Annotated in this window: 197 protein-coding genes, 5 pseudogenes and 2 CRISPR repeat arrays (1 of these 204 only partly in view); of the genes and pseudogenes, 119 read left to right on the top strand and 83 right to left on the bottom strand. The window is 41.3% G+C overall.

The annotated features are described in order from the left end of the window. Positions 1–13 precede the first annotated feature (13 nt). From LRQ06_RS19045 to LRQ06_RS19030, 4 genes are all read left to right on the top strand, one after another. Positions 14–2,095 (top strand): alpha-amylase, encoded by a 2,082-nt coding sequence (locus tag LRQ06_RS19045; RefSeq protein ID WP_232768625.1) that lies wholly within the window; start codon positions 14–16, stop codon positions 2,093–2,095. Between the two features lie 94 nt (positions 2,096–2,189). Continuing rightward, positions 2,190–4,346: a methyl-accepting chemotaxis protein gene (locus LRQ06_RS19040; protein ID WP_232768624.1), complete on the top strand. Its 2,157-nt coding sequence runs from the start codon at positions 2,190–2,192 to the stop codon at positions 4,344–4,346. Between the two features lie 588 nt (positions 4,347–4,934). Continuing rightward, positions 4,935–6,233, top strand: coding sequence for a maltoporin (locus tag LRQ06_RS19035; RefSeq protein ID WP_124935814.1), 1,299 nt, complete (start codon positions 4,935–4,937; stop codon positions 6,231–6,233). Between the two features lie 126 nt (positions 6,234–6,359). Next, positions 6,360–7,172: a MalM family protein gene (locus tag LRQ06_RS19030; RefSeq protein ID WP_232768623.1), complete on the top strand. Its 813-nt coding sequence runs from the start codon at positions 6,360–6,362 to the stop codon at positions 7,170–7,172. Positions 7,173–7,255: 83 nt separating this feature from the next. On the opposite strand, the gene ylqF is transcribed toward LRQ06_RS19030, so the two are convergent. The 6 genes from ylqF to LRQ06_RS19000 all read right to left on the bottom strand — a co-directional run bounded on the left by ylqF (position 7,256) and on the right by LRQ06_RS19000 (position 12,922). Next, the gene (gene ylqF / locus LRQ06_RS19025) at positions 7,256–8,200 is read right to left on the bottom strand and encodes a ribosome biogenesis GTPase YlqF (RefSeq protein WP_232768622.1); all 945 of its coding nucleotides are present in this window, start codon (positions 8,198–8,200) and stop codon (positions 7,256–7,258) included. 204 nt (positions 8,201–8,404) lie between these two features. Next, positions 8,405–9,538, bottom strand: a complete 1,134-nt coding sequence (locus LRQ06_RS19020) for a hypothetical protein (RefSeq protein WP_232768621.1) — start codon at positions 9,536–9,538, stop codon at positions 8,405–8,407. A 33-nt stretch (positions 9,539–9,571) separates the two neighbouring features. Further along, the gene (locus LRQ06_RS19015; RefSeq protein ID WP_232768620.1) at positions 9,572–10,597 is read right to left on the bottom strand and encodes a DUF1176 domain-containing protein; all 1,026 of its coding nucleotides are present in this window, start codon (positions 10,595–10,597) and stop codon (positions 9,572–9,574) included. Positions 10,598–10,747: 150 nt separating this feature from the next. Beyond that, on the bottom strand, positions 10,748–12,076 hold the full coding sequence (locus LRQ06_RS19010; RefSeq protein ID WP_232768619.1) for a type II toxin-antitoxin system HipA family toxin: 1,329 nt from the start codon (positions 12,074–12,076) through the stop codon (positions 10,748–10,750). Further along, the gene (locus LRQ06_RS19005) at positions 12,070–12,309 is read right to left on the bottom strand and encodes a helix-turn-helix domain-containing protein (protein ID WP_232768618.1); all 240 of its coding nucleotides are present in this window, start codon (positions 12,307–12,309) and stop codon (positions 12,070–12,072) included. The genes LRQ06_RS19010 and LRQ06_RS19005 overlap by 7 nt, the downstream gene beginning before the upstream one ends. Before the next feature lie 400 nt (positions 12,310–12,709). Continuing rightward, positions 12,710–12,922 carry a nucleotidyltransferase domain-containing protein gene (locus LRQ06_RS19000; protein ID WP_232768617.1) on the bottom strand — a complete coding sequence of 71 codons (213 nt, stop codon included), beginning with the start codon at positions 12,920–12,922 and terminating at the stop codon, positions 12,710–12,712. Positions 12,923–13,163: 241 nt separating this feature from the next. Between LRQ06_RS19000 and LRQ06_RS18995 the strand changes: the two genes are divergently transcribed. The 9 genes from LRQ06_RS18995 (at position 13,164) to LRQ06_RS18955 (ending at position 28,346) form a co-directional block, all read left to right on the top strand. Continuing rightward, positions 13,164–16,223 carry an AAA domain-containing protein gene (locus tag LRQ06_RS18995; protein WP_232768616.1) on the top strand — a complete coding sequence of 1,020 codons (3,060 nt, stop codon included), beginning with the start codon at positions 13,164–13,166 and terminating at the stop codon, positions 16,221–16,223. A gap of 109 nt (positions 16,224–16,332) precedes the next feature. Then, the gene (locus tag LRQ06_RS18990; RefSeq protein WP_232768615.1) at positions 16,333–18,618 is read left to right on the top strand and encodes a type I restriction-modification system subunit M; all 2,286 of its coding nucleotides are present in this window, start codon (positions 16,333–16,335) and stop codon (positions 18,616–18,618) included. Continuing rightward, complete coding sequence (locus tag LRQ06_RS18985; RefSeq protein ID WP_232768614.1) at positions 18,618–20,006, top strand: restriction endonuclease subunit S; 1,389 nt, start codon at positions 18,618–18,620, stop codon at positions 20,004–20,006. The genes LRQ06_RS18990 and LRQ06_RS18985 overlap by 1 nt, the downstream gene beginning before the upstream one ends. Further along, a complete protein-coding gene (locus LRQ06_RS18980; RefSeq protein ID WP_232768613.1) occupies positions 20,006–20,176 on the top strand; it encodes a hypothetical protein in 171 nt (56 codons plus the stop codon). The genes LRQ06_RS18985 and LRQ06_RS18980 overlap by 1 nt, the downstream gene beginning before the upstream one ends. Positions 20,177–20,215: 39 nt before the next feature. Continuing rightward, positions 20,216–21,106: a DUF4145 domain-containing protein gene (locus LRQ06_RS18975; RefSeq protein WP_232768612.1), complete on the top strand. Its 891-nt coding sequence runs from the start codon at positions 20,216–20,218 to the stop codon at positions 21,104–21,106. Positions 21,107–21,125: 19 nt separating this feature from the next. Continuing rightward, positions 21,126–24,380, top strand: a complete 3,255-nt coding sequence (locus tag LRQ06_RS18970) for a type I restriction endonuclease subunit R (protein ID WP_232768611.1) — start codon at positions 21,126–21,128, stop codon at positions 24,378–24,380. Positions 24,381–24,420: 40 nt separating this feature from the next. Beyond that, positions 24,421–25,305 carry a GIY-YIG nuclease family protein gene (locus tag LRQ06_RS18965; RefSeq protein ID WP_232768610.1) on the top strand — a complete coding sequence of 295 codons (885 nt, stop codon included), beginning with the start codon at positions 24,421–24,423 and terminating at the stop codon, positions 25,303–25,305. A gap of 64 nt (positions 25,306–25,369) precedes the next feature. Continuing rightward, positions 25,370–26,497: an HNH endonuclease gene (locus LRQ06_RS18960; RefSeq protein WP_232768609.1), complete on the top strand. Its 1,128-nt coding sequence runs from the start codon at positions 25,370–25,372 to the stop codon at positions 26,495–26,497. 118 nt (positions 26,498–26,615) lie between these two features. Further along, positions 26,616–28,346, top strand: coding sequence for an SWIM zinc finger family protein (locus LRQ06_RS18955; protein ID WP_232768608.1), 1,731 nt, complete (start codon positions 26,616–26,618; stop codon positions 28,344–28,346). 190 nt (positions 28,347–28,536) lie between these two features. Here LRQ06_RS18955 and LRQ06_RS18950 read toward each other — a convergent pair whose 3' ends face one another. Further along, entirely contained in the window at positions 28,537–29,415 is an 879-nt protein-coding gene (locus LRQ06_RS18950; RefSeq protein WP_232768607.1) for a LysR family transcriptional regulator, read from the bottom strand. Between the two features lie 247 nt (positions 29,416–29,662). On the opposite strand from LRQ06_RS18950, the gene LRQ06_RS18945 reads away from it, so the two are divergent. Continuing rightward, a complete protein-coding gene (locus LRQ06_RS18945) occupies positions 29,663–30,400 on the top strand; it encodes an SDR family oxidoreductase (RefSeq protein ID WP_232768606.1) in 738 nt (245 codons plus the stop codon). Positions 30,401–30,605: 205 nt separating this feature from the next. Here the strand turns inward: LRQ06_RS18945 and LRQ06_RS18940 are convergent, their stop codons facing one another. Continuing rightward, positions 30,606–32,639 carry a methyl-accepting chemotaxis protein gene (locus LRQ06_RS18940; protein WP_232768605.1) on the bottom strand — a complete coding sequence of 678 codons (2,034 nt, stop codon included), beginning with the start codon at positions 32,637–32,639 and terminating at the stop codon, positions 30,606–30,608. A 526-nt stretch (positions 32,640–33,165) separates the two neighbouring features. Here LRQ06_RS18940 and hutW point away from each other — a divergent pair. The 9 genes from hutW (at position 33,166) to LRQ06_RS18895 (ending at position 49,056) form a co-directional block, all read left to right on the top strand. Next, complete coding sequence (gene hutW / locus LRQ06_RS18935) at positions 33,166–34,539, top strand: heme anaerobic degradation radical SAM methyltransferase ChuW/HutW (RefSeq protein ID WP_232768604.1); 1,374 nt, start codon at positions 33,166–33,168, stop codon at positions 34,537–34,539. A gap of 276 nt (positions 34,540–34,815) precedes the next feature. Continuing rightward, positions 34,816–35,322, top strand: coding sequence for a heme utilization cystosolic carrier protein HutX (gene hutX, locus LRQ06_RS18930; RefSeq protein ID WP_232768603.1), 507 nt, complete (start codon positions 34,816–34,818; stop codon positions 35,320–35,322). Between the two features lie 24 nt (positions 35,323–35,346). Next, positions 35,347–35,904 carry a heme utilization protein HutZ gene (gene hutZ, locus LRQ06_RS18925; protein WP_232768602.1) on the top strand — a complete coding sequence of 186 codons (558 nt, stop codon included), beginning with the start codon at positions 35,347–35,349 and terminating at the stop codon, positions 35,902–35,904. A 178-nt stretch (positions 35,905–36,082) separates the two neighbouring features. After that, positions 36,083–37,690 carry a hypothetical protein gene (locus tag LRQ06_RS18920; RefSeq protein ID WP_232768601.1) on the top strand — a complete coding sequence of 536 codons (1,608 nt, stop codon included), beginning with the start codon at positions 36,083–36,085 and terminating at the stop codon, positions 37,688–37,690. 34 nt (positions 37,691–37,724) lie between these two features. Then, entirely contained in the window at positions 37,725–43,028 is a 5,304-nt protein-coding gene (locus LRQ06_RS18915) for a putative Ig domain-containing protein (protein ID WP_232768600.1), read from the top strand. A 75-nt stretch (positions 43,029–43,103) separates the two neighbouring features. Continuing rightward, positions 43,104–44,816, top strand: coding sequence for a TolC family protein (locus tag LRQ06_RS18910; RefSeq protein WP_232768599.1), 1,713 nt, complete (start codon positions 43,104–43,106; stop codon positions 44,814–44,816). Positions 44,817–44,826: 10 nt separating this feature from the next. After that, positions 44,827–45,600 carry an efflux RND transporter periplasmic adaptor subunit gene (locus LRQ06_RS18905; protein WP_232768598.1) on the top strand — a complete coding sequence of 258 codons (774 nt, stop codon included), beginning with the start codon at positions 44,827–44,829 and terminating at the stop codon, positions 45,598–45,600. Then, positions 45,590–46,945: an efflux RND transporter periplasmic adaptor subunit gene (locus tag LRQ06_RS18900; RefSeq protein ID WP_232768597.1), complete on the top strand. Its 1,356-nt coding sequence runs from the start codon at positions 45,590–45,592 to the stop codon at positions 46,943–46,945. The genes LRQ06_RS18905 and LRQ06_RS18900 overlap by 11 nt, the downstream gene beginning before the upstream one ends. After that, positions 46,942–49,056 carry a site-2 protease family protein gene (locus LRQ06_RS18895; RefSeq protein WP_232768596.1) on the top strand — a complete coding sequence of 705 codons (2,115 nt, stop codon included), beginning with the start codon at positions 46,942–46,944 and terminating at the stop codon, positions 49,054–49,056. Before LRQ06_RS18900 ends, LRQ06_RS18895 begins: the two co-directional genes overlap by 4 nt. Here LRQ06_RS18895 and LRQ06_RS18890 read toward each other — a convergent pair. Together LRQ06_RS18890 and LRQ06_RS21150 are read right to left on the bottom strand one after the other, a co-directional pair. Next, a complete protein-coding gene (locus LRQ06_RS18890; protein ID WP_232768595.1) occupies positions 49,049–50,302 on the bottom strand; it encodes a HAMP domain-containing sensor histidine kinase in 1,254 nt (417 codons plus the stop codon). The genes LRQ06_RS18895 and LRQ06_RS18890 overlap by 8 nt on opposite strands. A 119-nt stretch (positions 50,303–50,421) precedes the next feature. Then, positions 50,422–51,096: a response regulator transcription factor gene (locus LRQ06_RS21150; protein WP_232768594.1), complete on the bottom strand. Its 675-nt coding sequence runs from the start codon at positions 51,094–51,096 to the stop codon at positions 50,422–50,424. 374 nt (positions 51,097–51,470) lie between these two features. Between LRQ06_RS21150 and LRQ06_RS18880 the strand changes: the two genes are divergently transcribed. The 16 genes and pseudogenes from LRQ06_RS18880 (at position 51,471) to LRQ06_RS18805 (ending at position 64,201) form a co-directional block, all read left to right on the top strand. Continuing rightward, a complete protein-coding gene (locus LRQ06_RS18880) occupies positions 51,471–51,668 on the top strand; it encodes a Flp family type IVb pilin (RefSeq protein WP_232768593.1) in 198 nt (65 codons plus the stop codon). Positions 51,669–51,688: 20 nt separating this feature from the next. Then, entirely contained in the window at positions 51,689–52,255 is a 567-nt protein-coding gene (locus LRQ06_RS18875; protein ID WP_232768592.1) for an A24 family peptidase, read from the top strand. A 13-nt stretch (positions 52,256–52,268) separates the two neighbouring features. After that, the gene (cpaB, locus tag LRQ06_RS18870; RefSeq protein WP_232768591.1) at positions 52,269–53,183 is read left to right on the top strand and encodes a Flp pilus assembly protein CpaB; all 915 of its coding nucleotides are present in this window, start codon (positions 52,269–52,271) and stop codon (positions 53,181–53,183) included. A gap of 49 nt (positions 53,184–53,232) precedes the next feature. Then, positions 53,233–54,657, top strand: coding sequence for a type II and III secretion system protein family protein (locus LRQ06_RS18865; protein WP_232768590.1), 1,425 nt, complete (start codon positions 53,233–53,235; stop codon positions 54,655–54,657). Between the two features lie 18 nt (positions 54,658–54,675). Continuing rightward, positions 54,676–55,320 (top strand): CpaD family pilus assembly lipoprotein, encoded by a 645-nt coding sequence (locus tag LRQ06_RS18860; RefSeq protein WP_232768589.1) that lies wholly within the window; start codon positions 54,676–54,678, stop codon positions 55,318–55,320. Positions 55,321–55,336: 16 nt separating this feature from the next. After that, on the top strand, positions 55,337–56,554 hold the full coding sequence (locus tag LRQ06_RS18855; RefSeq protein ID WP_232768588.1) for a CpaE/TadZ family protein: 1,218 nt from the start codon (positions 55,337–55,339) through the stop codon (positions 56,552–56,554). Beyond that, entirely contained in the window at positions 56,551–57,912 is a 1,362-nt protein-coding gene (locus tag LRQ06_RS18850; RefSeq protein WP_232768587.1) for a TadA family conjugal transfer-associated ATPase, read from the top strand. The genes LRQ06_RS18855 and LRQ06_RS18850 overlap by 4 nt, the downstream gene beginning before the upstream one ends. Beyond that, the gene (locus LRQ06_RS18845; protein ID WP_232769015.1) at positions 57,912–58,895 is read left to right on the top strand and encodes a type II secretion system F family protein; all 984 of its coding nucleotides are present in this window, start codon (positions 57,912–57,914) and stop codon (positions 58,893–58,895) included. Before LRQ06_RS18850 ends, LRQ06_RS18845 begins: the two co-directional genes overlap by 1 nt. After that, the gene (locus LRQ06_RS18840; RefSeq protein WP_232768586.1) at positions 58,892–59,836 is read left to right on the top strand and encodes a type II secretion system F family protein; all 945 of its coding nucleotides are present in this window, start codon (positions 58,892–58,894) and stop codon (positions 59,834–59,836) included. The genes LRQ06_RS18845 and LRQ06_RS18840 overlap by 4 nt, the downstream gene beginning before the upstream one ends. Before the next feature lie 17 nt (positions 59,837–59,853). Continuing rightward, the gene (locus LRQ06_RS18835; RefSeq protein ID WP_232768585.1) at positions 59,854–60,711 is read left to right on the top strand and encodes a tetratricopeptide repeat protein; all 858 of its coding nucleotides are present in this window, start codon (positions 59,854–59,856) and stop codon (positions 60,709–60,711) included. Beyond that, positions 60,708–61,229, top strand: a complete 522-nt coding sequence (locus LRQ06_RS18830; RefSeq protein ID WP_232768584.1) for a TadE/TadG family type IV pilus assembly protein — start codon at positions 60,708–60,710, stop codon at positions 61,227–61,229. The genes LRQ06_RS18835 and LRQ06_RS18830 overlap by 4 nt, the downstream gene beginning before the upstream one ends. Positions 61,230–61,232: 3 nt before the next feature. Next, positions 61,233–61,799 carry a hypothetical protein gene (locus tag LRQ06_RS18825; RefSeq protein WP_232768583.1) on the top strand — a complete coding sequence of 189 codons (567 nt, stop codon included), beginning with the start codon at positions 61,233–61,235 and terminating at the stop codon, positions 61,797–61,799. Positions 61,800–61,818: 19 nt separating this feature from the next. After that, a complete protein-coding gene (locus LRQ06_RS18820) occupies positions 61,819–62,187 on the top strand; it encodes a YbaN family protein (protein WP_232768582.1) in 369 nt (122 codons plus the stop codon). A gap of 160 nt (positions 62,188–62,347) precedes the next feature. Continuing rightward, positions 62,348–62,926: a PDC sensor domain-containing protein gene (locus LRQ06_RS18815; protein WP_232768581.1), complete on the top strand. Its 579-nt coding sequence runs from the start codon at positions 62,348–62,350 to the stop codon at positions 62,924–62,926. Between the two features lie 343 nt (positions 62,927–63,269). Next, positions 63,270–63,740: pseudogene (locus LRQ06_RS18810) on the top strand (methyl-accepting chemotaxis protein); the annotation flags it as partial. A 224-nt stretch (positions 63,741–63,964) separates the two neighbouring features. After that, positions 63,965–64,201: a hypothetical protein gene (locus tag LRQ06_RS18805; RefSeq protein WP_232768579.1), complete on the top strand. Its 237-nt coding sequence runs from the start codon at positions 63,965–63,967 to the stop codon at positions 64,199–64,201. A gap of 17 nt (positions 64,202–64,218) precedes the next feature. Here the strand turns inward: LRQ06_RS18805 and LRQ06_RS18800 are convergent, their stop codons facing one another. The 5 genes from LRQ06_RS18800 to LRQ06_RS18780 form a co-directional block, all read right to left on the bottom strand. Next, on the bottom strand, positions 64,219–65,979 hold the full coding sequence (locus LRQ06_RS18800; RefSeq protein ID WP_232768578.1) for an ABC transporter substrate binding protein: 1,761 nt from the start codon (positions 65,977–65,979) through the stop codon (positions 64,219–64,221). A 229-nt stretch (positions 65,980–66,208) separates the two neighbouring features. Next, positions 66,209–67,681, bottom strand: a complete 1,473-nt coding sequence (locus LRQ06_RS18795; protein WP_257794131.1) for a DHA2 family efflux MFS transporter permease subunit — start codon at positions 67,679–67,681, stop codon at positions 66,209–66,211. Between the two features lie 45 nt (positions 67,682–67,726). After that, positions 67,727–68,917, bottom strand: a complete 1,191-nt coding sequence (locus LRQ06_RS18790) for an HlyD family secretion protein (RefSeq protein WP_232768576.1) — start codon at positions 68,915–68,917, stop codon at positions 67,727–67,729. A 14-nt stretch (positions 68,918–68,931) separates the two neighbouring features. Then, positions 68,932–70,380, bottom strand: coding sequence for an efflux transporter outer membrane subunit (locus LRQ06_RS18785; protein WP_232768575.1), 1,449 nt, complete (start codon positions 70,378–70,380; stop codon positions 68,932–68,934). Beyond that, entirely contained in the window at positions 70,377–70,859 is a 483-nt protein-coding gene (locus LRQ06_RS18780) for a MarR family winged helix-turn-helix transcriptional regulator (RefSeq protein WP_232768574.1), read from the bottom strand. Before LRQ06_RS18780 ends, LRQ06_RS18785 begins: the two co-directional genes overlap by 4 nt. Before the next feature lie 414 nt (positions 70,860–71,273). Here LRQ06_RS18780 and LRQ06_RS18775 point away from each other — a divergent pair, with 414 nt between their 5' ends. From LRQ06_RS18775 to LRQ06_RS18765, 3 genes are all read left to right on the top strand, one after another. Continuing rightward, entirely contained in the window at positions 71,274–72,863 is a 1,590-nt protein-coding gene (locus LRQ06_RS18775; protein ID WP_232768573.1) for a bacteriohemerythrin, read from the top strand. A gap of 136 nt (positions 72,864–72,999) precedes the next feature. Continuing rightward, a complete protein-coding gene (locus LRQ06_RS18770) occupies positions 73,000–74,595 on the top strand; it encodes an ABC-F family ATPase (protein WP_232768572.1) in 1,596 nt (531 codons plus the stop codon). Between the two features lie 143 nt (positions 74,596–74,738). After that, positions 74,739–75,233, top strand: a complete 495-nt coding sequence (locus tag LRQ06_RS18765; RefSeq protein WP_232768571.1) for an NlpC/P60 family protein — start codon at positions 74,739–74,741, stop codon at positions 75,231–75,233. Between the two features lie 11 nt (positions 75,234–75,244). On the opposite strand, the gene LRQ06_RS18760 is transcribed toward LRQ06_RS18765, so the two are convergent. Next, entirely contained in the window at positions 75,245–76,171 is a 927-nt protein-coding gene (locus tag LRQ06_RS18760; RefSeq protein WP_232768570.1) for a ketopantoate reductase family protein, read from the bottom strand. Between the two features lie 294 nt (positions 76,172–76,465). Here LRQ06_RS18760 and LRQ06_RS18755 point away from each other — a divergent pair, with 294 nt between their 5' ends. From LRQ06_RS18755 to LRQ06_RS18710, 10 genes are all read left to right on the top strand, one after another. Continuing rightward, on the top strand, positions 76,466–77,206 hold the full coding sequence (locus LRQ06_RS18755) for a helix-turn-helix domain-containing protein (RefSeq protein WP_232768569.1): 741 nt from the start codon (positions 76,466–76,468) through the stop codon (positions 77,204–77,206). A 500-nt stretch (positions 77,207–77,706) separates the two neighbouring features. Continuing rightward, the gene (locus LRQ06_RS18750; protein WP_232768568.1) at positions 77,707–79,293 is read left to right on the top strand and encodes a BCCT family transporter; all 1,587 of its coding nucleotides are present in this window, start codon (positions 77,707–77,709) and stop codon (positions 79,291–79,293) included. A 209-nt stretch (positions 79,294–79,502) separates the two neighbouring features. Further along, complete coding sequence (locus LRQ06_RS18745; protein ID WP_232768567.1) at positions 79,503–81,416, top strand: putative bifunctional diguanylate cyclase/phosphodiesterase; 1,914 nt, start codon at positions 79,503–79,505, stop codon at positions 81,414–81,416. Positions 81,417–81,640: 224 nt separating this feature from the next. After that, complete coding sequence (gene rhaB, locus LRQ06_RS18740; RefSeq protein WP_232768566.1) at positions 81,641–83,080, top strand: rhamnulokinase; 1,440 nt, start codon at positions 81,641–81,643, stop codon at positions 83,078–83,080. A 13-nt stretch (positions 83,081–83,093) separates the two neighbouring features. Further along, entirely contained in the window at positions 83,094–84,353 is a 1,260-nt protein-coding gene (locus LRQ06_RS18735) for an L-rhamnose isomerase (protein WP_232768565.1), read from the top strand. Between the two features lie 65 nt (positions 84,354–84,418). Next, positions 84,419–85,447 (top strand): L-rhamnose/proton symporter RhaT, encoded by a 1,029-nt coding sequence (locus LRQ06_RS18730; protein WP_232768564.1) that lies wholly within the window; start codon positions 84,419–84,421, stop codon positions 85,445–85,447. A gap of 14 nt (positions 85,448–85,461) precedes the next feature. Beyond that, complete coding sequence (gene rhaM, locus LRQ06_RS18725; protein WP_232768563.1) at positions 85,462–85,776, top strand: L-rhamnose mutarotase; 315 nt, start codon at positions 85,462–85,464, stop codon at positions 85,774–85,776. Then, a complete protein-coding gene (rhaD, locus tag LRQ06_RS18720) occupies positions 85,773–86,570 on the top strand; it encodes a rhamnulose-1-phosphate aldolase (protein WP_232768562.1) in 798 nt (265 codons plus the stop codon). The genes rhaM and rhaD overlap by 4 nt, the downstream gene beginning before the upstream one ends. Positions 86,571–86,584: 14 nt before the next feature. Continuing rightward, positions 86,585–87,727, top strand: coding sequence for an iron-containing alcohol dehydrogenase (locus tag LRQ06_RS18715; protein WP_232768561.1), 1,143 nt, complete (start codon positions 86,585–86,587; stop codon positions 87,725–87,727). A gap of 86 nt (positions 87,728–87,813) precedes the next feature. Further along, entirely contained in the window at positions 87,814–88,626 is an 813-nt protein-coding gene (locus LRQ06_RS18710) for a helix-turn-helix domain-containing protein (protein WP_232768560.1), read from the top strand. Between the two features lie 76 nt (positions 88,627–88,702). Here the strand turns inward: LRQ06_RS18710 and LRQ06_RS18705 are convergent, their stop codons facing one another. After that, entirely contained in the window at positions 88,703–91,882 is a 3,180-nt protein-coding gene (locus tag LRQ06_RS18705; RefSeq protein ID WP_232768559.1) for an HD domain-containing phosphohydrolase, read from the bottom strand. Between the two features lie 400 nt (positions 91,883–92,282). Here LRQ06_RS18705 and LRQ06_RS18700 point away from each other — a divergent pair, with 400 nt between their 5' ends. Beyond that, positions 92,283–93,203: an EamA family transporter gene (locus LRQ06_RS18700; RefSeq protein ID WP_232768558.1), complete on the top strand. Its 921-nt coding sequence runs from the start codon at positions 92,283–92,285 to the stop codon at positions 93,201–93,203. A gap of 77 nt (positions 93,204–93,280) precedes the next feature. Here LRQ06_RS18700 and LRQ06_RS18695 read toward each other — a convergent pair whose 3' ends face one another. Continuing rightward, a complete protein-coding gene (locus tag LRQ06_RS18695; RefSeq protein WP_232768557.1) occupies positions 93,281–94,261 on the bottom strand; it encodes a LysR substrate-binding domain-containing protein in 981 nt (326 codons plus the stop codon). 202 nt (positions 94,262–94,463) lie between these two features. Between LRQ06_RS18695 and LRQ06_RS18690 the strand changes: the two genes are divergently transcribed. Then, complete coding sequence (locus LRQ06_RS18690; protein WP_232768556.1) at positions 94,464–95,477, top strand: ABC transporter substrate-binding protein; 1,014 nt, start codon at positions 94,464–94,466, stop codon at positions 95,475–95,477. Positions 95,478–95,481: 4 nt separating this feature from the next. Beyond that, on the top strand, positions 95,482–96,792 hold the full coding sequence (locus LRQ06_RS18685; RefSeq protein WP_232768555.1) for a GGDEF domain-containing protein: 1,311 nt from the start codon (positions 95,482–95,484) through the stop codon (positions 96,790–96,792). 8 nt (positions 96,793–96,800) lie between these two features. On the opposite strand, the gene LRQ06_RS18680 is transcribed toward LRQ06_RS18685, so the two are convergent. The 3 genes and pseudogenes from LRQ06_RS18680 to focA form a co-directional block, all read right to left on the bottom strand. Continuing rightward, positions 96,801–97,598 carry an EAL domain-containing protein gene (locus tag LRQ06_RS18680; RefSeq protein WP_232768554.1) on the bottom strand — a complete coding sequence of 266 codons (798 nt, stop codon included), beginning with the start codon at positions 97,596–97,598 and terminating at the stop codon, positions 96,801–96,803. A gap of 310 nt (positions 97,599–97,908) precedes the next feature. Continuing rightward, on the bottom strand, positions 97,909–98,544 hold the full coding sequence (locus LRQ06_RS18675; RefSeq protein WP_232768553.1) for a hypothetical protein: 636 nt from the start codon (positions 98,542–98,544) through the stop codon (positions 97,909–97,911). Positions 98,545–98,776: 232 nt separating this feature from the next. Next, positions 98,777–99,619 (bottom strand): annotated as a pseudogene (focA, locus tag LRQ06_RS18670) (formate transporter FocA); the annotation flags it as partial. A 198-nt stretch (positions 99,620–99,817) separates the two neighbouring features. Here focA and LRQ06_RS18665 point away from each other — a divergent pair. After that, positions 99,818–100,723, top strand: coding sequence for a LysR substrate-binding domain-containing protein (locus LRQ06_RS18665; RefSeq protein ID WP_232768552.1), 906 nt, complete (start codon positions 99,818–99,820; stop codon positions 100,721–100,723). A gap of 7 nt (positions 100,724–100,730) precedes the next feature. Here LRQ06_RS18665 and LRQ06_RS18660 read toward each other — a convergent pair whose 3' ends face one another. Continuing rightward, the gene (locus LRQ06_RS18660; protein ID WP_232768551.1) at positions 100,731–102,368 is read right to left on the bottom strand and encodes an ATP-dependent endonuclease; all 1,638 of its coding nucleotides are present in this window, start codon (positions 102,366–102,368) and stop codon (positions 100,731–100,733) included. A 301-nt stretch (positions 102,369–102,669) separates the two neighbouring features. On the opposite strand from LRQ06_RS18660, the gene LRQ06_RS18655 reads away from it, so the two are divergent. The 3 genes from LRQ06_RS18655 (at position 102,670) to LRQ06_RS18645 (ending at position 107,032) form a co-directional block, all read left to right on the top strand. Continuing rightward, positions 102,670–104,400: a bifunctional metallophosphatase/5'-nucleotidase gene (locus LRQ06_RS18655; protein WP_232768550.1), complete on the top strand. Its 1,731-nt coding sequence runs from the start codon at positions 102,670–102,672 to the stop codon at positions 104,398–104,400. A 308-nt stretch (positions 104,401–104,708) separates the two neighbouring features. Beyond that, positions 104,709–106,355: a SulP family inorganic anion transporter gene (locus LRQ06_RS18650; RefSeq protein WP_232768549.1), complete on the top strand. Its 1,647-nt coding sequence runs from the start codon at positions 104,709–104,711 to the stop codon at positions 106,353–106,355. A 188-nt stretch (positions 106,356–106,543) separates the two neighbouring features. After that, positions 106,544–107,032, top strand: coding sequence for an Lrp/AsnC family transcriptional regulator (locus LRQ06_RS18645; protein WP_232768548.1), 489 nt, complete (start codon positions 106,544–106,546; stop codon positions 107,030–107,032). A gap of 62 nt (positions 107,033–107,094) precedes the next feature. On the opposite strand, the gene LRQ06_RS18640 is transcribed toward LRQ06_RS18645, so the two are convergent. Beyond that, entirely contained in the window at positions 107,095–107,916 is an 822-nt protein-coding gene (locus LRQ06_RS18640; protein ID WP_232768547.1) for a shikimate 5-dehydrogenase, read from the bottom strand. A 287-nt stretch (positions 107,917–108,203) separates the two neighbouring features. On the opposite strand from LRQ06_RS18640, the gene LRQ06_RS18635 reads away from it, so the two are divergent. The 4 genes from LRQ06_RS18635 (at position 108,204) to LRQ06_RS18620 (ending at position 109,907) form a co-directional block, all read left to right on the top strand. Then, positions 108,204–109,007 (top strand): DUF5718 family protein, encoded by an 804-nt coding sequence (locus LRQ06_RS18635; protein WP_232768546.1) that lies wholly within the window; start codon positions 108,204–108,206, stop codon positions 109,005–109,007. A 65-nt stretch (positions 109,008–109,072) separates the two neighbouring features. Beyond that, entirely contained in the window at positions 109,073–109,288 is a 216-nt protein-coding gene (locus tag LRQ06_RS18630; RefSeq protein ID WP_232768545.1) for a DUF4177 domain-containing protein, read from the top strand. Continuing rightward, complete coding sequence (gene yidD / locus LRQ06_RS18625) at positions 109,288–109,512, top strand: membrane protein insertion efficiency factor YidD (RefSeq protein ID WP_232768544.1); 225 nt, start codon at positions 109,288–109,290, stop codon at positions 109,510–109,512. The genes LRQ06_RS18630 and yidD overlap by 1 nt, the downstream gene beginning before the upstream one ends. Then, complete coding sequence (locus tag LRQ06_RS18620; RefSeq protein WP_232768543.1) at positions 109,509–109,907, top strand: hypothetical protein; 399 nt, start codon at positions 109,509–109,511, stop codon at positions 109,905–109,907. The genes yidD and LRQ06_RS18620 overlap by 4 nt, the downstream gene beginning before the upstream one ends. Here the strand turns inward: LRQ06_RS18620 and LRQ06_RS18615 are convergent. After that, positions 109,898–111,064 (bottom strand): MFS transporter, encoded by a 1,167-nt coding sequence (locus LRQ06_RS18615; RefSeq protein ID WP_232768542.1) that lies wholly within the window; start codon positions 111,062–111,064, stop codon positions 109,898–109,900. The two genes, LRQ06_RS18620 and LRQ06_RS18615, sit on opposite strands and share 10 nt — an antisense overlap. A gap of 861 nt (positions 111,065–111,925) precedes the next feature. Here LRQ06_RS18615 and LRQ06_RS18610 point away from each other — a divergent pair. The 15 genes from LRQ06_RS18610 to LRQ06_RS18540 all read left to right on the top strand — a co-directional run bounded on the left by LRQ06_RS18610 (position 111,926) and on the right by LRQ06_RS18540 (position 127,876). Then, positions 111,926–112,699 (top strand): ABC transporter substrate-binding protein, encoded by a 774-nt coding sequence (locus LRQ06_RS18610; protein ID WP_232768541.1) that lies wholly within the window; start codon positions 111,926–111,928, stop codon positions 112,697–112,699. 60 nt (positions 112,700–112,759) lie between these two features. Continuing rightward, a complete protein-coding gene (locus tag LRQ06_RS18605; RefSeq protein WP_232768540.1) occupies positions 112,760–113,440 on the top strand; it encodes an ABC transporter permease in 681 nt (226 codons plus the stop codon). Positions 113,441–113,442: 2 nt separating this feature from the next. Then, positions 113,443–114,171, top strand: a complete 729-nt coding sequence (locus LRQ06_RS18600; RefSeq protein ID WP_232768539.1) for an ABC transporter permease — start codon at positions 113,443–113,445, stop codon at positions 114,169–114,171. Positions 114,172–114,184: 13 nt separating this feature from the next. After that, positions 114,185–114,958 (top strand): histidine ABC transporter ATP-binding protein HisP, encoded by a 774-nt coding sequence (gene hisP / locus LRQ06_RS18595; RefSeq protein ID WP_232768538.1) that lies wholly within the window; start codon positions 114,185–114,187, stop codon positions 114,956–114,958. Between the two features lies 1 nt (position 114,959). Continuing rightward, positions 114,960–115,961: a GlxA family transcriptional regulator gene (locus tag LRQ06_RS18590; protein WP_232768537.1), complete on the top strand. Its 1,002-nt coding sequence runs from the start codon at positions 114,960–114,962 to the stop codon at positions 115,959–115,961. A gap of 80 nt (positions 115,962–116,041) precedes the next feature. Then, positions 116,042–117,259 (top strand): bifunctional succinylornithine transaminase/acetylornithine transaminase, encoded by a 1,218-nt coding sequence (locus LRQ06_RS18585; RefSeq protein ID WP_232768536.1) that lies wholly within the window; start codon positions 116,042–116,044, stop codon positions 117,257–117,259. Next, on the top strand, positions 117,256–118,278 hold the full coding sequence (gene astA / locus LRQ06_RS18580; RefSeq protein WP_232768535.1) for an arginine N-succinyltransferase: 1,023 nt from the start codon (positions 117,256–117,258) through the stop codon (positions 118,276–118,278). The genes LRQ06_RS18585 and astA (LRQ06_RS18580) overlap by 4 nt, the downstream gene beginning before the upstream one ends. A 33-nt stretch (positions 118,279–118,311) precedes the next feature. Further along, positions 118,312–119,349 carry an arginine N-succinyltransferase gene (gene astA / locus LRQ06_RS18575; RefSeq protein ID WP_232768534.1) on the top strand — a complete coding sequence of 346 codons (1,038 nt, stop codon included), beginning with the start codon at positions 118,312–118,314 and terminating at the stop codon, positions 119,347–119,349. Continuing rightward, positions 119,303–120,811 (top strand): succinylglutamate-semialdehyde dehydrogenase, encoded by a 1,509-nt coding sequence (gene astD / locus LRQ06_RS18570; RefSeq protein ID WP_238484081.1) that lies wholly within the window; start codon positions 119,303–119,305, stop codon positions 120,809–120,811. The genes astA (LRQ06_RS18575) and astD overlap by 47 nt, the downstream gene beginning before the upstream one ends. Before the next feature lie 19 nt (positions 120,812–120,830). After that, complete coding sequence (astB, locus tag LRQ06_RS18565; protein WP_232768533.1) at positions 120,831–122,171, top strand: N-succinylarginine dihydrolase; 1,341 nt, start codon at positions 120,831–120,833, stop codon at positions 122,169–122,171. 11 nt (positions 122,172–122,182) lie between these two features. Then, on the top strand, positions 122,183–123,181 hold the full coding sequence (gene astE, locus LRQ06_RS18560; protein ID WP_232768532.1) for a succinylglutamate desuccinylase: 999 nt from the start codon (positions 122,183–122,185) through the stop codon (positions 123,179–123,181). A 73-nt stretch (positions 123,182–123,254) separates the two neighbouring features. After that, a complete protein-coding gene (locus LRQ06_RS18555; protein WP_232768531.1) occupies positions 123,255–123,794 on the top strand; it encodes an NUDIX hydrolase in 540 nt (179 codons plus the stop codon). A 360-nt stretch (positions 123,795–124,154) separates the two neighbouring features. Continuing rightward, positions 124,155–125,345 (top strand): class I SAM-dependent methyltransferase, encoded by a 1,191-nt coding sequence (locus LRQ06_RS18550; protein WP_232768530.1) that lies wholly within the window; start codon positions 124,155–124,157, stop codon positions 125,343–125,345. Positions 125,346–125,921: 576 nt separating this feature from the next. Beyond that, entirely contained in the window at positions 125,922–126,878 is a 957-nt protein-coding gene (gene corA, locus LRQ06_RS18545; RefSeq protein ID WP_232768529.1) for a magnesium/cobalt transporter CorA, read from the top strand. A 260-nt stretch (positions 126,879–127,138) separates the two neighbouring features. Beyond that, on the top strand, positions 127,139–127,876 hold the full coding sequence (locus LRQ06_RS18540; protein ID WP_232768528.1) for a sulfite exporter TauE/SafE family protein: 738 nt from the start codon (positions 127,139–127,141) through the stop codon (positions 127,874–127,876). A gap of 246 nt (positions 127,877–128,122) precedes the next feature. On the opposite strand, the gene LRQ06_RS18535 is transcribed toward LRQ06_RS18540, so the two are convergent. Both LRQ06_RS18535 and LRQ06_RS18530 read right to left on the bottom strand, forming a co-directional pair. After that, positions 128,123–128,305: a hypothetical protein gene (locus LRQ06_RS18535; protein WP_232768527.1), complete on the bottom strand. Its 183-nt coding sequence runs from the start codon at positions 128,303–128,305 to the stop codon at positions 128,123–128,125. 229 nt (positions 128,306–128,534) lie between these two features. Further along, a pseudogene (locus tag LRQ06_RS18530) lies at positions 128,535–130,381 on the bottom strand (M3 family metallopeptidase). 468 nt (positions 130,382–130,849) lie between these two features. Here LRQ06_RS18530 and LRQ06_RS18525 point away from each other — a divergent pair. Then, positions 130,850–132,448 (top strand): methyl-accepting chemotaxis protein, encoded by a 1,599-nt coding sequence (locus LRQ06_RS18525; protein ID WP_232768526.1) that lies wholly within the window; start codon positions 130,850–130,852, stop codon positions 132,446–132,448. Between the two features lie 107 nt (positions 132,449–132,555). Next, the gene (locus LRQ06_RS18520) at positions 132,556–133,230 is read left to right on the top strand and encodes a metallophosphoesterase family protein (protein WP_232768525.1); all 675 of its coding nucleotides are present in this window, start codon (positions 132,556–132,558) and stop codon (positions 133,228–133,230) included. A gap of 10 nt (positions 133,231–133,240) precedes the next feature. Here LRQ06_RS18520 and LRQ06_RS18515 read toward each other — a convergent pair whose 3' ends face one another. After that, positions 133,241–133,558, bottom strand: coding sequence for an AzlD domain-containing protein (locus LRQ06_RS18515; protein ID WP_232768524.1), 318 nt, complete (start codon positions 133,556–133,558; stop codon positions 133,241–133,243). Beyond that, a complete protein-coding gene (locus LRQ06_RS18510) occupies positions 133,555–134,223 on the bottom strand; it encodes an AzlC family ABC transporter permease (RefSeq protein WP_232768523.1) in 669 nt (222 codons plus the stop codon). The genes LRQ06_RS18515 and LRQ06_RS18510 overlap by 4 nt, the downstream gene beginning before the upstream one ends. 81 nt (positions 134,224–134,304) lie before the next feature. Between LRQ06_RS18510 and LRQ06_RS18505 the strand changes: the two genes are divergently transcribed. Beyond that, positions 134,305–134,880, top strand: coding sequence for a helix-turn-helix domain-containing protein (locus tag LRQ06_RS18505; RefSeq protein ID WP_232768522.1), 576 nt, complete (start codon positions 134,305–134,307; stop codon positions 134,878–134,880). Between the two features lie 58 nt (positions 134,881–134,938). Here LRQ06_RS18505 and LRQ06_RS18500 read toward each other — a convergent pair whose 3' ends face one another. Next, on the bottom strand, positions 134,939–135,379 hold the full coding sequence (locus tag LRQ06_RS18500; protein ID WP_232768521.1) for a cupin domain-containing protein: 441 nt from the start codon (positions 135,377–135,379) through the stop codon (positions 134,939–134,941). 88 nt (positions 135,380–135,467) lie between these two features. On the opposite strand from LRQ06_RS18500, the gene LRQ06_RS18495 reads away from it, so the two are divergent. Further along, positions 135,468–136,019, top strand: a complete 552-nt coding sequence (locus LRQ06_RS18495) for a TetR family transcriptional regulator (RefSeq protein WP_232768520.1) — start codon at positions 135,468–135,470, stop codon at positions 136,017–136,019. A gap of 13 nt (positions 136,020–136,032) precedes the next feature. Here LRQ06_RS18495 and LRQ06_RS18490 read toward each other — a convergent pair whose 3' ends face one another. Continuing rightward, a complete protein-coding gene (locus LRQ06_RS18490) occupies positions 136,033–136,641 on the bottom strand; it encodes a TetR/AcrR family transcriptional regulator (protein WP_232768519.1) in 609 nt (202 codons plus the stop codon). A gap of 106 nt (positions 136,642–136,747) precedes the next feature. On the opposite strand from LRQ06_RS18490, the gene LRQ06_RS18485 reads away from it, so the two are divergent. The 14 genes from LRQ06_RS18485 (at position 136,748) to LRQ06_RS18420 (ending at position 149,227) form a co-directional block, all read left to right on the top strand. Next, positions 136,748–137,290, top strand: coding sequence for a hypothetical protein (locus LRQ06_RS18485; protein WP_232768518.1), 543 nt, complete (start codon positions 136,748–136,750; stop codon positions 137,288–137,290). A 328-nt stretch (positions 137,291–137,618) separates the two neighbouring features. Beyond that, on the top strand, positions 137,619–138,314 hold the full coding sequence (locus LRQ06_RS18480; RefSeq protein ID WP_232768517.1) for a metal ABC transporter ATP-binding protein: 696 nt from the start codon (positions 137,619–137,621) through the stop codon (positions 138,312–138,314). Between the two features lie 14 nt (positions 138,315–138,328). Further along, positions 138,329–139,201, top strand: coding sequence for a metal ABC transporter permease (locus LRQ06_RS18475; protein ID WP_232768516.1), 873 nt, complete (start codon positions 138,329–138,331; stop codon positions 139,199–139,201). 11 nt (positions 139,202–139,212) lie between these two features. Next, positions 139,213–140,091, top strand: a complete 879-nt coding sequence (locus tag LRQ06_RS18470; protein WP_232768515.1) for a metal ABC transporter substrate-binding protein — start codon at positions 139,213–139,215, stop codon at positions 140,089–140,091. Between the two features lie 146 nt (positions 140,092–140,237). Beyond that, positions 140,238–140,882 (top strand): tetratricopeptide repeat protein, encoded by a 645-nt coding sequence (locus tag LRQ06_RS18465; protein WP_232768514.1) that lies wholly within the window; start codon positions 140,238–140,240, stop codon positions 140,880–140,882. Between the two features lie 168 nt (positions 140,883–141,050). Further along, positions 141,051–141,860: a polyphosphate kinase 2 gene (gene ppk2, locus LRQ06_RS18460; RefSeq protein ID WP_232768513.1), complete on the top strand. Its 810-nt coding sequence runs from the start codon at positions 141,051–141,053 to the stop codon at positions 141,858–141,860. 93 nt (positions 141,861–141,953) lie between these two features. Beyond that, positions 141,954–142,148 (top strand): alternative ribosome-rescue factor A, encoded by a 195-nt coding sequence (locus tag LRQ06_RS18455; protein WP_232768512.1) that lies wholly within the window; start codon positions 141,954–141,956, stop codon positions 142,146–142,148. Between the two features lie 193 nt (positions 142,149–142,341). Then, positions 142,342–142,569, top strand: coding sequence for a hypothetical protein (locus LRQ06_RS18450; protein WP_232768511.1), 228 nt, complete (start codon positions 142,342–142,344; stop codon positions 142,567–142,569). Positions 142,570–142,685: 116 nt separating this feature from the next. Beyond that, the gene (locus LRQ06_RS18445) at positions 142,686–143,909 is read left to right on the top strand and encodes an esterase-like activity of phytase family protein (protein ID WP_232768510.1); all 1,224 of its coding nucleotides are present in this window, start codon (positions 142,686–142,688) and stop codon (positions 143,907–143,909) included. Positions 143,910–144,128: 219 nt separating this feature from the next. Continuing rightward, positions 144,129–144,875, top strand: coding sequence for an outer membrane lipoprotein-sorting protein (locus tag LRQ06_RS18440; protein WP_232768509.1), 747 nt, complete (start codon positions 144,129–144,131; stop codon positions 144,873–144,875). Between the two features lie 4 nt (positions 144,876–144,879). Further along, positions 144,880–146,109, top strand: a complete 1,230-nt coding sequence (locus tag LRQ06_RS18435) for an ABC transporter permease (protein ID WP_232768508.1) — start codon at positions 144,880–144,882, stop codon at positions 146,107–146,109. Beyond that, complete coding sequence (locus LRQ06_RS18430; RefSeq protein ID WP_232768507.1) at positions 146,099–147,334, top strand: ABC transporter permease; 1,236 nt, start codon at positions 146,099–146,101, stop codon at positions 147,332–147,334. The genes LRQ06_RS18435 and LRQ06_RS18430 overlap by 11 nt, the downstream gene beginning before the upstream one ends. Then, positions 147,334–148,023, top strand: a complete 690-nt coding sequence (locus tag LRQ06_RS18425) for an ABC transporter ATP-binding protein (protein ID WP_232768506.1) — start codon at positions 147,334–147,336, stop codon at positions 148,021–148,023. Before LRQ06_RS18430 ends, LRQ06_RS18425 begins: the two co-directional genes overlap by 1 nt. After that, on the top strand, positions 148,013–149,227 hold the full coding sequence (locus LRQ06_RS18420; protein WP_232768505.1) for a hypothetical protein: 1,215 nt from the start codon (positions 148,013–148,015) through the stop codon (positions 149,225–149,227). Before LRQ06_RS18425 ends, LRQ06_RS18420 begins: the two co-directional genes overlap by 11 nt. 27 nt (positions 149,228–149,254) lie before the next feature. Here LRQ06_RS18420 and LRQ06_RS18415 read toward each other — a convergent pair whose 3' ends face one another. Together LRQ06_RS18415 and LRQ06_RS18410 are read right to left on the bottom strand one after the other, a co-directional pair. Continuing rightward, complete coding sequence (locus LRQ06_RS18415; protein WP_232768504.1) at positions 149,255–150,817, bottom strand: tetratricopeptide repeat protein; 1,563 nt, start codon at positions 150,815–150,817, stop codon at positions 149,255–149,257. A gap of 371 nt (positions 150,818–151,188) precedes the next feature. Then, on the bottom strand, positions 151,189–152,739 hold the full coding sequence (locus LRQ06_RS18410) for a tetratricopeptide repeat protein (protein ID WP_232768503.1): 1,551 nt from the start codon (positions 152,737–152,739) through the stop codon (positions 151,189–151,191). Between the two features lie 400 nt (positions 152,740–153,139). Here LRQ06_RS18410 and LRQ06_RS18405 point away from each other — a divergent pair, with 400 nt between their 5' ends. Continuing rightward, positions 153,140–153,706, top strand: a complete 567-nt coding sequence (locus LRQ06_RS18405; RefSeq protein ID WP_232768502.1) for a histidine phosphatase family protein — start codon at positions 153,140–153,142, stop codon at positions 153,704–153,706. Positions 153,707–153,807: 101 nt separating this feature from the next. Here LRQ06_RS18405 and cspE read toward each other — a convergent pair whose 3' ends face one another. Both cspE and LRQ06_RS18395 read right to left on the bottom strand, forming a co-directional pair. Next, entirely contained in the window at positions 153,808–154,020 is a 213-nt protein-coding gene (gene cspE / locus LRQ06_RS18400) for a transcription antiterminator/RNA stability regulator CspE (protein ID WP_232768501.1), read from the bottom strand. A gap of 331 nt (positions 154,021–154,351) precedes the next feature. Further along, positions 154,352–155,521 (bottom strand): aminotransferase-like domain-containing protein, encoded by a 1,170-nt coding sequence (locus LRQ06_RS18395; protein WP_232768500.1) that lies wholly within the window; start codon positions 155,519–155,521, stop codon positions 154,352–154,354. A 129-nt stretch (positions 155,522–155,650) separates the two neighbouring features. Between LRQ06_RS18395 and LRQ06_RS18390 the strand changes: the two genes are divergently transcribed. Together LRQ06_RS18390 and LRQ06_RS18385 are read left to right on the top strand one after the other, a co-directional pair. Then, positions 155,651–156,529, top strand: coding sequence for an AraC family transcriptional regulator (locus tag LRQ06_RS18390; RefSeq protein ID WP_232768499.1), 879 nt, complete (start codon positions 155,651–155,653; stop codon positions 156,527–156,529). Positions 156,530–156,604: 75 nt separating this feature from the next. After that, positions 156,605–156,763 carry a hypothetical protein gene (locus LRQ06_RS18385; protein WP_232768498.1) on the top strand — a complete coding sequence of 53 codons (159 nt, stop codon included), beginning with the start codon at positions 156,605–156,607 and terminating at the stop codon, positions 156,761–156,763. 32 nt (positions 156,764–156,795) lie between these two features. Here the strand turns inward: LRQ06_RS18385 and LRQ06_RS18380 are convergent, their stop codons facing one another. Beyond that, the gene (locus tag LRQ06_RS18380; protein WP_232768497.1) at positions 156,796–158,028 is read right to left on the bottom strand and encodes a GGDEF domain-containing protein; all 1,233 of its coding nucleotides are present in this window, start codon (positions 158,026–158,028) and stop codon (positions 156,796–156,798) included. A gap of 104 nt (positions 158,029–158,132) precedes the next feature. Between LRQ06_RS18380 and LRQ06_RS18375 the strand changes: the two genes are divergently transcribed. The 11 genes from LRQ06_RS18375 to LRQ06_RS18325 all read left to right on the top strand — a co-directional run bounded on the left by LRQ06_RS18375 (position 158,133) and on the right by LRQ06_RS18325 (position 168,430). Continuing rightward, a complete protein-coding gene (locus LRQ06_RS18375) occupies positions 158,133–158,507 on the top strand; it encodes a late competence development ComFB family protein (RefSeq protein ID WP_232768496.1) in 375 nt (124 codons plus the stop codon). Between the two features lie 14 nt (positions 158,508–158,521). Next, positions 158,522–158,809 carry an HlyU family transcriptional regulator gene (locus LRQ06_RS18370; RefSeq protein ID WP_232768495.1) on the top strand — a complete coding sequence of 96 codons (288 nt, stop codon included), beginning with the start codon at positions 158,522–158,524 and terminating at the stop codon, positions 158,807–158,809. A gap of 294 nt (positions 158,810–159,103) precedes the next feature. Then, positions 159,104–160,642, top strand: coding sequence for a Re/Si-specific NAD(P)(+) transhydrogenase subunit alpha (locus tag LRQ06_RS18365; RefSeq protein WP_232768494.1), 1,539 nt, complete (start codon positions 159,104–159,106; stop codon positions 160,640–160,642). An 11-nt stretch (positions 160,643–160,653) separates the two neighbouring features. After that, positions 160,654–162,030, top strand: a complete 1,377-nt coding sequence (gene pntB / locus LRQ06_RS18360; RefSeq protein WP_232768493.1) for a Re/Si-specific NAD(P)(+) transhydrogenase subunit beta — start codon at positions 160,654–160,656, stop codon at positions 162,028–162,030. 159 nt (positions 162,031–162,189) lie between these two features. Then, positions 162,190–163,641, top strand: coding sequence for a sensor histidine kinase VxrA (vxrA, locus tag LRQ06_RS18355; RefSeq protein WP_232768492.1), 1,452 nt, complete (start codon positions 162,190–162,192; stop codon positions 163,639–163,641). Beyond that, positions 163,616–164,275 (top strand): response regulator transcription factor VxrB, encoded by a 660-nt coding sequence (gene vxrB / locus LRQ06_RS18350; RefSeq protein WP_232768491.1) that lies wholly within the window; start codon positions 163,616–163,618, stop codon positions 164,273–164,275. Before vxrA ends, vxrB begins: the two co-directional genes overlap by 26 nt. 3 nt (positions 164,276–164,278) lie before the next feature. Next, positions 164,279–165,157, top strand: a complete 879-nt coding sequence (locus LRQ06_RS18345; protein ID WP_232768490.1) for a DUF2861 family protein — start codon at positions 164,279–164,281, stop codon at positions 165,155–165,157. Positions 165,158–165,217: 60 nt separating this feature from the next. Then, positions 165,218–166,363 (top strand): conjugal transfer protein TraF, encoded by a 1,146-nt coding sequence (locus tag LRQ06_RS18340; RefSeq protein ID WP_232768489.1) that lies wholly within the window; start codon positions 165,218–165,220, stop codon positions 166,361–166,363. Between the two features lie 44 nt (positions 166,364–166,407). Continuing rightward, positions 166,408–166,551: a YoaH family protein gene (locus tag LRQ06_RS18335; protein WP_232768488.1), complete on the top strand. Its 144-nt coding sequence runs from the start codon at positions 166,408–166,410 to the stop codon at positions 166,549–166,551. A gap of 1,356 nt (positions 166,552–167,907) precedes the next feature. After that, positions 167,908–168,192 (top strand): hypothetical protein, encoded by a 285-nt coding sequence (locus LRQ06_RS18330; protein WP_232768487.1) that lies wholly within the window; start codon positions 167,908–167,910, stop codon positions 168,190–168,192. Positions 168,193–168,202: 10 nt separating this feature from the next. Next, positions 168,203–168,430, top strand: a complete 228-nt coding sequence (locus tag LRQ06_RS18325) for a hypothetical protein (RefSeq protein WP_232768486.1) — start codon at positions 168,203–168,205, stop codon at positions 168,428–168,430. 460 nt (positions 168,431–168,890) lie between these two features. Here LRQ06_RS18325 and LRQ06_RS18320 read toward each other — a convergent pair whose 3' ends face one another. Both LRQ06_RS18320 and LRQ06_RS18315 read right to left on the bottom strand, forming a co-directional pair. Continuing rightward, positions 168,891–171,110: a family 78 glycoside hydrolase catalytic domain gene (locus tag LRQ06_RS18320; RefSeq protein WP_232768485.1), complete on the bottom strand. Its 2,220-nt coding sequence runs from the start codon at positions 171,108–171,110 to the stop codon at positions 168,891–168,893. A gap of 39 nt (positions 171,111–171,149) precedes the next feature. After that, a complete protein-coding gene (locus LRQ06_RS18315; RefSeq protein ID WP_232768484.1) occupies positions 171,150–172,619 on the bottom strand; it encodes an MFS transporter in 1,470 nt (489 codons plus the stop codon). 882 nt (positions 172,620–173,501) lie between these two features. On the opposite strand from LRQ06_RS18315, the gene LRQ06_RS18310 reads away from it, so the two are divergent. From LRQ06_RS18310 to LRQ06_RS18290, 5 genes are all read left to right on the top strand, one after another. Continuing rightward, positions 173,502–174,671, top strand: coding sequence for a porin (locus tag LRQ06_RS18310; RefSeq protein WP_232768483.1), 1,170 nt, complete (start codon positions 173,502–173,504; stop codon positions 174,669–174,671). Positions 174,672–174,788: 117 nt separating this feature from the next. Next, positions 174,789–175,709, top strand: a complete 921-nt coding sequence (locus LRQ06_RS18305) for an alpha/beta hydrolase (protein ID WP_232768482.1) — start codon at positions 174,789–174,791, stop codon at positions 175,707–175,709. Positions 175,710–176,031: 322 nt separating this feature from the next. Beyond that, entirely contained in the window at positions 176,032–177,303 is a 1,272-nt protein-coding gene (locus tag LRQ06_RS18300; protein ID WP_232768481.1) for an SLC13 family permease, read from the top strand. A 34-nt stretch (positions 177,304–177,337) separates the two neighbouring features. After that, entirely contained in the window at positions 177,338–178,480 is a 1,143-nt protein-coding gene (gene dgoD / locus LRQ06_RS18295) for a galactonate dehydratase (RefSeq protein WP_232768480.1), read from the top strand. 133 nt (positions 178,481–178,613) lie between these two features. Continuing rightward, entirely contained in the window at positions 178,614–179,543 is a 930-nt protein-coding gene (locus LRQ06_RS18290) for a LysR family transcriptional regulator (RefSeq protein WP_232768479.1), read from the top strand. Between the two features lie 45 nt (positions 179,544–179,588). On the opposite strand, the gene yciH is transcribed toward LRQ06_RS18290, so the two are convergent. Together yciH and LRQ06_RS18280 are read right to left on the bottom strand one after the other, a co-directional pair. Further along, complete coding sequence (yciH, locus tag LRQ06_RS18285; RefSeq protein ID WP_232768478.1) at positions 179,589–179,903, bottom strand: stress response translation initiation inhibitor YciH; 315 nt, start codon at positions 179,901–179,903, stop codon at positions 179,589–179,591. A 4-nt stretch (positions 179,904–179,907) separates the two neighbouring features. Beyond that, on the bottom strand, positions 179,908–180,288 hold the full coding sequence (locus LRQ06_RS18280; RefSeq protein WP_232768477.1) for a DUF3319 domain-containing protein: 381 nt from the start codon (positions 180,286–180,288) through the stop codon (positions 179,908–179,910). A 449-nt stretch (positions 180,289–180,737) separates the two neighbouring features. Here LRQ06_RS18280 and LRQ06_RS18275 point away from each other — a divergent pair, with 449 nt between their 5' ends. Further along, a complete protein-coding gene (locus tag LRQ06_RS18275; protein WP_232768476.1) occupies positions 180,738–181,346 on the top strand; it encodes a tyrosine-type recombinase/integrase in 609 nt (202 codons plus the stop codon). Here LRQ06_RS18275 and LRQ06_RS18270 read toward each other — a convergent pair. Then, positions 181,330–182,334, bottom strand: a complete 1,005-nt coding sequence (locus LRQ06_RS18270) for a D-alanine--D-alanine ligase (protein ID WP_232768475.1) — start codon at positions 182,332–182,334, stop codon at positions 181,330–181,332. The genes LRQ06_RS18275 and LRQ06_RS18270 overlap by 17 nt on opposite strands. A gap of 123 nt (positions 182,335–182,457) precedes the next feature. Then, on the bottom strand, positions 182,458–183,000 hold the full coding sequence (locus LRQ06_RS18265) for an SPOR domain-containing protein (RefSeq protein WP_232768474.1): 543 nt from the start codon (positions 182,998–183,000) through the stop codon (positions 182,458–182,460). 251 nt (positions 183,001–183,251) lie between these two features. Continuing rightward, a CRISPR array of direct repeats spans positions 183,252–184,358; the repeat unit is 28 nt; unit sequence TTTCTAAGCTGCCTGTGCGGCAGTGAAC. 545 nt (positions 184,359–184,903) lie between these two features. Between LRQ06_RS18265 and LRQ06_RS18260 the strand changes: the two genes are divergently transcribed. Further along, on the top strand, positions 184,904–185,500 hold the full coding sequence (locus LRQ06_RS18260) for a Rha family transcriptional regulator (RefSeq protein ID WP_232768473.1): 597 nt from the start codon (positions 184,904–184,906) through the stop codon (positions 185,498–185,500). A gap of 80 nt (positions 185,501–185,580) precedes the next feature. Next, positions 185,581–187,473: a CRISPR direct-repeat array (repeat unit 28 nt; unit sequence TTTCTAAGCTGCCTGTGCGGCAGTGAAC). Positions 187,474–187,624: 151 nt separating this feature from the next. Here LRQ06_RS18260 and cas6f read toward each other — a convergent pair. The 36 genes and pseudogenes from cas6f to LRQ06_RS18080 form a co-directional block, all read right to left on the bottom strand. Next, positions 187,625–188,269: a type I-F CRISPR-associated endoribonuclease Cas6/Csy4 gene (gene cas6f / locus LRQ06_RS18255; RefSeq protein WP_232768472.1), complete on the bottom strand. Its 645-nt coding sequence runs from the start codon at positions 188,267–188,269 to the stop codon at positions 187,625–187,627. Between the two features lie 9 nt (positions 188,270–188,278). After that, positions 188,279–189,262 (bottom strand): type I-F CRISPR-associated protein Csy3, encoded by a 984-nt coding sequence (csy3, locus tag LRQ06_RS18250; RefSeq protein ID WP_232768471.1) that lies wholly within the window; start codon positions 189,260–189,262, stop codon positions 188,279–188,281. A 17-nt stretch (positions 189,263–189,279) separates the two neighbouring features. After that, positions 189,280–190,284, bottom strand: coding sequence for a type I-F CRISPR-associated protein Csy2 (gene csy2 / locus LRQ06_RS18245; RefSeq protein ID WP_232768470.1), 1,005 nt, complete (start codon positions 190,282–190,284; stop codon positions 189,280–189,282). Next, the gene (csy1, locus tag LRQ06_RS18240) at positions 190,281–191,630 is read right to left on the bottom strand and encodes a type I-F CRISPR-associated protein Csy1 (protein ID WP_232768469.1); all 1,350 of its coding nucleotides are present in this window, start codon (positions 191,628–191,630) and stop codon (positions 190,281–190,283) included. The genes csy2 and csy1 overlap by 4 nt, the downstream gene beginning before the upstream one ends. A 12-nt stretch (positions 191,631–191,642) precedes the next feature. Beyond that, positions 191,643–195,047 carry a type I-F CRISPR-associated helicase Cas3f gene (cas3f, locus tag LRQ06_RS18235; protein ID WP_232768468.1) on the bottom strand — a complete coding sequence of 1,135 codons (3,405 nt, stop codon included), beginning with the start codon at positions 195,045–195,047 and terminating at the stop codon, positions 191,643–191,645. Further along, complete coding sequence (gene cas1f, locus LRQ06_RS18230; protein ID WP_232768467.1) at positions 195,044–196,015, bottom strand: type I-F CRISPR-associated endonuclease Cas1f; 972 nt, start codon at positions 196,013–196,015, stop codon at positions 195,044–195,046. Before cas1f ends, cas3f begins: the two co-directional genes overlap by 4 nt. A 240-nt stretch (positions 196,016–196,255) precedes the next feature. Further along, the gene (locus LRQ06_RS18225) at positions 196,256–197,008 is read right to left on the bottom strand and encodes an endonuclease (RefSeq protein ID WP_232768466.1); all 753 of its coding nucleotides are present in this window, start codon (positions 197,006–197,008) and stop codon (positions 196,256–196,258) included. A 37-nt stretch (positions 197,009–197,045) separates the two neighbouring features. Next, positions 197,046–197,312 carry a hypothetical protein gene (locus LRQ06_RS18220; protein WP_232768465.1) on the bottom strand — a complete coding sequence of 89 codons (267 nt, stop codon included), beginning with the start codon at positions 197,310–197,312 and terminating at the stop codon, positions 197,046–197,048. A 334-nt stretch (positions 197,313–197,646) separates the two neighbouring features. Then, positions 197,647–197,802, bottom strand: coding sequence for a hypothetical protein (locus LRQ06_RS18215; RefSeq protein ID WP_232768464.1), 156 nt, complete (start codon positions 197,800–197,802; stop codon positions 197,647–197,649). A gap of 196 nt (positions 197,803–197,998) precedes the next feature. Beyond that, positions 197,999–198,207 (bottom strand): annotated as a pseudogene (locus LRQ06_RS18210) (cold-shock protein). Between the two features lie 325 nt (positions 198,208–198,532). Next, entirely contained in the window at positions 198,533–205,897 is a 7,365-nt protein-coding gene (locus LRQ06_RS18205) for a PLxRFG domain-containing protein (protein ID WP_232768463.1), read from the bottom strand. A 537-nt stretch (positions 205,898–206,434) separates the two neighbouring features. Next, positions 206,435–207,859 (bottom strand): hypothetical protein, encoded by a 1,425-nt coding sequence (locus tag LRQ06_RS18200; protein ID WP_232768462.1) that lies wholly within the window; start codon positions 207,857–207,859, stop codon positions 206,435–206,437. An 11-nt stretch (positions 207,860–207,870) separates the two neighbouring features. After that, positions 207,871–208,107 (bottom strand): bacteriocin, encoded by a 237-nt coding sequence (locus tag LRQ06_RS18195; RefSeq protein ID WP_232768461.1) that lies wholly within the window; start codon positions 208,105–208,107, stop codon positions 207,871–207,873. 9 nt (positions 208,108–208,116) lie between these two features. Continuing rightward, positions 208,117–208,485: a hypothetical protein gene (locus LRQ06_RS18190; protein WP_232768460.1), complete on the bottom strand. Its 369-nt coding sequence runs from the start codon at positions 208,483–208,485 to the stop codon at positions 208,117–208,119. Further along, the gene (locus LRQ06_RS18185) at positions 208,485–209,159 is read right to left on the bottom strand and encodes a hypothetical protein (protein ID WP_232768459.1); all 675 of its coding nucleotides are present in this window, start codon (positions 209,157–209,159) and stop codon (positions 208,485–208,487) included. The genes LRQ06_RS18190 and LRQ06_RS18185 overlap by 1 nt, the downstream gene beginning before the upstream one ends. 8 nt (positions 209,160–209,167) lie before the next feature. Further along, a complete protein-coding gene (locus tag LRQ06_RS18180) occupies positions 209,168–209,566 on the bottom strand; it encodes a hypothetical protein (protein ID WP_232768458.1) in 399 nt (132 codons plus the stop codon). Next, complete coding sequence (locus tag LRQ06_RS18175) at positions 209,566–211,122, bottom strand: phage tail tip fiber protein (RefSeq protein WP_232768457.1); 1,557 nt, start codon at positions 211,120–211,122, stop codon at positions 209,566–209,568. Before LRQ06_RS18175 ends, LRQ06_RS18180 begins: the two co-directional genes overlap by 1 nt. Beyond that, positions 211,123–212,727 carry a hypothetical protein gene (locus tag LRQ06_RS18170; RefSeq protein ID WP_232768456.1) on the bottom strand — a complete coding sequence of 535 codons (1,605 nt, stop codon included), beginning with the start codon at positions 212,725–212,727 and terminating at the stop codon, positions 211,123–211,125. A 9-nt stretch (positions 212,728–212,736) separates the two neighbouring features. Further along, the gene (locus LRQ06_RS18165; protein WP_232768455.1) at positions 212,737–212,988 is read right to left on the bottom strand and encodes a hypothetical protein; all 252 of its coding nucleotides are present in this window, start codon (positions 212,986–212,988) and stop codon (positions 212,737–212,739) included. Positions 212,989–212,992: 4 nt separating this feature from the next. Continuing rightward, positions 212,993–213,667, bottom strand: coding sequence for a hypothetical protein (locus tag LRQ06_RS18160; protein WP_232768454.1), 675 nt, complete (start codon positions 213,665–213,667; stop codon positions 212,993–212,995). Between the two features lie 2 nt (positions 213,668–213,669). Then, positions 213,670–213,999, bottom strand: a complete 330-nt coding sequence (locus LRQ06_RS18155; RefSeq protein ID WP_232768453.1) for a hypothetical protein — start codon at positions 213,997–213,999, stop codon at positions 213,670–213,672. Between the two features lie 12 nt (positions 214,000–214,011). Further along, a complete protein-coding gene (locus tag LRQ06_RS18150) occupies positions 214,012–214,644 on the bottom strand; it encodes a phage adaptor protein (RefSeq protein WP_232768452.1) in 633 nt (210 codons plus the stop codon). Then, the gene (locus tag LRQ06_RS18145; RefSeq protein ID WP_232768451.1) at positions 214,645–215,235 is read right to left on the bottom strand and encodes a hypothetical protein; all 591 of its coding nucleotides are present in this window, start codon (positions 215,233–215,235) and stop codon (positions 214,645–214,647) included. 3 nt (positions 215,236–215,238) lie between these two features. Then, the gene (locus LRQ06_RS18140; RefSeq protein ID WP_232768450.1) at positions 215,239–215,709 is read right to left on the bottom strand and encodes a hypothetical protein; all 471 of its coding nucleotides are present in this window, start codon (positions 215,707–215,709) and stop codon (positions 215,239–215,241) included. A 66-nt stretch (positions 215,710–215,775) separates the two neighbouring features. After that, entirely contained in the window at positions 215,776–216,153 is a 378-nt protein-coding gene (locus LRQ06_RS18135; RefSeq protein ID WP_232768449.1) for a hypothetical protein, read from the bottom strand. Between the two features lie 46 nt (positions 216,154–216,199). Further along, positions 216,200–217,417 (bottom strand): N4-gp56 family major capsid protein, encoded by a 1,218-nt coding sequence (locus LRQ06_RS18130; RefSeq protein ID WP_232768448.1) that lies wholly within the window; start codon positions 217,415–217,417, stop codon positions 216,200–216,202. Between the two features lie 69 nt (positions 217,418–217,486). Further along, positions 217,487–218,491: a hypothetical protein gene (locus LRQ06_RS18125; RefSeq protein WP_232768447.1), complete on the bottom strand. Its 1,005-nt coding sequence runs from the start codon at positions 218,489–218,491 to the stop codon at positions 217,487–217,489. 111 nt (positions 218,492–218,602) lie between these two features. Further along, complete coding sequence (locus LRQ06_RS18120) at positions 218,603–220,672, bottom strand: portal protein (RefSeq protein ID WP_232768446.1); 2,070 nt, start codon at positions 220,670–220,672, stop codon at positions 218,603–218,605. After that, positions 220,672–222,336 carry a terminase large subunit gene (locus tag LRQ06_RS18115; RefSeq protein ID WP_232768445.1) on the bottom strand — a complete coding sequence of 555 codons (1,665 nt, stop codon included), beginning with the start codon at positions 222,334–222,336 and terminating at the stop codon, positions 220,672–220,674. Before LRQ06_RS18115 ends, LRQ06_RS18120 begins: the two co-directional genes overlap by 1 nt. 34 nt (positions 222,337–222,370) lie before the next feature. Next, positions 222,371–223,972 carry a hypothetical protein gene (locus LRQ06_RS18110; protein WP_232768444.1) on the bottom strand — a complete coding sequence of 534 codons (1,602 nt, stop codon included), beginning with the start codon at positions 223,970–223,972 and terminating at the stop codon, positions 222,371–222,373. Positions 223,973–223,974: 2 nt separating this feature from the next. Then, on the bottom strand, positions 223,975–224,265 hold the full coding sequence (locus LRQ06_RS18105) for a hypothetical protein (RefSeq protein ID WP_232768443.1): 291 nt from the start codon (positions 224,263–224,265) through the stop codon (positions 223,975–223,977). 224 nt (positions 224,266–224,489) lie between these two features. Continuing rightward, positions 224,490–224,729 carry a hypothetical protein gene (locus tag LRQ06_RS18100; RefSeq protein ID WP_232768442.1) on the bottom strand — a complete coding sequence of 80 codons (240 nt, stop codon included), beginning with the start codon at positions 224,727–224,729 and terminating at the stop codon, positions 224,490–224,492. Between the two features lie 78 nt (positions 224,730–224,807). Next, on the bottom strand, positions 224,808–225,023 hold the full coding sequence (locus LRQ06_RS18095; RefSeq protein ID WP_232768441.1) for a hypothetical protein: 216 nt from the start codon (positions 225,021–225,023) through the stop codon (positions 224,808–224,810). Positions 225,024–225,035: 12 nt separating this feature from the next. Beyond that, positions 225,036–225,509, bottom strand: coding sequence for a lysis protein (locus LRQ06_RS18090; protein WP_232768440.1), 474 nt, complete (start codon positions 225,507–225,509; stop codon positions 225,036–225,038). Then, complete coding sequence (locus tag LRQ06_RS18085) at positions 225,497–226,069, bottom strand: lysozyme (RefSeq protein WP_232768439.1); 573 nt, start codon at positions 226,067–226,069, stop codon at positions 225,497–225,499. Before LRQ06_RS18085 ends, LRQ06_RS18090 begins: the two co-directional genes overlap by 13 nt. Then, entirely contained in the window at positions 226,066–226,266 is a 201-nt protein-coding gene (locus tag LRQ06_RS18080) for a phage holin family protein (protein WP_232768438.1), read from the bottom strand. The genes LRQ06_RS18085 and LRQ06_RS18080 overlap by 4 nt, the downstream gene beginning before the upstream one ends. A 356-nt stretch (positions 226,267–226,622) precedes the next feature. Here LRQ06_RS18080 and LRQ06_RS18075 point away from each other — a divergent pair, with 356 nt between their 5' ends. Beyond that, the gene (locus LRQ06_RS18075) at positions 226,623–226,865 is read left to right on the top strand and encodes a type II toxin-antitoxin system Phd/YefM family antitoxin (RefSeq protein WP_232768437.1); all 243 of its coding nucleotides are present in this window, start codon (positions 226,623–226,625) and stop codon (positions 226,863–226,865) included. 218 nt (positions 226,866–227,083) lie between these two features. Here the strand turns inward: LRQ06_RS18075 and LRQ06_RS18065 are convergent, their stop codons facing one another. Next, positions 227,084–227,668: a hypothetical protein gene (locus tag LRQ06_RS18065; RefSeq protein WP_232768436.1), complete on the bottom strand. Its 585-nt coding sequence runs from the start codon at positions 227,666–227,668 to the stop codon at positions 227,084–227,086. Positions 227,669–228,086: 418 nt separating this feature from the next. Here LRQ06_RS18065 and LRQ06_RS18060 point away from each other — a divergent pair. Further along, a pseudogene (locus LRQ06_RS18060) lies at positions 228,087–228,269 on the top strand (type II toxin-antitoxin system RelE/ParE family toxin); the annotation flags it as partial. 81 nt (positions 228,270–228,350) lie between these two features. Here LRQ06_RS18060 and LRQ06_RS18055 read toward each other — a convergent pair. The 5 genes from LRQ06_RS18055 to LRQ06_RS18035 all read right to left on the bottom strand — a co-directional run. After that, entirely contained in the window at positions 228,351–228,638 is a 288-nt protein-coding gene (locus LRQ06_RS18055) for a hypothetical protein (RefSeq protein ID WP_232768435.1), read from the bottom strand. A gap of 54 nt (positions 228,639–228,692) precedes the next feature. Further along, positions 228,693–229,178: a hypothetical protein gene (locus LRQ06_RS18050; RefSeq protein ID WP_232768434.1), complete on the bottom strand. Its 486-nt coding sequence runs from the start codon at positions 229,176–229,178 to the stop codon at positions 228,693–228,695. 182 nt (positions 229,179–229,360) lie between these two features. Next, the gene (locus LRQ06_RS18045; RefSeq protein WP_232768433.1) at positions 229,361–229,768 is read right to left on the bottom strand and encodes a GNAT family N-acetyltransferase; all 408 of its coding nucleotides are present in this window, start codon (positions 229,766–229,768) and stop codon (positions 229,361–229,363) included. Positions 229,769–229,890: 122 nt separating this feature from the next. Further along, positions 229,891–230,292, bottom strand: coding sequence for a hypothetical protein (locus LRQ06_RS18040; protein WP_232768432.1), 402 nt, complete (start codon positions 230,290–230,292; stop codon positions 229,891–229,893). A 292-nt stretch (positions 230,293–230,584) separates the two neighbouring features. Then, on the bottom strand, positions 230,585–230,686 hold the 3' end of the coding sequence (locus LRQ06_RS18035) for an antiterminator Q family protein (protein ID WP_232768431.1). The gene runs 300 nt beyond the window's last position; 102 of the gene's 402 nt are visible here — the last part of the coding sequence; its start codon lies beyond the right edge, outside the window; its stop codon occupies positions 230,585–230,587.

The raw sequence follows: 230,686 nt of genomic DNA, 5'->3' as shown, positions 1-230,686 counted from the left end.
ACGTGATTTGCTTATGAAAAAGATACCTTCTTACCTATGGCTTGCATGCTTAGCAACTCAGGTACAGGCAGCAACACTGACGGTGTCTGCCGGTGATACACATCAGATGCGAGAGCTGCAAAACCGTGAACCCTTAATGATTCATCTGAAAAAACAAAACTACCAAATTCAAGTTCTTGAGCAGGATGGACAATGCCCTCCACCAGCCAGACAGAAATTCAAATTTAACACGCCATTATATGTTGGATGCAATACCCCTGGGTTGTTTCACGCTAAGATCCGTTTTCCCGGGGAGTACGCATTCATCTACGATGAACACAACCACACAATTAAAGTAAAAAGGCAACCTGCCACAACGGATAAAGCCCGTTTTACCCGTCCTTTGCCTGATGTGCAATGCCCGGTATATACCAACAAACCGGTCCGTATTGATTTGGGTAATACGTTTGCCGATGGAACGGTGCTACGCGATGCGTTTAGTCATCAGGTTGTGACAGTTAAAGACAGACATGTTTTGGTTACGCCTTCCCCTGAGAGCCATGGTTTGGTTCTTCTCGAACCTGTCGATCGTGCTGTCGATGAATTTCGAGAGGAGCATCATTCATTGGTTTGGCGAAATGCGAACATTTATTTTGTCTTGATAGACCGGTTCGCTAACGGTGATAAGAGCAACGACCATGCTTATGGACGACATTCTGATGGGAAAGACGAAATAGGAACATTTCATGGCGGAGATCTTCAGGGCGTCATTAACCACCTTGATTATATTAAAAGTCTGGGGACGGATGCGATATGGTTATCATCCATCGTTGAACAAATCCACGGCTTTGTCGGAGGAGGGAAACGAGGTTCATTTCCGTTTTATGGCTACCACGGTTACTGGGCCAGAGACTTTACTAAAATTGATGCGAATTTAGGAACGGAAACAACATTAAAAACATTGGTTGATGAAGCCCATAAACGGGGAATAAAAGTGTTGTTGGATGTCGTTCTGAACCACGCGGGCTATGCCACATTATCGGATTTACAGGAAGACAAAGTCAGAGTCGTTCCGGATACCTCCCTGTTACCTGAGCGGTGGGGAGACTGGCAACCAAAAACCGGAGAAAATTGGCACACTTTCAATCAACTGATTGATTATAAAAGTAAGAACTGGTCACAGTGGTGGGGTGGAGACTGGGTCAGAGCTGGTTTGCCAGGCTATCCTCAGCCGGGGTCAACGGATCAAACTCTTTCTTTATCCGGCCTACCGGATTTTCTCACCGAATCGGAAAAACACGTCACGCCACCTGAGTGGCTTTTACATAATCCCGGAACCAGGGTTGTGACTAAAAAAGGGTATACCGTGTCCGATTATTTAATTGAGTGGCAGAGTGACTGGGTTAAGAGGTTTGGTATAGATGGGTTTCGGGTCGATACGGTTAAACATGTCAATGGCGATGTCTGGAAACGGCTGAAATCCGCAGCAACCGCTAAGTTACGGCAATTTCATCAGGCCCGTCATGATAACGTAACACGTCCTTTTTGGATGATGGGCGAAGTCTGGGGGATGGGACCGTCAAAAAGTCCGGATTATAACAATGGCTTCGATGCGTTGCTTAATTTTGATTTTCAGCACAGTGTTGCGAAAGGTGCGGCTTGTCTGAGTTATATGGACGATATTTATCGGTTTTATTCAGATTCGCTTCATGAGAAAAACAAGCTGAATCCGGTGAGTTACATTTCTTCTCATGACACTGAGTTGTTCTTCAGCCGGTATCTGAATTTTGATATGCAGAAAGGAGTAGCAGCAGCGCTTCTGCTGAGTCCGGGCGCCGTTCAGGTGTTTTATGGTGATGAAGTGGCACGAGATATCGGACCTTATCCTAAAGATGATTTCCAACAGGGAACCCGGTCAGATATGGTTTGGAATCTGGATGAAAAAAGACAGTCTCTTTTACACTTTTGGCGCACATTAGGCCAGTTCAGACATCGCCACCCTTCCGTTGGGAGCGGTATTCATCTGGATTTACCCAACAAAAGCGCTTATGTGTTTTCAAGAACATCAGGAAAAGACAAAGTCGTTGTGGCTTACTTTGGCCATTATCAGAAATAATCCATTTTACATTTTATTTTCATTAATTCTCTGAGTTGTTGACAGACGACTCGGAAATTAATGTCAGGTCTGGTTTAAAAAGAGTAATCTTGCCATGAAAATAAAATCAATAAGAACTAAAATAGCACTTGCCGCAGGTTTTTGTTTAATTATTACTTCAATCATTTTGGTTGGATATAATGTATATTCATCCCACATTTCTCAGAAAACAGTGTCAAAGCGTTCGTCTGAAATAATTAAGCGAGAAGTCCTGGAAAAATTACAATATAAAGCAATCGAGTCAGCAAAGTCGATTAACCTCCAGATTGAAAAAGGGTTAGAATCGGCGAAATCGGTCTCAACGTCTATTTCAGCGATAAAATCATATTATGCTAATGACTTTTTTCATGTTTTAAACCGGAAGGTAATTAATAATCTCCTGGAAGCAGTACTAAATAATAACTCACACCTTCATGGTACTTATAGTGGTTGGGAGCCCAATGCATTTGACGGTAATGATGCGGATATCGAATCTGGTCGGAACGATAGCGATAAAAGTGGTCGTTATGTTCCATATATAACCAGAAACCAGAAGGGACACCCTGTTATACATCCACTGAACGGATATGACTCTTCTGGAAAATATGTCAATGGGCTGATGAAAAATGCCTGGTATCAGATTCCTCAAAAAACCGGTAAAGAAGTGGTTACTGCCCCGATACCTTATCAGTTTCAGGGGAAACGGTTATGGCTTGCCAGTATGTCTGTGCCTATTTTGGTAAAAGGGAAATTCGTTGGTGTTGCCGGTACGGATTTTAACTTAGATTACGTTCAGAATCTGGCAGTAAAAGCTTCTCAGGGTATTTATAACGGGAAAAGTCATGTGGTTATCTCGACCGATAAAGGTTTGGTGGTTGCTGATAGCCAAAATGCGAAAAATATCGGGCAATCAGTCAGACAGATATACAATGACAAATCGTTTCAAAGCCTTTACTCATCGCTGAGTAATGACGCACGTATAGATGATGAAAATTCTCATTTTTACCGGGTATTAGTGCCTATTTCATTTGGTGATTCCGGCGTTCGCTGGTTCATTACGCTGGAAGTCAGTAAAGCGTTGGTTCTGAATAACTTATACCAGTTAAATGAAGAATTGGCCGGGCAGGCTGTTAAAAATATTCTGAATCAGATAGCGATTGGTGTATCGATGACCATCGTTGCCTTACTGGGTATCCTCTATTTTTCGGATAAATTGTCCCGGCCGATATTGTCTTCTGTCAAAATGGCGCAAATGGTTTCCAAAGGCCGGTTTGACTCAAGGTTGGGCCACGTGTCATCGGACGAAATAGGGCAACTATCTGAAGCGTTAGATGAGATGGCTATTTCACTTCAGAAACAGGCTAAAGCAGCCGAAACGGTAGCTCAGGGTGATTTGACGATTGATATCGAGCTGGCATCCGAACAAGATCAACTGGGACTTGCACTGAAGAAAATGGTAGAGGATCTCAGTGAATTGATACAGCATATTTCAACCCGGTCAGGAGTGATTGCAGAAAATGCTGCCCAAATATCAGGTTTAAGCCATACTCTGGCCAGTGGCGCGACGACATCGGCTTCGTCTGTAACTGAAATAAATTCAACGATCAGTCATATTGCTCAACAAATCCGAAGCAGTTCTGAAGATGCCCGTCATGTCAGTCATCTTTCTGGCGTCAGTAATACTTATGCTGTTACCGCAAGCGAGATTATGAATGAACTAAGCGGTGCTATGGTGGAAATTGAGTCTTCAGGTAATGATATTAATGCGATTATTAGTTCAATCGAAGGTATTGCTGAGCAGACGAATTTGCTGGCATTGAACGCTGCTATAGAAGCCGCCCGGGCCGGTGAAGCAGGCCGGGGATTTGCCGTTGTCGCTGAAGAAGTACGAAACCTTGCGGTACGATGTGCTAATGCTGTTCAGGAAACATCGGCACTAATTAAAAACTCTGCCACAAGAACAAAACGAGGCATTGAGCTGACAGACAAAGCAACACAATCACTACAAGATATCGTGAATAACGTTAGTTCAGTTTCGACATTGATGGAAAAAATTGCACAGGCGTCAACGGAGCAGTCGGTTGGTGCGGAGCAGGTGTCCGAAGGTATTAATCAGATTGACAGTGTGACTCATGGTAACCGGAGTAATTCGGAGTTATGTGCCAGTGCCGCAGAATTATTGACGAAGGAATCTTCTGAACTGGCCGGTTTAGTGAAAAAATTCCGGTTATAATACCTTTGCTTTCAAATTAGAGCCTTGTTTCAAGCGCAGACAAATCTCACTGAATATCGCATCTTCAGGTCGCTTGAGTATGAATGTTTAGTTAGCTAAAAATTCATTAATTTCAGTACAGTACAATTAAATATTATACCCAGATTTCGTAAAGTAATTTGGGTATTATCCTTATTGTGTGGAAAAGTTTTTGGTTATATTTAAATAGTTCAATGCATTATTAAAAATAACCTCTCTGAAACTGTATTTAAAATTTGTTATTGGGAACAAAATTAATTTATTAAAATATGAGATGAATAACAGTTTTTATTTTTAGTTTGTCCGGATATCTTATTCTCATCCTTAATTTAGTGACAAAGATAACAAAATTATTTTTAGTTCGATTATCTCCTCCTTATCTCTCACCCCTTAATTAATCTTCTGTGGATGAAGTCATTATTAATCATTTTTCTTAAGCTATTTATCGGTGAAACAAAATAAAACAGGGTTTATTCCCTGGCTTACCTCACTCGGCTTATTGTTACTTTTTTTCGGTAATTTTAAAGCTAAGAAGTGAAAAATAATAATGAATCGTTTAGGAGTAACGATATGAATAAACTAAGCGTAATTGCTGTGGCAGTTTCTTCTGCTTTGATTTCTGCATCTGCTTTTGCTGATGTCGATTTTCATGGATACATGCGTGCAGGTGTTGGTATGAGTCCTGATGGCGGGGGTCAGATTACTTATAACAAAAACAAAATCGGTCGTCTGGGCAACGAAGGTGATGCTTATGGTGAAGTGGAACTCGGCAAGGAAGTTTACAATGAAAGCGGGAAAACGTTTTATGTCGATACTATGTTTGCAATGAGCTCAAATGGATCTAATGACTGGGAAGGAACCGGCACGAATTGTGGTGTTGCTGCCGGTAACGAGTGTGTTTCGGATGCGGAATTTGCCTTCCGTCAATACAATGTGAAAGCGAAAGGTTTGCTGAATTTTGCACCGGAAGCGACGTTGTGGGCCGGTAAACGTTATTATCAACGTCATGATATACATATTAGTGATATGTATTACTGGAATATTTCAGGTGCCGGAGCCGGTATTGAGGGTATCGAAACCGGTCCTGGTAAATTATCACTGGCCTGGGTACGAAACGACCGTAATGACAATTTCAATAATGGTTCCGGCTCCGGTGATACGCCAGATACCGGTAATGATGGAATGCTGAATGTTAATACTTTTGATGCACGCTATGCTGGCATTCCTCTTTGGTCAAAAGCGAACCTGGAAGTTGGTATTGATTATGCCTATGTGAATCCGACTGATTCTGCGTCTGATGCAGCAAAAGATGCCGAAAATGGGGTGATGTTCACCGCAGAGCTGACTCAGGGTTTGGATAATGGGTTTAACAAAACAGTTCTTCAGTATGGTACTGAAGGGTATTCAAAGAACTTTGCGTTTTATGGTGATGGAAGCTGGTATGGGGCAGAGGCGAAAGACGATGCTTACGGTTACCGTTTAATTAACTGGGGTGTTGCCGGTTTCAGTGACAGTGTTGAAGTCGGTCACCAGCTTGTTTATGGTGTTGGTAAAGAAATGTGGGGCACCATGGATCGTTGGAAAACCATGTCTGCTGTTATCAGACCGGTATATAAATGGGATGAAAACCACAAAAGTATCCTGGAGTTAGGTTACTCTGTGGATGACAACGATGGCGCGAAAACAAAACTGGGTAAGGTAACGGTTGCTCAGGCATGGTGTGCAGGATCCAGTTTCTGGGCCCGTCCTGAGATTCGTTTGTATGCGACATACTTTAAATATGATGATGACAGTAACAGTACGCCTTTTGACAGTGGAAAAGACGACGATACCATGCAATTTGGGGTTCAGGTGGAAGCCTGGTTCTAAGTATTTTCATCGTATCAGCATAGCCAGCATGTCTGGCTATGTGACACCCGGTTAGCCTGTGAATAACCCCCTTCATGTTATCTGGGTGTCATTGTTTAATGTAATACCACCATAGGAATAATGACAATGAATAAGTGGATTACCGCGGTATTGATTCCCTTGCTGATAGCCGGATGTACCGAAACGAAAACTTTATCGCTAGCTTCAGAACAAAGTGACCAGGCGACAGCGAATGTTGCCGACCTGTCTTGGACGAAACTTGATATCCCCGGACAGGTGCAGTTTAATATTGATCAATCCAGTCAGTTACTTTTAAATGACAAAAGTTCGGGGCCCGTCGCCGGTTTTGTTCTTCCCGGAGATAAAGGGAGTCTTGATGTTCGTTTAGAAACATTTGTCAGTAAAGAAATGACGTTCTATGCCCCTGAGGTTTTTGTGCTGAATGCACAAAATCAAATTGTTATCAGTAAATCTTTTAAGGATTTTAAATATGTTCCGGCGAAATTTTTTGATGACGATAAATTTGTCCTGACATTCACTGTTATACCTGATAGTAACAGACAAAAGCTCAGGTTATTAATTTTTACATCTTCCGAAGATCTGAAAGGGCAGACGCCTATCCTCCATCCGGCGAAAGCTTTTGCCAGAGCAAGGCATACGGTTGAACCGGATATTGATGACCCCTTAGCAAAACATGTCCCTTACGGGCATTTCCGGTTGGCGGTGAATACCAACAAAGTAGCAACTGACCGTGTGATGCAGAGTACCGATAACGTGCCGTCCGGTGCGAATCTTGGTAGTTTCTATAAAAAAGAAATTCGCAAAGCCGTTGAAGCGGGTAATATTTCTAAAGCACTTTCATTGTTAGAGGAAGCCAAAAAATTCAATGTGGAAGGGGCTAAGGAAACCTTTATTGAATCGGTAAACAACAGTCGGTGAGCTGTTGGTGATGATGGTGTTTTGTTATTTGAACAGCAACAAAAGAGGGAAATTTTTTCCCTCTTTCCGGTGATTTTGCTCGTTTAGCGCTTATTTTTCAGATAGCGTTTGCGGCGTTCTTCTTTTCGTTTGGCTTTTTCTTCCGCTTTGCGGGCTTCTTCCTTTTCTACGTCAATGAGTTCCTGCGTGATCATCTCCGGTTTTTCCAGAGTGATTGCACCAATGGTGCCGGAACGCAGTTCATGCAGCAAAATTTCAGAGGCTTTATGCAAGTCGATACGGCCACCGGAGCGGAGCGCGCCGCGCTTACGGCCGATTTCTTCCATCCATTCGATATCCGACTGGGGATCCTCTTCGATTTGGTAACGGGCTTTCAGTAAGTCAGCATACTCCGCAGCGAGATACTCCACAGTATAAAAGGCGACTTCATCGTATTCCATAGCCGTGTCTTTGACGGCGCCGGTGGCCGCCAGACGAAAACCTGAGTGCGGGTTTGCCACTTTCGGCCATAAGATTCCAGGAGTATCCGACAATACAATACCGTTTTGTAGATTGATCCGCTGCTGGCGTCGGGTAACGGCCGGCTGGTTACCGGTTTGTGCAATCATTCTGCCTGCCAGACCATTGATAATGGTTGATTTCCCGACATTGGGGATGCCCATGATCATGGTGCGAATATTTTTACCAATTTCTTCGCGGTGCGGTGCCAGTTTTCGGCATAACTCCAGAATTTGCTGTACTTCGGAATTGTTTTGAGTGGTGATGGCAATGGCTTTTACCCCTTGCTCTTTTTCCAGATGTTCAATCCAGAGCTGAGTCATTTCGGGATCCGCCAGATCGCGTTTGTTTAACACCTTTACGACAGGCTTTTCACCACGTAACTCGGCGATCATTGGGTTCTCACTGCTGAAAGGAATACGCGCATCAAGGACTTCGATAATCACATCCACCTGAGGAATTGCATCTTCAATTTCCTTCCTTGCTTTGTGCATGTGACCGGGAAACCATTGAATTGTGTTGTTAACCATATTGAATCATATACCTTAATGATAATCTGAGTTTTTACGTACTACATAAAAACTCAGAGACCTTTATGAATTTGAATTGTGGTAATTGTACGGTAGATTGAGGATTGTATCCAACTAACCTCGGCATTGTATTCGGGAAATGACAAGTCGAAAGGTTCGAATTCCTTATATCCTCACCGGAACTATTACGCATGAGCTTAGGGCTTATTCATGCAGAATAATAGGCAGGGTTTTCTTATCGGACAGTCTCAGATAAGTTCCGGTTGCCGTTTTATCTTTAAAGCGAAGCTGAATTAACGCCGTGGTTATCCAATTCCGTTTCTGATTATCATATTTTCTTTCAACCCATTTCAGAATCTGAGGATGGGATGGGTCACGGCCGTTTTCTACCAATTCAATCGGCGTTTGGTATTTATCGTACCAGTAATGCCATCTGGTGTATCTCGCCTTAATAAAAGTGACAGGATAACGGTTTGCGATTTTGCCTGACCAAACCGGGAAAGCGCTGTGGAAAGCGGGCATTTGATATGGGGTTGTGGACAAATACTGTTTTCCGGCATCACTTAAATAGGGTGAAAATTCTTTCAACGTTAATGTGTTGGTGAAAGAACCAATTTCATCCAGTGCTCGCATGGCGTGGTTCGAGCATCGTCCGTGAGTGATTTCAAGACTCTGTTGAGATAGTGAGAAATTGGTTTCCGAATCCAATGTAAGATAAGGGGGCTTTTTCAAATCATCATAACAAGACTGATACATCTGATAAACGTCGTAATCGGTGAAATCGCCATTGATTTCTTCCTTGTCATTTCTGACCGGCGGATCTTGCAGATAAGGTTCGATTTTTTTCAGGTTAACTGCGCGTAACTTATCTTCCAGTTGCTTGAGCTTATCCGGAGTAAAAAAGTCCGGTAATGTCAGCATTTGCCCCGAATATTTATCAAAATGCAAGGTGTAAGAAAAACCTTCACAGTATGCCCCACAGCCTTCACCATCGATGGTAATAGATAGAAAATTCGTAAATTCTTTGGAACCGACGCTGTAGATAGACGTCCAGGGTGATTCATTTCTGTTGAATGGCGAGGTGGAGGGCTTTAAAAAATCGCGCCGTTTCACAGGTTTTTCGAAGATCATGAATTGTAACATCGTGTTTATTTTCGCTGCACTTCGCGGGTATTTTTTTGAAGAAACAAAAGGGAAAAAGGCATCTGACCTTTTAGGCAGTTGCAGGATCTCAACATGAAAATCGTGCGTGATTTCTTGTTTTGGTTGTTGGGCTGACGTGGGCAAAGAGCATGCCCACAGGCTTAAAAAGAGTATGAAAATACGAAATATCGACATCAAAACATTATCCTTATTATCTTATCCGCTTGATTACCGTTTCGGGGGGATGACTTCGGTGGTATACGTTGGCATTGGGGCGATGCCGCCCGGCATGCCACGGCATAATCCGGTATCTGAGATATTCGCCAGCAAGAATTTTTCACCATTATAAACCCAGCTTTTGAAGCTCCAACAATCTCCGACACCACGGCCTTTCATTTGCATATAAAGACTGCCATTGTCATAGACGTTCACATCTCCGATAACCTGATGCACGGTATAGGGCGGGGTCGGGCTCAGCACAAAGGCAACGCTGGCGGCATTGTAGGCCGCCATCCAGCACATACGAACTGCCAGTGCATGAGTATCATCCAACCGGGCGTATTCAATCGGTTCTCCATTATTCGGGAAATCACAATATTCATCAAACATCGGCTGTGTTGCCTTGAGTAATGTTTTATAGAGTGGATTTTGAGTATCGATCAACTGCGTTTCCTTATCTTGTACCGGGGATTGGTGAATCACAGGTTTTGATTTTTCGGGAAACACTTTTTCCAGGGAACGATTTCCTTTGGAAACCATTGCAGATGATGTTTTGACCCGCCCCTGCATTTCATCCATTTTCAGGAAAACTGCGGTCATACCGCGATCTGAGATCCGCCATAAAGACTGATTGAGAGTGATCACTATGTTGGCGTTGGACTTTGCGACTTTCAGCAATCCGTTGATCTGTGTTTTTGTCAGTGTGCCTTTTGGGCCCAATTTACCGAAGGAGTGCCCGTTGATGCTGAGCTGAGCTTGTTTAACGGCTTCTTCACTGTATTCAGAAATAAATCGCCCTGTAACCTGTGCCGCTGCGCCCGCGTTTCGGACCAGAAAAATGGCGCCGGGTTCAAAGTTTTCCTGTGACCCTTCTTTAGCATAGCCCGCCGCCCGGCATGTCCCGGTGTTATCACAGGCCAGATACCAGTCTTTATGTTGAAAAGTTTGCTTTTGCGTATTTGGTTCGCCTGCATAAACCGTAAAAGCTGGGAACAGGTTCAGAGAAAGCATGAAAAGCGTAGCGAATCGTTTCATAAGTCACTCATATCATTGTTAATGAGAAGCATAGTAATCAGGATGAGTGACAGATTCAAATGCGAAATGTTTTACTGTGTTTGTTTTGATTGGACCTGCGTGGTTGTGTGATAACTTGCGCTACTGCGAGGCTTTTATTTAAATTCTGAGCTATTTTTCTGTCAATTGAATCTTCTTAACGGTCTTTAAGATGCCGTTAAATATCTTATCTCTTACGCTCTCGTTGATATCAGCTGGTAGCGAGTTTCCAACAGAATCAATCACAGCCGTTGTCGTTGATTCAAACTCATCAAGCAATACGCGAACCTTTTCTCGCCTTATGTTCGGGACGTTCATAGTGTGAAAGGTATCTTCGAAATGGCGCGGTTGAAGTTGGTGCCACTTCCATTTTCGCCCACTAGTGCCACGTAAGCTCATTGCCATCTTGATCTTACGCTCACTTAAACCACGACCACCTGTTAGCGGATGTGCCGAGATAATGTCATACAATGGTGCAAGCTGATAGCGACCAGATGCGGCTATACTTACTGAGAAATTCTTTCCATGTCCGTCAATGGCTGCCAGTAGCCAAAACAATATCTGAGAACGTGCAAAAGTAACGGTATCGTTGGTTTCGTATGAGTATCGCAAAATATCAACCGCATCTTTTATACCGATACCACCGTCGCTTTCATATTTTCTAGCCGATGGAATCCCTTTTGCTTGGCAAAAATCCTCATGAGGCAAGCGCAAGTAGTAGCCATTTTCAACAGACAATTTTCTATCAAATCGCTCAACAGACAAGGCACGAACATCACCAGCCCGAATAATGCCACAGTTTGCCGTCTTAATACCGAACGCCTCTGCTAGTCTCATACAAATCAACTCATTATCGACACTAGCAGACAAATCAATAACATTGCTCTGAGAAACAATTTCACCGATCGGCAGCTTGATAATATGTGTAGTTGGGGTCATTCTCTGTGGCAGCATCCATCTTCCATCGTGGTATAGTAGGGCTGTCTTTTCCTGCGCACCCGCTATCGAGATCCTAAAGTCATCTTCCTCTTTCAGCATCCCCAGAGGGGCGTCTTCCATGTACCCCTTTAGGATTCGAACTAATTGTTCTTCGGATAACGCTTTAGCGGTGATAGAGCGATGATCGTCTACATCAAATCCTTCTGGAACTAGCGTGATGGCACCTACAGCATCTCGACCCACCTTAGCTAGTAGGTCGAATGGCTGTTTAGTCTCTGCTTTATAGCGAGCCGCTATTCTATCTCGTATCTGCTGATTATCTGGCAGCAAGTTATCAAAGAAGTTAATAACCTCACTGCCAGTATATGCATTTTTCCTGAGAGGCATAGAAAGCGAGATAGGGCGACCATTTGGTGCTGAAATCCAGTCTGAATCGTAAGTGAAAACATGTGCGCCGTTTGTGCGCTTTTCAAGTACTCCAACTTTTACGCCATTCATGTAAGCGTGAAGTCGATTCACCATTCGTCAACAACCCCTTTCGTTTCCGTAATGTTCGTGCCTTTTGGCACAATATGCATTTCTAGCCCATTGATAGATAGGAGCTTGAATAGGGTCTCTATTGTGGATTTTTCAGGGTTGTTTTCAAAACTAGATACCGTTGCTTGTCGCAGACCAAGATCTGTTTGCTTTAACCCGTTTCCCTTTCGGGCTTCGCGTAGCGCATTGCCAATGGCTGTCGGAGTGTTAACTAGCATTATGATACTCTTAGTTTTAGATGGAGATAGTAGGTATTATATACGCCAAACAGTATATAATGCAAATATACTCTATGGGGTATATTGAGTGTATATACTGTTTGGCGTATATAAACAAAAGAGAGGCAAAAATAGGTCCAGACAAATCTCATCCAAGAGTTTCTGGCTAGAGCCTCTACTGGTGATAAAAGAAATGCCTCCAGTTTGGACGCATTTCTTACCGTGTAATCGCGGTTAATTTCCTTTGTTCCTCGATTGTTCGTACCTGTTCCAGGTTCGTACAGCGATGTGCCCGCTAAATTGGGTAGAACCTGCCAACAAATAGTCCTTTTCTTCAAACATGGGTTTGAAAGCGAGCCTTAACGTTTTCTCAGCCGCAGGAAAATAGTAATCGCTGATGTTAGCCATTCTCCGGTTCATACACCCAGGGCGTGCGCCCCTGCGCATCCGGCAGGCGGGCATAGCTGCCAAACAGAATGATTTTGTAAATCTTAAACCCTTGCTTGCCTTTAGATGCAGCAGCGGCCTCATCCACGGCATCGCGGATCAGCGACGCGACCGAGTGAATTTGCTGTTGGTTGGATTCAGGAAGATGGCCAAGGCTTTGATTCATAAGTTCGGGTTTTCAGTCTGTATGAGCAAGGAGTTGAAAAGGATACCGTAGATGTGGGTAAAAGGGGAAGGTGAATGCACACCGATGAAATGCAACAAAAATTTCTCCTGAGTATTAGTGAAAGTGATACAGATTGGGTATGATGGTTAAGTCATATTGAACTAAGCTCACAAAAGTGGCCGTTTAGGGCTTTTGATCGCTGAACAACTAAAAAATAAAACTGACAACGTAAGGATCAGGGATGAGGCAGTATCAGACCCAAATTACACAATATTTTCGTCAATCGTTGATTGACGCTGATCGGTTATGTCCGGATGATAAAGACATTTTGCCGGTGCTGGGGCCGGATAAACAACAAGATCCCAAAGCAACTTATCTTGCTTTACATGATTCAGTCTGGCAACAGGGAGCAATTGATCCAAATCTGGCAGTTCAAATCATTAATGCCCGGCAAAAAAAGGGCAAGAAACCGATTCAGCAATTGGAAATTGTTATTTTCCCCCGGGTGGACCATTTAAGGTTTCAGGGTGGTTCTCAAGATAAACGCAAGCGAACGGTTCTAATGCCATTGGTAGTTTTTGCCAACTTAGATCGAAATGGCGTATTACGACCGACCAATAAAGCACCGTGGATTCCCCGGGTATGGATTGGCCCGACTCAGAGTGCGACCCAGCCATTCACGGAAATGCCATTACTCGATGAGTTTTTCACGCAGCACCCATTTGAAGGGATTGAAAACTGGTCTCAACTGACATCTTATTGTTCAAGATTATTATGTCATGCCACAGGTACATCATACCGCGAAGCCGATCAAGCGATGCCGGGAACTTGGCTTGACGAAATCGCCATAGATGAAGCGTATGAGATGAGCAATCAATGTCTCTTGCAGCTGGATACACCAGTGGTTGGAGCCAGTTTCAATTTACTCAAAGTCTTAAATTTCATTTTAGATAATAAAACCTTCCCGAATTTGTATCGTGCTTATAATCAACGAAAAAATGCCAGGTTGACGCCGTTTTCAGACCAGCAATATGCACCAAAATTGGCAAAACGTCATGTGGGGCAGATGTCTGGCGAATTCCCGCTCTCTGCCAAACAGCGAAATGCACTGCACTATTTTATTGAACAAAAAGAGGGAGAGATTCTGGCAGTGAATGGGCCGCCGGGAACAGGAAAAACGACGTTAATCCGATCTGTAGTGGCAAATCTATGGACACAAGCCGCGCTGGATGAAAAAGAACCGCCATTCATTGTTGCAACCTCGAATAACAATCAGGCGGTGACTAATATACTTGAAAGCTTTGGCCGAATTGATGAGACCGGATTAGAGGAATCCCTGAAAGGTCGATGGCTCCCTGAGCTGGACAGTTATGGTTTGTATTTTTGTGCTTCCGGTAAAGCAAATCATAGTAATCCATATCGTTATTCAGGGCCAAAGGGTGAGGGATGTATGCAGGTATGGCAGACGCAGGAGTTTGTCACGCAGGCAAGTGAATACTTCTTGAGTCAATGTTCCCGCTGGTATGGCAAACCATGTACCGATATTGATCAAGCACTGCAATGTCTCCATCGTGAGATGAAAGCGATTGAACATAAAATGAAGCAAGGCTTTGAGTTGTTAGCTCAATGGCAGCAGGCTCTGGGTGTGATCAAGCAGATGTATGGGTCTGAAAGCGATTTAACTGAGCAGCTCAATGTGCTTGCAGAGCAGATTAGAGAGAAGACGCAGCAGTATAACAAAGAACAATCCCTTTTGGATGCGGTTTACGCGCTTTGGGAGTCTCGACCCTGGTGGATGAATTTATTGATGTGGTTTCCTCCGGTACGAGACAAGGCCTGGCGGAAAACGCGCCGCTTATTAAATCAGTCGGGAAGACGGCTAAAGGATAAATCCGATCAAGCGGTTGAAGCCTCAATTCAAGGCAATCTGGATGACATTGATAAAAAAATTAAGTATCTGAAGAAGACGCATTTGAGCGCAGAACAATGCCTGCAAGAATTCAGGCAATATCAGGAAAAGCTGACCCAATGGCTACAGCCTATTGAATCACTCAAACTGAGTAGCCAATCATTTTCTGATCAAGTGGCAGAAGTCAATGACCGTTATTTCCGTTTTCACCTTTTCAAACTGGCAACACACTATTTTGAAGCACGCTGGCTGAAAGAAACCAAGTTGTTTGTCGAATCCCATGATGAAGATAAGAAGTCGCCGGTGAAGATGAGGCGCAAACTTCATCGTTATGCCAAATTAACGCCTTGTTTTGTCTCTACGTTTTACATGGTGCCGGGGACTTTTATGGCAGGTGAGTTCAAAGACAATGTGTGGATGGATTTACCATTACTGGAAGAAATTGATTTATTGATTGTTGATGAAGCCGGACAGGCATTACCCGATGTTTCCGCAACTGCTTTTGCGCTGGCGAAAAAAGCGTTGATTGTCGGGGATACGGATCAGATTCAACCTGTATGGAGCATTCCAGCCAGTGTTGACCGGTCTAATCTGGCTTTGTTTGATTTACTGGGTGATGAACAAGATTATGAATCATGGTTAGACAGTGGTTTGCTCGCCAGTAGTGGCAATGTGATGCGTCTGTCACAGCGTCAGTGTCGTTTTCATCAGTTTGAACAGCTGCCACGGGGGCTTTACCTGACCGAACATCGCCGGTGTTTAAATTCCATTATTGATTACTGCAACGATTTGATTTATCAGGGTGTCCTTGAACCGTTAAGAGGTAAAGCATCCCATGTCGTGCCTTGGGGAACCATGGCATTTCAGCCCGTTCGTTCAGCATCTCGTTCCTATGGTTGCAGCCGGGGAAACCCGGGGGAAGCGACCGCGATTGCTCAATGGTTGCTGTCTCAGTATTCGGTGATCCTGAATTATGCCCGGGAGCACAATGAAAAATACCGGCAGTTGAGTGATGCTGAAGTCCTCTCCAAAACGGTTGGAATTGTGACGCCGTTCAGTCAGCAGGCGAAGTTAATCCGGGCTGAATTAGGGAAAGCTGGTATCAAAGGACTGACAGTAGGAACGGTGCATAGCCTACAGGGAGACGAACGGCTGATCGTTCTGTTCTCCAGCGTTTATGGAGAGAACGATAAAGACAGCGGTAAATTTTACGATATGGGGCCCAATATGCTCAATGTGGCTGTCTCGCGCGCCAAAGATGCATTCATTGTGTTTGGTGATCCTGATGTATTTGGGGTTACCGTCCCGGGTTCTCCGTCAGGAATACTCAGGCAGCGTCTTGAGCTATTGAAAACCGGGCAACCGGAAGTGACGCCAGAACCAGCATTTTAGCATCGCTTACAAACCGGGACAGGTTTATGACCTGTTCCGGCAGTTTTTCTGCTGAATTTACGCTAGAATCCCTTTCCAATATACGACTGAACGAACTCAGAGACTTTTCATGACGCACAACTTTTCCCAAACAGCGGCCTTTATCTGGTCGGTGGCTGACCTGCTTCGCGGTGATTTCAAACAATCTCAGTACGGGCGGATTATCCTGCCTTTTACGCTGTTACGGCGGTTGGAGTGTGTACTGGAATCGACCAAAGACGCGGTGGTGGCAGAATTTCAGCGAATTCAGCCGATGGCACTGCCGGAAGAAGCGCAGGAAAAATTTCTGCTGCGTGCGACTCAAAGCATAGATAATGACAAAGGGCTGGCATTTTTTAATACCTCGGCCATGAACCTCAGCACGATGGGGCTGAGTGGCATCAAAGCCAACCTGGAAAATTACGTGCAAAGTTTTTCAAAAGATGCGCGGGAAATTTTTGAGCATTTTAAGTTTGATGAATTTGTCGGCCAGCTGGAAGATGCCAACCTGCTGTATAAAGTGGTGCAACGCTTTGCCACCACTGACCTCAGCCCGCAAGTGATTTCCAACCATGAAATGGGGCTGATTTTTGAAGAGTTAATCCGCCGCTTTGCGGAAAGCTCCAATGAAACCGCCGGGGAACACTTTACCCCGCGTGATATCGTTCGTCTCACCACGTCACTGGTGTTTATGGAAGACGATCAGGCGCTGAGTCAGGACGGCATTATCCGTACCATTTATGACCCGACGGCGGGCACTGGCGGTTTTCTCTCCTCCGGGATGGAATATGTGCTGGAGCTGAACCCACAGGCGGTGATGCGGGCGTTCGGGCAGGAACTCAATCCGGAATCTTACGCCATCTGTAAAGCGGATATGCTGATTAAAGGGCAGGATGTCAGCCGGATTAAACTGGGCAACACACTGTCAAATGACCAGCTGATGACGGATCGTTTCGACTATATGCTGTCCAATCCCCCGTTTGGCGTCGACTGGAAAAAGATCGAAAAAGAAGTCAAAGACGAACATAAGGACAAAGGGTTTGATGGCCGTTTCGGGCCGGGATTGCCGCGGGTGTCGGATGGTTCACTGCTGTTTCTGCTGCATCTGATCAGCAAAATGCGCGACACCAACATCGGGAACGGTCAAGTGAAAGATGGCGGGCGGATTGGCATTATCCTCAATGGTTCACCGCTGTTTACCGGTGGGGCTGGCAGCGGTGAAAGTGAAATCCGCCGCTACATTTTGGAATCCGACCTGCTTGAAGCCATTGTCGCCCTGCCGACCGATATGTTTTACAACACCGGCATTGCCACCTATGTGTGGATTCTGAGCAATAAAAAAGCCCCGGCGCGGAAAGGCAAAGTGCAGTTAATCAATGCAGCCGATCTCGGCAGCAAAATGCGTAAATCCCTCGGTTCGAAACGCAATTACCTTACCGATGAAGATATTCAAACCATCACCCGCAATTACGGGGCTTTTGAAGCCACAGAACGGCAGACGGAAGGTGGCAAACGCTTTGCGGCGAAACTGTTTGACAGCCACGCTTTCGGTTATCGCCGGTTAACCATTGAGCGCCCGCTGCGCCTGTCCGCACAGTTGAGTGATGATGCCGTCGCCTCACTACGGTTTGCGCCCAAGCCTTATCACGCTGTCATGGCGGCGGTGTATCAGCAGTTTGGCAGCAGTTGGACGGCAGACACTTACGGCCAGCTTGCCGCTGTGGAAGCCGACGTCCGTGCGTTGATCAAAGCAGAGTTTCCGGAGCTGAAAGAAAAGCAAATCAAAGAGGTGCTCAGCCCGACACTCTGGCTCAGCCAGCAAACCCTGCTGGCTCATGCCAAAGCCTTGCAGGCAGAGATTGGCACCGCGCAGCACGATGACTTTAACCAGTTTGACGCCATCCTGAAAGCTGCACTGAAAACAACCGGCATCAAGCTGGATGCCAAGCAGAAGAAACAACTGCTGGAGGCGATCACCTGGAAAAATCCACACGCCGAACCGGTGGTGAAAAAAGCACTCAAAGAAACCGCCCAGCCGCTGTATGGCGCATTTGACTATCAGGGTAAGGTGGTGGAGTTCCTGACCGATGGCGACCTGCGGGATAATGAAAATGTGCCGCTCAATCCGGCGGTTCCCACCAGCCAGCTGATTGAAGGTTACTTCCGGCGCGAAGTACAGCCACATGTGCCTGATGCATGGATCAATGCCGATAAACGCGATGACAAAGACGGCGAAATCGGCCTGATTGGTTACGAAATTCCATTCAACCGCCATTTTTATATTTACCAGCCGCCGCGGGATCTGGCGGAGATTGATGCCGATTTAGCGCAGGTGAGTGCGGAGATTATGCAGCTTCTGAGTGAGGTGCATTCGTGATGGCGGAAAGTTATGTGAAAGGATATCAGGAGTATCCGGAATATAAGGACTCTGGGGTTGAGTGGGTAGGGAAAATTCCGGTGATGTGGGAGGTTAAGCCTACATTTGCCATATTTGATCCTTTTTCTAAAAAGAATACTGATGGGCAAGAAACGCACGTTTTATCACTTAGCTATGGAAATATTATTGAGCGGGATGTTGAGACAAATTTTGGGTTATTGCCAGAATCATTTAATACATATCAAATTGTTAAGGCAGGAGACATTATTCTTCGATTAACCGATCTGCAAAATGATAAAAGAAGTCTTCGGGTTGGTTTGGCTAAGCAGAAAGGAATAATTACTTCTGCGTATTTAAAACTTGCTACAAAGTCAGAGATTGAGCCCCGTTTTGCCTATCGCTTACTACATTCTTATGATACGACAAAAGTATTTTATGGGATGGGTGGTGGATTACGTCAGTCGATGAAGTTTGAAGATTTTAGGAGGTTACCTATTTTGTTACCCCCTAAAGTAGAACAAACCCAAATCGCCAATTTCCTCGATCACGAAACTGCCCGAATCGACACCCTGATTGAAAAACAGCAGCAACTGATCCGGCTGCTGAAAGAAAAACGTCAGGCGGTGATCAGCCATGCCGTCACCAAAGGGCTGAACCCGGATGCGCCGATGAAAGATTCTGGAGTGGCATGGTTGGGGGATGTGCCGGCGCATTGGGAGGTTAGTCGATTGAAGCACGTAGCCAATCTTCAGTCTGGTATAGCAAAAGGTGGAAAAGACCTTACCGGGAAGAAATTAATCTCTGTCCCAATGCTGCGAGTTGCGAATGTACAGGATGGTTATTTAAATTTAGACGACGTTCATACGATTCAAATAGAACCTGAGCAGTTAACCCGCTACTCATTAAAAAATGGCGATGTATTAATGAATGAAGGTGGCGATAACGACAAGTTAGGAAGAGGTGCTATTTGGCGGGGGCAGGTGGATTCCTGTATACATCAAAATCATGTATTTGCTATTCGACCATTTAGAATTGAGCCTGAATGGTTGGATATGTTGACGAGAGCAAGTTATGCGAAGTTTTATTTTTTCAGAGTAGCGAAACAGAGTACTAATTTAGCTTCAATTTCAGCTACTAACATAAACGAAACACCAATTCTTATTCCTTCATCTCAGGAACGAAGTGATATTCTTGACTTTCTAGAGAAGAAAATAACTCATTTTGAGTGTTTAGAGCGGAAATGTTTAAAGCAGATAAATTTACTCCAAGAACGCCGCACCGCCCTCATCTCCGCAGCCGTCACCGGCAAAATTGACGTCCGCGGCTGGCGGGCACCGGAGGCGGCGCCCGCTGAAACGATGGCGCAAGCGGCAGAGGAGCAGGCGTGATGACAGGCACCGCACCGCAGGGGCAACTGATTCTGTTTCAGACCGAAGATGGCCGGGTGGCGGTGGCATGCCGGTTTGAAGGGGGTATCATGAGCAAAACGCAACTATCCGGAAATTCCGGAGGGTTCGTCTGGAAGGCAAATGTGTCAATAATCGTATTTAATCAATAAATAAAGAAGAATAAAAAATAATTACAATGAGGTTGGCGAATGGATATCGAATTATGGCGTCGTATTACCGACTATACAGAAGTAAATAAATACCCGGTTTTACCTTGTCCTTTTTGTCACAAGGTTGCATTAAAGCTCGAGGAATCCAGTCTTCAGAACCGGGAGATATCTCAAGAGTCCTTGTTAAGGCTGAATAAAAAATATAAAAATGTGAAGTTGGCGCGGGAAAAACAGGATAACGCAGGGCAGTTGCTCAAAAAAGAGGATATATCCTGGTTGGATCTGATCGTTGCTGCTGGTTTGTTCTATAGCGATTACGTATCTCCGGTGAATGGACAACCTTATTTATTGAATAGCTACTTTCTCTGTTCTGAATGTCACCAACATACCAGCGCAACAGGCGTTTTGATCAGAGCCAAACAAGGGTTTCAGAAGGATCATAAACCTACCGAAGTGATGAAGATTGAACACTTTTCACCGTCTATTCCGATGTTTCCTGTCTCAAAAAATGTACCATCAACGATACGGGATGAGTTGTTCGATGCTTTTAAGCATTTCCATTTTGATCCCCCGTCATCGGCTTCCAAATTACGCCGGGCGATTGAAAAATTTTGTTCAGATATGGGTATGGAAGGAAGCAATTTAAATCGAATGATTCAAAACCTTGCCAAAGTATATCCGGAAGAAGCATCTTATCTGGAACCCCTGAAAATTATTGGCAATGAAGGGACACACGGAAATCAGGTGAGCGAGTTGGATCTGTTATATGCCTTTCAGATGTTTGAATTTGTGCTGGAATTATATGACCGAAAAGCGCGTTTTAACGATCTTCAGCAAGTCTATGACAAATTGGCAGAAAAGTTTGGAGAAAATAAGTTACAGCTTGGATATAAACCTGACGTGAAGCAGGTCGCTGAAGGTAATCGCTAAGAAGTCAAGGGATGGATAGATGAAAGACGCAACCCAAGAGAAACATTTTCAAGACGATATCATCCGCCAGATGCAGGCAGGCGGCTGGGTCGTGGGCACTGGTGAAGGGTGGTATGACCGCGAACGGGCGCTTTATGTGCAGGATGTGCTGGATTTTGTGCAGCAAACACAACCCAAAGAATGGGAGAAGTTCTGCAAAGTTTTCCCCGCCGACTCTGAACGCCATTTCCTTGATGCGCTGGTGGCGCAACTGAAAAAAGCCGATATCAATGCCACAGACCGGGCTTCCCGCACTTACGGTACGCTGGGTGTGTTACGTCACGGGTTAAAAATCCGCAATGCCCGCTTTTCTCTCTGTCAGTTTAAACCCGATCATGATCTCAACCCGGAAACACTCGCCCGCTATCAACAGAATCGTTGCCGCATTGTACCGGAACTGGTTTACAGCCCGTATGCGACCCAGGCGTATTTTGAGATGACCGGCCAGAAAGCCAAAGCGTGGCGGATCGATCTGGTGCTGTTCGTCAATGGCTTACCGGTGGCGACGCTGGAGCTGAAATCAGAATTTAAGCAGGACGTGGAACGGGCGATGGCGCAATATCGCCGTACCCGACTGCCGAAAGATCCGGCCACCAAAAAGCCGGAACCCTTGCTGACCTTTAAACGTGGTGCGCTGGTGCATTTTGCGGTCAGCCAGTTTGACGTCTACATGACGACCCGGCTGGCCGGAGACGAAACCTTCTTCCTGCCATTTAACCGGGGCACTCAGGAAGGCGGTGCGGGTAACGATGTTCCGGAAGATAAAAACCGCTATGCCACCGATTATCTGTGGAATGAAGTGCTGACGCCTGAAAACCTGCTACATATTATTGGCCGGTTTATGCATCTCGAAATCAAGCTGACCGAAGACTGGGAAGGTCGTCAGAGTAAGAAAGAAACGTTGATTTTCCCCCGTTATCATCAATGGGATGTGGTGAACAGGCTGATCAAAGATGCTGTGACAGAAGGATGTGGCAATAAATACCTCATCCAGCACAGCGCCGGGTCGGGGAAATCGAACTCCATCGCCTGGACGGCGCATCAGCTTTCTACCCTGCATGATGCCAGCGGAGAAAAACAGTTCCATTCCGTGATTGTCGTGACCGATCGCACCGTCCTTGATGACCAGTTGCAGGATACGATTTACCAGTTTGAACATGCCGATGGTGTAGTCGGTCGGATTAACCGTGAGGAAGGGCAGGGTTCCAAATCAGAGAAACTGGCACATGCACTGGAGGTGGCGCAGCCGATTATTATTGTCACCATTCAGACCTTTCCGCATGTGCTCAAAGCGATCGAAAACAGCGCCAGCCTGAAAGAACGCCGTTATGCTGTGATTGCTGATGAAGCCCACTCCTCACAAAGCGGCTCAACCGCCCGCCAGCTCAAAGAAGTGCTGATGATCGATGGTGAAGATGACGAACAGGAACTGTCCGCGGAAGATATTCTCGATGCCACCATCGCCGCACGCCGGGGCAGCAGCAATCTCAATGTCTATGCTTTTACCGCCACACCGAAAGCGAAAACGCTGGAGCTGTTTGGCCGTTGCCCGGACCCGACACAACCCGCTTCGAAACAGAACAGGCCGGAAGCCTATCATGTGTATTCCATGCGGCAGGCGATTGAAGAGGGATTTATTCTCGATGTGCTGAAGAATTACACCAACTATAAAGTCATTTATCAACTCAAACAGCAGCTTGAAGCCAGCGATCAGGAAGTCGATGCCGGGAAAGCCAAAGCCCGGCTCAATCAGTGGGTGCGGCTGCATGATTACAATATTGCCCAGAAGGTCAAAGTGATCGTCGAGCATTTTAAGCAAAACGTGATGGGCTTGCTGGGCGGACAGGCCAAAGCCATGGTTGTGACCAGCTCACGCAAAGAAGCCGTGCGTTATAAACTGGCGTTTGACCGCTATGTGGCGCAGCAAGGCTATCAGGGAATTCAGGCGATGGTCGCATTTTCCGGCGAAGTGACGTTTACACCGGATGACCCGGACAGTGTTGCTTTGCTTGATCAATCCTTTACGGAAGTGAACATGAACCCCGGTCTGCGTCAGCGGGAGATGCGTAAAGCATTTGATAGTGACGATTATCAGGTGATGTTGGTGGCGAATAAGTTCCAGACCGGATTTGATCAGCCCAAACTGTGTGCCATGTATGTGGATAAACCCCTGGCAGGCGTGGAGTGTGTGCAAACCCTGTCACGCCTGAACCGGACCTATCCCGGCAAGGCCGAGAGTGGCACCTTTGTGCTCGACTTCTTCAATGAGCCGCAGGAAATTCTCGATGCCTTTCAGCCTTATTATGAAACCGCAGAGCTGGCCGATGTATCCAATCCGGATAAGATTTTTGATCTGTTTGAAAAATTGCGCAGCAGCGGAATTTTCCTCTGGTCAGAAGTGGAACAGTTTGTGACGGCATTTTTCAGCAAAAACAAATCCAATGCGGTGCTGAGTAATCTTTGTAAACCGGCCGTAGAGCGCTGGCGACATCGTTACAGTTCGGCAGTGGAAGCGTATGTTCAGGCAAAAGACATGTTTGAACGGACGAAAAAAACCGCCGACCCGGTGCTGATGGCGAATGCAGAAAACAGCTTCAAAGAATGTAAGCGGGAAAAAGATCGGCTGGAGATCTTCAAAAAAGACCTTGGCAGTTTTACCCGCTTTTATGAGTTTATGTCACAGGTCGTGGTTTACGATGATAAAGCTCTGGAAAAACTCAGCCTGTATGCGCGCCATCTCCGGCCACAGTTGCGGGAACAAATGATTGAGGAAGATGAAATCGACCTCAGTCAGGTGGTGATGAGTCATTATCGTTTATCCAAAATCCGACAGCAGGATTTAAAGCTACGTGAGAATGACGCGGAATACCAGATTGAACCGGGCAATGATATCGGGACCGCCAAGCCAAAGGATAAAAAAGAGGAATGGCTTTCTACGATTCTGGATCGACTCAATGAAGCGTTTGCGGATGAAAACCTGACCGATGGCGATATGCTCAATGCGGTTCGGAAATGGAGTGAAAAGGTCAAAGAGAATGAGACTGTGATGGCGCAAATCCGCAGTAATACTAAAGCTCAGGCGATGCTGGGTGACTTTCCGGTTGCCGGAGATAATGCGGTGATGGCCAGTTCTGGCGCGGAACAGGAAATGATGCTGAAGTATTTAAGCGATCCGGCGACAAGGCAAACGGTGCTGGATGTGATGTTTGATATGCTGGCCGGAAGTCAAGGGTAAGCATCAATTGGGCGAAGAGATAAAAAAACAACGAGGCAGTATGGCAAATTTTGGCAAAAGTATGCGTATTTTTTTCGCAGATGGTAGTCCCACAGGATTGCGACAGGTAGAGGTTGGTAATTGGTCGGGACTGGCGCTGGCTTGTCCTCGGGTGCGTTTCTCTGAAATAAGTGACTGGCCGGAATCCCAACGGCCCGGAGTATACTTTTTGCTGGAGAAACCTTCCGGTGAAGAAGGAAATCAGGTCTATATCGGTGAGTCTGAAAATGTCCTCAAACGTCTGGCAAGTCATGATCGTGACCGGGATTTCTGGAATGAAGTCATTATCTTCACCAGCAAGGATGAAAATCTGACTAAAGCACATATCAAGTACCTTGAAGCAAGGTTGATAGAACTGACTCAATCTGCCGATCGCTATACACTGGAGAATGGCAATAATGCGACGAAATCGAGTCTGCCACGTGCGGATATGTCAGACATGGAAGGGTATATTGATTTCATCAAACTGGTGCTTGGCAGTTTGGGACACAAGTTATTGGAACCTGTAGCAAAAGCAGTAGTTGATACACATACTGAGGCCGAATCTGTTGCGCAATATGAGCTGTCTTTTGAAGTCAGTAAAATGATGGCAAAAGGCAGGATGGTCGATGAAGGTTTTCTTTTGCTTAAAGGATCGCAAGTTGTAGCGAAATCTTCTCAGAGTATGCCCGGCAAAGTACAGCACTTCAAAGAAGCATGGATCGAGAACGGCACGCTTAAAAGTAATGGTAACGGATATGTGCTGGCACAGGACAAACTCCTGAGTTCCTCTTCCTATGCTGCTTCATTTGTGGCTGGCAGTAGTCGGAGCGGACCACAAAGCTGGAAAACGTCAGCAGGCGAAAGCCTCAAAGAGCTGGAATCCAGGCTACTGGGACAAGTTTGAAAAATAGCAGGATGCTGGCACGAAAGTCGCCGGTCATCCTGAGAAAGTAATCACAGGAAAAACCATGCCCTTCACCTTCTACACCGACAAATTCAGCAATCTGAATATGGATATTAAAGGCGGCCATAAGCGCCCGCATAAAGTGTGTATGCTGCTGGCGGTGATGGAGCTGATCGAGTTTGGGGTGATTACGAGCAACCGGATTGAGTTTGATTCACAGCTCAAAGCCACGTTCACGTCTTATTTCAACCAGCGCCGGCGTGACAACGACAGAGACACCCCAGAGAATCCGTTTTATCACCTGAAAAGTGAGAGTTTCTGGCATCTGGCTTACCAACCCGGAGTGGACCCGGCGATGGTCTCGGGCTATTCCAAAAAGAATGTCTCGCACGCCTTTCTTGATGAAGCGCTGTTTACTTTTATGAAAAGCCCGATTACCCGCAATGATTTAAAAGATGCACTCAATCAGAATTTGTCCGATTTGGCGTTTTTATACCGTCAGTGGCTGGGGGATACCGGTCACCTTCCTGAAACGATAGAGCATTATTGCAGGGTGATTGAACACGATTTGCCCGTGTGGCTACAGCAGCAGGAATTGACGGATGTGCCGGTGCTGGAAATCAAGTCTTTCCGGGCTTTTCATGAGCTGGTGGTGAAAATCAATCAAAACCGGAAATTACAGGTTCAGGATTCCCGAACGCATGGTGTGTTTTCTCAGGTCATTGAGTCTTACCTTGCCTTTTTAAAAGATTTTACGCAGGTCGACCTACAGAAGGACGTCAGTGATATCATCGATAACCAAAGTCTGACCGAGACGGAAAAGCAAATTCTGGTCAATACCCGCATGGGACAGGGGACTTACCGCAGGCAATTGATCGACCTGTGGCAGGGGTGTGCTGTTACCGGCTATCGTAATACACAAATGCTGGTGGCTTCCCACATCAAACCCTGGCGGAAATCCACGCCGGACGAAAAACTGGATAAATTCAACGGCCTGTTACTGGTCGCCAATCTGGACAAAGCGTTTGACCGCGGTTTTATCTCTTTCGATTCTCACGGCAAAATTCTGATAGCCCGTTGTCTGGAATCGCCGGAAGTGTTAGGCATTCGCGAAGAAATGTCGGTGGCGCTGCTGCCGGAACACCAAACGTATCTTGGTTACCACCGGGGGGAATTATTTAAAGGACGTTAAAGCGCCGGTTGTCCCTGCTGCTGAATGTTATCACGTAAGCACATTTTTCCCCTTCCCAATTGGGAAACCCAAACAAATTCGTTATGATGGGGGCTAACCCAAACTCTGAAGAGTCACCATGATGGCAAAGAAAGGAATGGCTAAAAATCCCCTTGAGATCGATGTTGCGGCGCTGCAGGCGATGAGTGATCCGAAAGTGTACGACAAAGGGGTCGCTCTTGCGAAACGGGGCGCGGTGCGCAATATGAAAATCAGCGGGGATACGGTGACGGCGGTCGTGGATGGCTCCGGTTCTAACGCCTATCCGGTACAGCTTAATGTCGGGCAACATTTCTCGGCCTTCTGCGCTTGTCCGGCGGCGGGGTTTCAGACCATTTGTAAACATGCCATTGCGCTGACACTGACGGCCTGCGGAACCATCACGCCCGAAAAACCGACGGCAGAAGAAAGCGCCGAAACCGGTGATCCGGAGCGTGAAATGATCAAGGCGTATTTGTCCGGACTGGCTCCGCAAGCCCGGATGGAGATGCTGCTGGATTATCTCTATATGGATGAGGTTCAATGGAAAACGCTGCTGACCAAAATTCGTTTGTCGGAACGCCATCTCTCACTACGTGAAATGAAAAGTCTGATCACTCAGGCTCTGCCGCGAAAAAGTCTCTGGAACTGGCGGCAGGTCAGGGATTACTTTATTAAGGCGGAAGAGCAGCTAACCGCTGTGTTTGAGTCACTGGAAGTGATGACGCCGGATCAGCAATGGAAGCTGGTCTGCTACGCGGTCGAGCGGCTGAATAAGGTGCTGGAGCAGATTGACGATTCCAACGGAGAACGGTTTGGTATCGAAGCGTTGATTAACCGGAAGATGCCGGTCATTTTCGGGCAACTTGACTGGAGTGACAGCAAGAAAGCGCAGTGGATGTTTGAGCGGATGTCTTCGTTTGAGTTTGATGTTTTTCCTTCCATTAAAGACGATTTTGCCGACGTCTGGCGCAGTAATTCCCATTTTCTTCAGTTATGCCGCGAAGCGATTGCCCTGCCATCATCTCAAAGGGACTGGTGGGTAACGAATCAGTATGCCAAGCCGTTGATTGAGGTCGCCACCGACTGGCAGGAAGTCATGGCGATTAAAGAGAAAATTGCCCATCGCTGTCGAGATTATCTGGATTTGTGCCGTGAGTATATTGACCACCAACAGCCTCTTAAGGTTGAGTTTTGGCTGGCAAAAGCGCGCAAGGAAGGCGGAGAAAAAGAGAAAACCCGCTGCGATAAAATACAGGTGGATTTATTGTTGTTGCAGGGCGACAAGGACAGAGCGTGGCAACTGGCGAATTGGATGTTTCAACAACGGCCAAATTTTGAAGGGTACCTTGAGCTGGCAGAGTTAAAAGCGATTCATCAGATTGAGGACGATGACTTCTGGGAGCGGGTGGAGCAGCAGTTGATTGGCTGTTATCAGCCACCGCAAAACGGCAGGGTCCGGCACGGCAGCGATGCCATTGTGCAGTTCTATCTGGCCCGAAATGAGCTGGAAAAACTGTGCCACTGGGCGGACAGCCATCAAATTAGCTATGACATGTTGTCGGAAGTGGCGGATCGGGTGCTTGAAAGCCAGCCGGAGAAGGCGCTGAACTACACCATGCGTACGGCTTCTGTGATCATTGGTCAGGGAAAGAAACCAGCTTATCAGCAAGCCCTTCAGGTGCTGCGGAAATTTGAGGCAAAACTGCAACAACAGGCGCCACAAACGTTGGCGGGTTTTTATCAGCAGGTCAACACACTGGCAAAGGAAAACCAGCGTAAGCGCACGATGTACCAGTTATTGAAAACCTGCTATGCCGACCACCTTTAATGTCCGTTTCTGGTTGAAAGCGATGATTACTTGTCAGCTTGTCGCTCCACCAGGGAAATCCTAAACATTCATCCATAAATGTTTCTCTTGAAAGAGCAAACTATCAGGACGATGGCTTGAAGCGTTTCAGAAAAAGATATGTTGAACGAAACCTGTTCCGATTTTTTTATCCGCCGGTTAACCGGTGCAGCTAAAAAATATCTTCCAGCCAATCGACAAAAACTTTCACACGGGAGGCATATTTCCGATTGCGCGGATAAAGTACCGAAACCGGTGAGGGCGCTGGCGGGCAACCTTCCAGCACTGGCACTAAGCGTCCTTCGCTGATATCTTGCGCGACATGGTAGCGGGGCACCTGAATAATGCCTAATCCGCTGCGTGCTGCAATCACCAGTGTCTCTGCTGAATTGACCGTCAGTGACGTGTTGATTGACAGCGTATGCGTTTTGCCGTCGGTACAAAACTCTAACGGCATTGGTGAGCTGCTGCCGGTGGCACGAAAGCCGACCATTTGGTGCTCATCCAGCGCCTGATAATCTGAAGGCAAACCGAATTGTTGAATATACTGCGGAGAAGCGACGGTTACTTCTTCGAGTGTGGCAATCTGTTTGGCGACCAGTTCCTCTGACTGAATATTTCCTACCCGTAACACACAGTCAATCCCTTCCCGGATCACATCGGCAATGCGGTCGCCTTCACTGAGAAATAAATTAATCTCCGGGTATGTTGCCAGAAACTCCGGCAGCTTAGGCATCAGAAAGTGCCGGGCCAGTGTGCCGTGCACGTCGACCCGTAAAGCTCCTTTGGGTTTCTCACCGGATAAAAAGGTTTCTGCATCTTCAACCTCCTGAATGATCGACAGGCAGCGGTGATAAAACGATTCACCATCAATCGTGGGAGAGACCTGACGGGTCGTCCGCTCCAGTAATACCACGCCGATTTTTGCTTCCAGCTTTTTGATGATGTCGGAAACGGTCGAAGCGGGGAGGTTGAGATCTTCTGCCGCAGCGCTGAAGCTTTTTCGCTCAAAGACGCGGGTAAAGACTTTCATTGTGTCGACTCTGTCCATGATGATTCTCTGCGTCTTATTATTCGTTTTTTCCGGATACTGTTACCAAATTTTAGCTGATTATCCGTTTTTTAAGAAGTGATAAATTTGTTTGCGGTCAGTACTTTTAAACAGGATATATCTGGTTCAGTAAGCCGCTCAAGCCATCGGTGGGCGCTTAAAAAAGGACATCGATGCCCTTGTATGTTTGCTCCACTAGATACATCCAGATGATTAATTTATTCTCATTCAATTAAAGGAGAACAACATGTCAGAGTTAACCAAAATCGCTTTAGTTACCGGTGCTTCAAGAGGCATTGGTGCAGAAATCGCAAAACGCCTTGCCAGCGATGGATTCCGGGTTGTTGTTAATTATGCGGGTAATGTGCAGGCGGCAGACAATGTCGTGCAGGAAATCCAATCATCCGGTGGTCAGGCGGTGGCTTTTCAGGCGGATGTGTCTGATGCTGCTGCGGTATCGAAATTATTTGAATTTGTGGAATTCACCTGGGGGCAGGTTAGTGTGTTGGTGAACAATGCCGGGGTGATGGAACTGAAACCGTTAGCTGACGTCAGTGAAGCACATGTTAACAAGATGGTGGATATTAACCTCAAAGGCACGATTCATACGCTAAGAGAAGCGGCTACACGCCTTGCACATGGTGGCTGTGTGGTGAATTTCTCTACTTCAGTGGTTGGGCTAAAGCTGGAAAGTTACGGTGTATATGCAGCAACCAAAGCCGCCGTCGAGACATTGAGCGCCATTATGGCTAAAGAAATGCGGGGAAAAAATATCACAGTAAATGCCATCGCACCGGGTCCGACAGCAACGGATCTGTTCCTGAAAGGCAAATCGGATGAACTGGTTGATCGCCTGGCTAAGATGAACCCGATGGAAAGATTAGGTACACCAGAAGATATTGCTGCCGTGGTGTCTTTTTTAACCGGCCCGGATGGTCGCTGGATCAATGGTCAGGTTTTGCGTGCCAATGGTGGCATGATTTAGTGGAGGCGAACAATGTCACAAAAGTCATGATAGTGAAAGGGTGATTTATATTCATAGCAGTTCAAATGCTTACTCCCATACACCGGAATGGGAGTAAGAGAAAGCTATCTTAAATCAGGTAATCACTCAGTTTTATATCCTAAGTTGATATTAGAGTCTGATGCGCTTATCTGAGATTCATTTCTGACCCTGTTGCTTATTTTTACTAAACCCGGAATTTAGACACCTGACCATCCAATTCCAGATATAGGGCGCTCAGTGTCGAAAATTGGCGACGAATTTCTTGGGATGCTTTGTCAACACCGTCGGTTTGATCTTTCATAGAGATCAGGTTTTCATTAATTTCAGAAGAAACCCCGGATTGTTCCTGAGTTGCAAGAGCTGTTTGTTCGGATAGCTCCTGTACCGTTGTGAAAGCGTTGTTTAATGCATCAAAAACCTCAATGACACTGTCAAAGTTTTCAACAGCACTATTTGCGTTATCTTTGCTGACTTTAATGGTATCAAATGCATCGGAGACACTCTGTGTTAACTGAGTAATCATCTGCTCAATCTTATTAGTACTTTCACTGGTCTGAGTCGCCAGGGTCCGTACTTCGTCAGCAACAACTGCAAATCCTCGTCCGTATTCTCCGGCACGAGCGGCTTCTATGGCCGCGTTTAAAGCCAGTAGGTTAATTTGATCGGCAATGCCCCGTATGACTTCAAGCACGGTAGAAATGTCGATGGAATTTTTTTCCAGTTCTGCTGCTTTAGTCATTGTTGTATCGATATTTCTGACCAGAGAGTCAATACTGTCATGCGAAGAATTAACGACATCTTTTCCTTTATCAATATGGTCAGCAGCTTTTGTCGATGCATCCGATGTGTTAGAAGCCACATCCGCCATTTGTTCATTGGACATGGACATCTCACTTGCGGCACTTACAATGGAGTCACTAGAATCAACCAGTTTCTGAGTGATTTGACTGACCGTGTTGGCAACTTCTTCTAACTGATGGGTGGAATCACCAAGGGCTGAGCTTTTTGTCTGGATAATTTTCATGATAGATTGCAGGTTATCAAGAAAACCATCAAACTCTCTGGCCAGATCACCCAGTTCATCTTTTGATGTTGATTTTATTCTCGCTGTGAGGTCGCCATCTCCTTCTGAGATTTCTTTAATTCGAGAAGAAAGACTATTGACACTTTGAGTGATTTTCATTGGAATGTAATAGCCGATAATGAATGCGATGATAAAACCAAGAATGATGATCGTTATGGCTATATTTTCATAAGTATTAATCTGTTTAGCGACCTTTTCTTCCATACGTTCGCCATGTTTTTTTAATCTTTCTCCGGCTTTATCTAAGATATCCCGTATTTTGTGAAATTTCTGATCCGTAGCGGATAGAATATTTTGTTGATTTGTGGAAGTTTTAAATTCATGGGAATCAATCAATAACGTACTTCGCTTAAACCATTCAGCAAAGAGATGATCAAATGTCTCATATGGAGTTACATACTCAGGTTCTGATGCCATTAAGGTTCGGTACGCCTGAAAGCGGTTGATCGCCTGAAGAGAATTAGCTTCAAAGTCCGCTTTATTTTTATCCAGATCACCTACGCCGGTGATAATCTTTTGTTGAGCTAACCGTGCCTGATAGATGTCTCTGTCTGCATTCAGAATTTCTGACAATGCATTGAGATAGACTTTGAGCCTATCGCGGTCAATACCCTGTTCTCCCCATTCGGATGCGTGTTGTCTGAGTTTAGCTTCGGCAGTATCAACCAGATTACGCAGGGTGTAGAAATCTTTATCAATAGAGGCGAGCTGTTCATTAATCTGTTGGTTGGCTTTATAAATTGTAGGTATATGACGGCTGCTTTTAAACCAGTCTTCATAAAGTTTGTCGAAGTCTTCATATGGTGTGATCAGTTCCGGTTCTTCGGCCAGAAATTCACGGTAACGTTGAAAGCGGTCGTAAACCTGTTGTGCATTTTCTTCAAAGTCTTTTTGTTGTTGAGCTTTGTCTCCGTAGTTAGACAACATTTCAGCTTGCGCTAACCGGGCCTGATAGATGTCCCTGTCTGCATTTAATACAACGGCTATTGCTTCAAAATAAGATTTGGTTTGTTTCTCCATGGCTTTGGCTTCAATTTTTAAAATGACCTGCATGAAGATAAAGATCGTGAGTATCAGTGTTGCCAGTAAAATGATAGGGAGCATCATTTTTAGTCTAATTGATTGAATTCTCATGCCAACCTCTTGAACGAATGATTATTTAGCAATCCAGTGCTTATTATTTATTCGATTTTAGTGTAGTTGTGGATATGAGACTTATCAAATATCAACGTGTTTCATTTTGTGTGTGTCAGAAAAGGAGCAGATGTTATGAGATCAGCACACTGGCAGATAAATGATGAAACTGTGTATATTCATATATCTATAGAAAGAGGCATTATAGGCATTATTAACAGGCAGGCTATCGAATAGAATATTTTGGTCTTTCTCCATTTTTATCTTTGTTTCAGGCCTGGGTAAATATCACTGAATACGACATCTTCAGGTTACTTGGTTATATATCTGCTTAAAATTGTAATCTTTATAATAATAGTACTTATAGATACTAACTATCCTCTATTAATGCATTCTAAAATGTTAACAATTATTAATGTTTCCCATATTTACAGCGGAAAAAGTTACAAATACTATCATCAGAAACAAAAGATTAATAACACCGCGAAGCAATGTAAAATTATTTAAATAAAATGGTGTAACTAGAATGATTAAATTTGATCTGAGTGATGAGACAATTACAGGAATATATACGTCTGATCCGCTAAGATATGCGTTTTCACAAAAAACAAGTGCTCATGCACAGGCAGCAGTACACCCTGTTCCTTTTAAGGACGTGCAAAGTTCCGTTTTGAGTGCATTTTCAACGACAACAACTTGCCACTCTAACCGATGTCTTTATATCCATATTCCTTTCTGTAGGGTGAGATGTACGTATTGTAATTTTTTTCAGAATGCTTCAAGCCGGGGTTTAGTTGATGATTATTTTTCTGCACTTATACAAGAACTTGAGTGGAAATCCTCGTTAACCTGGTCTCAGGCAGCGCCATTTCAAGCCGTTTACGTGGGGGGCGGAACGCCAACGGATCTATCTTCTGAACAACTTCAGTTACTTGCATCTAAAGTTAAAGCTTTATTTCCTTTGACTCCCGATTGTGAAATTACTTTGGAAGGACGCTTAAACAAATTTGATAATGAAAAATTTGAACGTGCACTGGAAGGTGGATTCAATCGTTTTTCATTTGGTGTACAGAGTTTTGATACTAAAGTCAGAAAAGCGGCCAGAAGGCTGGATGATCGCGAGTATCTACTGCAAAAAATTTCAGATCTAAAAAGTTATAATTCGGCACCCATTGTTTTGGATCTGCTATATGGTTTGCCAATGCAGGATCTGGATATCTGGCAGCGTGATCTTGAGGGATATCTGGAATCAGGCGCTGATGGGGTCGATCTTTACCAGCTAATTGAAATGCCAGGGATGCCAATGGAAGATAAAGTTGCTCAGGGGAAATTACCACCACCGGCATCGACAGAAATGAAGGCGACAATGTTTGAAATGGGCGTAAATTTCATGGAGAAACATTATCAGAAAAGACTCAGCGTGAATCACTGGACTTCAGACAATCGTGAGAGAAGTATCTACAATTCACTGGCAAAGACGAACGCAGAGGTATTGCCCGTTGGAGCCGGAGCCGGAGGAAACATTGCTGATATTCAACTAATGCAATACCGTAAACTGGATGATTATCTGAAAGCGATAAAAAGCCAAAATATGCCGGTAGGGATGGTATTTCGTCAAACAGTTGACTTTGATTTGTACGCTGAAATAAAGTCGGGTTTGGATAAAGGGGTTTTATCTAAGAATAAACTGAATTCTGTTGCGAAAATGGATTTGTTCAGTCAGTTACGAACATTATTTGAAATTTGGCAGAAAAATGGCTTAATTGAGTTAAATAATTATTATGTTGTATTAACAACCGCAGGACAATTCTGGTCCGTAAATTTGGCACAAAATTTAATTAAAGTAATTGAAAAGGGACACCAGCCAATGTGTCAAGAAATGATGAGAACGGGTTCTTAAAATAGTGTTTTTCAATCATTATGAATGAACTTTAGATAAAATGAAGAAATTGGCTGCCAAATAATGTATTTAAGAAAATAATGTATGAGACCATATTGTTTAATAAAGCGTAAAAATATTAACAAATATTAATAAATCCTATGCTGGATTCCATTGCGAATTATTCTCATCTTAATTATTCTCATCTTAATTATTCTCACCAATTTAGCCCTCTATTCTGTCTGGCAGACAAAACGAAATCAGTCAAAACTGAAAATGATTATTTAAGGATATGACATGGAATCATTGCGCTCTAAAATTTCACTGAGTCTGAAACAAGAACCACAGCTGTTGCCCTCCGAGATGGCCGAGAAATTTGGTATTAGTGAACTGGAAATATTACAGGAATTCCCAAAGGATACTGTGACCATCGTTGATGGAAGCCATGCTGAAATGTTGCTGACAGAAATAGCCGGTTGGAAGACAAATGTTACTTCTATCATGCAGTTAGGTGGCTCTATTTTTGAGGTTAAAGCGATTTTACCAGTAGGAAAAAAAAGCATGGGCTATTTTAATCTCATGGGGCAACCCGGACAGCTTCAGGGACATTTAAAACTGGAAAATATATCTAAGGTTTGCTTTGTCAGTAAGCCTTTTATGGGAAAAGAAAGTCATTACTTTGGTTTTATAGATAATAACGGAAATACAATTTTTAAGATTTACCTGGGAAGAGATGAGCAACGTAGATTGTTATTGCCCCAAATAAAAGCCTTTAAGGAATTAAAAGAAAAGTTAGCAAACTAGAGAAAAGATTAGGAGAAAAATAGTATGGATTCAATGGTACAAAAGGAGAGATTACAACATCGTCTGGAGCCTGAAATTCATGATTTCCGCGAACAGTGTCAGACTCTGCAACTGGCGACTGTCGATTCACAAGGGAATCCAAACGTTAGCTATGCGCCATTCGTTTATAACGAAGAGGGATATTTTGTTCTTATTTCAGAGATTGCACGCCATGCAAGAAATTTGCATGAAAATAGAAGTCTTTCAATGATGATGATTGAGGATGAAGGGAGTTCAAAACAGTTGTATGCACGTAAACGGCTGACTTTTGACGCTAGAGCAAATTTTATAGAACGGGAAAGCGATAAGTGGCATCAGATAATAAGGCAGCTACAGGAGCGCTTTGGTCCGATTATCAATAATCTGAGTCAGATGAAAGATTTTAAATTGTACCACCTGACAACGGAAAAAGGATTGTATGTCAAAGGGTTTGGTAAGGCCTACCATGTATCGAGTGAGGATTTAATTGACTTTGTTCATTTGGATAAAGGTCACGAGCCTGTATCAAAAATGCATGTGTTTCCCGAGTTGCAAAAAGTCTGATTAGTTCTGAGAGACGTTTTCTTCGATATCTGAAAGAGCCGTCAGGCTCTTTTATTTTGAGCAGTAATATTAACGAATATTAATATTTTTCTACTACCTTTCTTTTTGAGAATGGTTATCATCATCATTATTGTTAGTGAATGGGAAGTTCCCCGATAACCGATGTATTTTCGTACTAATGACTTTATTAGATGCAATTAACCGTTCCGGAAAAAATATCCAGGCAATGTCCGAATGTTTGTGGCGACGCTTTTGTAATGAGCAGTCGGGTTCGGTTCTGCCGCTTACCGTTCTTGTATTTGCCGGTGCTTTAACTGCCGTTGCTTATTCTTTGGATACAACACGAACTGTGGACAGTATTTCACAGGTAAAACGAGCAACCGACACGGCTGCACTGGCCATCGGGTACAAAGAAATGGCAAACACAAATGGTGATGATAACGAAGCTCTGAGAGCACTGGCGAGCGGTTATATTTTGTCAAATCTTGGCTTAGATAGCGAATTGGCAGATCAGGTTGATACATCTTCTGTTCAGGTTGTTAAATCAGAAGCAGATTCCGGGTCGGTGACTTACAAAGTATCGGTTCGTGTTACTGCGGAATCTTCCGTTCTGGGGGCTGAGTCAAAAGAGGAAGTGATTTCGTCTACAGTGGAGGTCATGAGTCGTCCTACCGAAGTCGCCCTGATGTTGCCGAATTCTTATTATGAAAGTAATAGTGATATTTCTGCTCTAAAACGGTTGGCGAATGAGTTCGCGCAAGATTTTATTAGTGATGATAGTCAATCTGACAGCAACGGATATCGATGGCTTTCATTGGTTCCATACAGTTCGGCAGTGAATGTTTATGATAATGATCATCCTGCACGCATTCAGCAGTGGTCAGGAACTAATTTGAAACCACCTGAATTAAGATCATTGTTTAATTCTGGCAAGGCAAGCCACCTGAATGATACCCGGATTCCGGACAGAGTCGCACATCTGTTATGTTTATACCGAGGATTGGATAAAGATGAAAATTATTACTGGGATCGTTCGGTAAATGAGCAGTTCAGTCTTTTTTATCGAGTTGCCGATCCCTCATTTGGTTCTCCCGGAGCAACACCAATATCATGGGTGGGACCGAATCCATATTTATGGCCTGAGTTCTCCGGAGCAATAGGAACCCGCTGGATGCTTGCGGATAAAGGATGTCCTAATACACCTGTTTTACCTTTAACGAACAATCTGAACAAAATTAGTGAGCGTTTGAATATGATGACGCCCAGAAATAATGTGAATTACGCCATTGCGATGGGATGGGCGGCAGTAACACTATCACCCCGAATGCGTGGTAACTCTGGCTGGGGTGATCTTGAATTACCTTTAGACTTTAGTTCAGATGACCAGAATTATAAGGCGATTGTGATGCTGGCTCATATTAAAGGAAGCCAGTTAGACACAGACCGTTATAATTTTCGGCAGCAGGCCTATGAGAGTGAATTAGCAAGCGGAGCAAACAGGAAGTCTATCGCCAAACAGCGGTTTATTAGCTTGTGCAAAAGCTTTCGCCGTCGGAATCTGCACGTGTATTTTGTTGGTGTCAGATCTGGAAATACCGCAGACACAGGAAGAAAAACTTATGAACAATATATGGCTCCGGGAATGAAGATATGTACTGAGGGTGAAGATAACATACATTTTGTCAGTGCAAGTGGTTTTTCTGATGGTGAAACGCAGTTAGAGGACGTATTAGAGAACATTGCAAAAGATGTTCAGAAGAATTACTACGTACGTCTAATAGAGTGACTGACACAATATGATTGGATGACTGGGAAAAAAGATGAAAGGGTTTACTTCGGACTTATTGCTCCATGCATTTGCGCTTGAGCCACGGATTGTATTTGATGCTGCAGTTACTTCAACGGTAGATTCTGTTAGTGGCAATAGCAGTGATGCCAGCAACTCTGGTAATGAGACAAGTACAATTGAGACGACAACATCAGATGTGGCGGCCGACAGTAGCGTATCAGGAGAGGCTACTACGATAACGGTCACTACCGAACAAAATACGATTGAAGGCGATAGTTATACGAATTATTTAGCCGATAGTAATTGGTCGAATACAGCAAAGAATATTGATGATTTGGTCCTGTCATCTGATGGTAAATATGCCTATTCAGTGACTTTTACCTCTGGTTCTTATCATAATGCTTATTCATCTGTTGTATGTGTTTTTTCTGTGAGTGATGATGGCAGCTTATCATTGGTAGAAACCGTATATAACGCTGATCGTAATGGTGTCATCAATGATGGACTGAGTGGTGCCAGTTTGATTACGCTTTCATCGGATGAGTCTGTTATCTATGTTTATAGTGAAACAGATAGTAGCATTGTTACATTTACCAGGGATGGTGATACAGGAAAAATCATTTATCAACAATCACAGGATGTTTCAACATTAATCGGTTCCGATTCTGCTTCTGATCTAAAGGCTAACAATGGTTATTTGTATTTAACAGAAGGGGATAGTGTTTATGTTCTTCAGTCAGGAAATGACAGTTATTTAAGCGTACTGGCAACGTATACTGGCAGTGAGAACACTGATGTCAGTAATAATGGCCAGATGTCATTTTCTGAAGATGGCAGAATGTTATTTGTCGGTAGTACCGGTGATAGTTCTGTCATGAGTGTCTTCGCTGTAAGCTCTGAAGGAACACTGTCTTTTTCAGGAACGGTTGAAGGTACGGACACTTATTTTATTAGTTCGATTGTGAGTACATCCGATGGCAGTGAGGTTTTTGCCTTTCAAAACGGTACTGATGGTACGACTAGAGTGTTGGCGATGTATCGTGATTCCGCTGGGAGTTATCAGATAGCCGGAACTTATGATGTTAGTGACGATGTCACGTCATTGATGGTCAGTTCAGACGATAGCACATTGTTTACCTTCGGGACATCTGTCAATGCTTATTCTATTGAAACTGACCATAGGCTCGGTGATTCGGTTACGATGAATAGTGAGTCTGCGCAAACCAGTAGTCATGGGGTAGTGAGTGTCGCTTATTCTTCAGGTAGCGAGCACATCATTGCCGTTTCAACAAGTGGTCTGAGCGTTTTTAGTTATGAAATTCCGGATGTTAATTATACTGAAGGTAATGATGCCGTAGTGGTTCTTCCTGATGGCGTTATCGGTGATTCAGTATTGGATGCTTTGGATAACTATTATGGGGCAAGTATTACCATCGCCCGAACAGAAAGTGACTCTTCAGACCTATATATTTTTATTGATGGCAATAGTCTGACCCTGAATATTGACGGAAATATTGAATTAAACGAAAGCGTCATTGCAACCTGGAGTTCATCATCCGATGGTGTGACAGTGAGCTTTACGGATACTGTCTCTCAGTCAACGGCACAACAGGTGCTACGCCAGATTGCTTATAAAAATACCAGTGATGACCCTGATGCAAATGGTTCTCCGGTTACTCTGAACATTACGCTCAAAGATGGTAGCGGAAGTCAGGATACTCTCGATGTAACACTAAATCTGACTGATGTTAATGACGCACCAACGATGACGTATAAAGCGGTTATTGATGATTACACATCCGGCGGTGATTATATATCGCTGTTTTCAGAGACCAGCATTGATACGGTAGAAGCGGATCAGACCATCTGGAAGGTCATGGTTACAGTCTCCGGAAGCTCCGATGATGATGTGTTGAATGTGGATGGCAATATTATCAGTCTTACAACGACGTCCGGTACGAAAAAAACAGTTAATGGTTTTGATTATCAAATAACTGAAACGGATGATGGAGTAAAGACGGTGATTTTATACGTTAATAGCTCTGTTGAGGATACAGTACAGCTTATTGATTCAATTCAGTACCGTAATACATCTCTTGATGAATCTGGGGACCGAATATTCAATCTCTCTGTTCAGGAACTGGGTGTCAGTGAGAATGAGACAAGCAGTCTGGGAAGTGGTAGTACAATACATGTTGTTGCTGATTCCGGAGAAAATGCGCTGAGTATGATTTCTGGTGAGAGTACTTCTGCTGTTACGTATACAGAAAATAGTGGAGAACAGGCATTTTTAACAGGTATTACGATTAGTGACTCAGAAATGGACTCAAGAAATGGAGGCGCGGGTAACTATGATGGTGCAACACTGACGGTTAGCATTGATACCAGTGATTCGGGGGGAGAGCTTATTTTTGCCGATAGTGATGAATATACCTATTCTAATGGGCAGATTTCAAAAGATGGTGTGGTTATTGCCTTAGTAGACGTTACAAATTCTGAAATGAAAATTACATTTACTGAGGTCTATAAACAGATACCAACCACAGAAGATGTGAATGCGGTTGCTGCGCTCGTCCATTACACAAATCATTCTGATGCTTTACCCGCTAGTAGTAGTCTGATAGTCACTCTTACCGATAGTTACGAACAAAGCTCTAATTCTTATGTTGTTACAATTAATAATATTAATGTAAATGATACCCCAGAGATGTCATTGGGTGACCTGTACGAATTGGGCGTGTTGAGTAGAGTAACATCTACCGATGATCTAACGGAGATTGAAAATGTTTCCAGTGCCACGCTCAGTGATTCCGGTGAACGATTATTCATTATTGGAGATGATGGAAAGATTGCCGTTTATGATGTGAATTCAGAGTCCGGCGAATTGACTTTTTTATCGCTTAATGCAATAAGCGTTGAAGCGTCATCAGCTACCACTATCCTCTCTGACAGCGATGGTAGTCATTTATATATCATGGCAAATAACAGTAGCAGTGAAATTACGGTTTATTCAGTCGATGAGCAAGGTCTAATAGTCCAGGAGCAGGTTGTTACTCTCGATTATAAATTAACCTCCAACTTCGGTGCCATGTCAAATATGACGTTATCAGATGATGGTAGTTACATTTTTTTTACATCTTCCCGCAGCCTTTTTGCAGTATCAATTGATAGTTCTACCGGAGAACTGAATGAAGAGGGATTATTAAAGTTTAGTTCTGCCTGGTCAGAACCTTATATATATAGTCCTACTGCAGTGACTACATCTGGTAATTATGTATTTGTGACAACAAATTTTGTCTCACCAACATTAATTGCTTATAAAATTACTGATTCTGGTATTGACTGGGTTGGCTACATTCGCGATGGAGATTCAGATTCTGATGGGAATAGCGTGTCTGTCAGCAGTAGTATCATTGATTTGGAAGTAAGTGATGATGAGCAATATGTATATGCTGCCACTGATAGCAGCGTTACTGTTTATCATTTTGATTTAGATTCATTCACTCAAATATCATCTTTAAATATCGATAATATCAATGATATTGCTGTATCAAATGATGGGACAACGATATATGTCACAACAGGCTCAAAAGAATTACTTCGTTATACACTGACCGATGGGACAACACTTACACGTCTTGATAGTACTCAACTGGATTCTGCCGATGCCACAATTAGTGTGACGGGCCAGGGTGAGTTTTTTGTCGGAGATCATAATTATACCTTATACCAGACGAATCAGCCGGTACTGAGTGTGGCGTTTGGTGAGTCAACATTAATTGCTACCGATATGTCACTTTTTGATCCCGATTCTGATAGTTATAGCGGTTTTACGGTGACGGTTGAAAGGGCAGGTAATACAAATACTAATGACATTTTTACGATCGATTCGGATTCTGATTATACTGTTAACGATAATGGTAATGTCATATTGAACGAAGAAGTTATTGCATCCATTTCTTCAGAAAACGGTATTTTGAAACTTTCAGTTACAGGTAATCTGACAGAGATTCAATTGGAGCAATTGTTACAGAACATTCGTTATGACAGTAGTTCATTAGCGGAAGGTGGGGAAATTTCCTTTACGCTAACAGTTTACGATCCCAGTGGCGAAAAAGTATCTCAGGCATTGACTCTTGATGTAGTTGAGGCTCCGGTTGTTAATCTTGACAATGTGACACTTGTCGATGGAAAAGCCGATACATTATACCGTCAGAGTTTACCGGATACGATTGTAAGTGATCCCGCGGAGCGCGCTTTGAGCTGGGAAGTCAGTGGACTACCTCAAGGACTGAATTTTGATTCCGAAAATTTGTCAATATCCGGAATACCAACTGAGTCTGCTGAATATACTATTAACTTTGTTGTGACAAACAGCGGCGGGGAAAAGATTTCATTTGATCTAACACTAAATATTGCTCTGTCTGATGCTGATGCCACTCCTGTCAATCATATAACGGACTCATATATTTCGTTTTATGAAAATCAAGCCATCAATTATGTATTTTCAACGGATGGTGTCACGGATCCTCAGAAGCTGGATTTAGCCTGGCTGGTAAAAGGCTTGCCTGATGGCCTTAATTTTAATACAGATACCTTAACATTATCAGGGATTGTGAGCGAGAGTGGAAGCTATGAGCTTACTTTTACCGTGACAAACTCTTTGGGGCTTGCTACGACGTTTCGTTTTAGCTTATCAGTAAATGAATTACCGGTAGAACCGAATATTTTGCAACAGCGTCTTAACGATACAACAGATATTATTGATTTAAGTACACCCAAGCTGGCATCACTGTCAAATAATGATTTTTCTTCCTCCAATTTAGATGTCTCATACAGTACTACTTATGTTTCAGGTTATCTCTCTGGAAAAACGTCGGATAATGCGTATACGTCATTCTATCAGTTAAATGACTGGCTGAGCGATTTGCGTCAACCCGATACAGTCACGACAATTCAGGGTCAGGAGATGACGGATAATTCAGTTTCGTTCGATTTGTTCAATGCGCTCCATGGACAGGATAGACAAATCCTTCAGGTTTCTTTGACCAATGGGTTGTCCCTCCCTGAAGGTGTTCAGTTTAATCTGGAACGTGGGAATGTCACCATAGACACTGGTTTGTTACATCGGCTGGGGCACATTTCTATTTCTGTGACTGTCATGGATGCCTCCGGAGAAACGAAGATAATCAATGTCGATCTGAAAGATCAGATTCATGGAAGTACAACTGAGGCAACTGATACGACTAATCTTGAACATCAGGTTAGAGAAGCGAGTTCTCGGGCCTTGAAAGCAGAAGCCCAAATGTTGTTAGCCGAATTGAGGGCAAACTGATGATCTACTCTTCATTAAATATATCGGGTCGTATACCGACTCTGTTCAATAAGTAACTTACAGTGGTAATCCGTAGTGAAAAACACAACGTGTAGCTCAAAAAATATGTCCGCGAAACTTTCCGTTACAGGTGTCGTCGCATTATTTATTGCTGGTTGTACTATTCATCCACATAACATCAGTGATGAAGAGAAATCCGCTATATTTCTTAAAGATCAGACTGAAATGTTTAGTCAGCAAGAAACAATTTCTCACCCTTTGACGCTTGAAGAAGCCATGGCCCGTGCTGTGAAATATAACCTTAGTGGACGTCTTGCCGTGATGAGAAAAGCACTTGAAAAGCGCTTGCTTGATAGTAAAAGTTACGAATTACTTCCCTCGGTTGCTTCGAGTGCTGGCTGGCGGACCCGAGACAAGCTTGCTGCGTCATCAAGTGAATCGCTTGAGACCGGGACACAATCTCTGGAACCATCAACCAGTCAGGATAAAAAATTAAGAAATGCCGATCTATCACTATCATGGAATATCCTAGATTTTGGTATTGGTTATTTCGGTGCCAGAATACAGGCTAATAATGTGTTGGCGGCTAACGAGCAACGTCGGGCTGTTATTGCGGATATTATTCAACAGGTACGTAGTGCATATTGGGCTGCTGCGACAGCACAAGATCTGGAACCAGGAGTTAAGGCAATATTGGCTGAGGCGAAAGAAGCATTGAAAAAAGCACGTCAGACTGAAATAGAGAGGCTTATCGCACCGGTTGATGCAATGAGATATCAGAAAAGTCTGCTAAAAATGATTAGTCAGCTTGAGAATTTGTCCGCTGAATTAATCAATGCTAAAACGCAGTTGGCAACACTTATGAACATAGCACCTACAACGCCTTATACATTGGCATCTATTGGAGAGAGTGGCACTAAGTTACCGAAAGTTAATTATAGTCTGGAGAATCTTGAGTCTTTAGCAATGATTAACCGTCCTGAAATAAATGAAGAGGTTTATAAAGCGCGTAATGCTGTATTAGAAACCCGGTCACAATTGACCCATCTTTTACCCGGAGCATCACTGTTTGTTGGCACTCATTATGATAGTAACAGTTACCTGGTCAATCAGAACTGGGCCGATGCTGGTGTGCAGGTAAGCTGGAATTTGATGAATGTGTTTTCTTACAGTTCTGTAAAGAATGCAGGAGAAGCAAAAGAAAAAGTAGCAGAAATACGCCGGCAGGCACTTCGTATGGCTGTTTTGACTCAAGTTAATGTTGCATGGCACCAATATCATCAGTCGCAGAATCAGTATAAAAATGCGACCGAGTTATTGAGGTTACAAAATGGTATTGAAGCTCAGACTCGGCATGCTTATCAAAGTAGTATGAAATCCAGGTTGGAGCAGATCCGAATGAAAACAGAAACGGTTTTGATAACTCGCCACCGGGATCAACAGTTAGCGAAAGCACAATCTTCATTAGGTGCAATCTATCAGGCTGCTGGTTTAGATCCGCTTCCTGAACAAATACAGAATCAGAGTATTAAAGCCTTGACCCTGGCTATAGCACAAAAGCGCGTAAGGTTACTCAATGGAGAACTTAGCCAACAACAACCGCCATTGCTGACAAAAATTCCGCCATTTGTCACAGAAACCTTCTTACCTTCTGTATCAGAGAAAACAATACCGGAGAGTCGAACTGTTATCAGCGAATCACCAGATTATGTCTCTACATTTGAGAATCTTGGCTCACTGAAAGCAACCATTATTCGTGATTACACAACTTCTGCTAAATATGAGTAATCGGTTCTGTATGTTAAAAATCATTGTGTATATGTTAGGGATGACACTTGCTATTGGTGTGACTGCTCAGGAACAGGATATAGACTCATCACCTCCAATCCGGGTTCAGTTAAAGCCGAAGGTGGAGCTTATTGTGTCCAGTGAAATCGCTGGCAGACTCAGTATATATCCTTTGAAAGAAGGTGAGCGGTTTAATAAGGGTGTTGTTCTTGCCGGTGTTAACTGTGATGTTTACCGCGCGAGATTAGATCACGCCAAAGCGAAAGAGAAAGCAGCTAGTCAAAAATACAAGATAGCCAAGCGATTGAATAAACTGGAGTCAATTAGTGTGATGGAAGTAGGTCAATCGGAAGCGGATCTTGAAATGGCGACATCTGAACGTCAAGTCGCTCAGTTGATGGTGAAGCGATGCATTATTAGAGCACCTTTCTCCGGAAGGGTTTCTCAGCGTTTTGTCGAGTCTGGTGAATATGTAACGGAAGGAAAAAAATTGTTGGAGATATACAGTACTCGGTCGTATGAGGTAGAACTGATTATTCCTTCCCGTTGGGTTAATTTTGTTAATGTCGGAGACACTTTTCAGGTTACGCTGGATGAAACTGGTAATACCTACCAAGCCAAAATCATTCGTCTTGGTAGTGTGATTGATGCACTGAGTCAATCTTATAAAGTTTTTGGCGAAATTCAGGCCCATCAGAATTTAGTGTTAATGCCCGGAATGAGTGGTAGCGCTGTATTCAATGTTTCTGACAAAGAGCGTAACGAGCATGAACATGGACTCTGAGCGGGCGATTTCCAGAGGGAATCCTGTTGAATCGGCATTAATGTCTTTGCTGTTGCTGGAGAAGAAGGCCAGAAATGCTTCAAACCTGCCCCAATTGCAGTTCATAATGCTTAATCAGACCCGAACATTAGTTGATTATGATCACCTGATTTTATGGGATCCGCTGCAGAATCGGATTACGGGTGCTTCTGGTGTACCCGAGGTGGATGTCCATGCCCCATTGATTCAGTGGTTAAATAAGCACTGTTCTACTATCGCGAAAACAACCCGGAAGAATGATATTCATCGCCTTGCTACTCATGAGTGGTTACCGTTTGACCGTTCTATGTTTGCAGAGCATTTGTCTGAGGTACTTATCTGGTTTCCGGTAAAAGGTACCGATGGTGAGTTGGTATGTGTGTTACTTTTATCCAGATCTGAGCCTCTTTCTATTCGAGAAGAGAGGTTACTGGATCTTCTGGGTGATTCTTATGGTCATACCTGGATAGCTTTGCGTAACAGTCAAAAGCCAAAACGTTTAAGTCTGCCCGGAAGAAAAAAGTTTTGGGTATCTGCTGTTGTTCTGTGTATCGCTCTGATGTTTGTGCCTGTTCGTCAGTCAGTGCTTGCTCCTTCAGAAATTATATCTTCATCATCAGTTGTTGTACGAATGCCTATCAATGGAGTGGTGCAGCGTCTTAATGTCAGGCCTAATCATTTTGTAAAAAAAGGGCAGTTGTTGATGACACTTGATGCCCGTCAGTTGAATGATCAATTGGCTCAGGCAAGACAACGATTAGCTATATCCAGTGCTGAACTTAGGTTGGCCAGACAACAATCGTTCTATGATGGAAGCCGGAAAGCAAGTATTAGTATTTTAGAGGGACGTGAAAAACTGGCGAAAAGCCAGGTCAGTTATTTGCAGAAAAAGCTTAAACGTACAAGTATATACTCACCTCAGGATGGGATTTCATTATTTGATGATCAAGGAGATTGGATTGGTCGGCCTCTTAATTTCGGGGAGCCGATTATGTTTGTTGCTGATCCCAAGAAAACGCAACTCGAGATTCAATTAGCTGTTGAAAATATGATGGAGCTAAAGCCTGGCGATGAAATTCGTTTTTTCCCCAACAGTAATCCAACGGAGGCTATTTTAGCAGAAGTTAAAACTATTGCTTATCACTCGACTCTACAAAATGATGGACAATATGCATATGTTTTAAAAGGAATGTTCGTCGAAAATAACCATATTCACCAGATGGGTTTGAAAGGAACTGCAAAGCTTTATGGGAAGAAAACCACGTTATTTTATTATCTTTTCCGCAGACCAATTTCTCACCTGCGGTTATGGTGGGGAGCGTTATGATTAGCCCTCCTAATGACGAATTACCATTGCTAAGACAAGAATTACGATTATACCCTGCACCGGAAAGCGAACATGGGTCTTCCCGATGGACTTTGGAAGACCCAATCAGGGGGCGTTTTTATCAGTTGGGATGGCTTGAAACGGAATTTCTTGCCAATTGGTCAATCTCTCCACAAAAAACCCTTAGCCGTATATATGAAACGACAACGTTACGCCCTAATCCGGAGACACTTAATTCTTTTTTACTTTTTTTACGAAATAATCATTTAGTCCAAACTAGTGCTGACACATTAATAAGACAGAAAGAGCAGCAAAGAGAAAGTGAGAGTTGGCTAAAGTGGCTGTTTCGGTATCATCTGGCATTCAGAGTTCCTCTTTGTGAACCCGATGTATGGCTTGGTAAAACATTACCGGTTGCCTTACCTTTTATGTCCAGGTTTTTTTTTCAAATTAGTGTGTTGGCGGCCATCGCCGGGTTCTGGCTGGCATCGAGACAATGGGAGTCATTTATACATGGTTTCTCTTATTTGTATTCTGCTGAGGGAGCTGTCATATCGGTAATAACCATCATCTTAGTAAAAGTGCTGCATGAACTAGGACATGCATTTACTTGTAAGAGATATGGAGCCCGTGTTTCAACAATTGGAATCATGTTTATCCTTTTTTGGCCAGTACTTTATACTGATGTGTCAGGGGCTTGGCGGCTGAAGAGCAGACAACATCGAATTATGATTGGAGCCGCGGGTATTTTTACTGAAATGGTTATTGCTGCCTGGGCCTTACTTATATGGAATTTTACAGATGAAGGAATAGTTAAAAGTGTGCTATTCACATTATCAACGACATCTCTGTTTCTTTCACTATCAATTAATCTGAGTCCACTGATGCGTTTTGATGGTTATTTTATTCTTTCTGACTGGTGCAATATGCCAAATATGCAGCCCAGAGCATTCGCTATGGCCCGTTGGGCAATCAGAAAGTGGATGTTTGGCTGGAAGACAAAACCTCCTGAACGTTTTTCAGCGATGAGGACCAGGGGGGTTGTAATTTATGCACTTTCGACATGGATTTATCGTTGCACTTTATATTTCAGCATTGCATTAGCGGTTTATCATTTGGTTTTTAAAACGCTTGGAATACTGTTATTTTCAGTAGAAATTGCTTATTTTCTGATATTCCCTTTAGTTCGGGAAGTTCGTATATGGTTAAAAAATTATCAGGAATTTCATATGAATGTAAAAATACTGAGGTTGTTTCTTTTTGTATTTTTCATCTTTTTATTCTTGTTTGTACCGTGGCACCATACCGTTTATGCTCCAGCGGTGTTGATGGCAAAGCAACAACAACAATTGTTTGTTGCCGAAGATGCCATGTTGACAGGGCAGTATGTAAATGCCGGAGATAAGGTAGTTAAGGGACAATTAATGTTTATTCTGATATCTCCTAAATTAGATCAGGCGATAGAGGAACTTAAAATACAGAGCCGTATGCTGGAGAAACAAATCCTTTTTTATCCTTTTGACAAAAAAGCAGCTGCCGATTTACAAATTGTCAGAGATGAATTTTCAATTATAAAATACCGACTGAATGAGCAGAAAAGTCTCAAGGAAAAACTGACAATCCGTGCACCGTATTCAGGTGTTGTCGTTGATTTACAAGAACATATTGCAGGAAGCTGGATGGCAGCAGGCACCGTTTTGGGCAGAGTTGTCGGTGAAGAAGGAACTATTGCGGAAGCTTATATAAATGAAAGGGATATTGCCCGTATTGGTGGCCAAAATAAGGCAACGTTTATTCCTGATGATATTCATCTCAGCCGTTTTTCTTTATCAATTGACCGTTTGGCTCGAGGTGTTTCTACCGACCTTAGTGCTCATCCGGAGCTAAGTTCTTCATATGGAGGACCCGTTGCTACTAAATTGGGTAGGCATAAGCGTATTCCGGTTCCGCAGCAGGCAATTTATCAGGTTTATTTATCGGATGATAGTTCGTTATCTGCTCCCCTTAGCCAGAAAAAGGGAGCAATTGTTATAAAAGGTAAATCTCAAAGTATTATTCATCGCATGTGGAATGGTGTCCTAAAAGTCGCAATTCGTGAATCAGTTATGTGACAGATTCATTTCTACAAGTAATGGTAGCCATCAGACCAGGAGTGCAGTTAGCAAGAGATAGTGTTCCATGATGTCGTTCTGCGACAGCCTGTACAAAGGGCAGTCCAAGACCGAATCCCTTGGTTCCTGATCTTTTGATTCGTTGAAAACGTTCTTTAACTTGTGACAACATATTTTCCGGGATACCTGGTCCTTCATCAATAATCTGAATGTAAGTGGTATCAAGTTGCTGGTTTATGCGTAAGATTATTTTGGAGCTGTCCGGTGCATATTTTATTGCATTATCAAGTAAATTTGCGACAGCCTGAAGAATTAGAGCATAGTCAGCATAAAAAGAATGGTTTTTATTGACAGAGATTTTCAAACTTATGTTGTGTTGTTCAATTAAAGGATCGTAATATTCGGTAACATCTTGCAGTAATTTGACTGAATGTATCGGTTCTCTTTTAAGGGATAATAAGCCATTCTCTACTTCCGTCAATTTCATTATCGCCCGGAATAGATATAAAACCCGATCAATTTCTTTTGCTGCTTCTTCCAGTTCATCCAATGCTTGTCCTTCCACTATTGCCGAAGTATTAATTAAACGATTTTTTACTCTTGTCAGGGGAGTTTTGAGTTCATGAGCAATATGACTATTTGCTGTACGAACCTGTTCCATTAGCTTTTCTGTACGGCTTAATAATAAGTCTGTTTCATCACTCAATCGGCCAAATTCATCATTATAGCCATTGTTCATGACACGAACCTGATGTTTTCCATTGGCATATTCATGCATTACATCCAGGATCTTATTTACTCTTAGCATGTTTCTAATGCTGAATGGTAGACTTATAATTAGTATTGATAGTAATACTGTAAATAATACAGCACCTGTCATAAGGGGTATGATCCGGGTATTATTGAGCATTGGTAAAATGTTATAGGAAGCATAATAATAACCTCCATCACTAAGAGGAACTACAATCCCAAAAAGAACGTGTTTTTTCTTATGAAAAGTAAATTCAGCCATATGTCTGCGTGGCAGCTGGAAAATTGATTTAAGTTCATCAAGGTTTAAGACACTTGTATCTCCATGAAGTAATGCCTTATTTTTATCAAAGGTATAGGAGATCAATTCATCATATTTTTGAGTCTGTTCGTGATTGGTGAGATAGTTGGTAAGTTTGTGGCTATCTTCAAATAGTTTTAGTGAGCTTTTAGCCTTGATATCATCCAGGATCATATTCTTGAGGTGAGTGTGCATAACTTCTTTCAGAAAGTGATCGCTGATAAAAATTGAAGCCGAAGAAATAATCAGACAAAAAAAAGCGACATAAGCGGCCTGACGAAAACTGCTACTGGTAATAATTAACCTGACTGGCATTACTCTGAACCTAAAGCGTAGCCGACAGAACGAATTGTCCGTATAATTGGTGTTTCTTCTTTGTTGATGTTGAGCTTGTTTCTTAGCTTTGACATATGAACATCAAGGATGTTTGTCTGAGGGTCAAACTGGTAGCCCCAGACTCGTTCTAAAAGCATATTCCGAGTTACAGCTTTACCTTTGTGCTCTGCTAACACTTGCAAAAGTTCAAATTCCTTTCCTGTAAGAAGAACTTTTTTTCCCCCTAGTGTTACGTTTCTTTTCTCTAAATTAATAACAACATTACTAACATGTATGTCATGAGTATTTTGTATTTTCGTTGTCCGGTCATGGAGACGTTCAAGGCGGAGTAACAGTTCAATAAAGTCAAAGGGCTTACCCATGTAATCATCTGCGCCGGCCTTTAGCCCATGAATACGGTCTGATATTTGATCGTTTGCTGATAGAATTAGAATAGGAGGGTGTGGTGTATCAACGAGCTGATTCAGAACATCAATTCCATTCATTTCAGGAAGCATATTGTCCAGTAAAACAACATCAAAAACTTCATTTTTAATGAGATTAAGAGCTTGTTTCCCATTATCTGAGAGTTTGCAATTATGACCATATGAATGCAATTTACTGCTTATCCAATGACTTACAGGAAGTTCATCTTCCACAACAAGAACACGCACAGTTAATTCCTTATTTAGACAAGAAATTGATAATGTTAATCTAAATTGTAATGATAATTATTATCAATAGTAATATTGTATCAATAGTAACACTTATGTCAACAAGGTTTATGAATAAAACATTATATTCAAATGGCAAGAATTTCTTCTTTAATAACTTTATCTGACTACCTTTCGACATGTAATTGGTCATCATATCTATCAGGCGCAGCCTATTAGATTCTACTAACCAAAAATATCAAATTTATGATGTTGAGAAATGTTTTATTAAGCATTCTTAATAATTGACCTATTGATATGTAAATGAGAATAACTCTTAATACGGGGTGAGGATTGAGCTTATTTATCATTTTTTATACATAAGGGAATTGATTATGAAATCTAAAATTAAGCAGTTTATCTCTGATGAAAGCGGAGTAACGGCGATTGAGTACGGAATTCTGGCAGCAGCCATGGCCGCTGCTATTGGTGTGATTTTTGGAGCGGATGGTGTCTTTGTGACCGCATTGAAGGAGCGTTTTGCTGCGATTGCGGATCAAATTACTAATACGGCAACGCCATCCGGTGACTAGGTTTGTAAGGAAAGGTGGTTATGCACGATCAGTGGATTCTTTATATGTTGGTGCTTCCTCTTTTGTATGTGAGTATCAGTGATCTGTTTTATCGCAAGATCTATAACCATCTTATTTATCTTCTTCTTGTGATGGTGTTGGTCAATGTTTTTTTGTTTTATCTGGATATGGGTAGTTATGCAGGATTAACAGTCAGACAGATTCAAAGTCAGTTTGAGCTTTCTGTATTAGGTGCTGTGGCTGTTTTGATTATTGGTTTTGCTTTATTTGCTATTGGTCAGATGGGAGCCGGAGATGTAAAGCTGATGGCAGTTTTGTGTTTACTGCTTGGTGGTGAAAATTTGGTAACCTTTTTACTGCTTACGGCATTAGCCGGGGGAGTCTTAGTCTTTTTTATGCCATTTGTCAGAGTTATCGAATTCAGGGGGGCAAAGTGGATATTGAATATTTCAGCATGGTTCCCATTTCTGAAAATCCCGGTACCAGATGCTGCTTATACCAACTCACCGACAACAACTGGTCTTCCGTATGGTATTGCTATTAGCATTGGGGCGGTATTGTCCCTTCTTACTCCATTAACTCATTAGTATTGGTTTTTCTATGAAAGTTTCATCCGTCTTATTTATATCCGGAGCTTTTGTGATAGCTCTTGGTGGAACGTTTGTTATGCGTGGTCTGGCTGAGCCAGCACCAAAAGCCGAGGTGTCTTTACAGCCTGTTGCTGTAACAAGGCCTGCCCATGTCTATACTCCTGTTTTGGTTGCCAGCCGCGACATTCATCCCGGAGAATTTATCGATGGCGGAGCAATTCATTGGCAAGCTGTTAAAAAAGACTATCCCAAAGCTTTGTATTTAAAAAAGGACTCTATAGATTTGGCATCTAACTTTGGTGCAACAGTCCGTAAACTGGTTAAAAAAGGTGATTTATTAACGTATTCATTGGTTGTGAAACCGGGAGAACCAGGATTTTTGGCTTCGGTTTTACATAAAGGAATGCGCGCAGTTGCTATCCCAACTAATGCGGTTGCCAGTAATGCTGGATTAGTGTCTGCTGGCGATCATGTTGATGTTATTCTTGGCTTGAAAAAGGAAAATAATGTCAATGTTTCTGGCGATGATACCTCGTCTGTACAACCTCCAATGCTGGCATCCCAGACATTGGTTACTAATGTAAGAGTTTTGGCTTTGAACAACGTTGTTCGCAGTGGTGTGCAAGTTCGCTCGCAGGATAATAAGAAACGCAAGGATGATAATCAGTATTTTGAAACTGTCACTTTGGAAGTGACGCCTAAACAGTCTGAACGTTTAGCTGTCGCCAGAGAAATCGGTACGCTACAACTTGCTTTGCGGGCTGTCGGAGATAATAACGATATTGTGTCTCTCGCTGACAACAAAACTGGTGTAACCACTTTGAACCAAGTTACTGATATTTATCGTAAATTGAGCTCACCTTCGACTCCGAAAATAGTTCTTTATATGGGAAATAAAGTTCAGGTCGAAGATGTGGCAAATTAATTGATGCCTTCATGAATCGAGAATTTATGATTATTAGGAAATAATTTCGATGAAGACTTTTCATAAAGAAATAAAAAATGCAGCATATTTTATTATTGTCTGCATGATCGGTATGCCTTTGGCATTCGCAGGTCAAAATATAATTCCCAAAATAAAAACTGTGAAAACAACCAATTTTTCCCAGATTGAAGTACACGATACAATACATCTAACGGTTAGCAAAGGACGATTGCTATCGTTGCCTGCCAGAGCGTCAAAAGTATTGGTTGCCAATCCTGATATTGCCAGTTTTCAGATGCCATCATCTACCAATATTTTTGTGTTTGCCAATGAACCGGGAACCACAACACTTTATGCTCTGGATAATCAGGATCGTGTGATTTTGGCAACGCATATTATCGCTGGTTTTGATCTGGAAAGTTTAACAGAGCAAATTAACACTGAAATTGTCGGAGCCGATGTAAAACTTCTTAGTTCAACTGAAAACGGAATCTTGGTTCGTGGTTCTGTTCAGACACCTCAACAGGCTAAACAAGTGATCGATGCTATCACTGCTTATACAGGAGGCGATTCAGATGTAAGTAGTAGTGGGGGCGGTAACGCTAATAGAGGAGGTAACAATGGCGGTGGAAGTAATTCGTCGGTAAGAATTGTTAATCAATTGCATGTTAAGTTATCCGCACAAATTAATATTAGTGTTCGAATTGTGGAAGTGTCTAGAAGTCTGGATACTGAACTCGGTTTTAGTTGGGAATCTTTGCTTGATAACGGCAAATATTTTATACGCAATACCAGCTCTGCTTTGTTCGATGCTTCTACTGGTATCTTTTCCAGCGATTCAGTCTCAAATGCCCTTGCTGGTGGCGCATCCGGTAACCTGGGAGGAGTGTTATCCGCTTTATCGACAAATGGTTTAGCCAGTATTCTTGCAGAACCAAACTTAACGGCAATGTCAGGAGAAACCGCCGGTTTTGCGGCTGGTGGTGAAGTTCCAATTGTTATGATAACCAACAATACAACTTCTATTGATTTTAAGCAGTATGGTGTGATTATGAGAATGACACCGACGTTGTTATCCCCGAACCGTATTAGCCTTCATATTGCTCCGGAAGTCAGCGACTTATCAGATGATGGTGCTATAGAACTGGAGGGTACAAAAATACCAGCTTTTAAAGTTCGTCGAGCAGATACCACCGTTGAACTTGCCAGCGGACAAAGCTTTGCTCTTGCTGGGATGCTTCGGTCGGGTCAGAACCTGACGGTCAACGGTGTTCCCGGATTAAGAAATATACCGATACTTGGCCATCTTTTTGAATCCTCCAGCAATGAGAAGGAGGAAACAGAACTGGTGATTATTGCGACAGCTTATGTTGTAACGCCAACCAATGCTGGTGATCTGCAGGTTCCCGGCAAAGGGATCAAGACATTGGATAATGCTATGCCGAAAAAAGCATCAGCAGGTTATCTTTTCTAAGTATCAGGGAATGTCATTATGTATTTAAGACTTATTTTTATTTTTCTGTGTATATTCCTTACCGGATGTGAACATACGGTAAATCAATTACGTGCCGGAGATGAAGAAGTTCTGACCGGAGAACGTTACCCTATCAACGTTTCTCCTTCAGTTTCTGCCGTTTCTTTGAAATTGACAAATCAAGAGGGTTTAGATGAAGCATCATTTGCAAGCCTTAACACTTTATTGATGAATCAGGGAAGGCTTATAGACCAGGTGATTTTGATTCAACCCTTTTCAAGCGATGGTGAACAATTTGCGTTCAGGTTGAAATCGACCCTATTAAAGGCTGGGGCAAAGCAAGTAAAAGTTCAGCCCAAAATTTATGATTCAGGTAAATCTCAATGGGATCTACGTGTCCAGTCACAGGCTATGGTCGTTAGTATTCCAGATTGCCAGATTCATGATGCGGGACAGTGGGCTATTTCTCCATATGAAGCGATTGGTCCATTAGGATGTGCAACAAGGTCTAATTTAGCCCGTATGGTTGCTGATCCGAGAGATTTGATCCGTTCAAAACCTCTGGATAGCGCGGATGCAGTAACTTCAGTCGGTGCAGTAGAACGTTATTACGAAGATGATTTAAAAGAACTTCTGGACATCGACTTCAATGAAGACAATTAACCGTTGAGATTAGACCATGAGCGAAGACAATTACAAATACAATACAGAAGAACTTGAATCTGTCATGTTATTTACCCCGGATAAGGATGATGCTGCTATTTATGTAGATGATTTCAGCCGCCTGAGTCTGGACTGTGAAGGTGTTGTGCAAGGGGGCGTGGATGATGCTATAAAATGGGTAAAATCCCATGCTGTTCCTTCTGCTATTCTTGTGGATATTGATGGTGCCGAATGTTTGTCCGAATCAATTTACGAATTATGTTCTGTCTGTGGGCCAACATGTAAGGTGGTTGCTATTGGCACCGATACCACTGCTAGTCTGGATCTTTATCGAAATTTATTGGCTCAGGGTGTTTTTGATTATTTGGTTAAACCTGTAACGCTTGATAGGTTTGCAAATCTTTTCAATTGTGTGAAAACAGGGAGAATTGGAGAAATATCGTCCGGTCGAACTATAGCCGTTACCGGTGTAAAAGGTGGTATTGGGACATCTTTAATTGTTCTGGGTATAGCGCAAATATTGTCTAATGAACGTCGTATTACGACAGGGTTGGTTGATTTTGATCGTACGAATGGATGTCTGGGATTGTTATGTGGCTTGCAAGACGAAGACGGACTGAGTGGTGTGCTCAGGTCGGATAGTATCGATACACGGTTCCTATACCGTTCAATGAATACCATTTCCGATAAGTTATCGATTTTGAGTCAGGCTCCTGATTATTTTTCGGTACAGGAAGCTATCGATCAAGAGCATATTTTGACTTTGGGTTCAACGCTTTGTCAGATGTTTAAGCAGGTGGTATGGGATTTACCCTCCAGTCAGCCTGATGGTTCATTAGATGTTCTTGCTTGCGCTCATACAAGGATTATTGTTGCAGATTATACGGTGATATCAGCACGTAATACGCTGCGTTTGTTAAAAGAAATCGGTGATGAAACGGATGGACAGCGCATTGTTATTGTATGCAATGAACATCGTCAAAATAGCCGACTCATAAGCCGCCTTGAATTCGAGCAATTTATTAACAGAAAAGTTGACATTGAATTGCCATTTGCCGGTAAATCGATTGAGCAAATGTTGCTGAAGGGAGCACTAAATCTTCAGAAAGTTCCTTTATTTAATGAATCCATCTCTTCTCTTGTTGATCTGATCTGTGGTTATCGTTCTGCTTCTAAAGGACGACGACGGCTTTTCCAGCGATTTATATTGCCGTTTGAGAGGAAAGCATCATGATCATCAAGCATTCACGTCGGAAAATTCATGAATTAGTTAAAGAGCCTGTGATCAATAGTCAACAGGATGACATTGTTGCAAAAAATAATTGGGAGACTCAATCCACGACATCGGATAAAAGTCAGGCAAGCAATAATATGCGATTGATTCGGGATCATTTATATGAACAAATTGATCCGTTAAAAGTGGCATCTATGGCTCCTGAGAAATTGCATCAGCGGATTAACGATATGATTCGCGAAATTTGCGATGTTCATCGTTTACAGTTTTCTGCTGATGAAGAGCATCACGTTGGTGAGGTGATGTTCAATGAGATGATCGGTATTGGCCCAATTCAACCATTGTTAGCGGATGACTCGATAAACGATATTTTAGTGAATGGCGCCGGTCAGGTCTTTGTTGAGAGATTTGGCAGATTAGAATTGACACCAATTCATTTTATTGATGAAGAACATGTATTTAACATTGCTCAACGTATAGCAGCCAGAGTAGGCCGGCGGATCGATGAAACTCACCCCATGGTCGATGCAAGACTGGAAGATGGAAGCAGGGTTAATATCATTACTCATCCTCTTGCTCTTGATGGGACGACAATTTCTATTCGTAAATTCATGCGTCGGAATATGTCGCTTGAAATTCTGGCAGAACGTGGCGCTATGTCTTCAGATATGGTTGAAGTTCTTCGACGAGCGATGAGTGCCCGCCTGAATGTAATCATTTCAGGGGGAACAGGTGCTGGTAAAACTACACTACTTAATGCGTTGTCGCAGGGTATCAGTAATGATGACCGGATTATCACGATTGAAGATGCTGCGGAACTCCAGTTACAACAAATTCACGTAGTTCGACTTGAAACTCGTCCGGTAAGTGCAGAAGGTTCCGGTAAAGTTGATCAAAGAGATTTAGTGAGAAATGCTCTGCGTATGAGGCCTGACCGTATTATTTTGGGAGAAGTCAGAGGTGCCGAAAGTTTTGATATGCTGCAGGCTATGAATACTGGTCATGATGGATCTCTGTGTACGGTTCATGCTAATACGCCTCGTGATGCCATTATGCGTCTTGAAAACATGGTCATGATGGCCAATATGCAGCTCCCTCTGGAGGCGATTCGCAGGCAGATCGCCAGTGCTATCGATATCATTGTTCAGGTAGAGCGTATGTGTGATGGAGGACGACGAGTAGTTTCTGTTACGGAAGTTTGCGGTATGGAAGACGATATTATTCAGACTCAGGAACTATATGCTTATACCATTCATGAAATTGATCATAAGGGGAAAGTCCATGGTGAATATATTTCCAGTGGAGAGCGTCCCGGGTTTTACAGCACTCATAGTCATTTTTTCAGGGAGAATGCGTGATGAAATTAGATGGACTAACACTGATCATATTTGCTGGTTTATTTGGCATTCTTGTCGGTGTCCGTTATCTGATAGCTGTGTATTCTGAGCGTAAAGAAAGGGCCCGGTATTTATCACAGTTGAAGCAGTTATCACTTGGAATGGTCAGTAATCCAGACCAGCCAGTTGATGACGGCCTGATGAAAATAATGAATGTAACAAGGTTTCACTCGTTACCTCTTGTCGGTTCTCTTATTAAACGGTTGTGGACAGATTTAGAGATATTAGGTTGGCAGGAACATATATGGAAAAGAAGTCTATTTTTGTTTATTCCTTCGTTTCTTATTTCTCTGGCGATAAGTAAAAGTTCAAAATCCCCATTTGCTATGTCTTTGGTATTAACTCTGACTTTCTTCTTTGTTTCTGTGGGGCTGATTTATTTTCGGGCAATGGGTAGGCATTTAGAAGAGTTTAAACAGAATTTGCCTCAGGCAATTGATGCCATTGTCAGAGCTGCCAGAGCGGGAGTCCCCGTGACTAACACATTTTCAATGGTTGCAGATAATCTGCCCGGGCCTTTAGCTTCTGAATTTTTGTTAATCGATAACTGGCTGAAGGTGGGTGTTCCTTTGAAAGATGCGATGAGAGATTCTTCTGTACGGGTGCCGCTAAATGAGTATCGTTTTTTTGTTGTAATTCTAATCATTAATCAGGAAACAGGCGGAAGGCTGAGTGAAACACTGGCTCGCTTAAGTGATACATTGCGGGCACGTCAGGAACTGGCTTTAAAAATAAAAGCAAAAACATCAGAAGTGCGTGCATCGGCTTCCATTGTTGCACTACTTGCCCCTTTGTCACTGGCGTACATGTATTTTAATTCTCCGAAAGATTTCCTGTTTCTGCTAAATGATGAAACAGGAAATAGTGTTCTTATTTATGCAGCCTGTAGTGTGGGCCTGGGTCTGTTTATAACTCATTACATGATTAAGAGGGTCATCCGATGAATGGAATAGTGCTGATAAATGTTGGATTAGGCTGTTTTCTTATGGCATTGGGGATGATTTTTATTGGTTTATATTTCCATATAAAAGCTCCCAAGCTCTCGGATAGGTTGGGTAATTCTCAGGAAGTGAACGATTCTGTTAATGATGAAATCTCTCTTGTTAACGGACCGTCTTTATTTCAACATTTTGTTTTTTTATCCCGCCTATCTGAGATCGGTGAGGCAATGGCAGGAACACAAACAGATCGAATGAAAGTTTACCGTTTGCTTGCAATGGCTGGTTTTCATGATCGTCGTTATATTGGTCTGTACACTATCGGGAAATATTTCTTAGGCATTGGTTGTATTGCGTTATTTTTGTTGTTCGGCCTGGATGCAGGACATCGTTTAAGTATGATGGGGCTTGCCGGAAGTTTGATGTTACTGTTTCTGAGTTCCTTTTTGATTGAAATGTGGATGAAAATCCGGGCATCGAAAAGAGGAAAACTATTGTCTGACAACCTGCCAGATGCGTTGGATCTCATGGTTATTTGTGCGGAAGCTGGTTTGCCATTGGCGAGGATACTGAATGTTGTGTCTAAAGAGCTTTCTTTTTCCGCACCGGAGGTAGCAGAAGAATTGGGGTATACGCATACTGAGATGCAAATTTTAAACGACAGAAAACGGGCTCTGGTGAATTTAGCAGATCGTTGTGGTGTCGAAAATGTAACGGCAATGGTATCCACATTAGTACAGGCGGAGCGTTATGGTACACCGTTGTCCCAAGCTTTGAAAACGATATCTGAGGAAAGCCGTAAGGCTCTGGTTTTAAATCTTGAAGAAAAAACAGGTAAGTTACCCGCGCAGCTCAGTGTTCCGTTAATGACTCTAATTTTACCTCCTGTTATAGCTATGATGGGAGCACCAGCGATGGTTAGGATTGTTCGCTTGTTAGCCAGTTAATATTTCAGAGAAACAAAATGCAAAAAATAATTTTATTAATTGTCTGTGTTATGGTGCTGCTTTCCGGATGTAGTCAGAAATCGGTTAAGCCTGTGCATACAATTGAAAATACAAATATACAATTACCGGAAATGGCAACAGAAGCACTGAAACTAGCCCATCTATTGAGAGATAACGGTCGTTATAAAGCAGCATTTGATGTTTATAAGAACATGGATGAAAAAAAAGAGTTAAATAGAGCATATTTACTGGAATATGCAACGGTAGGCTCTCTGGTTATTCAGCCTTCTCAGGTTATTACTTTGTATAAAAGAGCGGAAAAAGAGTTCGCCGGTCACGAGACTAATGAGGAGCGGGAAGCTCTTTGTGTAGGTTTGGGTCGGGCTTATTTAAAGGTGGCTCAGAGAGATAAAGCTGAGTATTACCTTGATTGTGCTCTGCAAGTTAATCCTAATAATGTTACTGCTTTGAACGGGGCCGGTGTCATCAGAAGTTATCGCGGTGAAGTTGATAAAGCTAAAACAATGTTAACAAAGGCATTAGAAATACAACCTGACAATATGATGGTATTAAATAATCTGGCGATGACTTATTTGTCATCCGGCAATTATTCTAAAGCAATAGATTTACTTATCACTCAGGAGAATATTTTGCCCATGTCCGGGCGTTTGAATCTTGCACTTGCGTATATATTGAATGAAAGAACGGACATGGCTCGTGAATTGCTCAATAGGTATACCGATAGCAATCGGACGGAAGATATTATTAACCGATTTGAGCTTATTTGTCAGCGTATAAAGAATGGTAGCTCAGTGAACTCAGAACTGACTGTATTGACTCATAATCCACTGACGTTAGTCGGAGATAAATCGTGAGGTCAATACTTAAAAAGTTTCGTCAATATCAGCAAGGAATTGTATCTGTAGAAACTGCGCTTATTTTTCCTGTTTTGCTGTTTATTTTGGTCATGTTTTTTGAGTTGGCCAGAATTGCGCTGATTATTGGTGTGGTTAATTTATCATTAGAGAGGGCTGTACAAAATTTTCGGCAGGATGATCACTTTTATTCTTTGGGTGAATCTGAATTATCTAATATTGTAAAAGAAAGGATAATTCGGTATTCATTTGATTTAGTTTCAAAAGATAATCTGGATTTAAAATTAAACGCCTTTTCTGATTTGGGGGATTTCTCCGGTAATCAATCGTCTGAATCAGACTCTGACAGTGGAAATGATGAGGAAACCAGTTACGCATATGCTCCGATATTGAGTCTTAATTTAACCTTACGTCAGGATTTTATTACGCCATTACCTGAGTTATTTGATTTGGGAGCTTCTTATCAGCATGAGTTCCAGCAAATACTTGGAGATATTGTCATTAACGGAGATGACTAGTTGATGGGAAATAGAGTAAAAAACTGTCGGGGACTGGCAATGATTGAATTTACTCTGTCGCTCGGAATGCTGTTAGTAGCTATTTCAGTTGTGGCTGACTTATATTCAATTAACCGATTGCGAGGGGACTATGACAGAATTTCACATACCTTGTCATCCGTTCTTTCTGTTCAAAGTTATATAGCAGCAACGGATTTGGATTATCTGCTTGATAAGATGCTGCCCGAATCTGAAATAGGGTCCTATGAATTAAATATATATAAAGTCAATCTTGACCGTAGCTTGGCTTGGAAGCCCTTTCGCCGTGGAGATTTGACAAATATCTGCCCATCATTGGTTTCGGAGGGGTATTTTATCGGCGAGATGCCAGAAGAAGATAGTGAAGAAGATTCAGTTTCTTTAATCGTTGTTCAGCTTTGTCGTGAATCTGATGGTTTAACTCCGATGTCATTACTTATTGAAAATAAGGTGATAGATGTAGTGGCACATAACCGTATGCAATACCGAACTATTGAACTGGATGATAAATTATCGGAAGAGTTATCTATAGAAGATGGCGATGATGAATAACTTACACTGAGAGGGAACTATGAAACGTTGGATTTATAAACTGATTGCGGTAATTAGTTTGGGAATGGCTGTATTAGGTATTATTTTACCCGGACTACCTGCAACAGAATTTATTCTTTTAGCTGCCTGGGCTGCGGCCAAAGGTTCTCCGAGAATTCACTCATGGATTATGTCATGGTCTTATTGTCGGGAGATTGTTGAAAACTGGCAAAACGGTAAGGTTGTTTCCCGGAAAAACAAAATACATTCTGCGCTATCAATGACCGCATGTTTTGTTATTTTGCTGATAGCAGGAGTACCACAGACATTTGTCATTATAGCTTTGTTGGGAATGTTAGTTGGAAGCTATTTTATATGGATACGACCTGAGTTGCCTTCGCACCAGTAATGCACTGTTATAAATGTCCGTGAATTATAAAGATAGTTTATCGTGTCGTAAGTGAAATTAAATTCAAATTATTTACATTACCACCAAAAATGAAAATCTTATATGTTATTCATATAATTTATATGTATGAGAGGTAAAGACAGCTTGTTGAGGTGGTTATATGAATAGATTGGGGTTTAAAACAACTCTTGTTGTGACAATGGCTTTAATAACAGCACTTGCGGTGGGAGTGTCTAATTTTATTAACTATCAAAGTATCAGTTCGGAATTTAAGCGACTTGTTTACAGTGATACCCAACAAAGAATTCATGTAGAACGTAATCTTCTCTCTGAATTTGTAAAAGCCAGAGCAAATAGTGTTAGTAATCTTGCTGACGATTATCGAAAATATAATTATACGGCGAATCATGCAGAGCGGATGCGCGTTGCCGCTATCTCAGGCCATATTCCTAATTTGACCATTGGATTTTCTAATGGTGATGCATATTGTGCGGCTGAGGTTCCTGGGTGGGATAATTTTAAAAACCCGCCGACTTATGATCCAACTAAGAGACCATGGTTTATTGATGGTATGTCTGCGACAGGATTAATTTATACTGAGCCCTACGAGGATGCAACAACAAAAGAACTGATGGTTAGCATTGGGAAAAAAGCAGGAGATAATGCTGTTATCCTGGCCGACATTCCATTAGCAATTCTAACTGAAGCTGTTGAGTCCTTTGATATGAAGGGGCTGTAGCCTTAATTATCGATGATAATTCAACCGTTCTGGCCAGTACATCTCCTGTGGTTAAGATGGGTCAAAAAATGGATTCATTTTCATCATTAGTTAATGTTACCAATGAAGTTAAACGTCACGACGTAGCTATTACGGATTATCATCTGAATGGAGTTGATAAAGTGATGTTTTCGGAAGGTTAAAATATGGTGACAAAAACTGGTATCTGATGGTTGGTTTGGATAAGAGTGTTGTATTTGAAAGTCTTAATACCATAAAAAAACAAACGTTATTATTAACGATTTCTAGTGTCTTGCTGAGTGTTGTTTTCACTATATTAGTACTCAATACTTTGTATCGTCCTATTCTGGCACTGAATGCCGCCATTGAAGCGGCCCGGGCCGGAGAGCAGGGACGAGGCTTTGCTGTTGTTGCAGATGAGGTCAGAGCATTGGCAAGCCGGACTCAATCCAGTACTGAAGAAATTGAGAAGGCTCTCGAAAGATTACTGGCGGGTAACAGCAATGTGGTTAAATTGATGGAAAGTACTCAAACAGCCAGCCAGGAAACGTTTGAGAGTACTGAAGAGGTCAGTTCAACGCTGGAACAGCTGAATCATCAGGTTAATAGCATTAAGGATCTGAGTATTCAAATTGCGACCGCAGCAGAAGAACAAAGCAGTGTTACGGAGGAAGTAAACCAAAATATGTCGGCGTTGAATGATATCGTTTCGAAGCTGAATGATAATGGTCGTCAGGTATCCGAACAGACCAATGATATTGATTCAATGAATCACCGGCTGGTTTCCATTGTCAGTCAGTTCAAATTAAGGTAAACCCCTGTCCATCAGCTCTTTATTTGCATGATAGTAATAAAGAGCTGATTAACCATTTGATTCCAGATTCCAGATTCCAGATTCCAGATTCCAGATTCCAGATTCCAGATTCCATTTTTACTGTATTTAAATTTCTGGATACTGTTTTTCTATACAGTAAAATTTGATAAATCAAAGAGTGATGCTATACTGTACATATGTACAGAAAGTGGGTGAGGTAGCTTATGTTATGGGAAACCATTGAACGTGTTAACCGCATGCGTCAGAAGGCGATGTCCGATCCTGAATTTCATAAAACGGCTCAGGAGCATGCTAAAACGCTGGAATTTGTCGAACAGGAGTTTGAATACCGCCGGATTCGCAGAAAAAAAACTAAGCTGAAAAAACCGAAATCTCTGGCCGATATTTATCAAAAAACGTCCGCAACAGATGATGAAAATCCGTCTGGGATTGAACACTAATCTGTAAATCTCAAATATCAGTCGGGATATTGAGAGCGAATATCGATAAACTGACTGAAATTATTCAATAAAAGGTCTGTCAGGTCTGGATCAAACTGACGACCTTTTTTTTGTTCGAAAAACGTTCTTACTTCTTCCGTTGACCAGGCTTTTTTATAACAACGATTACTTAGTAAGGCATCAAAGACATCTGAGATTGCTGTTATTCTCGCAAACAGATGAATATCCTTGCCGGATTTTCCATCAGGGTAGCCATTCCCATCCCAATGCTCGTGGTGTTCTAAAGCGATGATGGAGGCATGTTGAAGAATGTTGCCATCACCGCTATTCAGCAGTTTATATCCGTAATTTGTGTGTTTTTTCATTATCTGCCATTCATCGTCTGTCAGCTTTCCGGGTTTATCTAAAATGGCTTCGGGAATAGCTATTTTACCGACATCATGCATCGGACTAATAATTTCAAGAATGTCACATTGCTCTTGTGGTAAGCCATTTAATTGTGCCAGTGTTGATGACACTTTTGCGACTCTTCTTACGTGATTGCTTGTTTCTCCGGAGCGGCTTTCGATGGCTTCCCCCAGTACATTAAGCAGGTTTTTCTGTATTAGCAGTTCTTTATTTTGAAGCGCTACAATTTCCTGATTTTTTTCATGGAGCAACTTTTTTCTTCTTAAGGATACTACCAGGAGACTGATAATGAACAGAAGAAGAACACAAACAGTGGCACTACTATATAGAATTTTCTTCTGATGTCGTTCAAAAATATTGGTTGGCTTATTGATAATTAATGAGTGCGCCGGCAGTGAATTAATATCGATGTCGTGTCTTTTTAACGCCTGATAATCAAATATGGGACGAAATGTTTGAATTTTGGTGGGAGCAGGTATTGTTAAAGAGGAAAGTTGATTAGTAATAATATTTACCGCAGTAGTACCTAATTGATAAGAACGTGTTGCATATCCACCTACAATCCCATGTTGTACATAGAACTCCCATAAAACAAAGACCGGCGCTTTGCTATATTCACCAATGGCATGAGCAATGTTTTCATACTCATAGTAAACGTCGTTTTTTATTTCTGTATTATAATGACCAAGTAAAACCGCGTCCTTAGACGAGATTTGTTTTAGCTCGGATATTGTGTCACTTAATGTATGGTTATGAAATTCAATCAGTTTAATTTTTGGGTATTGGTTTAGTAAATTGTTTAGCTTGTTTTTTATATATATTGATGAAGCCGAATCGTCAGACAGCAGATAAAGTTTACGAATATTTGGTCTAATCTTTTGGATTAATTTGATATTTTCTTTTAGGTGAATTTCTGTATTAAGTATAATTCCTTTGTTTGTGATCGATGTCAGTTTAGCGGTGGGATTGCCTATTCCCACAGCAACAGTCGGCAGATTTTTTAAGTTGGTTAAGTCAAGTGAATTCAGAAGGTTCAACGCGGTATCATCTGTGACAATAATGGCATCAAACCGATAGTTTAAGTATTTTTCTTTGATGTACTGACGTACGGATGACAGATAGGCCGGGTTATTAATTCGTTTTGCATCCAGGTATTCAAGAGACAATCTGAATTTGAATTCACTTTGGCTGATCGCTTCTTGTATTCCTTGTTGAGCATCACTTGTCCAGGGATAAGAAGGGTCATAAGAGTGCAGAACAAGAAGGTGTTTATACTGAAGATCATTGAGGTTATGAGCTTGCACAGAAAAGGCAATTGATGCATATATGAAAATCAGGGTGAAAAATAAACGGCAAATTACCCTGAACATTATTGATTCATTAAAAAGATAACTATGAACAAAGTTGAATTTTATTTTTGGGCGGTAACATACCACTATAAAAGACCCCGACTCAATATTGATGTTTAGAAACTGATTAAATTATAGATAAATTTAATGGTTTACCACAAAACATACTATCTGGTTACTTAAATAAACATGCCTGATGTGAGCATCAGGCATAGAGGGCTATTGAATGGGGAGACCTAAGGTATTTTAATTACGCATGTGCTTTAGGTCTTTGTGTCAGGAAAATAAACGGAGTTAACACAAAGAAAATGCCCATCAACGTTGTGAATAGATCGATGGTTGACATCATATACCCCTGACCTGTGATAATCCCATTGAGTGTCATTAATGTACTGTGGGCATTATTATGTTGTAACTCCGGAGCGACTAATGGATTGTAGGGAGTAATTTGCTCTGCCAGAATGGCATGGTGCACGCTTGCATTACGCGTCCATATCCATGTAGTTAATGATGAAGCAAAACTGGCTCCGATAGTCCTTATAAATGTGGATAAAGACGCAGCATCAGAAACATCTGAACCATGCAAATCGGATAACAGAATAGTCGTCATAGGCATAAAGAATAACGAAATACCGATACCCATAAACAGCTGAATTATGGCAATCGTAAAGTAATCGACATCACTGTTGAACTGAGCCCGCATATAACAGCTGGATCCGATAACGATGAATGACCATGCTGCGAGTTTTCGCATATCGAACTGGGTTCCTAATTTTCCTAATATGGGGGTCAGAAATAGAGGGAGTACCCCCATAGGGGCTGCCGCAAACCCTGCCCATAAAGCAGTATAATTCATCTGACTCTGAAGCCATTGAGGTAATATAAGGTTAATACTGAAAAAACCAGCGTATCCAAAAGTTAAAATAATGGTTCCGATGCAGAAGTTACGATTGGCAAATAAACGTAAATTAATAATGGGGTCATCATCGGTTAGTTCCCAAATAACCATGAAGACAAGCATAATAACAGCAAAAACCGATCCTGCGATGATCCATACGTTATTAAACCAATCCAGTTCATTTCCTTTATCTAATACGATTTGAAGTATTCCGACACCTAACGCCATGGTTGAAAGGCCAACAATATCGAATTTTGAATTCCGCATGTTTTCCTGAGCAGGACGGTCTTTTAACTGACGTAGTACGACGATGACAGTAAAAATACCAATAGGGATATTAATAAAAAATATCCAGGGCCAACTATAGTCATAGGTTAACCATCCCCCCAGAATTGGACCGACTATAGGGCCGACTACGGCAACCATCCCAAGTAAAGCAAGAGCCATGCTGCGTTTTTCTTTGGGAAAAATGGACATCAGTAACACCTGACTCATAGGAAATAATGGTGCTGCTGCCAGACCCTGTAACGTTCTGAATATCACCAATTCCCCCATCGACTGGGAGACACCGCACAGAAAGGAAAACAGACTAAACGCAATAAGTGCACCGACATAAAGTCTCACTTCTCCTATTCGACGACTTAGCCAGGACGTAATTGGAAGACCTATGGCGTTACTGACAGTAAATGACGTAATTACCCAGGTCCCCTGATTCAGGCTGACACCCATGTTTCCGGCAATGGTAGGTAGTGATACGTTTGCAATCGTCGAGTCTAATACTTGCATAAATACTCCCAACGATATGGCAAAAACGCATAGAGCCATATTAGATGGTTGGTAGCTTTGAGGTTGACTCATAGTTAGACCTTTCTATTTTTTTGCAATAAAATCTTTTAGTTGGGCATCGTTTTCAGCAATAATGCGGGCAACCAGTTTATTTAAATTATCATTACTTCTACTGTAAACGTCCGTTTTATACCGTGCTGATTTCGGCGATGATACTGATAATAAAGGACCATTGGTATTTTCAGTTTCCACATCAGCTGTCATAGATAATCCAATTCTTAGCGGATGATTTTTAAGCTCTTTTTTATCAAGCTCAATGCGCACAGGTAATCGTTGTACTACTTTAATCCAGTTTCCTGTAGCATTCTGAGCAGGTAGTAAGGAAAACGCGCTGCCGGTACCAATGCCCAAACTTTCTACTTTTCCGTGAAAGACAACGTCGTCACCGTATAAGTCAGAAATTAGCGATACAGGTTGCCCGATGCGCATTTCTCTTAGCTGAGTTTCTTTAAAGTTTGCGTCAACCCATACATCGTCAAGTGGAACAACGGCCATCAGAACAGAATTCTGAGAGACACGTTGTCCTAGCTGTACATTCCGGCGTGCAACATATCCGGACACTGGTGCAACAACACTGGTACGGATTTTTGCCAGATACGCTTTTTTCAGATTTGCGACCGAAGCCCTTACTAATGGATGAGTTTCAACGGTTGTACCATGAATGATGGACTGTTTGGCTTTTAACTGTTCAATGGCTACCGCCAATTCTTTTTGAGCCGAATCAACCAAATCTTTAGCGTGGCTTAATTCTTCCTGAGATAACCCACCTACTTTCACCATATCTTTACGTCGTGAATAGTCTGTTTTGGCTTTATTAAGGGCTATTCTTCTGGTTTCAACTACTGCTTTTGCCTGTGTTACACTGTTAAACATGGTGCGGACCTGACGAACTGTCTGGCCAAGGTCAGCAACGGCACTTTCGTAAGCTATCTGTGCGTCATCTTTGTCAAAGCGGACTAAAACCTGACCTTTTTTGACATAGTCACCATCATCGACTGCAATACTGGTGACGGTACCGGTAATTTCCGGTGTGATTTGAACGAGGTTCCCGTTTACGTAGGCATCTTCTGTCGTTTCATTTCCCCTGACGTAATTGAAATAGTAATAACCAGAGCCCAGCGCCGCTATCGCAATGATTAAAGCAAACGTTGTTAATCCTTTTTTACGTTTTGATTTATTAGGAGAGACAGTTTGTTCAGTTTCTTTTTCTTGCATTGTAAAAACCTATATTAATCTTTGTCAGTAACAGTTTTAGCTGGTGCTTGAACATTGCTAAAACCACCGCCCAGAGCCTGAATTAACAATACCTGCTCTTCTTGCTGCTGATTTTTTAAAGTTGTGTAGGCTGACTCAGCCTGAATGAGTTGGTCTTCAGCAATTAATACTTCCAGCTGACTTCCCATTCCAGACTGATAACGTTTTTCAGTAATCCGGTAACTTTTATCTGCCAGATGCATACTTTGTTCTGCATCTTTTAACTGATTTCCCAGAGATTTAATCGCCAGGATAGAATCTGTTACCTGTCCCAGTGCGTTTGTCAGTGACTTGTTGTATTGAGCGACAGCAGTATCATAGTCCGCTGTTTTTTCTATCAGATCAGCGGTCAATCCTTTAGTGAAAATAGGGAGAGAGATCGCTGGCGTGACATTCCACGAGCGGCTTACGTCTTCAAAAACGGCATCACCCAGCATGGCTTTAAATCCAGCCATTGCACTCAGATTGACGTTTGGATAAAAACGGGTTTTGGCCGCGTCTATATTTTTGCTGGCTGCTTCTACCCGCCATTTAGCAGCTACAATGTCGGGCCTGTGTGACAATAAGTTTGCCGGTAAATCCTCTGGTAATTTCAGAACCGTACTTATTTGACTTGTTGGACGTTGGATACCCCATGCTGTGTCTGGTCCTTCACCAACTAATGTTGCAATAGCATTTTTGAGTTGCCTGATTGCCAGCGTCCGTTTTTTCAGAACCTGTTGGGCTCCGGCTGCATTACTTTGTGCCGTATAGAGTCGATCATCAGAGGTTAATCCGTGATTTAACAGATTTTGAGTAATTCTGACTATCCGCTGTGTTCTTTCTAGATCTTTGTGAGCCAGATCGAGCAGAGAATAGGAGTTTTCCAATTCGACATAAGAGCGGATAATGGCGTTAGACAACGTAATTTTTGCCGCCTGATGATCCACTTCTGCGGCTTGTTGGTTATTGACACTCGCTTCCCAGGCTGAACGTTCTCCTCCCCATAGGTCAAAGGTATAGCTGCCGTTTAATCCCAGATCATAAACAGTACCATAGCGATTACCCTGCATTGAATAGTCTTCAGAACGAGACAAGCGGGCACGGCGAGCAGCAGCATCTGCGGTAAGTGTCGGGTCAAACTGACTGTCGGCCGCCATCACATAAGACGATGCTTTAGTTAACATGGCGTTAGCTAACTGAATGTCAGGGCTGTTCTTTAGTGCGCGCTCAATAAGTTGGTTTAACTGAGGATCTCCAAATGATTTCCACCAGTCCTGTTTTGGCCAGTCTGCGACAGAAAATTGTTGTGATTTAAGATTGGAACTATGGCTTAAAACGGCCTGATCATTGAGTTTATTCTGAGGCTTAATTTGATCAGGAGCTGAACAACCATAAAGCAGAGATAACGATACAAATATCGAAATTTTAGTCAGTTTTATCATTCGGATTCCTTGGTATAACGGAGTCTAAACTCTTCAGGCATTAAGTGTTCGACGATTTTTTTTAAACAGGACTGAAGTTGTTGAGTTTCATCAGAAGTCAGGCATTGCGTCAAATCATCAATGGCATGAATAGCGAAAGGAATAGTCCGTTTTGTAACATCTTTACCTTTTTGCGTCAGTTCAACCAGGATTGAACGGCGATCATTGGGATCTGGGATTCGCTTTATAAGCTCTTTTTTTTCCAGACGATCCAGCATTCTCGTAATGGCACTGTTGTCTATATATAAATAAGTGCCGATTTCAGAAGGTCGGTTTGTATTAACAAAATACAAATGATAGAGCATTTTCATCTGAGTTGCGGTGATGTCTTCATTTGCAATGTATTGATCTAGAAGCCGATCTTTAATTTGCGAAACTTTACCAAGTAAAAAGCCGAGGTTGTCGTATAGAGATAAATCATGGTTATCTGATTCGGACATTAACAGCCTCCATTACGTTGCCTATACATTATTAGCCTGTGCATTAATTGCCTGTGCAAGTAATTATTGTGATATTGATCTTCTTTGTCAATCGAAATTAAGTAAAATGTAATTATAAAATGAAGTTTATATGCTTTAACTCTCCAGGTAATGTCACAATGCTCTGTGTTAAGAGGGTTTGGTTATATTAAATGTGTCTTTGATAACGTTTGTATGATGAACTTTTTTGGTAAAGCAGTTGAAAAACACGTCTATTCTTCGTCAGGTAATATCGATTAACAGCAAGGTTTAAGATGAATGTAATGTAATGTGAAACAGGTACGTTCCGTTAGGCGCCATTCCGGATTTTTTTGACTATAGTTTCAGTAATAGTCTGATTTCCTGCGAATTAACACAGGCTACCGGAGGTAGGTTATGTTCGTGAAGCTGGCTCTGAAATCAATCAGAGTGTCTCCTTTACTATGGGGTGTCATTTTATCCATTCCAGTTATTCCTTTGATTTATATTTTAGGAGTGTCGGTTCACTGGGCTTTTGTGGCTATTTTAATTGTTTATCATATAACGATGTTATGCATCCTTATGTCTGTCGGACCAATGTTGTCCGAAATTACCTCTTCGGCACATCAATTATCACAGGGAGATTTAACGTCACGAATTAACAAATCTCAGGATAGTGATAATCTTATTTATCAATCTTTCAACCGGGTTGGGGAAGACATTTCACGGACAACATTTTTTCTGGGGAAAACGACCCGCTACCTTATTCAGGTTGCTAATTCATTACAAAGCCAGTCTGAAGCGTCAAAAAGCGGTGCGGTTGCTCAACAGCATAATATTAATAGTGCCAAAGAACGTGTTGAACAATTATCAACAATATCGTCTCAGGTTGATTCGTACTGTAATGATTCTTATAAACTGGCAACTGATGCGAGTGATATGGCAGAAAAAGGTATAACCGGAATGAAACGATTGGAGGACTCTTTAGAAGCGACGACGAAACAGTATGTTCGTTCGGCTGAACATTTTGAGCAGCTCAATCAGGAAAGTGTCAGTATAGGGCAGGTCATCGACACCATCGGAAATATTGCAGAACAGACGAATTTACTGGCGCTGAACGCAGCGATTGAAAGTGCCCGGGCCGGTGAACACGGTAGAGGATTTGCTGTTGTTGCGGATGAAGTTCGCGCCTTAGCCACCCAGACTCAGGATGCAACGAAGCAAATCAGTGAGAAGATACTGAATCTGCAGGAACTGATTACGAAAGTGAATTCTTCAATGGAATCAAACAAGGCCAGAATATTGGCATCTCAGGAAGCAGCAGGTGAAGCGGAATGCAATTTTAATTCTCTGAACGAACAAATCCTCAATATCGATACTCTGGGTAAAAATATTGCCGATCTGGCCTCTGAACAGTTGTCTGAAACTAAGGCGCTTGATAATTATCTGAAACAGATAGAACAGGAGTCGAATAATAACGTTGGTGTTGCTCAAAAAACAGTTCTTGCCAGCATCACTGTCAGAAATCTGGCCGGAGAAGTGGAATCTTTGCTTAAACGATTTGTAATCGACGATAAACAGGTGGAACAAGAAGACAAAAATCGAGATAAATTGATTGAGTGGGGACCTGATTTGGATCTTGGCCTGACAGAAATTAATCGTCAGCATGAAACCTTAGTGAATCTGATTAACGAATTGTATTATCTTCTTAATAATAATTACGATTTGGCTTCTGTTAAACGGGTTGTTCAGGGATTGATAGATTACACCGGAAATCATTTTAAGTATGAAGAAACGTTATTTGATATGTTTGAATATAAAGATCGCCATCAGCATGAAAGAATTCACTCCACTCTGGTGAGTCAGGTTCTGGATTTTCAGCGTCGGGTTGAATCCGGTGAAGATATCAGTGATGAATTGATGTCGTTTCTGAAAGCATGGCTGACTCAGCATATTCAAAAAGAAGACAGAGCTTATAGCAGGTTATTTAAAGAAATGGGAATGTAAATTCATGAGAGTTAAATGACTTTGGATAAATAGCGGAAGGTGATGTTTATCACGAAAACTGTTACTATAGCGGAAATCTGAAAAGTTGGTTTATGACCAACTTTTTTTGTCTTCATTATTTGATTTGGAATTATCTGTGTTAACGACTGCAAACATCACCATGCAATTTGGCGACAAGCCTCTGTTTGAAAATATCTCGATTAAATTTGGTAATGGCAACCGTTATGGTCTGATTGGGGCAAATGGTTGTGGTAAATCGACATTTATGAAAATTTTGGGTGGTGAGCTGGAGCCTTCTTCGGGTTCGGTGTCTTATGATCCTAACGAACGAATTGCAAAACTGGGTCAGGATCAGTTTGCCTTTGAGGAATATACCGTTATTGATACCGTCATTATGGGCCATAAAGAGTTGTGGTCAGTCAAAGAAGAACGGGACAGAATTTATGCTTTGCCTGAAATGTCCGATGAAGATGGTATGCGTGTCGGAGATTTAGAAACAGAATTTGCTGAAATGGATGGTTATTCCGCAGAAGCCCGGGCCGGTGAATTACTCTTAGGGTTAGGCATTTCGGAAGACCAGCATTTCGGATTGATGAGTGAAATTGCACCGGGTCTGAAATTGAGGGTTCTTTTAGCTCAGGTTCTGTTTGCGGAACCGGACATCATGTTCCTTGATGAACCGACCAATAACCTGGACATGCATACCATTGCCTGGTTGGAGCAAACGCTGTTGGCACGTAATTGTACGATGGTTATCATTTCGCATGACCGTCATTTTCTTAATACAGTATGTACGCACATGGCGGATCTGGATTACGGTGAATTACGTTTGTTTACCGGGAATTACGACGAGTACATGTTTGCTGCCGAGCAGGCCCGCGAGCGCTTACTGGCGGATAATGCGAAGAAAAAAGCCCAAATGGCTGAGCTGCAAACTTTCGTTAGCCGTTTCTCGGCTAACGCATCCAAAGCCAAGCAGGCAACATCACGTCAGAAACAACTGGAAAAAATTCAGCTTGAAGAAGTCAAACCTTCCAGCCGTCAGTCTCCTTTCATTCGTTTTGATCAAGAGAAAGAGCTGTTCCGTAATGCACTTGAAGTGACAGACCTGAAGCAGGGTTATGGAGATAACGTCCTTTTCAATGGCGTGAAGTTACTGGTTGAAGTCGGAGAACGCATTGCCATTATCGGTGAAAATGGTATTGGTAAATCGACCATGCTGAATACACTAGCCGGTGTAATGACGCCGATGCAAGGTGAGGTGAAGTGGTCGGAAAACAATAATATTGGCTATTATGCTCAGGATCACGCTCATGAGTTCAGTGAAGAAATGAATCTGATGGACTGGATGGGGCAGTGGAAGAAAGAAGGCGATGACGAGCAGGTTGTACGCGGTATTCTCGGACGTATGCTGTTTTCACAAAATGACATTAAGAAATCGGTGAAAGTCATTTCCGGTGGTGAACAGGGACGTATGCTTTTTGGTAAGCTTATCATGCAAAGACCGAATATTTTGCTGATGGATGAGCCGACAAACCACATGGATATGGAATCCATTGAAGCGCTTAACCTTGCGCTTGAAAACTATAAAGGCACTTTGCTGTTTGTTTCTCATGATAGGCAGTTTGTCTCTTCTATTGCTACCCGAATCATTGAAATAACGAAAGATGGTGTGAATGATTTCCATGGGACTTATGATGAATATCTGGCTAAGCAGGGCTTAGCCGGTTAACCGGGCTGCTTGCAGATAAGATTGTAAAATTGGGCGCACAATTCAAAATAAGAATTGTGCGTTTTCTTTTTTATGGACATTTTATGTACGATTTGATTATATGCACTCAGTCTTTTCGGTACTGGCATGAGCGTATAAGCTAAATGATGAAAAAAGAAGTATCTTGTATTCTTATCTGGTTAATTATCATCTTTTGCGCCGGTTGCAGTACAACACCTTCGGAAGAATCTGTCTTTGTTAATCCTCATAAAACCGATTTATCCAATAGTGGGCTGGTGAGAAATGGTCTTATTACTCAATATGAGGAATGGAAAGGAACACCCTATTCTTATGGAGGATTAAGTAAAAGAGGAGTGGATTGCTCCGGTTTTGTCTATGCGGTTTTTTTAGAGCAATTTGGTGCCGTTATTCCCCGGACAACAAAGGGACAATCAGGCATCGGTAAAAAGATTGCAAGGTCTCAACTTCGCTCAGGTGATCTCGTCTTTTTTAAAACCGGTCATAAAGCCCGCCACGTTGGTATTTATTACGGGCAAAATCAGTTTATTCATGCATCCGAATCCCGGGGAGTCATTATTTCAAGCCTGAATAATGTTTACTGGAAATCGAAGTATTGGCAGGCTAAACGGGTTCAGTAGTGTGTTGCTTGTTAACCGTATAAATCGTAAGCGCCTTCAATGGCATGAATAAGGTCAACAATCAGCGTGTTATAAGGCGTTGGAACGCCATACAATTTAGCTTGTTCGACAATGGCTCCGTTAATGGCATCAATTTCCATTTTTACGTGGTTCTTTCTGTCCTGGTACATCGATGAATATCCGTCACCAGCTGTTTCGCAGACTTTTTTGACCATTGAGAGTGCTTCCCGACGGTCGAAGTAAGTACCATCCGCTTCAGCGACTTCAATTGCTTCATAAACCAAGCGTTTTGCAAAGTCCCATGCATGTTGGTTTTTGATCATATAACCAATGGGTGTTTGGGTAATGGCCGTAAATGTGTTGACAGACAGATTTACCAGTAGTTTACTCCAGATGATACGCTGAATATCGCCAGCGATATCAACGTCAAAACTTGATTCTTCAAGCGACTTCGCCGCAATCTGTACAACATTGGATGCATTGTGATTGCTACCAATTGTCGTAATTCCTTTCGCGGGATGTTTAATTTTGCCTTCACCAAGATTCACGGCATTATGTTTGCTGGTTCCAATGATGATATTTTCCTGATCAACGTATTCTTCAATTTTCCGGTCATTCCCGGCACCGTTCTGTAAAGTCATTACCAGAGTGGAAGGTTTAAAAAGTGCTTTATTTTGTTCCAGTGCCTGCACAGTATAGGTTGATTTAACAAAGACAATAACCATATCAACCTTGACGTTGCAATGCCCTGAAAGGAACGCACTGACTTTCGGGTAATTTACAACACGACCATCCATTTCTTCTACGGTAATTCCGGATTCCTGTATTGACCAAACCTGAGATTCCAGAGTATCTATCATATAGACGTCATGTTGTTCACTCAGATAAGCGCCGTATAAACAACCCATAGCTCCTGCGCCGATGACCGCAATTTTCATATAATTCTCCAGTGAATGTCAGGCTAGCACCAGAACAGAAGGAAAGAAAACTCTGGTTTAGTCAAAGATATAGGGTCTGAGTATACAGAGAGGTTAAATTGTTCATCAACTAAGAGAAGTTTCTTTTAAAGAAACAAAGTTTTCAAAAATTCTCGTATAAATAGAATTTTTGGCCTATATATGCTAATTTTAATTAGAAAAGAATTCTGAAGTTTATAAAATCATAAAAGTGCACCGTAATACGAGCATTTCGCCATTAAATCCCTTTCTTTAACCTGTTTAAGGCATAAACATATGAGTCACGGACAGCAGTATGATCATGAAACATTGAATAAACATATCGGTAACCGGATAAGAAGTCGTCGTAAAGCTCAGGGGATGACGATTCAGCAATTAGCCGAACGAATACACAAAAGCCGGGCAACTGTTTCCAAATATGAAACGGGTGAAATCTCGCTTGATATGGTGACGTTATTTAATCTTGCATCAGCTCTGGAAGTCACGCCGAATCAATTGATCGATTATCATCTTTCGCCACCGGAAGAGAAGATTCAGAATATGTCTGCTTTAAGAACATTTCACAATGCTCCCCGGTTATTTTTCTATTTTTACGACGGGCGGTACAATCGCTTAAAAGATGGTGTGATTGATATTTTGCCTGATAAAGAAGGTAATCAGCAAACGGCAACTCTGACCATTAGTGTTGTTACACCAAACGGCAGAAACAGTGAAATTTATTATCTCGGAACTGTCACATATAGTGATAGATTAATTCGTTTTTCCTTTATTAATCAATATAATGCGCTTGAGGAATGTTTACTGTATATTTTTAATCCTCTGGAGTTAAGAAATAGCACCTATGGATTATTATGTGGAATATCTTCTTCTGATATGCGTCCATGTGCTTTTAAATGCCTGGTTACGCTAACGTCACAGGCGTATTCAGATGATTTAAAACAGCAATTGCTTTTGACGAAACAGGAATTAAAAACGTCAACGAAACTGAATATGTTGGTTGTAGACAATGTACTATAGATATTTTGTGACGTTGTCATTGATGGTCGATGAGGTATCTGCTTTTGTACAAAGAGTTAAAATATTTATATTTATTGAACGTTATGAAAGATTCAAATAAGATTTTTAGTTGTGAGACATTCGGCATTATTAAATTAGCAGCGCGACTAATGTTTTTGGCAAGTAGCCTCTAGAAAGTTGTGTCAACTTTGTAACGTTAAATGATAAAAAATGAAAATGGACTGATTGAAAATATCAAAATTTTATCTGGATACAGCCTAACGTCTTCAATAATTAATTTAATTATAAATATTTTGTTATCTAAATAAATGTATTGGTTGCAAAATTAATTTTCGTTAAAAAATCTTTTTAATTGAATGAAATTTGCCTTTCTAGTATTTTTTTTGTTAACATCACGCCCATAAAACACTTTGTGCTCTAATTATATTTCTGCCAAAAAGCTCTTTTTTATCAGAATTATTGGCAGAAAGTATAGATGGCAAAATATTTAAGTGATTAATATGGATAATGTATTTAGAAAATACAGTATTGAAACTACCGATTATCAGGTTGGTCAGGATAATGTTCAGAAATGGGGTTTTGATATTCATAATCCTGTCTTTGGAATTAGCGCCGGTTTGATTCTGATTTTTTTAGCTACTGTCTTGGTTGCGGACCCACAAATAGCAAAGATGACACTCGATAGTATAAGAAATTCAATCATTGAGCAGTTTGACAGCGTATTTATGTGGTCAGCTAACTTTTTTCTTATGTTTACTCTTGCTTTAAGTATTTCGCCATATGGAAAAATCCGAATTGGTGGTCGAGATGCAACGGCTGATTATTCAACGGTATCCTGGTTAGCCATGTTGTTTGCTGCCGGTATGGGGATTGGTTTGCTTTTTTGGGGAGTTGCGGAGCCAACTGCGTATTTTACCAATTGGTACTATGCACCGTTAAATGTAGAACCTTATTCACCAGAAGCGAAACAGTTGGCCTTAGGAGCAACGATTTTCCATTGGGGAATTCATGGCTGGGCCATTTTTGCTATTGTTGCTCTGAGTCTGGCATTTTTTACTTATAACAAAGGCTTGCCTTTGTCTATGCGTTCCATGTTTTATCCTATTTTAGGCGATCACTCCTGGGGATGGCTGGGACACGTGATTGATATTCTGTCTGTTTTGGCAACATTGTTTGGTTTAGCGACCTCATTGGGGTTGGGAGCCCAGCAAGCGACAAGTGGAATTAATTATGTGTTCGGTACCGATGGTGGTATTGGCATGCAGCTAGGCGTCATTGTATTTGTTACAATGATAGCGATTGGTTCTGTGGTTCGCGGTATTGATGGCGGAGTTAAGGTCCTCAGTAACATTAATATGATTTTTGCGTTTATCCTGTTTGTGTTTATTGTCTCCGTTACATACAACCTGGCATGGGATTCCATCTGGAGCATGTTTATGGGGTATGTTGAGAACATTATTCAGTTAAGCAACCCTATCGGACGGGAAGATAAAGACTGGATGCATGCATGGACAGTATTTTATTGGGCATGGTGGATATCCTGGTCACCATTTGTTGGTATGTTTATCGCCCGAATTTCTCGTGGGCGTACTATTCGTGAGTTTGTGTTGGCTGTTGTCTTTATTCCAACACTGGTCACCATGATATGGATGGGTGTTTTTGGTGGTATTGCGCTTGATCAGGTGATTCATAAAGCCGGAGAACTTGGTACTAAAGGATTGACTGATATATCGTTAACACTTTTTTACGTTTACGATCAATTACCGTTTGGCAGTACTATCTCAGTTGTTTCAATCTTGTTGATTCTTGTATTTTTTATTACATCATCAGATTCAGGCTCTCTAGTGGTTGATACGATTACTGCTGGAGGGAAGCTGGATGCTCCAATTCCACAGAGAATTTTTTGGGCCACTCTTGAGGGAGCCATTGCGGCAACGATGCTATGGATAGGCGGAAGTCAGGCATTGCAGGCTCTCCAATCCGGTGTGGTTGCCACAGGGTTACCTTTTAATTTCATATTAATAATAATGTGCTTTAGCTTATTACTGGGACTCCGTTCTGAATATGGTGCTTATAAGTTAAGTTAAGTTAAGTTAATTAAGACGCTATTTTTGTTTAAAAGAGCTATATAACAACCCGTAATAAGGTCTGTCGTATAGCTCTTTTTTATTGCATTGTTGTTTGTTTATAACCTTTGTTTTTAAGAATTGATAATTTCCCAAATGTCAATATAATGAACATTCTTTTGTAAGTCATTCTCATATATGAGATTATTATAATAATGAAAGTGAATTACGTGATAAGAAATGCAGATAAGGACCCATTTTCTATGTATGCACAGGAACGTTTAAAGGTTTTCTCTTTTAATATGATCACATCCGTGATTGTGAACCTTTTTGTTGCGACTGTGCTCGTGGTAAGTCCTCTATACGCAGATATTGGTAATAATAAATATTTGTGGTTAGGGATATTATTTGTGATCTGCATAATCAGGTTATTTGTTGCTATCTTTGCCAGAAATGATCCCCGCTATAAAATGAACCTTCATTTCTGGGGGGTTGTGTCTGCAGGGGTTATATGGGCACTTTTCCCCTACATATTTAATGGGGTTTTCGACTTTAAAGAAGAAATGATTACGATTGTGGTATTTTGTGGAATGGCGGGAGGAGGGGCTACGCTTCTTAACGCTGATCTTCGTTCTTCTATTGTATTTACGACTATTATTGTCCTGCCGTACAGTGTACTTCTTCTTTTATCAAGTGAGCCGAATAAGTTTGCTCTGGGTATTTTGGGTATTGGATTTTGGGTGGCGTTGACAATCAGCTCTTATCAGTGTGCAAAATTCATTAGTAGCGGTATCCGTAATAAAGCTAAGTTAGATGATATGGTTGATAATTTAGAGCTGAAAGTAAAAGAAAGAACTGCTCAGATCATTCGGCTTGAAGAAAGGGACATGCTGACAGAGCTGAATAACCGTAATAGTTTTCTTTCAAAAGTTGAGTTGAATTTAAATAAAACACATATCGAGCACCATGATATTCATGCGGTACTGTATATCGATATGAGGGGCTTTAAAATATTGAACAATACTTATGGGCATCTCTTTGGTGATCATGTTTTGTCGACATTAGGTACCCGGTTCCGAAGCGTTGATAAATTTTATGATTCGATATCTGGTCGTTGGGGCAGCGATGAATTTGTCTTGTATGTGGAGTCGTTATCTCGTATTGCCATTAAGCAATTCTTAAAGTACTTGCAGGAAACGTTGACAAAAGAAATCAGGCAACACAATATCAAAATTGTTCCTTCTTATCATATTGGTATCCGGATTTATAAGGAACATGAAGATATCGTGACGTCTGTACGTAAAGCTTATCATGCTGTTCAGGAAGGTAAGCAGAAAAACTTACGGATTTGTCACTTCAGTGATGAAATTCAGCGTCAAACGGAACGTAAGGAATTTTTGCGTCGCTCGATGGAAGAGTCATTAAAACAAGAAGCATTTTATCTGCACTATCAACCTATCGTGAATGTGACAACAAATGAGATAGACGGTTATGAAGCATTGGTTCGTTGGACGTTGAATGGAGAAATTATTTCGCCGGCAGAATTTGTCTCCGTTGCGGAAGAACATGGATTGATCATTAATCTTGGAAAATTAGTGCTTAAGAAATCGCTTATGACGTTGCATGAAATAAATAAAATCAATAGTAATGTTTCGATGTCAATCAATGTCTCCGTTATTCAGTTTCAGGATGATGAATTTCCAGCTTTTTTGGACTTTTATGTTAAAAAGTACCAGATAAATCCTGCAAACGTTCATCTTGAAATTACTGAAACAGTATTAATTGAAAATCTCGAAAAGCTATCTAATGCTATTTCCGAGATTAAAAAACGTGGCATTCTAATTTCTATTGATGATTTTGGGACCGGTTTCTCCTCAATATCAGTTTTGAAAAGCCTGGCAATTGATTTCATTAAAATTGATAAAATATATATTGATAATATATGTAATGAGGGGAAAGACAAAAGTATTGTTGAAGCAGTAACCAAAATGTCTCACCTAATTGGTTGTCAGGTCATTGCTGAAGGGATTGAAGAGCAATCTCAGTTAGAAAAGCTTATTGATATAGAGGCTGACTTTTATCAGGGGTTCTATTTTAGTCGTCCGGTCGATATTGATAAAGCATTAGCATTTCTCAATAAGTAGAGTTTTTATTAACTTAATAAAATGGTTAAAAATTTTAATCATTTCATCTCATTTGTATTGTTCAAATCCTCTTTCTGTCCAGTGAGTGTTCATTATCAGAACTGTGATAATGAGCATTTTAATCTTGGGAAAAAAGCCCTTATAGATTATATCCGTCAGTTTTTTGAAGTTATATCATCCTGAAATTAGGTTTAATTCCCTTGTAAACTGTGAGGGAATAAAGAATGAAAGGTGTGATTTCAATTGATCTTGGTGCATCAAGTGGCCGGGTGATGGTGGGATATTTCGATAAGGGAAAGATTCAATTAGAGGAATTTCACCGGTTTGATAACCGTCAGGTAATGCGGGGCAGAGAATCCTGTTGGGATTTATATTCTGTGCTTGATGAAATTAAGGTTGGTATTGCAAAAGTTTTAGCGAGTGATTTTGAAATTCATTCATTAGGAATCGATTCATGGGGAGTGGATTTTGTTTTACTGGATAAATCAGGTCAGCCTCTTGGTGAATTTGTTAGTTACAGGGATAAAAGAACCCAGGGGACCCAACAAAAAATTGAACAGGATAATGCGCTAAGTAAGCAAGATATCTACAAGATGTCAGGAATACAGTTTTTGACATTTAATACTATCAATCAGCTTAAAGCGATCACCGATATGCACTCTGACTGGCTTGACAGAGTCGATAAGCTACTATTCATTCCAGATTTTCTTAACTATAAGTTGTGTGGTGTTAAACATTGTGAATATACGAATGCTTCAACCAGTCAACTGTTGGATTGCAAAGGTAAAGAATGGAGCAAAATACTGATAAATGCTTGTGGAGCGAAATTTAGCTGGTTTATTCCTCCTGCAATGCCGAATCAAATCATTGGGCAGTATTCATTAAACGGAGTTGATATACCGGTATGTTCTGTTGCCAGTCATGATACGGCTTCTGCCGTTGCGGCAACGCCTATTTTTGATTCTGAAACTGCTTTTCTCTGCTCGGGTACCTGGTCTTTGATCGGTATTGAAAGTGAGCAACCCATAACGAATCAACTTGCTTTTGATGCCAATTTAACGAATGAAGGTGGAGTTGATGGGCGGTATCGTTTACTGAAAAATATAATGGGTCTCTGGTTAATTCAAAGAGTCAAAGCAGAGCATCCTTCTCTTACCTTCTCTGATATCAGCTCGCTGGCTAGCCAGGAATTACCATTCCGGTTTCTTATTAACCCCAATGATGATCATTTTTTAAACCCCGAATCCATGACCAAAGCGATAAAACAGTGGTTTTTGAGGCGGGATCTACCAGCTCCGGAAACATTTTCTCAGGTTATCCGGTGTATTTATGACAGTCTGGCACTTGCGTATGACGATGCATTAACTCAGATAGCCAATGTGACAAGTCGGGATATTAATGCATTGAGAATTGTTGGTGGAGGAACACAGGACCATTTCCTAAATCAGTTATGTGCAGATGTATGTCAGATATCTGTTTTTACTGAACCGACAGAAGCCTCTGCACTGGGTAATGTAATTAATCAATTCATTGCCCTTGACATGATTTCGTGTCTCGAAGAAGGACGGCGAATCATTGAGTCATCTTCAGAAATAAGACTTTTTAAACCACAGAAAATCGAGGGGCTGGAAGCTATAAAGTCCAGATATCTCTCACTCAAATAAGCAGGATATACTAATGAAAGAAGCACAAATCAAATCTGCCTATGAATATGCTAAAGACGTTTTTTCTCAATACGGTGTGAATACCGATGAAGCGATAAAACATCTTGGAGAAATTCCTATCTCGATGCATTGCTGGCAGGGCGATGACGTGAGGGGATTTGAATCTCCCGATGTTGCATTAAGTGGAGGAATTCAGGCAACAGGGAATTATCCGGGAGCCGCAACCACTCCATCAGAACTGCGTTCAGATTTAGAAAAAGCATTTTCTCTAATCCCCGGAAAGAAACGGCTGAATCTACATGCTATCTACCTAGATAGCACAGATAAAATTGAACGTAATGAGATTAAACCTGAGCATTTTTCATCCTGGGTTGAATGGGCCAAAAAAAATAAACTGGGTTTAGATTTCAATCCGACGTTGTTTTCACATCCGTTATCAGATGATGGTTTCACGCTTTCACATCCAAAGGAAGAAATTCGCCGTTTTTGGATTGACCATGTTAAGGCCTCTCGGAAAATTTCTGAATATTTTGGACGTGAATTAGGGACTCCATCAACGATGAATATCTGGATTCCCGACGGAATGAAGGATCAGCCTATTGATCGTCTTGGCCCGAGACAACGATTAATTGATGCGTTAGATTCGGCACTTTCTGAGCCAATAGATGAACGTTTTCATCGTGATGCCGTTGAATGTAAATTGTTCGGAATCGGAGCAGAAGCCTATACGGTAGGAAGCAATGAGTTTTATCTGGCATATGCAGCTACCCGTCATACCGCTTTATGCCTGGATGCCGGGCATTTTCATCCCACTGAAGTTATCAGCGATAAGATTTCGGCGGTATCGCTCTATGTGAAAAATATCCTATTACACGTTACCCGTCCGGTTCGTTGGGATTCTGATCATGTTGTCGCATTCGATGATGAGACACAGGCAATCATGCGTGAAGTTGTAAGAAATGATTTGGCAGACCGTGTTTCAATTGGCTTAGATTTTTTTGATGCCTCGATAAACCGTATTGCAGCATGGACTGTGGGAACCCGTAATGCACAAAAAGCGCTTCTTAAAGCATTACTGGAGCCAAGAGAGATATTGAGAAAGGCAGAGCAACAATTTGATTATACAACGCGCCTTGGCCTTACAGAGGAAATGCATTCTCTGCCCTGGGCTGCTGTGTGGGATTACTATTGCCTCACAAATGCTGTGCCAATTGGTTTTGACTGGATAAATCAGGTATCGGATTACGAAAGTACGGTATTAGCCACACGTTAATTTGAATTGGATTCAGTCCATAACTGTAAGTCTTACTTTATCCCTACAATATAAGGAAAATAAACATGTCTGTTGTTGCCGGTATTGGTTGGCATTTAGTGGGAGCTGCTTCTGCTGCGGCTTTTTACGCGCCATATAAAAAAGTCGAAGGCTGGTCCTGGGAATTCATGTGGTCAATAGGTGGAATATTCTCCTGGGTTTTAATGCCCTGGATTGTCACAATGATGTTGGTGCCCGATCTGGGGGCATTTTACTCACATATTCCTATATCGACGTTTGCTATGTTGATGTTTTGTGGTGCTCTGTGGGGCATTGGAAATATTACTTATGGCTTAACGATGCGATACCTTGGTTTGTCTATGGGGATTGGTATTGCAATTGGGTTAAACCTTGCCGTCGGGACACTTTTACCTCCTATTATTAAAGGAAAACTGGGTGAATTGCTGGCATCAAATGGCAGTACCTTAACGATGATCGGTATAGCAGTTGCTTTGGTTGGTATTGCGATTGTGACCTATGCCGGTAATGAAAAAGAGAAAGTGATGGGGCAAAAGGCCGAAGAGTTTGATTTGAAAAAAGGAGTCTCTCTGGCCATTGTTTGTGGAATTTTCTCAGCCGGATTTGCTTTTGGACTGGATGCCGCGGGTCCCATCCGGGAACAATCTGAGGCGCTTGGTATTAATTATCTTTATGTTGCGATGCCTGCTTATGGTTTCATCATGGGGGGAGGAGCCATTGTCAATTTCGCTTTTTGTCTCTGGAATATTTTTACCAAAGAGGAAATTTCGGTTCGCAGAGATATGTCATTAGCTAAAAGCTTGCTTATGCGTAATTTAATTTTTAGCGCTATAGGCGGGATCATGTGGTATTTGCAATTCTTCTTTTATGGCTGGGGCGAAGCATCAGTACCTAAAGATCTAAGCTACATCAACTGGATGCTACACATGTCCGGATATGTCCTCTTCGGCGGAGTTATCGGGCTCATTATGGCTGAATGGAAAGGGGTTGGTACCCGGCCGGTTCGTTTTCTTATTTTTGGTTTATTAGTGATTACTGCTGCGGCCAATATCGTTGGTCTTGGTATGGCATCGTAGGAAAGGAGAAAAACATGATCAGGAAAACATGCCTTATGTTTGTAAATCCGGATTGTCATGATGAGTATAAACGTCGCCATGACCAATTATGGGACTCTATGTCCAGGCTTTTGTCTTCACACGGAGTGTCTAATTATTCCATTCATTTATTTTCTGAACAGAACCTGTTGTTTAGTTATGCCGAAATTGAAAATGAAGAACAGTGGGCCGCAATTGCTGATACGGAGATTTGTAAGGAGTGGTGGGCTTATATGAAAGACATCATGCAATCAAATGCTGATAACTCTCCGGTTTCCAGGGATTTAAAAGAGGTTTTTTATCTAAAATGATTAAACTAAATAATGCAGTTAAAGCTGAAATAGAGAAAGTGCATGAGGTTTCTCAGTATCTCTGGCAAAGGGAATGGGCTGAACGTAACGGAGGAAATATTTCCATTGATCTAACCGATATTATTGGCAACGTTAATATTACAGCGCAAGAGCAGCTTTTTTCTATCGTAATGCCACAAAGCTGTGCAGGTCGTGTTTATTTTGTAAAAGGAACCGGACAACGTATCCGCGAATTACGGGAGCCGGGGTATGCGGGTTGTATTCTTAAAATTAATGATTCAGCGACAGGTTTTTGTATTATCTGGGGAGGAACAGCATCAGAACATTTTGCACCAACCTCAGAATTTATTAGTCATATTAAAATCTTAGAGGCTAAACGGGCACTAGGGATAGCAGATAAATCGGTTGTTCATACCCATCCGTTAGAGCTTATTGCTTTGTCTCATCATCCTGACATATCAAAATCCAGTGACTTATTCACAAATACTTGCTGGAAAATGCTACCGGAAGTCAGAGCATTTGTTCCTAGAGGAATTGGTGTGATCCCTTATTGTTTGCCTTCCTCAGAAGAGTTGGCAGATAAAACGACAGAGTCATTACTGGTCAATGATGTGGCTGTCTGGGAAAAACATGGAGCTATCGCGTCCGGGAGGGATGTTCTTGTCGCATTTGATTATATCGACGTCGCTAATAAAGGAGCAAAACTTTACCTCAAGTGTCTGGCAGCAGGGTATGAACCGGAAGGTGTTAGTCAGGAAAGTATGGATATTCTGAAACGAGAATTTAATTTGTAATTTGAGAGGTGGCTATGAACGTTTTTAAATTGGCTTTTCCAAGAATAAATTTGTCTGGTGTAGGTGCGATTGAAGCTTTGATTGAGCGAATTTATGATTCCCATGGGAATGAACCGGGGATGTTAGTATGTGATCCTGCAATGGTTCAGCTTGGTTTTTCCGGGAAACTGATGAATAGTGCATTGAATCTTTCGCTATTTAGTCATGTCAAACCCAACCCGGATAGTAATACAGTAAATCAGGCTATGGATCAGTTTCATACCATCGGTGCGAAATATGTGATTGGGTTTGGCGGCGGAAGTTCTATCGATACGTCAAAAGCTGTCCGTATTTTGTCTGCAAATGAAGGACCTATCGCTCAGTATAATGGTGTTGAAAAAGTGAAAAGGATAGGTGTTCCACTATATGCTATCAATACGACTGCCGGAACGGCGGCTGAAGTGACAAGTAACGCCGTTATTACGGATACAAAAACTCATGTTAAACATGTGATTATTTCCGATAAGATTATTCCGGATGTTTCAGTAAATGATCCAAGTGTCATGCTCGGAATTCCAAAAGCGGTGACAGCAGCGACAGGTATTGATGCATTAACACATGCCGTAGAATCCTATGTATCTGCCGGTGCACATACCTTGACGGATTATATTTCTCTGGAATCGATTCGTATTATTGCATCATGTTTACCAGAGGCGGTGGATAATGGACAGGATGTTAATGCCCGTGAAATGATGGCGTTTGGGCAGTTTATCGCCGGATTGTCTTTTAACAGCGCCGGGTTGGGGATGGTACATGCGATGGCACATCCGGGCGGAGCTCAAAAAGATTTGCCTCACGGAGTTTGTAATGCCATTTTGCTTCCGGTTGTCAGTGAATTTAACCGCCCTTACCGGGTCGAAAAATTTGCCAAAATTGCGAAAGCGATGGGTATTGATACTTCTATGATGACAGAGGAAGAAGCAAGTCTGGCTGCGATAGAGGCACTGAAAGCACTGAATAAGCGAGTTGGTATTCCGGAAGGATTCAGCCAACTGGGAATTTCAGAAGACGACATGATGGCATGGGTTGATGATGCCCTTGCTGATCCTTGTGCCGGAGGAAATCCTGTTCCTGTGTCACGTGATCAGGTTATTAGTTTGTATAAAAAAGTGTTGTAAATTGTTAAAGCTGGGAGAGTTATCTCAGCTTTATTGTGTTTAAAGCCTAAAAGTATAACGAGTTAGTTAACCTGTTTATACCTAATATGCTATTTCTTAAGTCTGATGAATACGTTGGGCATAAAACCAGCGTAAATATACTGAGCCGTGATCCTCAACTGGATTACCCAGAACATTCTCATGATTTCTGTGAGTTGATACTGGTTAGTTCTGGTATCGGCTCCCATACGGTTAATGATAAGTTTTCTGTTATGCTTCCTAATACGGTTGCCTGCGTGAGTGAAAAAGATTATCACCAGTTTTCGGATGTGCATGATTTGGTTTTGCTGAATGTTGCCTATAAAAAAGAGTTTCTTTCTATAGGCAATGATTCTGTCGATGTTATAAAAAAATTAGAAAACGACTCTAGCCATTTCATGGTTCTTGAAAACGATTTTAAACGTATTAATCATATTGCTTTAAAAATTAAAGAAGAACGCGAAAATCAGGGTATCCACTCTGGTGTAATGACATCTTTGCTATTTGAACAGCTTTTACTTTCCATTGATCGTCTGAGTATCGGGGCTTTTGATAATTCGCCAGTGATGCAGGCAGTTATCTATCTTTGTAACAACTATCATATTCAGAGTTTGTCAGTGAATCGTGTAAGCGAAATGTTTAAGGTATCGCCGAAAGTATTAAGCAATAAGCTGGTTCAGTTAACAGGGCTTTCAACAAACCGTTTCATTAATCATTTGAGAGTCCGTCGTGCGGTCCCGATGTTGCGGAGAGGTCGATCCATTACTGATGTTGCATTTAGTGTTGGGTATAACGACAGTAATTATTTCAGTACTAAATTTAAGGCTGTGACAGGGATGTCGCCCAGATCTTTTATGATGAAAGAGCGCTCTTATTATTAGAGCATATTTTCTTATCTCTGGTTGTTCGTTCTTATGAGAAAGTAAAAATTATAGTCTCAGAGAAATTTAGTGCGGGTTAGAGGTACTTATTGATATCCACCGGGTCATGTTGAGTATCACTTAGAAATCGCTCCGCGTATTGTTCATGTATTTTGTTTGCCAGTAATAGTTTGAACAGATTTTCATCGAGATGCTGCTCTTTGACCATACACGCTAAGATCTCAATGGCTTCACTCAACGTTTTGGCATGTTTATAGGGTCTGTCAGAAGCGGTTAATGCTTCAAAGACGTCGGCGATCGCTAAAATTCTCGCTTCAAGAGACAGCTCATTGGCTGTTAATTTTTGTGGATATCCGGTGCCATCCAGTTTTTCATGATGGCCTCCGGCAATTTCGGGAACTCGTGAAAGCTCATCTGGAAGAGGTAACGATTCCAGTATTTGGATTGTTGAAATAATGTGCTCGTTAATCCGGTAACGATCTTCGTTGGTCAGAGTACCTTTAGTTATACTCAGATTGTATATTTCTCCGAGGTTAGCCTGATTTTCAGGTATCTCAACTTTGAATTTACTACTGACTCTGTCTTTGGGGGAACGAATCCAGGGGATAATATGTTCCCGGGTATCCATCAATATATGCTCGGTAGCCGGTAACGCTTTGCCTGGTATTGACTCAAGATTTTTAGTTTCTAGAGGTGATAAGCCCAGTCTGTTATCCAGATGCCTTACCCATGTTTGTTGGGCAATCTCTTTAATCCGGACTATTTTCTCTTCATCTGTATAGTCTTTGCCAATATTACATTCTGCTATAAAAGAAAAGTCTTTAGTAATTTGGTCGTGCCGGTTTAATAAAATTTGTTGCAGTTTTTCTTTTGGCTTGCCATCGGCAATGCCTTTCCAGAAATCAATTTCAGCATCACGCCACAAAACCTCAAAACGGGTTCTTATTTCATGAATCCGGTTATATATGGTTTCGAGTTTACTGCCTTTATCAATGATGTGTTCCGGTGTAGTCACTTTCCCGCAATCGTGCAGCCAGGCCGCAATTTTAAACTCACGCCATTGTTCAATGCTTTCCAGTTTAAAATCTTTAAAAGCCGGAAGTGAACTGTCAGATGCCGATCTTGCCAGCATCATTGCAATTTCTGGTACTCTTTCGCAATGTGCTCCGGTAAATGGCGATTTTTCATCGATTTCTTTCGCAATGAGCTGAATAAATGCATCTACCAGTTCCTGCTGTTTTGTTTGATAGTCTTCGATGGATTCTGCCATAGATAAAATTGAATTTGAAAGGTCATTGATCTCCAGAATACGGCTGGGGATACATTCCACCTCTTTGAATCGACGCTCCATTATTTTTTTATTTTCATTGGCTAACAGATTCACAGGCGTTACGATCATTTTAGCGAGAATGAACAGCAGTGGCGTAAGTAATACAAGAAAACCCAGAGTGATCAGTAATGAAATATTAACCTGATGCATATACGGTTTTTGAATAGTCCATGTCGGGATCATGATTGCGACATAGTTATCCGGGCCAATTGCGGAGAGGGTATGATGGACATAAACGGTGTAAGACGTATCCCCAATGACTATCGACTGGCTGATGGTGTCAGCCTTATTTTCCTTGCTTTGAATGGCAAGTTTAGTAAATTCGGGGTTGGGTACGACACCTGACTGTATTGTTCGGTGTAATTTTGTTTGTGATTGATTATAAAACCATTTATTTTTTAATTGTGCCAATTCAGATGCAGATACGGAATGAATACCTTTATTCAGTAAATCTCTCAACTCTTCTCTGCCATCATGAACGAGAAAGCGTAATTGTTGATCTAATGTTCCGACTAAGCTGGGTAGTTTTGTGTTGAACTGTAGTCCTTCCAGAGAATAGCGATCAACAAAAAAGTGAACGGCGGCATTGTTGTCGAATGCCGCGTCTGCTTTACCACTGATAAGTGCTTTTAATGAGCTAAGAGTGTCAGTGGTTTCTAATATTTTTATATCGGGGTAATGTTGTTTAACAAATTTGATGAACGCCCAGCCTGCAGGTATTGCAATGGTTTTACCATTGTTTAATGTTTTCAGTGACGTGATTTGAGTATCTTTTGTGTTGGTGACAAGAACCGGAGAAAGTTCGAGATAGGGATCAGAAAAGAGTCCCCATGATTCTCTTTGTGGTGTTTGAAATAAACTGTGGAGAATATCTAATCGGTTTTGACTGTATAAATCAACAAGCTCATTCCAGTTATAGCCATTACTGTATTCAACTTTCAAACCTAGTTTACCGGCGATGAGATTGAAAAGGTCGATTGAATATCCCTGAGGTTCACCTCCGTAGGAAAAATCATAAGGTGGCCAGTTTTTTTCGCTGGATACTCTTAAGACACCGAGCTCCGTAATGTACTTTTGTTCTTCTTTTGTTAGTGAGATGGTTGAATCCGGTTTGATTTTATCTGATGTTATTTTTTCGAATGAATGAGCGAAGATTTTTCCACTTCTATCAAAAATAATGGTATTTGATTCTTCTAATGAGCGGTGTTGTTGCAGATAGCGGGAAAGCGTTGCCATCGACAGGTCAACGGCGATAACATTATTGCTTAAAGGAATTTTTTTTGCGTAGGTGGTTCCCGGTGTTTGTGTGTTATGAAAGAGGTAAGGGCTGGTTTTAATCGTTTCATCAGCTTGCATCGCCTGTCTGAACCAAGGTCTGACGTTTGCGAAGTAACGGCTTGGTTCGGTTCTTTCATGTGTTTTTATGAATTGCGAATTAAAATACGTAAATTGTCTCAGCCGTCTTTCCGCAGTGCTATAAATATGAACAATCAGCCAACGGTCATCTTCGTCTGCTTTTAATCGTTTTCTTAAGTTCTTACTACTGTTTAAATTAACCAATTCATAGAAATTACCATTTTCATATCCGATATAAATAGCATAAAGGTACGGTTTTTGTCGCATGGCCTGAGCCATGATTTTCGTTATTGGTCTTATTGTCTTAGTTGAATCGGGAAGAGTCATTTCCGGATACTGTGATAGAAGCAGAGCTAAATCACTGCTTTCGGTATCCAATGCATTAATTTTGTCACTAACTCGTTGAGCACTGTTTTTGAATAAAAGGCCGGCGGATTCCTTAGCTAAAGATTGGCTAAAATAAAATTGCAGGGATAACGCAACTGCCACTATCAGTAGCGATAGAAAGATAAATAAGGAGATGACAGTCAGCTTAATGCTGAACTTCATCTGAGACAATTTGTTTACCATAGCCAACCTTTAAAACCGGATTGTATCAATGAGTTTTAAATATGCGTATCTGATGTTGAAGATGTTCTGAGATATTCAGAACTTATAATAGTATTAAATTAACAATAAGATATAGACAACAATTTGCAAGAGATTATTTGTTGTTATGTTTACCTTCCCGATGTTTTATTTCATTACAAATATCCTGATTATTTATTAGATCATTTTATACAGATAAAAGGCTATTTTTGCTTTATTGGAAATAATGTCTTGCTTCAGTGAGGTTTCTTTGACAATGTTGTCAAAAAGGATTGCATATATCGGATGCAGGTGAACTTTATTGATATATACCCTTAATGAACTTCCAGTATATTGATGAATTAAGAGTTTATCCGGTGAGTATTTTAGATAAGGATGTTTCATGTCGATAAGAGACCGCTTTCTGGCTTTAATTATAGTTATGGTCTGGGGAATCAATTTTGTCATCATTAAAGTTGGTCTGGAGGGGATGCCGCCACTATTGTTGGCTGGTTTAAGGTTTGCTCTGGTTGCATTTCCGGCTATCTTTTTTGTTAAACGTCCTCAATTACCCTGGAGATGGTTAATTGCTTATGGGATGACAATCAGCTTTGGACAGTTTGCATTATTGTTTTGGGCACTGAAAGTGGGATTAGCTGCTGGCCTTGCTTCTCTGATCCTTCAGGCTCAGGCATTTATTACTCTGGTTCTGGGTGTTCTGTTACTGAGAGAAAAAATAAGAGTACACAATATATTTGCAATTATGATTGCCGGCATCGGTATCTATATTTTGGCGGTTGCACAAGGACAGGGTACGGCTTCTGTTACATGGTTTACTCTATTATTAATTTTAGGTGCATCGTTTTCATGGGCTACGGGGAATATCGTCAATAAAGTGATAATGAGACATTACCAAATTCCGACGATGTCATTAGTCATATGGAGTGCTCTTGTGCCAACCATCAGTTTTGCTATTGCATCATTTTTTGTCGAAGGTTTGGATGTGATTGTGAATTCATTAATGAATATTCATTGGTATAACGTATTATCTATTGTTTACCTTTCACTTTTAGCGACCATTGTCGGTTATGGTGGATGGAGTTACTTGCTGAGTCGTTATGAGACAGGCCTTGTTGCTCCCCTCTCTTTGTTGGTTCCTGCTTTTGGTTTATTAAGTGCAATGCTTCTTTTGGGGGAGAATCTGGGTTTTTATCAGATAATCGGAGTATTTGTAATCGCATTAGGGTTGGTTATTAATGTTTTCGGTCAGAAATGGATTATCAGGAAAAAAATGAAAATTGAGCTAAATACTGATTTAAAATAGAGGCATTTTGCTTTTAAATTTAAAAGACAATATACCCAGGTATTTAAAAAAACTGGGTATATAAGGAATGGCGTGATTTAGTAAACAGGTAACTTTATATCTTTAAAAATCGCTTCGACACGATTTGAATTACTGTTCATTAATACTTCTTCCATGAGCGTTTTTGTAAGATGCGGAGAAAAGGAACCAAGAAAATCGTACATGTAGTTTTGCAGAATGACATCTTTACTAAAGCATATCCACGCCTGACATGGTTCCAGTAAGTGGTTAATATCAATGTATTTTAATTTCATATGCTCTATGTCTTTGGCTGCAAGCGATGAAATAATACCGATACCAAAGCCGAGCTCAACATAACGTTTGATTACATCGGCATCCATTGCTGTCATGAAGTAATTGAGTGCCAATCCGGCATTACGGAAAGTTTCGTCGATTCTTTCTCGTCCTGAGGCTCCTTGTTCATAAGTCAAAAGCGGATATTGCGAAATATCTTCCAGAGTCGGTTTTTCAATGCTTGCAAGAGGGTGATCTTCCGGTACAACCAGACCCAGGGTCCAAAGATAAGCCGGAAGAATAATTAAGTCTGAATCGGCACCAACATCATGAGCAACAATTGAAAAGTCTGAGTAACCACGGCTGATCCCGCCTTTTGCCTGAGACGGTAACGTTGGATGAAGATTAAAGTTGATTTTAGGATGTCTTTTTGTAAAGACTGAGACACTAGCCGGAAGCAGATAACGAGCAATGGTATGTGTTGTAAAAATGTTGAAAACACCAGTTCCCGGATCGACATGCTCTTTGGCAATAGCCTTGATTTTCTGCTCAAGCCGGAGCATTTTTTCTACTTCCGATAAGATCTTTTCACCGACATCTGTGATGCGTTGCAAATGTTTCCCATGTCGTTCAAAAATACGGACGCCAAGCTCTTTTTCAAGTAACAATACCTGCTTGCTAACTCCTGGCTGAGTAGTAAACAAAGCTTCGGAAGCTGCAGAGACATTTAAGTTATTATCGCTGATTGCCTTTAGATATTTTAGTTGTTGTAGTTTCACGTGCATTCCTCCACGCATACATATTGTTATTACTTATTTGACTTATGCTTAAAAATTAATGTTTTTAATAATAAGTTATATAGTACGAAAGTATCACAGATGAGAGTTTTATGGAATGTTGTGTGACGAAAAATAAATCGTGCTTGGGTATACAAATGAAGGAGACTGTCTAAACTTAGAAAGGGAAAGATAATAATATTTTTGCGTTATGGATTATAATTTAAAAAAATCATTTTTGATAAAAAAAATCGCCATACCTGCAATCTTAGCTTTAGGGATAGTATCACTTTATATTTATGAATTTTCTCCTAAACAAATTACGAATAATATTGCTTTGTCTAATATCAGAATTGCAGCGTCCCATTCGCCATTATCAGCTCCTCTTATTGTTGCTAATCATTTAAATTTATTCAAAAAAAATGGTCTTAATGTCATTCTTGCGCCGTGTTTTGGTGGTATTGACTGTTCCGATAGGTTGTTTAACGCTGAAGCTGATTTTTCGACAGCGTCTGAATCGGTCGTAATGTTTAACAGTTTCAAACGTGATGACTTTTCAATATTGGCAACTTTTGTTGATTCTGATAATGATCTTAAACTGCTGACGACAAGTAAGCGAGGTATAAAAAAAGTTGCGGATTTGATAGGGAAAAAGGTGGGGGTGGTAAAGGCCAGTGCAAGTGAATTTTATTTATATTCGATATTACTCATCAACGGTGTTTCACCGGGAAAGGTTGAACAAGTATATCTTGAGCCGGAGAATTTACCTGAAAAATTGTATACAGGTGAGGTTGATGCTATATCAGTATGGGAACCATACGGGTATCTAATGTCATTACAACCGGATTCTAAAATTGTTAATTTAGGAAGTCAGGGGGTTTATCATTTAACTTTTAATCTGCTCTCAATGAAGTCATACTTACATTCAAATCAGCAAAACATCCAACATATTTTAATGTCTCTAGATGAAGCTATTGAATGGATAAATCACAACCCACGAAAAGCAATGACTATTATTGCAAGAGCGTTAGATATTAATTATGGACAATTAAACTGGACCTGGAATGATTATCGGTTCCGGCTTTCAATAAATAATTCATTATTATCAAATCTTCAGTTACAGGCTCGTTGGGCTAAAAATTCCGATTTGGTTAAAGGAGCGGTACCCGATTATCGTTCGTTTATGGCAACCGCTATCGTTGAACGTTATTTTCGGGAGAGGTGAATAAATGAGCCGTTATTATGTTTTTAATTCATTATCTCGAAAGCTATTAGGCTTGATTATTGCGACAAGTATTTTATTTGTGTTTGTTGTCAGTTCATTTACCAGCTTGATGCATGAACATAAAAAAATGCAGGATGAAGTAAATAATTTACTTCAAATACAAGCTTCTATTAATTTTTTGCGAAGTCAGTTGTGGACTTTTTTACAGTATTCTGATGAAAAAAGCTTTGAGCAGGTCGAAGCTGCTCAACACATCCTTCAGAATTTGTTAGAAAATACTGGCAATCGTCAGTCGACATATAACAGTATCAAACGAATGAATGCCAGTCTGGATTCTCTTCTGCATCAGGAAAAAAATAAATGGCATTCAGCTTCGGGCCGGACTAATGATGAAGGGTTGGAAATTCTGCATGCCAGATATAACATGATAATTCAAAATATGACAGAGGAGATATTATACTTAGTTAAAGAAAACATTAAAGATAATCAGAAAAATCATTCGGAAGTAGTTTATTCGGTTGGCATTAAACTGATAATATTTGCATTTATTATCGTTTTTGTGAATTTAATAATTTATAAGCGTTTTCAAAAAGGAGCGAAAGTACTCAAATATGCTTTTTTTAATTTATCCAGAGCAAATTTTAAAGATGCAATAAATACGAATGTCGACCTTGATGAAGAGTTTGTTTCATTAATTACGATTTGTGATCGTATGAGGGAGTCTTTAAATAAAATTACCATTAAAAAAGACGAACTGGAGCAGGAAGTTGAAAAGAAAACCATTGTGTTATCTCGTCAAAAAGAAGAGCTGTCCTATCTGGCCAGTCATGATTATTTGTCTGGATTGTTGAATCGCCGTGTTCTGGAGCAAAAGGTAAATGATTCAATTGGTCTGGCAAAGATAAATGGTGAAGAATTTGCTCTTCTTTTTGTTGATATTGATGATTTTAAATTCATCAATGATACCTACGGGCATGATGCTGGTGATGAAGTGATTAAAGTAGTGTCTGGTCGATTGAGTGATCAGCTTAGAGCATCTGATTTTGCAGGCAGAATCGGTGGCGATGAATTTGTCGTTTGTTTGAATCTTAAAGAACTGGACGGTACGCTTGACGAAAAAATTCTTAGTATGAAAGTAATTCTGCACCATGAAATTTTGTTCAAAGACACGTTAATTAATGCAAAAGTGAGTATAGGGTCAGCGATTTTTCCATCGGACTCAGATAATCTGGAGGACTTATTACGAATAGCGGATAAAAATATGTATGGCGAAAAGAAGTTGATTAAAGAAAGCAAAGAAAGCGCCACAGAATAGAAATTTACTTAGTTCAGTTTGCTATTTGTCAAATTTGTAACGAAATCTGGTTCGCCTAAATAAAACCCTTGATGCATATCAATATCAAGATCAGACATTGCCAGATATTGTTCGTTTGTCTCAATTCCCTCAATCACAGTAAGTGCGCCTTTTGCTCTGGCAAAGGTTAACGATTGAATTAAAGGTTCTTCATCGCCATCCATATAGGCAGTTAACAATGAACGATCAAGTTTAATTATATCTGGCGAAAGGATATTGACACGTTCGTAGTTGGACGCTCTTGAGCCAAAGTCGTCAACTGCGATTGAAAATCCACTGTTTGAAAGGTTTTGGGTCGATGAAAAAAGGAGTTGATGATTATCATACTCAATTTCCATTATTTCAAATACAATCGAATGTTTATTAATATTTAATGATTTCAACCAATCTGACAATAAATGATTATTAATAGTTGCATTTTCGATTAAGTGACTGGAATTAGGTAAAATATTTAAGAATAGCTTTAAATTTCCATATGGAGATATTGAATAATTATGGATATGAAGCAATAGACTTAAGTGCTCAACGTTATTTTTATCTTCGTCACTAAAATGCATCGAATGAAAAAAATGCTCAGGACTTATCACGGTTTTGAATTGGTTTTGGATTCTGACTAAAGCTTCCACACCAATGATTTTTCTTCGTCGATCAAATATGGGTTGAAAAGCACTACGTAGGGCCAGTTGCTTATATTGAGCAACATATTCACCACTTTCTTCATGGCGATAAACTAATTCTTTTATTGTAGAACTATTGTCAATTCCCATAGGTAACGCTTATTCTCCGACAAAAAAGAAGGAGTATCTTATTAATCACTTTGATAGTATTGACGTTTTCCTGACAATGTCAATATATTGTTAGAATATTTTTCATTTTGATATTAATTTATCTGGGATAGTTTAAATATTGAAAGAAAATTGATCGGAATTTACACACATAACGTGATGAATTATATAAAACCATATGATTATTAGTTAGTTACCAGTATTACCTAATTCATCTATTTTTAACAAAATTGCATAATAATAGATATGAAAGAACCAGTGATTAATTAATCATGGTTATAAAATGATCTATTTAAGACCACTGAAGTACAGCATATAGGTGTAAATATTTTTTGAAGCTGCAATTATCTTTGCTACGGAGTAAAGGGTGGGCATATTTTATAAAACAGGGTGAGGCCTGAAAATAATCGTCAAGAAATTGTGTCATTTGAGAATCGCACTCATTTAAGGTGATTCCCTGAGCTAAATATTCTTCAATGTGGTCGGGTAACATTCCCATCCACCAGTGTAATAAGTTCCTGCTTTGTGTCTGCCGGTTTATCCAATGGTCGGATGCCAGTAATAAGAGATCGTTGGGTTGAATAGCAAATCCATATTCTTCTCGCCATTGAATTATTTTTTTGAATATTTGGTCCCGGTAGTTTTTTCCTGCGTTAACGAAATGGTGACTGATTATCCAAACGGTGCCAATATCAGACGAAACCCGGAAGTGAGCATGTTTTTCATTATTTTTATTTAGTTCTATTGGCTGGAAATCACACGGATGACCAAATTCCACCAGAGTTCTGGCCAAACGGCGGGATAAGGCTAATCCCAGATGATGCTCAGTCATTCCCTGGTTATGTATTGCGGGGTAGTGTTTTTCACATAACAGTCTGAAGTCAGCCTGAAACTCATTAACACTCTGTATTAATACATCCAGCAACAAAGCCAGCACTCCTGTCAGTTTTTTCCGGATGGGACCAAATAAGGCAAGAATTTGATTATGGGTGATAGGTTAGATATTTGTAAATATTAAAATGCAAAAAGTTGGGTTTGCAAGCAATAAATTATGTAATTCTCTGATACTGATAAAAAAACGCCGGATGTAATCCGGCATTTTCAGGTTAATCAATAAAGGATTAGTGTTTCTGAGATTCAGGTTGTCCTTTATCTTTATAAGGAAGGCTGAAAACAAACCAGTTTGACATACCAACTAAAATTGCACCGCCAACAATATTGCCTAATGTAACCGGAATCAGGTTTTTAACAATAAAGTTAGCAACGGTAAGGTCTGCATAGTGACTGGCGTCAACTCCAACTGCTGTCCAGAACGTTTCCGGAGCAAATGCGTGAATAGTGATACCCAGCGGAATCATAAACATGTTGGCCACGCAGTGCTCGAAACCGGTTGAAACGAAAAGAGCGACCGGAAGGATGGTCATAAATGCTTTTGTGAATGCATTATGTGAGCTGAAAGTCAGCCATACTGCCAGACAAACCAACAGGTTACATAAAATGCCTAATGCAAAGGCCTGAATAAAAGTATGGTGAAGTTTATGCTGTGCAATATTCAGAGCATTTAAGCCCCATTGTCCATGCCCGGTTTCGTAAAGACCTGCGGCACTGACAAGAAGAAGAAGTAACATCGCACCAAGGAAATTACCGATATAGACTTTTCCCCAGATACCAAACATTTTTGAAGTACTGATTTCTTTATTTGCCCAGGCTAAAATACTCAGTACTGAGCTGGTGAATAATTCACCGCCACAAATAACAACCAGTATTAACCCCAAACTAAACGCGAGCCCGCCGGCGAGTTTAGACATGCCCCATGCCACTCCGGCAGCTGAAGAACCGGTTGTAACAGTGGTATAGAATACAAATGCCAGACCAATAAATAATCCGGCCATAGCACCCAGTCCCAGAATTGTGCCTGTTGACTTTTTCGTTTTACCACTTGCATATTTTTCGGCTTCTACCATCATTTCATGTGGTGTGAAGAAGTCTGTGTTGTTCCCCATCCGTATTCTCCAAAAAAATAAAAAATGTCAAAAATGTGTGCTACGGCACATAAGTGCGCGTAGATTACCGAATTTATGACGGTTAGATAAATCTGTAATTTTGAATTTATATATCAAAAATATTGATACTAAGAAATTACTAAGTAGTATAATACACCTATGTAACTTATATATTTGTTATTTAACGAAGGTATAACGTTGAAATTTTCCTTAAAACAACTTGCAGTGTTTGAGGCGGTATGTGAGACAGGAAGTGTGAGCCAGGCAGCCGATAAACTGTCTTTAACACAATCCGCGACAAGTATGTCACTCGCTCAGCTGGAAAAAATACTTGGCAGGCCATTATTCGAAAGGCATGGGAAAAGGATGTCTTTAACATACTGGGGAATGTGGTTACAGCCCAGAGTTAAACGGCTCCTTCAGGATGCAAGACATATTGAGTCTGGCTTTATGGATCAGCAAGTTATGAGCGGACTCTTGAGAGTCTCTGCCAGCCAGACTCCGGCAGAATATTTGATGCCGGAACTGATCTCATTTCTTAATCAGACATATCCTGAATTACGGCTTGATTTTTCAGTTTACAGTACTCATAACGTCATCAGTGAGTTACTGAATTATCAGTGTGACCTTGGTATTATTGAGGGGCGGTGTGATGACCAGCGATTGATGCAGCAGGAGTGGTGTAAAGACCGCCTTGTGATTGTTTGTTCCGCAGAGCATCCTTATGCCGGCAATCCGGAAATCAGTTTATCAATGCTCGAAAATTCATCCTGGGTTTTAAGGGAACAAGGTTCCGGGACTCGTGCAGTATTCGATAGCGCAATATTTTCTCATATCAGACATCTGAATGTCTGGCGGGAATACGATTTTGTCCCTGTGATAAAAAGTTTGGTTATTAATAGTGAGTGCCTTTCTTGTCTTCCTTATCTTGAGGTCAAAAAATCAGTGGATACCGGACAACTGGCGATTTTGAACACACCAGAGCTTAACATTGAAAGGACATTATCTTTTGTCTGGAGAGTGGACAGCAAAGATAATCCGCTTATTGAATGCGTAAGAAGGGAGGGGATTAATATGATGCAGGGACGGTCACTGATTAATTAATGGAAAACTAGGTGTTTCCGTTTGCCATGGTGACAACGCGTTTTAGCGTCCATCTGAGTAACAGAGGAATCCTTTCTATTCCACCTCTTTCACAATGAGAGACAATGGCCAGCGCTAAATCGGGTTTAGTGTGTTTTTTCAGAACTTTGGCAACCACTTTTTTGGGTGGAATCTGATGATTAACTGGTATCTTGACCATTTCCCGGAAAAATTCTTCAAAACCATGAGAATATAGGAAATGTTCGATATCCCGATCTGGTAATTCAGTAAGACGGTGGCGTTCCTGTTCATCTTTTAGGAGTGATCTGACGGTTGCTGCATACTTTTTCCCGGCTGAATCACCATCGGTGACCACATGCCAGTCGATTCCAAATGCTTTTGCTACTTTGATTAAAGACTTCAGCCCGGATTGCGCGAATTCCAAAATTTGTACGCCTTCTGCCATCAGATTATACCCACACTGGCGGGCTAGTTCACTAAATAACCATACTTCGGTTTCGCCTTCAACAAGAAGCCAGCAACGGGCGAAAAGGGCACTCGAACGGTGGAAACGAATATGAAACCCAACTTTTCTCAGTTCATCTTTAGATAAACTATTGCCAGGCATCGATAGTGAAATGGTCTTTCCGGAAGCACGGATAAGCCTGCGTATCGAATGAAGGGGAACAGAACTCAGTAAGTCGCCACTGTTGGTGGTCAGAATTTTTTGCATTGGCAACAGAGCAAACAGATTCCAGGCTCTGGCCAGATGGGTAGGGTGAAGCCGTCCTTCCGGATCTTCGATAATTAGGATTGGGCGGGCGCAGCGGCGTAATTCATTTGGTCCTTTTGCCTGTAGATAAGCATTAAGAAGACCCATAAATAAAAGACGGGTCTGCTTGTTGTTTGTTTCCGTAATAAACTCACTAAAGCTTTTTTCTGTGGAAGGGCTGGCGTAAACGATACTGTCTCTGTCAATTCTGGGATTGCTACGGTGATGGCTTTTGAATGAAAAATAGTGGTCAACCAGTGCATTCATTGCATTCAGGCTGCTTTTCATTTCTTTTTTATTCACGTGTCCCGGAATTTCAAGCAACCGTCGACAGGTATTGTTTATCCGTTTTTCAACATTTGGGTGATATTTTTTCTTATTCTGGACATCAAAAGGCCGGTCAAAGTGTCGTGAATCTTTCAACCGTATAACTGGATGAAGACTCATGAGTTCCTGAGCAAACCGATCCGATGCAGATAATACAAGCCGTTTGCCATTTAAATCCAAAAAGCTGTATTTCGTTGTAATATCATAATTTTTTCTTTCACTGCTGATTCGGTAAATGATCCGGTATTGGCCGTTTTCGTCTTTACGCCATAGGGGTTTTAATTTTCGGTAACGCCCTGCTTTCAGTTCTTTTGAATTATTGGCGATAAAGCTGAGAATGATTTGAATACTTTGAGTTTGTGGTTGTGATATTGAATAATCGACATGAAAATCTTCGAGTGAAAATTGGTAAGGCTGCCCGTCAGCCGGTAGGGAAATAGATAAGGCGTCAAGTAATGATGATTTCCCCCATGTATTCTCGCCTATCATGGTGGTGAGTTCGTCAAATGCTAATGACAGGCGTCGAATTCCCCGAAATCCGGATATTTCCACTCTATCAAGCCGCATATGCGCTCCTTTTGTACCTCTCTATTTATGTTCCGATTATCTGTGACTACAAATGGAATTTCCAGAAGGTTATTTTAAATTCATGAGGTTGCGCTTAAATAACTCTGTGAAGAGCGTTGTATTTTTTCATTTTACCAGGTGGATTGATGGCTTTTTGAATTTGGCACCAGATGTCAATAGGATATAAAATATGACACATTAAATGTTAAACCTGTGAGATTAGGGTATACTATTTTTTGTTTCATTTTCCTGTCATATTTCTCTCGATAAAATGATGTAAGTTTGGTCTTCTGGTCGGTTTATGATTAATAATCCTCTTCAACTTTCTATTGCACATCTCAATGATACTCACTCCTATCTTGAACCGTTGTCTCTGCCTCTTTCTATGGCTATCGGGGGAAAAACAGTGACACCTTATGTTAGTGCCGGTGGTGTGGCCCGAATCAAGACAAAGGCCGATGAATACCGGGAAATTGCAAAGCATAAAAAACGGGACTTTCTGTTTTTGCATGCCGGAGATTGTTTCCAGGGAACACTATTCTTTTCACTGTTTAAAGGCAGAGCGAATGCCCATTTTCTTAACGAGTTAGGTATTGACGCTATGACAGTGGGTAACCATGAGCTTGATATTGGGAACGAAATTTTTGCTCAGTTTTCAAAACAGGTTAATTTCCCTATTTTGGCCGGTAACTGGGATTTGTCGTCAGAAAGTCAGAGTAAATCTCCTCGTCTGTCAGATAATGAAAAGGTTTTTAGCTACGACGCGGATAAACAGATTGCTAATTGCCTGATTAAAGAATTTCAGAGTGAAAAATTGGCAATCATGGGGCTATCCATCGACCGGATGGCTGATATCGCCAGCCCCGATGCGGATACACCTTTTGTTTCAGCGGTAGAAACAGCGCAGAGGACAGTTTCTCACCTGCATGGTATGGGTATTAATAAGATTATATTACTCAGTCACCTTGGCTATGAGGCAGATAAAGAACTGGCTGCTGAGGTTGATGGCATCAGTTTGATTGTCGGAGGACATAGCCATGTTTTGCAAGGTGATTACTCTCTTTTGGGGCTGAAAAAAGAAGATGATTACGGTATTAAAGTGAATGATACGTTTATCGTTCAGTCGGGATTTTATGGCCAGGCAATCGGTCATTGTGAAATTGATTTTGCAGCAGATGGCACGGTAACTTCTTTTGAAGGAAGTAATCAGTTGCTTCTTGGCCGGCGTTTATTTATTGATGCTGACAGAGAAGAAGAATCACAGTCAGAACTGTATAATACTATTTGTGATGTTATTGATAATCATCCATTGATTTCTGTGTGCAGAAAAGATGCCCGTATGCAGGAAATTTTGACTGAAAATTATCAGTCCAAAGTTAACAATCTGAAAAAAGAAAAAGTGGCTAGTCTCTCTCAGAAACTTCGTCATGTCAGAATTCCCGATGAATATGGCGCCAGCGAGGTTGCCCCTTTAGTTGCTAAATCTTTTTATATGAGTATGAGAAAAAGAGGCTTTCCGGTTCAGTTTTCAATTCATAATGCGGGTGGAGTCCGTTGTTCGTTACAGCCTGGTGGAATTACAGCGGCGGACATAGCCGGTAAACTTTTGCCGTTTGCCATTCCAATCGGTGTTTATTTTCTTAGCGGACGGTCTTTATATCAAACAATTGAAGGCGCAATAAATAATGCATTGAGCAATGGGGTCGACGGAACCGGCTCAGGAAGTTACCCCTATACCTATGGATTACGTTATGAGTATAACTCTGAATTACCAGCCGGTAAGAGAGTCGTGTTGTTGCAGCTGAATGTGGATAATGACTGGATATCTATCGATAAAACAAAAGTATACTGTGGTACTTCATCCAGCTATACCATGAAAGGGAAAGAAGGTTATGATGCAATTATCAGTACTGTTGCTCCTTCTTATCTTTCTGATGTCACGATGGCAGATGCTTTTATTGAAAGCTTGCGTAGCGATCGGTATTTTCTGAATATTTCTGACAGTAGTTACTCGAAAATATTAACTCGTTAAAATTGGTTTAATTATTGCATGGTGTGTTATGTCACTCATTAACAATGGGAGCAAAACCATGTGGCGCAGAGATTGGTTAGATACATTGGTTGTTATAGGCTGGATTGGGGTTTGGTCTTTAATGGTTTATTTTCTGCCATATATTTCGAATTAGTAGTGATTGATTTGTCAGTGATAAGTGAATAATTTGTCATTTATGGAATTATTGTTTGCATATTTGTTGGTGTATATGCAATTAGTAGTAAGTTTACAAGATATAAATTAAGAGTAACATTCAAGCCCTTTCTAATTATAAGGGTTTGATACTCATGTTTGCAGTGGTTGATGCATATAAACAAGGGTTGCTGGCTCCTAAGCAATGGAGCCGGAATATTGTTTCTGGATTAGTGGTAGGCGTTGTTGCCCTGCCTCTGGCAATGGCCTTTGCTATTGCATCCGGAGTGGCTCCGGAACAGGGAATTTATACTTCAATTATTGCCGGTGTTTGTGTCTCTCTCTTTGGTGGTTCCCGAATTCAGGTCGCGGGTCCTACAGGGGCGTTTATTGTAATTCTCTCGGGAATCGTTCAGCAACATGGTATTTCAGGCTTACAGATTGCGACTGTATTGGCTGGTATCATCTTGATTGCACTTGGCCTTAGTAAGATGGGAAGCATCATTCGTTATATTCCGGATCCCGTTATTATTGGCTTTACGAGTGGAATCGGCGTCATTATCTGGGTTGGTCAGTGGCGTGAGTTTTTTGGTCTTAATGTTGAGGTTAAAGGCCATTTCCATGAAAAAATCTATCAGCTATTGTCTGCTTTTCCTTCATTACACTGGCCAACGTTTGCTGTCGGTATTATTTCGTTAATTTTGGTATTGTTGCCTAACTATATTAACCGTCTGGCAAAAATTCCCGGACCTCTAATTGCTCTTGTTATTATGACAACAACAGAGTGTCTGATGCCAATGGAAGGAGTCAGAACCATTGGTTCTGCATTCGGAGGTATTCCACGGTCATTACCGAACTTTTCGGTTCCGGATTTTTCGTTGTCTAATGTGATTACGTTGATTGGTCCTGCTTTTGCTATTGCAATGCTGGGAGCGATCGAATCGTTACTTTCTGCTGTTGTTGCCGATGGTATGGCAGATACCCGCCATAACTCGAATCAGGAACTAGTCGGTCAGGGGATCGCAAATATGATTGCTCCATTCTTTGGTGGTATTGCTGCTACCGGAGCGATTGCACGAACCGCGACTAATGTCCGAAATGGCGCGACAAGCCCGCTATCCGGTGTTGTTCATTCACTCACTCTTGTGGTGATTTTATTAGCACTGGCACCTTTGGCATCTTCTATCCCTCTGGCGACATTGAGTGCGGTTTTGTTTGTTGTTGCATGGAATATGAGTGAAGTAAAACATTTCGTTAAAGTCGTGAAAAGGGCCCCCAGGGCGGATGTGGTTATTTTGCTGGTGACCTTTTTGCTGACCGTTTTTGCTGATTTAGTGGTTGCTGTAAACATTGGTGTCATTGTTGCGATTTTGCAATTTGTCAGAAGAATGGCGAGTAGTGTTGAGGTTAAGGCGGATGATAGTCAGGATTTGGATAATGAGCTTTCTAAGCTTGGATATGAAGAGCTGCCCGGTGATGTTGTCGTTTACGCACTTGATGGCCCTGTATTTTTTGCTGCGGTTGAGTCTTTTGAACAAACGATGCGTCAAATTCAGGAATTTCCGAGAGTGATTATATTACGCCTGAAATGGGTTCCCTTTATTGACATCACCGGTCTTCAGTCTTTGGAAGAAATCATTACGAATTTTCAGCGCCGTGGTATTAAAGTCGTGGTTTCCGGCCCGAATAATCTGGTTGAAACGAAACTGGAAAGAGCAAAAATTGTCGATTTATTAGGAGACAAAGGCGTATATAAAGAGTTTGGTCAGGCGTTGTCTGAAAATATAGCAGTTCAGAACTGATTTCTCTGGAAAGCTCACCTTTAGGTTATGACTGAGATACATGCACCGGTAGATGAATTTACCGGTGCATTTTTTATGGAGACAGATCTGGAGTAAAGCAATTTAGGAATAAATTTCTTATATATGTTGAATCGGACCATATTGCAGTATAAATTATCTTTATATTTGTGTTATTTTGGATAATTTACATGGTTAAGCTTGATAAAGTCGATATATCGATACTCAGTCAGTTGCAAAGTAATGCGGACATAACAAATGCAGAACTTTCAAAGCGGGTGAATCTATCACCAACACCGTGTTTTAACCGTGTTAAAAGGCTGGAAGAGCTGGGAATACTAAACGGAAAAGTGGCATTAGTGTCGGCGGGCATGCTTGGATTAAATGTGAATGTGTTTATTCATATTAGTCTTGAAAAGCAGGATGAAGAAGCTCTGAAGTGTTTTGAAGGCGCAATTGCTGACAGGCCGGAAGTGATGGAGTGCTATTTGATGTCGGGAGAAGAAGATTATTTACTCAGGGTTTTGGTTCCTGATATACAATCTCTGGAGAAATTTATTCTGACTCACTTAGCCAAAATTCATGGTATCTCTAATATTCGTTCCAGTTTTGCTTTAAAACAGGTTCGGTATAAAACTTCGCTTCCTTTACCCGAAACCGGACTAACCATAGTTGATTAGATAGATAGTCTTGCATGTAATTGCAGGCTGGCATTTCTGCCTGCCTGTAATTAATAGAGTACTTATCCAGCGCGTGAATACACTGATGCTTTGATGAACTGCTCCGGTGTCGGTGTTATACCGGTATAAAGCTTAAATTGCTCTAATGCTTGAATCGCAAAGACTTCACTGCCCATTATTGTGATTTTTTTGTTTTCCAGTGATGCTTTTATTAAAGGGGTATGGGACGGTAAGGCCACAACATCGAAGATAATATTCGCTGACTCAATTTGGTTACCTGTAAATGAAAGATCGTTTTCGTATTCTGTTCCCTGCATCCCGACAGGAGTGGCATTGATTAACATCTGGACTGGCTGATCTTTCAAAGATGAGATCCAGTCAAACTGAGATGTTTCTGCCAGTTTCTTCCCTTTGTCTTCATTTCGGGCAACGATAAGTCCATTTTTAAATCCCAGATCTCTTAATGCGCAGGCGACGGCTTTAGCCATTCCTCCGCTTCCTTTCAATGCGAAAGTTGTTTCGGGAGCAATATTATTTTTTTTAATGAGTTGATAGATGGCCATATAATCGGTGTTATAAGCGGTCAGGTAACCATTTGTATTGACGATAGTATTGACGGAGTCGATGGCTCTGGCTGATTCTGTAATTTCATCAATATACGGAATGCAACTTTCTTTGAAGGGCATTGAGACGCCACACCCACGAATACCAAGTGCCCGCATCCCTTTTACCGCTGCTTCAATATCGTTAGTAGTAAAGGCTTTGTAGATAAAATTAAGACCTAGATCTTTATATAGAAAATTATGAAAACGCGTACCAAAATTACTTGGATTTCCTGCGAGGGAAATGCATAACGTTGTATCTTTATTTATCGGTAATTCCATATTGTTGTCCCTATAGAAAAATACCATAACCTGAAAAACGGTCAGTTGGGTATAGGTGGTTATCCTATCAATCGATCACGGAATTGCACATGAACTTTTTATTGTTTTAGTTAAATCGTAATAATGAACTATTGAAAGCTGGTGTATCTCTGTCTGATTTACAGTCGATGTGCTTTTTGAATGGAATTGGATCAAATTACTAAGAGAAATTTTCTGGTTTCGCTTTTTTAATTGTTGAGAAAAAGATTATTATGTCTTCTTTAGTGTTATTTAGAAGATTGATTATCATGGATTTAAAACAGTGTATTGGCTTAGGCGTTGCAGGTAATTTTGCTAAGCATTTAGAGCAGGCCGGAGAAATGAAAGATTTTGTTAATGTTCAGGCAAAAGAAGGGGCTCCCAAAGGTATTTTCCCGTTCTATTTGCCAAAGTCAGACTCTTTTCTGAATGTATTTCCGTTGTCAGGAAAACAACAGGTTGCTTCTGGTACGATTAATCCGCAACTGGAACCCGAAGTTGCACTGTACTGCGAACTTGAATATAAGAACAAGCAGGTTGTTGGCATTCATCCGCGTAAATTCGCGGCATTTAATGATTGTACTGTACGAAAAGATGGTGCGACAAAAATATCCCAGAAAAAAAACTGGGGTGAATGCAGTAAAGGGGTAAGTGATATCTGGATTGATTTAGATAAATTTAGTCTGGGTGGAACGCTGGACGATTACAAACTGGCATCATTTGCTAAACGTGATGGTGTTTTACATCCTTATGGTGTTGATACCGAAGTGCTGGGTTACAGTTATTTTTATGAAATCTTGATTGATTGGTTAATTGACAAGATGAACAATCAGGAAGATACCGGGCCATTGGAGAACATTTCAGCGTTGTTGTCTGAAAATGGCTATCCTGAGTTTGCCGTTATTTCTGTTGGTGCTACGGCTTATGAACCTTTTGGTGAACAGAACTATCTGGAAAGTGGTGATGAGATCTTTGTAGCTGTCTATCCGAAGGAAATTGAAAATATTGCCGAATGGATAGAAAAGGGTGAGTGTCCTGCGAATGCATCTATACTAAAACAATCGGTTGTATAATTATTTATTCATGAGTTAAAAGCCGGGTTATCCCCGGCTTTTATTTTTACATAAGGCTGAGTGAAATGTCACAATACAAAGAGTACAAAGTGGTTCATGTTGTTGAAGGAGGATGTGGCACTCTATTGTTTGGAGCCAGTGGATTGCCATTGCAGCGTTTGGAAGCGGAGTTAAACAAGTATGCTCAGGATGGGTGGCAGGTTGTTTTTCAGGTGATAGAACAAAAACGGTTTATGTTATTTTGGACGCGGGAAGCTGTAATTTTGACATTGGGGCGGTAATGTTAAAGCATGTTTCATTAAGGATGATTTCCTGGTACCAAAGTAATGGTGGTTCTGAATTTTTTTTCAATATTGAGTGTAATTACGAACCAAGTTGTTCTGAGTATACCCGTCAGTGCATATTAAAGTATGGTGTTATTAAAGGATGGATGATGGGGTGCCAGCGTATTAAACGTTGTAGTCATACGGATTTGGTTGAAAAAATAGTGGATGATGTTCCGTGAAAGAGTATTTTGAGGCAACTGAAAGTATCGAGGTAAAAGAGGAAATGCTTCGTCTTGCAGTATCTGAACTTTCAGATGAAAAAAGGCACCTTTATTACCAACATATCTCTGATGAGATAAAAGATCCTGATACGTATGCGGTATTAACATGGTCATTGATTGGTGGCTTTCACCATCTGTATCTGAAAAAATATCCTCAGTTTATAGTCGAGTTTACAGTGTTAATTATCTGCATTATTGCTTTGGTTTTTGGGGTTGATTTGGCATTGTGGGGGATTGTGACTCTTGCTGTTTATGAATTGCCGCAGTTGTTTTTTTCACAAAAGATAGCAAGGTTATATAATCTCAGAGTATCGGAGCGAGTCTACGATTCTTTGAAAAACACTCATTTATGAATTGCAATCCGGGAGATTCCTTTTATGCTAACGAGCAGCATATAGATACTGGTTGTAATCAGGATGATAAAAAATAATCCAAAAATACCATATTGCGAGGAAATAAACTTTTGAGCAATTAAAGGTCCGAATATCGATCCGGCACTGCATGTCAGTAACATCTGTTGGGATGCGCCTACCATATCGTTTTCTGAAAAATCGGAACTCCCCAGATTTATCGATATTGGGTAGAGGGCAAATACAGCCATTCCCAGTAAAAACATACCAATAAAAAGATAGTTAAGATATTGCTCTGAAAGAGCGATACTCATTGCTCCCAGCAAAGAAAAAAAACTGATCAGTAGTGTTCCCCCCACTTTTTTAGACAAAATGCTAATAACTGGTTGAACGGTAATTGCACCTATTATGATGACGGCCATCATAAGACCTATTTGTTTTTGACTCATACCCATTGTCTGAAGCTGAAAGGGCATTACACCATATACGGAACCTAATAAAATACCTGATATAAAACAGCCGGTAAGGGCTGGTGTTTTTACCCAATGATGGAAGCTCGTTATTGTTGGGATAGATGAGGAAACGAAATGTGTTTCTGATTTATAATCAGGAAGTATGACAAGAGTAATTGCTGCAAGAATGAGAGCAATAGCTGATAAAGTAAAAGGTGTGTTTCCTGCTGCCCCGAATACGGATAATGCTAATTGGCCCAGAGTGGTTCCGGCGTACAGCGCGCACATATAAATACTCAGGCGTTTTCTTTTCCTATCATCTGAGCCTTTTAATAACCATGACTCAATAGTGACAAAAATACCGCCTACCAGAAAACCGCATATTGCGCGGTCAAGTAGCCAGAAGTATTGGTTAGTAAAGACAGGCAGAAGCAACAAAATGAAAGACAAACAGAGTTGCAACGTGATGAAACTGGTTTTATGACCGAGTCGGAGAATTAAAATGTTGCTCGATAGTGTCCCGCTTATCATTCCGGTATAGAAGATGGCAGTTAACCAACCAGTAAAAAGAGAGGCAGACAGGACACCTTCAGGGATAATTAAAGGAAGTACGCTTGTGGAGTAACCGGTAGCAATCGCATAGCTAAATATAGCAATAACGGGTGAGGGAATGGTGTTTGTTAATCTGTGTACGGCGGAAGTTGTCACTGCTATTTACCTGAGTAAAAAGATAAAAATATAAAGACTGTGCGAATATTGAACTAATTGAGTATTAGGTAAAGTGAAGAATTTTAACCTTTACGACAAAGAAAATTTATCGAAGACGATGATGTTGTTTCTGTCCGTTTTAACTGAAATATGGCGGAATTAAATACTGGCAGATGGGAAGATATTATTTGGAATCACTGATTTTTCTGGTAAGTCAATTTTTACACACGGAATAAATATCTTTGAAATCAGCATGTTGCTATGAGGTTAATGCTTTGTTTCTCAAACATACATTTTAAACGCTATCCGGGTATATAATTTAATCGTAAGTTATTTTGAGAAATAATAATATATTCAACAATAGGTAGGATTAACAATAATCAGATGTATATTAAATTGATTTTAAATTCTCTAATAGTGAATAATAAATCATTAACTAATATTTTTGTAAGTAACATAATAAGAACAAAAATATAACATCAATTGAAAAAGTGACGAAAAATATAATTATTAGCCGCAAATATGAATGACAATTTTATTATTTAAATATGACTAATTTGGTGCATCAAGTTAAGTGAAAATGAAGAAATATCGTTAAAAATGACAAAAATGCACCATTATGATTATTTTTGTGACATTTTGGTGCGATTGTTTTTATGTTTTGTGCATAGCTGTCCGGACTTGTTGTGTCTCTCATTTTAATTAAATTTGGTTTTAATTGAATTAAATTTCATTAAAATAGCACCATCACGAATAAATACTCAGCATAATAGTAACTTTATTTAGTAGTGATATTTATTAATATAATTGGCACAATTCGTGCTGTATGTTACACCATCGTTAATACGAGAAGAGATTAAAATGAAAAAAACACTTTTGTCTTTACTTATCGCGGGAATGTCATTTTCATCGATTAGTTATGCAGCGGATAACATTCGTCTTGGGGTTGAACCTGGCTATGCGCCATTTGAAATTAAAAAACCTGATGGTACTTTAGCGGGTTTTGATATCGACCTTGGTAAGGAAATTTGTAAACGAATTGAAGCTCAGTGTACTTGGGTTGAAAGCGATTTTGATGGACTGATTCCATCACTAAAAGCTAAGAAAATTGACGCTATTCTGTCATCTATGTCGATCACTCCGGCTCGTCAGAAAGAGATTGCGTTTTCAGATAAGTTATATGGCACTCCCGCTCGTTTAGTGACCGGTAAATCTGTTTCTCTTGAACCAACACCGGCTTCTCTTGCCGGAAAACGGGTTGGTGTTTTCCAGGGTACAACCGCAGAAACATATGCAAAAGAAATGTGGGCACCAAAAGGGGTTGATGTTGTCACTTATCAAAACCAGGGACTTATCTATGCAGATCTGGTTAACGGTCGTCTGGATGCTGCTTTTCAGGATGCGGTTGCAGCAAGCGATGGTTTCCTAAACCGTCCTATTGGTAAATCTTTCCATTTCAGTGGTCCTGAAGTCAATGATGAAAAATACTTTGGTGTTGGCGCCGGTATAGGTATGCGTAAGGAAGACGTAGCACTTAAAGAAAAAGTGAATGCAGCTTTGAAATCCATGCTGGAAGATGGCACTTACGACAAGATTGCTAAGAAATACTTCGATTTTGATATTTACGGTAAGTAACACACACTTTACTGACTGGCAGGGAGCCTTTCCCTGCCTGAATTAACAAGGACTGTTAATATGCTTTATGGTTATGGTGACCTGATCCTTCAGGGCGCCTGGATGACAATAAAACTGGCTATATTCAGCGGACTGCTAGCTGTTATTCTGGGGCTGCTTGGCGCGCTGGCTAAACTCTTTGGTTCAACCGTTTCGACTTCTTTGGCTACGCTATATTCCACCCTGATTAGGGGAATTCCGGATCTTGTATTAATGATGCTTATCTTTTATGGATTGCAGATTGCGTTGAACAACCTGACGGAATCGTTGAATTGGACGCAATTAAATATTGATCCTTTTGTCGCCGGAATTCTTACGATAGGTTTTATTTACGGCGCGTATCTGACAGAAACATTCAGAGGGGCGTTTCTGGCCGTTGCAAAAGGACAGATGGAAGCCGGCAGGGCTTATGGAATGACACCCTGGCAGATTTTTGTCTACGTTCTGTTTCCTCAGATGATGCGCCATGCTCTGCCAGGGATTGAAAACAACTGGCTGGTTATTCTCAAATCTACTGCTTTGGTTTCCATTATCGGATTGGCTGACGTGGTTAAAGCAACGCAAATGGCCGGAAAAGGCACTTATCAGTTTTTTATGTTTACGATTGTTGCTGCCGCGATTTACCTGTTGTTTACCACGATCTCAAATGTTGTTTTTATCTGGTTGCATAAACGTTACCGGTTTGAACGGGGAGTCGTTTAACGATGTTTGATGTATTTTTAGAGTATGGGAAACAATATCTGTGGAGTGATGGATATCATTTCACCGGTTTGGCTGTTACTTTGTGGCTGTTAGTTATTTCGGTATGTATTGGATTTATTGTTTCAATACCTTTGGCAGTTTTACGGGTATCTGACAAAAAAAAATATGCATTACCTGTATGGCTGTTTTCATATGTGTTCAGAGGTACGCCACTTTATGTTCAGCTCTTAGTTTTTTATACCGGTGTATACACACTGGAATTTGTCCGGTCAACGGAGTTTCTGAACTGGTTTTTCAGAAGCGGGTATTACTGCACGTTACTGGCTTTAGTGTTAAATACCTGCGCATATACGACAGAAATTTTTGCCGGTGCCATTCGTGAAACGGATAAAGGTGAAATTGAAGCGGCCCGGGCTTATGGATTTTCCGACTGGTCACTGTATTTTACGGTGATTATTCCTTCTGCATTGCGAAGGGCAATGCCAGCATACAGTAATGAAGTAATTCTTATGCTGCATGCAACCTCGCTGGCATTTACCGCAACAGTTCCTGATATTTTAAAAGTTGCCAGAGATGTGAATTCAGCGACGTATCAGTCTTTTACTGCTTTCGGTATTGCTGCAATTCTATATTTGTTCATTTCATTTTTATTGGTTGGATTGTTCAGAATGGCAGAAAAAAAATGGCTGAAGCACCTTCAGCCGCTTGATAACTCTCACCAGCCTGCGTAGGAAATCCTTTGTTATGGAAAATACCAAGTTAGCAGTCAAAGAACTGCATAAAAAATATGGAAATCATGAAGTCATCAAAGGTGTCTCTTTGCAGGCTAAAGCTGGTGACGTAATTAGTATCATAGGCTCATCAGGTTCAGGTAAAAGTACGTTCTTACGATGCCTGAACTTTCTTGAAAAACCCTGTGAAGGTGATATTTATGTCAATGGGAAAATCATTAAGATGGTGCGGGAACCCAGTGGGGAACTGAAGGTTTTCGATTCACGGCAGTTGCAGTTGTTAAGGACAAAACTGACGATGGTATTTCAGCATTTCAATCTGTGGAGTCATATGACAGCTTTAGAGAATGTCATGATGGCTCCGGTGAAAGTGTTGGGACTGGATAAAAATGAGGCCAGGAAACGGGCGCAGATTTATCTTAAGAAAGTGGGTATCGATGATTCGGCTAGTCAACGTTATCCGTCTCAGTTGTCCGGAGGTCAACAGCAACGAGTTTCCATTGCCAGAGCCCTGGCTATGGAACCGGAGGTTCTGCTATTTGATGAACCGACGTCGGCTCTGGATCCGGAACTGGTCGGTGAAGTGCTGAAGATTATGCAAAAGTTGGCGGAAGAAGGAAAAACGATGATTGTCGTGACTCACGAAATGGAGTTTGCCAGACACGTATCCAATCATGTTATTTTCCTTCATCAGGGCGTCATTGAAGAGCAGGGGCATCCGGATGTCGTTCTGGAAAATCCCAAAAGTGAACGATTAAAGCAGTTTCTCTCAGGGGCTTTAAAATAGTATGTCCGGTGGACAAGGTTCCGCAGAGAAAGGTCATATCCGGATAGCCATCTGGTTGCCATCGGATATACCGGTGCTGGAGCTGGCATTGTGCGAAACATTTTTTCGTCAGGTGAATCTCACTTCGGATCAGAATCAATATCAGCTTGGACTGATCCGAAATACTACACATAATGATGCATTGTCCCTTTTTTCTGAACATATGCCTTGTTGGGAGTGGACTGATCATTTTGACATATTACTGATTATGTCCAATCTCTTGCCTGTCGAGAACATCAGCCAGGAAACTCTGCAATTATTACAGAATGTTTTATCCGGGAATGAAATACCACTTATTACGGTCAATACCGGAATTATGTGGTTGATTGATGCTGGTTTGTACCAGAATTTTCCGGTTGTTGTTCACTGGGAACATTGGGATGAAATTGGAGAGAGTTATCCCCGTTGCCAGATATTGCCGCAGTTATATATGATTGCCGACTCCATCAGTCTTTGTGCCGGAAAACTGACTTTGGTTGATTTTCTTCATGAATGGATATCACATCGTGAATCTTCCAGAACAGTAAACATGCTGGCTGATCAGTTATGCATTGACAGGGTAAGAAGTGCCGAAGAGAAGCAGAGATTACCTGCTGTCACGCTGGGTGGAGACGATATTCAGCCGAGAATTACAATGGCCATTGAATTGATGGAGAATAATATTGAGGAACCCCTGTCGACGGATGAAATTGCCGAGTATGTGTATATTTCCCGCAGACAACTGGAGCGTTTATTTAAACGTTATCTGAATGTATTGCCAGCCCGTTACTACTTACAGCTGCGATTACAGCGGGCTCAGCATCTTTTACGCACCACGGGTAAGTCCATTGTACAGATAGGGCTGGTGTGCGGATTCTCCAGTGGCCCCCACTTTTCATCCAGCTATAAGTCCTATTACGGCATCACCCCCAGAGATGAACGAACGAAGCGATTCCGGCGTAAAACGTCGGGTGAAAATTTATAATTTTTAGTCGCATATATTAATGCCAGTGTCAGATAAAGAATCAATAATGGCAGGATGCAGGCAAACTTGAGGCGGAGAATATGGACACGCATCTGGAAAGAAATGATTTCGATAACTACATGATCCCTATGTTTTCACCGGCGGGATTTATACCGGTTAAAGGGAAAGGATCCATTCTGTTCGATCAACAGGGAAAGGATTACATTGATTTTGCAGCGGGCATTGCCGTGAATGCATTGGGACATGCAAATTCTGAATTAATTAACTCGGTAACGCAGCAGATGCACAGAGTCTGGCATCTTGGTAATGGTTATACCAATGAACCGGTTTTAACATTAGCCAGAGAATTAGTTAATGCCACATTTGCAGATAAAGTCTTTTTTTGTAACTCAGGGGCGGAAGCAAATGAAGCGGCACTTAAGCTGGCCAGAAAGTACGCTTCAGATCATTATGATGCCGGGAAAAATGAAATTATCGCTTTCAATGGCTCTTTTCATGGCCGAACCCTGTTTACGGTTTCAGCCGGTGGTCAGCCTAAGTATGCTAAAAATTTTGGTCCGTTGCCAGGGGGTATTCGTCATGTCCCGTTCAATAATACTGATGCGGCAGTGCAAGCCATCAGCAGCAAAACATGTGCTGTGATTGTTGAACCTGTTCAGGGTGAAGGTGGTGTTATCCCTGCAAATAAAGACTTTCTGACCGCGTTAAGAAAAGCGTGTGATGAACATGATGCTGTGTTGATATTTGATGAAGTTCAAACTGGTGTCGGACGTACCGGGAAGTTATACGCCTACATGAATTATGGTGTTGTTCCTGATATTTTGTCGACGGCTAAGGGGCTGGGAGGAGGTTTCCCTATTGGTGGAATATTAACGACAAACAAACTTTCACCCTCACTTTCTGCCGGAACACATGGTACAACCTATGGTGGCAATCCTTTGGCTGCGACAGCGGCTGGAACGGTACTTTCCACCATCAATGATGAAATGTTTTTAAATAACATCGATGATACCCATGATCGGTTTGTTAAATGCCTGACCGAATACAACGACAAGTACCAGGTGTTTAAGGAAATCAGAGGGATGGGATTATTACTCGGTTGTGAACTCAATGAAAACTATCAGGGGATGGCTAAACAATTAAGTAATGTATGTGCTAAGCATGGTTTAATTGTTTTAATTGCCGGTCCGAACGTGGTGCGTTTTGCACCGGCTTTGAATATATCTCCTGAAGAAGTGGAAAAGGGCCTGATGCGTTTTGCCTTGGCATTGGAAGACTTTTTAATCAGGGAAGAATGATGATTATATTACGTCCAGCAAAACTGAGCGATATAAACCAAATCGAAAGACTGGCTGATGAAAGTGGTACATTGGTTTGTACTCTACCGGCAATACGAGAGCTTTTAGTCAAAAAGATTGAGAAATCGATTCATTCATTTGAACAGGACATATTGAGCCCGGGAGAAGAGTTTTACCTTTTTGTTCTGGAAGAAATCGATTCTGGACAAATTCTGGGTACCGGAGCAGTGAATGCATTAGCTGGTTTTCATGACCCTTTTTATTCCTTCCGTAACGATACCATGATCCATTCGTCGAGAGAGCTGAATGTTCATAGCAGAATTCATGCGCTGAAACTCAATCATGATTTAAGTGACCATTCGCAACTATGTACTTTTTATGTCGTTCCTTCGATGCACAATACTGAATATCCGAAATTGGTAACGTTAGGTCGTTTATTATTTATGGCTGCCCATGAAGAGCGGTTCACTAATGAGTGGATGGCCGTTTTACCTGGTATCGCTGATGAAAATGGACGGGCGCCATTTTGGGAACATGTGGGACGTAAGTTTTTTGGTATTGATTACAATCAGGTTGAGTACTACCACGGTACATTGGAAAAAACATTTATTGCAGAGTTAATGCCGCACTATCCATTGTATGTTCCTTTGATAGATGAAGAAGCTCAGCAAGTCATGGGACAGGTACATTCTGATGCTGAGTTACAGTGTCACTTGCTAAGTGAACAAGGTTTTGAACCGGATAAATATCTGGAAATTTTTGATGGCGGACCTATTTTGACTGCCCCGAAAAGTGCAGTCAGATTGGCCAGAGAGACGTGTTTTGGCGTGATTCAGTCTGGTGTTAATGGTATTGAATCATCATTAAACCGGTACATTATCGGTTATGAAAGCAAAGATGGATTTCAGGTCATTATGGTATCAGCTATGCCTTCTGATAATGGGTTAATAGTCGGTGAAAAGGTAATACAGCAGTTAGGTATTGAAGAAAATACCAGCATTTGTTTTTTTAGCGTTTGAAGGACGCTTACGCAAATAAAAAAGGACTAGGTGATGATGGTTATTCGTCCTGTCTGCAGACAAGACAAGCAGGCATTAATGATGTTGGCAGGTAGTACCGGGATTGGTTTTACATCTTTGCCACATGATGAGAACAAAATATCAGAACGAATTGAACGGGTACTGGCGACCTGGGAAGGGACAAATGAGGTCGCGGAACAGGGATACCTGTTTGTTCTTGAAGATACTTCAGAAAACTGCATTGTCGGAGTTTGCGGAATTGAAGTAGCGATGGGTCTTTCTGAACCCTGGTATGACTTTCGGGTTGGTACACTTGTTCATGCTTCAAAAGAATTAAATGTTTACACTCAGATGCCAACACTGTTTTTGAGTAACGACCATACGGGTCATAGTGAATTATGCACGCTATTTCTTGAACCGGATTACCGGAAGAATAAAAACGGTCATTTGTTATCGAAAAGCCGCATGCTTTTTATCGCTGCTTTTCAGGATCAATTTGCAGATAAAGTGATTGCAGAAATGAGAGGCGTTTCTGATGAAGACGGTTATTCCCCATTTTGGGAAAGGCTGGGAAGACATTTCTTTTCGATTGATTTCAGAGAAGCCGATCAGTTAACAGGATTAGGGCAGAAGTCTTTTATTGCAGAGCTTATGCCGAAGCACCCATTGTATGTCGACTTTCTGACTGAAGAGGCGAAAACTGTTATTGCTCAGGTTCACCCGAATACCATTCCGGCCCGTAGAATTCTTGAAAGTGAGGGAATGCGCTATGAAGGTTATATCGATATTTTTGATGCGGGCCCCACACTGGAAGCCTATACAAAAGATTTGCGTATTGTTCGGGACAGCGAACTCAGAAAAGTCGTGATTTCACTGACAATGAATGAAGGTGATAAGCAATTTTTGATTGGAAACGATAGCTATAAAAACTTCAGGGCAATTATTGGAGCTCAGAGAGTTACCGGGACAGAAATTTATATTACGCCTATGCAGGCTGAAGCGCTAAATGTTTCAGATGGTGAAAATGTCCGGGTGGTCTCTTTATTTTCTAAGGAGAAAAATCGTGACTAAGAGTCTATTTATTGATGGTCATTGGACTGATGGTTCTGGTGTTTCTTTTGAAAAACGAAATCCGGCAAATAATGAGTTACTTTGGACTGGTTACTCTGCATCCGATGCTCAGGTTGTTGATGCGATTCATGCGGCACGTAATGCCTTCCCCTCTTGGGCTGAACTGACCAGAGAACAGCGATTATCGTATCTGAAATGTTTTGTTGAAAAAGTAGAAGAATCAAAAACGGTTTTATCAGAAATTATTTCAAGAGAAACCGGAAAACCATTATGGGAATCGCTGACGGAAGTTCAGTCGATGATAAATAAACTCCCTGTTTCTGTTAACTCTTACAATGAGAGAACCGGACTTAAAGTGACCGATATGGGGAATGACCGTGCGGTTTTAAGGCATCGTCCTCATGGGGTCTTAGCTGTCTTTGGCCCTTATAATTTTCCAGGTCATTTACCTAACGGACATATTATCCCTGCATTATTAGCTGGTAATACCGTTGTGTTTAAGCCAAGTGAACTGACCCCGATGACGGCAGAGAAAATAGTTGAATTATGGGCAGAGGCCGGATTACCTAATGGGGTACTGAATCTTATTCAGGGTGGTAAAGATGTGGGCATTTCATTGTCATCCAGTCCGGAGATTGATGGACTTTTGTTTACCGGAAGTGCGAATACCGGTTATCAGCTGCATCGACAACTGGGAGGACAACCGGAAAAAATTCTGGCATTAGAAATGGGGGGGAATAACGCATTAATTGCCCATTCTTATCACGATTTGGATGCGGCCGTTAATATAATCATCCAATCGGCATTTATCACATCAGGGCAGCGTTGTACCTGTGCCAGGCGTCTATTAGTGCCTGAAAATATTGAAGGGGACAAACTTTTAAAGCGGCTTTGTGAAGTTGCTGGTGCTGTTCGTGTAGGAGAATGGGATAGTGAACCGGTTCCTTTTATGGGAAGCGTTATTTCCGGGAAAGCTGCCCGCGATTTACTTGATGCTCAGAAAAAATTATGTGTATCAGGAGCCGCCCGATTACTGGAAATGAAACTGCTTCGGTCTGACAGTGCGTTATTGAGCCCTGGAATTATCGACGTAACCGGTATCGAATCGTTACCTGATGACGAATATTTTGGCCCTTTACTGAGTGTGATCCGCTATAAGCAGTTTGAAGAAGCAATTGAAATTGCAAACAATACACGTTTTGGTCTTGCGACTGGTTTAATTTCTACAGACAGAAAGGATTACGATACATTATTGCTCAGAGCACGGGCAGGTATTGTGAACTGGAATAAACCCCTGACAGGTGCTTCCAGTAGTGCTCCTTTCGGAGGGACAGGTGCTTCCGGAAATCACAGACCCAGCGCGTACTATGCGGCTGATTATTGTTCCTGGCCAATGGCTTCCATTGAATCTGAGACATTGGTTTTTCCTGAAAACCCATTACCTGGCCTACACTTTAAGTAAGATTATAAGGAGAATAATAATGTCAGCTTACGAAGTAAATTTTGATGGCTTAGTTGGACTTACGCACAATTATGCTGGGTTATCATTTGGTAATGTGGCTTCAACTTCACACAAAAATGCGGTTGCAAACCCCCGGCTCGCTGCATTGCAGGGGCTGAGTAAAATGAAAGCGCTGGCGGATATGGGATTTAAGCAGGGAGTGTTGCCTCCTCAGGAGCGACCCTGTATTCAAACATTAAGGCAATTAGGGTTTCAGGGATCGGATTATGATGTTATATATCACGCATCACAAACCAACCCGGCTTTGTTTTCCGCAATTAGCTCTGCCTCTTCTATGTGGGTCGCTAATTCCGCTACAGTGTCACCTTCAGCGGATACAAAAGATGGGAAAGTGCATTTTACTGTTGCAAATCTGAACAATAAAATCCATCGGGCTATTGAGGAAGATACAACGACCAATGCGCTAAAAGCAATCTTTTCGGATTCTGATTTTTTTTCGCATCACCGGGCTTTACCGCAACAAGCTGTTTTCGGTGATGAAGGTGCCGCAAACCATAACCGGTTATGCCGGGATTACGGTTATGAAGGTGTGGAAATCTTTGTCTATGGGCGAAGAGCGTACAGCAATGATGCCGAGCCGGTAAAATACCCGGCAAGGCAAACTTATGAAGCCAGTGAATCTGTCGCGCGCTTAAATCAGTTGAGTGAGCATAACACCGTCTTTGTTCAGCAAAACCCATCCGTTATTGATCAGGGTGTCTTTCATAACGATGTTATCGCCGTTAGTAATGGCCCGGTTTTCCTTCATCATGAAGAAGCCTTTTTGAACACTTCTGCTAAGTTTGATGAAATTCGTTCAAAGCTGGCGAAAATTAATTGTGATTTTACGCCAATAGCCGTGAAATCGGGTCAGGTATCCGTTCAGGATGCGGTCAATACATATTTGTTCAATAGTCAGTTATTGACGAAAAAAGATGGTTCTATGCTGATAGTGGTTCCTGAAGAGTGCAGACGCAGTCAGAGAGTGTGGGATTATCTTCAGGAACTGATTGCTGGTCCCGGACCAATTAATGATCTTAAAGTGTTCGACTTGCGGGAAAGTATGCGAAATGGTGGTGGCCCTGCGTGTCTCAGATTACGGGTTGTACTGAATGATCAGGAATTATGTGCCGTTAATCAGAATGCCATTATGAATGATGAACTTTACGAGAAGTTGACTCGCTGGGTGAAAACGCATTACCGGGATCGTTTATCCGAAGCTGATCTGCGTGATCCGGAGCTATTACTGGAAAATCGTACAGCACTGGATGAATTAACCCGGTTATTGAATCTGGGGTCAATTTATCCTTTTCAACGCTAAGGGGGATGACGATGCGCAGTTTTTTGCAGGAGACATTAAACGGTTCGTTCGAAAAAGGGAGAAAAGGGAAAGCTGGAAATATAAATTGGTTTTGTCCGGCTTTAGGAGTCATTATTTTTGAACCTGAATTCGTTTGCCATAGCAGTATATTACTTTCTGCCGGTATTCATGGTAATGAAACAGCTCCGGTTGAAATTTTGGATCAGCTGGTTTCAGATATTTTTAATCAAAAGTTGATTTTAACATCACGTTTAATGATTCTTCTGGGAAATATTGATGCACTGAGGTTGGGCGTTCGTTATTCTGATTACGATATGAACCGGTTGTTTGACAGTAAAAAGAATGAGGAACATTACCCGGAGATACTAAGAGCATTGCTGATTCAGCAACTAACCGTTGATTTCTATAGTACCGCCTTGTCTTATCCGCGTATTCATCTTGATTTGCACACAGCAATCAGACTTTCTCATCATGAACGTTTTGGTTTATTACCCTATGATGAAGAGGGTTTGTACCCGGAAAGCTGGCTTAACTTTTTATCCTCCGTTGATCTGGATGCTCTTGTTATCAATCATGCACCCAGTTCAACGTACAGCTATTTTACTAAAGCAGTTTGTCAGGCCGATAGCGTCACTCTGGAACTGGGGAAAGCATTACCATTCGGGCAAAATGATTTAACCCGGTTCCGGGGAATAAAAGAAGGGCTATACAGATTGGTTTCGACAAACTCTCTCGGGTCATCCGGACAAAACAGAGGGACAGATATAAAAGTGTATAAAGTCTCTCAGATATTGGTTAAAAGCAGTGACGATTTCAGTCTTAATATGAAAGATGATGTTAAGAATTTTACAAGGTTCAGCCAGGGCGACTTGCTTGCCAGAGACGGAGAAACTGAGTTTCGGGCCGCTCAGGCTGAAGAATTCATTATCTTTCCTAACAATCACGTAAAAAATGGACTTCGTGCCGGGTTGATGTTGATCGAAGACTGTATAGACACTCATATCAGGTAGTTTGGATCTGTTGAGTCGGCTAGATTTTGTTAGCATGCAGCATTAAACATCATGTTTAAATGAGGGGAGCATCATGAAAGAAATTGAAACGCTGGATAGTCAGGTGGTTTATAAAAACAGATGGATGAGTGTCCGGGAAGATAAAATTCGCCGTGCTAGTGGAGCCGAAGGATTATATGGTGTTGTCGATAAGCCGGATTTTGCGGTTATTCTGCCTTATGAAGACGGCTATGTGTATTTGGTTGAGCAGTTTCGGTATCCGGTTGGTGAGCGTCACGTAGAATTCCCACAGGGAACCTGGGAAGATAATCCGGAAGCGGATCACTTATTGTTGGCTGCCGGAGAATTACAGGAAGAAACAGGACTGTTTGCTAATAAGCTTGAATATATTGGTTATCAGTATCTTGCGTATGGCTTTTGCAGTCAGGGGTATCATATTTATTTTGCTACTGACTTTACTCAGGGACAAACCGATTTAGATCCGGAAGAAGAAGGATTAATAACGAAAAAGATTTTGCTCAGTGATTTTGAACAGATGATCATCACTGGTGATATTAAAGATTCAACAACAGTTAATGTTTATGCTCTGGCAAAAATGAAAGGGCTTATCTAAAAGCCCGTTATATGTAGTGCGTTATTCGTTGTTTACATAATATAAGCAAGTCATTTTTTATTACATTTTGCCATGCTCAAAAAATTTTCTGACTGAACAGTATTTATATACAAAGGTTAGCAAATCCTATTTACCTTCCTGAAGGGAAGTTTACTTGATTTTTCAATAAGTCCGCCTCCATAATATTTTTACTGTAAATACCTGCCATTTAGATTATGAATAGCTATCCGATGAGTGTTAAGAAAACGTGATTTGAAGTTTTCATTTATGCGAGTAGCATGACTTATTAACGTTACTTTTTTGAGCTAAGTCTCAATAATTAGGTATCGTTTTGTCAAATGTGCACCACAGGAGGTCTTTATGATTTTCGAAAGGAAGCTAGAAAAAATAATTGATGATCTTAGCTCACAATACTCAGTACCAATGAGTTTGCGTTTATGGAATGGTAAATTGATCAAATTTGCAGATGAGGAAAAAATCGTTGTTGATATTCCAAACATGAGTTCATTGATACATTTTGTTCATCCGACTTTAGACAAGCTGGGAGAAGCTTACGTTGAAGGTAAGCTTGATGTTCAGGGCAAAGTGACCGATGTCATTGAAGTTGCCACCAGACTTGTGGAAGAAGGAGAAAACAGCAAACTTAAGCATGGTAGCTCTATACGGCATAAACACACTAAAAAAGTCGATAAGAACTCTATATCCTACCACTATGATGTTTCGAACGAATTTTATAGCCACTGGTTGGATAAAAACATGGTTTATTCGTGCGGGTATTTTCGTCATGATGATGACTCGCTGGATTTGGCTCAGGAACAAAAACTGGACCATATTCTGAATAAAATAAATCTTCAGCCCGGGCAATCTTTGTTAGATGTCGGGTGCGGTTGGGGAGCTCTTGTCATTCGTGCGGCTCAAAAATTTGGCGCAATTTGCACAGGTATTACTTTATCTGAGGAACAGCTTAAGGAAGCTCAGAAAAGAATCAAAGCCGCTGGACTGGAAGATCGTTGTCAGGTTAAGTTGTTGGATTACCGGGATGTTGAAGGTACTTTTGACCGTATTACCAGCGTTGGTATGTTTGAGCACGTCGGCATCGATAACTTACCCTTGTATTTCAAAAAACTAAACAGTTTACTGGCTGATGATGGTGTTATCATGAATCACGGTATAACAACCAGCGATCCAAACTCAGGAAGTGCACCTGGTGGTGGCGGTGAGTTTATTGATCGGTATGTTTTCCCTAATGGTGAGTTACCACATATCAGTTTAGTTCTGTTTGAAATGGCTAATGCTGGTTTAGAAGCGACAGATATAGAAAATTTGCGTGTTCATTATGCAAAAACACTTGATCATTGGGCTGAGCGTTTTGAAGCTAAAGCGGATCTATTGCAGAGTATGGTGGACGATAAGCATTTCAGAATCTGGCGTGTGTATCTGGCTGGTTGCGCTTATGCTTTTTATCAAAACTGGGTATCTTTGCATCAGATAGTGGCAACGAAAGCCGGTAAGCAGATTTTGCCTTTAACCCGCGAATATATGTACAAATAAACCTGACTGGTAAGAGTTAATATCAATAAGCATTAATAAATGAGTCGGTTATACATTTTTGTTACTAACGAGTTGGACTCATTCATTTTTAGACTAGGTATCAAATTAATACCAAAGCATCGTTCGAAGCTTTGGTATTTTTTTGTAATAAATTTATCAAAAAAAGTAAATATACTGGCTTACACAAATGGGGATGACACTAAAAACCTGATGTATAAAAATAAAATTTGTTTTGATTATTGCCATGACAGACGCTTATAATCGGGCGGCTTAATAAGAGCTGGTAGCATAGTAAAGTGATTATTCGATCTAACTGAGGTGAGGGATTGGGTGATAGTTGCCAACCTTTGCTTTGTTGCTAATTTTTCTTTTCCCATGCATGTCATTCATACAATCGGCATATTTTATGTACAGGTTCATTCCGTTTTCAGACGATGTGCCCATAAGGTTTATTTTGATTTGAATGGCGTGATGAAAATTCAATGTAACTAACTGTTTTTGTATAGCAGTAAAGAGAGCGGAAATATCGAATATAAAGATTTCGAATCTATTCGTAATAATTAAGAGGAGTGCCTAATGCTGAGATTTTTTAAAATCATAAATGGCCTGATTACAGCGATGCCGACCGAAGGCTCCAGTGATCTTAGCGTCTTTATTGAACAGGCAGAATGGATTGATGCTCATGAACCAACAGAAGAAGAAAGGCAACTCATCACTTCTCTATTAAGTATTGAATTACCCAAATCAAATGATGTTGAAGAGATTGAGACTTCCGCGCGTTGTTTTATTGAAAAGACAGGTATGCATGTTCACTCCTTGTTTTTGTCCCGTTCAGAGGGCAGGCATTCTCCTGTAACTGTTGCCTGTATCCTTCAGAAAAAAAGATTGATTACAATCCGTGAAGGGGATGTTGCCGATTTTCGCCTTCTGCGCTTACGGGCCAGAAAAGGTCAGGTTCATTGTAGCAATGTGGACAGTTTACTGGTGACATTGCTTGATCAGAAAGTTGAAAATCATGCGGATACACTCGAGGATATTCATAAAGAGCTTGAAAAAGTCAGTTACGATGTTCTGGAAAGTGAAGAACCTGATCTGGAAGAAAGCATTAGCCGTTTAGCCCGCCTTGAGGACAGCAATGGTAAAGTTCGTTTGTGTCTGATGGATACTCAGCGAAATATTTCGTTTTTACTGAGAAATCTAAAATCGAGAAGTGAACACCGGGAAGCCTTGACTGAAATTAGCCACGATATTGAAGCTTTGATGTCACACACAACGTTTTTGTTCGATAAAATTAATTTTTTGATGGATTCCACTCAAGGATTCATTAATATTGAGCAAAATCAGATAATCAAAATCTTTTCAATTGCGGCCGTCGTTTTCTTACCTCCTACAGTGATTGCGAGTATTTATGGCATGAACTTTAAGTTTATGCCTGAATTACACTGGTTAGGCGGCTATCCTTTTGCTCTGGGGCTGATGCTGGCTTCCGGATTTGCACCGTATTTTTATTTCAAACGTAAAGGTTGGCTTTGAGATAATAAGGGGTATAGGATTTCAGGATTTCATGGCGTAGCTATTAATTTTACTGATAAAAATTGATGACCCTATTTCATAAAGCCGGTTAATATCCGGCTTTTCTTATGTCTGATGAAACCGGCACTGGCATCAAAGATATTCAGGAGTGGACCACGACGGGAATGTAGACTCTGATTACTATTATTGAATAACGCTGCTAGTTATTTTAAGTTACGTTGTCGCTTTTTCGTGGTTATCAAGAACCGGAGAGACATCAGATGGTTATGGATTTGAGTATTATCACCGCTGTAGTGATAGCTGGTATTATCCGTGGTTACACCGGGTTTGGTTATTCCATGATCACGATACTGGTCGTTTCGTTGTTTTATCCTGTTTCAGAAATCGTGCCTGCTATATTATTAGTTGAATTGATTATCAGTTTTCCACTGGTATTTGATAGCTGGAAAAAGACGCATTTTGACGTTTTAAAACCGGTGTTGTGGGCTACCATACTAGGGGTACCTTTGGGCGTGTTTATGCTGTATAGATTGCCCGAAGCATGGCTGAAAGTATTGGTACCTCTGACCATTACTGGATTGGCGGTTTTGACAAAATTGCCTAATGAATCAGCGATGAAGTGCATTCGCTCACCCTGGTTATGTGGTTTTTTATCAGGATGGAGCACAAGTGCGGTATCTGCCGGTGGGGCACCGATTGTCATTCATATCCGCCACCAATCCATTTCTGCTGAACAACAAAGAAACACACTTGTCAGCTATTTTTTCATAACAATGATATTTGTGGTTGGCAGTAATATTTTTGTTACAGAACAAATCCCTTTATTACCTGAGCATCCCTATTTTTATGTTGTTCTTTCTCTGGCAGGGGCTCTACTGGGTAAGCAGTTATTTAAGTCGGGGAAATGGTTATTTATCAATTCCGCTGCTTACTACATAATGATTGGATTGTCTGTTATATCTCTTGGTTATTCATTACTTCAGTTCATACGTACTTAATTGGATCTGGGATCGTTATGAGAAACTTAAAAATGTAGCCCTGAGATATTTATCAGGGCTACGGTTAAGCATTGGTAATCTGAGAATAAGTCTGTGATAGCAGTCTTATGCTTTTTTGATTGCTTTTTTGATTTTTTTTACCTTAGCTTTTGCTTTTTTCAGTGATTTTTTAAGATCTTTTTTGGTTTTTGCCATTGTGTCTTACTCCATAAATTATGATGATAATTTAGTCCAGTACCACAGAGCTCAAGACTTATCTGTATTTACCTTTGTATGAGTTGCAACGTATTGTTTAATGAACTTCCGGATTTCCCGGGCTGCAGACGTATCCATATCTTCGCAGAGTTCGATAAATTTATCGCGCTGCTCTCGGTTGATACGCAGGACTAGCTGGCAGTCCTTTTTATTTGATGATTTTTTACTTCCCATATCATCGCTCATAAAATGTATATACATTGTATATATAGTCTATATACAAAAATAAGAGAAATATTCTCTGAGAAAAGAATGAAAAAAGTCTGTGGATGGTTATTTGTGTGATTCTTATTCCAAATAATTAATGAGTGGAAAGAGACGCGCGGGGAACGTATCAGGCCATGGCATGCATTTGCCATAACCTGATTTGTTTAAATTATCCGATAATGAAAGACCAATTAAGTCAGCATCCGTATTTCTCATTTACATAGCATTCGAATTGCCGGCACATTTCTTCATCTGAGAGTGTGTTATCGCAGATAGTTGATTGTCCATCAACAATTTTTATGGTGGCGTTTAACGGGGATATTTTAGCTCTTGTCCGAGTGTTGAGTGATGTGATTTTTTTTTGCTCATAGAGCCAGGCATCTTCTGCTGATAAATTACAGGCATCAGCCAGATGTTTGGCGCAGAATTTTTCGCCGGTCAGGCTTTCAATTGTTTGACTGTGAGATATGTGATTGCCCTTGTGCCAATAGTGCTTAGCCAGAAGAGGGCCGATTTCCGGGTTATCAGTAAGATATCCGAATTTTTCAGTAAAGTAGGCTCTGGTTTGATATACCGCCATATGAGCCAGAAGGTACCCCTGATAAGAACAGGCTGATTCATCGGATAAAAGGTGTGGAATGGCCAGTAGTGGCCGGGGACTGCACTCCAGACCAAGAATATTTTTTTCCATATTACGGGCTAAATTGGTAATGTTTTCGGGCGTTAGTTCGTCGTCAGTTAACTGATATAAAGCACGTTCAAAATAGGGCACAACTAATATGCTGCGTTCACCATATGCTTTAAACGGTTGTCTGCAGTAGACCATTTTTTTTATGATATCATCGGGAACAGCGTCGCCGGATGCGTTAATAGCATATTGTTTGAGCCAGTCAGCATCCGTTAGCAGGCTGTCACAGAACATTGACTGAGTTTCGGCATAAGCCATAGATGTTGGAGCAAACTCCTGAGAGAAACAGGGCGCATTCATCTTTACATTTGCAAAATGGGCAGCATGACCACCTTCATGGAATAATGTGTTTATTCCATCGTACCCACTTCCCATCTGATCAGGCTTGGCATTACTTGTGAAATTAACTTTGGCTGGGACCCAGAGATTTTGATCATAGAAAGCAGGAACCGGACCATGGCAGAATCCGTTTTGATATTTGCCTTTACGATCCAAAAGATCCAGAGTCAGTTCAGCTTCGGAATAATTAATGTTAAGACGACCAAAAGAATCAACCCAGTGACGAAGTGATTTTGAGAAAGGAACGTAAGAATCCAGTTCCCGCATGGCATCTCCTGAATATGAAAAAGCAAAGTTGTGTCCGGTCAGTGCCGGTTTTCCTTTTTTATTTGATAAATCAGCCAGACTTTTAAGATGGTTTTGGCGTGTCTGTTGTTCAAAATCATCCAGAATTACAAACAATTCTTTTGCTGACATTTGTTCTGTTTTAACAACGGAATAATCAAAGAAAGAATCGTATCCCAGTGCGTGGGCAAATTTATTTCTTAGCTTAATAAGTTCAATAAATCCATTTTGCAGTAACCATTGTTCAAGTTCCAGTAGTGCGGAATGAGCCGATTTTCTTACTGTTTCATTATCGGATGTGCGGATCAGTGAGCTGAGTACCGGAAGGGAAGCATCGGTAGATGTCCGTTTTCGTCCCGATACGTCATTGTGTGATTTTGTTTCTTTTCAAATAAGGCGGCTTCAAAATTAATTAATTCTGTTTTCAGTTGTTGTCCTTTTTGTGACTCAATTGCATGTGATTCAAACATGACCAGCCATCCGTTTAATCCGGTTATGGTTGTTTTTCTTTCCAGAGGATTACTTAAAGATTCTGCTTCTTTTATCTGGGATTTTATTTCGCTTATTTTATTCGGGTCTGCTAAAAAATGTATCCAGTCGCTCTGTGCCTTTGCTGCCTGTTCATGATCACCACTGATCCCCATATAGGTATCCCAAAATAGGTCTTCTTTTTTTCGGTGAACCGTCAGGTAGTTGTGGTTGAGCGTGTTTAAATAAGTCGTTGCCGTCATAAAATCTGACCTGTTATTTTGATGAATGCTGATAATGTTACCTTACTCTTTTATTTTGATTATTTAACTGAATATCTAAGAATTTCTAAACTGGTTTTTTCATAATATTCTTTAAATTAATTGCATATGTAAGAGATTGATTTTTTAATTTTAAAAAATAAAGTTTTTTGGTCTATTTATTTTGTTTTTTTGGTTTTTTATATTGGTATAACGTCGTGAGATACTGAAAATCGAATTTATAATGTGAATCTTATCATAAAACTTGTTGCTCATTTTTTGTATAGCTGACTATGCTTAAACTGATAATAAATGACATTTCTAATAAAAATTAAGTGGATTAACGTACCGTTGCGTCAGGGGATTTACATGAAATGGCTGAATAATCGCTCCATAAACGTGAGAATGATGATCATAATTTTGATAATGTCGCTATTAAGCTTGGCCATTGCAGGTTATGGTTTATTTAAGATGAAGCAGATAGCTTATGAGATTAAGGGGGTTGCCGATGAAAACATTCCTTTAATTCAGCTAACCAGCGACATTACGGTTCAACAGCTTCACAGTGCCGTTATCTTAGAAAAAGCGCTACGGGTATTGGATGTTTCAGAGTCTGAAACTGCCAGCTATATAGGAAGGCTAAAAACTCAGTTTGAGTCTCTTTCCCGTCGTTTTGATGACGAAATTCTGGAAGCAAAAGCATTAATGAATGATGCAATTCAGCATGCTCTGACTCCAGAGTTGCAGCAAAAAGCAATGACGCTAAATCATGATTTGGAAGGTATTATCCGTCATCATAAGAATTATGAAGAGCAAGCGACGACTGTTTTGCAACTGATCGTATCAAAACAAGATGATTCTTTGATCTATTCTAATTTGAAACGAGTAGAAAGCCTCCAAGATATGCTCAATTCTGAGTTGTCAAATTTTTTAACTCAGGTTGAAACACTAACCAAAGATGCCGTGATTAAGACTAAGCAGGATGAAGAGTATGCTTTTATAGGGATGTTATCGATCGCACTGGTTTCTTTATTTTTAGGCATGACGATTGGTTTACTCATTGCAAGGCAGATGATTCATTCTTTAAGGAAAGCGTGTTATGTTGCAGAGGAAGTGGCCAGAGGGAATTTTACCGTTGAAATTGACGACAGCCAAAACGATGAAATTGGTCTGTTACTGAAAGCTTTAAACAAGACGTCCCGGTCATTAAATTCAGTAGTTCATACGATTAAATCCGCTACTAATACTATTGCTGAAACGATCACTGAACTGGCAACCGTGTCCAAAGCTAACCGTGATGCCATCAATGTTCAGCAGGATAGTACCGATCAGGTTGCAACAGCGATGCATGAAATGGGTATTACGATCACGGAAGTGGCCCAAAATGCATCGAATGCAGCGGCCTCAACGCAATCAGCAGAAAATTATATTTCACAGAGTTTTAAGCAAATTGAAACGACTAGAAAAATCACGAATGATCTTGTCGAGCGCTCAGAAAAATCCAAGTTACTTGTTGAAGATCTACAGAAAAGCTCAGAACAAATACAAAATTTTGTGACAGAAATTAATGCGATTGCGGAACAGACTAACCTGTTGGCACTTAATGCTGCCATTGAGGCTGCACGGGCCGGTGATCAGGGGCGTGGCTTTGCGGTTGTTGCAGATGAAGTCAGAGCATTGGCAACCCGTAGCCAGGAGGCGACGAAGCAAATTTATGAATTGATAGAAAAACTGGTTACAAATTCCGGTTCAACTGTCGAGAGTATACAAAAAAACAGTGAAGGTATTACCGAGGTTTCTGCGCTCATTGATGAATCCCGGGAAGGTATCAGCGAAATATCAAATGTTGTACATTCATTGACTGACGCTAGTGCTCAGGTTGCGGCGGCGAATGAGCAGCAGGCTTCGGCGTCTGAGGAAATTAGTCAGAATATGGTTGGTATCAAAGATACCGGTGAGTTGATCGTCCATTCCGCAGAGGAGGCCGAAGTGGCCAGTGAAGCCTTGTCTAAACTTGCTCATGACTTACAGGATGCGATGAACAAGTTTAAAGTGAAAGCGGATATTTGATCTGAACGGAGATCATTTTAGGGATTGGTCATAATGAGAATTGCGGCGTTATATGATATTCACGGCAATCCATTCGCGTTGCAAGCCGTTTTGCAGGATTTAACAAAATGGAATGTGGACCGGATGGGGATGTGGTTGCTGGTCCTATGCCTGCAAAAACGCTGGAAATACTTAAAGGAGTGACCACCCCGGTTGATTGTATTTTGGGTAATGCGGAAAATGAGTTGTTCCGATGCATTTCCGGTAAGACGATTGGAGGCTTGTCTGCTTATTCAGACGAAGTGACAAGGTGGGTTTCAACACAACTTTCAGCCAGTGATATTGATTATTTGATGACCTGGACAGACATCAAAACAATGGCCGTTGAAGAGATCGGAGAGGTGTTATTTTGTCATGCCACACCATCCAGCGATCTGGATATTTTCACCACTGAAACACCGAAAGATTGCCTGCATCAGCTTTTTAAAAATGCGAGTGAAACACTCATTGTTTGTGGTCATACTCACATACAGTTTGATATAAACATCGGGCAAAAAAGAGTGGTCAATGCTGGTAGTGTCGGAATGCCAACCAGCCAAAAAGGGGCGGATTGGTTATTGATCGATAATTCTCAAATCCATTTTATTCACTCCAGTTACAATTCAGAGGACGCGGTAATGAATATGATGAAAACCAGTTATCCAGGTATCTCAAATTTTGTTGAAAATAACATATTGCATGCGCCGTCAAATAAAGCCATGTTAGAAATGTTATCTACGCTGGAAACACAACAGAATCAATAGGGAAGATTACCTATTCTATCCCCAATGCTCTCAAAATCGCTGTTATAAATGCGGCTGACAACACGATAATCAAAAAAGGCATTTTTCGGTAGGCAAATACTGCTGCTATCAACACGCCGGCAACATGAGCGTGGCCGGCATACAAGTTGCCGTCAAAAATGGTTGAGATGACCGCAACGGAAAACAGTAAAACGGTACTGAGTTCCGAGGTGATTGCTTTTATCGTCTCGGGGAAATGGAAGCGTCGGCCTAAAACGGGGCCTGCCAGCCTGAATAGATAGGTGCCTACAGCCAAAAGGGCAATGCCGGTAATGATATGTTGGTTCATGAGACTTTTCTCCCGATATAAACGCCGGTTAAAGATAAAAGAGCCGGCAAACCAATCGGTAAAAATGGAACGGCTGCGACGGCGATAATCGAGCCCGATGCGGCAGATATGACATTGGTGACCGATTTTATATTGGGTAATACCAGTGCAAAAATAATGGCCGGAAACATGGCATCTAATCCCAGGGCCGAAGTATCTGTAATCAAACTTCCCAATGTTCCGCCCAGGAATACCCCTAAAGGCCATACAATTAAAATTCCGACGCCACACAGCCAGTATGATAATTTTTGCTCGTAGTAAGACGGCTGGTTTAACCCAAACACAACACTTTCGTCATTCATGATATGGCATCCTAAGAGGGCAGAAATGCCATTTCCAACACAGTCTTTCACTGCCAGCCCAAAGGGGAGGTGTCTTGCATTGACAAGCAAACCGGCAAAAGCCGCCGATACCGCACTGCCACCACTGGCGACGATCCCGATAAAGAGAAATTCGGATGCTCCCGCCAGTACGAGTATCGATAAGGTCAGTGGAACCCACAATTCAATTCCCGAGCTGACAGAAACGGCGCCATATGACAGACCGACCAGTCCGTCAGCCAGACAGACAAAGGCAATATTTCTCAGAACACGTCGCTCTTTGAGACTGATGTAGCTTTTTTTCATGACAACCTCTTATATAAAACGGTTGTCTGATATAATGAACGCAGAAATTCATCAAGTCAAATCGAACGATCGTATTTTATAATGAACAACTTTAACGAAAATGGTAAAAAAACGGCTCCGATTGAGATCATCGCCTCTTCCTTAGAAAGAGAACGTCGTAAAGCAGGTCTTTCTATTGCCGAAGTATCGAGAAGGGCAGGCATTGCGAAATCAACCTTATCTCAGTTAGAAAGTGGTGTCGGCAACCCGAGCCTTGAAACACTATGGTCTCTGTGTGTTGTTCTGGACATTCCTTTTGCGCGTCTGATTGAGCCTCAAAAGCCGGATGTTCAGGTTCTTCGGAAAGGTGAGGGCGTGTCGGTTGTCTCCGAGCAAACGGATTATATTGCGACCTTATTGGCTACCTGTCCATCGGCCGCAAGGCGTGATATCTATCTGCTCGTCGTCCAGCCGGGGAATCCAAGGATGTCCAGTCCTCACACAACCGGTGTGATTGAACATATTATTATTTCACAGGGCAAAGCTTTGGTCGGTTTGGCGGATGATCCTGTGGAGCTGAATCCGGGGGATTACATTTCCTATCCCGGTGATGTTCCCCACATATTTCAGGCGTTAGAGCCCGATACGGTGGCGGTTTTGGTACTGGAGCAAAGTTAAAAACCGACGGCGTTCACTCTGTATGCATGAAATGGCAAAACATACAGAGTGAAGTCGGTTACACCGCTCTTCCATCTTCTATCGTATGAGCATGAGGGAAAGTATCGACGGGGCCCTGGATAACGAGAAAATAAAGGTCGTCATCCGATGGGTTTCTCAGGATTCGAACGCCGTCTGGTGCCACTTTTATTGCTGTCCCTTCTTTCACCGGAATGGGGTTTTTATCCACTTCAAATTGCCCGCTACCTCGTAAAAACACATACACCTCTTCATTATTGACGTGCCTGTGATAGAAAGGCACTTCGGAATGAGGCGGAAGTGTATTGAGCGAAATAATGCTTCCCGTACACTCTAAAACCTGACTCAAAAACAGTTTTCCTTTGGCTTCCAGAGGAATTCGCTCGTGAGTAAATGTGCATTCGTCTAAATCAGAAATGTGCTTGAACTGACAGACTGAGTAATTGTGCTCATGTTGTATGTGAACGTTTTCGGAGATCATAATTCCACCTTATTGCATTTGCCAAACATGCTGGTAGCCTAAAAGACATCACTATATGTTCAAGGTAATATTTTGATTCGGGGGAATTATGGCCTGGCCAAAGGACAGAAAATCAGAAAGCCGACAACAGATCCTGAATAGTGCGGCACAGTTATTTACCGCTTATGGCTATGAGAGAATTTCAATTGGGGATGTGATGAAAGCGGCGGGAATGACACACGGAGGCTTTTACTCACATTTTTCATCTAAAACGGAATTGTATTGCGAGGCATTGCTTCATGCGGCCAGACTGAGTAAGCGTTCTCACTGGGATGAAGATAAAAACCGGGTATTTAAAAACTACCTGAGCATGGTGCACGTTAAATTGGAAGCGCCGTCTTGCCCATTGGCATTTTTATCGACCGACGTGGCTTCTAAGGAAGAATCCATAAAAGAGGCCTATACCGGGGTATTCAAACATTTTGTGGATTTGATTGACCCGGAAAATCGACCGGAAAACAAGACTAAGTCGTACGCAATTTCGGCATTGATGATTGGCGGTGTTGCGATAGCACGGGCGTTAAATGATGAAGCATTGGCTCAGAGCGTACTGTATTCCTGTTTTGAAGCCTGTAAACAGATTTCGGATGATAACGAATAATTTTAATCAATTGTCATTTCTTTATATTTGATATTGCCATTTGTACAAACATATTTTCCAGCTCATTCCATCCTTCTTCTGACTGAATAGGGATGCCGGAAAAGACGGATTCATTCTGTGACCGGATGATGAGGTAATTCAGGCTGGCCCCAAAAATGGCCCCGAAAGCAGTCAGCGACGTGATATTGAATGTGTCGGTTTGCATCAGAAACTGATAAAGAGAAATGGCGTGTTGCTCTCTTGCTTCCGCCAGAATTTTACAGACCGGTGAAGACTCAACCAGCTCCCAGACCAGGATGGCGGCAACGGCCTTGCGTTTTTTGATCGCCCTGATGTGCTGGCGGATCAGCATGGCGATGGATTCATCCGGATTATCACGAAAATTGTCCAACGTTAAGGTTCCTAAGCTTTCCTGCAAATCCGGCCAAAACTCACCGCCTTCAGCGTAGGCGGTGGCCAGTCCTTCCAGACCACCAAAATACCGATAGATAAGTACCTTGTCGACATTCGCACAAGAAGCGATATACCGTATTTTAAGCTGATGAAATCCCTCGTTAACCAGAATGTTTTCGAATGCGTCTACAATTCTTTTTTTTGTTAATTCTTTATTTTTCAATGCCATAAGTATTAAAATTTTTATGTCTGGGTCTTTTCAGAAAAGAGTGCTTTACAGTTTATACATCTTCTTACACAATGTCACCAAGTGGTGACATTGTTTGGAGATTACGATGAAAAAATTCATATTGGGTATGTTGTCCTTAAGCGGGGTTATGTTCAGCGCTTCTTCCTTTGCCAGTAGCGGGATAAAGGCAGGGGTTGAAATTGATGCTGTACCTTATTTTCTGGGAGGGTATTACGCTTCCGTCGGGGCCTCCGTTGATCACTGGCAGTTACGCTATGTGACGACAGAATTTGAAACCCCGGATTTTTATCTGCAGGACGGGTTTAAAGATAATAAGGTCGATGTGAATGCGGTGATTCTGGATTATTTTTTAAATGAGGATTTGCGGGGCTGGTGGATTGGTGTTGGTGTAGAAAACTGGCAAGGGAAAGTGAAAGACTCTTCCTCTGATATTGAAAAAAGCTACGATACCAATCTGGTCACGGTAGGGGGCGGATATACATTCTATCTCACCGAACACCTTTACCTGAACCCCTGGGTTGGCGTTCATGTGCCGGTATCCGGCGATGATAAAGTGAATTTTTCCGATCGCTCATTTGACGTGAAAACCACCGGAGAAGTCTCCGTGAAGGTGGGGTACAAATTTTAATGAACTGCCGGAGGATAAATCCGGTCCGTTTGCTTATGAGTACCTATTGCTGTGATAAATCACTTACTGGGTGATTTATCACTTATTTTTATGTAAATGAGAAAAATTATCAAAAACTTGCTATTAAGGTTTATTTTTGAGTAAATAATGTTATGTTATAACATTATTGAAAAGTCATGAGTACTCATGACTTTTCTCGTTACAGTGAGAGAGAAGGTAGGATGAAAAGAAGATCCGTATTAACTTCATCCGGCATCAAGCGCGCTCTGACGTGCTGTTTTTTAATTGCAATATTGTGGTTGGCAATTTATTGGGCGGTATTATTACCATGATTAAGCTTAGAAATTTAGTGGTTGGTTATCTTGGGCAGGGGTTGGCCGAACCCGTGACCGGTTCCTTTTCTGAGGGCAGCTTAACCGCCATTATGGGAGAGAATGGAACGGGCAAATCCACACTGTTAAAGACCATATGTGGCATTCAGCCGGCAATCGGCGGAGATGTGGAGATAAAGCAATGTGCACGTATGTCCTGGCTTCCCCAACAGGCTGAAATAGACAGAAGTTTTCCGATCACAGTCTTTGATGTTGTGGCAATGGGATGCTGGCCGGACAACGGTATTATTTCTTCTCTGAAATCCAAAGACATTGACAACATTTACTCGGCACTGGATGAAGTGGGTATCACGGATTTGGTCGATTACAACGTCAGCCAGCTATCGGGCGGGCAGTTTCAGAGAATGCTGTTTGCAAGGCTTTTGGTACAGAATGCCGAGATCATGTTGATGGACGAGCCATTTACCGGAATTGACAGCCAGACTCAGAATACCCTCATTCGGTTAATTTGCCAGTTACATGAAAGAGGGAAAACCATCATTGCCGTATTACACAATCCGGAAATGGTGACGGACTTTTTCCCGGAAACGCTCGCGATTAATAATTCGTGCATTCATTGGGGGAATACTCATGAAGTGATGTCGCAGTGTCAGCTGTTTCATCAGCAGGGCCACATAGCACGTTTTGGGTAATCTGAGGGTTGTTGATGTCTAATCATATTTTTGATGCTTTTGTTCAGTTTGGTTTCATGCGCCGCTCTTTGGTGGCCTGTCTGGCTTTGTCTTTGAGTCTGACGCCACTCGGTTTATTTTTGTTACTGCGCCGGATGAGTCTGATTGGTGATGCTTTGTCTCATGCGGTACTTCCGGGCGTCGCAGTCGGGTACCTGTGTGCCGGTATGTCACTGTGGGCCATGGGGCTGGGCGGTTTTCTGGCCGGTCTGATTGTTGCGATGAGTTCGACCTGGATAAGTTCGGCTACCCGTTTGCATGAAGATTCTACTTTTGCAGGCTTATATCTCGGCTCTCTGGCTCTTGGTGTGACGCTTGTGTCGCTGAGAAGCTCCGGAGTGGATTTGTTACATTTGTTATTTGGATCTTTACTGGCCGTTGAGGGATCTTCCCTGATATTTATCGGTATTATTTCAACTGTGACCATTCTGGCGTTGGCGATATTCTATCGGGCCATTGTGTATGAGTCCTTTAATGCGGCATTTTTTCAGGTCAGAAATAAACGGTTTCCATCACTGGTTCATGGTTTGTTTATGGCGTTAGTTGTGATGAATCTGGTTGCCGGTTTTCAGATTCTGGGAACATTAATGACGGTTGGTCTGATGATGTTACCGGCGATTTCCGCCAGATGCTGGAGTAACAATTTGCCGGTTACTTTAGCCCTTGCCGCCACTATTGGCGTGGTGAGTTCATTCTTTGGGCTTTCCTGGTCCTGGTATCAATCGATTCCTGCCGGACCGGCGATTGTCTTAACGGCGTTTATTCTCTTTTTGTTTTCTGTCCTTTGCGGAGCAGAAAAAGGTATTTTCCCTATCCGGAAAAATAAAAAAGCACTTTCAATTAATTAAGGAAGACATTTATGAAAATTTGGCAGACGGCTGCGTTAACAGTAAGTATTGCAATCAGCCCGTCTTTGATGGCAAAGACAGTGAATACGGTTGCAAGTTTTTCTGTGCTGGCAGATATTGTAAAAGAGGTGGGTGGCGAACACGTAAAAGTGACCTCTCTGGTTCAACCTAACGGCGACCCGCATACCTTTGAACCGGCTCCGAAAGACAGCGTTACGATCAAAAACAGTGATGTTGTTTTTGTCAGTGGTTTAGGCCTGGAAGGCTGGATGAACCGATTGGTGAAATCGTCCGGTTATAAAGGTGAGATTGTCACCGCGTCAAACGGCATTAAAACCCGTTCAATGATTGAGGATGGCGAAAAAATTACCGACCCTCATGCATGGAATAGCGCGGCAAATGCGGTTATTTACGCAAGAAATGTGATGAATGCACTGATTAAGGCCGATCCTCAGGATAAAGCGTATTTCAAAAAGCACGGCGAAGTATATATAGAAAAGTTACATAAACTGGATACCTGGGCTAAATCGAAATTTGCATCTATCCCTTCTGAAAAGCGCAAAGTATTAACCAGTCATGATGCCTTTGGTTATTTTGGGGCAGAATACGGAGTGAAATTCCTGGCGCCGGTCGGTTTTTCAACGGAATCAGAAGCCAGTGCAAGTGATGTTGGTCAGCTAATCCAACAGCTTAAAGCTGAGCATATTCATACGTATTTTATCGAAAACCAGACTGATCCACGCTTGGTTAAGCAGATTGCGTCGGCCAGCGGTGCGAAATCCGGTGGTGAGCTGTATCCTGAAGCGCTGACTGACAGCAATGGTGAAGCGCCTACGTATGAAGCCGCATTTACTCATAATGTCGAGACGATTGCCGCTTCTATGCAGTAACGGCGTCACTCTATCACTCATATTGACCATAAAACCGGGTGTTACCTCAACATAACGCCCGGTTTTATTATTAAATCGGTTTGTTGTCATATTTTCCAGCCATACTCTTCCTATGATGGTTTATTTTGAGTAAAAATGGAAAGCTGATGCGAACACCAGTATGTTTAAAAATCTTTTCTTTTTGTTTCCTTCTCTGTGCTCATTTTGTCTTTGGCGCTGATTTGTCCGTTTATCAGACACAAACCCGTTGGGCCGTTTGTCAGTACGACTATGAGAATTCCGATGAGCAGGAAGGCTGTTTTCAGACCCTCATTGAACAGCTTAACCATATTGTGACGTCTGAGCCCGATAATATGGAAATGGCGACCCTGCTTGCGATTAATTATGCTTCTCTTGCCGGTGTAACCGGAGGCATGAAAGGCCTGAGTCTTGCCCGCAAAGCAAAAGATATTCTGGAAAATGTAAACACAAAAAAGCCGGATACGTTGCATGGCGCATCCTACCTTACATTAGGCGCACTGTACTATCGGGCTCCGGGATGGCCAATCAGCTTTGGCAGCAAAAAGAGAGCCCGTACCTTATTAAAAAAGGCGCTGAAAATGAATCCGCAAAGTCTGACGGCTAACTATTTTTATGCGGATTTTCTTGCTCAGCAGGGTAAAGCAGATAAAGCCATCCGTATTTTGCATGATGCATTAAAGATACAGATTAATCCTAAGTACCAATTAGCCGGTGAGGGCCGGAAAAGAGACATTGAAGCATTACTGCTCAAACTGGAAAAGAAACGCTAACCCATTCATTTTATTTTGTCTGTACTAAGCTATAGATATATACCCAAGTAACCTGAATCATGCATCTTCAGGTCGCTTGGGTATATCAGTGAATTGCTTCTGTTGAAACATTTCTTATGAAAGACAAAGGTGATGGTTCGACACAATCGGTATGGAACGGGTGGGTACATGACAACAAAACACAACAATAAAAAGCGCAAGAATAAAAAATTGAGCAAGGATTTTTATGAATCTGAGTTACTCAGGCTTCAGACGGAGTTGGTTGCGTTGCAAAACTGGATCAAAAATTCTGGCAGCAGAGTGGTTGTGATTTTTGAAGGGCGGGATGCCTCAGGCAAAGGAGGGGTTATCAAACGGATAACGCAATGCCTGAATCCCCGGATTGTAAAAACGGTGGCGCTGCCGGCACCGAGTGACCGGGAAAAAAGTCAATGGTATTTCCAGCGCTACGTGCAACACCTCCCTGCCGCAGGAGAGATGGTGTTGTTTGACCGGTCTTGGTATAACCGCGCCGGCGTTGAGCGTGTCATGGGGTTTTGTACCAAAAAAGAGTACCGGGAGTTTTTACGTTCATGTCCTGAGTTTGAACACATGTTGATCCGATCCGGAATAAAACTCATTAAGTATTGGTTTTCTGTCAGCGATACGGAGCAGGAAAAAAGATTTAAGAGCCGGATCCATTCGCCGTTGAAACGATGGAAATTCAGTCTTGTGGATATGGAATCCAGGGCGAAGTGGGTCGATTATTCCAAAGCCAAAGATGCCATGTTTTGCTACACCGACACCAGTTTTAGCCCCTGGTGGGTTGTGGAGGGGGATAATAAGAAAAACGCGAGATTAAATTGCATCTCTCATTTATTGGATCAGTTTGATTATGAACCTTTGGAACTGACCGAGATTGAATTGCCGACGATTAACCACTCAGGTTATGTCCGAGCTCCAATTCATAAGAATAACTTTGTCCCTGAAAGGTATTAGTCGTTTAAAAATGATTGACAGTAAATTTATTATGAGAAAAATGCATAATTTATTAAATAGAGTATACCCAATGTTATAAGACGAGAGAATTATATGAAAGAAATAAAAAGCGCTAATTTGCCTATGGAACATGAGAGTGGTCGGGGGGAAATTAAGGATAATGCATTAAAAGCGGTTATTACCAGTCAGTTATTTAAACTCAGAATTGAAAAAGCAAAAAAAGGAAAAGGAAGTTATAGCAGAAAAGGAAAGCATAAGGGAAAAGAGCCCTATTCAAAGGTGGCTTGAAGTAAGTTTTGAATAGGGCTCTTTTGCATTCAGTATCGTTGTCTTCATCGATGGTTGTTATTTTATATGTGTCATAATGCTTCACATAAATGTCATCATATATTTTTATGTATGTGTCAAAATAGATAAGCGGTTAATCATTATAGATAACAGTTCAGTTTTTTTGTCTATTTATATAGAAAGGTACACTATCATGAGTAAACTCACTGAATATCTTGGTATACGTGAAGAATATGTTGATGACTTTGAGTTATTAACTATTGAGTTAAAACAGGATAAAGATAATATTTCAAATAGTTATTATTTTTATGTCCCTGAAAATACATCTGTAGAGCTTCTTGAAGAAATGGATTGGCTGACGGGGTTATGTATTAAAAATATTCCTGAGAGTGTTGTACAAGAGCTCTCTGAAATTTTGTGATATAAGTTTTAAATTTAATTTATTTATTGAAAGATTTCTGAAATCATTCAATATTCATTAAACTGACAATTTTCCCTGTCATTCTGATTGTAACTCTCATGTTACAGGAGCAGACAATGAAAACAACAGGGATTCTTAAGACACTATTTTTTACCTCTTTAATTAGTTTGAATGCACAGGCTGCTGAATTAACAGCACATGAATTTACTATTCCTCTTGATACTTTCAATACACCTCATGCACTGAACCTTTCCGTGGGTGTTGGTAGCGGTGCCTATCACCGGCCAGGTGATCCTGATAATGTGATTTACACTATCACAGATCGTGGGCCAAATATTCCATGCAAAAAAGCAGAAAAACTGATTGGTGAAAAGCTTTGTGCAAAAGGAAAAATTTTTCCGGATCCAAATTTCTCACCATCTATATACAAATTGAAAGTCACTGATAATGGGGTGAAAATTTTACAACGAATTCAAATAAAAACTTCGAAGAAAATATCCGTTACTGGCATCTCAACGCCTGAAACAGAATCGGCTTTTAACCTGAAAGGACAGAAATTGTTTGATGACCCTAATGGTGTTGATTCAGAAGCTTTGGTGAGAACCAAACGGGGAGATTTTTATATTAGTGATGAATACGGGCCTAGTATTTTACATTTGTCTGCAGATGGAACTGTTATTGAGCGTTGGATTCCCGAAGGAACTCAACCTCGATTTGCCGGAGCCAATTACCCTGTACGAGCCAGATTGCCGTCCATTTTAGCAAAGCGTCATCTGAATCGGGGGATCGAATCGATCAGTTTGTCACCGGACGAGCAGTTTTTATATTTCGCCATGCAAAGTCCGCTAGATAATCCGGACGTCAGTACGTACAAAACGTCCCGAAACATCCGGTTATTTAAAGTAAAACGTACTTCCGGCGCAATCATTGGTGAGTACATTTATCACTTAGATACACCGGAAACATTTAGAAAAGATAATGAAAAGAAAGCCCGTAAACAAAGTGATGTTAAGATCAGTGATATGGTATCGAATGGACAGGATAAATTGATTGTTTTGGAAAGAATCAGTAAAACAACCAAGTTTTACCAAATTGATCTTAAATCAGGAATAAAAATAGCCAGGAAGTGGGATAATACTTCCACATCGCCATCTCTGGAGCAGGAAGAAACATTACCAGTGCTTAAGAAAGCGCTGATATTAACGACAGATAATATTGATAATGCTCCGGATAAGATTGAAGGTGTTGCCTACGTGAACCCTAAATTATGGTACTTAACAAATGATAATGATTTTGGTATTGAAGGACAGCCCAGCTACGTTGTCAAAGTGGAATTCTGACCGGTATCAGCCACTAAATAACTCAGAGTAAATGCAGAAGAGTGTCTGAATTTTATTTCAGGCACTTTTCGTTATATATGACTTCGCAAAATAGCCATCAAATGATTCACATTCCATATAAATTGACAACTAATCATAAAATTCGCTGGCAAGATAACGCTCCCACTGGCTGATTCAAACTATCATAAATACTGAACTTCTTGATATGCAGGAATCATCATGAGATTTGTGACTATTTTTGTTTTTTTGTTTTTTTCTCTGCTATCAGTGGCCTCTGAAACGGCAACTCAGATCGTCGATAGATCTGACAGACAGATGCAGGGGAAGTCCAGCTACAGTGTGGCAACCATGAGGATTGTCCGTCCGGACTGGACGCGCAGTATGACAATGAAAAGCTGGACTAAAGGGCGGGATTATTCACTGGTTCTGGTCACCGCTCCGGCGAAAGACAAAGGTAGTGCTTCTCTGAAACGTTTCCGGGAAATGTGGAACTGGGTACCAGCGATAGAGCGGGTGATCAAAATAGCACCATCAATGCTGAGTCAGTCCTGGATGGGTTCCGACTTCACCAATGACGATCTGATTAATCAGTCATCGATTGTGGTGGATTACCGGCATCAACTGATTAAACAGGAACCGTTTGACGGTGAGATGACGTATGTCATTGATGCCATCGCAAAACCTGATGCACCGGTGGTCTGGAGCCGGGTCAGGTTATGGATTTCCACGGAAACCTACCTGCAACGCAAAGTTGAGTTCTTTGATGAGTTTGAAGAACTGATCAATACCATGAAAACCTTCGATATCCGCCAGATGGGGGGACGGATGATTGCCAGCCGGATGGAGATGTATCCGGCCGATAAACCAGGCTACAAAACCGAATTTATCACTCATGAAGCGCAGTTTGATTTTGAGATTGACACTGGCTTCTTTTCTCTGAATCAGATGAAATCACTTAGGGATTAGCACGATGTTGCTCAGATTGGCATGGCGGAATCTCTGGCGGCAAAAACGGCGAACTCTGCTGACGGCTTCAGCGCTGGCTCTGGCCTTGCTGCTTTCTCTGATGACCCGCGCCTTGCAGGAGGGCAGTTATGCCCTTGGGATTGACCATGCTGCCCGTTTTTATACCGGCCTGATTCAACTGCAAAATCCTGATTATGCCGATAGTCTGAGTATTGATGATTTGTTGCCGTATTCAGACGACTTTATCCGCCCGGTACAGGAGCATCCTGACATTTCAGACCGGTTGCCACGCCTTGAATCTTTCGCGCTGGCAGCGGTAGATGAGCATTCCAGAGGGGTGATGGTGATTGGGGTGATCCCTGAACTGGAAGAGGGGTACTCGAATCTGAGTCGGAAACTGATAAGTGGCGTCTTCCTGACGGAGAAGGATACGCAGATTTTGATTGGTCAGGGATTGGCGGAATATTTTCATTTATCTGTCGGGGATGAAATGGTTCTCTATGGTCAGGGATATCGCGGACAAACCGCTGCCGGGGTTTACCGGGTCAAAGGCATCCTGCATTTCCCGATGCCACAGTTGGACAGGCAGTTGGTTTATATGCCGCTCCAGCTGGCGCAAACCCTGTACAGTACCGGCGATCAGGTCAGTGCGTGGGTATTGCATACGCATTATCTGGCTGCGTTGCCACAAATCATCAGGGATCTTCAGGCCCTTTATGGCAGTCAGGTGAATGTGCGGAGCTGGCAGGATCTGTCACCTGAGCTGGCGCAGCAGATTTTGATGGATAAAGTCAGCGGAATTGTCATGATCTATGTACTGTACGGGATCGTTGGCTTTGCGCTGTTTGCGACTGTGTTGATGATGATTCTGGAACGTCAGCGTGAATTCGCAGTGATGCTGGCGACCGGGATGTCTCGCGGGCGGTTGGTGCGGCTGGTGATCACCGAATCGGTATTACTTTCCTTGCTGGGGATTTTTCTTGGCATGCTGGTGGCTACGCCTATCCTGATTTACTTCTGGTTTTATCCGATCGAAATGACCGGTGAAGCGGCGCAAATGATGCTCGAATCTGGCTTTGAACCGATTCTTCCGGTGTCGCTAAATCCACAGCTGGTCATTGATCAGGTAATTGCCGTCATGGTGTTACTTATCATCAGTCTGGTTTATCCGTTACTGAGAATCTCCCGGCTAAAGATTGTTTCTGCGCTGAAAGGGGGGACTCATGCTTATTAAACTGGCATGGCGTAACCTGTGGCGCAACAAGTTACGAACCAGTGTGATGCTGGGCGCTATGATGTTTGGCATGATGGGAGCAGCGGTGATTACCGGGTTTATGTCCGGCATGCTCGATAACATGGTGCATAACGCAATTGACTGGCAGATAAGCCATCTTCAGATTCATCATCGTCAGTATGTGAAAAATCCGGATATTCAGGTGACGATTGCAGATTCGGACGCATTACTTGGGCAACTGGCGCAAAACCCGGCCGTTCAGGCTTTTTCGGCCCGGTTTCTGATTGACGGGATGATTGGCTCGGCCCGGAGTTCAAAAGGTGTGCGGATTAACGGGATCAATCCTCCGGCAGAAGCCCGGCTGACACCACTTGAAGACAGTATTATAAAGGGTGCATGGTTTTCAGAGGTCGGCCGGAAACCCATCCTGGTATCTGTTAAAACTGCCAGGCGGCTTAAACTGAGAATCAAGTCCAAGGTGGTGCTGACATTTACTAATGGTCAGGGGGAAGTTACGGGGTCTGCGTTCCGGGTGCGCGGTATCTTTCAGACACCATCCAGTCAGTTTGATGATAACAATGTGTTTGTCCGGAGAGTCGATCTGAGAAACATTGCCGGCATGACTGGTATTCATGAAATTGCGGTTTTAGCAATGTATCCGGGAGAGGTCGATGATTTGCAACCGCTGGTGCAACTGAGAGATCAAATTACCGCCATCACTTCCACACAAAATCTGGTACAGGACTGGACTCAGGTACAGCCGTTACTGGCTTCGATGCTGGCAACTACAAATACCAGTTCCACCATTATTCTGGGTGTGTTTATCCTGGCTATGGGACTGGGGATTGTGAATGTGATGCTTATGTCTGTCTTTGAGCGGACTCAGGAGTTCGGTGTTCTGATGGCGGTTGGGATGCAGAAATACCAGTTATTCGGACTGATCCTGTCAGAAAGTTTCTGGCTGGGTATTTGCGGGGCTCTGCTGGGGCTGGCTGGATGCGGTGTATTGATCTTTGTGCTGCAACAGACCGGTCTGCCGTTGGGCAGTATGGCTGAAGGGTTGGGGGCTTACGGGATTGACACTGTTCTTTATCCCAGAGTGTCGCCAACAGAATATCTGGTGATGTTTGGGACTGTTGTGCTTTCTGCATTACTGGCGGCTTTATATCCAGCCCGGCAGATTTTAAAACAACGCCCGGTTGACGCAATGGCGGAGAAACATTAATGGCAATTGAAATCAGTCAGTTAAATAAAATTTATAATCCGGATACGGATTTTCCGGTACATGCGGTGAAAGCGCTAGACCTGACGATTCAAGCGGGAGAATTTGTTGCGATTATGGGGCCATCCGGTTCAGGGAAAACGACATTACTTAATTTGTTGAGCGGTTTGGATAATCCGACTTCCGGGACAGTTTGTATTAATGGTTGCTGCCTGAACGAACTGAGTGAAAAACAGCTGAGTGCTTTTCGCCGTGACAACATCGGATTTATTTTCCAGGACTACAGTTTGTTACCGGTGCTGACTGCTATGGAAAATGTTGAGTTTGTTATGCAGTTGCAAGGAAAAAGTGAACTGAAATGCCGCCAGAGAGCGACAGAACTGCTGGCGCAGGTTGGTCTTGCAGAACTACAACATAAACGTCCGGCAAACCTCTCCGGTGGACAGCAACAGCGGGTGGCCGTGGCGAGGGCACTTGCATCACATCCACAATTTGTGATGGCTGATGAACCAACCGCAAATCTTGATGCTCAAAGCACTGCCGGGTTGTTGGATATTATGCAACAACTGAACGAAAAGGAAGGGATCACGTTTATTTTCTCTACTCACGATCCGCGGGTAATTACCAGAGCCCGGAGGGTGATCGTTTTTGAAGACGGTCAGTTAAAAGAAGATAAGTTTCATGTTGGCTGAGTTTTGTCATTTTTTCTTTCGGAGCTTTCCGATTGTTGCAGTACAAGTGGTACTAGCTATTATTTCGATAAGCGGCTTAGTACAAGGAGCCGTTCCCGGTCTGAACCCTGAAAAGAGTTGGGATGTTTCTGGCTATGTAACATATAGAACAATGGTTTCTTATCCAGAGAACAACGCTCATTCACTTGACCATATATTGCATCAGCGACTAAATGCAGAATATCGTTTGCATCCGAATTGTCGACTTAATGCAGGACTCAGAAACCGGTTGATTTTTGGGGACACCGCAAAGAATTCGCGGTATAGGTCGTGGATAAATGAAGACTACGGTTATTTTGACTGGTCCTCTAATTGGTTAGAAGAAAAAGGGTGGGTTGGGAATAGTCAAGTTGACCGGTTTAATTTTACATGGAATCAAAAAAACTGGCAGGTGAAAGGAGGACGACAACGAATTAATTGGGGAATGGCAACGATCTGGAATCCTAACGATTTGTTTAACACTTATTCTCTTTACGAAATTGATTACGCTGAACGACCGGGAACAGATGCGGTATTGGTTAGCTATAAAACCGGTTATGCCAGTGGGGTAGAAGTGGCATTTAGCCCGGATGAGGATAGTGAACAAAATAGTTGGTCTGGTCGATATTTTTTTAATGCGAGAGGTTGGGATATTCAGTTACTAGGAGGTAAATCCGGGCTGGATCACGTATTGGGAGCCGGTTTTTCCGGAAATATTAAAGGGGCTGGTTTTAGGGGAGAACTGAGTTATTTTCAGCCTGACCATCACTACCGACAAGGCAACAATCTTGAACAGACAGTGGCCGCGACAGTGGAAGCTGGTTATAGTTTTTCAGGTGAAAGAAATTGGTCAGTAAAAATTGCCTGGCTGTACTTCGGGGAGCCTGATGATGAATTCGATACCGGAACGTTTCTGAGTCAGCCGTTAAGTGTTAGAACTCTGAGCTTCAGCCGAAATAGCTATTATGGAGAAACCGGATTCGATTTGTCGGCATTACTTCGCTTGATTTTCTCCGGTGTCTTCTATCAGGATAACTCTTATTATCTTAGTTTGGCGGGGCAGTACTCATTGGCTGATAACTGGCAGTTGCATAGTGGTATGCAGTATTTCGGCGGTACAGACAACAGTGTATACGGGCAGGAAACGAATACGTCGATTTATCTGTTATTGAAATACAGTTTCTAATAGGTCAGAGATGGATAAGCCTAATTTTTAGGCTACCCGGTTTTTTTGACTGAAATTAAAGCGTGACGTTACCATACGATTAATTTCTTTTAGACTTTCAAGCTTAGGGTGGTTAGGGTTATGGCGTAACAGGTTTTTCATCAGAATTGAAATACTGTACTTAAACTGAAATAAGACATTATCCATACTTTCATTTTCAATGGACAAAGACAGAGACTGGTCTTTCGTTATTGAGTTTACAAGCTGAATGTGGTGAATCATAGCGCTTGGGGCCTCTCTGGAGAGAATGACAAATGATTCTACGTGTTTGCCATTCTGCTTCATTTTATTTGCCAATTCTATTTGCTTTTGCTTTTGTTCAACGGCCGAATGCATTGATTTAATAAGAATGTTCTTTATTGCATCATCAATACTTTTTATGGAGGAGATTTTTTTACTTTCCGTATTCAGCCATTCAGTGAGTAAATCCAGATATCCAAAATAGTAAGCAATAGCGATGATGAGCAACTTTCTATGTGAGTAGCTTGTTTTTTTCCAAAGCTGTATTAGTTTTTTTTCTGAGCAAATGGGGTTTTGGTCATTAATATTATTAATAATTGAATAAAATTGTTGAGTGCTATCTTTAGAATCCTTTGTGTAGAGAAGTAATTCTTCCAGTTTATGGGATATAGCCGGAGGGTTGTTAATGTTTTTCTTTATTATGTTTAATCTTACTTCAAGGTATAAACGGCATTCTTCTACACATAATAATTGTTCATCACTGATGATATTATCAGAGTTGATGCTACTGAAAGTCGATAGTGCTTTATCATATTCACCTGAAGCAATATATAAATAAGCCAGATTGATTGTCGCTGGAATTAAATTTGGATAACGGGTTATCACTTTCTGAATGATCTTAATTGCTGCATCTGTATCACTATTTAGTATAGATTGTTGGGCAGTAATTTCAGAAATCAGGGGATGTTCAGGGAAACCAAGTGCCTCAAATTCATGAGCAATATCCAGAGCCTGATTGAACTGACCTAACATTGAATTGATTTCAATGAGTTTTATAAACAGCCATTCATTTGGTTCTTTAACTCTGAGATCATTAAGCAGATTTATCGCAAAATCGTATTTTTTACAGGTAATATAATGCTCGATTGTGGCTTTAAATACTTCAGTTCTCCATGTGCTTTTTTTCTTCGTCAATAAGTCACATATTTCAAATACATCTGTGAATTTTTCCTGTTCGATTAAACTATGAACAACCGCTAATATTTTTCGTTTTATGAGACTGTCTGCAATCAATGGATTGAACTGGTTGTAATTGAAAGGAATTTCTAAAAAATTATCCACTTGTAAATGATTTATGTCGTCTTCCTCTTTATTGTTGAGTTGTTCTGTAACAAAAATGACAGAACACTCACGTAAATAGAGTTCACATTCCTGATACAAATGTAAGTAATTTTGACAAGCCGATTTTTGCTTAGCGGAATAACGACAGATAATAAGATTAAAAGGGTGTGTTCGTATTAATGCACGAAAAGTAGATAGGCACCCAGCTTTATGGATTTTGCTGTCATAGAAACCCATCTTTTTCAACATGTGTTTAATCTCGCAAGAAAGCATATTGTCTTCTTCGATGATCATCACATTTAAATTTTTAAGTGAGCTGGGGAAATTTATCATTACAACCTAAAAACAATATCTTATGTATTTTTTCTGTTAGATTTTCTACGATTTTAGAGTAGATATAGAATCTGCATGCTAGTTGACACTTTGGTTACAGATCACAATTCGCACACTGTATATAAGAATTAATCTCACTTCAAATACATATTACATTTTGTTTCAAATTTATCAAATGTTAAATTATGTGTGTTATTTTTATGCATTAAATTGCATTTGTAGATGTGGATGAAAAATAGATTATTATTTAATTTGAATTGTTGTGAATCAACTCTATCTAATTCAGACTATTTTTTACTTAAACTAAATCGTGAAGTTACCATTCGGTCTATTGTATTCAGACTTTCCAGTTTTGGATGGTTAGGGTCATGGCGTAATAAACTTTTCATTAAAATTGAAATGCTGTACTTAAATTGAAACAGAATGTTATCTATGCATTCATTTTCAAGAGAAGGGGGCAGAGATAACTCTTTCGTTACTGAGTTGATGAGTTTTATGTGATGCATCATTGAACTTGGAGCTTCTCTGGAAAGAATAACGAAAGATTCTATGTGTTTACCTGTTTGTACCATTTCTTCGGCAACATCTATTTTTTTTTGTTTCTGCTGAATAAATTTGTACATTGAATCCAAGACAAGTAGTTTAATTGCATCATCAATACTTTTTATCAATGAAAGATTGTGTTTTTCGAAATTAATCCATTTTTCTGACAATTCTAAATATCCAAAATAATAAGCAATAGCAATTAAAATTAATTTTCTGTGCTCATATTTATTTTCTTTCCAAAGTTGAATAAGCGTTTTTTCTGAGCATATTGGATTTTGTTCATTGATATTATTTATTATATTATAAAGCTTGGTAGTGCTTCGATCATTATCTTTATTATACGTTGATAACTCATCCAGTCTGTGTGATATTTTGGGTGGATTATTTACATTTTTATGTACTATGTTTAACCTTACCTCAAGGTATAGGCGGGACTCTTCAATGCACAAAAATTGTTCATCGTTAATGATATTGTCAGGATTGATGTCATTAAAAATGGACAGAGCCTTATCATATTCCCATGCTGCAACATATAAATAAGCAAGGTTAATTATTGAAGAAATATGATCAGGGTAACGAGTGACAATTTTTTGAATAATCTCAATTGCAGATTGTGCATCACAGTGTAATATAGACTGTTGAGCTGTAATTTCAGAAATAAGAGGGTGTTCAGGGAAACCAAGCGTTTCAAATTCATGAGCGATTTCTAACGCCTGATTGAACTGACCTAACATTGAATTGATTTCAATAAGTTTTATGAAGAGCCATTCATTTTTATCTTTCATTCTTAGATCATTAAGAAGGCTTATGGCGGCATCGTATTTTTTACAGGAAATATAATGATCGATTGTTGCCTTGAAAATATCGGTTCTCCATGAGTTCTTTTTCTTTGTTAATAAATCACATATTTCAAAGACATTTGAATAATTTTCTTGTTCGATTAAAGTATATACGACAGCCAATATTTTTCTTTTGATTAAGCTATCTGAAATCAATGGATAAAACTGGTTATAATTAAATGGGATCTCCAGATAATTATCAACCTGAAATTGATTAATATCATCTTCCTCTTTATTTGTTAACTGTTCTGTTACAAAAACAATAGAGCATTCGCGTAAGTAAAGTCCACACTCTTCGTATAAATGCAAATAGTTTTGGCATATATAGTTTTGTCTGGACGAGTAGCGGCAAATAATCAGATGAAAAGGGTGTGTTCTTATTAATGCACGGAAGGTAGATAAGCAAGCTGCTTTATAAATTTTATTTTCATAAAACCCCATCTTTTTCAACATGTGTTTTATCTCGCAAGACAACATATTATCTTCTTCGATTATCAACACATTTAGGTTTTTTAGAGTATTAGAGACGGTTTTCATTAACAATTAAATACAATAATCTATAACTTACATTTTTCTGAACAAGATTTGAAACCATCTCAATGTCTATTGCTTTGCCGAGATGCGATCCGCTTCTTTATGCACCATAGGGTAGCGTTTTTCGCTTTAAAGACTCATCACACTTAGATTTCAAGTTATTAATATATCATCTTTTTTCATAGATGCATATGATATATGCATCTATGAGCTAGTTTGCATTAAATAAGTCTAACAGAGCTAATATTATTTATAAACAAGTAAAGGCAGCGTATCATAATAAGCTGCATTACGGATGTACCGAGAAGGTTTAGTGATAATGAAAAGAGATTTCTATCTGATGCGTCATGGACAGACTTTATTTAACGTAAGACGAAAAATTCAGGGGTGGTGTGACTCTCCTCTGACTGAAGACGGAATACAGCAGGCTAAGACTGTTGCTGGTTTTTTTGATGAAATCAATTTGACCCATCTTTACAGCTCGACGGCTGAGCGCAGTTGTGACACTGCCGAGATTGTCACCCGAAACAGGATGTCTTATAAACGATTGAAAGGTCTCAAAGAAATTAACTTTGGCGTTTTTGAAGGCGAGAGTGAAGATTTGCACCCAGATTTCGAGACCAGAGCTACTCATTATGTGCAATTCGGTGGTGAATCCCGTTTGCAGATGAGAGAAAGAGTTGTTAATACCTGTATTGATATAATGGAACAACCTGAGCATTCTTGTGTTCTTGCTGTTGCTCATGCTGGTGTGTGTAAGCAGTTTTTAGCTAATTGGCAGGATATAACAGAAGAGGTTAGCAAGGGGTTTCCAAACTGTTGCATTTTCCACTATGAGTACGAGAATAGAGTGTTCAAATTAAAGCAGGTTCATCGGCTTGTTTAACTTTATTGTAAAGAAATGTCTGATAATGACTTGAAAATAAGTGAGAGATTTACAGAAAGGGTAGTAATATTAAGGCGTGATTAAATCACGCCTTAATGGAATTAAAGTGCAGTAACTTCAGTTGCTTGCGGACCTTTTTGTCCTTGTTCAATATTGAAACTGACTTTTTGACCTTCAGAAAGTGTTTTGAAACCATCAGAAACGATTGATCTGAAATGTACAAATACATCATCACCGCCGTTGTCTTGAGAAATAAAACCAAAGCCTTTTGTTTCATTGAACCATTTTACTGAACCAGTCATTTTACCAGACATAGATACCTCTGAATTGAATAAATTAATAATTGATGTGTGCTGATACCAAAAGCTATTAATGATTTATGAAGATAAGTTGTCGCAGTATAACTTTACCAAAAGGTATCGAAAGATGTCTGAGAAATAACTTGTACTTAATGTAGCATTAATAATAACTCTTTTGTAAGAGCCAGACACATTATACACTGAGCCGGGTTAATAACTACATTTTTTTCGTTATTTTCTGCGAATTGTCAGCATTATTTAAGAATACAAACCTGCATTATCGGTGTGATGTCCCGTTTTGTGCAGGTTTGATTATCTACAGATTGAAATTTTAATTAGATGAATTCTAAGCAACGGTCTGTTCAGCTGTAAAATCTTCAATTACTTTGCTTAAACATTTGATAGCGTTTTGCATTTCTTCGCCAGTTGAATTGGTGAAATTTAACCTTAAGGCCGATTTTCCGGTCACATTTTTTGGATAAAAAACGGTACTAGGTACAACTGCTACCTTATTCTTTAACGATCTAGAAGCAAGTTCAAACGTGTCGCACTCAGGGACACTTACCCAAACAAACATGCCGCCTTTAGCGGGTTCAAATGAGCAGGAATTGGGAAGGTAAGCTTTTAATGCTTTTTCCATTTGATAGTATTTTTCTGCATAATGTTTTCTGACGTTGACCAGATGGCTGTCAAAATCTTTGTCTGTCAGTAAACCAACCAGTAATGCCTGCATGGGGATACTTGAATGTAAATCAGCGCCTTGTTTTACTTTTATCATCGGGTTAATCAGTGATGCTTTTCCTGTTGCAACTCCGATTCGCAGTCCTGGGGAAGCTATTTTAGAAAATGAGCGTAAAACAATGCTGTTATCTGGGCAGAATGAAGAGGACATAGGTAACATGACATCGGTAAAGCGAAGTTCTCTGTATGGTGCGTCTTCTACTAAGGTGACACCGTAACTATTGCACAGTTCTGCAACTTTACGGCGGGTTGGCAAAGACCAGGAAACACCGGTTGGGTTATGAAAATCCGGAACGGTATAGAAGAGCTTTGGTTTATGTTCCCGAAAACAGATTTCTAGTGCTTGTAAATCCGGGCCTTCGGCATTTTGAGGGATAGGAAGAATGTCGGCCTGTACAAGCCCGAAAACCTGCATTGCACCCAGATAGCTCGGTGCTTCCATCGCAATTTTATCGCCGGGATTGATGTAGGCGCGGGCAAGAAGATCCAGACCTTGCTGAGAGCCTGTTGTAACTACTGCAGCATGATGCTCCGGTAATTGGTAACGCTTTTTTAAATGGTTTAATAATGGTGTATAACCAGCAGTATTACCATATTGAAAGACCATTTCATTATCCGCAAGCGACTCAAAAATAGGGCGCAAGATATTGATAGGAAAAGTGGTTTTATCCGGTAGCCCACCCGCCAGAGAAATGACATCCGGTGCGCTTGCCGCTTCAAGAATTTCTCTGATATATGAGGATTGAACATTTTGTAATGACTGGGCAATTTCCATAGCAGGCTCCGGTATTGAGTATGTTAATGAATAACAGTAAATATGTTTAATACGTAGACTACAAATTGTTGATGATTTTGGCTTGTCCATTTATGCTATTATTATTGTCCGTTTATATGATTATTTGTTGTGTCTGAAAAACAATCCCAAAAAATTTCCAGAATTAATGATGTCCTTTACCAGATTCATAAGGATATTAGCCAAGAGTTGTCCGCGTCTTCGCTGGCGAAAGTTGCGGCTTATTCTGAGCAGCATTTCCATCGGGTATTTAAGTCGGTTGTGGGCGAAAATGTTCACCAGTATATAAAGAGAACCCGGTTAGAATATGCGGCGAATCAGCTTATGTTTGATAGACATACCACGGTTTTAGATATCGCTAATCGTTGTGGATTTAGCTCAGTATCTTCTTTTTCCCGTGCGTTTAAAGGCGCTTTTGATGTTTCTCCTGGAAACTGGAAAAATGCGGTAAATTCCAATTTGGTCAAACCCTATCTACGGGATCCTGAGGTCGCTGATAGCTACAAGAGGATTTCACAGCAGACTGTCAGTGAACCTGAGCTGGTCGAATTACCCGACAGACATGTTGCTTACGTCCGACATGTTGGTTACAACAGGTCAATTAAAAGAGCCTGGCAGGTGCTTAAGGCATGGACTCAGTCTGAAGGACGTTCTTTTGATGTTCAGTTCGGCCTGCATCACTCTAACCCAATTTGTGTCGATTTAGATAAATGCCGTTATGTTGCCTGTGTGGAGATACAATCACCAATTAAGACTCGTACGGTTGTTAATCAAATGACGATTCCTAAGGGGCTATATGCAAAATTTCATTTAACCGGGAAATATGGGGAATTGCTGCCGCACATTAGTTTGATTCAGGAAAAATGGTTACCGGAATCCGACATGAAAATGAAATCAACACCAGCTTATGTTCGTTATTACCGAAACCACTTTATTGAAGAGGATGAACGGTTCGAACTGGACTTTTGTTTACCCATTGGTTTCTATTGATAGAGGTCAGATAAAACCGTCTGGTTATATGGAATACTTGTTATGTTCAATGTTTGTCAAATAGGGAAATATAGCATGAAGAAATGCTGTGGAAACTGTCGGCAGTATGAAAGAAAAACGGAATCTACCGGTGATATTTGCAGTGCCTGGGGAAATCCGACAAAGTCTGAGCGTTTTGCTTGTGAGTTCTGGATGGAAAAACAAACCCAAAAACACCGAAAAAACATGGAATAGGAAAGTTGTGAGTTCATGGGCCGAACGATTAATTAATGGCTTACAACGACTCTGTTTCTTCCTTTTTGTTTGGCTTCATACAAAGCTTCATCCGCTAATTTTAGTACTTCATCTGAGGATGAAGCCAAAGAGCTATCGCTGACACCAATGCTAATGGTGACTTTGACTGTCTGATATTCTAAGTTTGTATTGCTTCGCTTTAACGCTCCGAAAGTGTTAATCTTGGGGCGTGTATCCGGGTTCCGGATCTTCATTTCATAATTTGAGATAGCTTCTCGTAATTCTTCCAGATTTTCTTTTGCGTCATTGGCTAATTTCCCTTTATAAATGACCGTAAATTCTTCTCCACCATACCGGTAGACCTGCGCTTTTTTGCAATGACTCTTTAAGTGTGTACCAACCAAACGAAGAACGTCGTCCCCGGCATCATGACCAAATTTATCATTAAACTTTTTGAAGTGATCAACATCGATCATTGCGACACTGTAACGCCTGTTCAACTGCATGAATTCCAGTTCAAGTGCTCTTCTGCTTGCCAGATCGGTCAGTTTATCTTTATAAGCAACGGTTCTTATATGCAATACCATGTAAGTAATCTGAAACAGAGCTTCGATTGAAAACAGGGTAGAAGAGATTAACCGGGTATCAAAAAGAACGGCCATGGTGACAAAAAAAGTCATACTGGTATAAATGGCCGTATTTATCTGCTTACCGTAATTAAGGTGCATGATGGCACTGATGCCCAGCAAAGCAAAAAGATACAGAAACAAAAGAACGGGTAATCTGGAGAACGAAGCATAATAGTAGAGAAGGGTTTTGAATGTTTCGACCAGTTGAAGTTCCTGATAGTTTTCAATAATCACTGCAGACCATCCAGCCAGAAGCGACAGAATGAACAGATAGTAAAGTGTGCCCTTGGTCAGCACATTGGCATTTTTAAACAAATATATCAGGTAAAGAGCAACCGGGTAGAGAAAGACCAGCAAGCAATACTCAAGGAATGTTGAGCCCAGAGAAAGAGGGGTTTGTAATCGGGACTGTATGATGGCGTAAGCGGCGACATTCGCCAGAGCTAACATGGCTATCCGGCTTCGTTTGAACATTAATGCTAAAATTAGAATAATTGCATTAAAAATATAGGGTAATATCGCGATAGAATCCCGGGTAAAGGGCATAGCTTCCTGAGCCTTAACCAGCACAGTGCTAACGGTTATTGCGACCAAAATCGGAAATATAAAACGAAACCAGGAAGTAAAAGCGGACATTCAGTTAAAATAGTTTATTCTTCTAATTAAACGGCGTTACTTTACTGTAAAAATTACCGTAAAGATACCTAAAATCTCTGATTATCAATTACGGAGTCTTTTATATGAATATTAGTTCTGATGTGCACAATTATATGGAAACGATAGTGGGTCAAATGCTAGCGGCTTCCGACTTCACAGAAAAATATTCAGAAGAACAACTGGCAGATTTGGCTTGTCTGGCTCTATCACAGCTCAGACCTGTTTATATTCGCTACGATATTGATTTTTTATCCAAACTCCCTGAAGCTAGAGCAGTTAATTTCAAAGAAAGCGCTGAAAGTGCTTTAGCTGCTGCGGAATCTATGATTCAAAACGATAGACGGCAGAACCGAAATGAAGATGATGTGCCAGTTATTATCTCTACGACCCGGTACAAAGACGATATCGAGTTAGAGTGGTTTGAAAAACCGATAGTGCCTCGTCCGCATAATGATTAATTAAGGAGTTTTTTGTGGGATTTCTGTCAGCGTTGTTTGGTAGTAAAAAAAAGGAAGAGAGTTCACCGGAAGTTGAACCCATTTCGTATAAGTCATACCTCATTTTTCCGGAAGCCCGGCCGGAAAATGGCCAGTTCCGGATAGCCGGCCGAATTTGTACTCCTGCTCAGGGAGAGCAGGAAGCAAAGGAACATCTTTTCATCCGATCCGATGTGTTGATGACAAGAGAAGATGCGGATGAGCTGATGGTTCGTAAGGCAAAAATGCTCATTGATCAAATGGGCGATAAAATCTTTTCTTAAGTCGATAACAGATTGATTCAAATCAACATGAGTGAGTCATAAGCGATTAAGCTGAAAGCTCACTCTGGTCAAAATCATCATAGTGTCCAACGTTCTTTTAACGAGTGATGGTGGTGTCATTGTGTGTTTATAATTAACCCCGGACACGGAATCTTATTACCGTATAAAACATTCCGTACGGTTATAAGTAATTATTATTTCAATTGTTATTATAAATGGCTTGAAGTTATACTTCTTGTCAATAAAAACAACTACACAATTATATTTTATTGTGCCAATAGTCAAGGAAATGCTATGCAAATTGGTGTGCCTAAAGAACTGCTCGCGGGAGAAACGCGAGTTGCTGCGTCACCGTCTTCGGTAACACAGCTAATTAAGCTGGGATTTGATGTTGCTATTGAATCTACAGCAGGGGACTGTGCAAGTTTTGAAGATTCTGCTTTTGAAGCTGTCGGAGCTTCTGTCGTTTCTAAGGAAAAAGTGTGGGAATGTCCGCTTATCCTTAAAGTGAATGCTCCAACCGATGAAGAGATCGAGTCAATTAAAGAAGGGACAACACTCGTTAGCTTTATCTGGCCTGCTCAAAATCCAGAGTTGATGGAAAAATTGTCAGGTAAAAAAATTAATGTCTTAGCTATGGATGCCGTTCCACGTATTTCACGTGCTCAGGCTCTTGATGCATTGTCATCAATGGCTAATATTGCGGGTTACCGTGCTGTTGTCGAAGCCGCTCATGAGTTTGGCCGTTTCTTTACTGGTCAGATTACTGCTGCCGGTAAAGTGCCACCTGCGAAAGTGTTCGTTGCCGGTGCCGGTGTTGCCGGACTGGCTGCAATTGGTGCTGCAGGTAGCCTTGGTGCCGTTGTTCGTGCATTTGATGTCCGTCCGGAAGTAAAAGAGCAAGTCCAGTCTATGGGCGCAGAATTCCTTGAAGTTAACTATCAGGAGAATTCTGGTTCCGGTGACGGTTATGCCAAAGAAATGTCAGATGAATTCAACAAGAAAGCTGCAGAACTGTACGCAGAGCAGGCTAAAGACGTTGATATCATCATCACAACGGCACTTATTCCTGGCAGACCTGCTCCAAAACTTATCACTAAAGAAATGGTTGATAGCATGAAGGCGGGGAGTGTTATCGTCGATTTGGCTGCAGCCAATGGTGGTAACTGTGATTACACTGTCGCTGATAAAGTGATTACAACTGAAAATGGCGTGAAAATCATTGGTTATACCGATATGGTTAGCCGTTTACCTACACAGTCATCTCAGCTCTATGCTACAAACCTTGTTAATTTAATGAAGCTTCTTTGCAAAGAAAAAGATGGCAACATTGATATTAACTTCGAAGACGTTGTGCTTCGTGGTGTGACCGTTGTTAAAGACGGTGAAGTAACCTGGCCGGCTCCGCCGATTAAAGTTTCTGCACAACCTCAGGCTAAGCCAGCTCCTGCTGCCGCTAAACCTGAACCAAAAGAAGAAAAACCGGTTTCACCTGTTAAAAAACTGGCAGGTTTGGTTGTTGCCGTCGGTGCTTTTGCCTGGGTCGCTTCCGTGGCTCCGGCTGCATTTTTAGGCCATTTCACCGTTTTTGTTCTTGCCTGTGTTGTTGGCTACTATGTCGTCTGGAATGTCACCCATTCATTACATACGCCATTGATGTCAGTAACAAATGCGATATCCGGAATTATTGTTGTTGGTGCTTTGCTGCAAATTGGTCAGGGCCATGGTGTAGTTTCCGTATTGGCATTTGTCGCCATACTTATTGCCAGCATAAATATTTTCGGTGGTTTCACTGTGACCAAGCGTATGCTTGAGATGTTCCGTAAAGACTAAAGGAGTAACGTATGTCTGCAGGATTAGTACAAGCAGCTTATATCGTTGCTGCATTATTCTTTATCATGAGCTTGGCAGGTCTGTCTAAGCAAACTTCAGCAAAAGCCGGTAACTACTATGGTATTACCGGTATGACCATTGCCCTGATCGCGACCATTTTCAGCCCAAGTGCTGAAGGACTGGCTTGGGTGATTGTTGCGATGGTGATCGGTGGTGCTATTGGTATCCATCTGGCTAAAAAAGTTGAAATGACTCAGATGCCCGAACTGGTCGCTATTCTTCATAGCTTCGTTGGTTTAGCGGCTGTTATCGTTGGCTTTAGTAGCTATCTGGATCCGGCTGAAACCGCAACACATGCTGAACATGTTATTCACTTAGTTGAAGTGTTTGTCGGTATCTTCATTGGTGCTGTAACCTTTACCGGTTCGGTTGTTGCATTCGGAAAACTACGCGGTTCGATCAAATCATCTCCGCTTAATCTTCCTCATAAACACAAGCTGAATCTGGCTGCGATCGTTGTATCACTATTATTGCTTAACTACTTTCTGAATGTTAACGGTAGTATGTTCGCACTGATTGTGATGACACTTATTGCATTTGCCTTTGGTTATCATCTGGTTGCTTCTATTGGTGGTGCCGATATGCCGGTTGTGGTTTCAATGCTGAACTCCTATTCGGGGTGGGCAGCAGCAGCAGCAGGTTTCATGTTGGCAAATGACCTTCTGATTGTAACCGGTGCTTTAGTTGGTTCATCAGGTGCTATCCTTTCTTATATCATGTGTAAAGCAATGAACCGTTCATTTATCAGCGTTATTGCTGGTGGATTCGGACAGGAAATTATTATTTCTGATGATGCAGAGCAAGGGGAACACCGCGAAACAACTGTTGAAGAAGTTGCAAACATGCTGAAAGACTCTAAATCAGTAATTATCACTCCTGGGTATGGTATGGCCGTCGCGCAGGCCCAGTATCCGGTTTACGAAATTACCGAGAAACTTAGAGCGAAAGGTATTGAGGTTCGTTTTGGTATTCACCCGGTTGCCGGTCGTTTACCTGGTCATATGAACGTTCTGCTTGCCGAAGCAAAAGTACCATACGATATCGTACTGGAAATGGATGAAATTAATGATGATTTCTCTGAAACAGATACGGTTTTGGTTATTGGTGCTAATGACACGGTTAACCCCGCGGCCCTGGAAGATCCAAATAGTCCGATTGCCGGAATGCCGGTTCTGGAAGTTTGGAATGCTCAGAACGTGATTGTATTTAAACGTTCAATGAACACTGGATATGCAGGTGTTCAAAACCCATTATTCTTTAAAGAAAATACTCAAATGTTATTTGGGGATGCTAAAGAAAGTGTGGATGCAATTTCCAAAGCTCTATAACAAAGACGATTCTTTGTTTAAAAAGCCAGCAATAGCTGGCTTTTATTTTATTTGCTTTAAATATAATTGACACACAGATAACATGACCCGCAGTTATATTGTTAATAATAGCAGTCATGTTCACTGAACTTGTGCTACGTATTAGAGTCAAACGGAGTAATGATAATAAGAAGAATTGTGCTTACAGGTTTGGTAGCGCTGTTTTCAACGTTTGCAAATGCTGATTCTTTGCCCGGTAAGATAAATAATTTTGTTTCTACTTTTAATTTTACCGACGCAGTAGTTTCTTATGATATACGGAAAATAGAAGCGGAATATCCCAACCGGCTTCTTACTCCGGATGCAATGCTGCCTCAAACTTCGAAATATCCGTTAAAGGATATTCAGCAGTTATATCATCTGTCACAAACTTGTACGGGTGCGTTGCCACTGAGCCCTCTTATTACGGAGCCTCTTGTATTTACGCGAACCATGTGCAAAGGCACCAAGTTAGCGAAACGTTGGTTTGCGAGAAGTGCTTTAATTCATCCTGGGGGCGGAACTTATGCTGCCAGATATATTAAAAGATATCCGGATAAATATGATGCGTTGAAGCAATACATGCATATTCAGGAAAGGCCGGTAGCTTCAGAAGACAGTTTATTAGGTCGTTTGCAGAGGATGGATGGCGATTCTATTACTGCCCTTATTTCTGGTGCTAGCATGTTCGCTGAAAATGGTGAGTTATGGCTTAGAAAGGGATACCGATATTACATTTTCCCCGCAAATGTCTGGCACTATAATGCGAAAAAAATGGGGTTGGATCACCATTTAGTCGGAAATGCTGATACTTGTTTTGTTCAGCGGGGGAATCTATGTTGGGCGGAAGAAGATCAATCAGAAATATTAAGATATATATTGGTTGGACTGGTTGCCGTTAACCTTCTCTTAATTATTGGCTGGTTATATTATCGCTGGAACTCAAAAAAACGTGAACTTAAGAGCCGTATGTTGGTGTTACAAATACTAACCCATGAGCTCAGAACACCCATCGCCAGCTTGTCATTAACGGTAGAGGGGTTCCGAAGAGAATTTGAAAAATTACCTGAATCTGTTTATGACGAATTCAGACGTTTATGTGAAGATTCAAGGCGTTTAAGACAGTTAGCTGAAGCGAGCAAAGACTATCTTCAGTCAGACACGAAACCACTATCTACTGAAATGGTTTCGTCTATCTCTGAATGGCTTGAATTTAAAGTTGAAGAAGAATTTGATCAAAAGGTTACGTTCTCAATAGATAAAGATGTTTCAGCTTCGTTGAATGTTTATTGGTTGGGAACATGTATTGATAATTTATTGCGTAATGCGCTTAAGTATGGTGTTGCTCCTGTTCATCTGGACGTTGAAACATCAAGTGACATGGTCACTTTTAAAGTGGTCGACCAAGGACAATTGACTGACAAAGACTGGCGTCAGTTGCGCAAGCCATTTGTGAGTAAAAGCGGACTTGGACTCGGACTAACAATAGTTGAATCAATGGTGAACCGAATGGGCGGTAAGATGACGCTGATCGGTCCACCGACGACATTTATTTTGGAGATACCCTGTGAAACAGACGTTGCTTCTCGTTGAAGATGATAAAAACTTAGCTGATGGATTACTCGTTAGTCTTGAACAAGCGGGATATAACTGTTTACATGCGGAAAGAATATCGGAAGTTAAGCCGTTATGGGAAGAGGCCGATCTGGTAATACTGGACAGACAACTTCCAGACGGCGATTCCGTGGAGCACCTGACTACGTGGAAGGCGCTTAAAGATGTGCCTGTCATTCTGCTAACAGCTTTAGTGACAGTAAAAGACAAAGTCGCTGGTTTAGATTCCGGTGCTAATGATTATTTAACCAAACCTTTTGCGGAAGCAGAGCTTTTTGCAAGAATTCGTGCTCAGTTGAGACTTCCTGAAGGGCAGGATGACGAATCAACAAAAGTTGTCACAAAGAATCTTGTCATTGATAAAGCAACAAGGGAAGTGTTTTATAACGAAGAATCCATTACTTTGACCAGAACAGAATTTGATCTATTGCTGTTTTTAGCCAGCAATCTTGGGCGTGTTTTTACCCGGGATGAGCTGTTGGATCATGTATGGGGTTATAATCATTTTCCGACTACCCGGACTGTCGATACACATGTATTGCAGCTTCGTCAAAAATTACCAGGACTGGAAATCGAGACGTTACGTGGTGTCGGTTATAAAATGAAAGCCTAGTGCATGAACAGAAAAGTCATTGCGTTAATATTGGGAGCGTCGCTTGTCGTTCCTTCTGCCAATTCTGCCTGGTTTGAGAAAAACACGCCTCTGACTCAGGCGCATCAGCATTTGCTGAATAATGAACTTCCATCGATGTTTGATTCATTGGTGGAAGTCTGGCAGAGTCAGCACACTAAGTCATTAGATTTACACCTTAATAATTTATTACTTCAATCTTTGAATGTAGATTGCGGTAAGGGCTTGTCAGAACAGCCGTTTCCTGACTGGATTCAGTCCGTCACAATAAGAAATATTGAAATTCAGAGCCCCGGACGGGAAGCCTATCAGCTTATTGTTGATGCCGTTACTGATAATCAGATCAGGGATATCTCATTAACTAAATGGGTTAACAGCTCAATTTCTCAGGATTCCACCTTTAATCAGCTTTCAAGTGACGGCGTCACTAATGACGCTTTGACATATATTAAAAGATATAATCTGGCGTCTCCTCTTGATATTGGGTTGTATCGTCTGATTATAACGAAAGACGATAGTGATTCCTGGAGTACCTGGGTTATTCTGAGTCATAGTGGTAATAATAATTCGGTTTATTGGGTTGCCAAAGATCAGTGGGATGTAAAAAGAACGGCATTGCAAAATCCATATTGTCCATTGCCAAAACTGAATGTATCAATTTATCAGTACGTAGATGGTAAATATAAGGAAAAATGGCATAAATCCTACGAGTCCGATTATCCTTCATCCCTTGAATCCAATATTTTGCCACCCAATCGCTATGTGTTAGCTGTTTCCATGAATCAGCAACGATGGCAGGGACCAATTGCTGTTGAAAATTCTCAGGTTATAAGCAAAACTTATGATATTTCTAATGATGAATAGCTAAAGTTTGCCTTTTGTCAGTCGCTATATATTTAAGATCTGGTTTTGGTATATGGCTCTATGATTAAAAATATCAAATTATTAACTGTATCAGCGTTGTCTTTTTTCTCTGTTTCTTTTGCTTACGCTGGTTCCTATTCGGTTGAAGCACGTGGCGATGCCATGGGCGGAGTCGGTGTTGTATCCGGTACTTATCTGACAGCTCCATTTTATAATCCGGCTCTGGTAGCGATTTATCGACGTAATGATGATGCCGGAATGATCTTACCTTCTATTGGTCTGAATTATGATGATCAGGATAAGTTGATGGATTCCGTCGATAATATTTCTGATATTATTAAAGCGGTTGAGGGTGGGGACACTTCGCAAGAGTCAAATCTTGCTGCAGAGCTAGATGCCATGGATGGAAGCCAGGCTAAAGTCGAAGTTGGTCTTGCTGCTGCCATTGGAATTCCAAATCAATATTTGTCCATGACGCTTTTCGGTAAAGTATATGCCGAGACGTTTGTCACTCCGGATGTTGCAAATGATGCTGACACCTTAACCCGGGCTCAGAATACCACTATTGATGCTGTTTCAGTTGCCGTTTCTGAAGCTGGTGTCAATGTTGGAAAATATATGAACTTTCTTGGCCAGCATATGGCCATTGGAATCTCGCCCAAAGTTCAGCGTATTTATACTTATGTTTATCAGGCATCTGTAAATAATTTCGATTTAACGGATGTTGATGAAAACGACAACTATGTTAATCATTTTAATATCGATGCTGGATTATTGTGGTTTTATGGTCCCGTGAGAGTTGGTATCTCAGGACGGAACCTTATTGCAAAGGATATACAGACGAATACCTTTGGGTCATCCAGTCAGTCTTATCAGTACAAGCTGGAACCGCAGTACACACTTGGTGTCGGCTTGGTTGCAGATTATGCAACAATTAGTGTTGACTATGATTTGAATGAACTTGAACGCTATGTGGCTTTTAATGATAACACTCAAATGCTGAGAGTTGGTGGTGAGATAGACATCATGCGTCAATTGAAACTGCGCGCCGGCTACATGAAGAACCTTGCTTACAGTAATAGTGAAGACACAGTTACCGCGGGTATTGGCTTATCGCCTCTGGGCTTATTTGAAATTGATATTGCCGGTTCTTATACCAACGAAGATGCCATGGGTGCCTACGTGAATTTCCTTGCAACGTATTAATCAAATGGATAAGCTTGAGCTCCTTTTAAACAAGGAGCTTTTTTATGTTTGATGATTTATCGCTTACTCATGAACAGCAGCAGAAAGCGGTCGAAGAAATTCAAAAATTAATGGCAAAAGGTATCAGTACAGCGGAAGCCATTAAAATGGTAGCCCAAAAAATTCGTGAACAATCCACCTCTGATTAATATCTTTTAACTAACCAGTCAGGAAGGGCAGGCATGCTCTTCCTGACTGGTTTTTTATCCTGTATTCCCTGCATTTTATTTCTCTTATTTTCTTTTTATTAACTGAAAAAGAGTTTTGTCAGATTCGTTTTAGTCGGTAAATTCAATAGTTGAATTAAGTGTTTTCCATAAATGATCTTGTTTGATATTTAGGAGTTAATAACAATTTTAATTTAATTTCAATAGGTTATATTGAAATTAAATTCTATTGAGAATGAGTGCTTACTAACTTTTTGATTAAAGATCATAAAAGGATCTATGGATTTGGTGGTGTTGATCTTACATAGTTAATCATTCTGAATTAATTAATGCACTATAACTAATTTTAAATTGAACTATAAAATAATTAAATCGCGATCAACAATAAAGAAAGCTAATTCTTATCAGAAAACAGTTCGTTACGATGTAACAGATGAAAAGTTCAGTTAGATAAGGTGAGATTTTGATAATCTCACCCTGGTACAGGGGAGTGTTATGGTTTTACTCTTGTTCGGCAGTCTGGACACACGTACTCAGTCCATTCCTCAATTATTTCATGGCTATCTTCATCCCTGGTCGCAACATAAATGGGTTTGAGTTTGACCTTTTTATTTGAGTTATTAACGCAATTCAGGCAAAACTTTTGCCCCTTACTATTTTGATAAAAGTGAGTTGTCCGGGTAAGTTCTTCGTTATCTATCATTGTTGCACCTGACTAATTTAAAGTAGAAATATTTTAATATAATGCATATGCTATTTACAGGTGTTAAAACTAAAGAGTCTATTATGAACAACTTTCCAGTAAACAAATAGGTATCGTTTGTCTCAGCCATCAACATAAAAAGGGCTGGCGCTGGTTGCGTCCGATGCTGTTAACCGCATCGATTACAAATTCAGGGGTTCACTATGGCGGTGTAGTGGGGGCAGCTGTTCCGGTGGTCATTGGTTTGTGGGAAACATTGCGTAATGAGTTCAAAGCATGATTGAGTTAATGTAATTTAGTTCTCCATTATTTAAATTGATGCATATTATATCTAATCTTCTGCTGGTTTGAAAATTGGTTAATATATTGCATGTATATAAAACATATAAATATTTATTTACTAATATCTTAATCCTGATTTTTAAATCTCATTTTAGGGTGTCCATCATTCTCTTTTGATGGTATCCACTGAGCCGCTTTTATGCGACGACCACCTCGAAATGGCAAAACATTCTTTTACTCGGATGAGAATGGAGCTACTTCAAAGTCAGATTTCTAGGCAATCTAAAAAGTCTTAGATGATTGAACTATACTCATTGATGCATATTAGGGTTTCATGAGTGTAGGGGGATTTGATGTTACGCATTAACGAACAAATCAGGGAAAAGATTGCTCAATCTATCGAAGGTGCCCAAAAGGCTCATGACGTTAAAAATGAGCAGCCATATGCTAGATTACAATTGATTGATAATACGTTGAAATTACGAATTGATATCCGAGAGTGGTCATTTCCCGTTCATGTTGGAAAATCTATCAAAGGCATGCTCTCCAGTGATGATTGTAATGTGTTGCTTCACTCTGGATCATCCGCTACAGAAATCCTAATCACTGACTTGTTAAAAAAATATGATGCAGCTTAGGAGAAATGTTATGTCGACCTATAGAGCAGATTGTAGATATAGACTCAAAGAACTTCCTCATTCTGAAACACCATCTGTTTGGGCTTTAGAGTGTTGCCCTGACACAACACAGCTACCGTTTATCCATGATACCGGCTGTATGTATATTGAAATGAAACCTGGGACAACAGAGCAAGAGGCTCGTGAAATTAACAGGTTGCTAAACAATCACGTTGCTTATATCACAGTAATTAATTAACCATTTATGATTGGATTGGTACTCAAAACAACCACAACACGCCTTACAATTAAAGTACGCATTATGTATATTATGTTAAATAGTATGTTTGGTGTGAATTGTGCCTGTTCCTTATCTGTTACCTACTATCTCGTATAGCACACATTAAACATAACCATATTTACCATAAAATAGCTAATAATCATCTGTATAATCATAGATTTACGTTCAGATTATTAGCTTCTATCCCAATTTAGCTACCATACGGATTGTCTATCACAAGTCTTCTCTCTCTTTTTTGCGATAGACGAATGTATAAAACGCCAGAAAATGCCAGTAAAGACATTAACCTCTGTCACTAAATTTCATCTTATTAAAACTTGTAATAAGCTAGTTTTGTTACCAAGATATTTTAAATAGAATTACAGCAAATAGTTATCATTTTAGTAAATGAATTTTTCCAATAGTCGGTGTTTCATCGTCAAATTTTAATAACAAATTGAGATTTACCTTCGACAGTGGTTTCTGTTGAATCTGGTAATATAACTTTTGTTAATACTGGTGTTTTAATGATTACTTTTATACTACTTTCATCAATCCAATCCCAACGGATATGATATAGCCCATCTTTTGCTATAATACTTGCTTCGCAAAATTCAATAGATTTTGTTTTATCAATAATGGGTTTTATAAAGCTCTCTTTCCCTTTGCCATGATTGATGTTTATGCCAGCCATATATTCTATTAACCACTGACCAACTGAGCCAAGAGAATAATGGTTAAATGAGTTCATGCTTTCAGTATTGATCCCACCGGAATGTGTGTATGAATCCCAACGTTCCCAAATAGTCGTTGCTCCTTGCAGCACTGAGTAAAGCCATGACGGGTTGCTTTCATTGAGTAAAATTTTATAAGCAATATCGGAGAAACCAATGTCAGATAATACCGGCAATAAATAACTTACACCGATAAATCCAGTAGAAAGTTTGTATTTATTTCGTTTGATATTATTAATTAAAATATTTGACAAGTAATCCCTTTTTTCTGGTAATAAATTGAATTTTAGAGCTAAGAGAGATTCTGTTTGTGTCATTTTACAAATAAAATCATCGGTAAAGAAATGCTCCTGAATTCTTGATTTTATTTTTTTCTCTAAAATAGAGAACCTTTCTTGTTCATCATATTTACCTATAACCTGGGATATATAGGATAATAGATATGTTGAATAATAAAAGTAAACAGTAGCAATGTATGATCTATTACTAGTTTCTCCGACAGATAACCAATCCCCATATCCTTCATTTGGTCTTATGAATGAATCAGATGTATCTATATAATAATCAATCAATTTACTCATAACTTCATAATTATCGATAAGTATTTTTTTATCTCCCGTGTGGTTATATAGCTGATAGCTTATTATAATTACCGCATCAGCCCAACCTCCTGTTCCATATTTCAACCCTAGGTACTCATCTCCACCAAACCCATCTATAGACATTGCATTTATAAAGGGAGCTACATCTGGTATTGCACCATCATCTCGCTGACAGTCTCTGATATCGTTAAGATATTTTTCAAAAAAAGCTTTACAATCCATATTATAAAGTGCAGTTTTGCAAAATATTTGTGCATCTCCTAACCATCCCATTCTTTCATTTCTTTGCGGACAGTCAGTTGGAATAGACACAAAGTTTCCTCTTTGGCTCCATTGTATATTCATGAAAAGACGGTTTAGTAAAGAGTGGGAGCAATTGAATTTACTACTTATACCATTACCAGAGTGCGCAACAACAGCTTTTACGCTTAATATTTTGACTGATTCTGGATGGGTGACTTTTACATATCTGAATCCGTGATATGTAAATTCAGTTTCGAAGAATTCATTTTTTTTACCATTTAAAATGACGGTATCTTTTTGTTTTGCCTTTCTTAAATTTTGATTATATATATCATTGTTAGCCATGGCTTCTGCATACTGAAAACTTACGTTATCTCCCTTATTACCCTGAATTTCATATTTCACCCAACCAACCATATTTTGTTCAAAATCATATATTTCACTATTGCTATTATATTTTATTGTTTTTCCAGGTTCTATTATTAATCTTTCTCTTATTAAATCATCGTCTTGTGGAATAAGATTTTTCTTATAGTTTTGTTTTTTTGCATAACCCAAAGAAATGGGAGTTATAGTATGATCATGTTTTTCTCCCATTATAATATCACTGTAAATTATATTTGATTGAAAGACTTCCCAGGAATTATCGGTAACTATCTTTTTGATTGTTCCATTATCATACTCGATTGATACAACACCAATAATGGATTTTTTTTCATCCCCGTATCTTCCACGACCAATATGAGCAACATTTCCGAAGTACCATCCATCCCCTACACATACTACTAAGCAATTATTTTTAGCCAATAAGTGTGTTATGTCGTAATTTTGATAGTAAATTCTTGAGTTATAGTCAGACCAGCCCGGAGATAGTTTGCTATTAGAAACTCTTTTTTCATTGAGGTCTACAACATAAATGCCAAGAGAAGTTAATTGCAATGTTGCTTTTTTTATTTTTTTATTTTCAGACCATTTTTTTTTAAAAATTATAGCCGGTGAACCTATTTCAAATGACCCACTCTCTAATTGATCATTTTGGATGTTTTCTGCTGAAATCCAATTTGCGGTTGTATTAATCATCTTTTTTCCTAATGACATATTACATATAATCAATAAATTTTAAATTTTAGTTGAATTTTGTTGTAAGTTATTATCTAAAATTTCAGATTCGTCTATCGTATGAATTACAGATTTATGCTTTCTCATTGATTCAAGGTTTTCTTTGCTTAAATGATATCCTTTTAAAAATAATGAAGCGAATATTGTCAATAAAGGACCAACAATAAAACCAACTAATACAATTTTAACCAAAACATCATTGGATTGAGCTTCTTGACCAGATATAAAACCGATATAGCTAAGGAGTATTCCTACAATAAATGTTCCGAATGAAGTTGCGCCTTTTATAGCAAGGCTGTATACAGCACCAAATGTACCTTCTTGGTTTAGCCCACTTTGTAAATAATGTGCTTCTGCAATGTCTGCTATCATCGAAGCGATAACTGGCATTGTCACTCCAAACCCAAACCAGAATGCGATATTTCCTATAGAAAAAATGCTGATTCTTATAAAATGAAAATGAATAAACAAATCGGAAAGTAAGAAAAAGGCAGTACCAACTCCGGATAGTGTTGCAATTATCGCTGCTACATAATTAGTATTTTTCTTGCCAATTTGTTCCGCAATCAAAGAGCCTATAAAAGCTCCCAATGCTGCTCCGATCATAGTTCCGCCATTTATGATGGTTTTTTCCAAACCAGTTAACTGCAAAACATATTGATAAACATATTGTTGTAGATTTGCCATAAAGACAGCAGCAGATTGAAATAATATTGCAAATAGGAAAATTAAAATTAGATCTCTACTTTTGAATACCAACTTGGTGTCTTTAAAAAAAGACAGGAAACCTGCTTTTTCAGATATTGTGCCATGAGTTTTTTCTGAGTTAATAATGTGTTCTTTTGTCATATATGTACAAATCAGAACAAATAACAAAATGACACCAGAAAAAACTGCCCCCATCAATTCAAAATTTGAGGAATGATTAACATCGTTTGCTTGAGGGAAGAAAATCATCCATGCTAAACCAGGCCCCAGGAAGTTAGACCCCATTTGAAAAAGCATTTTTACACTTTGGAGCTTGGTTCGGCCATTATAGTCTGTACAAATATCATACGCTAATGCATTGAAAGGAACAAAAAAGCCAGTAAGGAAGGTGCGTATTAAGAGATTCACAGCTAAAAGATAACTGAAAGTTAACATTTCAGTTTGTTTGAAAAAATCCGGGACCACCCAGATAAAATAAAATGAAATAGCCAGAAGTATTCCTGAAATTAACATCCAAGGATGACGACGGCCATATTTACTTTTTGTATTATCGGATAAATACCCTGTAATGGGGTCCGAAATTGCATCCCAGAATATTGATATAGATAAAGCCAGGCCAGCCCAGGTAGCGGATAACCCCACAGCCCCTGTATAATAAAGCAGTGCAAATGTAGCTACCCCATTAATAACAAGTGAGCCAACTATGTCTCCAGTTGCGTATTTTGTTACTTGTCCTCGTGTTAAAACTCTAACTTTTTCCATTGTCTAACGCCTCTACCCTGAATTTGTAACCCCAAACCACATTAATGGCCACAATTCAGTCTCGGGTCATTTTTAGAGGTTTTAATCAGTTTTATTTAAATTATTTGAATATATATTCAAATATAGTTATATATTCAAATAAAGCGTAGTAAACAATTCGTCAATGTCTATTTATAAATAAACAAAAGGAGAGATAGGTCACTGATAGACTGAGCATATACAATAGAAATAAGTACTAAATCAATTTTATCATCCAGGGCTATTTATTCATTCATTTCAGTAATCATAGATTTATCAAACAGGCATAATTTGCTTTTTCTAAAACGATTTTTATCGGATAAATTCTGATCTATATCTACTTTTTGGTTTTTAAATGTTATTTATATCAACATTAAGGTTGTTTTGTGTTGTAAGTAAAAATTGATTTTGTAAGAATAAATCGCATGAAAACAAGTTTGATTTATTTCTGGATAGGACATTATAGAACTGATAAATTCTGCCGAATTCTCTATTATTCATTAAAAATCAAATAGATATATTTATACGCAGAACATCTTTTCGAATGATAATATAGTCTGACTGAATGGGAACCACTTTTTACCAAACCTCTTAATGGGGAAAAATTTCTTTCATGAAAAGTGTGCGGATGTTCACACATCATCACTGTGACCGTTTCTGCTCGTCGACGCAAAGTTTACCAGAGCTATAACCGCCCTCTGGCCATCTGAATAAACAAATCATACAAGGCTGCCTTCTTTAGAACGGCGGTCAGGGTTTTCACATATTTAAAAAATCACGCTTACTTTGGTGAGCGCCGAAATCTTCACAAGTGTTTGTGAATGACATACAAAAATATCTAATAATAAACTAATGAAGGTCAATATGATGAAAAAAACATTTATAGCTTTGGCGTTAGCTTCAGTTACCGCTTCAACTGGTGTAATGGCAAAAACCAATGTTTATAAGACGGATAAGGCAAGTGTCGATATTTATGGCTCTGTTCGTCTGATATATGAAAGTAAGGAAAGCTCAATTGATGGTGATAATTATGTTAGTGATCATCTTACTTTGCATGATGCCGGGTCACGATTTGGTTTTAAAGCTCTCAGGAATTTAGAAAACGGTTTATATGCTAAAGGTCAGCTGGAAACCCGGCTGGACGGCTATGATACCGGAACCAGAGGCACTGATAATTGGGGTGATTTCATGATTAAACGAGGTTGGGTTGGTCTTGGAAGCTCAAAATACGGTGAAATTCGTTTTGGACGTCAATATACCGTTATCGATAGCTTACGGGGTGCTTCATCTCATTTAACGTTAAGCATTGTCCCTCTCTATTTAAATAAATGGGGCAAAGAAGTCACCAGGTATGATTATAAATACGGTAAGAACTGGACATTTAGTGCTAACTATAATTTATCCGATGCCCGTAATGGAGTTACCGATTCATACGACGGACAAACCTGCTATGAACACTATGGTTGTGTAGATAGTGAATATGTTGCAGGAGCATTGTATCGTCATCAGGGAGCTGCATTTAACATTGCTATCGGACATAAAGAAATGGCATCAGATGCTGACAATAATCAGGATGGTCATGAAAATGCCATTATGCTGGCGACAAGCTATACCTTCGAAAATGGATTGAAACTTGGTTTTGATGCCGGTTTTAAACATGGTGAAGACAGCAGCTATAAAGGTGTTGGTGCAACAGCGACATCCAGCGGTTCTCATACAAGTTATTATCAGTATGATAAAGCGGATGCTTTCTATGTATCTCCAGGTATCAGTATTAATCTTGGTAATAAAGAAAATAAAATTTATGGTAATTACGTTTATGAAAAATATGATGTTTCAGGTTCCGATGATAGTTTGGATAGTGTGAAATCCAATGGTGTTCTAGCCGGTATTTCTCATGATCTGGAATATCGTAAAATTGTTGTATTTTTCGAAGGTTCTTATGTTGAAGCCGATCAAAACTTCACTGGCACTACAACTGATAATACGGTTAAAAATAAAAGTATCAATTTAGGTATGCGTTATTACTTTTAAGTACCGCCTATTTTGTCAGGCGTTATATTTGATCATAATTAATCAAATAGGTGAAAAATGTTAAAATTTATTAAAATAAGCTTAGTACTCTTATCTCTATTGTTAGGATGTAATTCAGTGCAGGCAAATGAAAATAGTCATAGGGCTGATAACCCTAAAGCAAACTCTGTGAATCCATGGAAACCAACAGTCAAAGGTGTTTTGACAAAATCAGCGAAGGTCGTCAGGAATATTGCCTATAAGAAAGTCGGTAAAACTTCGTTAGACCTTGATCTGTATTTACCAAAAGATGCGAAAAACATCCCTCTTATTGTTTGGGTGCATGGTGGTGCCTGGATGCATGGAGACAAAACAGTTTTTACTTACCAAGGAAAAAATATCAATTTGCTCAATGCGTTAATTAATGCGGGTTACGCTGTAGCTTCTATTGATTACCGGCTTTCTCAGGTTGCAAAATTTCCGGCACAAATTCAGGATATTAATGACGCAACTGAGTTTTTATGGAAACAGGCTTTATCCTACAATCTTGATAAGACCCGAATAGCGATGATGGGAAGATCTGCTGGCGCTCATTTGGCGGGTTTAGCAGCAATGTCTAATAACGCTCATATTAAGAATTTTATTACTTCTGTTCCCAAAGCTGATTTCAATATTGATGCTTTCGTTGGTTTTTATACGCCTTCTAACTTATTAAGTTTAGGTGCGGCACATAATCAGAAAGGCAAACGTCCAACTGCTGAGGCGTTATTGCTTGGTGCAGCACCAAGCACGATTCCGGAAATTGCGAAGAAAGCATCGCCAGTGACTTATATTAATAAAAATACGCCTCCAACATTACTGTTTCATGGTAAAAAAGATCCCCTTGTCCCTTATACTCAGAGTGTGGCCTACAAAGCGGATTTGGATAAAGCCGGTGTTCCCAGTGAACTCTATCTTGTGAAAGATGCTACTCACGGCGATAAGAAGTTTGATTCAAAAGTGAATGTAGACCGGGTGCTGGCATTTTTACATACATATTTTCCTGTAACGAACAAGTAAATTTAATCGTTTGATTTATATATAAAAATCAAATTTAGCTTCTTAGGCAAACTAAAATATTTTAAATATTGAGTTTGCCTTTTTTGTCTTCAGCTTTTTTCTGTCTCTATAACCCTCACCGAAAAACTGTTAAGAAGTCCTCATTTTTACTAAAAATAGAGATATTTAATAATTAATATTACATTTAAGTTGATTAAATCAAAAAATAGCAACTAAAATGTTGATATAAAGGTGGTGTATTCATTTCCGTTCATGGACGAGAAATGAGGTTAAGAATGAAAAAACTAATAAAAAATATGACGTATAAAACAGGAGCCATCTAATGACACCATTAACAATAACGATCATTATATTAGTGCTTACGATTGCCGCATTTATGTCCGGCCGCTTTTCGTTTTCACTAATATCAATGGGAATTATCCTCTCTTTGATTCTGACAAAAATTGATACACCTGCTCAGGCGTTGTCAGGTTTTGTGAATCAGAATGTTGCAATGTTTGTCGCAATGTTTGTTATCGGCGCTGGTTTAACAAAAACAAGTATACTGGACAGAACTCAGGCGCTGGTTCTCAATTATAGAGATAAACCAAAAACTTTAATTTTTATAGCCAGTTTTGTCGCTGCATTACTGGCTATCCTGACCAGCTCAACAGCGGCCGCAGCCATTATGCTCCCTCTGATTATTGGCATTGCCAACGAGATCAAGATTAGCCGGAGTAAATTACTGTTCCCGGCTATGGTCGTTGCAAACATCGTCACCGGGATGACCTTTCTTGGTCAGGGAGCCAGTAATATGGCATTTAGTGATATTATGATGAAAGCCGGAGGCACTGAACCTTTCACTATATGGTCATTTACTATTGCAAGATTACCATTTTTCTTTATTTCCCTTGTTTATGTCTCAGTGATTGCCTGGCGCTTATTGCCGGATATTCCTAATGAACAGTTTCAGGATAATATTAAGAAAAAAGAAACTGTTAAATTATCTCCAGCAAAAGAAAAAACCGCAATTGCACTTATTATACTCACCATTGGCGCAATGCTGTTTGCAAAACAATTGCATATGTCTTTGTTTGTCATTTCAGCTTTAGGTGCATGCTCATTGGTTTTCTTTAGAATCCTGGATGAAAAGGAAGCTCTGAGCTCAATACATTTGCCAACTGTATTTTTATTCGCCGGTGTTCTCCCCCTTTCTGCTGCGATTAAAGATACCGGAGCTGGTAACGTCGTTGCGGATTTGATGATCCAGTTGTTGGGCAATTCCACAAACCCATACGTAATCATGTCTGTTTTCTTCATTGTGCCTTTGATAATGACACAATTGATGTCAAACCTGGCGACAATGACAATTTTTATTCCATTGGTTTCCGCCGCAGGGGCAAAAATAGGCATTGACCCAAGGGCTTTAGTTATGGGGGTTTTAATAGCAGGTAGTACTTCCATTTTAACGCCAATGGCCAGTCCGGCTCAGGCTATTATTATGGGCCCGGGTGGCTATCAGTTAAAACATTATATTAAAGCGGCATGGCCATTGGTCGCAGTTATCTCTGTGTTTGCCATCTTCTTCCTGCCCGTTCTTTTCCCATTTAATTAAGTAATCGTCAGTTATAGATAGGAGTCGATATAAAGTGATTGTAGAAAAAATAGAATTAATCCCCGCGTCAAAGTATTTGTTTGTAAAGGTCACCACTGATGATGGTATCGAGGGAATTGGAGAAATGGGAGCATGGGGATATTTGGATGCTTGTGCCGGCGCATTAGAAAAATTAAAAGATTATCTAATTGGAAAAGACCCGCGTAAAATTGAGCATCACTGGAACTACATGTACCGCAGTATGTATTTCAGAGGTTCCGTCATTCTTAGTGCTATTTCCGCTATAGATATTGCACTATGGGATATTCTCGGTAAATCTCTTGGCGTTCCGGTCTACCAGTTACTTGGTGGTGCCTGTCGTGATAAGGTTCGGACATACGCCCCTGTTTTTGAGTCTGATCCTCAGAAAATGGCTGAAGGTTGTCTGTCATTAAAATCTCAGGGCTTCACTGCCGCCCGTTTAATGATTTGTGGAACAATGCGCACGAATCAGATGAGCCGTGAAGAAGATATTTTCAACGTAAAAATCAGTGATTATATTAATCGGGTTCGGGTATGCCGGGAGGCCGTAGGAGAAGATTTTGATCTTTGTCTGGAAGTTCACCGTAGCATGACACCTGCGCAGGCGGTCGCTTTTGCCAAAGGTGTTGAGCCGTATAAACCACTATTTCTGGAGGATCCTATAGCGCCGGACAGTCTTGATAGTATGGTAGATGTTTCTCATCGAATTTCAATCCCTATTGCTACTGGAGAGCGAGCAGTCAGTATTCAGGAAATGGAAGCGATATGCACTCGCAAAGCTGCAAATTTTGTTCGTCCGGATGTTTGCGTAGTCGGCGGAATTTCCGCGGCTAAAAAAATTGCATCGATTGCTGAAGCCAATTATGTTCAGATTGCGCCTCATAATCCACTCGGGCCGGTATCAACAGCTGCCTGTCTTCAGTTGGATGCTTGTATTCCAAACTTTTTGATTCAGGAGTTTCCTTCTTATTACCATACAGATAGTGAAGATGGCATGATAAAAACACCATTGAAAGTCGAAGATGGTTATATTTATTTACCCGATACCCCGGGAATTGGAATCGAACTTGTAGACAATATTTCTGAAAAATTTCCTCCGGCACAGAGAAGCCTGTCCGTGATGAATGCTTACGATGGTTCAGTTCACGATCGTTAATCTCCTTCCGATTGCCAATAACCCCCATAAATGATTATTTATGAGGGTTATTGGATCTTACTGTTTCTGAAAGGAATATCTTAGGCAATTCTGTTAATATGTGTAAGCACTGCATGAACAGAGATTATTAATAATGATAAAAAGCCTGAATTATATTGTTGAAGTAGCAGAAGTTGGTAATTTGAATAAAGCCGCATCAACTTTAGAAATTACTTCATCCGCCCTTAGTAAATACATAATTTTAAAAGAGAAAGAGTTAGGTGTGGATCTTTTTGACCGTGTGGGGAAAAAATTTGTATTAACCTATGCCGGCGAAAAATATGTCCAGTGGGCGAAGAAAATTGTGTCCATGCAGGATAAAATGGATGAAGAGCTCAAAAGTATCGCTGCTTGTCAGTCTGGGATTATTTATTTTGGATTTCAGCTTATGATGTCGAAGGTAATTATCTCTGATGTTATTCCTCAGTTTAAACAACAACACCCAGATATCGATATCGTACTTAAAGCACATTCAACTTCAAATATAATGAGTATGCTTGAGAGTAATCAGCTTGATTTTGCCGTGACTACGATAAAAAATCGATTAGACAACTTTTCGTATGAGCATCTGGCTTCTTCTGAAATTGTTCTTGCAGTTCATAAAGATCATCCATTAGTGAAAACAGCTGTTGAAAAAGAAGGATTTCGTTATCCCTGGATCGATATTCAATCAGTGAAAAATGAAAGTTTTATTGCTCTGTTCCATGATCAGGAGATGAGAAGATTTACTGAAATTCTGTTCGATAAAGAAAGCATGTCCCCGACTATAGATACTCAGGTTCCTACTTCTGAGCTTGCCTTATTATGTGTTGCTAACAAGTATGGTGTAACCATCACGCTTGATACAGCTATTAATATGACGGGATATAAAAACGATATTATTCCACTTTCTTTTGGTGAACATCCGGAATATCACGAAATGGTTATTGTATGGCATAAAAGCCACCGGTTGCAGAAATTTACCCAGGGTTTATTTGATATATGTTTAGATTATTATCGTGTAGATGATAATACTAATAATTGATTAACAAAAAATGGCGCTTGATTATCTCTTAGCGCCATTATTTTATTAACCACCGGACAGCTTGACTCTATATCCTTTCTTACTTTCAAGGTAAGTTTTTATTTTTTCCCGCACATCGCCCTGAATTTCAATATTTCCATCTTTAACAGAGCCACCGCAACCACACAGCTTTTTTAACTCCGCAGCCAATAATTTGAGAGCCGTATCATCAAGATCTAAACCGGTAATAATACTAACGCCCTTTCCTTTTCTTCCTTTCGTTTGCTTCTGAATGCGAATAATACCATCGCCTTTTGGACGTTCTGTTATCGGTTTTTCTTCTTTAATTCGTCCGGTTTCTGTTGAATATACTAATGTCATAGGACTACTGTTTCCTGGCTTGTGCTTTCTTCAGGGCTATTATGTACGATTCTATGTGCTTTTGAATAGCTAATTTAGAACCTTTAATCAATTTGCCATTGAACATACAGTACCAGGCGTTAGGTTCTCCGGTATCATTTTTCAGTACATAATTACCAAACTTTTCCTGAGCCGGACTTCCTGAGGAAGCTGCGGTTTTTTTATGTCCAATGGATTCAAACTCTTTTGGATCTATAAGAGAAGCGGTTTCGCACCACCAATCGATACTTTTTTTTACGGCAGCCAAATTACCTGATAATACGTGGGATTTTATCTTTACCTGCCATACATCTGTCGAGCCATTCACCGTTTGCAGAGTGAAGCCTCGATAACTTGCTGCTGCCATATTGCTGAATCCTATGCCACTTTTTGTTAAGTATTGTTTTATTTTACAATGTTATCAAGTATATTAGTTAAAAGTATATATAGTTATAGTGCTTTAAAATGAAAAAAAAGCTTAAACCTATTGATGACTCACAGTTATTGGCTGAAGCAAAAAAAGATTTCTATCAATATATTGATATTGATACATTAAATCAATATACCGATGGCCGTTACTCTAATAGTTCTTTACTTGCAATGCGTTCGGACTGGAACCGGTATATTGATTTTTGTTACCGGAAAAGCGCCTCCGTTTTCCCTCCTCAAACTGATATAATTCAGCTATTTTTAGAATCGGAAAGCTTGAATCGAAAATATTCGTCAATAAGACGTTACAGTATCACTTTAAGCTCCATTTATCGTCTTCTTGGGGAACCTGACCCGTTAAGACAATCACATATACGTCAGTGTTTAATGACTTTAAGATTAAAAAAATCGGGAGATCAAAAGCAATCGGATGCTTTTACTTCATTGCACCTCGAGTTGATTGAACATAAATTGGGAAAAAGTGACAAAATAATTGATTTAAGGGATTTAGCTATATTTTATATTATGTTTGAATGCGCTTTAAAAAGAGCAGAACTCCGGGAATTGAATTTTGAACAGATCAGTATACAGAACAATATTGTTACTATCAGCTTAGATGAAAATGTATATCCATTATCAGAACAGGCATCAAATTCAGTCATTAAATGGTTAAGCCATATCAAAGATAATTACAGTCCAGTATTCAGAGCAGTGGATAAACATCATAACGTTTCAGATAAAAAACTGAATGATTCTTCAATTTTTCGTATTTTTAGAAAAGCAGCCGAATTAATAGGAAAACCGGAATTACGATTTTCAGGTCAATCAGCCAGAATTGGTGCCGCTCAGGATTTACACAAAAGAGGTGAAAAAATTACTGATATTCAAATCTTTGGCCGTTGGAACAGCCCTGTAATGCCTTTTCAGTATATCGGTAACTCATCACAATCTAAGCAGCATCAACTGCGGTATAAAAAATTTAAGCCCTGGGATTGATACTATCAAATACACACTGGGCTAGGAATTCAGAGAATTGGTGGCCATTATTTGTCAGCATTTTAGGAAACATTGATATCGGAGTCATACCCGGAAATGTATTTACCTCATTAAGATAAACATGTCCTTCCTCGGTCAGGAAGAAATCAATTCTTGATAAATGTCTCAAACGCATTTGTTTGAACACCCGGAAAGAATATTCTTTAATAAGTGCTATTTGGTCATTCGTTAAATTCCGGGCTTCCACTTCTGTATGTGAATGACTGTGTTGACTATATTTTTCTTCGTAAGAATAAAAAGTGTCTTCCGGAGCAATAATTTCCCCCGGGTTGGTAATGTGTAGCTCACCAGCGAATTCATACGCGGCCACTTCCAGCTCTCTCGGTTTTAAGGCTTTTTCAACCAAAACCTGGTCGGAAAACTTAAATGCATTTTTAATCGCACTTGTCACATCCTCTCTCTGGGTTACCTTATAACACCCGACAGAAGACCCTTGTCTGGCTGCTTTAACAAATAAACTTCCCCATTCATCAAACGCAGCTATGGCCCTATCCCATTCAGATTCGCTATTCTGGCAAAGAAAGAGATAAGGTGTATTAGCAATGCCGAGCGCATCATACCAAAGCTTTGATGTGATTTTATTAAAGCTATTTGAACTGGATTCCGGACCGCATCCCAAATATGGAACACCTGCCAGTTCAAACATCGACTGAATATCACCCGTCTCACCCGGAAATCCGTGAATACAGGGAACAACAAATTGTATTAGTTCACTATGCTCGGAAGAATTGAGTGTTGCTGTATTTATATCAAAATAAACCAGTCTATTCTGACTGTCATACCAACCATCTTGTTTCATCTCAATACGGATTACATCAAACTGCGTAGTTTTTATCAGCTCTTGTTGTATATAATCAGCAGAAACAAGGGACACTTCGTGTTCTGAGGAGCCGCCTCCACAAAGTAATAAGATGTTAATATGACTCATTTTCTTTCCTACGGTCACTTCCAATGTCTGTACCTATCATAATCTATTCATTATGAAGGTACAGTTATATTCCTGATAATAATACTTAAGTGCCTAGTTTGTAGGCATTAATTGATATATTGATCAGTTAAGTTTATTTAAAGTTGGATAAGCAGAGTTCTTAATTGAATCAATACTTTTAACAAATGGTTTTAATCGTCGGAATTCTGCAGGTAAAGATGTAATAGCGGCTTTTGCTTCTGCTTTACTGGCAAAATCACCAAATAAAATTGTGTACCACTTAGTACCATTTACCATTTTATAATTTTCCCAGACAGGCTGACCATTACGAGGTAATTTAGAAGCGAATTGATCCACTTTACTCTGAGAGCCAACAGCCACAACCTGAATTGTATACCCATAACGCTGAGCAACCTGTTTTTTAGACGGTGCAGCAATTTTCACTGTCGGTTTGGGCTGAACCTGTGTGCGGACACGTGTCGGTTCAGTAGATACATGAGATTCAGATATACCATTTGTCATGCCGGTTTGAGTAACGATAGGTTGCTCAATTTTATCTGCCTGATAATCTTCTTTGTAGCTTTCGGTTGTTACATCACTTACATATGTACCGGAAGAACACGCTGCTAAAATCGTAGAAAGTCCAATAATGATTTTATTTTTCATATTATAATTGCCTTTGAAACCTAGTATGTTAATCATTCATATAACTAGAATAGCTGGTTTTTTCTTATTTTTCATTAAGTTAATTGCAAAAAATAACCGTTTTTTACGCCCAACCATACAAAAATAATAATCATAAAGATCATGAACTTAGATATAGTTTTGGAGGGGCTTTTCCTCTTCTAATTCATTTTATTTCTTATTTTTCATACTATCAAGCCGCATTTATGCAGTTTGATAGCATGAAAACACCATTTCTAAGCTGCCTATGCGGCAGTGAACTTTCTATTTTCCTGTTGGCGTTAATGCTTATTTTTCTAAGCTGCCTGTGCGGCAGTGAACCTTACTATATTTATCTGTGTTCGGATTACTTTTTTCTAAGCTGCCTATGCGGCAGTGAACCTGTGTGTGTCTGTCCCCATTTTCCTTCGATTTCTAAGCTGCCTATGCGGCAGTGAACATGTGATGGTGGATATTCAGGATACTACGTCATTTCTAAGCTGCCTGAGCGGCAGTGAACCCAAAGATATAGAAAGTGAAATTGCATCGTTATTTCTAAGCTGCCTGAGCGGCAGTGAACTAGAGCGGAAAGCGCCGCCAACATATCCGGCCTTTCTAAGCTGCCTGAGCGGCAGTGAACGTGATGTTGAAAATCCAACCTCTTCACTGCTTTTTCTAAGCTGCCTGAGCGGCAGTGAACGAAATTACAAAAGAGATTAACGCTTCGACTTTTTTCTAAGCTGCCTGAGCGGCAGTGAACAAACTTCGTCGACTGATGCAACTTCTCCTCAATTTCTAAGCTGCCTGAGCGGCAGTGAACACCGATTTAGAGCGCAGTTATCTGAGTTAGTTTTTCTAAGCTGCCTGAGCGGCAGTGAACTGAATTAGCACTTCAAATGTCTACGGGAGAATTTTCTAAGCTGCCTGAGCGGCAGTGAACAATTATTCTCGGTCTTATCGCATTTACGGCATGTTTCTAAGCTGCCTGAGCGGCAGTGAACTTTTTACTCTTATCTAAAGAAATCAAGTTAAGTTTCTAAGCTGCCTGAGCGGCAGTGAACTCTTATCTGTATAAACAAACGAAGCTGCACGATTTCTAAGCTGCCTGAGCGGCAGTGAACGCTTCGCTGCTTAGTGGGTGTTTGCTGTATCCTTTCTAAGCTGCCTGAGCGGCAGTGAACAAGGTTACGCCGGACGCGGTAGTAGCAAGTCTTTTCTAAGCTGCCTGAGCGGCAGTGAACGATTTGCCAGCTCTAATAGTTGTTTCCTGTAATTTCTAAGCTGCCTGAGCGGCAGTGAACACGATAAACTTAAGTGGTTGCTAAAAGCTCACTTTCTAAGCTGCCTGAGCGGCAGTGAACAATGAAAATATCGCAGAAAAATAAGCCACAACAAAAGGTTAACAAGAAAAACCCTGTTTTACCTTGTTAAAAACACCCATCTACAACCTATTGTTTTTATTTCTATTTTTAAAGAGCGAAAAATAAAGGGTCTAATTAGCTGAAATAAAGGCCAAACAAGGAACAACTGATTCCTACACACTTACTCTGCTGAACTCAATTTATATTCAACAAACTTAGTATTGATAACATACCACGGTTATTCCCTCTATAAATGTTCTTAATTGATTAAATTTGACAGCGCGCCTATTTCAGAGCTACCCTTTCTATGTACTGGCAAAATCCAGTACCGGGTTTGGCGACTCGAACACTAACAGGCGCATGACGCCAGCTTTTTGCTGGTTTTTTATTGCGTAAAATTCGCACATCTGATTTATGGTGACGTGGATTGGGATACCTTCGGGTATGCCGGTACCTGTTAGGCCGGTTCGCCAACCTGGTTCACGTCACCACCCTTGTTTGGCGACATTGATGGTGACTGTTACATACACTAGCAGGAGTCCGTTATGACAGATTCAATCAATTCCATCGTTTCTTCACTTTCTATTGAAAACAACCTTCCAGTAGTATCCTCAAAAGTTATAGCCGACCAATTTGGTAAGTCCCACAAAGATATTTTACGGGCAATTAAAAACTTAGGCTGTAGTCAATATTTTCGAGAGCGCAATTTTGCGCCTTCGTTTTACGAGGTTATCACTGGAAATAATACAACTCGCCGTTATAGATGTTATTCAATAACTAAAGATGGCTTCGCAATGACTGTTATGGGCTTTACAGGAAAGAAAGCGGATCTATTTAAAGAAGCCTATATCAACGCATTTAACGCAATGGAAAGACAACTTGTCAGCAATGTAAATAGATTGCCAGCACCTACCCCAATTGACGATATTAATTTCATGTATCAACGGTGGCTTGTCGTTGTTGAGAATGGGGTAATCACCAATAAAAGGTTACTGAATGGTGACGAACTTATTATGAACCGCCACCAGTTTATCAACTACTTCAAAGAGCCAGATATTGCATTTAATGATATTGACCAGCTAATTGAATTATCCAACTCAGTCAATGAACGAATTAGAGCTCAGATTCAAAAACTTCAATAGAAAGCGATCTATATAAATTTCTTGTTTCTTAACTCAATCTGCCAGGTTCCAATTTTTTCATTTTTGGAGAACTGGCAGATTATGGTGGGCTGCCTGTGCGGCAGTGAACTTGTGAGAGTTGAAATTCTTTTCCAGCAAGTATTTCTAAGCTGCCTGTGCGGCAGTGAACTACTTGCAGGGCTCATCGTCTACGTATGGTGTTTTCTAAGCTGCCTGTGCGGCAGTGAACAAATCTCATGGTACTAAATACGACCCTGTTGATTTCTAAGCTGCCTGTGCGGCAGTGAACAGCGACGACGGGCAAAGGCATTGCAGATATAGTTTCTAAGCTGCCTGTGCGGCAGTGAACGGTACAAAACTTACACTAAAAACCGTGAGAATTTTCTAAGCTGCCTGTGCGGCAGTGAACTTTAACCCAAATAGATAATCGAGTGGCATTAATTTCTAAGCTGCCTGTGCGGCAGTGAACGTGATGACGTTTGTGATATGTACGTCTTTGATTTTCTAAGCTGCCTGTGCGGCAGTGAACTCTGACGGTCAGCTACCCGCATCTATGGTTAATTTCTAAGCTGCCTGTGCGGCAGTGAACTTGACTTTTATTGGCCTGCTCTTGCTCATCTTTTTCTAAGCTGCCTGTGCGGCAGTGAACCCAATATCACAAGAATCCTTATCGGATTGTTTGTTTCTAAGCTGCCTGTGCGGCAGTGAACCTAAAAAAAACTTTGCCTCTGTTAAGCGTGGATTTCTAAGCTGCCTGTGCGGCAGTGAACGATCCATCATGAGAGACTTAACACGGTAAGCTTTTCTAAGCTGCCTGTGCGGCAGTGAACATGTCATCAATTAGATTACAGATCGGCTGAATTTTCTAAGCTGCCTGTGCGGCAGTGAACTGGTGATCAACTAGCATAACCCATAACTTGGCTTTCTAAGCTGCCTGTGCGGCAGTGAACCTTGTAAAACCGCTACACTGGAAGAGTTAGCATTTCTAAGCTGCCTGTGCGGCAGTGAACAGATTTTCAAGTGCATTTTGAGCATTTACGCTATTTCTAAGCTGCCTGTGCGGCAGTGAACATCCCATTTAACAGTATCAGGCGTTGCGCTGTTTTTCTAAGCTGCCTGTGCGGCAGTGAACTCCCTGATAAAAAGATTCGTTTCTTTCATTGTTTTCTAAGCTGCCTGTGCGGCAGTGAACGTCGAAGTAGAGAATAATCAGCCGGGTCATCATTTCTAAGCTGCCTGTGCGGCAGTGAACTGTCTGACGGTGAGCCGTACATCTTCGCATTTTTTCTAAGCTGCCTGTGCGGCAGTGAACTAAATCGGTTAGCAAAATAAAGCTTCACAAGATTTCTAAGCTGCCTGTGCGGCAGTGAACATAACCTCGACGCAGTTGGAAAACAGCCAATATTTCTAAGCTGCCTGTGCGGCAGTGAACCAGGGCACCGCCTTGTCAGTCTGGTCAAATCAGTTTCTAAGCTGCCTGTGCGGCAGTGAACCTAATGGTAATGGAACAAACTACAGTGGTATATTTCTAAGCTGCCTGTGCGGCAGTGAACTCAGATTAAAGAGATATGACACATCAACAGATTTTCTAAGCTGCCTGTGCGGCAGTGAACCGCATGGGCCAATAATAATACCGGGGTAAGCTTTTCTAAGCTGCCTGTGCGGCAGTGAACTTCTCAAAGCGCGGCGCAGTCGATGTTGGCATTTTCTAAGCTGCCTGTGCGGCAGTGAACGAAACATCAGGCCCCCATCAGGGTCTTTTACCTTTCTAAGCTGCCTGTGCGGCAGTGAACCTAGTAAATGAGTCGTATATGCCCAGACTAATTTTCTAAGCTGCCTGTGCGGCAGTGAACCTTCTCAAGAGAGAAAAAAAACAACTATTGATTTTCTAAGCTGCCTGTGCGGCAGTGAACGCGAGGCGGAATAAATTTTCTCCTTTCGGTGCTTTCTAAGCTGCCTGTGCGGCAGTGAACAATGAAAATATCACGAAAAACTGAGTAAGAGTAAGGTATTAACGAGAAAAGCCTTTTTTTACCTTGTTAAAACCACCTATTATTAGGTTGTTGTTTTTAATGGAGTTTTTAAAGAACTTAAAATAAAGGGTCAAAAGACCCTTTATTAACGTTAAAACCAAGGAACAAATACAGGTTGCTTACCCTTTTCTTTCGAGCTTAGTCCATAACATGTAAACAAGTTACCGTTATCCTTTGGCTGCGAACACATTTCACAATGAATAAACAACATAAATTTATGTTGTTGTTCAACGTTTGATGAAGATAAACTTTGCACATTGATGTACGGTAATTTGCTTTCACCAGAACTTTGTTCAATAGATGCTAATAGTTGTGCGCGCATAACCTCCTCCCCGACCCCATGTTTTTGAGATAAAAATGCAACTCGGCGATCGAGTTGTTTTAAACGACGTTGTTGGGATTTTGGATTCACTCGATAAAAACAAGCGTATTCATTCACCTCACTCGGCACAGTTTTGATTGATTTCACATGAACGTAATCATTCAACCGTTGTAGCCACTGGTTAACGTTCGCTTGAATCAATTGGCCTTCACTTTCGGCTACCAACCTGAGCTGATTACCTAATGGAAAGGTTTTATCCCCATACATTGGAAAGCTCAGTCCGAGCTGAGATTGGCTTTCCGCAGTTTTATTTTCCACCAGCAACAAATGGATTTGTTGATAGACTTTTTCCCAAATAAACCCCAGCGATACTTCTGCATCGGGCAACAAGGTAATATCTTGATAATATTTCATATCTTATCCTTATTCGCCAAAGACTCCACCACGAATCAGCATTGCCATAATGTAATGCTGTTGCTCTAAAGCTGGGGTTTGGTCCTTTAACATCCAGCTATCAAGCAGCTTGTAGAAATCCATTTTTTCTTTTGGCTGACGATATGCTGCACCACGGTTGGTTACTGAACCATATGGTTCAACAGCAATGGGACCCACTTTTTCTACCGCTGGATGCCATGTATCGATGGTGCGCAGCGCATTACCAATTTTTTGTGAGTGCATTGCAGCTTGGCCATCCAATTGATATAAGAATTTACTTTTATCGCCTTTACCGCCACCCATGACGAGTTCTTGCGATGGGAACACAGCTTGACCTTCGCCGAGCTTGGCAAAAGCATTAACTTTAAGAAAAATCGCATCGCCTTTTAAGCCCTGCTGAATTAACGCTGCTAACTCAGCCACTTGATGTTTTTCATCAAATGAGCGCAAATCAAATTCGTAACTATTGAAAGTAAACTGTTTATCAGCAGCTTGCACTTCCACGCGTACACTTTCAGCACCCACACGATTGCGCCACAAGAAGCGAGCATTAGCTATATTTTGCGCATAACGCTGAGCCAGTTCAGCAAAGCCAGTTTCTTCTTGATAAGCATTGATTTTTTCAGCAAGGGCCTGCTGATACTCAGGGCTATTACAAGTTGACGGTACATCAAAGCCACCTAATACACGAAGTGAAAAATCCACTTTCAGAGTATCTGTACTGTGGGTTAACGCAGCAGTATCCACGGTTTGTAAGTTTGCTTTCGATACTTCCGCATCAAGTTTTGCCGGATCGCTGGCAATCGCATTTTTAAGGCGATTTGAGATCGTGCCACGAACAGATTTTTCACCCACCATGATCGGTGACCATTGGTTCGATTCCCAATTTCCCGCAAACATCAAGGCATCCGATGGGATTAATTTTGCTTCAAAAGCCAGTACAGACGGTGTTGTTAATTTTTTAGTAGCCATTATTCAATTCCTTTAAATCACATAAAGTCAGGGTCAAAACCGGTTTGATCGGCTTCATCCAGCAAATCAGGTTCAGGTATTTCATTTTGTGTTAATTCAATTTCAGGCACATATCCTTGAGCAACGTACCAAGGGAAATGGTGGTGGTAATGCCAAATACCTCGTTGAATATTTTCCAATCGATGTACACTCAGCCACTCACCTACGGTATAAGCGGTTTCAGCAAAGGTAACGGGCACCGAAGTGTCACGTACATTGGTGACCGCCCCCGGTTGGTAACATTTTGAAATAGCGCAGTAACCACTTGCCACTGGTACTAAATAGCCCGCATAAGGTTTAGGTTGGTAATCCCACTGAGCCTTGGTTTTTCCTTCGCCCTCTTCACTCACCACTTCCCCTTCAATAGGCGTGGCTTTGTAAGATAAGGCCGCAAAATCACACCATGCATCCATTACGGTGGCTTGAGGATCTATCTCCTGTAAGGCAGTAAAGTGATCAGACAAATAATTACGGCGGTCAATCAACGCGAACCCCGGCATTAAACGACGCAATTCCTTGTGTTGATTTTCTTCATCAGTTAATGCCACATAATCTTGCACATGGGTAATTTGCCCACCAGCTAACCGCATGGTCGGGACCATTTTGCGTAGCTTCGCAATCAACTGAGCTTTTTTCTGCTCATCACCTGAAGTAATGCCCTCAAGCTCAATCAATATAGAGACTTGCAGTGACATACGTCCCTCTTCATTAATTGGCGCGGTATTACCTTGTTGAGTCAGAGGGTTACGGGTTAGTGCAAATACATAATCTCCCCAGCCACTTGGCTGACGCGCGTGTACCGCATTCTTGTGGCTGATCACTGCCACACCACCAAGTTTTACATCAATTTTTGACGCTAACTTACGGGACAAGGCGTGAGCAAAGCCCAAAAAGTTGGTGATAGCAGGAAAACCATATGTTAACCCGGCTATGGCGTTAGCATTTTGCACATCGATTTTTTTCAATAAGAGGTAAGACTTCATGCTAGATTCTCCTCTTGCATACTGCCCATTCGTTCAAAGGCGCGAAGCTCATTCAAACAAAGTTTTTTGAAATAGCGTTGCTCCATATCGCCCAGCAGATAACACTCTTTATTTTCCAGTTTACGCAATAGCCAATTAGCAAAATCACTGGCAACTACCTCAAGCCAATCCCCTTTATCGCGTTCCTGTTGAAACACTTCATCAGGATTGTCTATATCCAAAAAAAGTTGATGAGCTCGCTTCATATTGCACTCTTTAGCGCTCGTCCAACCAGCACTATCTGGAATAGTTTGAATTTCTGAGGCGAAATTGAGTAAGCCATCGATTAAAGGTTTGACATAGAAATAGTCACGTTTAAAACGAGTTGTAAAATTGCGGTCTTTTTCGGTTAACCCAGTTAAAAACGCCTTAAACTCTCGCACTAGTTGACTGGTTCTCCAACTAAATTGGCGATTAAATAACGTTTGGCTAGATAGTGGTGGTTTAGTTTGATATTGATAGTTTGGCGGTGCGCAATTTAAAAGGAAACCTTGTCCATGACGTTCACTGTTCAATTGAGAAATATTTTGTGGCTTAGACCCGCCAAACATTTGCACAGCAGTTTCTGGGAAACGCACATCGACTCTTTCATCGTAAATCCCTTTTTTATGGGCATCGCGAATCTCTTTGGATTCACCAAAACGAGACTCTCGAATTTTTCCGTATAATTCATTTGCTAAAGCTGACGAATACAGAGGACACAGTAAATGGTATTCGTCTTCACCATCAAAAATAGGGAAATAAAGCTGCTTGGTTAAGGTATGAGCAGATAACTTTTCATCTCCTAAAGCCTGACTAAGCCCCATTCGCCACTCTTCCAATAATTGGCTATCTTGGGAAAATGCACTTAATGCAGCAACGCTATTTTGTTGCAATTGATCAACTAGAGTTTCCCCATTTACTTCCAATTTCAGTAGTCTGGCGATATCCAAAGCTGCCGCATTGCCAACTGCATCAATTGCAGGGTTGGGCAAATGCTGCGTAACAAGATAACTAGAATCACTCATTTGATAATGATTAATCAGCATACTGCTGGCTTTGGCATCACTGTGCGTAAATTTCGCAGCATGAGTCGCTAAGCTAATTTGTTTGGCTCGCTTAGCCGCATCCGTTAACCACACAACTGGTTCATATGCAGTTTCTATAGGTTCCGCTTTTTCATGGTATTCCGTTTTTGCTGCAGCAAGAACAACGGGATCGTCACTTTTCTCCAGCACTTTATTCAGCGATTTTTGCAAAGGTTCTAACTTTGCTTGTTTGCGCTGGTTAATGTACTCCGCGATTGCGGCACTTAATGTTCCGTCCATTCGCCTTCCTTATTAGTTATTTTGTTGAAACACACCAAGTTGCTCATGCCAAGCCCACTCTATGGTTTGATCTGGTTGTTCAGCTCGAAGCTGGATTTCTCCCAAGCGCTGACTGACCCGACTCAATGACTGCCCAAACTGCTCGGCAAAATACTGGTAAATTTCCATTGGATTTTCCCCAAACCACCACTGACAGCCATCGGCTAACTCTGTTATAACAGAATAAAATCGATGTGATTTGTTCTTATATTCATAGTTTTTTTGAGAGGTATCTAATTGACTCCACTCCAATTGTTCATCTTCGTTACAGCGCAATACAAAAGGTTCTTGTGGTTCTGATTGACGAAATTCCGTTTGTTGAATAAATTCTGCATTCCAAGCTGCATAGTGACCATATTGTTCTGACCACCATCGATTTGCCTCTCGTCCGCTGTGATAAAACTCAGGTTTAGGCATACTTTCTAAGGCAAACCGTAAAGCTCGATGTTCTTGTACCAGAAATGATTGAACGCTAAACGCATTTCCGTTCGCTGATTGAGAATTGCTCAGAAAATCCCGACCACTTTTGTTGTAAATAGGTTCTTTAACGCGAGTGATTGCCGAAACATTATCCAACTCCTCACCCAGTAATTCACTAATGTCGTGGCTGTTTAACGGCAAAGCGGCACTCTCAAAACCAGGGTGACAATACGCAATTTCATGACCTTTTAAGGCTTTGATATTCTTATTTAACACCACTAAATTAGCTTTTTTAGAGACTTTCTGGCGATGACGCTGAATACGCCCAGCGAGCTGAATCAAAGCACGCATCGAGCTTGGCTCTGCAATAGCCCAGTCGTAATCGTGGTCACGCCCCACTTCGACCACAGAGGTTCCCAATACTACAAACACAATGTTCTCTTCCCTTGCGCTATCCAATACGGCTTTGATTTCAGGTTGCAGCCAAAGTTTTTCTGGATTGTGCCTATCTAATAACCGATCCAATTTGTGCTCTTTATAAGAACGCAATGCCAGAGGAAATTGGGAGTGATAAACGCAATAGCAAATACGCACCTTATCCTGCGGCGCTAACTGGGTGAGAGCTTGCACCACTTCAACCATTGGATTGATATTCGCCATGCGCACCACACCTAAAGAGACTTTTTTCCCATTGGGTGAGATCACGGCATGAGCCTGATGCAATCGATGAATTTGCTCATAAATGGTTTGAGCAACTGCTTGATACACACCCATGTCACGAGTTGCTTTATTTGCAGAGTCGTCCACATTAGCATCATTAACTTGAACAATGGTGCCTTTGCGTAATGGCTGATCGATCTGTTTCAGTTTAGCCACTCGTTTATCCACAAATTTACGGTGTACAGCAACAAAATCAGACACATTAGACAGTGGCTCAGTCTGCGTGGTGAATTCATCAATCCAAGCACACCAAATTGGCGTCTGTTTCTGCTCAGAAAATTGAGCCTGGTTAAACTGCTCCCGCCCTGCCTTGTATGCATCAAACAAAGTTTTAATCAGCGATGGTGGCAAGGTCGCCGAAGAAAGCAACACACGCGAACCCAGCATGCCCGCCCAATTGACTAGGCGGCATAACGCTGGCATATCTTCTAAACCGAAATCATCTGGTTCATCCAGCACCAAATCAGAGGTCAATAAACGCAGCATTGGAGCGATTTGTTTGCCCCCACGTTGGCTTTCCGTTGCGGGCATTAAATGATCAATGGTGCTGACTAAAATCGGGGCGCTGACTAACTGTTCCAGTTTAGGGCTAGCACTTAACCAATGTTTTAGGCGTCCATCGTAAATCTGCCCTTCATAGCTAATAAACAACTGTTCGAACCAATCTTCTGCGGATTCACTGCCTTGCTCTTCCTGAGTACTTTTGAGTTCGTGCAATGCTTGTACCGTTTGGGAGCCAATCAATACCGCCAGTTCATCGTCACCTAATTTCAATAGCTCACGATAGGAATCTCCTGTTTGCAGAGTCAAGGTACGCAACCCTAACGCAACCGAGAAACGACACCCTTCGCGCTCATCAGCTAAACCATACATAAAACGGGCATTGGCAATGGTTTTACCGCAACCAGTCGATGCCATATTAACGCCAAAGAATCCTTGACGTTCTGAGGCTTTGGCTATCTCTTTCGCTTTGGCAAAGGCTTTATCTTGCCACTTGTACTTTCCAATTCCTGAACTTTTGGAGAATAAACGGTGCTGAGCAACAGCTGGCAGTGTGGTTTTTAAAGCAGGCAAATTGTGTGCAAAACGCTGCGCATTCACAGCCACACCAATATTGTGTTCATCCAGCTTTTGTTTGGGCGTGGTGCTTTTGTCGTGCGCTGAGTGACGATCAGTGTTCGCAATGGCTTTATAGCTAGGATCTTGCCATGCCGTTTTGCCCTCTCGTAATGAGAGTGAAGAATAATAGTGGTCAGCTAACATTAGTGACAACCGGGCCATATGAGTAACAAAACGCTGCTCAAACCAGGTAATGGAATCCTTGGCTAACAGCGGGTTGTTTTTCATCCGTAGGGCAAGTTTGGCGGCTTTATGCTGCCAAGTGCGGCTTAATAATGGTGTACCGTTTGGAAATGACCAATTGTCTTTAATGGCTTGTGCTGTGTATTGGCTAAGATCCAATGCATTTGGTGAGTTCCAATGGCAGTTAAAACATTGGGTTAGCCATTTATCCATCTCTTCAATATTAACGCCACTATCACGATTGTTGTTTTTCGGTAATCTGTGATGCGATACCACTAACCACGCGATCAATTTAGCAAATGGCGCCAGCTTTCCCTCTGCAAAGGGATTTTGCCAAACGTTAGGTCCGTCTTGAAATACTGATGCCAACATCTGTTTGTTGCATGCTTTAGCCACTGTAGGTTTCGACAGTTGCGCTAGATCAGCTATCCATTCTTGGTCCGTTTTATCACGCACAAAGGCTTCAAACAAACGTAAAGAAATCCATTCATGGCGATATGGTTCTCCTTTGGTTACCGATGATCCTTGGAGCTTTTTTTGAAACAAAGTATTGGCTTTACCAAAGTCGTGAAATAACCCAGCAACTGAGCTAGCTAACACTATCATTTCGTTTAAATACCAGCCCGATTCCCACTCTCGATGCTCTAAGTTAAGTGAAGTACGGTTAACGGCAACCAAGCCTTCCAAGTTAAATTTGGAACGATTCCCCACCACCCATAGTAATTGGCTGCGAGAGCGACTGCGAATCCAATGACAGCTCACCGCAGTACTGCGACTGGCGGTTTGTTTAAGCATTTTTTTCACGGTTTGTAATCCGTCTTCCGTGATCAACGTCTGCCAAGTATTACTTCCAATTCGGTCGGCAAATGCATCTAAAACTCGGCGGGTTTTCTTGAGGGCATTCTTCTCGCATTCCGAAACAAACGTTACCATCATTGCACAAATTCCCCTTCTTCTTCAGGCACATTTAACGCAATAGCTTTTATGGTATTAAACACAAAATCCATTGATTTATGCTCTATAAAGGATTGCAGAACTTGCTGGCGAAATTCTTGCTCAGTCGCATTTTCTTTGGCACACACGAACGCCCATGGCAACACTACTGCATCTTTAATTAAATCGGCCACATCAAAGACCAACGCGCCACGTCTCGTTTTACCGTGCATCACTGCAAAACCATGTGGAATACCAAGCACCCACAAGCAACTTGCGGCTAACCCATAAGCTAAGTAATTACCGTGATTAAGAAAATTATTTGCTAGCGTGGTGGAATCATGTTGACGAGTAAAGTTCTCTAAGCCCGTATTATTGGCAGCGTATTTGTATAAAACTTTAGTTAGCTGTGCTTCGGTGAGGAGCAGTTCAGCGGTTTTAGTAGCGTTATCAGTACGTTCATGAAATGTAATAAGCGCATTTTGAATAACATTATCTTTGAAGATAAACCCTTGATTTTTTAATTCGCGATCTTTCAACCATACTGTTTGTAAATAATCAATACGGGCATTTTGAAATTGCTTGGCAACATCGAGACGTTTTTGATCATCAAACCAAAAGGAAAGCCAGCCTTGCAGGTACTCAGTCGGTCGATATTCACTCTGGGGCGTAAACCATTCGACTTCGGTTGCCATATGAAGAGGTGTGCCGCCTCCGCCACAAAATCCAACTAACACCCCTGCTTGAGAAAGCATCCGCATTGCTGCTTGAGTAATGGATGTGCCATTACCCAGCAGCAATATGGTGGTGTTGGCAATGGGAATGTTGTAGTAGAGATTTTCTTTCTTTGATTCTGTCAGGTAAAGGACTCTCCCATCTTTTTGCATCACCCGACAATATTCCAGGTAATACATGTTGGCACGTTTTGAATGGAGAATGGTTTTTAAATCCGAGGGAGAAAAATCGTCCATCTGAGTTTCTCTATAAGTGAAGCATTTCTGAACATCATAACAGAAACGCCAATCATTTCAGTGCATAAAGTTTCATCTTAGATGGATTTTAAATAATTCGATCACCTAACTACCATTATGAGAAGTACGACGGATGAAACTGCTAACTAATTCAATGTCCATGACACAAATAGATTGGTGTTCGCAATTAATAACGGAATCCTATTATTCCCCATTTGAGTTAACTTAATAAATACTGCGTTAGTAGTTACAACGAGCCTCTAAAATTGGATTTGACGAATGCTGTATTGCTTTTACCCGCTTACCAATTTCACATTCAGAAGAGGACACCGGGTATTGTTTATCCCAGGCTATCATTAATTTTCTCTGGGCAGCGCTTAAGGTGTAACGGGGATATACAGCATCAAAATATAAATGTGTTCTTGCAATACGGCCCCGAGCAGCTTCCGGTGGCTGAACTTTATGATTTTGAATATGCATATCACATGAGCCAAACAGACTTTTAGTTCCAGGCAGGACAGTAAAGTTATAATTCTGACGGGCAGCGTTTACACTTCCAATTGCCGGGAATAAGTTATACAAATCGGCTTGCATGTAACGATACTCTTCGCTGACTTTTGAAGCACAGTTACGCCCTTTAAAAGACTTTCCTTTTGAGTTCACGCATTTTGGATCCCCTTCTCGCCAGGCTTTAAACGTCCGCCCAAAGTTTTCTGCGGCCACTACATGCTCAGCTTCCCACTTGTATTGTCTTTTCAGATATTTAGTTGTAGTAAAACCGTCTGGTAATGTTATTCGCTTATTGGTATCAAACGATGCTCCACAGTAGATGGTTTTCCGAAGGTTACTATCGACATAGATTTTCTGTTGCATCCATCTTTTTGCTTTGGAAAAAGAGTCATTCGTCATATTGCCTGCGGCCATTGTTATACCGGGAATCAGACAACCAACCACGAGCAATGCTCTGATTTTTTTCATAGCTGCTACTTTCATCGTTTGAACCGTAATGTTAACTAATTAATTTTACTCATTATAACTTTGAGAGTTCAGACATCATCATTTTTTCAAGCAATTCTCTGGATTTATAATCACAATCCAATTCATTTATGTATGAACTTTCATGACACAACCATTTTATCGACTCAATTGTTCCTTTGTTATTTAACTTATTTGCTTCACTCTCAGCTTCAAACACTATCCCGCTAAAAAGATAAATCAGGTCAGGAATTTTCGTCGTAATCCGTTTAGCAATTTCAATAACAAGTTCTATATTGGTATCCATAACACATATGCTCAATTATTAGGTCCTGGGAATTATGAGTTGATTTAAGCTGTTGTGCTGGTTGATAAAAGTTGTAGGTAGTGTGAAGATTGTCGTAAATCTGTAATTATATATTAAGCAACTTTTGCCCCTAAGTCTGTTAGAGGCTGAGGTATATGGCCTCTATGCTCATATTTCTCTGATGACAATAACGCTAATCTCTAGTTAAACAATTTGGCTATAGCGTAGAACGAGAAAGAGTTGCCAGATGGCAACCCTTTACAAACAGGTTATTCATTTTGATAAGTTTTTTTAGTGTTTGATTCAAACTTTTTCAACTTAAACCAGATCTTCTTTCGACCATTATTTCTCAAAGTAATTCCTCCAAAACAACACCACTTTCACCATTGGCAATTCTTTGGAGAAGGCTATTAACTTGTGTTTTTTTATTGATTGAAGTTTCTGTATTTTGAATAGCATTAATTTTATTAATTCTATTCTCATTATTAACGATGTGATTAGACATATTATGCCCCTTATAAAATTAAGGTGCACTGAACATAGGTATTATTTTTAGGATAGAGAATTAAGGGAGATTACAGAGAGAAACTTGCTAGGGATGACGCTGGAAACTTTCTTTATATTTTATCTTGAAACAAATCTTTGTCAGAGCAACTACCTTGCCACACATATGACAAGGTAGTTAAAATTCAACTGTAAGACTAAATAGTCGTTACATTTTCAGCCTGAAGACCTTTTGGCCCTTTGCCTACAGTAAAAGAAACCTTATCGCCTTCAACAAGCTTCTTAAAACCATCACCTAAAATGCTTCGGAAATGAACAAATAAATCATCGCCATTTTTTGAGAAATAAAACCGAAACCTTTAGTTTCGTTAAACCACTTTACTGTACCAATTACTTGATTAGACATATTATGCCCCTTATAAAATTAAAATTAAGGTGCACTGAACATAGGTATCATTTTTAGGATAATGAATTAAGGGAGATTACAGAGAGAAACTTGCTAGGAATGACGCTGGAAGACTTTCTTTATACTTTATCTTGAAACAACTCTTTGTCAGAGCAGGATCTACTATACAGACTTATTTAATTAAAGATACCTTTATTTTCAATTTACCCAAACAGCATTACGACGGTTCATTCGGTGAAGCGACTATTAATGTCCTAAAAAAATTAAAGAGCTAAAACGCTTTTGTCCAATTTCGAGTTAGGATATTAAATAACGACTTGTTTTATTACCAAACCACTGCTGTCTCAAAATTCCTCAGATTCTTATTTAGATTAATTCCGTTAGAACTCTGTTTACTGTAACGCTGGCGAGTTTTAATGGATCGCTTGATGGACTTCGAATCTAAGGCCAGCTTCGGATATTTCCGATTGAACTTACTAATTGCCTTCTGAGCATCCAGCATTAAATCTTCATCTTTTTGCTTCCATGCAAGATAGTAGGCACTCATAAGACCTGAACGGCGATCAAGAACATGCTGTTCATATTCTTTCCGGGCATTGTTGAGCTGATATTGTTTTGATAGTTCAGATGGTGTTAGACCCAGCGCCTGTAGTGCCAAATCCATATCATCGAAATCACCAGATTCCATATAAGCATCTCCCCGGTAATTTAAAGCGCCTTCATCACCATACCGGTAAGCCTTCATTGTATCCTTGAATACCTTAGGTAAAACACCCTCTATAGCCCGGTAATATTCACCATCAGCAACTTTGTCTAATGATTTAATAGCTTGTAATACTGTTCCACCAAGAACTGGTCCAGCGGCCTGCTGTGCATAGAAGCTCCAGGTATCTTCCCCTTCCATATCCCGGTTTGGATCACGAATCCACATACCATCCAATGAAATTCTTGGAGATATGCCAGCTCCCCCAGCCCCGTAAATAATTTTATCAGCCATGCCACCGCCGATAACACTGGAAAGATATGACTTAAACTCTGTTTCTGCATCAAATGGCTCGTCATCATCACCAAATAAAGCATTGAACCCATTAGCCATGGAGTAAACAAGACTGAGCGGTAGTGCAGACATACCACCAATCAAAGCCGTCATTCCCAAAGTACCTATAAGCTGCTTACTCGCTTCCACCCTGTCCTCTTTTGTCATTCCCTTGAATGAGTTGTAAGCGTTTCGCATCAGGTAATATGTCATGTTTTGAGAGTACTGTTTAAACTGAGTTGCTACTTTCATAAACGGGGCCTGCATATAACGGGCACGGTTAACGTTTGTATAATCAAAGTGGGCATTCCAGGTTAGATCTTCTGCATATCTGGTTGCCTCTTCGTGCTTCATGCCTCCTTTTCTTGCTAACCGGTAAGCAGCTAATGCCGTTGTTTCCCTGTTATATACTTCTGCAGCATTAAACAATCCGGACATCAAACCGGCAAACTTTTCATACGCCGGGTTATAACTCCAGTTTTGGCCTTCTGCCATCCCGGCCAAATCATGAGCGTTGGTTGAATCAAGCAAGCCACTGTCATACCACTGAGAAAATGCGGCCAACTCATCTATATCCTTTAATTTATTTTTAATGCTTCCTTTTGCCGCGATAAATTCCTTAGTCGCTTTTGCCAATTCAGCACTGGCTTTACCAAAACCAAATTTACTTCCGATCATTGGCAATGCTACAACAAAGTTCTGTGTGGTATTAATCGCCGCTGCTGCAGGAGAAAACCCAAGCATGTATAAAAATCCAAGTGATGTTATTTTCTGAGCTGCTTTAGAATGTGTTGGATTCATTACCCACTGGTGACGTTTTAAAAGTTCATTGGCATAACGTGATGATTGGTTATCCCCACTGTTGCCGGCCACTTTAATTGCATCAGATACATGCTTAGTCAATTCGTCAGAATATTGTAGCCTGGCTAACTGATAAGAGCCTTTCATCATGTTCTCGGCAAGCGCCCTCAAAGCATCATTACTCCAACCTTTAACTTTCTGCCGGTGCATAAATTGTTTTCGCATAGATCGGCTGGGCAGAGATTGCAGATACATCTGATAGATAGTGTCTTTTAACTCACCTTTCTTCAGTTCATTCAGACTGGACTCTTCGACCTTGTTCATTAGATCAGACACAAAGCTTAAGCTGGCACCTTCAATGGCTGGGTTCTTTTCCAGTTTGTAACCGGCTAATACCTGATAGCCACTACTTTCCAGTTTCTTTTTAGCAATCTGCTGATCCTTTTCAGACTCGTACATCCTGAATTGTTTTTCACCATTACGGTCAGTGGTACTAATCCAGTAATCTCCAAACCGGGAAAGCGGGAAATATGGCGCCATCACTTCTTGTAGCTCAAATTGAGCTTTTAACTCGGCTATCCGCTGTTTCTTAATGCGGTTATCTATTTCGGCATGTTGAATCTGCTCTTCAAGCAGATTTTTATATAACTGATGCCGCTGCTGATACTTATCACGCATTTCCCGGTAATGGTGCTGTGCTTCTTTCGGCATTTTATAGAACCGAGCTCTCAGCTCTGCATGCTTTCTCATCCGGCGAGGTTCGCCTTCAAGCATATTCCGGAGCTCTTTTAACTCGGCCATTTGTTCATTGGTTTTATGACTACCTTCATTCACTTTCTCTAAGTGCTGAATGCGCTTTTCCAGTGTTTCCTTGGCCGACTTAAATTCTTTGTCCGGATCCACACCTTCAACCGTTGCCAGGTGAGCAACATCAAACATTTCATCTGCCGCTTTTCGGTTTCTTGCTGCCCACTTCCTGACGAAATTAGCCATTTCGTGCGCATCAAACGCCAACTGATTTCGTTGAGTCAGCATTTTATGGACCGTATCAACATAATTTTTAACCTGAGGAAGCTTATGATTTGCAAGATCAGACAATTGCCGTAAAGTTACAGCACCAAGACCAAGATCACCTTTTATGGCGCCACCAGCTTTAGATTGAACGGCTTTTTTAACTGCCCTTCCTATTGCAGTTGTTACCCCTTCAAATCGCTCTTTAGGCGTGATCTGCTCTAAAGCTTCATCAATCGTCTTCGGTTGGGAGGTTCGGGAGAACTTAATAGTGTTTTTATCAGAGTCCTGAATTTTGACAATATCATCTTTAGTAAGTAGACTTTTATTAGAGCCCTGATGGAAGGTGCGCTCCTTGGGCAATTGTAGCCCTTGCAAACGCAGCCAATCAGGGTTTTTGCTTTTTATATACTCTAATAATCCTTCTCTAATCCAACCGTTATAGTTCTGATTTGACCTACCGTGAACACTAGCTATCCTATTTACAACCATCCGATGGTCTTGCACATTAGCGTGTATGGCTACCACAGCTTTTTTACCTGCTAACGTTGTAGCCTCAACAAGAATGTTTTTACTGCCATCTTTAGAAATAGCCTGGTTTTTCGGTTTAAATATAGCAATAGGATCAGAGAGTAAGTTCGGCAAATCTTCTATGACACTCATATCAAAGTCATGATCTTCCTTCACGCCATTAGTTGCCTTTCTAACAATATCCCTTGAGATATAAATCGGTAAATCAGGCATGCCCACATGTTTAAGAACGTCTGGGGTATCCATCACCTTTACTGGATCTACACGACTTTTTAAAGACTTCATTGCTTTATAAAGCTTGGACTGATAATTATCTAAGTCCTCTTTTGACTGAGAGAACTTAACACTTTGTCCATTGTTATCAGGTCCCTGAGGGCGCGGTTTCGTTTTCCTAACCCTATCCCCTAATGTACGAACAATGTTATACATTTCAGATTGAGTAATATCGGATTCAGAAAGCAATCCGGCTTGTCTTAGAGCTTCTGCTATAACGCCTACAATCCGATCAAGCCATTTATGAACGGCCCCTCTTTCTGACTCTGCCGCTTTGGCAAGAACTTCCTCAGCTTTCTCATGCGGACTTAAATCAGAATAGTTTTTCTCTACATCAGACCAGATATCTTTCATGAAGCGAGAATCTTTACTCTTGCTAACCAGATCCATGATCCGGTTATACTCATGGTCACCGATGACTGACTGCAGACTGTGGTGTACTAAAATTTCATGTCTTAATTTTTGCCGTAGCTGTTTTGGATTAGCAATGTTGTCAGCAACAACAACAACCTCGCCTTTATCGCCGTTGTATAAGGCATGGACAAACTGATCACCAAATTTAGTACCAAGGATGCTTTCCGCTTCCTGCTGAGTTTTAACCACACGTAATTTAACCCCGGCACCGCCTTTGTATTTATTCAGCCATTGATCGGCGGCAAGTTTTGCCGATTTCAATGTCATACCTTTTTCTGGTCTTGAACTGGTAACCGACTCGAGGGAAAAACTGGTTTCAGGTTTATCTATAATGATCGAATCAAGGCTTTCTTTAACATTTTCACTGCCTTGATTTTTTCCCTTTGGATTTTCAAAAGGCTTACTGGTCTTATCCGAATTTAGCCAATCTTTAAACTGTTCGACGGTGGTCTCATTAATATTACCGAGACCTTTCCAACCTTTTGAGTAATTGGACTGATAAGCTTTTTCTGCCGAGTCAATATCATCAAACCCAAGCATGGCCTTATGTTCGTCAAACTTTCCAGTATCCGGATCAACCTGATCAATAACGAATACTTTATCGCTTTCAGGATTTGGACCAATAAAGACATCTACCGGATCATCATCAGCACCGTTAGTTCCCTTGACATACCCGTAATGATTTTTCATTTTAACTGACCATGATTTACCATTAGGGTCACGACCTGATCGGGTGCTGCCTTTAGAATTTTCAATAGCCACGGTCATGCCCTGAATATTGACTGCTCCCTTTTTATAATTACCGGCCTCTTTCTGCCCTTCCGTTGGTGCGGCGTTAGTCTCCTGAGCGGCTTGCTCTACTTTTTCTGTTATCGATGCTGCTTCCTGAGTTTTTTTTTCTAAGGCTTTTGCTCGCAGGTTGTCATTAAGTGCTGCAGTCTTCCCGATAAACTTATTAGCAAGAGTGCGGATACTGTTTGCCATTTGTTTTTTCACTTTAGGCAAATCAGATTCCTGTCCATCCATTTCAAGCACTGTACCGGCACTTTGATCCAATGTTGTGTTTACATTTTTAATGGATTCAGTGATCAGGTTTTCAGCAAACTGTTTAGCTTCAGGAGAGGAGATTTTTTCTTCAAACAAGGCCTGTGCTGATTTACGGCGTTTAACATTTTCAGGCTTATTCGCTTCAATGTCTGCCTGTCTACGGGCTTCATCATGAAAAGCCTGCAGACGCTTCTCGTTGTTCCGAAATTCGTCTAATACTTTTTCATTATCAAAACCTTTTGCCCGTTGAATTTTACGGCGCAGACGCTTACTTAAACCGGTTTTGACTGTGTTGCTACCGAATGCACGTTCGAGCTCCCTCTGTTTTGCATCACGCTTAATGCCTTTAACACGCTCGACTTCGTTATTTCTGGCTTCTTCTTTCGATTTTGCAAATGAACGGGTGACAGGTTGACCGTCTTGCTTCGTGATAACATTAGGGTTTACTTTGGGTTGAGGCTGCCCGGACCGCTCCTGCTCTGCCTGTCGTTGTAATGCCGCTTCTTTTGCTTTCGCTGATCGGGCATCGATGACAGCGTTAGCTGCTTCCTTGTCTTCCGCACGAAATGTATCCTGATATTGTTGAGGCTTTTCAGGTTCAGCATCATCTGGTTTCTGGTTGTTGTATTTATAATCAAATTCAGTTTGTGCTAACCGATCGATGAGCGCTTCATTGCCTTTATCTTCATCCAGAAGGTTTGACTTAACCCTTTCCCGGATCTGGTTGTATTCTTTGTTCCGCTCTTCAATCAGATGATCGAGAGATGACTGCATATCATTTTTTACAAGTTTACTTTCTGGCTGAGTTTCTTTCTTAGCATTGATCGTTTCATCTAATTTTTCTTGCAGAGAGCCAGGCTCTTTAGCTGGTGCTTGTTGAATAGAAAGTTCAGCTTGTGACGATTCCTGATTATCAGCAATCCCCCAATATTTATTATAAATTTCATTGCTGTTTTTCCGAACGACTTCCAACTGTTCCGGTGTCAGGTTTTCATCAGACTCTATCGACGTCAGATATCGGGATAAATCAAGCTTTGCAACACTGGCCCGGCCGTCATCCCTGTCTTCTTTGAGGGCGGCTTTTAATTCGTCAACGGCTTTTGTCAGATCTTCTTTTAACGCTTCTTTATCAGAAGAATTGAAAGGACCGGGCGCAGACTGAACACTTTCATCCGGTGTAGATTCTTTACTATCAATGAATTTTCCCTGACGTTCATACGCTGGAATATCAAGATTATTTGGATCTTCTTTGAAATTACCCTGAATCGGTGTCCTTATCTGGTCTTTTCGTTCATAAGCAGGAATATCCAGGTTTTCGTTGTCAATCTGGACCGGTGGTACCTCTTCGAACGTATTCGCACCGTTTTCAGGAGCTGACTCTTGCTGCGTATTTTCAGAGATATCTTTATGTTCCCCGTCAATCGCATTGTCTTCAGCAGAGGATTTAAACTTACCCCGAACACCACCAACGCCACCGGGTACCGCGCCGGTAAGTGCTCCAATTGCAGCCCCTTCAATAGCATTTTTCGCAACACCTTCAAGCGGATCCCGTTTGGTACCGGCCACATCGTTAATAGATACATTTTGTCCGTAGGTTTGCCCTGCATTTTCGATACCTTCTGAAAGTCCCTCTGTGGCTGCCCCCCTCAGAGTTCCCCGGATAACCCCTTGTCCTGCTTTACCAGCCAATGATTCAAACAAGAGTCTGTCACCGGCACCACCAATAACAGATGCCGCAATAGTAGTCGGATCTAACCCGGTCATTTTACTGGCGTAGTCAGCGGTTTTCTCTTTCGCTAAATTAACCTTTTCAGTGGCGCTAAGGTTGCTGTTATTCGGATCGCCTGAAACTTCACGTAAAGCATTTCTGAAGTATTCAGATTTTTCAGATAAAACCCCTGCATCCATATTCATGACATCATTGCGACTATCCAGCATAGCGCCGCCATGGGAACCAGCAATCATAGGTGCCGCTGTCACCCCTGATTCCAGAATTTGAGCTGTTCTTGCAGCAACCTGACTGGCAATAGCTGTAGATGCACCACGTTTTAGCATGGAAGAAGCAACCATTCTTGTCACACTTCCTGCACCACCGCCAAGAACAAATCCACCAGCTAAAGAGCCAATTCCCTGAGCAAATTTCATTGCCCAAACATCGATATCTCCAGCACCAGATCCTAATTTAATACCGTCTTCATCGTTAATAAGATCCGCATTAATTGCAGCTTTACCATCATCTGTCATTGAATCAACAAGGTAATCAGACCCTGATTGAGCGGCATCTCTCAGACCTTCACCATAGCCGGTTAACTGCTCCGATAATTCACCAATACCGGAAACCATTCCAAGAGCCCCAACACCAACGGATTTTGCGACATCTCCTAAAGAAACATCGTAATCTTTTGCAGATGTTGTCGATTGAGGTGTATTGACAGAAGTCGTTTGTGAGAAGAAAGGTTTTCTCGATTTGTACCAATTATCTAAAGAAGCGTCAGAGAAGTCAGCTTCCCGGTTCATATTGGTTTTAGCATTAACGGTAGCGTTAGGGTTTTCACCTAGCAATTCATTGTCTTGCATTGGTTATTCTCCGGATTACAGACATAAAAAAACCGCCAATAAAGGGCGGATGAAGGTGTTTGAAGTCTTTTAGTGATAAATAAAATAAATCTATAATTTCATATGGTTACCACCACCTTATTGCACTAATTAAGTAAGAAAAACTTAGGATGAAAAATATCACCCATACGAGAAAGAATCGCCAGTTTGATAGCTTTTCACTCATAGTTAGCACTCCCGAATTTCGTCACAAGACCCTTTTTACGCTTTGCTCATGAGTTAATCGCGGTGATTAACGACGCTGAACCAAAAAGCACAATACCGCAGAAGAACAGAAACCAAATCATGATGAATTTCCAGGTTGGTAATTTTCTACTCATAGTTAGAAACTCCAAAATTAGTTTGATATAATTAGTCATAAGTCCTCGTTATCCTTGTAACGTTGGAAACAGAAAACCCCGAAGTGTTAGGCGCACTTCGGGGTTTTTGTTTGGTTGAATTTTAGTTAATAGAAAAGGGAGTCCTGTTTCACGGTTCCCTTACATTAATGGGCGTAGATTACTGAACAGGAATATCGCTGTATGTTGGATTACCTTTAGAATCACGGGTTATCATTGCGTTATTATCGATGATTTCCTGAGCTCGTTTCTCGTCCTCCTGACGTTTCAAGTGCTCGCTGTAATCTGCATACTCATCATTAAGTTGTTTAGCAGACATAGCCTCAACATTTTCACCCTGGCTCTGTAAAAAATCAGCAAACTTAATCTTGTTTGGATCACCATTGGCCCACGCTGGAACGCTTGTTCCCGGTTGTGATTCTACTTCTGAGGTCTTACCCTGTATTTCACCCGAATATAAACGTTTCAGGTTATTTTTCGCTTCTTCGGCTGTCCGGTTAATCTGTTCAACCTGTGTTTTATAGCCTTCTTCACCCAATGAAGCATCAAGCTTACCAATTGCCTGCAACCGCTCTTTTTCAATCTCAGCTGCTTTATCCCGGTATGCCGCCTGATTTTTAGCATCGGCTTGATCTGGTTTAAAGATGGACTTATATGCTTGCGATTTAGAGGCCTGACGCCACATTCCTAATTGAGAGGTAATATCACGCATTGCAGACGCTAAAGGGATCACTTTTACACCGTCATTCTGATCAGTACTTCTGCTATTGCTGATTGGTTTTGGAATCCATTTCCCATCACCGTAGTTAACCAGCGTTGTTAGTACAACTCCGGGCTGATCACCTGGCTGATTAGGATCGATGTCCTTAGCTAAGTGAACCCCGCCCAGTTTCGCATCTTTAATTTTTTTACCTGTTATCGGATCGATCTGACCAATAACACCTCTTACCTGATTTTTATACATCACACCCAAAGCTGAAACGAATTCCGGATCGTTCATGGCGTCTTTATTTTTGATAATCTGTGGTAACTTTTCCTGCAATGTCGTAAATGCGTCATTGATATCCTTTTCCATATAACGCCTTGGGTCGTAAGCACTGCCTTTGATGTATTTATTATTGAAGACTTCGGGGACTTCTTCTGATTTTCCCCACTCTTTCCACCCGGACTGAATCAATGGTAAGTTTTGCTGAATTTCGTTCGCTTTTTTAGCCTGCTCCATCTGATACTTAGAATTGTCAGCACTTGCTTTTGCTGATTCGATCTGAGCATTCCGTAAATTCGCGTTTTGTTCGGCTTGCTTTTTGGCAAGTTCCCGGTCTTCCTGATAAGTACCCCCAGTTCGCTTACCATCTTCACTGACAGTGCCATATTTCCGGTCATAGTCCTCATCGGCTCTTTTGGCTTCTATATCTCGAAGACTCATTTGCTGCTCCATTGATGCCTGACGCAAAGCGTTATTTTCTCTCTGCATCTCCATGCGTTCGTCAGTTAACTTGTTCTGACGTTCCCGGGAGTAATGGCGATCCATTAAATCATAACCGCGCAAAGCACCATCCATAAAACCGCGTGTATCTAATCCCATTACGGATACCTCTAAAATAGTTCACCAATAACGTAACCGGCACCTGCACCAGCGAGCGCACCCCATGGACCAAAAGAGGCACCGATAGCAGCGCCACTCCCAACAGAGCTCATGGTCTGCTGCTTTTCAGCCTGCTTAAGCTGCTCATTATTATTTTCACGCTGGGTTTCTCTAACCGCAGCATCCCTCAGTCCTTTCATGGCACTTCTTTTGGTATCGCCAGCAAGACTCAATAAACTGTATGACATGACTGTCTCCTAACTTGAGGAAGAAGTTGCGGCGGATTTAAGGGCATAGCCTGCCCCGGAAAGAACCCCCATAGAACGCTCTTTCTCATAATCACGCAGGTTGTTTTTCGTCGCGGCATTGGATAAAGCAAGCTTTGCTTTCTGACTGGAATCGACTGTACCACTCAAACCATAACGCCCCATTTTTGCCGATTCGGATTCCTGCGCCGCATCAAGAGAACTCGCGGCATTTTCATCCGCCCGGTCAAGCTGCTCATTTAACAGCTCACCAGATTGCGTTTTCTCTAAAAGCTGCTTTTGAACCGGGTAAAACCGGTTATACCAATCGTTATATTGTTGTCTGGTCAATGACGCATAAGTATCAGAAGCTACCCCCATTATCGCCCTCCAAAGTATGTGTTTGATTGTGGGTTATATTCTTTATTGGATGAAAGTGAATATGAGCTGTAGCCATCTGAGCCATAACTTGAAAGTCCGGTGCCGCTTGATTTCAAAGAATTCTGGTAACTACTCAGGCCTGCCCCGGCAACCGCTCCCGCAAGCTGCTGATTAGACGCTCTCTTGTTAAAATCGTCCTGCGCATCACTTGCGGCCTTGCTCGCACTCATATTGGCCACATCACTTAATCCAGATAAGGCGTCTCCTTTCTCACCCATCCCCATTGCCGTTACGTCCTGTAATCCGGCAATGTATTTATCCTGCTCAGACGACTGAGCCCGGTCTACTGTGTCCGCCTGATTCTCTGCCTGATCGGTAACAGTATCGGCCATATTTTCCTGAAACTTCCCGCTGTTCGGGTTTATTCCCGATGCCGCCATATTGTCAGCCAGTTGATCTCTTGTATCGCTGTAAGCTGAGTTGTAATTCACATCCACATCAGACTTAGCGTTAGCCATATTAGAATCACTGTTATAATTCCCGACACGCTCAATAAAGTTATCCTCATACTGGGATAGCTCATTGGTGTAGAGATTCCATTCTTTCTGAGCGACATCTGCTGCCGCCTTTTCATACGATGTTTCTTTCTGCTCGCTGCTACCGCCGCCGCCCATATATCACCTCAAAACCGTTTAACCCAATGTTGAATTCTGTTATTGCCGCTGTCCTTAGAAAAACCTTTACGGATAAGAAATCTTTCCAGCTTCTTAACTACGGTATAGAGCTCAACCCCAACAGCCCCGATATCACCGGCAAGATGAAAAATATCGTTCATATAGCAGGGAAGCGCCGTGGTTCCCCATGAGTACGCAAACATGATATTTACCCATGATGAGCCATCCTTGACTATCGGCTGAAGGACAATAAAACCACCGTCACACAGAAATAAAAAAGCCCTGTCATCTAACAGGGCCATATCCACTTCATCCGCAAAATTATGCTTATTTTTTTCATCCGTACGCCTAAGAACCGGAAGCACTCGCAACCGGTGTTTCTGATAACTCGCAAACGCAAACCTCATTACCAAATCCCTAATTTAACCCTTAGAACACCATTAGCCACAACCTGCAACAAACCGTCTTCAATAAGTAAATACGTGCTGCTATCTCCGGACTTCAGGTACAGGGTTTTCGTCCTAATTAACCCGTTGGTATCAATGTGAGTGGCATAGCCACTAAAATCACCAGAGCCGAACCCCGCCTCGGCCCCTTTGATGGTTCCGCCAGTGATCACCGGTGAGCTAATTTCCGCCCCGGCACTAACCTTATCTGCGGTAATGTCCTGCGCTTCAAGCGTTTCCACGACCGCATCCTGAATAAACGCCTTGGGGATTGTGACTGCACCGTTATTGACTGCAAGCAGTGGAGTCAGAGAATCTTCAGTGTTCGGGTCAAAGACGAAGACCTGACTTGCTGAGATAGCCACCTGACTGGTTCCATCGTCGGCTGCAAGAATGCCAATCCCTGCCGTGATGTTTCCTGCGGTCGCTTTCTCGGCCCACATGGATTTGAATGCCTGACTTCCATCATCGTTTATTGTGGCTACCGTCTGCGATAATGTTTCAAGACTGCTTTTGTTATCACCGATTGATGATTCAAGTTCGGTAAACTTTGTCGAACTAGCACTTTTGTTATCGGTTACTGTTTTAGACAACGATTCGATACTGCTCTTATTCGCGCCAATGGATGACGTCAGAGAATCAATACGGGTCGCTGTTGATGACTCATTATCAGTGACCGTTTTTGACAACGATTCAATACTGCTCTTATTCGTGCCAATGGATGAAGTCAGAGAATCAATACGTGTCGCTGTTGATGACTCATTATCAGTGACCGTTTTTGACAACGATTCAACGCTACTTTGATTCTTTTCGACCGATGAGGAAAGATCCGACAGGCTATCACTTAAATTTTGGTCGGCTTCCTGAAGCGTACTTTTTTGCTCGTTAATCTTTTGCGTTAACGACTGCTCGGTGCCTGACAGGTTACTATTGAGCGTTTTTATTAGCTCTGAATTTTCAAGCTGAGTGCCAAGATCATCAACAATATCTGAAATATCGTCATTAGTTTTCCCCAGGGTTCCCAACGTTGCATTGTATGGACCTGCTTTATCTGCCGTATTGATGTGACGGATCCAGTAGTAATACTGGCTGCCGGTTGCGACCATATCACCAAACACCGTTGCAGGTGTCGTCGCAATTAAGACCGCATCAGAAAACGTTTCACCAGTTGCCCGCCATATTTCAGTATGAGAATGTCCGTTATACGTTGGCGCATCCCACTTGATGGAAATAGAACTAAATGCGCCTGAAACTTCTAAGCCGGTTGGTACTGTTGGGGTATCAATCGCCTGATTGCTGCTATTACCTGAAGAGCCAGAGCTAACCGAAGTCTGGGTAAACTTCTGAATGGTGTAAGTCCCGGTACCACTCTTTTTTATTTGAGTTATACCGGACGATGCCAAATCCCGAAGCGTAACGGCTCGGTCTAATTGATTCCCCCTCTGCCCGGTAAGCAGCTCAATGTTTTCCTGTACAGCCTGATTATCTCTTCCCGCCCGGAATGCCGTTTTTGCCATTTAAACCAGCTCCTGCATATTACTGCCGACCAGTATCCGATCCACGCCAGATGTACCGGTTATTTTTACTTTCCATCTGGCTGCTCTCACTGCCGGAAGACGAAAAGACTGATTGGTCAGGCTACCCTCTGCAATGGTGATAATGTCGCTGTTATCCGCAATGATAGTCACACTCAACTTTTCAGGCTCATCAGCATGTATCCGGGCGGATGACAGCGAAGTATTAATGGTCAGAAGAAATTCTTTACTCTGCCATTCAAAGGCGTTGAGCTCGTCGCCTTTTCGCCATTCATAGACTGTTTTTCCATCAGCGATATAAAGCCGGTCACTTTCCAGATCATTAAACGAGCATTGCCACTGGTCGCTGATGTAGACAATATCTTGTGATGTCGGATCGAATATAAAAGCGTTGCCTTCGGCCTGAGCCACATATTTACCTTCAACGGCAACAGCTTTGATGCTTTCCGGTTTTAACGCCTGCCACTGCACTCTTGTGATAAGTTGGTCTGTCGCATTGACTGCCCCGTCACTGCTTACCACTATCAGACCATCCGGAGAGGCATAAAATACCATGCCATTAAGAACCACCATGGACTGGGCGCTCACACAGGCTTGCTCAACATTCAGCTTCGTTCCGGTAATCGAACCCGGACTCACACCACTAAACAGATAGGGATATCCTTTAGTCGCTGCTACTAATGAATTACCGATCGAGGCAATACTGACAATCTCATGTTCTGTGGTTAACCGGTAAGAAGAAGGCCATGCATACGGAAGATACGCTTCGGAAAACATCACTTCGTTACCGGCAAATCCTGCCGCAATGCCGTTTGCCATCATGCAAAGCCCTGACATATCTGAATCAGGTACATCGTAATCATAAGTTTCAAGAGTGGCGCCGGACACATTCTTTTCAGAATCGATATACTCTTCCTGCGAAATAGGCAGCTCCGCAACCAGGATATAGTCGCTTTCACTGGATGAAGTAACAGATCGGTAAAGACGGGTATGAGTAATGTTGTGTGTATTAGCGCCTGGCTGCACTAAATCAATGGTGACCGTTGAACCCGGCTTTTCGATAACAACGGTATCTGATGGGTCGCCCGGAGCCCCTTCTTCACCAAACCGGGTCACATACGTTTGAATGTAAACCCTGTCTTCATCGTCATAACTGTCCAGCTCGCCCTCTTCCGGATCATCTCCCGTCGAAGTATCGATGTTAGTCACAACCGGTGCTGATTCTGGAGCAGGCACACCAAGATCGTAAGATGCTGCCGGACCATAACCATTGCTGCCTAACGCAATATCCTGAGCGGTCACTTTGGGCTTATCTTCCCCGGTCCAGTAAATACGGTCGTAAGGATCCTGGGCGATTGGGCTTTTTATGGCATCCGTCAGAACATTCCAGTACAGCCATTTATCATTGTATTTAAAAATGGTGGTCGGCTCTTCCGGCATCGAAAAAGACAACAAGTTTGTGTTAGTCGGTGCAATAACACCCCGATCAAATTGGCAATCTTTGGCGATTGTCGCGGATTCATTAGAAAGCAAATGAGGTTTAAGAAGTGGCGTTTCGCCCTTCATAAGAGGAATATCGATTAGCATAATAACAACTCAAATTTGGGGAAAGTGATGAATAAATGCCTTGGTATCACTATCATCGGTGTTGGCGAGGTTCCAGTTCGACTGGCCACTTAAGAGAATATTAAGGTTTTCCTGACTGAGCGCCTCTGGCTCAAAATAATGCCCAACGAGACCTTTTTCTTTGTCCGTCAGTTTCACCAGCGTTTTCTTTGTCTCTGTGTCAACCAGAAACGTGTGAACCATCCCGTTCTCGAGTTGATTTGTGTATTTAACCAGTTTCATTGTACTAATAGCCTGTCACATCGATGATTGCGATTTTGCATTCCTTGCCGGAATACGAATAAGAGGGGTAACTCTGGCCGCTGCTGTACGTTTCATTGGATTGTGATGAGTAATATTCCACATTACTTGTCTGAATCCCACCGCTCACATAGTTAACACCACTGGTGACACCGATGTATAAATGAAAGATGATATTGGGTCCCATCACCGCCGTATACGCACTTGTCAATGTCCCTGATGAAGAGATGATGACCGCCGCATAGATCCTTGACGTATCAAAGGTAAAAGAAGACAGTCCCGTTTTTATGCCAACGATGTTAAGCGGCAACTGCACCGAGTTATAAACACACTCCCCGGCGGCGTTGTAGACTTCCAGTCCGGCCCCCGAATCTTCGGGCGTTGGATTATTTTTAAAAATATAAACGGTAAAGGCTCTTGCTGCTGTTCCATTAGTTCCGAGCCGGATAACGGTACTGCTTCTGAAAATCAAAAAAACCGGCACACCAGAGCGGATGGCGATGATTTCACCAGAGCTGACAGAAATATCCACATAGCGATATTTGCTTTGCACGTTAACAGAGGTTGTCACGGTTAACTTGCGGCTTAAAACAAAGCTCTTGTAGACACCATCAATTAAGTAATTCCCGCTGTCATTGAAAGCCTGAAAATACCCTGACACGCTCAATACACTCCGACAAAAAAAGTGACGGCAGGCAACGTATAAGGCGCACTCCCCTTTGAATTTCTGGACCATGAAACGGTCGTACCTGAAAACGTACACTTAGGAACAAAGATAGCATTGACGACCTGAGTCCCTAAAAACACTCCGGTTGTTCCTCCTGATACCTGAGGGATAACGAAAGGGATACCCTGATCTAACCCCACAACCGTCACCGCCCCTGATACAGAATTAGCAGGGACAGTAAAAGAACCTATTTGCCGACCAATCAACGAAGAGGTATCAAGTATCTTTAACCCACTAGAAGTAAAAACCTGTAATCCCGCTGGCAATTTATCGACTCCTTATCTCAGTGGTATTTCTTTAGGCGGTGTACTTACTTGCTGATCTGCCTGGACCTTCCCGGTTAATGAAAGCGTAAAAGCCTGATAATGAGAGTTCGCTTTTTCCAGTTCTGTCGAATCCTGACCATCCTTGGAATAAGCCCGATACATCATAAAATCGAATACCATAACTTCGTAAATTTGCTTTAACGGGAAATCATCTGCGATATCGAGAGCGCTTATTTCTTCTGAAAAATCATACTCAATGTTTGCCGACTTATTGGGAGATGGATAAATAAAAAAAGCCGTATCTTCTTTATGATTTCTTGTCCATCGTTCAGGGTATTCATCGGTCTTTTTTCGCCAGTTAGGTAAAATCGCATTCAATTCTTCCAAATCAATGTACGCCAGCGAATAACCATCAAAATGATTTACATTGAGTAGCTTATACGCAGATTCCGGGAGTGAAATTTTATATTCTCCGGCAGCAACGTTTTGCTCAATAGTTTTTCTTGTTAAGTCTGGTCGAATAAGAAGTATGGACGAAATAGCATCATTAAAATAACTTAAATGATCCGACTTTGACCAACGTACAAAATTTTCATCGATGAGCTCCCGGGCTACCCGGTTAATCAAATCTGATACTTTAGTCATTTAGAAAAAACTCCGGTTTCTTTTTCTTGGTGAAAAAGGTTGATGAGGGAATGAATTCAAACGCCAGCGTTTTACCTTACGCATCCCTTCAATGTACTCACGCTCATAGTATTGATGAAGATCCCCATTTTCATGACCGGCTACGGTGTAAAGCTTTGACGCCGCCCCATAACAGATAAATTCAGCATACTGGTTGTAGAGAGATTCTGGCAGTTCGTTAACAGCTCGTTCAGGCTTGACAGACGCCATTATCGATATACTGCGGTACGCCTTTTCAATCGCAATGCTTCCTTTGTCCGGCATGGTGTAATCACTGCTTTCATACAGGGTTTCTTCATCACCCGTTACCAGCACAACATTGGCAAATTCCATCTTGTCCTGACGGTTACCAGACGCCGCCCACAGACTTGGAATATCAAACGTCTGAACGTCACTTTCTGAGCTGACCGTTTCAGTGATGATAAAAATATTTGTATCTTCACAAAACCGCCGGGCGGCTTTAACAACTTCCCGCTTCATGATTTCATTCATGATATTAGGGATCATTGTTCTTAATTCCGGTAAGAACTGATTAACGGATACCATGTCCAAGGATTAATCCTCCACTGGCTCAGAAGGCATTTCCCGAAGGAAGTCACGAATTTTTACTTTGTATTCCTGTGCGCTTTCCTGTGAATCTTTCGTCGGAGCGTTCTCAATGTCTCCACTTTCCAGCAATGTTTTGATTTTTGAAATGGTCATTTTGTTAAGGTCGTATTCTTTCCCGCCAACGGTAACCGTCATATCACGCGCCAGCTTTTCTGCTTCCAGAGCCGCTTCCTGTTCTTTCGCCTTCGCTTCGGCTTCCGCCATTTTTTCAGCCTGATTTTTTTTGAAATCTTCAAGCTGTGATTCCTCTATAAATACATCGGGAAATTTCAGAAGATTTGCGGCCATTGGCTCAGGAACTGGTACCGGATGATATTGCCGGAAAGTCTGACGATTTACCGTCTTGAATTTTTTGGGTCCAATATAAACAATCGAAACATTTCCATTATTTGCCCCCACATAATCGAAATTTGGCATATAAACTCCTTAAACAAAAAAAGGCGTTAAACAACGCCCTTATTAATAGGTTAATTTGTGAATGGATTAATAACCGGTAGCGAGGTATTCAGGGTTTACATTTAGTGTACCCGTCGCTGCTGCGCCTCTAATGGTTACGGTTATAATTGATTTTTCTTCTGTGTAGTGGTCACATGCAATTGTCTGACTGTATTCCCCGGACAGGTCAAGGTCGGACGCAAGCGTCGTATCACCGATTCTGATATCAGCGACTACATTATCCCCTAATCCCGACGTTGAAATACGCAGAGCCTGAATATCAATCCCAACAGGAATTTCAACCATTTCCACAACATCATTAATTGCTGCCGCTGCGAGCGTTACTTGTGTTTTTGCTAATGATAAATTACCGTGAGTTCCGACATAAATAGCATCATGCATGGACGGCGCTTTAATTTTTGCCATTGTCTTTTTACTCCGAAATAAGGCGGACAATGCCGCCAGTTATGACTTAATTAGCGACACTGATTGCAGTATCAAGAACCATGACGCCATGATCATTAACCCGGCCTGATTTATCAGCCAACCGGATTTTTTTCATGCCCTTCATCCAGGCAATCGTAATTTCTTTGCGGTTTCCGGCGTCCGCTGGTTCCTCATGGATAGAGAATTGCTGGCCGTTCTGAGTTTTACCCCATGCTGACGCCAGTGCCTGACCACCAACAAGGAACGCCCGGTCAATACGAGCGGCGGCGGTGACCTCACCGATAGTGGCCGTATTATCATTAGCACAGACTTTAACAGTAGCACCAGTATCAAACCGGATAGGCATACCACCGTATTTGCGAACCAGAATATTACCCCACATGGCCGTTTCGCCCCGGAAGACAGGATGATTGAATCCACGGCTGCGTGACATAGCGTTGGCGGTGATCTGCTGCCAATCCTTGTATGTTGTGGTCTGCTTCCAGTCATTCCACTGACGAGGGGTGACATTAAGCAGATAAAACGGTTCGTTACCGGCATCCATGTCTTCTTTGTAGCGAATTGGCTGGATAGGATTTGCCATTTCTTCAATAGCAAGACCAAGGTCATCAACCTTTTCCAGAGTGAATAAATCCGAAGAATCAAGAGCTTCAAATTTAGTCGCATCACCACCAAAGAAGTGACGGTCATAGGTCGGTGGCAAAACATCATTGACCATGAGTTCCGCATATTCATCATGGTTAGCAAGAGGCAGGATGGTATCGGAAGCCATATAGCCGCCGCGAGCTCCACAGAAATGCACCGTTGCGATTTGGTCATCTAAATCGTTGAAATACGTTCCAAGCATGGTTCTTGCTGTTTTCTGCAAGTCATGAACAGTACGCTGTTGTGACATTTTTCCACCGGCATCCACCTGATGACGTCCCTGATCAATGCTCAGTTCAAAACTTGACAAGTCCAGTGATTCACCGCGACCAGCAATTTTACGATCGCCCATCGTTGGCCGTTTTGATAATTTGTGAACAACCTGCATATCCACCGTATCACCCGCTGATTTTTGCAAATCCGTTAAGCGGACAATAGGCGCGTGTTCAGAAGTTTGCCGGTTAAGGCGCTTGTCTTTCATGGCCGCTTTCGGCGCCGCTTCTGTCATCATATTGACAAGCGAGCGATTTCGGCTTGTAGCAGTAAGGAGCGCAACCTGCTGGATCTTACGCGCCTGTGCTTTCGTAATTGTTGTCATTAAAATTCTCCAAACAAAAAAAGCCCGGCACAATGGCCGGGCTCCGTTAGAGGCGTCTACACGCCGTTATTAAATACCCAATTCAGCAAGTGCGGCTTCGACCTGATCGTCGCTCATTCCTGAGAATAAACTTTCGATTTCACCTGCATTTCCGGAAGCAATAATTTCTTCTCTGGTTTTCTGGTGTCCGGCAGTCTGCCCCACTTCTGACGGTGAGACCGGAAGAGAATCTTCGAGCTTTTCCTCTTCCTGCTTAGCTTTTGACTGAACGGATTTTGCCTTGTCGTCCGATGCTAAGGCGGATTGCCCTTTCACTACTTCAACCACTTTGGCAAACCGTTCAGTTAGTGGCTTGTTGCGCCACTCAGGATCTTTCATTAGCTGGTCATCGACCTGGAGTGCTTTTTCCCATTGTTCTCCGCCAGCCTTTTGCCAGGCACTGAGATCGCTATTCTCCGCAATGGCATCACCAACGGGATTTGACGGCTCTTGTTGTACTTCTGGCTGTTTTACACCTGCTGATTCGAACTTATCAACTTTGGCGCTTAGGTAGCGAATTACCTGACCGATGTCCGGATAGTCTTCTGCAAGACTCTCTAACTGTTCCTCTGTCAGTTTTAGGTTTTCAGGTAAGTCTTTCGGCTCAACCCCCATGCCTTCAAGTTGCTTATTACGTATTTCGAGTAACCGTTTGTCCTGCTCATATTCAGATTGCTGAGCTTTGAGCTCTTCAAGCTGTTTTTGCAGTTCTTTATTGGCTTCTCTTTCCCGCTCTAAGACATCGAAAGGAATGGTGTTTTCACCATCTTTTGCCAGTATTACCGGCTCTGACGGTTTGCCTTCATCCTCTGCTGATCCTTCTCCATCCGAAGACGCCGAACCTTCGGGATTATCGACTGCTGGATTTTCATCAGTTTTGGTTTCTACCTGTTGCACTGCTGGATTATTTTCTGGGTCAATTTCTGATTTATCATCAACCACCTGAAGATCGTCACCTTCAAGATTTGCCAGTAATTCTTCCAGTTCTTCCGGAGATTCTTCTCCGGTAAGATTGTCTAAGTCTTCTATACCCACTTTGAATATCTCCTGTTATGTAGACGTGTCGCTGTCTGTGCGCTCGATGCCTCTCTTAGAAAGGCATCTGACTCACTGACGGCTTACTCCAAAATTTATATACGTTGTTTCTTATAGGGCTATGGCATCAATCTGATTCTGTAAGCTCTGCTCAAACTGGGTACGCATTACCCCCATTTCCTGAGTTAGCTGCTCCATCTGTTTCAAAATCATGGCGGTCTCGGCCTGAGTCTTCGCGTCATCATATTGCTGACCGTTAGCATCCGCTTTAACCCGCTCAGCTTCCCCTTCTAATTTGGCAACTTTTGCGGCCATTTCCCGCATGGCCAGTTGCATCTGCTCTTGTTCCTGCTGCGCTTTGGCCTGTGCTGCCTGTTGCTCTTCCGGTGTCATATCATCCGGATCTTTCGGAATGTTCAGAGAACTGCGGACCCTTTCCATGAATTCTTGTTTATTCGGAATATCCGATAATTCAACGACCAGATCGATAACAGCGGCCTGAACCTGTGGTGGCAATTGAGCGGAAAGTTTCAGCATCCTGTCGGCTAACTGTGCTTTATAAGTTGCGGTTTGTTGGATAGGTGCCAGAGCAATATGAGCCCGTAACCGGCTGATATCATTACTCAGCCCTTCTTCTGTTTCCTCATTTATGGTGATTGTCTTACGTTTGTATTTTTCTTTTCTGTTTATGACAATCGTTTTATTTCTATGGGCCTTCATATCTTCAAGAATGTAGCCAAGAAGCAATTCACCAACGAGCTGACAGCCTAACCGGTAATTATCATTAATCTCGGCCAGAGTCGTCGCGCCCTGCTCAACGAGGTTTGCTATTGCAACGCCGGAATCCGCGCCGCCTTCCTGACCTAAGAAAGCCGAATAGATCCCCATTGTGTCCTGAATCAGTTTCATGGACTCCTGCATCACCGTAAATTGCTGAGCGGCAACATTAAAATCCTGCTGAACCTGTATGGCTTCAGAGATAGTTTTCTTATTTCTTCTGTCCGGATTTAAGGGGATATAACCATCTGGCCGTTCTACTTCTTCAATCAGCTGATCACGGCTAAGGTTCGTGGCATCTTCATCAGCAATGATGCGTTTTGCCTGTAGCAGCCAGGTTAATTTAATCCGGCGCAGGTTTACTTCGTTCTGTGCGGGGATAGCTCTTGCAATCAGTCCGTAGGGCGAACCATCCGACACTTTGCGATAACCAAAAAATGGGACAACGGGGTACATTCCATGCGGCGCGTCACATTCTCTTTCACCTAAATGATATGGGCCGGCGAACCACGTTTCCGTGATGTAACTAATCTGAGCCTGTGCAAGGTTTGCTTTCCCTAAAGCAAGGGCCACCTGATGGGGCACTGATTCATTTTTATATTCAATGATGCGGCCATTCTGGAACTTTAATACATTGATTATTTTATATTTTCTTAAATAAACGATTTGAAGCTTTATCCGTCGTCTGTCTTTGCTAAGATACTCGATTTCTTTTTCAGACCATGCCCGGTGAGCTTCCCAGGCATTCATTAAATCCGGATCGCCACCTTCCACTATATCGGTATTCACAAACCCATCAAAATCATTAACAGCCCAGTCAATTATGTTGACCTTCTTGCTAAACATGGATTTCAGCTCATCTATATCAATCCAGCGGTCACGTATCACCCACTTACAATCTGACCAGTCTTTCTCTCTGGCAAACCAGTCCCAGTAAATCTCGTCACGGGGAATGTTTTTAATTTTGTATTTTGAACCAAAGGGATTAGGATTTCGGTAGACTTCAACGAATCCAACACCTGATTTTATCTGGTTTGCGTAGGCATCTGACCGGGCAGAATCCAGACGCCCTAATCTTGCCGCATCAGAAAATTCACTGTTAACGGCCTCGGCTAACATTTCCATCTCATCGTCTGGATCGTCAGACTCAACTAACAAATCGGTACGGGTCTTTGCTTCCATACCTAATACACCATCAATAGCCGGCGCGATAAGGTTGTGCATCGTCAATGGCTGGCCACGATCATTCAGAACGGCAACCACCTCTGAACTGAGTTGGTCACCATCGTAATAGGCATCAGCGGCTCTCGCTGATGTCCGCCAATCTGGTTGAGCATCGATATCAGAAATCCGGTCAAGTAGATCTTCGCAATTAAATTTTTTCTTCTTGAGTTCAGTCATCATTAACGTGTCATCCAGTGTCGTTTTTCACGGGGCTTGTCTTCTTTCTTAATGCGTACTGGCATTCTTGCTCGCATTTCCTGTGCAATCATGTAGCTCATCAGTTGATCATCAAAGCATCCTTCCTGAGCGTTCATGCTGCCTTTCTTGTCGTAAACATACGTGTGTATCTCGCTTGCGGTTCCAACCCAGCGGACACCTGAAATACCATTTTTAAGCAGGGTCTTAAATCCTTCGGTAAGAATGGGTTTGGAATGTCTGGTTGTCAGCCAGCCAAGTTTCACCGTCTCGTCTTCATCTTCCCGATCAATATACTGCTCTGCATAAATGCGGTTACCTGGATAAATGTCTTTGAGTTTGAGAATGAACGCATGACCATGGTTATTTCGCTCCGGCCCGATGTAAGCCTTGTTGTACCATTTCCCGATGTGAGCGGTTAAATGTGCCAATAGTTCTACGTCGATATGACCGAACCAGTGAGCAACCTGTTCGCCGGTTGATTTCTTCACGATGTCAATACTTGACCGGTCACCATGCTCCAACCCTTCAGCAATATCAACGCCGATAGCATAATCCTCATCGTCATCCGGCAATTCCCAGACAAGCAGCATGTTATGAAGCGTTCTTTGTCCCTGCTCATCCAGTTTATCCGGCTTAGACATTTTGGTTTTAGCGCCGGTAATGGGCTCTATGTCATACACAATTAAGGGTGCTTCACATTCCGATTCCGCATTCATCGCATCAATGGCGTTAAATACCCGTCGACCCGAAACAAGAAAGGCTTCCAATGGTGTTGAGGGGAATTCCTGTTTCATCTCTTCCCCCTGATCCGCTTCTTTGAGCACATACCATTGCTTCTGCTCGTCCGAAAGCGTCATGTCCATAGCTTTCTCAACCGCCTCAAAATATTCCTTCTGCAGCTTACTGAGTATCAATCCTCGATTAGGAACCGGTGCGCGATACTTTGGATCCTGCCACCAAGCAAAGAAGTGAAACTTCCATTCAAGCTTTGCTAACTCTGCCTGGCTCCGTGACAGCTCCATTGATCGCATGGACATACTGTGAAAATCACCGCCGACACCTTCTGCAGTAGACTCAATGAAAGCAATACATCCTTCATGAATCGCATTAAGCGTACCGGTACGCACTTCCTTTGCTTTCTCCGGGTATTTGGCGCATATCTTTCCATGCTCAGAGATATGTAACCGTTGAACCGTCCCGGAACGAAACGAAGTAGCAACCTGAATGCTCGAACCATGCTCAAAAAAAATCGCGCCTCCGGTTGAACCTGAACGACGCGACTTAATATTGAATTTTGTTTTTAGCCAGGGCGGCAAATTATCAAAGGGGATCTCTATCTTGGTCCTGAATATCTCCCCGGCCGCATTCTTATCCTGGGCAATGATCCCACACTTCAAATTCTCATTGAACAGCGCCTCATCAAGCAGGTAAATATCAATGGCGGTAGAGAATCCCAACTGCCGGGCTTTTAGAATGATGTTGAGATACCACATCATCTGAAACAGTAGCTTTTGCGCTGGCCTTAAACGAAAACGAACAAGTTCCCCCTGCTCGTTCTCTATCATGTACAGATTATCCAGTCGCCACCACTTATCAGACAATCTGGACTCAATATACGCGATACCATCCAATTCATTATCAGTCATAAGTAAAGCCCTGCCTTTCGCAGAGCGGTTGATATTATTGAATTATTTTAGATTTGATTTCTTCTGCCATTCCTTTCTGTCCTGAGCTGTACCCAAAGCTGTTTAAATGGGTACCGTCTGTAGTGGCATTAAGAAATTTCCAGATAGAGGTTTCGCTTAAAGGATATTCGAGCTCATAGGTAGGATTTGGGTCCACATATTCATCGGTGGACATGATATAAAGATTTTCCCTTATGAGCTCATTCACCCGGCCCCGTCTTGAGCTTTTATCGCCCCATCCATTGCGAGGTGTCTGGTTTTCTACTGTGGCCCAATCATCCGTTGAATTCGTTTTCGGGTTACAGACCATCTGGTAAACGGGAACGCCTACCGCTTCTTTTATTTGATGATTTACCTGTACTGCAAATTGGAAGTCCAGATAACACCGCCTTACCTCTGAGCTTAGAGTATTACCATCATCATCTTTAAGTGAGCCAAGGTATTGCCAGGTACAACTACCGTCAACGACAACCGGATGCTCTCCATTTTCAATATCACCTAATGATTCAGGCTGACTGCTCGCTGTTGTCCCAGGACGAATACAAATCCATACCCGGTTATCAAAGGTTTTTGTATCAAGATATTCGTAAGCTGTACTACTGCTTCTGCCAGACAGTGTGTCCGTATCGGCTGAGATATCATTACTGATGTTTGAGTTGATAACGTGAGTCGGATTGGCAAGTTGTAGTAGCTGTTTCCGATACTTCCAGTTTTCCGGATCACGTAGATACTTATTGCCATCGGAGCCCTTTGAAAAATTCACATATGACCATCCGAGTTCTTCATCAAGCGGCCTTTCAAAGAATCCGGAGTTACCCAAAAGACTCCCGCGAGAATCACCGTATTCAAGAGAGCCGGCAGTACCTTCACCGACGCCGTATGATGAAGATGAACCAATATCAACAACGAACGGGTTAGCACTGTCTGTGTAGATAAGTAAGAAACACGGAGCGAACCACGTTGTTTCACCGGTTTGCACTTTGGTAAATGCCGGTATTTCAGAGGCACTTCTTGCTAAATCATTTTCAATATTGCCAGTGTCATTCTGAATCACCCCTTCATAACGCTGAAGGTGACTTGATCCTTTCTTAGTGTACGGCAATGCGTTTGAATCACTGTTCGGAGCCTCAACGGTTGTCCACAACCCGAAATCCTGATCCGGCTCTATATATCCATTTAAATCCAAAACATCCGAGATAATATAACCCGTCTCCGGGGCTGATTCGTTTAGATATTTAGCAACCTCATCGCCACCAAACTTAAACATAATGCGGGGACTAATCCCGGTTAATGACTCTTTAAATTTCGATTCAATACCGACCTGAAAGTTTAAATCATTAGCAATGTCCGTATCCTTTATCGGATTGCCAGTTAAATAAAACGTCGGAATAACTGCTCTCACTTTTCTAAATCGCACTTTAGAGTGATGGCGGGTTCTGCAGGTTCTTGAATGAGTGGATGTGCCTCCGTTAAATCCCTGAATAGCAAGCGTCATTCCCTGTCCCATTCCCCGCCAATCCTTTTCCGTTTTTCTTAACGCATTGGCGACCTGCTTTGCGGTCATGTTGTTTGTCAAATGCCGTAAATTGTAAATCATAACTAACCCTTGCTCATTAATCCCGTATGACTCATTGATTGAATATCTGAAACGATATCTGAAATTGGCGTATCATCGCCTTTACCTTTGTTCTGTAGTTCATCGGCTTCAAGGCCAAGTTTTCGGGAAGCATTTATAATACGTTTGGTATCAGCCACAATCTTGTGCTCACTGACACCATCAATACGTAAGTTAGAAAGTGTTCTGGTAATGGATTCAATGCGCCCGGTAAGAACATCCATTCGCATCTCTGTTTTCTGGTACTGCTCATAGAGTTTTATCTTCTCTTCCATCGCGGTAGCATCAACGATGTCATCAGTAAGACGATTTAAGAACTCTATACCGGATTGAAGCCTGGCCCTTGTCAGTGCAAGTTCATCTTCGAGTGTTGCAAGTTCACTGAATTCAAAAAGTGTTTGTTTCTCTTCCGGGAAGAACCTCGAATAGATTCCGCTTGTTCTTCCGAACTGATTACCTTCCTGAAACTGATTTTCGGGATCTGGATTTCCACTGTTCCCTACAGCAACCTGATTACCTCTTTTGAACCATCCCCGGTCATCTCTTCCACCGGAATTTCCACCGCTATCAAACTGCGCAGTTTGCGCATTTCCTCCAAGTTTTTGCGCACTTTCACCTTCACTTTTTTGCGCATTACTTCCAATTTTTGCGCATTTTTTCTGCGCACTTTGTTCACCCTCATCCCTTTCCCCACAGCCATCGTGCGCACATTTCTGCGCAAATTCTGCGTGATCTTCATCGGTGTTCCGTTTCTCGGTGTTTGCTGGTGGCAGGGAGGCGTTGGTGTTGTTGGGTTGAGAGGAATTATCCGAATTAATTACTTTTGATTTTCTTGATGTTGATTTCTGCGCATTCTTCTTATTTTGCGCAGTTTTTTTTTTACATTTTGCGCAGTTTTGCGCACTTTTATATATCTTCGTGCAGTCTGATAATTTAGCCCCTTAGCTTCACACCAGTCTTTTGGTGATATTCCAGACTTTGCAGTATCATTTTCAAACTGACTCTGTAGTGCGTTCCAGTCGTTTTTTGCCATAATCCGGACTACTCAAAATCTTAAACACTGGGTTTTTATGTAGTTCTGCAAATAACTGACTTGCCCGTTTACTTCTTCGATTTTTCGTCTGAGACGGAGATAATTTTGCTGAGCGGCGTCAGTAAGTCGGGCGGTTGCTGCATGGCCCACGCTTCCGGTGGTACCGGCTTCGGACAGCTCTGGACATACTGCGTTGACCCGCAACCGTTTAGTGCTGTCAGCAAGGCCAGACTCAAGCTCGTCGATTTTATTACGTGCATTTGTCATTTCCTCTGCATGCTGCTTACTCAATGCGGAAAAGTCAGCAATTAACAACTTCTGCTTCTTAGCTGTGTCAGCTAATGCAGTAATCTGTGACTGAGCGTTTTTATATTTCTCTTCCAGACTGTTAGCCCGGCCCCGTTCATACATATACAGCATAATGAGCAGCAAAAACGTAATGGTACAAATCGCCGTACCGATCACTTTAAATTTTATTGAAGACATAAGGCAGTCTCTTTGCTTCGTCTGGTAACTAAACCTGGTAATTTTTTACCAGCGCCATAAACCCAGTATTTCAGCTCTCCACAGGCAGCTGTGAATTTATGGGCCACTAGTTTTTTGTAAATACGGGTGTAGGTTCCGTTTCCGTTTTTCTTAAAGCGAGTACAACCGGTATTAAAGATAAAAGACACAAATGCATCTTTCTGGCCCTGTGTTAAAAGAGAAATATCAACGGATGATTTAAGGCAATCTTGCGCCCTGATATTGTTTCTAACCCAATCAATTGCGATCTGTTCATCTGTTTTCGATTCCCGGGTTACGTTGTGGGTGTTCCCAATACCATCAGTATCCAAGCCAGCAGGACATTTGTACGGACTACGGCGGCATGATTCAGCATTGCCGATCAGCTCTAATGCTTGTTCTGAAATAAACAGCGTGCCGATTTTCTCACCACTGATTACAACATCACCAACCGGTTTGTTTTTATCTGTTACTGAATGAGAACCGATGACAACCGCAATAATCGCCATGACAGAGCATGTGACCGTTTTTACCCGGCTCATTGATCCGCTTCTCCACGCTCAAAAGTTTTTTTCTTCCAGTGCCAATTCATCCAGCCAGTAAAAATCGTTCCAAGAAAGCAGATAATCACAGTCCACCAGTCCGGCGTTATTGCACCGAGCCATGAGAAAATTCCTACGAGCCATGCAAAGGCAGCATTCCACGAATATGAGACGGCGCTTGATATTTTGTCAGACATACGCATATCCACCCCCATGACGGGTGTCCTAAATGTTTTTTCTTTGGGAAATAAAAAAGCCGCCGGTCGTGAAACCAGCGGCTTATGAAATGAATTTTAGAATTTTAAGTGTAAAACTCCAATTGTGGTTATATTAACACACAAAACTCGTTGCGAATAAAACTTTTTATCCCATTATATATCACATTTCTCGACGGGCTGAGGCTGAATACCACCACCAAAATGCTGATCGTTGCAGTCAATTTGACCGATTGTTTGTTAGTTGACTTTTCATACAAATCGCACGATTTAATTAAATTAACCATTTCATGCGATCAACTATAATCTTACTGTAATTCCAGATTTGGAGATTGAACATGCACACATTAACAGCAAATGATGCCAAGCGTAACTTTGGTGAACTCCTTCTTAGCGCCCAACGTGAGCCAGTGAAGATTAGCAAAAACAGTAAAGATACCGTGGTAGTCATGTCTATCAAAGACTATGAAGAGCTAGAGGCAATGAAAGCCGATTACCTTAAACATTGTTTCGAGTCAGCCAAACAGGACTTGGCACAAGAGAATGTAGTTGATGGTGAAGATTTCTTAAGCACCTTGTAACCCATTATGCAAAAGAGTAAATACAAACTAAGTAAATCAGCTCAGGATCATTTAAGAAAAATCAAAAGCTATACCATCAACAATTTTTCTGAAATGCAGTGGCACAACGACAAAGACATATTACTTGTAGTAACTTATACTCGATCTTACATATCCGCTGGTTGGTCACGACTAGATCACACAGTAGGCCTGCTGATATCGTAACTCACAATTGGACATTAACGTGTTTGCTTAAGAGCATATAATAAGTAATGTTTCTTTCTATTGTCATCGATCGCTAAAGACGATCTCACAATACCTTCACTTTCGAGAATTTGAGAAAGATCTTTCCAAGTCTCAGAGCTATTCTCGTCGATTTGACTATCTCGCCACCACCCTTCCCAATTATCCTTTTCAGTGATAGCTAATAGTAAAATATAATGAGGCAGTTCATCAAAGCGATGTTCATACTTGATTGACTGAGCCCTCTTAAAATCTTCAATTAGTCCATTACCTGAGTCTATATCAAAAAACTTTTTCGCTTCCACAGTCATAATAAAGCGATTTTCTACAATCACATGTAAATCAACTCTCGCGTGTTTCTTGCGTGATTTTGGCCTACCATCAACACTAAAGTTGCTAGCCTCTGGGTAAATTAGCCAGCTTTTTTGTAGACACTGAGATGCAAAATGAAAAGTGAGATTCGCTTCTTGGATTCCGTTTTTCTCTGGATTAATTACGGGCGTGTTTACCTTTAAATGTTGTTCCAGTGCTGCTGCAGTCGCATTGATATTATCCACAACATCTTTTATTACATGATCCATAGTAATCCTAATTTCGATTGTTATAGTAATCTGCTGCGCTAACAAGCGTTTTTCGCATATGTTCTCGCAAATAAAGTGGTTCAAGTACTGTCGCTCGATCACAAACTGACATACAGCGTGTCGAGTACTTGTGCGTTATTGGTTTCGGAGGGTTTGAGGATACTCCCCATTGGCATTAACACAATCTTTTGATTTTTAATTTCACCAATAGTTGTTCCTGCATAATGCAGGAACAACTTCTACAGAGTGAACTTCCCATCTATTAAAGATAAGTTCCGTTTAGTTAAAATTAGAGCGTGGTCGTGTGAATAATATTCAATGTTAACGTGAAAAGGGGCAGAACCGATTTAGGGCAACCTGTCAGATCTAGTCACATCGAGGTAACGAAAATGACAGATTGCATTAAGACTAATTCATATTACTAACTGGGTTTCAAATACTCGCCGACAACCCATCCATAGGTCATAGTTGCGATGAAATTTATCCAAGCGGTTTTTACTTTCCGGTAGGCAAGCACACCGCTTACTTTACAAAGGAAGACGGCTTTATTTTAGTTGTGGCTATACTCGGCCAATCGCAGCTTCCACAAAACCACTTGTAATTAAGATATCACCAGTTCCAGCCTATCAAAGCAAAATTGCCAGGCGTTGGGAATCACTCTTAACTGCTTGTTATACAAAAATTAAACGTTTTCTAAGCGCCATTTAGCCGCTTCCAATTCAGCCTTTGTAAACAATGTCGAATATTTAGGATTTATCATTATGCCTTCAACAGTAAGATTGAGTTTTCCCAGTTTTTTAAGTTGTTTAAAACCTGACTGAAAATCCCCCGAAACAACAAATGCTTTTGCCACATCGACTGGATGACTAGTAGCTATCATCTCTTCAAATCTAGATGGGCGATAACCTAATACATAACACTGTTTAATTGCCTCTCTGATTTCTGAGGCAAATTCGTCCTTTATAGTCACATTAACACCCCTTTTCGTATAACGCCTTGCTCAGGGGAAAAGTGGAGCAATTTGTTATGCATTTTTATCTTGAGGCATATGCTCTAATCTCAGCATGCTGTCTTTAACGGAACCTAAATCTTCTCTGTGTCTCTCTAATTCCTTTTGAAGAAACTTAACATCACTTCCAGTTGCATTAACCATAGACTCGATCCGCTCTATTAATCTTAAGAGGTTCTTATTTTCTATCAGTAAATCGTTAAAATCTCGCTTTAAAGTGTCATAACGAACATCAGATCGCTCTTTGTCTTCCAACAATGCTCTAAAATTTACCCTATGTTTTTCAATCTCAACTCTTTGCTCTTCAAGCATACTTTTATATTTACTTTGCAAATCGTCAATATTCGTTCTGTGTTGTTCAAACAACTCTTTATACCCATTAAGAGTTGTTCTATTCTCCTCGAGACTTCGCTTGAAAACGATCCAAATAGAAATCGCTAGTACAACTAAGCCCGCTAATGACGGAGATTGTTCCAACAGGATTTTAATTGCATCGTCCATCTAAGTTCCCCAATTTATAAAATTCAATTTTACCGCTAAAGACAGATCTTGGCCCTTTGCATACGCTCCAGTCAATTGCGCTGAACACTTAAACTAAAACATGTGAAAATTCTTAAACAGCAACCGCAGCGTTTAACAGCGTCAATTGCACTGGCTTGTTATGTAGCGATGCCTAATTTATGTTAATGGTCATTTCCTGCATAAACCCACATAGGTTCAGTTTTGCCTGCCCTTTCAAAACCTAATGCTCGATAAAAGTCCACAGCATCACCATCAGCCGTTAACATTTGCTGATGAAAATCCTTGTATATGGTTTGCATTAACTCCATAATTTTCCGTCCAATTCCAATACCTTGATAATTGGGATCGACAAGCATATGTGGGTAATAGACCACAAGGTAACCATCAGAGATAGCATTACCAAGACCAACTAACCGACCGTTTATGCGTGCAGTAACAAGCGTATCCGAGTTCAACAATGCTGGTAACAATTTATTGGGAACTTTTGCTGACGACCATCCATTTGCTTGATAAAGAGCAACAACCTCTGATTCTTCTATTTCTTTACTAATTTCTACCGATACTTTCATATTTCCTCTAGCAACATAACGTCGAATTCAATGGTGCATAAACACCGCTATTACAAAGAACAAGTAGCTTAAAACCAAGAATGCCAGACGTTATATGCATCCATTGAAATTTCTTGTTATAACTACGAAAACATATTCCGTAGCGATTTAAATGTATATTCTGCTTGATATGCATGATAACAAGATAAAATAAGTCCAATGACTGAAACTGTAATACCAATACTATTTGCAATAGTGTGGCTATAAATATTGCTGAAATAGCCTGCTAAAAAGATACCGCCCAAGACTAAGCCATGACCAATTACAATCCATACCATACGTTTGAGCAATTGCGACCAATGTCCTCTATAACTTGGAATTGCAAACATTTTTGATGCTATATCGTATGATAATCCGCCACCAGCCAAAATTACTGTAAATAAAAAGTAACCATTAAAAGATGCACTTTCTGGAACTGCAAAATTTAGAAGATATAAATATCCGGAACTTAAAAATAACCAAAAACACAATACTATCCACTTCACTAATTATGTACTCCTTAGCTAGGTAGTTATAACAATTTAATATACCGAAAAATTCGTTATAGTTTCCGCAAAAAATGCAGCATAGCATCCCTATAATATATAATTCACATTATCATAAGATGATATAATCATTGACGATTAAGGTATGAATTAACTTGATCATCATCAGAAAAAGCAGAAGTATTCGTATTAGTTAATTTTAGATACAAACTATTACTTTACTGTCTTTTTATACAGTTCAATAGAACAAACAGATTGAGAACATTAACTGAAGGAGAAGCAACACTTGTCCTCACTCAATAGAAATAGGCTTCCCTACTTCATCTTGCTCAGTAAGACGGCCAGCAATAAACGTTTCCATTAGCATCAAGGCATTTCTGACCTTTGCCTCAGA

Origin of the sequence: Vibrio salinus (assembly GCF_021272385.1) — a bacterium.
GTDB classification, from domain to species: Bacteria; Pseudomonadota; Gammaproteobacteria; order Enterobacterales; family Vibrionaceae; genus Vibrio; species Vibrio salinus.
This window is presented reverse-complemented; position numbering and strand designations above follow the sequence as displayed.

Bases quoted from the DNA above. Each gene is read 5' to 3' on its own strand.
- LRQ06_RS18515 (WP_232768524.1), bottom strand. From the start codon at position 133,558: ATGAACCAACATATCATTACCGGCATTGCCCTTTTGGCTGTAGGCACC.
- hutX (WP_232768603.1), top strand. From the start codon at position 34,816: ATGGAATCATTGCGCTCTAAAATTTCACTGAGTCTGAAACAAGAACCA.
- LRQ06_RS18215 (WP_232768464.1), bottom strand. From the start codon at position 197,802: ATGTCTAATCACATCGTTAATAATGAGAATAGAATTAATAAAATTAAT.
- LRQ06_RS18280 (WP_232768477.1), bottom strand. From the start codon at position 180,288: ATGGCAGCAGCAAGTTATCGAGGCTTCACTCTGCAAACGGTGAATGGC.
- LRQ06_RS18655 (WP_232768550.1), top strand. From the start codon at position 102,670: ATGATTAATAATCCTCTTCAACTTTCTATTGCACATCTCAATGATACT.
- cas6f (WP_232768472.1), bottom strand. From the start codon at position 188,269: ATGAAATATTATCAAGATATTACCTTGTTGCCCGATGCAGAAGTATCG.
- LRQ06_RS18455 (WP_232768512.1), top strand. From the start codon at position 141,954: ATGAAAGAAATAAAAAGCGCTAATTTGCCTATGGAACATGAGAGTGGT.
- LRQ06_RS18290 (WP_232768479.1), top strand. From the start codon at position 178,614: ATGATAAAAAGCCTGAATTATATTGTTGAAGTAGCAGAAGTTGGTAAT.
- LRQ06_RS18780 (WP_232768574.1), bottom strand. From the start codon at position 70,859: ATGTCCGAATCAGATAACCATGATTTATCTCTATACGACAACCTCGGC.
- LRQ06_RS18895 (WP_232768596.1), top strand. From the start codon at position 46,942: ATGATTAGCCCTCCTAATGACGAATTACCATTGCTAAGACAAGAATTA.
- LRQ06_RS18465 (WP_232768514.1), top strand. From the start codon at position 140,238: ATGCGAACACCAGTATGTTTAAAAATCTTTTCTTTTTGTTTCCTTCTC.
- LRQ06_RS18755 (WP_232768569.1), top strand. From the start codon at position 76,466: ATGAGTCACGGACAGCAGTATGATCATGAAACATTGAATAAACATATC.
- LRQ06_RS18750 (WP_232768568.1), top strand. From the start codon at position 77,707: ATGGATAATGTATTTAGAAAATACAGTATTGAAACTACCGATTATCAG.
- LRQ06_RS18985 (WP_232768614.1), top strand. From the start codon at position 18,618: ATGGCGGAAAGTTATGTGAAAGGATATCAGGAGTATCCGGAATATAAG.
- LRQ06_RS18500 (WP_232768521.1), bottom strand. From the start codon at position 135,379: ATGATCTCCGAAAACGTTCACATACAACATGAGCACAATTACTCAGTC.
- LRQ06_RS18735 (WP_232768565.1), top strand. From the start codon at position 83,094: ATGAAAGAAGCACAAATCAAATCTGCCTATGAATATGCTAAAGACGTT.
- LRQ06_RS18970 (WP_232768611.1), top strand. From the start codon at position 21,126: ATGAAAGACGCAACCCAAGAGAAACATTTTCAAGACGATATCATCCGC.
- LRQ06_RS18450 (WP_232768511.1), top strand. From the start codon at position 142,342: ATGAGTAAACTCACTGAATATCTTGGTATACGTGAAGAATATGTTGAT.
- csy2 (WP_232768470.1), bottom strand. From the start codon at position 190,284: ATGAAGTCTTACCTCTTATTGAAAAAAATCGATGTGCAAAATGCTAAC.
- LRQ06_RS18300 (WP_232768481.1), top strand. From the start codon at position 176,032: ATGACACCATTAACAATAACGATCATTATATTAGTGCTTACGATTGCC.
- LRQ06_RS18405 (WP_232768502.1), top strand. From the start codon at position 153,140: ATGAAAAGAGATTTCTATCTGATGCGTCATGGACAGACTTTATTTAAC.
- LRQ06_RS18865 (WP_232768590.1), top strand. From the start codon at position 53,233: ATGAAGACTTTTCATAAAGAAATAAAAAATGCAGCATATTTTATTATT.
- LRQ06_RS18915 (WP_232768600.1), top strand. From the start codon at position 37,725: ATGAAAGGGTTTACTTCGGACTTATTGCTCCATGCATTTGCGCTTGAG.
- LRQ06_RS18650 (WP_232768549.1), top strand. From the start codon at position 104,709: ATGTTTGCAGTGGTTGATGCATATAAACAAGGGTTGCTGGCTCCTAAG.
- LRQ06_RS18110 (WP_232768444.1), bottom strand. From the start codon at position 223,972: ATGATTTACAATTTACGGCATTTGACAAACAACATGACCGCAAAGCAG.
- LRQ06_RS18945 (WP_232768606.1), top strand. From the start codon at position 29,663: ATGTCAGAGTTAACCAAAATCGCTTTAGTTACCGGTGCTTCAAGAGGC.
- LRQ06_RS18795 (WP_257794131.1), bottom strand. From the start codon at position 67,681: ATGGCTCTATGCGTTTTTGCCATATCGTTGGGAGTATTTATGCAAGTA.
- LRQ06_RS18760 (WP_232768570.1), bottom strand. From the start codon at position 76,171: ATGAAAATTGCGGTCATCGGCGCAGGAGCTATGGGTTGTTTATACGGC.
- LRQ06_RS18635 (WP_232768546.1), top strand. From the start codon at position 108,204: ATGGATTTAAAACAGTGTATTGGCTTAGGCGTTGCAGGTAATTTTGCT.
- LRQ06_RS18860 (WP_232768589.1), top strand. From the start codon at position 54,676: ATGTATTTAAGACTTATTTTTATTTTTCTGTGTATATTCCTTACCGGA.
- LRQ06_RS18825 (WP_232768583.1), top strand. From the start codon at position 61,233: ATGGGAAATAGAGTAAAAAACTGTCGGGGACTGGCAATGATTGAATTT.
- LRQ06_RS18955 (WP_232768608.1), top strand. From the start codon at position 26,616: ATGATGGCAAAGAAAGGAATGGCTAAAAATCCCCTTGAGATCGATGTT.
- LRQ06_RS18790 (WP_232768576.1), bottom strand. From the start codon at position 68,917: ATGCAAGAAAAAGAAACTGAACAAACTGTCTCTCCTAATAAATCAAAA.
- astB (WP_232768533.1), top strand. From the start codon at position 120,831: ATGTCAGCTTACGAAGTAAATTTTGATGGCTTAGTTGGACTTACGCAC.
- LRQ06_RS18430 (WP_232768507.1), top strand. From the start codon at position 146,099: ATGCTTATTAAACTGGCATGGCGTAACCTGTGGCGCAACAAGTTACGA.
- LRQ06_RS18680 (WP_232768554.1), bottom strand. From the start codon at position 97,598: ATGGGAATTGACAATAGTTCTACAATAAAAGAATTAGTTTATCGCCAT.
- LRQ06_RS18200 (WP_232768462.1), bottom strand. From the start codon at position 207,859: ATGGGATTAGATACACGCGGTTTTATGGATGGTGCTTTGCGCGGTTAT.
- ylqF (WP_232768622.1), bottom strand. From the start codon at position 8,200: ATGGTTAACAACACAATTCAATGGTTTCCCGGTCACATGCACAAAGCA.
- LRQ06_RS18630 (WP_232768545.1), top strand. From the start codon at position 109,073: ATGTCACAATACAAAGAGTACAAAGTGGTTCATGTTGTTGAAGGAGGA.
- LRQ06_RS18105 (WP_232768443.1), bottom strand. From the start codon at position 224,265: ATGGAAGAGAAGATAAAACTCTATGAGCAGTACCAGAAAACAGAGATG.
- cas3f (WP_232768468.1), bottom strand. From the start codon at position 195,047: ATGATGGTAACGTTTGTTTCGGAATGCGAGAAGAATGCCCTCAAGAAA.
- LRQ06_RS18470 (WP_232768515.1), top strand. From the start codon at position 139,213: ATGAAAATTTGGCAGACGGCTGCGTTAACAGTAAGTATTGCAATCAGC.
- LRQ06_RS18080 (WP_232768438.1), bottom strand. From the start codon at position 226,266: ATGTCTGACAAAATATCAAGCGCCGTCTCATATTCGTGGAATGCTGCC.
- cspE (WP_232768501.1), bottom strand. From the start codon at position 154,020: ATGTCTGGTAAAATGACTGGTTCAGTAAAATGGTTCAATGAAACAAAA.
- LRQ06_RS18385 (WP_232768498.1), top strand. From the start codon at position 156,605: ATGAAGAAATGCTGTGGAAACTGTCGGCAGTATGAAAGAAAAACGGAA.
- LRQ06_RS18345 (WP_232768490.1), top strand. From the start codon at position 164,279: ATGAACAGAAAAGTCATTGCGTTAATATTGGGAGCGTCGCTTGTCGTT.
- LRQ06_RS19030 (WP_232768623.1), top strand. From the start codon at position 6,360: ATGAATAAGTGGATTACCGCGGTATTGATTCCCTTGCTGATAGCCGGA.
- LRQ06_RS18495 (WP_232768520.1), top strand. From the start codon at position 135,468: ATGGCCTGGCCAAAGGACAGAAAATCAGAAAGCCGACAACAGATCCTG.
- LRQ06_RS18695 (WP_232768557.1), bottom strand. From the start codon at position 94,261: ATGCACGTGAAACTACAACAACTAAAATATCTAAAGGCAATCAGCGAT.
- LRQ06_RS18045 (WP_232768433.1), bottom strand. From the start codon at position 229,768: ATGAAAGTATCGGTAGAAATTAGTAAAGAAATAGAAGAATCAGAGGTT.
- LRQ06_RS18585 (WP_232768536.1), top strand. From the start codon at position 116,042: ATGGACACGCATCTGGAAAGAAATGATTTCGATAACTACATGATCCCT.
- rhaD (WP_232768562.1), top strand. From the start codon at position 85,773: ATGATTAAACTAAATAATGCAGTTAAAGCTGAAATAGAGAAAGTGCAT.
- LRQ06_RS18520 (WP_232768525.1), top strand. From the start codon at position 132,556: ATGGAATGTGGACCGGATGGGGATGTGGTTGCTGGTCCTATGCCTGCA.
- LRQ06_RS19040 (WP_232768624.1), top strand. From the start codon at position 2,190: ATGAAAATAAAATCAATAAGAACTAAAATAGCACTTGCCGCAGGTTTT.
- LRQ06_RS18820 (WP_232768582.1), top strand. From the start codon at position 61,819: ATGAAACGTTGGATTTATAAACTGATTGCGGTAATTAGTTTGGGAATG.
- LRQ06_RS18205 (WP_232768463.1), bottom strand. From the start codon at position 205,897: ATGCAAGACAATGAATTGCTAGGTGAAAACCCTAACGCTACCGTTAAT.
- LRQ06_RS18375 (WP_232768496.1), top strand. From the start codon at position 158,133: ATGAATATTAGTTCTGATGTGCACAATTATATGGAAACGATAGTGGGT.
- LRQ06_RS18995 (WP_232768616.1), top strand. From the start codon at position 13,164: ATGAGGCAGTATCAGACCCAAATTACACAATATTTTCGTCAATCGTTG.
- ppk2 (WP_232768513.1), top strand. From the start codon at position 141,051: ATGACAACAAAACACAACAATAAAAAGCGCAAGAATAAAAAATTGAGC.
- LRQ06_RS18690 (WP_232768556.1), top strand. From the start codon at position 94,464: ATGGATTATAATTTAAAAAAATCATTTTTGATAAAAAAAATCGCCATA.
- hutW (WP_232768604.1), top strand. From the start codon at position 33,166: ATGATTAAATTTGATCTGAGTGATGAGACAATTACAGGAATATATACG.
- LRQ06_RS18195 (WP_232768461.1), bottom strand. From the start codon at position 208,107: ATGTCATACAGTTTATTGAGTCTTGCTGGCGATACCAAAAGAAGTGCC.
- LRQ06_RS18840 (WP_232768586.1), top strand. From the start codon at position 58,892: ATGAATGGAATAGTGCTGATAAATGTTGGATTAGGCTGTTTTCTTATG.
- LRQ06_RS18090 (WP_232768440.1), bottom strand. From the start codon at position 225,509: ATGTCTTCAATAAAATTTAAAGTGATCGGTACGGCGATTTGTACCATT.
- LRQ06_RS18715 (WP_232768561.1), top strand. From the start codon at position 86,585: ATGAACGTTTTTAAATTGGCTTTTCCAAGAATAAATTTGTCTGGTGTA.
- astD (WP_238484081.1), top strand. From the start codon at position 119,303: ATGTCCGGGTGGTCTCTTTATTTTCTAAGGAGAAAAATCGTGACTAAG.
- LRQ06_RS18785 (WP_232768575.1), bottom strand. From the start codon at position 70,380: ATGATAAAACTGACTAAAATTTCGATATTTGTATCGTTATCTCTGCTT.
- pntB (WP_232768493.1), top strand. From the start codon at position 160,654: ATGTCTGCAGGATTAGTACAAGCAGCTTATATCGTTGCTGCATTATTC.
- LRQ06_RS18420 (WP_232768505.1), top strand. From the start codon at position 148,013: ATGTTGGCTGAGTTTTGTCATTTTTTCTTTCGGAGCTTTCCGATTGTT.
- LRQ06_RS18260 (WP_232768473.1), top strand. From the start codon at position 184,904: ATGACAGATTCAATCAATTCCATCGTTTCTTCACTTTCTATTGAAAAC.
- LRQ06_RS18510 (WP_232768523.1), bottom strand. From the start codon at position 134,223: ATGAAAAAAAGCTACATCAGTCTCAAAGAGCGACGTGTTCTGAGAAAT.
- LRQ06_RS18065 (WP_232768436.1), bottom strand. From the start codon at position 227,668: ATGGATCATGTAATAAAAGATGTTGTGGATAATATCAATGCGACTGCA.
- LRQ06_RS18130 (WP_232768448.1), bottom strand. From the start codon at position 217,417: ATGACAACAATTACGAAAGCACAGGCGCGTAAGATCCAGCAGGTTGCG.
- rhaB (WP_232768566.1), top strand. From the start codon at position 81,641: ATGAAAGGTGTGATTTCAATTGATCTTGGTGCATCAAGTGGCCGGGTG.
- LRQ06_RS18365 (WP_232768494.1), top strand. From the start codon at position 159,104: ATGCAAATTGGTGTGCCTAAAGAACTGCTCGCGGGAGAAACGCGAGTT.
- LRQ06_RS18380 (WP_232768497.1), bottom strand. From the start codon at position 158,028: ATGTCCGCTTTTACTTCCTGGTTTCGTTTTATATTTCCGATTTTGGTC.
- LRQ06_RS18710 (WP_232768560.1), top strand. From the start codon at position 87,814: ATGCTATTTCTTAAGTCTGATGAATACGTTGGGCATAAAACCAGCGTA.
- LRQ06_RS18965 (WP_232768610.1), top strand. From the start codon at position 24,421: ATGGCAAATTTTGGCAAAAGTATGCGTATTTTTTTCGCAGATGGTAGT.
- LRQ06_RS18920 (WP_232768601.1), top strand. From the start codon at position 36,083: ATGACTTTATTAGATGCAATTAACCGTTCCGGAAAAAATATCCAGGCA.
- LRQ06_RS18425 (WP_232768506.1), top strand. From the start codon at position 147,334: ATGGCAATTGAAATCAGTCAGTTAAATAAAATTTATAATCCGGATACG.
- LRQ06_RS18640 (WP_232768547.1), bottom strand. From the start codon at position 107,916: ATGGAATTACCGATAAATAAAGATACAACGTTATGCATTTCCCTCGCA.
- LRQ06_RS18990 (WP_232768615.1), top strand. From the start codon at position 16,333: ATGACGCACAACTTTTCCCAAACAGCGGCCTTTATCTGGTCGGTGGCT.
- LRQ06_RS19035 (WP_124935814.1), top strand. From the start codon at position 4,935: ATGAATAAACTAAGCGTAATTGCTGTGGCAGTTTCTTCTGCTTTGATT.
- LRQ06_RS18165 (WP_232768455.1), bottom strand. From the start codon at position 212,988: ATGAAACTGGTTAAATACACAAATCAACTCGAGAACGGGATGGTTCAC.
- LRQ06_RS18275 (WP_232768476.1), top strand. From the start codon at position 180,738: ATGACTTTAAGATTAAAAAAATCGGGAGATCAAAAGCAATCGGATGCT.
- cpaB (WP_232768591.1), top strand. From the start codon at position 52,269: ATGAAAGTTTCATCCGTCTTATTTATATCCGGAGCTTTTGTGATAGCT.
- LRQ06_RS18875 (WP_232768592.1), top strand. From the start codon at position 51,689: ATGCACGATCAGTGGATTCTTTATATGTTGGTGCTTCCTCTTTTGTAT.
- LRQ06_RS19045 (WP_232768625.1), top strand. From the start codon at position 14: ATGAAAAAGATACCTTCTTACCTATGGCTTGCATGCTTAGCAACTCAG.
- LRQ06_RS18590 (WP_232768537.1), top strand. From the start codon at position 114,960: ATGTCCGGTGGACAAGGTTCCGCAGAGAAAGGTCATATCCGGATAGCC.
- LRQ06_RS18415 (WP_232768504.1), bottom strand. From the start codon at position 150,817: ATGTTGAAAAAGATGGGTTTCTATGACAGCAAAATCCATAAAGCTGGG.
- LRQ06_RS18505 (WP_232768522.1), top strand. From the start codon at position 134,305: ATGAACAACTTTAACGAAAATGGTAAAAAAACGGCTCCGATTGAGATC.
- LRQ06_RS18115 (WP_232768445.1), bottom strand. From the start codon at position 222,336: ATGACTGATAATGAATTGGATGGTATCGCGTATATTGAGTCCAGATTG.
- LRQ06_RS18730 (WP_232768564.1), top strand. From the start codon at position 84,419: ATGTCTGTTGTTGCCGGTATTGGTTGGCATTTAGTGGGAGCTGCTTCT.
- LRQ06_RS18485 (WP_232768518.1), top strand. From the start codon at position 136,748: ATGAAAAAATTCATATTGGGTATGTTGTCCTTAAGCGGGGTTATGTTC.
- rhaM (WP_232768563.1), top strand. From the start codon at position 85,462: ATGATCAGGAAAACATGCCTTATGTTTGTAAATCCGGATTGTCATGAT.
- LRQ06_RS18890 (WP_232768595.1), bottom strand. From the start codon at position 50,302: ATGCACACTCACCTCAAGAATATGATCCTGGATGATATCAAGGCTAAA.
- LRQ06_RS18445 (WP_232768510.1), top strand. From the start codon at position 142,686: ATGAAAACAACAGGGATTCTTAAGACACTATTTTTTACCTCTTTAATT.
- LRQ06_RS18700 (WP_232768558.1), top strand. From the start codon at position 92,283: ATGTCGATAAGAGACCGCTTTCTGGCTTTAATTATAGTTATGGTCTGG.
- LRQ06_RS18325 (WP_232768486.1), top strand. From the start codon at position 168,203: ATGTCGACCTATAGAGCAGATTGTAGATATAGACTCAAAGAACTTCCT.
- LRQ06_RS18940 (WP_232768605.1), bottom strand. From the start codon at position 32,639: ATGAGAATTCAATCAATTAGACTAAAAATGATGCTCCCTATCATTTTA.
- LRQ06_RS18490 (WP_232768519.1), bottom strand. From the start codon at position 136,641: ATGGCATTGAAAAATAAAGAATTAACAAAAAAAAGAATTGTAGACGCA.
- LRQ06_RS18900 (WP_232768597.1), top strand. From the start codon at position 45,590: ATGGACTCTGAGCGGGCGATTTCCAGAGGGAATCCTGTTGAATCGGCA.
- LRQ06_RS18775 (WP_232768573.1), top strand. From the start codon at position 71,274: ATGTTCGTGAAGCTGGCTCTGAAATCAATCAGAGTGTCTCCTTTACTA.
- LRQ06_RS18880 (WP_232768593.1), top strand. From the start codon at position 51,471: ATGAAATCTAAAATTAAGCAGTTTATCTCTGATGAAAGCGGAGTAACG.
- LRQ06_RS18310 (WP_232768483.1), top strand. From the start codon at position 173,502: ATGATGAAAAAAACATTTATAGCTTTGGCGTTAGCTTCAGTTACCGCT.
- LRQ06_RS18085 (WP_232768439.1), bottom strand. From the start codon at position 226,069: ATGAGCCGGGTAAAAACGGTCACATGCTCTGTCATGGCGATTATTGCG.
- LRQ06_RS18475 (WP_232768516.1), top strand. From the start codon at position 138,329: ATGTCTAATCATATTTTTGATGCTTTTGTTCAGTTTGGTTTCATGCGC.
- LRQ06_RS18535 (WP_232768527.1), bottom strand. From the start codon at position 128,305: ATGGGAAGTAAAAAATCATCAAATAAAAAGGACTGCCAGCTAGTCCTG.
- LRQ06_RS18600 (WP_232768539.1), top strand. From the start codon at position 113,443: ATGTTTGATGTATTTTTAGAGTATGGGAAACAATATCTGTGGAGTGAT.
- LRQ06_RS18440 (WP_232768509.1), top strand. From the start codon at position 144,129: ATGAGATTTGTGACTATTTTTGTTTTTTTGTTTTTTTCTCTGCTATCA.
- LRQ06_RS18265 (WP_232768474.1), bottom strand. From the start codon at position 183,000: ATGAAAAATAAAATCATTATTGGACTTTCTACGATTTTAGCAGCGTGT.
- LRQ06_RS18605 (WP_232768540.1), top strand. From the start codon at position 112,760: ATGCTTTATGGTTATGGTGACCTGATCCTTCAGGGCGCCTGGATGACA.
- csy3 (WP_232768471.1), bottom strand. From the start codon at position 189,262: ATGGCTACTAAAAAATTAACAACACCGTCTGTACTGGCTTTTGAAGCA.
- LRQ06_RS19000 (WP_232768617.1), bottom strand. From the start codon at position 12,922: ATGAATCAAAGCCTTGGCCATCTTCCTGAATCCAACCAACAGCAAATT.
- LRQ06_RS18185 (WP_232768459.1), bottom strand. From the start codon at position 209,159: ATGGGCGGCGGCGGTAGCAGCGAGCAGAAAGAAACATCGTATGAAAAG.
- LRQ06_RS18845 (WP_232769015.1), top strand. From the start codon at position 57,912: ATGAAATTAGATGGACTAACACTGATCATATTTGCTGGTTTATTTGGC.
- LRQ06_RS18550 (WP_232768530.1), top strand. From the start codon at position 124,155: ATGATTTTCGAAAGGAAGCTAGAAAAAATAATTGATGATCTTAGCTCA.
- LRQ06_RS18815 (WP_232768581.1), top strand. From the start codon at position 62,348: ATGAATAGATTGGGGTTTAAAACAACTCTTGTTGTGACAATGGCTTTA.
- LRQ06_RS18980 (WP_232768613.1), top strand. From the start codon at position 20,006: ATGACAGGCACCGCACCGCAGGGGCAACTGATTCTGTTTCAGACCGAA.
- LRQ06_RS18050 (WP_232768434.1), bottom strand. From the start codon at position 229,178: ATGGACGATGCAATTAAAATCCTGTTGGAACAATCTCCGTCATTAGCG.
- corA (WP_232768529.1), top strand. From the start codon at position 125,922: ATGCTGAGATTTTTTAAAATCATAAATGGCCTGATTACAGCGATGCCG.
- astA (WP_232768534.1), top strand. From the start codon at position 118,312: ATGATGGTTATTCGTCCTGTCTGCAGACAAGACAAGCAGGCATTAATG.
- astA (WP_232768535.1), top strand. From the start codon at position 117,256: ATGATGATTATATTACGTCCAGCAAAACTGAGCGATATAAACCAAATC.
- LRQ06_RS18645 (WP_232768548.1), top strand. From the start codon at position 106,544: ATGGTTAAGCTTGATAAAGTCGATATATCGATACTCAGTCAGTTGCAA.
- LRQ06_RS18410 (WP_232768503.1), bottom strand. From the start codon at position 152,739: ATGTTGAAAAAGATGGGGTTTTATGAAAATAAAATTTATAAAGCAGCT.
- LRQ06_RS18950 (WP_232768607.1), bottom strand. From the start codon at position 29,415: ATGGACAGAGTCGACACAATGAAAGTCTTTACCCGCGTCTTTGAGCGA.
- LRQ06_RS18855 (WP_232768588.1), top strand. From the start codon at position 55,337: ATGAGCGAAGACAATTACAAATACAATACAGAAGAACTTGAATCTGTC.
- LRQ06_RS18225 (WP_232768466.1), bottom strand. From the start codon at position 197,008: ATGAAAGTAGCAGCTATGAAAAAAATCAGAGCATTGCTCGTGGTTGGT.
- LRQ06_RS19005 (WP_232768618.1), bottom strand. From the start codon at position 12,309: ATGCTAGTTAACACTCCGACAGCCATTGGCAATGCGCTACGCGAAGCC.
- LRQ06_RS18095 (WP_232768441.1), bottom strand. From the start codon at position 225,023: ATGGCAAAAAACGACTGGAACGCACTACAGAGTCAGTTTGAAAATGAT.
- LRQ06_RS18140 (WP_232768450.1), bottom strand. From the start codon at position 215,709: ATGCCAAATTTCGATTATGTGGGGGCAAATAATGGAAATGTTTCGATT.
- astE (WP_232768532.1), top strand. From the start codon at position 122,183: ATGCGCAGTTTTTTGCAGGAGACATTAAACGGTTCGTTCGAAAAAGGG.
- LRQ06_RS18610 (WP_232768541.1), top strand. From the start codon at position 111,926: ATGAAAAAAACACTTTTGTCTTTACTTATCGCGGGAATGTCATTTTCA.
- LRQ06_RS18685 (WP_232768555.1), top strand. From the start codon at position 95,482: ATGAGCCGTTATTATGTTTTTAATTCATTATCTCGAAAGCTATTAGGC.
- yidD (WP_232768544.1), top strand. From the start codon at position 109,288: ATGTTAAAGCATGTTTCATTAAGGATGATTTCCTGGTACCAAAGTAAT.
- hisP (WP_232768538.1), top strand. From the start codon at position 114,185: ATGGAAAATACCAAGTTAGCAGTCAAAGAACTGCATAAAAAATATGGA.
- LRQ06_RS18075 (WP_232768437.1), top strand. From the start codon at position 226,623: ATGCACACATTAACAGCAAATGATGCCAAGCGTAACTTTGGTGAACTC.
- LRQ06_RS18540 (WP_232768528.1), top strand. From the start codon at position 127,139: ATGGTTATGGATTTGAGTATTATCACCGCTGTAGTGATAGCTGGTATT.
- LRQ06_RS18150 (WP_232768452.1), bottom strand. From the start codon at position 214,644: ATGACTAAAGTATCAGATTTGATTAACCGGGTAGCCCGGGAGCTCATC.
- LRQ06_RS18100 (WP_232768442.1), bottom strand. From the start codon at position 224,729: ATGAAGATCACGCAGAATTTGCGCAGAAATGTGCGCACGATGGCTGTG.
- LRQ06_RS18270 (WP_232768475.1), bottom strand. From the start codon at position 182,334: ATGAGTCATATTAACATCTTATTACTTTGTGGAGGCGGCTCCTCAGAA.
- LRQ06_RS18960 (WP_232768609.1), top strand. From the start codon at position 25,370: ATGCCCTTCACCTTCTACACCGACAAATTCAGCAATCTGAATATGGAT.
- LRQ06_RS18525 (WP_232768526.1), top strand. From the start codon at position 130,850: ATGAAGCAGATAGCTTATGAGATTAAGGGGGTTGCCGATGAAAACATT.
- LRQ06_RS18175 (WP_232768457.1), bottom strand. From the start codon at position 211,122: ATGGCAAAAACGGCATTCCGGGCGGGAAGAGATAATCAGGCTGTACAG.
- LRQ06_RS18765 (WP_232768571.1), top strand. From the start codon at position 74,739: ATGATGAAAAAAGAAGTATCTTGTATTCTTATCTGGTTAATTATCATC.
- LRQ06_RS18320 (WP_232768485.1), bottom strand. From the start codon at position 171,110: ATGATTAATACAACCGCAAATTGGATTTCAGCAGAAAACATCCAAAAT.
- LRQ06_RS19020 (WP_232768621.1), bottom strand. From the start codon at position 9,538: ATGTCGATATTTCGTATTTTCATACTCTTTTTAAGCCTGTGGGCATGC.
- LRQ06_RS19015 (WP_232768620.1), bottom strand. From the start codon at position 10,597: ATGAAACGATTCGCTACGCTTTTCATGCTTTCTCTGAACCTGTTCCCA.
- LRQ06_RS18170 (WP_232768456.1), bottom strand. From the start codon at position 212,727: ATGCTAATCGATATTCCTCTTATGAAGGGCGAAACGCCACTTCTTAAA.
- LRQ06_RS18395 (WP_232768500.1), bottom strand. From the start codon at position 155,521: ATGGAAATTGCCCAGTCATTACAAAATGTTCAATCCTCATATATCAGA.
- hutZ (WP_232768602.1), top strand. From the start codon at position 35,347: ATGGATTCAATGGTACAAAAGGAGAGATTACAACATCGTCTGGAGCCT.
- LRQ06_RS18660 (WP_232768551.1), bottom strand. From the start codon at position 102,368: ATGCGGCTTGATAGAGTGGAAATATCCGGATTTCGGGGAATTCGACGC.
- vxrA (WP_232768492.1), top strand. From the start codon at position 162,190: ATGATAATAAGAAGAATTGTGCTTACAGGTTTGGTAGCGCTGTTTTCA.
- LRQ06_RS18805 (WP_232768579.1), top strand. From the start codon at position 63,965: ATGTTATGGGAAACCATTGAACGTGTTAACCGCATGCGTCAGAAGGCG.
- LRQ06_RS18180 (WP_232768458.1), bottom strand. From the start codon at position 209,566: ATGAGGTTTGCGTTTGCGAGTTATCAGAAACACCGGTTGCGAGTGCTT.
- LRQ06_RS18315 (WP_232768484.1), bottom strand. From the start codon at position 172,619: ATGGAAAAAGTTAGAGTTTTAACACGAGGACAAGTAACAAAATACGCA.
- LRQ06_RS18330 (WP_232768487.1), top strand. From the start codon at position 167,908: ATGTTACGCATTAACGAACAAATCAGGGAAAAGATTGCTCAATCTATC.
- LRQ06_RS18705 (WP_232768559.1), bottom strand. From the start codon at position 91,882: ATGGTAAACAAATTGTCTCAGATGAAGTTCAGCATTAAGCTGACTGTC.
- LRQ06_RS18905 (WP_232768598.1), top strand. From the start codon at position 44,827: ATGTTAAAAATCATTGTGTATATGTTAGGGATGACACTTGCTATTGGT.
- LRQ06_RS18850 (WP_232768587.1), top strand. From the start codon at position 56,551: ATGATCATCAAGCATTCACGTCGGAAAATTCATGAATTAGTTAAAGAG.
- LRQ06_RS18340 (WP_232768489.1), top strand. From the start codon at position 165,218: ATGATTAAAAATATCAAATTATTAACTGTATCAGCGTTGTCTTTTTTC.
- LRQ06_RS19010 (WP_232768619.1), bottom strand. From the start codon at position 12,076: ATGGTGAATCGACTTCACGCTTACATGAATGGCGTAAAAGTTGGAGTA.
- csy1 (WP_232768469.1), bottom strand. From the start codon at position 191,630: ATGGACGGAACATTAAGTGCCGCAATCGCGGAGTACATTAACCAGCGC.
- cas1f (WP_232768467.1), bottom strand. From the start codon at position 196,015: ATGGACGATTTTTCTCCCTCGGATTTAAAAACCATTCTCCATTCAAAA.
- LRQ06_RS18120 (WP_232768446.1), bottom strand. From the start codon at position 220,672: ATGATGACTGAACTCAAGAAGAAAAAATTTAATTGCGAAGATCTACTT.
- LRQ06_RS18800 (WP_232768578.1), bottom strand. From the start codon at position 65,979: ATGTTCAGGGTAATTTGCCGTTTATTTTTCACCCTGATTTTCATATAT.
- LRQ06_RS18335 (WP_232768488.1), top strand. From the start codon at position 166,408: ATGTTTGATGATTTATCGCTTACTCATGAACAGCAGCAGAAAGCGGTC.
- LRQ06_RS18835 (WP_232768585.1), top strand. From the start codon at position 59,854: ATGCAAAAAATAATTTTATTAATTGTCTGTGTTATGGTGCTGCTTTCC.
- LRQ06_RS18190 (WP_232768460.1), bottom strand. From the start codon at position 208,485: ATGGGGGTAGCTTCTGATACTTATGCGTCATTGACCAGACAACAATAT.
- LRQ06_RS18975 (WP_232768612.1), top strand. From the start codon at position 20,216: ATGGATATCGAATTATGGCGTCGTATTACCGACTATACAGAAGTAAAT.
- LRQ06_RS18555 (WP_232768531.1), top strand. From the start codon at position 123,255: ATGAAAGAAATTGAAACGCTGGATAGTCAGGTGGTTTATAAAAACAGA.
- yciH (WP_232768478.1), bottom strand. From the start codon at position 179,903: ATGACATTAGTATATTCAACAGAAACCGGACGAATTAAAGAAGAAAAA.
- LRQ06_RS18135 (WP_232768449.1), bottom strand. From the start codon at position 216,153: ATGGCAAAAATTAAAGCGCCGTCCATGCATGATGCTATTTATGTCGGA.
- LRQ06_RS18435 (WP_232768508.1), top strand. From the start codon at position 144,880: ATGTTGCTCAGATTGGCATGGCGGAATCTCTGGCGGCAAAAACGGCGA.
- LRQ06_RS18480 (WP_232768517.1), top strand. From the start codon at position 137,619: ATGATTAAGCTTAGAAATTTAGTGGTTGGTTATCTTGGGCAGGGGTTG.